204 protein-coding genes, 1 other RNA gene and 4 pseudogenes (2 of these 209 running past the window's edge) are annotated in these 229656 nt (G+C 63.6%); 87 read left to right on the forward strand and 122 right to left on the reverse strand.

Features of this window, described 5'->3' with window-relative positions:
- The 10 genes from hemE to pilM all read right to left on the reverse strand — a co-directional run.
- On the reverse strand, window positions 1-14 hold the beginning of the coding sequence (hemE, locus tag K4A76_RS22145; protein WP_009684960.1) for a uroporphyrinogen decarboxylase. It extends 1051 nt beyond the left edge of the window; the window shows 14 of its 1065 coding nt (coding positions 1-14); its start codon is at window positions 12-14; its stop codon lies off the left edge, out of view.
- Window positions 15-208: 194 nt separating this feature from the next.
- A complete protein-coding gene (locus K4A76_RS22150) occupies window positions 209-1627 on the reverse strand; it encodes an FAD-dependent oxidoreductase (RefSeq protein ID WP_009684959.1) in 1419 nt (472 codons plus the stop codon).
- Window positions 1628-1750: 123 nt separating this feature from the next.
- Entirely contained in the window at window positions 1751-6196 is a 4446-nt protein-coding gene (gltB, locus tag K4A76_RS22155; protein ID WP_029886145.1) for a glutamate synthase large subunit, read from the reverse strand.
- 373 nt (window positions 6197-6569) lie between these two features.
- Complete coding sequence (locus K4A76_RS22160; protein WP_054881140.1) at window positions 6570-8159, reverse strand: SPOR domain-containing protein; 1590 nt, start codon at window positions 8157-8159, stop codon at window positions 6570-6572.
- 15 nt (window positions 8160-8174) lie between these two features.
- A complete protein-coding gene (gene aroB / locus K4A76_RS22165) occupies window positions 8175-9272 on the reverse strand; it encodes a 3-dehydroquinate synthase (RefSeq protein ID WP_274411147.1) in 1098 nt (365 codons plus the stop codon).
- A gap of 97 nt (window positions 9273-9369) precedes the next feature.
- A complete protein-coding gene (aroK, locus tag K4A76_RS22170; protein WP_009684951.1) occupies window positions 9370-9888 on the reverse strand; it encodes a shikimate kinase AroK in 519 nt (172 codons plus the stop codon).
- A 4-nt stretch (window positions 9889-9892) separates the two neighbouring features.
- Window positions 9893-11161 carry a type IV pilus secretin PilQ gene (locus K4A76_RS22175; protein WP_274411148.1) on the reverse strand — a complete coding sequence of 423 codons (1269 nt, stop codon included), beginning with the start codon at window positions 11159-11161 and terminating at the stop codon, window positions 9893-9895.
- Window positions 11085-12083, reverse strand: a complete 999-nt coding sequence (locus tag K4A76_RS22180) for a pilus assembly protein PilP (RefSeq protein ID WP_274412319.1) — start codon at window positions 12081-12083, stop codon at window positions 11085-11087. The genes K4A76_RS22175 and K4A76_RS22180 overlap by 77 nt, the downstream gene beginning before the upstream one ends.
- Window positions 12084-12094: 11 nt before the next feature.
- Window positions 12095-12631 carry a PilN domain-containing protein gene (locus K4A76_RS22185; RefSeq protein ID WP_274411149.1) on the reverse strand — a complete coding sequence of 179 codons (537 nt, stop codon included), beginning with the start codon at window positions 12629-12631 and terminating at the stop codon, window positions 12095-12097.
- Window positions 12628-13509: a type IV pilus biogenesis protein PilM gene (pilM, locus tag K4A76_RS22190; RefSeq protein ID WP_274411150.1), complete on the reverse strand. Its 882-nt coding sequence runs from the start codon at window positions 13507-13509 to the stop codon at window positions 12628-12630. Before pilM ends, K4A76_RS22185 begins: the two co-directional genes overlap by 4 nt.
- A 178-nt stretch (window positions 13510-13687) precedes the next feature.
- On the opposite strand from pilM, the gene K4A76_RS22195 reads away from it, so the two are divergent.
- Window positions 13688-16141: a penicillin-binding protein 1A gene (locus K4A76_RS22195; RefSeq protein ID WP_182389444.1), complete on the forward strand. Its 2454-nt coding sequence runs from the start codon at window positions 13688-13690 to the stop codon at window positions 16139-16141.
- A gap of 164 nt (window positions 16142-16305) precedes the next feature.
- On the opposite strand, the gene K4A76_RS22200 is transcribed toward K4A76_RS22195, so the two are convergent.
- The 3 genes from K4A76_RS22200 to rpmE form a co-directional block, all read right to left on the reverse strand.
- Entirely contained in the window at window positions 16306-17574 is a 1269-nt protein-coding gene (locus tag K4A76_RS22200) for a malic enzyme-like NAD(P)-binding protein (protein WP_009684943.1), read from the reverse strand.
- A gap of 178 nt (window positions 17575-17752) precedes the next feature.
- Window positions 17753-18574, reverse strand: a complete 822-nt coding sequence (locus tag K4A76_RS22205; RefSeq protein ID WP_274411151.1) for a thermonuclease family protein — start codon at window positions 18572-18574, stop codon at window positions 17753-17755.
- 2 nt (window positions 18575-18576) lie between these two features.
- Window positions 18577-18792 (reverse strand): 50S ribosomal protein L31, encoded by a 216-nt coding sequence (gene rpmE / locus K4A76_RS22210; protein WP_009684941.1) that lies wholly within the window; start codon window positions 18790-18792, stop codon window positions 18577-18579.
- 167 nt (window positions 18793-18959) lie between these two features.
- On the opposite strand from rpmE, the gene K4A76_RS22215 reads away from it, so the two are divergent.
- The 3 genes from K4A76_RS22215 to K4A76_RS22225 all read left to right on the forward strand — a co-directional run bounded on the left by K4A76_RS22215 (window position 18960) and on the right by K4A76_RS22225 (window position 23890).
- Complete coding sequence (locus K4A76_RS22215; protein WP_009684940.1) at window positions 18960-21179, forward strand: primosomal protein N'; 2220 nt, start codon at window positions 18960-18962, stop codon at window positions 21177-21179.
- Between the two features lie 274 nt (window positions 21180-21453).
- A complete protein-coding gene (gene argS / locus K4A76_RS22220) occupies window positions 21454-23190 on the forward strand; it encodes an arginine--tRNA ligase (RefSeq protein WP_009684939.1) in 1737 nt (578 codons plus the stop codon).
- 1 nt (window position 23191) lies between these two features.
- Window positions 23192-23890 carry an SPOR domain-containing protein gene (locus tag K4A76_RS22225; RefSeq protein ID WP_047149606.1) on the forward strand — a complete coding sequence of 233 codons (699 nt, stop codon included), beginning with the start codon at window positions 23192-23194 and terminating at the stop codon, window positions 23888-23890.
- 96 nt (window positions 23891-23986) lie between these two features.
- Here the strand turns inward: K4A76_RS22225 and K4A76_RS22230 are convergent, their stop codons facing one another.
- A complete protein-coding gene (locus K4A76_RS22230; RefSeq protein WP_009684937.1) occupies window positions 23987-24406 on the reverse strand; it encodes an NINE protein in 420 nt (139 codons plus the stop codon).
- A 166-nt stretch (window positions 24407-24572) separates the two neighbouring features.
- Here K4A76_RS22230 and K4A76_RS22235 point away from each other — a divergent pair, with 166 nt between their 5' ends.
- Window positions 24573-25196, forward strand: coding sequence for a C40 family peptidase (locus K4A76_RS22235; RefSeq protein ID WP_274411152.1), 624 nt, complete (start codon window positions 24573-24575; stop codon window positions 25194-25196).
- 306 nt (window positions 25197-25502) lie between these two features.
- On the opposite strand, the gene K4A76_RS22240 is transcribed toward K4A76_RS22235, so the two are convergent.
- Complete coding sequence (locus K4A76_RS22240; RefSeq protein WP_274411153.1) at window positions 25503-26501, reverse strand: type IV pilus twitching motility protein PilT; 999 nt, start codon at window positions 26499-26501, stop codon at window positions 25503-25505.
- A 65-nt stretch (window positions 26502-26566) separates the two neighbouring features.
- On the opposite strand from K4A76_RS22240, the gene K4A76_RS22245 reads away from it, so the two are divergent.
- From K4A76_RS22245 to K4A76_RS22280, 9 genes and pseudogenes are all read left to right on the forward strand, one after another.
- A complete protein-coding gene (locus tag K4A76_RS22245; RefSeq protein ID WP_274411154.1) occupies window positions 26567-27262 on the forward strand; it encodes a YggS family pyridoxal phosphate-dependent enzyme in 696 nt (231 codons plus the stop codon).
- 38 nt (window positions 27263-27300) lie between these two features.
- The gene (gene proC / locus K4A76_RS22250) at window positions 27301-28119 is read left to right on the forward strand and encodes a pyrroline-5-carboxylate reductase (protein WP_274411155.1); all 819 of its coding nucleotides are present in this window, start codon (window positions 27301-27303) and stop codon (window positions 28117-28119) included.
- A gap of 10 nt (window positions 28120-28129) precedes the next feature.
- Window positions 28130-28720, forward strand: coding sequence for a YggT family protein (locus tag K4A76_RS22255; protein WP_173891423.1), 591 nt, complete (start codon window positions 28130-28132; stop codon window positions 28718-28720).
- 88 nt (window positions 28721-28808) lie between these two features.
- The gene (gene metX / locus K4A76_RS22260) at window positions 28809-29948 is read left to right on the forward strand and encodes a homoserine O-succinyltransferase MetX (protein ID WP_274411156.1); all 1140 of its coding nucleotides are present in this window, start codon (window positions 28809-28811) and stop codon (window positions 29946-29948) included.
- A gap of 7 nt (window positions 29949-29955) precedes the next feature.
- A complete protein-coding gene (metW, locus tag K4A76_RS22265) occupies window positions 29956-30576 on the forward strand; it encodes a methionine biosynthesis protein MetW (RefSeq protein WP_009684928.1) in 621 nt (206 codons plus the stop codon).
- 39 nt (window positions 30577-30615) lie between these two features.
- A pseudogene (locus K4A76_RS24005) lies at window positions 30616-30708 on the forward strand (DUF4426 domain-containing protein); the annotation flags it as partial.
- Complete coding sequence (rdgB, locus tag K4A76_RS22270) at window positions 30705-31301, forward strand: RdgB/HAM1 family non-canonical purine NTP pyrophosphatase (RefSeq protein WP_173891425.1); 597 nt, start codon at window positions 30705-30707, stop codon at window positions 31299-31301. The pseudogene K4A76_RS24005 and the gene rdgB, both read left to right, overlap by 4 nt.
- Entirely contained in the window at window positions 31298-32473 is a 1176-nt protein-coding gene (gene hemW, locus K4A76_RS22275) for a radical SAM family heme chaperone HemW (protein ID WP_274411157.1), read from the forward strand. The genes rdgB and hemW overlap by 4 nt, the downstream gene beginning before the upstream one ends.
- Before the next feature lie 9 nt (window positions 32474-32482).
- The gene (locus K4A76_RS22280; protein ID WP_054912642.1) at window positions 32483-32809 is read left to right on the forward strand and encodes a DUF3392 family protein; all 327 of its coding nucleotides are present in this window, start codon (window positions 32483-32485) and stop codon (window positions 32807-32809) included.
- 347 nt (window positions 32810-33156) lie between these two features.
- Here K4A76_RS22280 and trmB read toward each other — a convergent pair whose 3' ends face one another.
- The 4 genes from trmB to K4A76_RS22300 all read right to left on the reverse strand — a co-directional run bounded on the left by trmB (window position 33157) and on the right by K4A76_RS22300 (window position 35429).
- Complete coding sequence (gene trmB / locus K4A76_RS22285; RefSeq protein ID WP_009684922.1) at window positions 33157-33879, reverse strand: tRNA (guanosine(46)-N7)-methyltransferase TrmB; 723 nt, start codon at window positions 33877-33879, stop codon at window positions 33157-33159.
- Window positions 33880-33888: 9 nt separating this feature from the next.
- The gene (locus tag K4A76_RS22290; protein WP_173891428.1) at window positions 33889-34701 is read right to left on the reverse strand and encodes a thiazole synthase; all 813 of its coding nucleotides are present in this window, start codon (window positions 34699-34701) and stop codon (window positions 33889-33891) included.
- A 53-nt stretch (window positions 34702-34754) separates the two neighbouring features.
- Window positions 34755-34955: a sulfur carrier protein ThiS gene (thiS, locus tag K4A76_RS22295; RefSeq protein ID WP_009684920.1), complete on the reverse strand. Its 201-nt coding sequence runs from the start codon at window positions 34953-34955 to the stop codon at window positions 34755-34757.
- 102 nt (window positions 34956-35057) lie between these two features.
- Window positions 35058-35429, reverse strand: coding sequence for a DUF423 domain-containing protein (locus tag K4A76_RS22300; protein WP_274411159.1), 372 nt, complete (start codon window positions 35427-35429; stop codon window positions 35058-35060).
- A 64-nt stretch (window positions 35430-35493) separates the two neighbouring features.
- On the opposite strand from K4A76_RS22300, the gene mtgA reads away from it, so the two are divergent.
- Window positions 35494-36204, forward strand: a complete 711-nt coding sequence (gene mtgA, locus K4A76_RS22305; RefSeq protein ID WP_274411160.1) for a monofunctional biosynthetic peptidoglycan transglycosylase — start codon at window positions 35494-35496, stop codon at window positions 36202-36204.
- Between the two features lie 75 nt (window positions 36205-36279).
- Here mtgA and rpoH read toward each other — a convergent pair whose 3' ends face one another.
- The 4 genes from rpoH to ftsY form a co-directional block, all read right to left on the reverse strand.
- On the reverse strand, window positions 36280-37134 hold the full coding sequence (gene rpoH, locus K4A76_RS22310) for an RNA polymerase sigma factor RpoH (protein ID WP_009684917.1): 855 nt from the start codon (window positions 37132-37134) through the stop codon (window positions 36280-36282).
- A gap of 111 nt (window positions 37135-37245) precedes the next feature.
- Window positions 37246-38271, reverse strand: a complete 1026-nt coding sequence (ftsX, locus tag K4A76_RS22315) for a permease-like cell division protein FtsX (RefSeq protein ID WP_029886166.1) — start codon at window positions 38269-38271, stop codon at window positions 37246-37248.
- A complete protein-coding gene (gene ftsE, locus K4A76_RS22320; protein ID WP_009684915.1) occupies window positions 38268-38939 on the reverse strand; it encodes a cell division ATP-binding protein FtsE in 672 nt (223 codons plus the stop codon). Before ftsE ends, ftsX begins: the two co-directional genes overlap by 4 nt.
- A 2-nt stretch (window positions 38940-38941) precedes the next feature.
- Window positions 38942-40414, reverse strand: a complete 1473-nt coding sequence (gene ftsY / locus K4A76_RS22325) for a signal recognition particle-docking protein FtsY (RefSeq protein WP_274411161.1) — start codon at window positions 40412-40414, stop codon at window positions 38942-38944.
- Window positions 40415-40645: 231 nt separating this feature from the next.
- On the opposite strand from ftsY, the gene K4A76_RS22330 reads away from it, so the two are divergent.
- The 6 genes from K4A76_RS22330 to K4A76_RS22355 all read left to right on the forward strand — a co-directional run bounded on the left by K4A76_RS22330 (window position 40646) and on the right by K4A76_RS22355 (window position 47938).
- Window positions 40646-42001 (forward strand): M16 family metallopeptidase, encoded by a 1356-nt coding sequence (locus K4A76_RS22330; RefSeq protein ID WP_274411162.1) that lies wholly within the window; start codon window positions 40646-40648, stop codon window positions 41999-42001.
- The gene (locus K4A76_RS22335) at window positions 41994-43484 is read left to right on the forward strand and encodes a M16 family metallopeptidase (protein WP_274411163.1); all 1491 of its coding nucleotides are present in this window, start codon (window positions 41994-41996) and stop codon (window positions 43482-43484) included. The genes K4A76_RS22330 and K4A76_RS22335 overlap by 8 nt, the downstream gene beginning before the upstream one ends.
- Window positions 43484-44086 carry a 16S rRNA (guanine(966)-N(2))-methyltransferase RsmD gene (gene rsmD, locus K4A76_RS22340; protein ID WP_270148614.1) on the forward strand — a complete coding sequence of 201 codons (603 nt, stop codon included), beginning with the start codon at window positions 43484-43486 and terminating at the stop codon, window positions 44084-44086. The genes K4A76_RS22335 and rsmD overlap by 1 nt, the downstream gene beginning before the upstream one ends.
- 70 nt (window positions 44087-44156) lie before the next feature.
- Entirely contained in the window at window positions 44157-45491 is a 1335-nt protein-coding gene (locus K4A76_RS22345) for a M16 family metallopeptidase (protein WP_274411165.1), read from the forward strand.
- On the forward strand, window positions 45488-46885 hold the full coding sequence (locus tag K4A76_RS22350) for a M16 family metallopeptidase (protein WP_274411166.1): 1398 nt from the start codon (window positions 45488-45490) through the stop codon (window positions 46883-46885). The genes K4A76_RS22345 and K4A76_RS22350 overlap by 4 nt, the downstream gene beginning before the upstream one ends.
- Window positions 46886-46945: 60 nt before the next feature.
- Complete coding sequence (locus K4A76_RS22355) at window positions 46946-47938, forward strand: hydrolase (protein WP_009683352.1); 993 nt, start codon at window positions 46946-46948, stop codon at window positions 47936-47938.
- 22 nt (window positions 47939-47960) lie between these two features.
- On the opposite strand, the gene K4A76_RS22360 is transcribed toward K4A76_RS22355, so the two are convergent.
- Both K4A76_RS22360 and K4A76_RS22365 read right to left on the reverse strand, forming a co-directional pair.
- Complete coding sequence (locus K4A76_RS22360) at window positions 47961-48815, reverse strand: sulfurtransferase (protein ID WP_064314825.1); 855 nt, start codon at window positions 48813-48815, stop codon at window positions 47961-47963.
- A gap of 49 nt (window positions 48816-48864) precedes the next feature.
- A complete protein-coding gene (locus tag K4A76_RS22365; protein WP_029887460.1) occupies window positions 48865-49530 on the reverse strand; it encodes a TetR/AcrR family transcriptional regulator in 666 nt (221 codons plus the stop codon).
- A 151-nt stretch (window positions 49531-49681) separates the two neighbouring features.
- Here K4A76_RS22365 and K4A76_RS22370 point away from each other — a divergent pair, with 151 nt between their 5' ends.
- The 5 genes from K4A76_RS22370 (at window position 49682) to K4A76_RS22390 (ending at window position 54179) form a co-directional block, all read left to right on the forward strand.
- Entirely contained in the window at window positions 49682-51112 is a 1431-nt protein-coding gene (locus tag K4A76_RS22370) for a coniferyl aldehyde dehydrogenase (RefSeq protein WP_274411167.1), read from the forward strand.
- Between the two features lie 10 nt (window positions 51113-51122).
- Entirely contained in the window at window positions 51123-51608 is a 486-nt protein-coding gene (locus K4A76_RS22375) for a twin-arginine translocation pathway signal protein (RefSeq protein ID WP_274411168.1), read from the forward strand.
- Between the two features lie 20 nt (window positions 51609-51628).
- Entirely contained in the window at window positions 51629-53227 is a 1599-nt protein-coding gene (locus tag K4A76_RS22380; protein WP_274411169.1) for a GMC family oxidoreductase, read from the forward strand.
- A 112-nt stretch (window positions 53228-53339) separates the two neighbouring features.
- A complete protein-coding gene (gene coaD / locus K4A76_RS22385) occupies window positions 53340-53825 on the forward strand; it encodes a pantetheine-phosphate adenylyltransferase (RefSeq protein WP_009683358.1) in 486 nt (161 codons plus the stop codon).
- A gap of 102 nt (window positions 53826-53927) precedes the next feature.
- On the forward strand, window positions 53928-54179 hold the full coding sequence (locus K4A76_RS22390) for a YfhL family 4Fe-4S dicluster ferredoxin (RefSeq protein WP_009683359.1): 252 nt from the start codon (window positions 53928-53930) through the stop codon (window positions 54177-54179).
- Window positions 54180-54375: 196 nt separating this feature from the next.
- Here K4A76_RS22390 and mutM read toward each other — a convergent pair whose 3' ends face one another.
- A complete protein-coding gene (mutM, locus tag K4A76_RS22395; RefSeq protein WP_009683360.1) occupies window positions 54376-55188 on the reverse strand; it encodes a bifunctional DNA-formamidopyrimidine glycosylase/DNA-(apurinic or apyrimidinic site) lyase in 813 nt (270 codons plus the stop codon).
- Window positions 55189-55191: 3 nt separating this feature from the next.
- Entirely contained in the window at window positions 55192-56010 is an 819-nt protein-coding gene (locus K4A76_RS22400; protein ID WP_174824199.1) for an HDOD domain-containing protein, read from the reverse strand.
- 178 nt (window positions 56011-56188) lie between these two features.
- On the opposite strand from K4A76_RS22400, the gene K4A76_RS22405 reads away from it, so the two are divergent.
- Together K4A76_RS22405 and ilvD are read left to right on the forward strand one after the other, a co-directional pair.
- Window positions 56189-57385: a class I SAM-dependent rRNA methyltransferase gene (locus K4A76_RS22405; protein WP_274411170.1), complete on the forward strand. Its 1197-nt coding sequence runs from the start codon at window positions 56189-56191 to the stop codon at window positions 57383-57385.
- Between the two features lie 271 nt (window positions 57386-57656).
- Window positions 57657-59498: a dihydroxy-acid dehydratase gene (ilvD, locus tag K4A76_RS22410; protein ID WP_274411171.1), complete on the forward strand. Its 1842-nt coding sequence runs from the start codon at window positions 57657-57659 to the stop codon at window positions 59496-59498.
- A 174-nt stretch (window positions 59499-59672) separates the two neighbouring features.
- On the opposite strand, the gene K4A76_RS22415 is transcribed toward ilvD, so the two are convergent.
- Window positions 59673-60728, reverse strand: coding sequence for a phosphorylcholine phosphatase (locus tag K4A76_RS22415; RefSeq protein ID WP_054906222.1), 1056 nt, complete (start codon window positions 60726-60728; stop codon window positions 59673-59675).
- A 244-nt stretch (window positions 60729-60972) separates the two neighbouring features.
- Between K4A76_RS22415 and K4A76_RS22420 the strand changes: the two genes are divergently transcribed.
- A complete protein-coding gene (locus tag K4A76_RS22420) occupies window positions 60973-62364 on the forward strand; it encodes an L-cystine transporter (RefSeq protein ID WP_274411172.1) in 1392 nt (463 codons plus the stop codon).
- A 153-nt stretch (window positions 62365-62517) separates the two neighbouring features.
- On the opposite strand, the gene K4A76_RS22425 is transcribed toward K4A76_RS22420, so the two are convergent.
- Window positions 62518-63033 carry a dihydrofolate reductase gene (locus tag K4A76_RS22425; RefSeq protein ID WP_274411173.1) on the reverse strand — a complete coding sequence of 172 codons (516 nt, stop codon included), beginning with the start codon at window positions 63031-63033 and terminating at the stop codon, window positions 62518-62520.
- A 54-nt stretch (window positions 63034-63087) separates the two neighbouring features.
- On the opposite strand from K4A76_RS22425, the gene K4A76_RS22430 reads away from it, so the two are divergent.
- Both K4A76_RS22430 and K4A76_RS22435 read left to right on the forward strand, forming a co-directional pair.
- Window positions 63088-64479 (forward strand): DUF2868 domain-containing protein, encoded by a 1392-nt coding sequence (locus K4A76_RS22430; protein ID WP_029887256.1) that lies wholly within the window; start codon window positions 63088-63090, stop codon window positions 64477-64479.
- Window positions 64472-65836: a GTPase/DUF3482 domain-containing protein gene (locus K4A76_RS22435; protein ID WP_029887257.1), complete on the forward strand. Its 1365-nt coding sequence runs from the start codon at window positions 64472-64474 to the stop codon at window positions 65834-65836. Before K4A76_RS22430 ends, K4A76_RS22435 begins: the two co-directional genes overlap by 8 nt.
- A 44-nt stretch (window positions 65837-65880) precedes the next feature.
- Here the strand turns inward: K4A76_RS22435 and K4A76_RS22440 are convergent, their stop codons facing one another.
- Window positions 65881-68109 (reverse strand): heavy metal translocating P-type ATPase, encoded by a 2229-nt coding sequence (locus K4A76_RS22440; RefSeq protein WP_274411174.1) that lies wholly within the window; start codon window positions 68107-68109, stop codon window positions 65881-65883.
- 82 nt (window positions 68110-68191) lie between these two features.
- Here K4A76_RS22440 and cadR point away from each other — a divergent pair, with 82 nt between their 5' ends.
- Window positions 68192-68635 carry a cadmium resistance transcriptional regulator CadR gene (gene cadR, locus K4A76_RS22445; RefSeq protein WP_274411175.1) on the forward strand — a complete coding sequence of 148 codons (444 nt, stop codon included), beginning with the start codon at window positions 68192-68194 and terminating at the stop codon, window positions 68633-68635.
- Window positions 68636-68826: 191 nt separating this feature from the next.
- On the opposite strand, the gene K4A76_RS22450 is transcribed toward cadR, so the two are convergent.
- Genes K4A76_RS22450 through K4A76_RS22460 form a run of 3 tightly spaced genes read right to left on the reverse strand, consistent with a single transcriptional unit; the run spans window position 68827 to window position 71455 of the window.
- Window positions 68827-69798, reverse strand: a complete 972-nt coding sequence (locus tag K4A76_RS22450; protein WP_029887260.1) for a thymidylate synthase — start codon at window positions 69796-69798, stop codon at window positions 68827-68829.
- Window positions 69799-69849: 51 nt separating this feature from the next.
- Window positions 69850-70656 carry a prolipoprotein diacylglyceryl transferase gene (gene lgt, locus K4A76_RS22455; protein ID WP_009685084.1) on the reverse strand — a complete coding sequence of 269 codons (807 nt, stop codon included), beginning with the start codon at window positions 70654-70656 and terminating at the stop codon, window positions 69850-69852.
- A gap of 16 nt (window positions 70657-70672) precedes the next feature.
- Complete coding sequence (locus K4A76_RS22460; protein WP_274411176.1) at window positions 70673-71455, reverse strand: sulfite exporter TauE/SafE family protein; 783 nt, start codon at window positions 71453-71455, stop codon at window positions 70673-70675.
- Between the two features lie 129 nt (window positions 71456-71584).
- Here K4A76_RS22460 and K4A76_RS22465 point away from each other — a divergent pair, with 129 nt between their 5' ends.
- Complete coding sequence (locus K4A76_RS22465; RefSeq protein ID WP_236166617.1) at window positions 71585-72331, forward strand: NRDE family protein; 747 nt, start codon at window positions 71585-71587, stop codon at window positions 72329-72331.
- A 59-nt stretch (window positions 72332-72390) separates the two neighbouring features.
- Here K4A76_RS22465 and ptsP read toward each other — a convergent pair whose 3' ends face one another.
- The 4 genes from ptsP to ilvA form a co-directional block, all read right to left on the reverse strand.
- Window positions 72391-74670 carry a phosphoenolpyruvate--protein phosphotransferase gene (gene ptsP, locus K4A76_RS22470; RefSeq protein WP_009685081.1) on the reverse strand — a complete coding sequence of 760 codons (2280 nt, stop codon included), beginning with the start codon at window positions 74668-74670 and terminating at the stop codon, window positions 72391-72393.
- Window positions 74671-74692: 22 nt separating this feature from the next.
- Entirely contained in the window at window positions 74693-75172 is a 480-nt protein-coding gene (locus K4A76_RS22475) for an RNA pyrophosphohydrolase (RefSeq protein WP_003249017.1), read from the reverse strand.
- Window positions 75173-75320: 148 nt separating this feature from the next.
- Entirely contained in the window at window positions 75321-75746 is a 426-nt protein-coding gene (locus K4A76_RS22480) for a DUF2269 domain-containing protein (RefSeq protein WP_009685080.1), read from the reverse strand.
- A gap of 43 nt (window positions 75747-75789) precedes the next feature.
- Window positions 75790-77304: a threonine ammonia-lyase, biosynthetic gene (ilvA, locus tag K4A76_RS22485; RefSeq protein WP_009685079.1), complete on the reverse strand. Its 1515-nt coding sequence runs from the start codon at window positions 77302-77304 to the stop codon at window positions 75790-75792.
- A gap of 133 nt (window positions 77305-77437) precedes the next feature.
- Between ilvA and rpiA the strand changes: the two genes are divergently transcribed.
- Window positions 77438-78112 (forward strand): ribose-5-phosphate isomerase RpiA, encoded by a 675-nt coding sequence (gene rpiA / locus K4A76_RS22490; protein ID WP_173891478.1) that lies wholly within the window; start codon window positions 77438-77440, stop codon window positions 78110-78112.
- A gap of 104 nt (window positions 78113-78216) precedes the next feature.
- Here rpiA and K4A76_RS22495 read toward each other — a convergent pair whose 3' ends face one another.
- The 4 genes from K4A76_RS22495 to K4A76_RS22510 all read right to left on the reverse strand — a co-directional run bounded on the left by K4A76_RS22495 (window position 78217) and on the right by K4A76_RS22510 (window position 82429).
- Window positions 78217-79119, reverse strand: coding sequence for an SdiA-regulated domain-containing protein (locus K4A76_RS22495; protein ID WP_110679523.1), 903 nt, complete (start codon window positions 79117-79119; stop codon window positions 78217-78219).
- A gap of 90 nt (window positions 79120-79209) precedes the next feature.
- Window positions 79210-80130, reverse strand: a complete 921-nt coding sequence (locus tag K4A76_RS22500; protein ID WP_274411178.1) for an SdiA-regulated domain-containing protein — start codon at window positions 80128-80130, stop codon at window positions 79210-79212.
- Between the two features lie 210 nt (window positions 80131-80340).
- Window positions 80341-81006: a fumarylacetoacetate hydrolase family protein gene (locus K4A76_RS22505; protein WP_009683685.1), complete on the reverse strand. Its 666-nt coding sequence runs from the start codon at window positions 81004-81006 to the stop codon at window positions 80341-80343.
- Window positions 81007-81031: 25 nt separating this feature from the next.
- Window positions 81032-82429, reverse strand: a complete 1398-nt coding sequence (locus K4A76_RS22510) for an FAD-binding oxidoreductase (RefSeq protein ID WP_029887615.1) — start codon at window positions 82427-82429, stop codon at window positions 81032-81034.
- A 171-nt stretch (window positions 82430-82600) separates the two neighbouring features.
- Here K4A76_RS22510 and serA point away from each other — a divergent pair, with 171 nt between their 5' ends.
- Window positions 82601-83830 carry a phosphoglycerate dehydrogenase gene (serA, locus tag K4A76_RS22515; protein ID WP_009683687.1) on the forward strand — a complete coding sequence of 410 codons (1230 nt, stop codon included), beginning with the start codon at window positions 82601-82603 and terminating at the stop codon, window positions 83828-83830.
- 151 nt (window positions 83831-83981) lie between these two features.
- Here serA and K4A76_RS22520 read toward each other — a convergent pair whose 3' ends face one another.
- Entirely contained in the window at window positions 83982-84458 is a 477-nt protein-coding gene (locus K4A76_RS22520; RefSeq protein WP_054905149.1) for a DUF4399 domain-containing protein, read from the reverse strand.
- Between the two features lie 224 nt (window positions 84459-84682).
- On the opposite strand from K4A76_RS22520, the gene K4A76_RS22525 reads away from it, so the two are divergent.
- A complete protein-coding gene (locus K4A76_RS22525; protein ID WP_054913340.1) occupies window positions 84683-85171 on the forward strand; it encodes a transporter substrate-binding domain-containing protein in 489 nt (162 codons plus the stop codon).
- 72 nt (window positions 85172-85243) lie between these two features.
- Here K4A76_RS22525 and K4A76_RS22530 read toward each other — a convergent pair whose 3' ends face one another.
- Together K4A76_RS22530 and K4A76_RS22535 are read right to left on the reverse strand one after the other, a co-directional pair.
- Window positions 85244-85735, reverse strand: a complete 492-nt coding sequence (locus tag K4A76_RS22530; protein WP_009683690.1) for a DUF523 domain-containing protein — start codon at window positions 85733-85735, stop codon at window positions 85244-85246.
- Window positions 85722-86354 carry a 2OG-Fe(II) oxygenase gene (locus K4A76_RS22535; RefSeq protein ID WP_054913349.1) on the reverse strand — a complete coding sequence of 211 codons (633 nt, stop codon included), beginning with the start codon at window positions 86352-86354 and terminating at the stop codon, window positions 85722-85724. Before K4A76_RS22535 ends, K4A76_RS22530 begins: the two co-directional genes overlap by 14 nt.
- Before the next feature lie 113 nt (window positions 86355-86467).
- Here K4A76_RS22535 and K4A76_RS22540 point away from each other — a divergent pair, with 113 nt between their 5' ends.
- Window positions 86468-87220, forward strand: a complete 753-nt coding sequence (locus K4A76_RS22540) for a hypothetical protein (RefSeq protein WP_274411179.1) — start codon at window positions 86468-86470, stop codon at window positions 87218-87220.
- Here the strand turns inward: K4A76_RS22540 and K4A76_RS22545 are convergent, their stop codons facing one another.
- Window positions 87221-88147, reverse strand: a complete 927-nt coding sequence (locus K4A76_RS22545; protein WP_274411180.1) for an alpha/beta hydrolase — start codon at window positions 88145-88147, stop codon at window positions 87221-87223.
- A gap of 217 nt (window positions 88148-88364) precedes the next feature.
- On the opposite strand from K4A76_RS22545, the gene K4A76_RS22550 reads away from it, so the two are divergent.
- Window positions 88365-88934: a DUF6436 domain-containing protein gene (locus K4A76_RS22550; RefSeq protein WP_029887610.1), complete on the forward strand. Its 570-nt coding sequence runs from the start codon at window positions 88365-88367 to the stop codon at window positions 88932-88934.
- On the opposite strand, the gene K4A76_RS22555 is transcribed toward K4A76_RS22550, so the two are convergent.
- The gene (locus tag K4A76_RS22555; protein WP_274411181.1) at window positions 88913-89479 is read right to left on the reverse strand and encodes a sugar O-acetyltransferase; all 567 of its coding nucleotides are present in this window, start codon (window positions 89477-89479) and stop codon (window positions 88913-88915) included. The genes K4A76_RS22550 and K4A76_RS22555 overlap by 22 nt on opposite strands.
- Before the next feature lie 85 nt (window positions 89480-89564).
- Here K4A76_RS22555 and K4A76_RS22560 point away from each other — a divergent pair, with 85 nt between their 5' ends.
- Complete coding sequence (locus K4A76_RS22560) at window positions 89565-91928, forward strand: penicillin acylase family protein (RefSeq protein ID WP_274411182.1); 2364 nt, start codon at window positions 89565-89567, stop codon at window positions 91926-91928.
- A gap of 162 nt (window positions 91929-92090) precedes the next feature.
- Here K4A76_RS22560 and K4A76_RS22565 read toward each other — a convergent pair whose 3' ends face one another.
- The 11 genes from K4A76_RS22565 to K4A76_RS22615 form a co-directional block, all read right to left on the reverse strand.
- Window positions 92091-92876 carry a MetQ/NlpA family ABC transporter substrate-binding protein gene (locus tag K4A76_RS22565; protein ID WP_274411183.1) on the reverse strand — a complete coding sequence of 262 codons (786 nt, stop codon included), beginning with the start codon at window positions 92874-92876 and terminating at the stop codon, window positions 92091-92093.
- Between the two features lie 161 nt (window positions 92877-93037).
- Window positions 93038-93880 (reverse strand): sigma 54-interacting transcriptional regulator, encoded by an 843-nt coding sequence (locus K4A76_RS22570; protein WP_274411184.1) that lies wholly within the window; start codon window positions 93878-93880, stop codon window positions 93038-93040.
- A gap of 49 nt (window positions 93881-93929) precedes the next feature.
- On the reverse strand, window positions 93930-94511 hold the full coding sequence (locus tag K4A76_RS22575) for an alpha/beta hydrolase (RefSeq protein WP_274411185.1): 582 nt from the start codon (window positions 94509-94511) through the stop codon (window positions 93930-93932).
- Window positions 94512-94713: 202 nt separating this feature from the next.
- Complete coding sequence (locus K4A76_RS22580; protein WP_009683702.1) at window positions 94714-95703, reverse strand: sulfate/molybdate ABC transporter ATP-binding protein; 990 nt, start codon at window positions 95701-95703, stop codon at window positions 94714-94716.
- Between the two features lie 3 nt (window positions 95704-95706).
- A complete protein-coding gene (gene cysW, locus K4A76_RS22585) occupies window positions 95707-96579 on the reverse strand; it encodes a sulfate ABC transporter permease subunit CysW (protein WP_009683703.1) in 873 nt (290 codons plus the stop codon).
- Between the two features lie 11 nt (window positions 96580-96590).
- Window positions 96591-97409 (reverse strand): sulfate ABC transporter permease subunit CysT, encoded by an 819-nt coding sequence (gene cysT, locus K4A76_RS22590; RefSeq protein ID WP_274411186.1) that lies wholly within the window; start codon window positions 97407-97409, stop codon window positions 96591-96593.
- 242 nt (window positions 97410-97651) lie between these two features.
- Window positions 97652-98659 carry a sulfate ABC transporter substrate-binding protein gene (locus K4A76_RS22595; protein ID WP_274411187.1) on the reverse strand — a complete coding sequence of 336 codons (1008 nt, stop codon included), beginning with the start codon at window positions 98657-98659 and terminating at the stop codon, window positions 97652-97654.
- A 48-nt stretch (window positions 98660-98707) separates the two neighbouring features.
- On the reverse strand, window positions 98708-98890 hold the full coding sequence (oscA, locus tag K4A76_RS22600; RefSeq protein ID WP_110679511.1) for a sulfur starvation response protein OscA: 183 nt from the start codon (window positions 98888-98890) through the stop codon (window positions 98708-98710).
- A 243-nt stretch (window positions 98891-99133) separates the two neighbouring features.
- Window positions 99134-102187, reverse strand: coding sequence for an efflux RND transporter permease subunit (locus tag K4A76_RS22605; RefSeq protein WP_274411189.1), 3054 nt, complete (start codon window positions 102185-102187; stop codon window positions 99134-99136).
- Window positions 102184-103251 carry an efflux RND transporter periplasmic adaptor subunit gene (locus K4A76_RS22610; RefSeq protein WP_274411190.1) on the reverse strand — a complete coding sequence of 356 codons (1068 nt, stop codon included), beginning with the start codon at window positions 103249-103251 and terminating at the stop codon, window positions 102184-102186. Before K4A76_RS22610 ends, K4A76_RS22605 begins: the two co-directional genes overlap by 4 nt.
- Window positions 103248-104336: an efflux RND transporter periplasmic adaptor subunit gene (locus K4A76_RS22615; RefSeq protein WP_110679977.1), complete on the reverse strand. Its 1089-nt coding sequence runs from the start codon at window positions 104334-104336 to the stop codon at window positions 103248-103250. Before K4A76_RS22615 ends, K4A76_RS22610 begins: the two co-directional genes overlap by 4 nt.
- A 314-nt stretch (window positions 104337-104650) precedes the next feature.
- On the opposite strand from K4A76_RS22615, the gene K4A76_RS22620 reads away from it, so the two are divergent.
- Entirely contained in the window at window positions 104651-105106 is a 456-nt protein-coding gene (locus K4A76_RS22620) for an REP-associated tyrosine transposase (RefSeq protein ID WP_274411191.1), read from the forward strand.
- Window positions 105107-105217: 111 nt separating this feature from the next.
- Here K4A76_RS22620 and K4A76_RS22625 read toward each other — a convergent pair whose 3' ends face one another.
- Window positions 105218-105496 (reverse strand): DUF3077 domain-containing protein, encoded by a 279-nt coding sequence (locus tag K4A76_RS22625; RefSeq protein WP_225786196.1) that lies wholly within the window; start codon window positions 105494-105496, stop codon window positions 105218-105220.
- A gap of 596 nt (window positions 105497-106092) precedes the next feature.
- Between K4A76_RS22625 and K4A76_RS22630 the strand changes: the two genes are divergently transcribed.
- Window positions 106093-107040 carry an RHS repeat-associated core domain-containing protein gene (locus K4A76_RS22630; RefSeq protein WP_274411192.1) on the forward strand — a complete coding sequence of 316 codons (948 nt, stop codon included), beginning with the start codon at window positions 106093-106095 and terminating at the stop codon, window positions 107038-107040.
- Window positions 107041-107268: 228 nt separating this feature from the next.
- Here the strand turns inward: K4A76_RS22630 and K4A76_RS22635 are convergent, their stop codons facing one another.
- The 7 genes from K4A76_RS22635 to K4A76_RS22665 form a co-directional block, all read right to left on the reverse strand.
- Window positions 107269-108162 (reverse strand): ABC transporter permease subunit, encoded by an 894-nt coding sequence (locus tag K4A76_RS22635; protein ID WP_054905162.1) that lies wholly within the window; start codon window positions 108160-108162, stop codon window positions 107269-107271.
- Window positions 108159-109079, reverse strand: a complete 921-nt coding sequence (locus K4A76_RS22640; protein ID WP_110679973.1) for an ABC transporter permease subunit — start codon at window positions 109077-109079, stop codon at window positions 108159-108161. The genes K4A76_RS22635 and K4A76_RS22640 overlap by 4 nt, the downstream gene beginning before the upstream one ends.
- Window positions 109076-110218, reverse strand: coding sequence for a polyamine ABC transporter ATP-binding protein (gene potA, locus K4A76_RS22645; protein WP_009681715.1), 1143 nt, complete (start codon window positions 110216-110218; stop codon window positions 109076-109078). The genes K4A76_RS22640 and potA overlap by 4 nt, the downstream gene beginning before the upstream one ends.
- Before the next feature lie 71 nt (window positions 110219-110289).
- Window positions 110290-111384, reverse strand: a complete 1095-nt coding sequence (locus K4A76_RS22650; RefSeq protein ID WP_274411193.1) for a polyamine ABC transporter substrate-binding protein — start codon at window positions 111382-111384, stop codon at window positions 110290-110292.
- A 159-nt stretch (window positions 111385-111543) separates the two neighbouring features.
- A complete protein-coding gene (locus K4A76_RS22655) occupies window positions 111544-112641 on the reverse strand; it encodes a polyamine ABC transporter substrate-binding protein (RefSeq protein WP_009681717.1) in 1098 nt (365 codons plus the stop codon).
- 169 nt (window positions 112642-112810) lie between these two features.
- The gene (locus K4A76_RS22660; protein ID WP_212623859.1) at window positions 112811-114172 is read right to left on the reverse strand and encodes an aspartate aminotransferase family protein; all 1362 of its coding nucleotides are present in this window, start codon (window positions 114170-114172) and stop codon (window positions 112811-112813) included.
- 48 nt (window positions 114173-114220) lie between these two features.
- Window positions 114221-115579 (reverse strand): glutamine synthetase family protein, encoded by a 1359-nt coding sequence (locus K4A76_RS22665; protein WP_009681719.1) that lies wholly within the window; start codon window positions 115577-115579, stop codon window positions 114221-114223.
- 574 nt (window positions 115580-116153) lie between these two features.
- Here K4A76_RS22665 and K4A76_RS22670 point away from each other — a divergent pair.
- Window positions 116154-117530, forward strand: coding sequence for a glutamine synthetase family protein (locus K4A76_RS22670; RefSeq protein ID WP_009681720.1), 1377 nt, complete (start codon window positions 116154-116156; stop codon window positions 117528-117530).
- A gap of 161 nt (window positions 117531-117691) precedes the next feature.
- Here K4A76_RS22670 and argA read toward each other — a convergent pair whose 3' ends face one another.
- Both argA and argE read right to left on the reverse strand, forming a co-directional pair.
- On the reverse strand, window positions 117692-118990 hold the full coding sequence (gene argA / locus K4A76_RS22675) for an amino-acid N-acetyltransferase (RefSeq protein ID WP_029888017.1): 1299 nt from the start codon (window positions 118988-118990) through the stop codon (window positions 117692-117694).
- A 124-nt stretch (window positions 118991-119114) separates the two neighbouring features.
- Window positions 119115-120257 (reverse strand): acetylornithine deacetylase, encoded by a 1143-nt coding sequence (gene argE, locus K4A76_RS22680; RefSeq protein ID WP_182390513.1) that lies wholly within the window; start codon window positions 120255-120257, stop codon window positions 119115-119117.
- A 230-nt stretch (window positions 120258-120487) separates the two neighbouring features.
- Here argE and K4A76_RS22685 point away from each other — a divergent pair, with 230 nt between their 5' ends.
- Window positions 120488-121855, forward strand: coding sequence for a CYTH domain-containing protein (locus K4A76_RS22685; RefSeq protein WP_029888015.1), 1368 nt, complete (start codon window positions 120488-120490; stop codon window positions 121853-121855).
- Between the two features lie 134 nt (window positions 121856-121989).
- Here K4A76_RS22685 and K4A76_RS22690 read toward each other — a convergent pair whose 3' ends face one another.
- Window positions 121990-122463 carry an Lrp/AsnC family transcriptional regulator gene (locus tag K4A76_RS22690; protein ID WP_054911879.1) on the reverse strand — a complete coding sequence of 158 codons (474 nt, stop codon included), beginning with the start codon at window positions 122461-122463 and terminating at the stop codon, window positions 121990-121992.
- A 378-nt stretch (window positions 122464-122841) separates the two neighbouring features.
- Here K4A76_RS22690 and K4A76_RS22695 point away from each other — a divergent pair, with 378 nt between their 5' ends.
- Together K4A76_RS22695 and K4A76_RS22700 are read left to right on the forward strand one after the other, a co-directional pair.
- Window positions 122842-124515 carry a GspE/PulE family protein gene (locus tag K4A76_RS22695; protein ID WP_274411194.1) on the forward strand — a complete coding sequence of 558 codons (1674 nt, stop codon included), beginning with the start codon at window positions 122842-122844 and terminating at the stop codon, window positions 124513-124515.
- A gap of 86 nt (window positions 124516-124601) precedes the next feature.
- Window positions 124602-124916 (forward strand): DUF2388 domain-containing protein, encoded by a 315-nt coding sequence (locus K4A76_RS22700; RefSeq protein ID WP_009684128.1) that lies wholly within the window; start codon window positions 124602-124604, stop codon window positions 124914-124916.
- 45 nt (window positions 124917-124961) lie between these two features.
- Here the strand turns inward: K4A76_RS22700 and gcvP are convergent, their stop codons facing one another.
- From gcvP to K4A76_RS22750, 10 genes are all read right to left on the reverse strand, one after another.
- Window positions 124962-127835: an aminomethyl-transferring glycine dehydrogenase gene (gene gcvP / locus K4A76_RS22705; protein ID WP_274411195.1), complete on the reverse strand. Its 2874-nt coding sequence runs from the start codon at window positions 127833-127835 to the stop codon at window positions 124962-124964.
- A gap of 194 nt (window positions 127836-128029) precedes the next feature.
- Entirely contained in the window at window positions 128030-128413 is a 384-nt protein-coding gene (gene gcvH / locus K4A76_RS22710; protein ID WP_009684130.1) for a glycine cleavage system protein GcvH, read from the reverse strand.
- A 51-nt stretch (window positions 128414-128464) separates the two neighbouring features.
- Window positions 128465-129547: a glycine cleavage system aminomethyltransferase GcvT gene (gene gcvT / locus K4A76_RS22715; RefSeq protein WP_274411196.1), complete on the reverse strand. Its 1083-nt coding sequence runs from the start codon at window positions 129545-129547 to the stop codon at window positions 128465-128467.
- Between the two features lie 124 nt (window positions 129548-129671).
- Window positions 129672-131294, reverse strand: coding sequence for an ABC transporter permease (locus K4A76_RS22720; protein WP_274411197.1), 1623 nt, complete (start codon window positions 131292-131294; stop codon window positions 129672-129674).
- 156 nt (window positions 131295-131450) lie between these two features.
- Window positions 131451-132452, reverse strand: a complete 1002-nt coding sequence (locus K4A76_RS22725; protein ID WP_274411198.1) for an extracellular solute-binding protein — start codon at window positions 132450-132452, stop codon at window positions 131451-131453.
- Window positions 132453-132569: 117 nt separating this feature from the next.
- A complete protein-coding gene (locus K4A76_RS22730; RefSeq protein WP_166524963.1) occupies window positions 132570-133787 on the reverse strand; it encodes a 2-octaprenyl-3-methyl-6-methoxy-1,4-benzoquinol hydroxylase in 1218 nt (405 codons plus the stop codon).
- 8 nt (window positions 133788-133795) lie between these two features.
- Window positions 133796-134278, reverse strand: a complete 483-nt coding sequence (locus tag K4A76_RS22735) for a DUF4442 domain-containing protein (protein WP_009684137.1) — start codon at window positions 134276-134278, stop codon at window positions 133796-133798.
- The gene (gene ubiH, locus K4A76_RS22740) at window positions 134275-135474 is read right to left on the reverse strand and encodes a 2-octaprenyl-6-methoxyphenyl hydroxylase (protein WP_054905399.1); all 1200 of its coding nucleotides are present in this window, start codon (window positions 135472-135474) and stop codon (window positions 134275-134277) included. Before ubiH ends, K4A76_RS22735 begins: the two co-directional genes overlap by 4 nt.
- Window positions 135471-136805, reverse strand: a complete 1335-nt coding sequence (gene pepP / locus K4A76_RS22745) for a Xaa-Pro aminopeptidase (protein WP_054911886.1) — start codon at window positions 136803-136805, stop codon at window positions 135471-135473. Before pepP ends, ubiH begins: the two co-directional genes overlap by 4 nt.
- Before the next feature lie 21 nt (window positions 136806-136826).
- The gene (locus K4A76_RS22750; RefSeq protein WP_009684141.1) at window positions 136827-137381 is read right to left on the reverse strand and encodes a YecA/YgfB family protein; all 555 of its coding nucleotides are present in this window, start codon (window positions 137379-137381) and stop codon (window positions 136827-136829) included.
- A 181-nt stretch (window positions 137382-137562) separates the two neighbouring features.
- Here K4A76_RS22750 and K4A76_RS22755 point away from each other — a divergent pair, with 181 nt between their 5' ends.
- The 4 genes from K4A76_RS22755 (at window position 137563) to K4A76_RS22770 (ending at window position 138948) form a co-directional block, all read left to right on the forward strand.
- The gene (locus tag K4A76_RS22755; RefSeq protein WP_029886233.1) at window positions 137563-137745 is read left to right on the forward strand and encodes a TIGR02449 family protein; all 183 of its coding nucleotides are present in this window, start codon (window positions 137563-137565) and stop codon (window positions 137743-137745) included.
- Window positions 137742-138062, forward strand: coding sequence for a cell division protein ZapA (locus K4A76_RS22760; protein WP_161892972.1), 321 nt, complete (start codon window positions 137742-137744; stop codon window positions 138060-138062). Before K4A76_RS22755 ends, K4A76_RS22760 begins: the two co-directional genes overlap by 4 nt.
- A gap of 17 nt (window positions 138063-138079) precedes the next feature.
- A non-coding RNA gene (gene ssrS, locus K4A76_RS22765) (6S RNA) lies at window positions 138080-138259 on the forward strand.
- An 80-nt stretch (window positions 138260-138339) separates the two neighbouring features.
- Window positions 138340-138948 (forward strand): 5-formyltetrahydrofolate cyclo-ligase, encoded by a 609-nt coding sequence (locus K4A76_RS22770; protein ID WP_009684143.1) that lies wholly within the window; start codon window positions 138340-138342, stop codon window positions 138946-138948.
- Window positions 138949-138967: 19 nt separating this feature from the next.
- Here the strand turns inward: K4A76_RS22770 and K4A76_RS22775 are convergent, their stop codons facing one another.
- Window positions 138968-139120, reverse strand: a complete 153-nt coding sequence (locus tag K4A76_RS22775) for a hypothetical protein (protein WP_009684144.1) — start codon at window positions 139118-139120, stop codon at window positions 138968-138970.
- Window positions 139121-139299: 179 nt separating this feature from the next.
- On the opposite strand from K4A76_RS22775, the gene K4A76_RS22780 reads away from it, so the two are divergent.
- A complete protein-coding gene (locus K4A76_RS22780; protein ID WP_009684145.1) occupies window positions 139300-139749 on the forward strand; it encodes an EVE domain-containing protein in 450 nt (149 codons plus the stop codon).
- Between the two features lie 22 nt (window positions 139750-139771).
- Here K4A76_RS22780 and K4A76_RS22785 read toward each other — a convergent pair whose 3' ends face one another.
- Window positions 139772-140176, reverse strand: coding sequence for a flagellar basal body-associated protein FliL (locus K4A76_RS22785; protein WP_009684146.1), 405 nt, complete (start codon window positions 140174-140176; stop codon window positions 139772-139774).
- A 169-nt stretch (window positions 140177-140345) separates the two neighbouring features.
- On the opposite strand from K4A76_RS22785, the gene K4A76_RS22790 reads away from it, so the two are divergent.
- Window positions 140346-141323, forward strand: coding sequence for an NADPH:quinone oxidoreductase family protein (locus K4A76_RS22790; RefSeq protein WP_274411200.1), 978 nt, complete (start codon window positions 140346-140348; stop codon window positions 141321-141323).
- A 119-nt stretch (window positions 141324-141442) separates the two neighbouring features.
- On the opposite strand, the gene K4A76_RS22795 is transcribed toward K4A76_RS22790, so the two are convergent.
- The 5 genes from K4A76_RS22795 to trxA all read right to left on the reverse strand — a co-directional run bounded on the left by K4A76_RS22795 (window position 141443) and on the right by trxA (window position 146794).
- Window positions 141443-142093 carry a gamma-glutamylcyclotransferase gene (locus tag K4A76_RS22795; protein WP_212623319.1) on the reverse strand — a complete coding sequence of 217 codons (651 nt, stop codon included), beginning with the start codon at window positions 142091-142093 and terminating at the stop codon, window positions 141443-141445.
- A 245-nt stretch (window positions 142094-142338) separates the two neighbouring features.
- Window positions 142339-143307 (reverse strand): CDP-6-deoxy-delta-3,4-glucoseen reductase, encoded by a 969-nt coding sequence (locus K4A76_RS22800; RefSeq protein WP_274411202.1) that lies wholly within the window; start codon window positions 143305-143307, stop codon window positions 142339-142341.
- Window positions 143307-144773, reverse strand: coding sequence for a 4-hydroxy-3-polyprenylbenzoate decarboxylase (gene ubiD / locus K4A76_RS22805; protein ID WP_274411203.1), 1467 nt, complete (start codon window positions 144771-144773; stop codon window positions 143307-143309). Before ubiD ends, K4A76_RS22800 begins: the two co-directional genes overlap by 1 nt.
- A 205-nt stretch (window positions 144774-144978) precedes the next feature.
- The gene (gene rho / locus K4A76_RS22810) at window positions 144979-146238 is read right to left on the reverse strand and encodes a transcription termination factor Rho (RefSeq protein ID WP_029886229.1); all 1260 of its coding nucleotides are present in this window, start codon (window positions 146236-146238) and stop codon (window positions 144979-144981) included.
- A gap of 226 nt (window positions 146239-146464) precedes the next feature.
- Window positions 146465-146794, reverse strand: a complete 330-nt coding sequence (gene trxA, locus K4A76_RS22815; RefSeq protein ID WP_009684153.1) for a thioredoxin TrxA — start codon at window positions 146792-146794, stop codon at window positions 146465-146467.
- A gap of 242 nt (window positions 146795-147036) precedes the next feature.
- Between trxA and ppx the strand changes: the two genes are divergently transcribed.
- On the forward strand, window positions 147037-148539 hold the full coding sequence (gene ppx / locus K4A76_RS22820) for an exopolyphosphatase (RefSeq protein ID WP_274411204.1): 1503 nt from the start codon (window positions 147037-147039) through the stop codon (window positions 148537-148539).
- On the opposite strand, the gene ppk1 is transcribed toward ppx, so the two are convergent.
- Complete coding sequence (ppk1, locus tag K4A76_RS22825; RefSeq protein ID WP_029886227.1) at window positions 148526-150775, reverse strand: polyphosphate kinase 1; 2250 nt, start codon at window positions 150773-150775, stop codon at window positions 148526-148528. The genes ppx and ppk1 overlap by 14 nt on opposite strands.
- 211 nt (window positions 150776-150986) lie before the next feature.
- Between ppk1 and K4A76_RS22830 the strand changes: the two genes are divergently transcribed.
- Together K4A76_RS22830 and elbB are read left to right on the forward strand one after the other, a co-directional pair.
- Window positions 150987-151589, forward strand: coding sequence for a DedA family protein (locus K4A76_RS22830; RefSeq protein ID WP_009681657.1), 603 nt, complete (start codon window positions 150987-150989; stop codon window positions 151587-151589).
- 187 nt (window positions 151590-151776) lie between these two features.
- Window positions 151777-152436, forward strand: a complete 660-nt coding sequence (gene elbB / locus K4A76_RS22835) for an isoprenoid biosynthesis glyoxalase ElbB (RefSeq protein ID WP_274411205.1) — start codon at window positions 151777-151779, stop codon at window positions 152434-152436.
- Window positions 152437-152516: 80 nt separating this feature from the next.
- Here elbB and K4A76_RS22840 read toward each other — a convergent pair whose 3' ends face one another.
- Window positions 152517-152969: a YaiI/YqxD family protein gene (locus tag K4A76_RS22840; RefSeq protein ID WP_009681655.1), complete on the reverse strand. Its 453-nt coding sequence runs from the start codon at window positions 152967-152969 to the stop codon at window positions 152517-152519.
- A gap of 168 nt (window positions 152970-153137) precedes the next feature.
- Between K4A76_RS22840 and K4A76_RS22845 the strand changes: the two genes are divergently transcribed.
- A complete protein-coding gene (locus K4A76_RS22845) occupies window positions 153138-155987 on the forward strand; it encodes a class I adenylate cyclase (protein ID WP_274411208.1) in 2850 nt (949 codons plus the stop codon).
- A 39-nt stretch (window positions 155988-156026) separates the two neighbouring features.
- On the opposite strand, the gene rnk is transcribed toward K4A76_RS22845, so the two are convergent.
- The 3 genes from rnk to cyaY form a co-directional block, all read right to left on the reverse strand.
- Window positions 156027-156437: a nucleoside diphosphate kinase regulator gene (gene rnk, locus K4A76_RS22850; protein ID WP_274411210.1), complete on the reverse strand. Its 411-nt coding sequence runs from the start codon at window positions 156435-156437 to the stop codon at window positions 156027-156029.
- Window positions 156438-156583: 146 nt separating this feature from the next.
- Window positions 156584-156808 (reverse strand): DUF1289 domain-containing protein, encoded by a 225-nt coding sequence (locus K4A76_RS22855; protein ID WP_009681652.1) that lies wholly within the window; start codon window positions 156806-156808, stop codon window positions 156584-156586.
- A gap of 1 nt (window position 156809) precedes the next feature.
- On the reverse strand, window positions 156810-157142 hold the full coding sequence (gene cyaY, locus K4A76_RS22860; RefSeq protein ID WP_274411212.1) for an iron donor protein CyaY: 333 nt from the start codon (window positions 157140-157142) through the stop codon (window positions 156810-156812).
- Window positions 157143-157392: 250 nt separating this feature from the next.
- Between cyaY and lptM the strand changes: the two genes are divergently transcribed.
- From lptM to K4A76_RS22890, 6 genes are read left to right on the forward strand one after another with little or no spacing between them, the layout of a single operon-like run.
- Window positions 157393-157611 (forward strand): LPS translocon maturation chaperone LptM, encoded by a 219-nt coding sequence (gene lptM, locus K4A76_RS22865; RefSeq protein WP_212623321.1) that lies wholly within the window; start codon window positions 157393-157395, stop codon window positions 157609-157611.
- A 10-nt stretch (window positions 157612-157621) separates the two neighbouring features.
- Window positions 157622-158869: a diaminopimelate decarboxylase gene (lysA, locus tag K4A76_RS22870; protein WP_274411215.1), complete on the forward strand. Its 1248-nt coding sequence runs from the start codon at window positions 157622-157624 to the stop codon at window positions 158867-158869.
- Between the two features lie 4 nt (window positions 158870-158873).
- Window positions 158874-159704, forward strand: coding sequence for a diaminopimelate epimerase (gene dapF, locus K4A76_RS22875; RefSeq protein WP_009681648.1), 831 nt, complete (start codon window positions 158874-158876; stop codon window positions 159702-159704).
- Between the two features lie 13 nt (window positions 159705-159717).
- Window positions 159718-160428, forward strand: coding sequence for a DUF484 family protein (locus K4A76_RS22880; protein WP_009681647.1), 711 nt, complete (start codon window positions 159718-159720; stop codon window positions 160426-160428).
- Complete coding sequence (gene xerC, locus K4A76_RS22885; RefSeq protein WP_054905171.1) at window positions 160428-161327, forward strand: tyrosine recombinase XerC; 900 nt, start codon at window positions 160428-160430, stop codon at window positions 161325-161327. Before K4A76_RS22880 ends, xerC begins: the two co-directional genes overlap by 1 nt.
- On the forward strand, window positions 161324-162019 hold the full coding sequence (locus tag K4A76_RS22890; protein WP_054911898.1) for an HAD family hydrolase: 696 nt from the start codon (window positions 161324-161326) through the stop codon (window positions 162017-162019). The genes xerC and K4A76_RS22890 overlap by 4 nt, the downstream gene beginning before the upstream one ends.
- A gap of 163 nt (window positions 162020-162182) precedes the next feature.
- On the opposite strand, the gene sutA is transcribed toward K4A76_RS22890, so the two are convergent.
- The 3 genes from sutA to glnK all read right to left on the reverse strand — a co-directional run bounded on the left by sutA (window position 162183) and on the right by glnK (window position 164660).
- Window positions 162183-162512, reverse strand: coding sequence for a transcriptional regulator SutA (gene sutA / locus K4A76_RS22895; protein WP_009681644.1), 330 nt, complete (start codon window positions 162510-162512; stop codon window positions 162183-162185).
- 431 nt (window positions 162513-162943) lie between these two features.
- Window positions 162944-164275 (reverse strand): ammonium transporter, encoded by a 1332-nt coding sequence (locus K4A76_RS22900; protein ID WP_029887805.1) that lies wholly within the window; start codon window positions 164273-164275, stop codon window positions 162944-162946.
- Between the two features lie 46 nt (window positions 164276-164321).
- The gene (glnK, locus tag K4A76_RS22905) at window positions 164322-164660 is read right to left on the reverse strand and encodes a P-II family nitrogen regulator (protein WP_002555808.1); all 339 of its coding nucleotides are present in this window, start codon (window positions 164658-164660) and stop codon (window positions 164322-164324) included.
- Window positions 164661-165044: 384 nt separating this feature from the next.
- On the opposite strand from glnK, the gene K4A76_RS22910 reads away from it, so the two are divergent.
- Window positions 165045-165311: an accessory factor UbiK family protein gene (locus K4A76_RS22910; protein WP_009681642.1), complete on the forward strand. Its 267-nt coding sequence runs from the start codon at window positions 165045-165047 to the stop codon at window positions 165309-165311.
- 23 nt (window positions 165312-165334) lie between these two features.
- On the opposite strand, the gene K4A76_RS22915 is transcribed toward K4A76_RS22910, so the two are convergent.
- Window positions 165335-167347, reverse strand: a complete 2013-nt coding sequence (locus K4A76_RS22915; protein ID WP_274411218.1) for a DUF4034 domain-containing protein — start codon at window positions 167345-167347, stop codon at window positions 165335-165337.
- Window positions 167348-167604: 257 nt separating this feature from the next.
- Between K4A76_RS22915 and K4A76_RS22920 the strand changes: the two genes are divergently transcribed.
- Window positions 167605-169095 carry a YifB family Mg chelatase-like AAA ATPase gene (locus tag K4A76_RS22920; protein ID WP_274411219.1) on the forward strand — a complete coding sequence of 497 codons (1491 nt, stop codon included), beginning with the start codon at window positions 167605-167607 and terminating at the stop codon, window positions 169093-169095.
- A gap of 43 nt (window positions 169096-169138) precedes the next feature.
- Here K4A76_RS22920 and K4A76_RS22925 read toward each other — a convergent pair whose 3' ends face one another.
- A complete protein-coding gene (locus K4A76_RS22925; protein ID WP_274411220.1) occupies window positions 169139-169507 on the reverse strand; it encodes a response regulator transcription factor in 369 nt (122 codons plus the stop codon).
- Window positions 169504-170496 carry a response regulator gene (locus K4A76_RS22930; protein WP_274411221.1) on the reverse strand — a complete coding sequence of 331 codons (993 nt, stop codon included), beginning with the start codon at window positions 170494-170496 and terminating at the stop codon, window positions 169504-169506. The genes K4A76_RS22925 and K4A76_RS22930 overlap by 4 nt, the downstream gene beginning before the upstream one ends.
- Before the next feature lie 241 nt (window positions 170497-170737).
- Between K4A76_RS22930 and K4A76_RS22935 the strand changes: the two genes are divergently transcribed.
- Window positions 170738-175786 (forward strand): trifunctional serine/threonine-protein kinase/ATP-binding protein/sensor histidine kinase, encoded by a 5049-nt coding sequence (locus tag K4A76_RS22935; RefSeq protein ID WP_274411222.1) that lies wholly within the window; start codon window positions 170738-170740, stop codon window positions 175784-175786.
- A gap of 92 nt (window positions 175787-175878) precedes the next feature.
- Here the strand turns inward: K4A76_RS22935 and ycaC (K4A76_RS22940) are convergent, their stop codons facing one another.
- A complete protein-coding gene (gene ycaC, locus K4A76_RS22940) occupies window positions 175879-176505 on the reverse strand; it encodes an isochorismate family cysteine hydrolase YcaC (RefSeq protein WP_009681634.1) in 627 nt (208 codons plus the stop codon).
- Between the two features lie 72 nt (window positions 176506-176577).
- On the reverse strand, window positions 176578-176940 hold the full coding sequence (locus K4A76_RS22945; protein ID WP_029887800.1) for a helix-turn-helix domain-containing protein: 363 nt from the start codon (window positions 176938-176940) through the stop codon (window positions 176578-176580).
- A gap of 180 nt (window positions 176941-177120) precedes the next feature.
- Here K4A76_RS22945 and K4A76_RS22950 point away from each other — a divergent pair, with 180 nt between their 5' ends.
- From K4A76_RS22950 to K4A76_RS22960, 3 genes and pseudogenes are all read left to right on the forward strand, one after another.
- The gene (locus K4A76_RS22950; RefSeq protein ID WP_274411223.1) at window positions 177121-178095 is read left to right on the forward strand and encodes a GlxA family transcriptional regulator; all 975 of its coding nucleotides are present in this window, start codon (window positions 177121-177123) and stop codon (window positions 178093-178095) included.
- A 185-nt stretch (window positions 178096-178280) separates the two neighbouring features.
- The gene (locus K4A76_RS22955) at window positions 178281-180068 is read left to right on the forward strand and encodes a monovalent cation:proton antiporter-2 (CPA2) family protein (protein ID WP_029887799.1); all 1788 of its coding nucleotides are present in this window, start codon (window positions 178281-178283) and stop codon (window positions 180066-180068) included.
- 297 nt (window positions 180069-180365) lie between these two features.
- Window positions 180366-180581 (forward strand): annotated as a pseudogene (locus tag K4A76_RS22960) (hypothetical protein); the annotation flags it as partial.
- Window positions 180582-180974: 393 nt separating this feature from the next.
- On the opposite strand, the gene ycaC (K4A76_RS22965) reads toward K4A76_RS22960, so the two are convergent.
- Entirely contained in the window at window positions 180975-181604 is a 630-nt protein-coding gene (ycaC, locus tag K4A76_RS22965) for an isochorismate family cysteine hydrolase YcaC (RefSeq protein ID WP_274411224.1), read from the reverse strand.
- Between the two features lie 178 nt (window positions 181605-181782).
- On the opposite strand from ycaC (K4A76_RS22965), the gene K4A76_RS22970 reads away from it, so the two are divergent.
- Both K4A76_RS22970 and K4A76_RS22975 read left to right on the forward strand, forming a co-directional pair.
- Window positions 181783-182694, forward strand: coding sequence for a LysR substrate-binding domain-containing protein (locus K4A76_RS22970; protein WP_054881724.1), 912 nt, complete (start codon window positions 181783-181785; stop codon window positions 182692-182694).
- Window positions 182695-182878: 184 nt separating this feature from the next.
- Entirely contained in the window at window positions 182879-184141 is a 1263-nt protein-coding gene (locus K4A76_RS22975; protein WP_274411225.1) for an OprD family porin, read from the forward strand.
- Window positions 184142-184283: 142 nt separating this feature from the next.
- On the opposite strand, the gene K4A76_RS22980 is transcribed toward K4A76_RS22975, so the two are convergent.
- The 4 genes from K4A76_RS22980 to ycaC (K4A76_RS22995) form a co-directional block, all read right to left on the reverse strand.
- Window positions 184284-186125 (reverse strand): amidohydrolase, encoded by a 1842-nt coding sequence (locus tag K4A76_RS22980; protein ID WP_274412320.1) that lies wholly within the window; start codon window positions 186123-186125, stop codon window positions 184284-184286.
- A 386-nt stretch (window positions 186126-186511) separates the two neighbouring features.
- Window positions 186512-187330, reverse strand: a complete 819-nt coding sequence (locus K4A76_RS22985; protein WP_274411226.1) for an alpha/beta fold hydrolase — start codon at window positions 187328-187330, stop codon at window positions 186512-186514.
- Window positions 187331-187367: 37 nt separating this feature from the next.
- Entirely contained in the window at window positions 187368-187676 is a 309-nt protein-coding gene (locus K4A76_RS22990; protein ID WP_009681622.1) for a hypothetical protein, read from the reverse strand.
- A gap of 114 nt (window positions 187677-187790) precedes the next feature.
- Entirely contained in the window at window positions 187791-188420 is a 630-nt protein-coding gene (gene ycaC / locus K4A76_RS22995) for an isochorismate family cysteine hydrolase YcaC (RefSeq protein WP_009681621.1), read from the reverse strand.
- Window positions 188421-188729: 309 nt separating this feature from the next.
- Here ycaC (K4A76_RS22995) and K4A76_RS23000 point away from each other — a divergent pair, with 309 nt between their 5' ends.
- A complete protein-coding gene (locus tag K4A76_RS23000) occupies window positions 188730-190157 on the forward strand; it encodes a mechanosensitive ion channel family protein (RefSeq protein WP_274411227.1) in 1428 nt (475 codons plus the stop codon).
- Window positions 190158-190265: 108 nt separating this feature from the next.
- Here K4A76_RS23000 and amaA read toward each other — a convergent pair whose 3' ends face one another.
- Entirely contained in the window at window positions 190266-191552 is a 1287-nt protein-coding gene (gene amaA / locus K4A76_RS23005) for an L-pipecolate oxidase (protein ID WP_274411228.1), read from the reverse strand.
- A 166-nt stretch (window positions 191553-191718) separates the two neighbouring features.
- The gene (amaB, locus tag K4A76_RS23010; RefSeq protein ID WP_274411229.1) at window positions 191719-193209 is read right to left on the reverse strand and encodes an L-piperidine-6-carboxylate dehydrogenase; all 1491 of its coding nucleotides are present in this window, start codon (window positions 193207-193209) and stop codon (window positions 191719-191721) included.
- A 136-nt stretch (window positions 193210-193345) separates the two neighbouring features.
- On the opposite strand from amaB, the gene K4A76_RS23015 reads away from it, so the two are divergent.
- Window positions 193346-194236 carry a LysR family transcriptional regulator gene (locus K4A76_RS23015; RefSeq protein WP_009682137.1) on the forward strand — a complete coding sequence of 297 codons (891 nt, stop codon included), beginning with the start codon at window positions 193346-193348 and terminating at the stop codon, window positions 194234-194236.
- 179 nt (window positions 194237-194415) lie between these two features.
- Entirely contained in the window at window positions 194416-195810 is a 1395-nt protein-coding gene (gene hglS / locus K4A76_RS23020) for a 2-oxoadipate dioxygenase/decarboxylase HglS (protein ID WP_274411230.1), read from the forward strand.
- Window positions 195811-195940: 130 nt separating this feature from the next.
- On the opposite strand, the gene K4A76_RS24010 is transcribed toward hglS, so the two are convergent.
- The 3 genes and pseudogenes from K4A76_RS24010 to K4A76_RS23030 form a co-directional block, all read right to left on the reverse strand.
- Window positions 195941-196801, reverse strand: coding sequence for a methyl-accepting chemotaxis protein (locus K4A76_RS24010; protein WP_371105801.1), 861 nt, complete (start codon window positions 196799-196801; stop codon window positions 195941-195943).
- 42 nt (window positions 196802-196843) lie between these two features.
- Window positions 196844-197839, reverse strand: a pseudogene (locus K4A76_RS24015) (Cache 3/Cache 2 fusion domain-containing protein); the annotation flags it as partial.
- A gap of 174 nt (window positions 197840-198013) precedes the next feature.
- Window positions 198014-198940: a LysR substrate-binding domain-containing protein gene (locus tag K4A76_RS23030; protein WP_029887598.1), complete on the reverse strand. Its 927-nt coding sequence runs from the start codon at window positions 198938-198940 to the stop codon at window positions 198014-198016.
- A 153-nt stretch (window positions 198941-199093) separates the two neighbouring features.
- Here K4A76_RS23030 and K4A76_RS23035 point away from each other — a divergent pair, with 153 nt between their 5' ends.
- Window positions 199094-200482, forward strand: a complete 1389-nt coding sequence (locus tag K4A76_RS23035) for a NorM family multidrug efflux MATE transporter (RefSeq protein WP_029887599.1) — start codon at window positions 199094-199096, stop codon at window positions 200480-200482.
- An 83-nt stretch (window positions 200483-200565) separates the two neighbouring features.
- On the opposite strand, the gene K4A76_RS23040 is transcribed toward K4A76_RS23035, so the two are convergent.
- Window positions 200566-202233: a putative bifunctional diguanylate cyclase/phosphodiesterase gene (locus K4A76_RS23040; RefSeq protein ID WP_054912674.1), complete on the reverse strand. Its 1668-nt coding sequence runs from the start codon at window positions 202231-202233 to the stop codon at window positions 200566-200568.
- Between the two features lie 297 nt (window positions 202234-202530).
- On the opposite strand from K4A76_RS23040, the gene rep reads away from it, so the two are divergent.
- A complete protein-coding gene (gene rep / locus K4A76_RS23045; RefSeq protein WP_029887601.1) occupies window positions 202531-204540 on the forward strand; it encodes a DNA helicase Rep in 2010 nt (669 codons plus the stop codon).
- Window positions 204541-204604: 64 nt separating this feature from the next.
- The gene (locus K4A76_RS23050) at window positions 204605-205177 is read left to right on the forward strand and encodes a xanthine phosphoribosyltransferase (protein ID WP_009683322.1); all 573 of its coding nucleotides are present in this window, start codon (window positions 204605-204607) and stop codon (window positions 205175-205177) included.
- A gap of 112 nt (window positions 205178-205289) precedes the next feature.
- Here K4A76_RS23050 and K4A76_RS23055 read toward each other — a convergent pair whose 3' ends face one another.
- The 5 genes from K4A76_RS23055 to dadA form a co-directional block, all read right to left on the reverse strand.
- Entirely contained in the window at window positions 205290-207149 is a 1860-nt protein-coding gene (locus K4A76_RS23055; RefSeq protein WP_274411231.1) for an acetyl-CoA hydrolase/transferase C-terminal domain-containing protein, read from the reverse strand.
- 165 nt (window positions 207150-207314) lie between these two features.
- Entirely contained in the window at window positions 207315-207719 is a 405-nt protein-coding gene (locus K4A76_RS23060) for a c-type cytochrome (protein WP_033690433.1), read from the reverse strand.
- Between the two features lie 154 nt (window positions 207720-207873).
- A complete protein-coding gene (locus K4A76_RS23065) occupies window positions 207874-208422 on the reverse strand; it encodes a cupin domain-containing protein (protein ID WP_009682929.1) in 549 nt (182 codons plus the stop codon).
- Window positions 208423-208530: 108 nt separating this feature from the next.
- Complete coding sequence (alr, locus tag K4A76_RS23070; RefSeq protein WP_274411232.1) at window positions 208531-209604, reverse strand: alanine racemase; 1074 nt, start codon at window positions 209602-209604, stop codon at window positions 208531-208533.
- A 146-nt stretch (window positions 209605-209750) separates the two neighbouring features.
- The gene (dadA, locus tag K4A76_RS23075) at window positions 209751-211055 is read right to left on the reverse strand and encodes a D-amino acid dehydrogenase (RefSeq protein WP_274411233.1); all 1305 of its coding nucleotides are present in this window, start codon (window positions 211053-211055) and stop codon (window positions 209751-209753) included.
- A gap of 156 nt (window positions 211056-211211) precedes the next feature.
- On the opposite strand from dadA, the gene dadR reads away from it, so the two are divergent.
- Window positions 211212-211700, forward strand: coding sequence for a transcriptional regulator DadR (gene dadR, locus K4A76_RS23080; protein ID WP_003258963.1), 489 nt, complete (start codon window positions 211212-211214; stop codon window positions 211698-211700).
- A 2-nt stretch (window positions 211701-211702) separates the two neighbouring features.
- Here the strand turns inward: dadR and K4A76_RS23085 are convergent, their stop codons facing one another.
- Window positions 211703-212056 (reverse strand): YkgJ family cysteine cluster protein, encoded by a 354-nt coding sequence (locus K4A76_RS23085; RefSeq protein WP_009682925.1) that lies wholly within the window; start codon window positions 212054-212056, stop codon window positions 211703-211705.
- 129 nt (window positions 212057-212185) lie between these two features.
- On the opposite strand from K4A76_RS23085, the gene K4A76_RS23090 reads away from it, so the two are divergent.
- Both K4A76_RS23090 and K4A76_RS23095 read left to right on the forward strand, forming a co-directional pair.
- Window positions 212186-213166, forward strand: a complete 981-nt coding sequence (locus tag K4A76_RS23090; RefSeq protein ID WP_173891549.1) for an RHS repeat-associated core domain-containing protein — start codon at window positions 212186-212188, stop codon at window positions 213164-213166.
- 78 nt (window positions 213167-213244) lie between these two features.
- Window positions 213245-214537, forward strand: coding sequence for an NAD(P)/FAD-dependent oxidoreductase (locus K4A76_RS23095; RefSeq protein WP_274411234.1), 1293 nt, complete (start codon window positions 213245-213247; stop codon window positions 214535-214537).
- 246 nt (window positions 214538-214783) lie between these two features.
- Here the strand turns inward: K4A76_RS23095 and K4A76_RS23100 are convergent, their stop codons facing one another.
- Window positions 214784-215014 (reverse strand): DUF1127 domain-containing protein, encoded by a 231-nt coding sequence (locus K4A76_RS23100; protein WP_029885735.1) that lies wholly within the window; start codon window positions 215012-215014, stop codon window positions 214784-214786.
- A 179-nt stretch (window positions 215015-215193) separates the two neighbouring features.
- On the opposite strand from K4A76_RS23100, the gene K4A76_RS23105 reads away from it, so the two are divergent.
- Together K4A76_RS23105 and K4A76_RS23110 are read left to right on the forward strand one after the other, a co-directional pair.
- Window positions 215194-216624, forward strand: a complete 1431-nt coding sequence (locus K4A76_RS23105) for an aminotransferase-like domain-containing protein (RefSeq protein ID WP_173891551.1) — start codon at window positions 215194-215196, stop codon at window positions 216622-216624.
- A gap of 60 nt (window positions 216625-216684) precedes the next feature.
- Window positions 216685-218238: a phospholipase D family protein gene (locus K4A76_RS23110; RefSeq protein ID WP_029885733.1), complete on the forward strand. Its 1554-nt coding sequence runs from the start codon at window positions 216685-216687 to the stop codon at window positions 218236-218238.
- Window positions 218239-218356: 118 nt separating this feature from the next.
- Here the strand turns inward: K4A76_RS23110 and K4A76_RS23115 are convergent, their stop codons facing one another.
- Window positions 218357-219496 carry an MFS transporter gene (locus K4A76_RS23115; protein ID WP_009682919.1) on the reverse strand — a complete coding sequence of 380 codons (1140 nt, stop codon included), beginning with the start codon at window positions 219494-219496 and terminating at the stop codon, window positions 218357-218359.
- A gap of 144 nt (window positions 219497-219640) precedes the next feature.
- Window positions 219641-221134, reverse strand: a complete 1494-nt coding sequence (locus K4A76_RS23120) for an aldehyde dehydrogenase (RefSeq protein WP_029885732.1) — start codon at window positions 221132-221134, stop codon at window positions 219641-219643.
- A gap of 196 nt (window positions 221135-221330) precedes the next feature.
- On the opposite strand from K4A76_RS23120, the gene K4A76_RS23125 reads away from it, so the two are divergent.
- Together K4A76_RS23125 and K4A76_RS23130 are read left to right on the forward strand one after the other, a co-directional pair.
- Window positions 221331-221690 carry a cupin domain-containing protein gene (locus K4A76_RS23125; protein ID WP_009682916.1) on the forward strand — a complete coding sequence of 120 codons (360 nt, stop codon included), beginning with the start codon at window positions 221331-221333 and terminating at the stop codon, window positions 221688-221690.
- A gap of 83 nt (window positions 221691-221773) precedes the next feature.
- Complete coding sequence (locus K4A76_RS23130; protein ID WP_173891555.1) at window positions 221774-221977, forward strand: hypothetical protein; 204 nt, start codon at window positions 221774-221776, stop codon at window positions 221975-221977.
- 67 nt (window positions 221978-222044) lie between these two features.
- Here the strand turns inward: K4A76_RS23130 and rpmG are convergent, their stop codons facing one another.
- Both rpmG and rpmB read right to left on the reverse strand, forming a co-directional pair.
- Entirely contained in the window at window positions 222045-222200 is a 156-nt protein-coding gene (rpmG, locus tag K4A76_RS23135; protein WP_003253507.1) for a 50S ribosomal protein L33, read from the reverse strand.
- A gap of 11 nt (window positions 222201-222211) precedes the next feature.
- Entirely contained in the window at window positions 222212-222448 is a 237-nt protein-coding gene (gene rpmB / locus K4A76_RS23140) for a 50S ribosomal protein L28 (protein WP_003253504.1), read from the reverse strand.
- Window positions 222449-222809: 361 nt separating this feature from the next.
- Between rpmB and K4A76_RS23145 the strand changes: the two genes are divergently transcribed.
- On the forward strand, window positions 222810-224414 hold the full coding sequence (locus tag K4A76_RS23145) for an ABC transporter substrate-binding protein (protein ID WP_274411235.1): 1605 nt from the start codon (window positions 222810-222812) through the stop codon (window positions 224412-224414).
- Window positions 224415-224535: 121 nt separating this feature from the next.
- Here K4A76_RS23145 and radC read toward each other — a convergent pair whose 3' ends face one another.
- Window positions 224536-225216, reverse strand: coding sequence for a RadC family protein (gene radC / locus K4A76_RS23150; protein WP_029885730.1), 681 nt, complete (start codon window positions 225214-225216; stop codon window positions 224536-224538).
- Window positions 225217-225345: 129 nt separating this feature from the next.
- Between radC and coaBC the strand changes: the two genes are divergently transcribed.
- The 4 genes and pseudogenes from coaBC (at window position 225346) to argB (ending at window position 229466) form a co-directional block, all read left to right on the forward strand.
- Window positions 225346-226557 (forward strand): bifunctional phosphopantothenoylcysteine decarboxylase/phosphopantothenate--cysteine ligase CoaBC, encoded by a 1212-nt coding sequence (gene coaBC, locus K4A76_RS23155; RefSeq protein ID WP_274411236.1) that lies wholly within the window; start codon window positions 225346-225348, stop codon window positions 226555-226557.
- 5 nt (window positions 226558-226562) lie between these two features.
- Window positions 226563-227018 (forward strand): dUTP diphosphatase, encoded by a 456-nt coding sequence (gene dut / locus K4A76_RS23160; protein WP_029885729.1) that lies wholly within the window; start codon window positions 226563-226565, stop codon window positions 227016-227018.
- Window positions 227019-227156: 138 nt separating this feature from the next.
- A pseudogene (locus K4A76_RS23165) lies at window positions 227157-228530 on the forward strand (phosphomannomutase/phosphoglucomutase); the annotation flags it as partial.
- A 30-nt stretch (window positions 228531-228560) separates the two neighbouring features.
- Entirely contained in the window at window positions 228561-229466 is a 906-nt protein-coding gene (gene argB / locus K4A76_RS23170) for an acetylglutamate kinase (RefSeq protein ID WP_009681993.1), read from the forward strand.
- Between the two features lie 161 nt (window positions 229467-229627).
- On the opposite strand, the gene pyrE is transcribed toward argB, so the two are convergent.
- Window positions 229628-229656, reverse strand: partial view of an orotate phosphoribosyltransferase gene (gene pyrE / locus K4A76_RS23175; RefSeq protein WP_054905201.1) — the 3' end only. The gene runs 613 nt beyond the window's last position; 29 of the gene's 642 nt are visible here — the last part of the coding sequence; its start codon lies off the right edge, out of view — the gene reads right to left on this strand; its stop codon occupies window positions 229628-229630.

The raw sequence follows: 229656 nt of genomic DNA on the forward strand, positions 1-229656 counted from the left end.
TTCAGGGCAGTCATGTCGGCATCCGGAAAAATAGTGCGGGCATTTTCTCAGACGCCAGCGCAAAAGGCACGGCCATGGCCATGCGTTTTGTCTATTGGATGCCACAGATCAAGCGTTTTTGTATACAAAAGCTTCGCGGGCACGCCCGCTCCCACAGGTTCTGCGCCGAACCCCGTGGGAGCGGGCGTGCCCGCGAACAGGTCGAGAATCAGACTTCCAGGTAGTCCAGGATACCCTCAGCAGCAGTGCGCCCTTCGAAGATCGCCGTCACCACCAGGTCCGAACCGCGCACCATGTCGCCACCGGCAAACACTTTCGGGTTGCTGGTCTGGTGCTTGAACTTGCCCTTCTCCGGCGCCACCACACGGCCCTGGCTGTCCAGCTGGATGTCATGCTGCTCGAACCACGGCGCCGGGCTTGGGCGGAAGCCAAAGGCGATCACCACGGCATCGGCCGGCAGGATTTCCTCGGAACCCGGAATCGGCTCGGGGCTGCGACGGCCGCGGGCATCCGGCTCGCCCAGGCGGGTTTCGACCACCTTCACACCCTCGACCTTGTCCTCGCCGACAATGGCGATGGGTTGGCGGTTGTAGAGGAACTTCACGCCTTCTTCCTTGGCGTTCTTCACCTCTTTGCGCGAACCCGGCATGTTGGCTTCGTCACGGCGATAGGCGCAGGTCACTGCCTTGGCACCCTGGCGGATCGAGGTACGGTTGCAGTCCATGGCAGTGTCGCCACCGCCCAGCACCACAACCTTCTTGCCCTGCATGTCGATGAAGTCTTCAGGCGACTTCTCGAAGCCCAGGTTGCGGTTGACGTTGGCAATCAGGAAGTCCAGCGCGTCATGCACGCCCGGCAGGTCCTCACCCGGGAAGCCACCCTTCATGTAGGTGTAGGTACCCATGCCCATGAACACTGCGTCGTACTCGGCGAGCAGTTGTTCCATGGTCACGTCCTTGCCCACCTCGGTATTGAGGCGGAACTCGATACCCATGCCGGTGAACACTTCGCGGCGGTTGCTGAGCACGCTCTTTTCCAGCTTGAACTCGGGAATACCGAAGGTCAGCAGGCCACCGATTTCCGGGTTCTTGTCGAATACCACCGGGGTAACCCCGGCGCGCACCAGCACGTCGGCGCAGCCCAGGCCCGCTGGGCCGGCGCCAATGATGGCGACGCGCTTGCCGGTGGGCTTGACCTTGGACATGTCCGGGCGCCAGCCCATGGCAAAGGCGGTATCGGTGATGTACTTCTCCACCGAGCCGATGGTCACCGCGCCAAAGCCGTCGTTCAAGGTGCAGGCACCCTCGCACAGGCGGTCTTGCGGGCACACCCGGCCGCACACTTCGGGCAGGGTGTTGGTCTGGTGCGACAGCTCCGCCGCCGCCAGGATGTTGCCTTCGGAAACCAGCTTCAACCAGTTGGGGATGAAGTTGTGCACCGGGCACTTCCACTCGCAGTACGGGTTACCGCAGCCCAGGCAACGGTGCGCCTGCTCCACGGACTGCTGCGGCTTGAACGGCTCGTAGATTTCCACGAACTCTTTCTTGCGCTGGCGCAGCAGCTTTTTCTTCGGGTCCTTGCGGCCCACTTCGATGAACTGGAAGTCGTTGTTCAGACGTTCAGCCATTTTTCAAAACCTCTTTACAGCAGCTGCAAGCTACACGCTGCAAACTGCAAGACGATCACTTAAGCCGGGCAAACCTCGTGCTGCTTCTGCGTGCAGCTTGAGGCTTGCCACTTGCAGCTGTTGTTACTGCGGGTTGGCGCGAGTGCTGGACAGCAGTTGCTTCAGGTTGGCTGCCTTGGGCTTGACCAGCCAGAAGCGCCGCACGTAGTCGTCCAGGTTCTCCGAGAGCTCACGCCCCCACTCGCTGCCGGTCTCCTCCACATACTCGGCAAGGACCCGCGCCAGATGGCTGCGGTAAGCTTCCATGGCTTCCCCACTGATACGCTGGATTTCCACCAGCTCGTGGTTGAGCTTGTCGACGAAGCTGTTGTCCATGTCGAGCACGTAGGCGAAGCCGCCAGTCATGCCAGAACCGAAGTTGTAACCGGTGTTGCCCAGCACGCAGACAAAGCCGCCGGTCATGTATTCACAGCAGTGATCGCCGGTACCCTCGACAACAGCGTGGGCGCCGGAGTTACGGACAGCGAAGCGCTCGCCGGCAGTACCGGCGGCAAACAGTTTGCCGCCAGTGGCACCGTACAGGCAGGTGTTGCCGAGGATGGCGCTGTCCTGGGTGGCGAACGGGCTGCCAGCAGGCGGCACGATGGTGAGTTTGCCACCGGTCATGCCCTTGCCGACGTAGTCGTTGGCGTCGCCCTCCAGGTGCAGGTTCAGGCCACCGGCGTTCCACACACCGAAGCTCTGGCCCGCGGTCCCTTTGAAGCGGAACGTGATCGGCGCCGCGGCCATGCCCTGGTTGCCGTGCAGGCGGGCGATCTCGCCCGATACACGCGCGCCGATGGAACGGTCGCAGTTGCAGATGTCGAGGCTGAACTCGCCACCGGCCTGGTCACGAATGGCCGGCATGGCCATTTCCACCATCTTCTCGGCCAGGTGGCCTTCGTCGAACGGCGGGTTCCTGTCGACTTCGCAGAACTGTGGCTTGTCTGCCGGAATGTGCGAGCTGCCCAGCAGCGGCGACAGGTCCAGGTACCGCTGACGCTCGGTGTCGCCTGGCAGCACGTCGAGCAGGTCGGTACGGCCGATCAGTTCGCCGAGGCTGCGCACGCCCAGCTTGGCCAGCCACTCACGGGTTTCTTCGGCGACGAAGGTGAAGAAATTGATCACCATGTCGACGGTGCCGATGTAGTGGTCCTTGCGCAGCTTGTCATTCTGCGTGGCTACGCCGGTCGCGCAGTTGTTCAGGTGGCAGATGCGCAGGTACTTGCAGCCCAAGGCGATCATGGGCGCGGTGCCAAAGCCGAAGCTTTCGGCGCCGAGGATGGCAGCCTTGATCACGTCCAGGCCGGTTTTCAGGCCACCGTCGGTCTGTACCCGCACCTTGCCGCGCAGGTCGTTGCCGCGCAGGGTCTGGTGGGTTTCGGCCAGACCCAGTTCCCACGGGGCGCCGGCGTACTTGATCGAGGTCAGCGGCGACGCACCGGTACCACCGTCATAGCCGGAAATGGTGATCAGGTCGGCATAAGCCTTGGCCACACCGGCGGCAATGGTGCCCACGCCAGCCTCTGCCACCAGCTTGACCGACACCAGGGCCTGCGGGTTGACCTGCTTGAGGTCGTAGATCAGCTGGGCCAGGTCTTCGATCGAGTAAATGTCGTGGTGCGGTGGCGGCGAGATCAGGGTCACGCCCGGTACCGCATAGCGCAGCTTGGCGATCAGGCCATTGACCTTGCCACCTGGCAGCTGGCCGCCCTCGCCGGGCTTGGCGCCCTGGGCCACCTTGATCTGCAGCACTTCGGCGTTCACCAGGTATTCCGGGGTCACACCAAAGCGGCCGGTGGCCACCTGCTTGATCTTCGAGCTGCGGATGGTGCCGTAGCGCGACGGGTCTTCGCCACCCTCACCGGAGTTGGAGCGCGCGCCGAGGCGGTTCATCGCCTCGGCCAAGGCTTCGTGCGCTTCCGGCGACAGGGCGCCAAGGGAAATACCGGCGGAGTCGAAGCGCTTGAGGATGGCCTCCAGCGGCTCGACCTGTTCCAGCGCCAAAGGCTGGTCGGCCACCTTGACCTTCAGCAGGTCGCGGATCATCGACACCGGGCGCTGGTCGACCAGCGTGGTGTACTCCTTGAACTTGGCGTAGTCACCCTGCTGCACTGCAGCCTGCAGCGTGTTGACCACGTCCGGGTTGTAGGCGTGGTACTCGCCACCGTGCACGAACTTCAGCAGGCCGCCTTGCTGGATCGGCTTGCGCGCGCTCCAGGCTTCGGCTGCCAGCAGCTTCTGGTCGCTTTCCAGGTCTTCGAAGCGTGCACCCTTGATGCGGCTGGACACCCCCTTGAAGCTCAGGCCGACCACTTCTTCGGACAGGCCGATGGCTTCGAACAGCTGCGCACCCCGGTACGAGGCGATGGTGGAGATACCCATCTTCGACAGGATCTTCAGCAGGCCCTTGGAAATGCCTTTGCGGTAGTACTTGAACACCTCGTCCAGGTCGCCCAGCACTTCACCGGTACGAATCAGGTCGGCGAGCACTTCGTAGGACAGGTACGGGTAGACGGCCGAGGCGCCGAAGCCCAGCAGCACGGCGAAGTGATGCGGGTCGCGGGCTGTGGCGGTTTCCACCAGGATGTTGCTGTCGCAACGCAGGCCCTGCTCGGTCAGGCGGTGGTGTACGGCACCCACGGCCAGCGAAGCGTGCACAGGCAGCTTGCCTGGGGCAATGTAGCGGTCGCTCAGCACCAGCTGGGTCTTGCCCGCGCGCACGGCTTCTTCAGCCTGGTCGGCAATGTTGCGGATCGCCGCTTCCAGGCCGACGCTCTGCTCATAGTTGAGGTCGATCAGCTGACGCTCGAAGCCTTCACGCTCCAGGTTCATCAGCGAACGCCACTTGGCCGGCGAAATGACTGGCGAGCTGAGGATCACCCGCGAGGCGTGCTCCGGGGACTCCTGGAAGATGTTGCGCTCAGCGCCGAGGCAGATTTCCAGCGACATCACGATCGCTTCGCGCAGCGGGTCGATCGGTGGGTTGGTCACCTGGGCGAACTGTTGGCGGAAGAAGTCGTATGGCGAACGCACACGTTGCGACAGCACAGCCATCGGCGTGTCGTCACCCATCGAGCCAACGGCCTCCTGGCCCTGCTCACCCAACGGGCGCAGCACCTGGTCACGCTCTTCGAAGGTGACCTGGAACATTTTCATGTATTGCTTGAGCTGGTCAGCGTCGTAGCTGGCCACGCCCTGGTCGTCGGTCAGCGTCGCCTGGATACGCGTGGCGTGCTGACGCAGCCAACGCTTGTACGGGTGGCGCGACTTCAGGCGGTCGTCGATGGCATCGGTATCGAGGATCTGCCCGGTTTCGGTGTCCACGGCAAGGATCTGGCCCGGGCCCACGCGGCCCTTGGCCAATACTTCCTCAGGCTGGTAGCCCCACACGCCGATTTCAGAGGCGATGGTGATGTAGCCATTGGTGGTGGTCACCCAGCGCGCCGGGCGCAGGCCGTTACGGTCGAGCAGGCACACCGCGTGGCGGCCTTCGGTCATGACGATACCGGCCGGACCGTCCCACGGCTCCATGTGCATGGAGTTGTATTCGTAGAACGCGCGCAGGTCGGCGTCCATGGTCTCGACGTTCTGCCAGGCTGGTGGTACCAGCATGCGCACGCCGCGGAACAGGTCGATACCGCCGGTGACCATCAGCTCCAGCATGTTGTCCATGCTCGAAGAGTCCGAACCGACGCGGTTGACCAGCGGGCCAAGCTCTGCGAGGTCGGGGATCAGGTCGTTGGCGAACTTGGTGCGACGGGCCATGGCCCAGTTGCGGTTACCGGTAATGGTGTTGATCTCGCCGTTGTGGGCGAGGAAGCGGAACGGCTGCGCCAGCGGCCACTTCGGCAGGGTGTTGGTCGAGAAGCGCTGGTGGAACACGCAGATCGCCGTTTGCAGGCGCTCGTCACCCAGGTCCGGGTAAAACGCCGCGAGATCGCGCGGCATCATCAGGCCTTTGTAGATGATGGTCTTGTGCGAGAAGCTGCAGATGTAGTGGTCGGCGTCATCGGCGTTGGCAACCGACGAACGGCGCCGGGCGCTGAACAGCTTGATGGCGAATTCCTGGTCGCTCAGGCCCTCACCGCCGATGAACACCTGCTCGATCTGCGGCAGGCGCTCCATGGCCAGGCGGCCGAGAACGCTGGTGTCGATCGGCACCTTGCGCCAGCCAACCAGCTTCAGCCCGGCAGCGATGATCTCGCGATCCATGTTGGCACGTGCAGCTTCGGCTTTGACCGGGTCCTGGTTGAAGAACACCATGCCGACGGCGTACTGCTTGGGCAACTCGACGGCAAAATGCTCCTGGGCCATGGCGCGCAGGAACTGATCGGGCTTCTGTATCAGCAGACCGCAACCGTCACCGGTCTTGCCGTCGGCGTTGATGCCACCGCGGTGGGTCATGCAAGTCAGTGCCTGCATGGCGGTTTGCAGAAGGTGGTGGCTCGCCTCGCCCGTCATATGGGCGATCAGGCCAAAACCACAGTTGTCCTTGAATTCTTCGGGATGGTACAGACCTGTTTTCATAGACACATTCTCACCAGGTTCACCTCTCAACGGAGGCAAATCTCTTTTTTAACAACCACTTACCATCCACGCCGATCAAACGCCAGCTTTTTTGCGGTGGCCATGGAAAACCATTGTTGCACAGCGACAGCGATGCCCACAAATTTTCATGTCTCACCATTGAAAATTTATGTCGCCATTTTGAATGTTTTTGCGTCATGCACCGTGATAGGCGCTTGACTTGAGTCTGAAGCGTTTCAGCCATGACTGCAACTCGGGGCTTGTGGCCGGCAGTCTGGGACAGAAAAGCCTGCCGCGCTCGGGCGCAGCAGGCTAGTCGAAAGCTAGAATTCGCTTAGCAACAGGGCAGCGGGGTGGTGCCGCCCGGCAGGTATCAGCGGGCCGAGGCCAGCTCTTGTTGGACGCTGGCGACGGTACGTGGCCAAGGTTTACCAGCCTGGACCTTCGCTGGCAAGTTCTTGATTGCGGCAACCGCAGCATCGCGGCTGGCGAAACTGCCGTAAGTGACCACATACAGCGGCTTGCCTTGCAGGTCTTTCTTGAAGTAGCGATAGTCGCCACCCTGGGCTTTCACGTACGCCTGCGCCGAGGCCTCGGAGCTGGTGCCGAGGATCTGCACCACGTAATTGCCCGGTTTCTGCCCGGCGTACCAGCTGCTGTTGCCAGTGCCGCCAGCGGCTGGTTTTTCAGCAGGCTTGGCGGCCGGCTTGGCCACGGCGACCTGGGTCGGTGCCGGGGCCGGCTTGGCCGTCGCAACCGGCTTGGCAGGCTGGGTTGCGACCGGTTTTTGCGCAGGCGCAACCTGCTGCACGGGTTGCGCAGGCGTCGGCGCGGGGCCCGCCGCTACGCCTTGCGGCGGGGCGATGGTGGTCACGGTCGGCGGCGGGTTGCCAGGCTGCAGGGCGGTATCGCCAGCCGGGCTGCCTTCTTCCCCCTCACCCATGCCTGCGGCCTGGGCCAGCGGCTCGCGCATCACTGGCTGCGACTGGCCTCCCAGTGGCAGCGGCACCGGCTGGGACGAGCCAGAGAACTCGATGTTGGCGCCCTGCTTGCCGTCGCCAAGCGGTAACTGAGCCTGGGCAGCCGGTGCGTCGGCCGGCGCTTTCTCGCCTTTCTTGGGCATCAACACGGCAGCTGCAACGGCAACCACGACCACGGCAGACAACGCGAGCACATGTTTTTTTGGCATCTTGAACCCCATGGATGGTCGCTTGGCCGTCGTCCGGCTGGCGATCATGGCTTCGATCAAAGTGTCACGGGCGACCTGGTTGATGTTGCCAGGCCAGCCGTCGGAGTTTTCATGGATATCGACGATCTGTTCACGGCTGAACACCTCGATGCCCCGGCCTGCGCCTTCCAGGCGCTGCTCCAGGTATTCGCGGGTTTCCTCTTCACTGTAGGGGGCCAGCTCGATGATGTGGAAGCGTTCTTCCTCGACATTGAGCTCGTCCAGCCCTGCAATCAGCGAAGGCTCACCAAACAGGAACACGTGCGGGCGCCCTTCCGGCACCCCCGCCGCCAATTCCAGCAACGCTTGGAGTGCCGACTCGTCGAGTTGTTCCGCATCGTCCACCAGCAAGTACACTTCCTGCCCGGTGAGTGCCAGTTGCACCACCTTGGACAGGATCGCCTGCATCTCCGGCTGGGCCACGTCCAGGTTCTGCGCGACCTGGCCCAATACACTGGCAGCATCGCTGGCACCACGGGCGGACACCACAACGCTCTGCACCGCCTGCTTGTTGGTACTGGCCACCAGCGCCTGGCGCAGCAGGGTCTTGCCGCTACCCTGCGGGCCGGTGACGACCAGCATCAGTTGGCTGTAGCGAGCCAGGTGGTGCAGCTGGCCGAGCACAGGCTTGCGCTGGGCAGGGAAAAACTTGAAGCCGGGCACCCGCGGTGCGAACGGATCGTGGCTCAACTGGTAATGGTCGAGAAAGGCCTCATCGGCATGCAAACTGGTCATTGCGCTGTCACAACCTCAAAGCTGGGCCACGATCGCGCGGTAATCCGCCGACAGCGTGGCCTGTAGAATCTCTTTCGGATAGTCGTCGGTGACCACGGCCTCGCCCATCTGGCGCAGCAGCACCAGACGCAGACGCCCGTCGAGCACCTTCTTGTCGACCGCCATGTGCTCCATGAAATGCGCCGGGGTCATTTCCTGTGGTGGCACCACCGGCAAACCTGCGTCCTGCAACAGGCGGATTCCGCGATCGCGCTCGGCCTGGTCGAGCCAGCCAAGGCGCATGGACATTTCCAGGGCCATGACCGTGCCCGCCGCCACGGCTTCGCCGTGCAGCCACACGCCATAGCCCATGTGGGTTTCGATGGCATGCCCGAAGGTATGCCCCAGGTTCAGCGTGGCCCGCACGCCAGACTCGCGTTCGTCGGCGCCCACCACTGCGGCCTTGGCCGCACACGAGCGGCGAATGGCTTCGGTCAGGGCTGCCGAGTCGAGGGTACGCAGGGCCTGCATATTGTCTTCGAGCCAGGCGAGGAAGGGCTTGTCACAGATCAGCCCGTACTTGATCACTTCGGCCAGGCCTGCCGAAAGCTCGCGCGCCGGCAGGGTCTTAAGGCTGGTGGTATCGATCAGCACCGCGTTGGGCTGGTAGAAGGCGCCGACCATGTTCTTGCCCAGCGGGTGGTTGATGCCGGTCTTGCCGCCTACCGAGGAGTCGACCTGGGACAACAGGGTGGTCGGCACCTGGATGAAGTCCACGCCCCGCTGATAGCAGGCAGCGGCAAAGCCGGCCATGTCACCCACCACCCCGCCGCCCAGGGCGACCACGGTGGTACGGCGGTCATGCCGCGCCGTCAGCAGGCCATCGAAGATCAGTTGCAGGGTTTCCCAGTTCTTGTGAGCTTCGCCATCGGGCAGTACCACTGACAGCACCGAGTAGGCCCCCAGGGTCTTGGCCAGGCGGTCGAGATACAGCGGCGCGACGGTCTCGTTGGAGACGATGGCAACCTGCCGGCCGGCAATGTGCGGCGCCAGCAGCTCGGGCTGGTCCAACAGGCCTTCGCCAATGTAGATCGGGTAGCTACGCTCGCCCAGGTCGACCTTCAGTGTCTGCATGTATCCCCACAATGTTCTTGGGCGCGGTGCCGTTCTGGCGACCTGCGCGGTAACGTTGAACCTCGCCTCGGCGCTGGTGGCCGAGAATAGTCCCGGGTTAACGGGGCGGCAACTGCTGCAAGCGCTCGAGGATGTCGATCACCACCATGCGTGGTGGCCGCTCGTCGGTTTCTACGACCAGGTCGGCGATCTCGCGATAGAGCGGGTCGCGGGTTTCCAGCAGGTTCCGCAAGGTGGCCTCGGGGTTGGCGGTGCGCAGCAGCGGGCGATTGCGGTCGCGCGCCGTGCGGCCGACCTGCTGTTCGACCGAGGCGTGCAGGTAGATTACCCGGCCGCCCTGGTGCAGCGCCTGGCGGTTGGCTTCGCGCATGACGGCACCGCCACCGGTGGCCAGGACCACGCCGTCGAGGCCACACAGCTCGGCAATCATCGCTTGCTCGCGATCACGGAAACCCGGCTCGCCTTCCTTGTCGAAAATCCACGGGATGTTGGCGCCGCAACGCAGTTCGATTTCCTTGTCGGAATCCTTGAACAGCAGGCGCAGCTCTTTGGCCAATAGGCGACCGATGGTGCTTTTACCAGCACCCATGGGCCCCACAAGTATCAAATTTCGCACAGAATCAACGACTCACAGCAATCGCCTGGTCACTCATGATACGCGGAGTCAGGAAGACCAGCAGCTCGGATTTTTTCTCTTGTAATGCATCGCGTCGAAACAGCCGCCCAACATACGGCAGATCACCCAAAAATGGCACCTTGTCGACCACATTGTTTTGCGAGGTCGAGTACACGCCGCCAATCACGATCGTTTCGCCGTCGGCCACGCGAACCTTGGCATTCACCTCGTTCTTGCGGATCGGCGGTACGTTGTTCAAGGCATTGACGTAATCCGGTTCGTCCTTGGTCACCCTGACAGCCATGATTACCTTGTTGTCCGGGGTAATTTGCGGGGTCACCTCCAACGACAGCGAGGCCTCGCGGAACGACACCGAAGTAGCGCCGCTCTTGGTGGTTTCCTGGTAGGGCACCTCGGTGCCCTTGAGGATCCTGGCCGTTTCCTTGTCGGCCGTGACCACCTTGGGTTGCGAAATGATCTCGCCATTGCCGCTTTTTTCCATGGCGCTGAGCTCGAGGTCCAGCAGCACATCCCCGCGCAGCAGGCCAAGGCCGATGCTGCTGCCAGCCCGCTCGACACCCAGGTCGACGAACAGCGACTTGCCCGGCAGCGGGTTGTCGCCATACAAAGGGCTGCCCCAGCGCACCCCAAGGGCTTTCTCGTAATCGACGTTGGCCTCGACGATGCGCGCCTCGATCGCCACCTGACGCACCGGCACATCCAGCTGCGCCACCAGTTGCCGCAGTTCATCGAGGCGTTCGGCCGGCAGGTAGGCCACCAGGGTATTGGTGCGCTCATCGACACTCAGGCTGCCCCAACCGGCGAGCTGGCTTTCGTCGGCCAGGCTGGTCTTGAGCAGTTCCGCAAGTTCGGCAGCCTTGGCATGGTGAACAGGCAACAGCTCCCGGCGCATGGGCTGGAACTGCGCCTCCAGCACCTGCCCCGCACGCGCTTCGGCGGTTTGCGCAGCCAGCGTGGCCGCCGGCGCCACCAGCAGCACATTGCCCTCCTGGCGCCGGGCGAGGCTTTTGCTGCGCAAGACCAGGTCCAGCGCCTGATCCCACGGCACATCCTGCAAGCGCAGGGTGACATTGCCCTGCACGTCGTCGCTGGCGACCAGGTTGACGCCGGCATAGTCGGCGAGTACCTGCAAAACCGAGCGAATCTCGACATCCTGAAAGTGCAGCGACAGCGGCTCACCCTGGTAAGGCGTCGCGGTCGCCAGAGGCATGGGCAGCAGGGCCGCCAGCAGGTAGATCATCCTCGTTCTCATTCTGATCCGGGGCCTCCTTGCCCAGGCGTTTTGCGAGGGTGATGAACGCCGTGCGTTCATGCCACACCCCCGCCATGAACAACCGTTCGCGCACTTCGACCTGGCGCGGGCCGATGTGCATCACTATCCCTTGATCACGCCCTACCCGGTCCCCAAGGCGGACGCGGTAGAGCCTGCCGGCCGCCCGCAGCAGCGCTTGATGTTCCTGCCCACGCGTCAGGCTGCCGACCATTTCCAACTGGGCCAGGGGCGCGCGGGTCAAACCACCCGACAGGTGCGTTGCCAACGCGGCGAACGGATCCATGGCCGGTGCCCGCGTTGCCGGCCTGGCAGGCAGCCGCGCAAGCATGGCGACTGCCGCCCCGGAAACCGGCGCGTGATAGGCATCGACCCGCAGTTGCAAACGCAGCAGGCCTGGTTCGCCACCGCCGGCTGCCAGGCGCATGCTGCGACCGTGCATGACACGCGCCTGCCCCAACCACTCGTCCAGCCAGCCCCGCAAGGCTGGGTAGCTGCCCAGCACCTGCAACGCCAGCGGCACTACGCTGAAGCCCTGCCGCTGCTGCTGCTCGTACACATCGAGGCGCTCGACGAGCAGGCCGTGCTCGCGCCCCGAACCCGACAGGCGGTCTAGCAGGTCGCTCATGCTTTCGCCGGCAGCCAGCTGCCATTGTGCCTTTTGCAAGCGCTGCCCATCGCTGGCCAGCTGTGCCCGCACCCCCTGCAACTCGGCAATCTGCGCCTGCGTGGCAGCCTGCTGCCGGCTCAGCTCGGCGTGCTTGCCCTCTTCTTCACCCTCCTGCTGCAACATGCCCGGCAGGCGAATTGCGCAGCCCAGACCGAACAGCAGCACCGCCAGTGCCACAGGTGCCAGCCGCCGGAAGCGGCTAGAGCGCTCGGCTGCGCCAAGCCATGCGAGCAATTGCACCCTGGTCACGACCAGAACGCCGCCACGCGCGCAGCCAGCAAGAATTCATCGCCGCCTGGCTGGCTCTTGATATGTTTGAGCTCCAGGTCCAGCAGCACGCCGGAACGCTCGAGGTCGCGCATGAACTGGGCCAGTACGGCGCCGGAGGTGGCGAGCCCGCTCAACTCCAGGCGGCCGTTTTCCAGGCTGAGGCCCAGCAACTGCATGCCCAATGGCAGTGCCCTTTCGAGGTCGGCGAATACGCCAGGCAGAACCCCTCGCTGAGCCTGAAGGCCCTCCAGCACCGCCAGGCGGCCGAGCAGTGCGGCATGCTGGGCACGCACATCAGCCAGTGGCTGAGCCTCCAGGCCCAGGGTTTCCAGGGCTGCCTGGCGCTGGGCGTTGGCCAACGCTTGTTGCTGGCCGCGCTGGCGTGCCTGTTGGTCGACCAGCGTCACGGCGCACAATGCCAGCAAGGCGCCAGCCACCAGATGGCTGCGAAACCGGCGCATGGCAGCCTGGCGCTGGCGTTCGCGCCACGGCAGAAGGTTCAGCCGCATCATGGTCGCGCCCCTCCAAGCGCCAGGGCACTCGCCAGCAGCATCGGCCCATCGACCCGCGCAAGCCCGGCCAGCGCAGGCAGTTCTTGGCACGGCAGCGCCAGGCTTTGGCCCAGGGCCTGCAGCCAACCCGGCTGCAGCGGCGAGCAGTTGCTGACCCACAACCTGGCAGGCAAAAGCCCTTCGGCGAGCAGCGCAGGCAGCCGCTCGGGCAGTTGCGCGGCCATATCCCCGTCAGCTGCCCGCAACTCCCGGCGCTGCAGCGCCCCGCCAGGCGCCCAGGCATGAACAGTCGCCCGGTGGGGTTCGATACGCAGCAACGCCGCCCCAGCCTGCTCACCCGCAGGCAGCATGCGGCGCAGGGCAATGCTGTCGACCTCGACCGCCTCCAGTTGCAGCCCCGCCTGCTGCACCAGCGCTTCGAGGGGTGCCAGTGCACTCTGCCGACACGCTGCAACCAGCACCTCGCTACAGGCTGGCTGAACACCTGAAGCCCCCAGGACCTGGAAGTCCAGGGCCAGGTCCTCCAGCGGAAATGGAAACAACCGTTCGGCATCCGCCAGCAACTGCGCCTCCAGTTGCTCCTCACCGGGCCCCACTGGCAGGTGGCACAGCTTGCAGATGACCTGGCTGGCGGGCAGCGCCAGGGCTAGCCGGCGCTCGCCGAGGCCGCTGCGCCGATGGGCGCGCTGCAATGCCGCCGAGACCTGCTCGGGCGCTGCTGCCCAGTCATTGCCCGCCCCGAGCTGCAGCGGCTCATGGGCCCAACCCAGCACCCGCCAGCCGCGTTTGCGCTGTTGCAGTTGCACCAGATGAATGGCGTGAGCGGTAATTTCCACCCCTACCAGTGAACCGGCATCCTTGCCGAAGCGTCCAAGCATTGCGAATTCCTTGCTGTATGTCGCGCCCCCGCGGCAACACTGGGCCGGGGCCACCCGTCAGGGCGACGGGCTGCCTGGCCGGTGGCCCGGAAAGGCGAAAAAATGCGTATAATGCCCAGCGTTTTTTGGTCCGCCGGACCTGCGTGCAATCCACTTTCAACCTGGACACCGAAAAGCCTTGATACGTCTGCTGAAGTTCTTCTGGTGGTCTTCCGTCGCAGTCATTTGCGCGCTCGTACTCGGTGTGAGCGGTGCGTTTCTGTATCTTAGTCCCAACCTGCCCTCGGTCGATTCGCTCAGAAGCATCCAGTTGCAGATCCCCCTCAAGGTGTACAGCAGCGATGGCAAGCTGATTGCCGAATTTGGCGAAATGCGCCGTTCGCCGATCCGTTTCGCAGACATTCCCCCACAGTTCATTCAGGCATTGCTGTCAGCCGAGGACGACAATTTCCTCAACCACTACGGCGTGGACCCCAGCAGCCTGATGCGCGCGGCCACCCAGCTGGTGAAAACCGGGCACATTCAGACCGGCGGCAGCACCATCACCATGCAGGTGGCCAAGAACTTCTTCCTGACCAGCGAGCGCAGCTTCTCGCGCAAGACCAACGAAATTCTGTTGGCCCTGCAGATCGAGCGGGAGTTGACCAAGGACGAGATTCTTGAGCTGTACGTGAACAAGATCTACCTCGGCAACCGCGCCTACGGTATCGACGCCGCGGCCCAGGTCTACTACGGCAAGTCGATCCGTGACGTGAGCCTGGCACAGATGGCGATGATCGCCGGCCTGCCCAAGGCGCCCTCGCGCTTCAACCCCCTGGCCAACCCGGTGCGCGCCAAAGAGCGTCGCGACTGGATCCTGGGCCGCATGTACAAGCTGGGCAAGATTGACCAGGCCAGCTACCAGGCCGCCCTGGACGAGCCACTCAACGCCAGCTACCACGTGCCGACGCCCGAGGTGAATGCACCGTACGTCGCGGAAATGGCTCGCGCGGAAATGGTTGGCCGCTACGGCAGCGACGCTTACACCGAAGGCTTCCGCGTTACCACCACCGTGCCCAGCGACATGCAGGAAATGGCCAACAAGGCCATCCTCAATGGCCTGTCCGATTATGACGAGCGCCACGGCTACCGCGGCCCTGAAGCCCGCTTCCCAGGGCGCACCGAGGCCGCCTGGCGCCAGGAACTGGGCAAGCAACGCACCTTGGGCGGGCTGGAGCCCGGTATCGTCACCCGGGTCGAAAAAACCGGCCTTGCGGTGCTGACCCGTGACGGCCAGCAGGTGCATGTGGCCTGGGACACCATGAAATGGGCGCGCCCGTTCATCAACAGCAACGCCCAGGGCCGCACCCCGCAATCGCCCGCCGATGTCGCCCAGGTCGGTGACCTGGTGCGCCTGCAACGCCTGGACGATGGCACCTTCAAGTTCAGCCAGGTGCCGGGAGCACAGAGTGCACTGGTCACCCTCGACCCCAACAGCGGCGCCATCCGCGCCTTGGTCGGCGGTTTCTCGTTCGAGCAGAGCAACTACAACCGGGCGATGCAGGCCAAACGCCAACCGGGCTCAAGCTTCAAGCCGTTCATCTACAGCGCTGCACTGGACAGTGGCTATACCGCCGCCAGCCTGGTCAACGACGCGCCGATCGTATTCGTCGACGAATCGGTCGATAAGGTGTGGCGACCGAAGAACGATACCAACACGTTCCTCGGCCCGATCCGCATGCGCGAAGCGCTGTACAAGTCGCGCAACCTGGTTTCGATCCGCTTGCTGCAGGCCATGGGCGTGGACCGCACCATCGACTACATCGCCAAGTTCGGCTTCAACAAGCAGGACCTGCCGCGCAACCTGTCGCTGGCCCTGGGTACCGCCACCCTGACGCCGATGGAAATCGCTACAGGCTGGAGCACCTTTGCCAACGGTGGCTACAAGATTGCCCCCTACCTGATCGACCGTATCGAGAGCCGCAGTGGCGAAACGCTGTTCACCGCCAACCCGGCTCGCGTACCTCAAGGTACTGAAGACCAGGCCGGCCTGGCCGCCCCCGAGCAGCCGATCAGCACCGCCAGCATGCCCGGCGAGGCACCGGCGGCCCCCGGCCAAACCCCTGCGGCAGCGCAGCCACCAGCGGTTGCCGAGCGCATCATCGACGGGCGTACCACCTATATTCTCACCAGCATGCTGCAGGACGTGATCAAGCGCGGCACCGGCCGCCGGGCGCTGGCTTTGGGCCGCACTGACCTGGCAGGCAAGACCGGTACCACCAACGAGTCCAAGGACGCCTGGTTCTCTGGCTACAACGCCGATTACGTGACCACCGTGTGGGTTGGCTTCGACCAGCCGGAAACCCTGGGCCACCGGGAGTACGGCGGCACGGCGGCGCTGCCGATCTGGATGAGCTTCATGGGTGCGGCACTCAAGGACAAGCCTGCACATGCGCCGGCCGAGCCAGAAGGCATTCTCAGCCTGCGCGTAGACCCCGTCAGCGGCCGGGCCGCTTCGCCGGGCACACCCAATGCCTACTTCGAGCTGTTCAAGGCCGAGGATTCGCCGCCATCGGTGGACGAACTGGGCAATGGGGCCGTGCCGGGCAGCCCATTGCCAGCGGATGAAGCGACGCCGATGGACCTGTTCTGAAGCAGGGCGCCCGATCCGGGGCAGGTGCACGGCGGCGTTCGACCCTACGGGCGCCGACACTGTCGGCCCCTGCCCCTCACCTCCCGGCCCCGACGCATTCCCACCGCGCATAAAAAAGCCCCGGCTCGCAAGAGCCGGGGCTTTTTACTTCGCTACAACAGCAATCAGCCGTTGAACACGTCATCCACGCTCTTGAGCGGGTAGTGCTTTGGATACGGCAGGGTAGCAACGCCGGACTCGATGGCAGCCTTGGCCACGGCGTCGGAAACGACGGTGATCAGGCGGGCATCCAGGGGCTTCGGAATGATGTACTCACGGCCGAATTCCAGCGCTTGCACGCCGTAGGCATCGCACACTTCCTTGGGTACCGGCAGCTTGGCCAGGTCTTTCAGGGCGATGGCCGCAGCGATTTTCATTTCTTCGTTGATGCGCTTGGCGCGTACGTCCAGGGCACCCCGGAAGATGAACGGGAAGCCTAGTACGTTGTTGACCTGGTTCGGGTAGTCCGAACGGCCGGTGGCCATGATCACGTCGCTGCGGGTGGCGTGAGCCAGCGCTGGCGAAATTTCCGGATCAGGGTTGGAGCAGGCGAACACGATCGGGTTGGCCGCCATCGACTTCAGGCCTTCCGCGCTCAGCAGGTTCGGGCCGGACAGGCCAACGAATACGTCGGCGCCCTCCAGGGCGTCGGCCAGGGTGCGCTTGTCGGTCGCGTGGGCGAACTGGGCCTTGTACTGGTTCAGGTCGTCACGGCCAGCGTGGATTACGCCGCTGCGGTCGATCATGTAGATGTTCTCGACCTTGGCACCCATGCTCACCAGCAACTTCATGCAGGAGATGGCAGCTGCACCGGCACCCAGGCACACGATCTTGGCTTCTTCGAGCTTCTTGCCGGCGATTTCCAGGGCGTTGATCATGCCGGCCGCAGTAACGATGGCGGTACCGTGCTGGTCATCGTGGAACACCGGAATGTCGCACTGTTCGATCAACGTGCGTTCGATCTCGAAGCACTCTGGCGCCTTGATATCTTCGAGGTTGATGCCACCGAAGGTGATCGAGATGCGGCGAACGGTGTCGATGAATGCTTGCGGGCTTTCCGATTCGACTTCGATGTCGAATACGTCGATACCTGCGAAACGCTTGAACAGAACGCCCTTGCCTTCCATGACCGGCTTGGAAGCCAGTGGGCCGAGGTCACCCAGACCGAGGATGGCAGTGCCATCGGAAATCACCGCAACCAGGTTGCCTTTGCCGGTGTATTTGTATGCCAGCTCTGGATCCCGGCCAATTTCACGCACCGGCTCGGCAACACCTGGGCTGTAGGCCAGGGCGAGGTCACGGGCAGTGGCAGTCGGCTTGGAAAGTTCGACGCTCAGTTTCCCCGGGCGAGGTTGAGCGTGATATTCGAGAGCGGCAGTTTTCAGGTCTGACATGGTGGGCATTCCGCTATTTACTGTTCTGACGGACCGCCGAGGATACGCAAAGAGCCGGGTAGTCACAAGACTGGTCGGTCACTTGTGTCAAGGCCTTTAGCCTACGACTTTCCGCTAAAACCCACGGGGGCATACGGCTAACAGTGTGTACAATCCAATAGCTAACTGTCTACATCTTTTAGCCAGAAGTACGCGCCAGCATGCTCGGGTCGGTCAGAGGCAATACCCAGCGCCGCTGCCCTGGCTTGAGGCCGCCCTTGCGGGAACGATCCACCACCCAGCCACGCACCTCGACCTGGCGCCCTTTGAGGTTAGCGAAGAAACTGGCCGGGAAGTTGCGCTGCAGACGAGCGGAGACCTGCACCACCACGGCTCGGTCAAGGTTCAACCAGATACCACCACGGTTGCGTTCGATGCTCATGATTCGGCCACTGAGCACAGCAAAACCGGGCTGCCTGACGGCGTCTGCCGGCACCACGGGCGACTGCCGCCAAAGGCCGGCGCCGGCCTGGCGTGCCGCCTGCTCGGCGAGTTGCTGGCAGCCACTGAGGCGCACATTGGGGGCGACGGCCACCCGGTAGCCCAAGCCCTCACTGAGCAATTGTGCTTCGAGATTGTCGCCATTACGGCCATAAATGTGCGCCAGTGTGCGCCCATACTTGTCTTTGGCTTGCACACCGGGAACCAGCCCTACACGCCCGTCACTGGCCTTGACCAACGCCTGCAGGCGCCGCTTGGCAGCTTCGGCATAGGGCTCGCTGCTACGCCCCTTGCGACCGATCTCCGGGGTGTTGATGCCGATCAGCCGCACACTGCGGCCATCCACCAGACGCACGGTGTCGCCGTCGACCACCTGTCGCACCCGAACCTGCTCGGGTTTGCCCGGCAGCGGGCAGAAGGCGTGGGCGGGCAGATGCCAGATCGCACCCACAAAAAAGGCGCCCACGAGGGGCGCCTTTTTCAGCAACAATGCGAAGCCCGAAGGACTCGCCATGCGCATGATTACTTCTTGGTACCGAACATACCGAAGCGGTCGGCGAACTTCTGTACGCGGCCACCGGTGTCCAGGACTTTCTGCTTACCGGTGTAGAACGGGTGGCACAGGTTGCAAACGTCGATCGACAGGGTGCTGCCCAGGGTCGAACGGGTTTCGAACTTGTTACCGCAGCTGCAGGTGACTGCAACAGCTTCGTAGTTCGGGTGGATACCTTCTTTCATGGTCACTTCCTCGAGCTGCGTGCCGCCACCCAACACCAATTGTTGAATACCGCACGTAATTAGGCGGCGAATAATACCAGAGCACACCGTCAGTGCAAGATGTCGCTTGCACCGACCGTCGTCTGCTAGGCTCGCCAGTTCTTGTAATGCCCTCCGAGACTTTCTGCGTGTCCGACGTCATCCTGCGCCTTGCCCTGCCCTCGCCGTTGCGGCGCCTGTTCGACTACAAGGCGCCAGCGAGCATGGCGCGCCAGGCCCTGGCCCCTGGCATGCGCATTCGCGTGCCCTTTGGCCGCCGCGAAATGATCGGCGTACTGGTCGAAGTGTGCGCGCAGAGCGAGGTGCCCGCCGACAAGCTGAAGCCGGCCAGCGCCTTGCTCGACCCGGTCTCCCCGATTCCGCCTTCGCTGTTCAAGCTGTGCCTGTGGACCGCGCAGTACTACCAGCACAGCCTGGGTGACACCTTGAGCTGGGCCTTGCCCACGCTACTGCGCCAGGGCGAGCCCGCAGAAATGCGCCAGGAGCGCTTCTGGCACATTGCCCCCGACGCCCGCCTGGACGACCCGCGCATCGCCCGGGCACCGCGCCAGCGCGATGCCCTCAAGACCCTGGCGCAGCACCCGCACGGGGTGGCGCACAGCCTGCTGGCCAAGCTCAACCTGAACAAGGACAGCCTCGACCTGCTGCTGGCCAAGGAACTGGTGCAGATCGAGGTCCGCCGCCAAAAACCGGGTTTGCGCCACGAACACTGGCTGGCACAGCCGGAGCTGCCGCTCAATGACGAGCAACGCGATGCCTTCGAGGCGGTGTGCGAGGGCTTCGGCGGTTTTGCGGCCTTCCTGCTGGCCGGCGTGACCGGCAGCGGCAAGACCGAGGTCTACCTGCAGCTGATCCGCGAAACCCTCGAGGCCGGCAAGCAGGCGCTGGTACTGATCCCGGAGATCAACCTCGGCCCGCAAACCCTGGCGCGCTTCGAGCAACGCTTCAACGCCCGGATTGCCTTGCTGCATTCGGCGGTGAATGACCGCGACCGCCTGGACGCCTGGCTGGCGGCACGCGATGGCGAAGCCGACATTATCATCGGCACCCGTTCGGCCCTGTTCACGCCCATGAAAAACCCTGGCCTGATCATCATCGACGAAGAACACGACGGCTCTTATAAACAGCAGGAGGGCCTGCGCTACCATGCCCGCGACCTGGCGCTGGTGCGGGCGCACCAGGAGAACATTCCGATCCTGCTCGGCTCCGCCACGCCCTCGCTGGAAACCTTGCACAACGCCCTCACCGGCCGCTACCGCCTGTTGCGCATGAATCAGCGCGCGGGCGGCGCACGCCCACCGCGCATGCTGCGCCTGGATGTCAAAAGCCTGCCGCTGGACAGTGGCATCAGCGGCCCGCTGCAGCAGGCCATCCGCCTGACACTGGAAGCCGGCCAGCAAGTGCTGGTGTTCCTCAACCGCCGCGGCTTCGCCCCGACGCTGCTGTGCCACGATTGCGGCTGGCTGTCGGAGTGCCCGCGCTGCGACGCGCGCATGACCGTGCACCAGCGCTCCGGGGTGTTGCGCTGCCACCACTGCGGCTATGACGAACGCCTGCCACACCAGTGCCCGCAGTGCGACCACGTCGACCTGCGCCCGGTCGGTGCGGGCACCGAACGCGCCGAAGAACGCCTGAAAGTGCTGTTCCCGGACTACCCGATTCTGCGTGTGGACCGCGACAGCACGGCGCGCAAGGACGCCATGCACCAGCTGTTCAGTACCATCCAGAAAGGCCAGCCGAGCATTCTTGTCGGTACCCAGATGCTTGCCAAAGGGCACCATTTCCCGCGAGTAACCCTGGTGGCCATCCTCGATGCCGACGGGGGGCTTTTCTCGGGCGACTTCCGCGCCAGCGAGCGCATGGCGCAACTGATCGTGCAGGTCGCCGGGCGCGCCGGGCGTGCCGAGGAACCGGGCAAGGTCATCATCCAGACCCACCTGGCCGATCACCCGCTGCTGGTGCAACTGACCGAACAAGGCTACTTCGCCTTTGCCGAACAGGCCCTGGACGAACGCCGTGCCGCCGGGCTGCCGCCTTACTCGCACCTGGCCTTGCTGCGCGCAGAAGCGCACAAGCCGGGGCAGGCTGAAGGCTTCCTGGACGAGGCCTGCGCCGCCGCCGAGCGCCTGGTCGCCGAACAGCGGCTGCCAGGCATCGAGCTGCTGGGCCCGGTTCCGGCCCCCATGGAGCGCCGCGCCGGGCGTTTCCGCGCGCAGTTGTTGATACAGGCCAACACCCGGGCGCCTTTGCATCGACTGATCAGTGCCTGGTTGCTAGTGTTGGAGCAGATGCCGAGCGGGCGCCAGGTCCGCTGGTCGCTGGATGTCGACCCGGTCGACCTTTATTGAGCTGCAAGCTGCAAGCTGCAAGCTGCAAGCTGCAAGCTGCAAGCTGCAAGCTGCAAGCTGCAAGCTGCAAGCTGCAAGCTGCAAGCAAGAGCGGAACGGAGTCAGGCGGCGCCACCAAGCTTTTTCTTGCTACTTGCGACTTGCGACTCGCTACTCGCGACTTCCAACGTGAAGCCCAAAGGTTGGCAACCCGCTCCCAGGCACGGATAATGCCCAGTTTTTCCACCTGCGCATCCAAGCGCTGCACCGCGCTTGCGGTCGAAAAGAGACCCCCATGAAAGACACCATTCGCCAGCTGATCCAGCAAGCCCTCACCCAACTCGTCACCGACGGTGTGCTGCCTGAAGGGCTGTCGCCGGCGATCCAGGTGGAAAACGCCCGGGACAAAACCCACGGCGACTTCGCCAGCAATATCGCGATGATGCTGGCCAAGCCGGCCGGCATGAAGCCGCGCGACCTGGCGGAAAAACTGATCAACGCCCTGCCGGCCAGCGCCGATATCAGCAAGGTCGAGATCGCAGGCCCTGGCTTCCTCAATTTCTTCCAGAACACCGACGCCCTGGCCAACCGCCTGGACGCTGCCCTGGCCGACGCCCACCTGGGCGCGCGCAAGGCCGGCCCGGCGCAAAAAGTGGTGGTCGACCTGTCGGCCCCCAACCTGGCCAAAGAGATGCACGTCGGCCACCTGCGCTCGACCATCATCGGTGACAGCGTGGCGCGGGTGCTGGAGTTCCTGGGCGACACCGTCATTCGCCAGAACCACGTGGGCGACTGGGGCACCCAGTTCGGCATGTTGATGGCCTACCTGCAGGAAAACCCGATCACCAGCGATGAGCTGTCGGACCTGGAAAACTTCTACCGCGCGGCCAAGCAGCGTTTCGACGAGTCCGAGGCATTCGCCACCCGCGCCCGCGGCCTGGTGGTCAAGCTGCAGGCCGGTGACCCGGAATGCCTGGCCCTGTGGACACGCTTCAAGGACATTTCGCTGTCGCACTGCCAAAAGACGTATGAACTGCTCAACGTCAAGCTGACCATGGCGGACGTGATGGGTGAAAGCGCCTACAACGACGACCTGGCCAATGTCGTGGCCGACCTCAAGGCCAAGGGCCTGCTGGTCGAAGACCAGGGCGCCCAGTGCGTGTTCCTCGACGAGTTCAAGAACAGCGACGGCGACCCGCTGCCAGTGATCGTGCAGAAGGCCGACGGCGGTTACCTGTACGCCACCACCGACCTGGCCGCCGTGCGCTACCGCAGCAACGTGCTCAAGGCCGACCGTGCCCTGTACTTCGTCGACCAGCGCCAGGCCCTGCACTTCAACCAGGTGTTCGAAGTGGCCCGCCGCGCAGGCTTCGTCGGCCACCCGATGCAAATGGAGCACATGGGCTTCGGCACCATGAACGGCGCCGATGGCCGCCCGTTCAAAACCCGCGACGGCGGTACCGTGAAGCTGATCGACCTGCTGACCGAGGCCAAGGAAAGGGCCTACGCGCTGGTCAAGGAAAAGAACCCGAGCCTGGCCGACGACGAACTGCGCCGCATCGGCGAAGTGGTGGGTATTGGCGCGGTGAAATACGCCGACCTGTCCAAACACCGCACCAGCGACTACAGCTTCAACTTCGAGCTGATGCTCAACTTCGAAGGCAATACCGCGCCTTACCTGCTGTACGCCTATACCCGTGTAGCTGGCGTGTTCCGCAAGCTGGGCAAGCGCTTTGACCAAGCCGATGGCAAGATCGTGCTGCAGGCCGCCCACGAGCAGGACCTGGCCGCACGCCTGGCGCAGTTTGGCGAAACCCTGAACAGCGTTGCCGAGAAAGGCACACCGCACGTACTGTGCAGCTACCTGTACGACCTCGCCGGCCTGTTCTCCAGCTTCTACGAGAACTGCCCGATCCTCGCCGCTGAAACCCCCGAGCAGCAACAGAGCCGCCTGCGCCTGGCCGCCCTGACTGGCCGCACCCTCAAACAAGGTCTGGAACTGCTCGGCCTGGAAACCCTGGAGCGCATGTAAGTTGGCTGCCAAGAAAAAACCCGCACCCAAACGCGGCGCCAGCCGCCAGACAGCGCCAGCCAAACAGCCGATCCCCGGCTGGGTATGGCTGGCGGTCGGCCTGACCGTTGGCGCGTTCATCGTGTTCCTGATGAAGCTCGAACCCGGCGGCGATGACATCAAGCGGGCCAAACCCGAGCAGCAGAAGGCCGACAAAGTGGCCGAAGCCAGCAAGCCCGCCCAGGCCACACCGCAACAGCCGGTGAAACCGAAGTACGACTTCTACACCTTGCTGCCAGAGTCGGAAGTCATCGTGCCGCCAGAGGCCGTACCGGAGAAAACACCCCCGGTTCCGGCCCAGCCGGTCACACCGGTTACCCCCGCTGAAGCGGCGAAAATCGACACGGCGCGGGCCCAGGCAGCACTGCTTGGCCAAACCCCGCCTCCGGCCCCGCCAGTGATCAAGCCGGCAGCGACCACCCAGTACTTCCTGCAGGCGGGCTCGTTCCGCAAACAGGCCGACGCCGACAAGGTGCGGGCCCAGATCATTCTGCTGGGGCAGTCAGTGAAGGTGGAGTCGGGTACGGTCAAGGAAGAAACCTGGTACCGCGTGATGGTCGGCCCGTTCAGCAACCGCGAACAGCTGACCGGTGCGCAGAAACAGTTGGCCGGCGCTGGTTTTGCCAACCTATTGCTGCAACAGCGCCAGACCCGCCAGTAACCTTTGAACGGGGCGCTGTGCGCCCCCGTCAGACTTGAGCCGCCCCGGTGCAGCGGCCTTGCCTAGCGACAGGGCTGCAAAGCAGCCCTTGCCCTCTCAGCCCCGCCCCGCGTTGCGCTCGGACACCTGGCTATTGAGTGTCCAGAAGTCGTACAGCACCCCTACCAGGAACAGGCCACCGGTCAGGAAGTAGATGATCGCGGTCACCCACTTGCCCTGATAAAGCCGGTGCAGGCCGAACACGCCGAGGAACGTCAGCAGGACCCAGGCGATGTTGTAGTCGATGCGCCCAGACTGGAACCTCAAGTCCGCCTCGCGGTCCATGGCCGGGATCAGAAACAGGTCGATCAGCCAGCCGATACCCAGCAGACCAAAGGTGAAGAACCAGAGGGTGCCGGTTATCGGCTTGCCGTAGTAGAAACGATGCGACCCGGTGAAGCCGAAAATCCACAGCAGGTAGCCGATGGTCTTGCTGTGCGTGTCGTGGTAGGGCGTTCCCTGTTGATAACTGTTCATGCCTAGCCCTCGTGGGTTATGGAAAAATTTTCTAAGGAAAAATGTGACTTTTTTGTCACAGGCCGACGTATGGCACCCTGCCAATCGACCAACGGATCATAAATTGATCAAAAAGCTGTTATAAAGTTGCGCGCCCAACACATAACTATTCATAAGAGCTTCATCTATGCCGCCTTTACTCAAGACATGGCTGACCCTCTGCCTATTATTGCCCCTGGCCGCCCACGCCACCAATCGTGAGCAACGTCTTCCCAATGGTTTCACCGGCTACACCAGCAATGCCGCCGTGAGGCATGCAGCGGTCAAGCAGACTGCACCCCATGCTCGCACTGTCAGCGCCGCCAGCACGCGCGCTGGCAAGGTGGCCGCGATGTCGCCCAAGCAGAGCAGCGATGTGCTCAGCCGCGCGGTCAATGTACTCGGTACCCCCTACGTTTGGGGTGGCAGCAGCCCGAAAAAGGGCTTTGACTGCAGTGGCCTGGTCAAGTACGCCTTCAACGACGTGGCCAACGTAGACCTGCCACGCACCTCCAATGCCATGGCCCAGGGCCATGGGGTGAAAGTGGCCAAGGGCGAGTTGAAGCCAGGGGACCTGATCTTCTTCAACATCAAAAGCCGGCGGGTGAACCACGTGGCCATCTATCTGGGCAACGACCGTTTCATCCACGCGCCACGCCGCGGCAAGCGGGTAAGCATCGACAATCTGAGCAAGCCTTACTGGCAGAAGCATTACGTGGTCGCCAAACGGGTGCTTCCGAAAGAGCAGCAGCTGAGCCTGGCCAAGCGCTAAGCTTTTTCCACCTGTAATGGCGCGATCGCCGGCAAGCCAGCTCCCCCACAAATCTGTAGAACTGTGGTGAACCTGTGGGAGATCACACAGCCCTACGGGCTGCGCTGTCGCACAGAGAACTCGATTCGTAACCGCGACGCGGCCTGTGTGGGAGCGGGCGTGCCCGCGAAGCAGGCGACGCGGTGGCAGGCACCGGCTACGCCGGTGTTCGCGGGCACGCCCGCTCCCACAAAGACCCCGCTAAATCAATAAGTTATGTACTGTTCTATGAGAGCTGGCTTGCCGGCGATAAGGCCTGTAGAGGCACTATAAATCGTCAACCAGGCCCCTCTCTCGCAACCCACGCAATGCCCCTTCCATCGTCCGCATCCCTTGCGCACCACCCGCCTGCATCACCGAACACAACTGCGCCATCCGCCCCTCGCGCACCAGGTTGCGCACCGCCGGCGTCGCCACCAACACTTCCCGCGCTGCAACCCGCCCACCGCCCACGCGGCGTACCAGCACCTGCGCCACCACCATTTGCAACGACTCCGCCAGCATCGCCCGCACCAACGGCTTTTCATCGGCCGCAAATACCTCCACCAGCCGCTCGATGCTGCTGGCCGCCGAGCGCGCATGTACCGTCGCCAGCACCAGGTGCCCGGTCTCGGCCGCTTGCAAGGCCAGGCGAATGGTCTGCAGGTCGCGCAACTCGCCGATCATGATCACGTCCGGGTCCTGGCGCAGCGCGCTGCGTAGCCCCTGGGCAAAGCCGCTGCTGTGGCGGCCGACCTCGCGCTGGTTGACCAGGCTACGCTGGCTGCTGTGGATAACTTCAACAGGGTCTTCCAGGGTAATGATGTGCAGCGCCTTTTCGCGGTTCAGCTGGTCCAGCAACGTTGCCAGTGTGCTGGACTTGCCACTGCCGGTCGGCCCACCCACCAGCACCAGACCATCGCGGTACTGGACCACCGCCTGAAACACATCGGTCAGCGCTAGCTCATCCAGCGTGGCAATACGCCCTGGGATCAGGCGGAAGGTCGCCGCAGGCCCATTCAGCTGGCGAAACAGGTTCACGCGAAAGCGCCCTAGGGCAGGCAGCGCCAGCGCCAGGTCCAGTTCAGCCCCTTGTGCCCACTGCTCGCGCTGCGTGTCATCGAGCAGGGTTGCCATGCCCGCGACCAGGCCCCCCGCGGCGAGCGGCGGCATGGCCATGCGCTGCAGCTCGCCGTCCAGGCGCAGCATGGGTGTCTGGCCGGCCGCCAGGTGCAGGTCCGAAGCCCGCACCGCCACGGCCCGTGCCAACAGATCGGTCACATCCATGAGACTCCCCAAAGGCTTTCAAGTAGGTAGAATGCCGCAAACCCAACACTAGCCGGCCACCCTCCATGTCCACCCTAGCAGACAACCTTTCCGCGATTTCCGCCCGTATCGCCAGTGCTGCAGAGGCAGCCGGGCGTGAGCCGGCCAGCGTCCAACTGCTGGCCGTGAGCAAGACCAAGCCAGCCGCTGCGATCCGCGAGCTGTACGCCGCTGGCGTGTGCGATTTCGGGGAAAATTACCTACAGGAAGCCCTGACAAAGCAGCAGGCACTCGGCGACTTGCCCTTGATCTGGCACTTCATTGGCCCCATTCAATCGAACAAGACCAAAGCCATTGCCGAGCATTTCGACTGGGTGCATTCCGTGGACCGCCTGAAAATCGCCCAACGCCTTTCAGAACAGCGCCCTGCCGGGCTGGCACCGCTGAACATCTGCCTGCAGGTGAACGTCAGTGGCGAAGACAGCAAGTCCGGCTGCGCCGCCGCCGAACTGCCGGCCTTGGCCAAGGCCGTGGCGGCCCTGCCCAACCTGCGCCTACGCGGGCTGATGGCGATCCCCGAACCCACCGCCGACCGCGCCGCTCAGGAGGCCGCCTTCGCCAGCCTGCGTAACCTGCTGGAACAGCAGCACCTGGGGCTGGACACCTTGTCCATGGGCATGAGCCACGACCTGGAAGCGGCCATTGCACAAGGTGCGACCTGGGTACGCATCGGTACCGCCCTGTTCGGCGCCCGCGCCCCACTTAACCCCGGCCAGGGCTGATGGCATGCTTTACTCACTCTTTTCCACAAGGACCTGACATGAGCAAGACTCGTATTGCCTTTATCGGCGCCGGCAACATGGCCGCCAGCCTGATCGGAGGTCTGCGTGCCCAGGGCCTGGACGCCTCGCAGATTCGCGCCAGCGATCCGGGCGCCGAGACCCGCAGCCGCATCCAGGCCGAACACGGCATCGAAACCTTCGAGGACAATGCCCAGGCCATCGACGGCGCCGACGTGATCGTGCTGGCGGTCAAGCCGCAGGTCATGAAAGCGGTGTGCCAGGCCCTGCAAGCCAGCCTGCGCGATGGCCAACTCATCGTTTCCATCGCTGCCGGCATCACCTGCGCCAGCCTGCAAAGCTGGGTGGGCGCGCGCCCCGTGGTGCGCTGCATGCCCAACACCCCGGCGCTCCTGCGCCAGGGCGTGAGCGGCCTGTACGCCACCGCCGAGGTGTCGGCCGCACAGCGCCAGCAGGCCGAGCAACTGCTGTCGGCGGTAGGCACGGCCCTGTGGCTTGAGCAGGAACAGCAACTGGACGCCGTGACCGCGGTTTCCGGCAGTGGCCCGGCCTACTTCTTCCTGCTGATCGAGGCCATGACTGCCGCAGGCGAAAAGCTTGGGCTGCCGCGTGAAACCGCCTCGCAACTGACCCTGCACACGGCCTTGGGCGCTGCACGCATGGCGGTCGCCAGCGATGTGGACGCCGCCGAACTGCGCCGCCGTGTCACCTCGCCCGCCGGCACCACTGAAGCGGCGATCAAGTCGTTCCAGGCCAGCGGCTTCGAAGCGATCGTTGAGCAGGCCCTGCAGGCTGCCGCGACACGCTCCGCCGAACTGGCCGAACAACTGGGCAAATAAGGAGTTATCGATGAATGCACTCTCCGGCGCCGCGATCTTCGTGGTGCAAACCTTGGTCAGCCTATACCTGGTGATCGTGCTGCTGCGCTTCGTGCTGCAGCTGGTCAAGGCCAATTTCTACAACCCGCTGTGCCAGTTCGCGGTGCGCGCCACCCAGCCGCTGCTCAAGCCGATCCGCCGCATCATCCCTAGCGTGGGCGGCCTGGACACCTCGTCGCTGCTGCTGTCGGTGCTGATCCAGGCGCTGCTGATGGCCTTCGTGCTAATGGTCACCTATGGCACCTTCGGTGACGTCCTGCACCTGCTGATGTGGGCGATCATCGGTATTACCTCGCTGTTCCTGAAGATCTTCTGGGTGGCGATGATCGTCATGGTGATCGTTTCCTGGGTTGCGCCCAACAGCCACAACCCGGCCGCCGAACTGGCCTACCAGATCAGCGAACCGGTGCTGGCCCCCTTCCGCCGTATCGTGCCCAACCTGGGCGGCATGGACATTTCGCCGATCTTCGCCTTCCTGGCGATCCAGGTGATCCAGTCGTTCGTCATGCCGCCGCTGGCTGCCTATGCCGGCATGCCCCAGGAGCTGTGGCGCATGATCTGACCCCGCATGCACCCGGCGGCAAGCCTTTGCTTGCCGCTGGGGGTAGCGCTCTTTAGACTTACGCCTCCGTCAAGCGTGAGCAGGGTCGATGTCCACTGTCTTTCCCGAAGATTCCGTCGGTCTGGTAGTACCGCAAACCGCCCGGTTCGATGAACCGCTGGCGCTGGCCTGCGGCCGCTCCCTGACCAGTTACGAGCTGGTCTACGAGACCTACGGCACCCTCAATGCCAGCGCGAGCAATGCCGTGCTGATCTGCCATGCGCTGTCTGGCCACCACCATGCTGCCGGCTACCATGCTGCCACCGACCGTAAACCGGGTTGGTGGGACAGCTGCATCGGCCCTGGCAAGCCCATCGATACCAACCGTTTCTTCGTCGTCAGCCTGAACAACCTCGGCGGTTGCAACGGCAGCACCGGCCCCAGCAGCGTCAACCCGGCCACCGGCAAACCCTACGGCGCCGAGTTTCCGGTACTGACGGTGGAAGACTGGGTGCACAGCCAGGCTCGCCTGGCCGATCGCCTGGGCATCCAGCAGTGGGCAGCCATCGTTGGCGGCAGCCTGGGTGGCATGCAGGCGCTGCAGTGGACCATGACCTACCCGGAGCGCGTGCGCCACTGCGTCGACATCGCCTCGGCACCGAAACTGTCGGCGCAGAATATCGCCTTCAACGAAGTGGCACGCCAGGCCATCCTCACCGACCCCGAGTTCCACGGCGGTTCGTTCCAGGACCAGGGCGTGATCCCCAAGCGGGGCTTGATGCTGGCCCGCATGGTCGGCCACATCACTTATCTGTCCGACGACTCGATGGGTGAAAAATTCGGCCGCGAGCTCAAAAGCGACAAGCTCAACTATGACTTTCACAGCGTCGAGTTCCAGGTCGAGAGCTACCTGCGCTACCAGGGCGAGGAGTTTTCCGGGCGGTTCGATGCCAACACCTATCTGCTGATGACCAAGGCGCTGGACTACTTCGACCCGGCTGCCGCCCACGGCGGCGACCTGGCAGCCACCCTGGCCAACGTCAAGGCAGACTACTGCATCATGTCCTTCACCACCGACTGGCGCTTCTCCCCGGCCCGCTCGCGGGAGATCGTCGACGCACTGATGGCAGCGCGCAAGAACGTCTGCTATCTGGAGATCGACTCACCTTATGGGCACGATGCCTTCTTGATCCCCACACCTCGCTACATGCAGGGTTTCTCGAACTACATGAACCGCATTGCCATCTGAGGACAGCATGAGAGCCGATCTGGAAATCATCCACGACTGGATCCCCGCCGGCAGCCGGGTACTCGACCTGGGCTGCGGCAGCGGCGAACTGCTGGCCTCGCTGCGTGACCGCAAGCAGGTCACCGGCTATGGCCTGGAGATCGACCCCGACAATATCGCCGCCTGCGTGGCCAAGGGTGTGAACGTCATCGAGCAAGACTTGGACAAAGGCCTGGGCAACTTCGCCAGCAACAGTTTCGACGTGGTGATCATGACGCAGGCCCTGCAGGCCGTGGAGTACCCCGATCGCATCCTCGACGAGATGCTGCGCGTGGGCCGCCAGTGCATCATCACCTTCCCCAACTTCGGGCACTGGCGTTGCCGCTGGTACCTGGCGACCAAAGGCCGCATGCCGGTATCGGATTTCATGCCCTATACCTGGTACAACACACCGAACATTCACTTCTGCACGTTCGCCGACTTTGAAGAGCTGGTGCATGAGCGCCGGGCCAAGGTGCTCGACCGCCTGGCAGTCGACCACCTGCACCGCAATGGGTGGGGTGGCCGGCTTTGGCCTAATCTTCTGGGTGAGATCGGCATCTACCGCGTCAGCAGCCCGAGCTTGCAAGAGCACCAGCTCGCGGTCTGACACACACACCGGGAGGAAGCGCCCATGCGTCGCCCCGTGCGCAGCAGCCCGCTAGGGTTCAAGCAGATTATCGAAACCGGCGGCATCAGCAACTCCCTCAGTTTCAACCAGGAAGTGTTCCCAGGCGAATGATGAATTTCCAGCAACTCGTATTGGCCAGCCACAACGCCGGCAAACTCAAGGAACTCCAGGCCATGCTCGGCCAATCGGTGCAACTGCGCTCGATTGGCGAATTCAGCCAGGTAGAACCGGAAGAAACTGGCTTGTCGTTCGTCGAGAACGCCATCCTCAAGGCGCGCAACGCTGCACGTATTTCCGGCCTGCCGGCCTTGGCCGACGATTCCGGCCTGGCCGTGGACTTCCTCGGCGGTGCGCCGGGCATCTACTCGGCGCGCTATGCCGATGGCAAAGGTGACGCGGCAAACAATGCCAAGCTGCTCGACGCGCTGAAAGATGTGCCAGAAGCTGAGCGCGGTGCACAGTTCGTCTGTGTGCTGGCACTGGTACGCCACGCGGATGACCCGCTCCCGATCCTCTGCGAGGGCCTGTGGCAAGGGCGCATTCTGTTCCAAGCCAGCGGCGAGCATGGCTTTGGCTACGACCCGCTTTTCTGGGTACCCGAACGCAACTGCTCCAGCGCCGACCTGGCACCTGTGGACAAGAACCAGCTCAGCCACCGCGCCCGCGCCATGGCCCTGCTGCGCCAACGCCTGGGCCTGGCATGATCGCAACGCTGGCTACCCCTGGCGCGGCGGGCTTTATCAGCCTGCCGCCGCTGGCGCTGTACATCCACATTCCGTGGTGCGTGCGCAAATGCCCTTACTGCGACTTCAACTCCCACGCGGCCGGCCCTGAGCTGCCGGAAGACGCCTACGTCGCGGCGCTGTTGACCGACCTGGACCAGGAGCTGGCGGCGGTGCAAGGCAGGCCGATCAGCTCGATCTTCTTCGGTGGCGGTACGCCCAGCCTGTTCAGTGCAGGCGCCCTGGGCCGCCTGCTGCGCGGCGTGGAGCAGCGCATACCGTTCGCAGCGGACATCGAGATCACCTTGGAGGCCAATCCGGGTACCTTCGAGCAGGACAAGTTCAAGGCCTACCGGCAAACCGGCATCAATCGCCTGTCCATTGGCGTGCAGAGCTTTCAGCCGGCCAAGCTGCAGGCCCTTGGGCGCATCCACAATGGTGACGAAGCTGTCCGAGCCGCCGGCATGGCGCGCGCGGCCGGCTTCGATAACTTCAACATGGACCTCATGCACGGCCTGCCCGATCAGTCGCTGGAAGACGCCCTGGGCGACCTGCGCCAAGCCATGGACCTGGGGCCCACGCACCTGTCGTGGTACCAACTGACCGTCGAGCCCAACACGGTATTCTGGAACCAGCCGCCGGAGCTGCCCGAGGACGACATTCTCTGGGACATCCAGGAAGCCGGCCAGGCGCTGATGGCCGAGCATGGTTTTCGTCAGTACGAGGTCTCGGCCTATGCTCAGGCTGGCCGCGCTGCGCGGCATAACCTCAACTACTGGCGTTTTGGCGACTTCATCGGCATCGGCGCCGGCGCCCACGGCAAGCTGACTTTCGCTGACGGCCGCATCCTGCGCACCTGGAAAACTCGCTTGCCCAAGGACTACCTGAACCTGGCCAAACCGTACAAAGCCGGTGAGAAGCTGCTGCCAGTCGACGAGTTGCCGTTCGAGTTCCTGATGAACGCCCTGCGCCTGTCCGATGGCGTGGAAGCCCAGCTGTTCACCCAGCGCACCGGCTTGCCGCTGGAGCAGTTGCGCGAAGCCCGTCGGGCAGCCGAACAAAAGGGCCTTTTGCAGGTCGAACCGGATCGACTGGTGGCCACGCCAAGGGGCCAGCTATTCCTCAATGACCTGCTGCAGTATTTCTTGACCTAAGGATGACCCATGGATCTGGTACTTGATCTGCTCGCGACGGTTTCCCGCTGGAGCCGCGGCAACCTGTCAGAAATTTCGCTGGCCTTGGTAGGCTGCCTGCTGGTGCTGTTCGGCAGCGACGTCAAAAGCTGGGCCGAACAACGACTGGGCAGCCTGGGTGGCGCCCTACGCGTACCGTTCATGGCGGTGATGGTGATGGTCGGCAGCGGCGCGGCACTGATCTATGCCACACCCTGGGTGGTGAAGGGGCTGAGCCAGTTCAACAACTACGCGCTGGCGCCGGTGCTGCTGGTGGTCGTGGTGCTGATTGGCGTGGTGGCCGACCGGCGCGGCTGAGACACAGCCTGGGGCTGAACGCTTGTGGGACATTCTGTCTTGCCCAGTTTCTGGAAGCATGCGCGATCACTGTAGGAGCGGGTTTACCCGCGAAGAGGTCGGCACTGCCAGCAGAAGGCTTGAGATAGCCGGGGCTGCTTTGCAGCCCATCGCGACACAAGGCCGCTCCTACACCGATCGCGCTAGTTGATCAGCGCAGGAAACAGGCGGGGCGCAGATTCTAAAAGCTGCCCCGGCAAACCAGGGCAGCCCTACCACTTGACTAGCCTTCAACTGGCGTCATCGAAGTGGTCGCGCATGCCTGCATTTCTACAGGCCCCAGCGTACCGAAAGGCTGAGTCAGCCGATCAGTCCACCTTCTCGAACTTCAAATCCCACACCCCATGCCCCAGCCGCTCGCCGCGGCGTTCGAACTTGGTGATCGGGCGCTCTTCGGGGCGCGGTACGTAGGTACCGTCTGCTGCGCGGTTGCGGTAGCCCGGAGCAGCGCTCATCACTTCCAGCATGTACTCGGCATACGGCTCCCAGTCGGTGGCCATGTGGAACACGCCACCGGGCTTGAGCTTGCGCCGTACCAGCTCGGCGAACTCCAGCTGCACGATACGGCGCTTGTGGTGGCGCGCCTTGTGCCAAGGGTCGGGGAAGAACAGCATCAGGCGGTCGAGGCTGTTGTCGGCCACGCAGCGGTTCAACACTTCGATGGCATCGCAGTCATACACCCGCAGGTTCTTCAAACCCTGGGTCAGCACACCATTGAGCAGCGCACCCACACCGGGGCGGTGTACTTCTACACCAATGAAGTCCTGCTCCGGCGCGGCGGCGGCCATTTCCAGCAGGGAATGCCCCATACCGAAGCCGATCTCCAGGGTACGCGGCGCGCAACGGCCGAATACCTGGTCGTAGTCCACCGGGCTGTCGGCCAACGGCAGGATGTACAGCGGGCCGCCTTGGTCCAGGCCGCGTTGCTGGCCTTCGGTCATGCGCCCGGCACGCATCACGAAACTCTTGATGCGGCGGTGTGGGCGCTGGTCGCCGTCGGCGGCGATCGGCGTATCTTGCGAATCAGTCATCTGGGGCTCTTACTTGATCAGACCATCCAGCGGCGAAGAGGCGCTGGCATAGAGTTTTTTCGGCATGCGGCCGGCCAGGTAGGCCATGCGACCGGCGACGATGGCGTGCTTCATGGCTTCGGCCATCAACACCGGCTGCTGGGCGTGGGCAATGGCCGAGTTCATCAGCACCGCCTCGCAGCCCATTTCCATGGCGATGGTGGCGTCGGAAGCGGTGCCCACGCCGGCATCGACCAGCACCGGGACTTTCGATTCTTCCAGGATGATCTGCAGGTTGTACGGGTTGCAGATACCCAGGCCCGTGCCGATCAGGCCGGCCAACGGCATCACCGCGATGCAGCCCGCCTCAGCCAGCTGGCGGGCAATGATCGGGTCATCGCTGGTGTAGACCATCACGTCGAAACCATCCTTGACCAGCACTTCGGCGGCCTTGAGGGTTTCGATCACGTTGGGGAACAGTGTCTTCTGGTCCGCCAGCACTTCAAGCTTGACCAAGGTCCGCGACTCGTGGGACTTGTAGCCTTCCAGCAGCTCGCGGGCCAGGCGGCAGGTACGCACGGCCTCGGTGGCGTCGAAGCACCCTGCGGTATTGGGCAGGATGGTGTACTTGTCGGGCGACAACACGTCAAGCAGGTTCGGCTCACCCGCATTCTGGCCAAGGTTGGTCCGGCGCACGGCCACGGTGACGATCTCGGCACCCGAGGCCTCGGTGGCCAGGCGGGTCTCTTCCATGTCACGGTATTTGCCGGTGCCGACCAGCAGGCGCGACTGGAACGTGCGCCCGGCCAGAATGAAGGGCTTGTCGCTGCGAACGTTGCTCATCGTTGTTCCTCGGGAAAAGGTTGCAGGGCTTGCTTGTGAACCACAGGCTGCTGTCAGCCGCCACCGATCGCGTGGACCACTTCGACCTGGTCGCCGTCGTTCAGCAGGGTGCTCTCGTGCTGGCTACGCGGCACGATATCCAGGTTCAGTTCCACGGCAATGCGGCGCCCACTGAGCTCCAGGCGCGTCAGCAGGGCTGCAACGCTCTCGCCGGCAGGCAGTTCGTAAGGTTCACCGTTCAGTTGAATGCGCATGCGCACGGCCACCATTATTCTTTGGGGCCCGCATTCTAGCGCCGAACCGCCCCGCAACCCAAGGGCGGTGCGCGCCATTAGTCGCGATTGTGGACCAGCTGGTCAGCCCAGCCGCCAGGCCGCCAACCCCAGGCATAGCCAGCCGGCCAGGAAGCACAGGCCGCCGATCGGGGTGATGATGCCCAGCTTGGTCAGGCCGCTGAGGGCCAGCAGGTACAGGCTGCCGGAGAACAGCACGATACCCACCGCAAACAGCCCACCGGCCCAGCCCACCAGGCGCCCGGGCAGGTGCACCGAGAGCACGGCAACCGCAAGAATCGCCAGCGCATGCACCAGTTGGTAGGTCACGCCGGTGTGGAACACCGCCAGGTAGTCGGCCGTCAGCCGGTTTTTCAGGCCGTGGGCGGCGAAGGCACCCAGTGCGACTCCGGTAAAGCCGAAAAAGGCGGCAAGCATCAGGAAGCTGCGAAGCATGGGACGACTCCTTGGATCGGGTCTGTATAATGGCCCCTTCCACCCGTACGGCCAAGCCATCGTCATGCTGCCATCCCTTATTCGCCGCCTCTTCCGTGCCCTGCTCTGGTTCGCTGCCGGCAGCATCGTGCTGGTGCTGGTGTTCCGCTGGGTGCCCCCGCCCGGCACGGCGCTTATGGTCGAGCGCAAGGTGCAATCCTGGGTCAATGGCGAACCCATCGACCTGCAGCGCGACTGGGAGCCGTGGCAGAACATTTCCGATGAACTCAAGGTCGCGGTCATTGCCGGCGAGGACCAGAAATTTGCCAGCCACTGGGGCTTCGACATCCCGGCAATCCAGGCTGCGCTGGCCTACAACGAACGCGGTGGCAGCATCCGTGGCGCCAGCACCCTGACCCAGCAAGTGGCCAAGAACCTGTTCCTGTGGTCGGGGCGCAGCTGGTTCCGCAAAGGGCTGGAAGCCTGGTTCACGGCACTGATCGAACTGCTCTGGTCCAAGGAACGCATTCTCGAGGTTTACCTGAACAGCGCCGAGTGGGGCAAAGGCGTATTCGGCGCCCAGGCGGCGGCGCGCTATCACTTTGGTGTCGATGCCAGCCAGCTCACCCGCCAGCAGGCAGCGCAACTGGCCGCAGTATTGCCCAGCCCGATCAAGTGGAGTGCCAGCCGGCCGAGCGCCTACGTGGCAAGCCGTGCCGGGTGGATTCGCCGGCAAATGAGCCAGCTGGGTGGCCCCAGCTACCTGATGCAGCTCGACTCATCCAGAAAGCTTTGAATGCAGTGCCGGCACAAATGAAAAAGCCGCTCGCTCCGTCGGAGCCAGCGGCTTTTCTGTGCAACAAAGGCCCGATCAGGCTGCTATCAGTGCCTTGACCTTGTTCATCGCATTCTTCTCCAGCTGGCGAATCCGCTCAGCCGAAACGCTGTACTTGTCTGCCAGCTCATGCAGGGTGGCCTTCTCTTCAGCCAACCAGCGCTGGTAGAGAATGTCGCGGCTGCGCTCGTCCAGCCCTTGCAACGCTTCGTGCAGGTTACTGGTGGAGTTGTCGCTCCAGTCGGCATCTTCCAATTGCACCGCCGGGTCGTACCGGTGGTCTTCCAGGTAATGCGCAGGGGATTGGAACGCGCTGTCGTCGTCAGCTTCCGCTGCCGGGTCGAACGCCATGTCCTGCCCGCTGAGGCGGCTTTCCATCTCGCGCACTTCACGCGGCTCGACGCCAAGGCTCTCCGCCACGCGATGCACTTCGTCGTTGTTCAACCAGGCCAGGCGCTTCTTCTGGCTGCGCAGGTTGAAGAACAGCTTGCGCTGGGCCTTGGTGGTGGCCACCTTGACGATGCGCCAGTTGCGCAGGATGAACTCGTGGATCTCGGCCTTGATCCAGTGCACGGCGAACGACACCAGGCGCACGCCCATTTCAGGGTTGAAGCGTTTGACGGCCTTCATCAGGCCAACGTTGCCTTCCTGAATCAGGTCAGCCTGGGCCAGCCCATAGCCAGCATAGCTACGGGCGATATGTACGACGAAACGCAGGTGGGCCATCACCATTTGACGAGCGGCCTCGACATCCTGCTGATAATAGAGACGCTCGCCCAGATCACGCTCCTGCTCGACCGTCAGCAGCGGGATGCTGTTGACCGTGTGCACATAGGCTTCCAGGTTTGCACCGGGTACCAAGGCATAGGCAGGTTGCAACGATGTGGTCATTCAAGAACCTCCGACTTACTAGACTCGCGCTTTTTGGGCGCTGCCAACATTGACCTGGGACGACGGTACAAGTTCCATCGTGAACAAAATGTCAATGCTGGCCTGAAAAAACTATCGCGGTGCCAGCTCGTTCAAGTGGCGGGCGACTGCAATCCATGCACCGATATACCCCAACAACACCGCTCCGATCAAGAGCGACAGACCATCGGACCCCGGCACTCCGCCCAGGGCAAAGTCACTGCCGTATAGCCCGGAAAGCCCTACCACCGCCTCGTTCAGCCAGTTCAGGCCAAACGCCAGGATCCCCCACGCCAGCAGCCCTGCACCCAGGCCATACAATGCGCCCATGTACAGGAAAGGCCGGCGTACGTAGGCGTCGGTGCCGCCGACCAGCTTGATCACTTCGATCTCGATGCGGCGGTTTTCGATATGTAGACGAATTGTGTTACCGATTACTAACAGCAGTGCAGAAATAAGCATCACCGCCAGACCGAAGACGAACCGGTCACCCAGCTTGAGGATCGCCGCCAGCCGCTCGACCCAGACCAGGTCCAGTTGCGCCACATCCACCCGCGGCAGCTCCGCAAGGCGCTGACGCAAGGCTTCGAGGGCGGGCTTGTCGACCTCGGTCGGGGTGACTACCACCACACCTGGCAGCGGGTTCTCCGGCAGCTCGCGCAAGGCCTCGCCCAGACCGGACTGCTGCTGGAATTCCTCCAGCGCCTGCTCGCGGCTGACATACTGCGCGTCTGCCACGCCGGGCATGCCCTTGATCTCGTCACGCAGCGCCTCGCCATCACGGCTGCCGGCATCCAGCTTGAGGTACAGCGAAATCTGCGCCGCGCGCTGCCACGAACCGCCCAGTTGCTCGACGTTCTTCAACAACAACGACAGGCCCATCGGCATGCTCAGCGCGACGGCCATCACCAGGCAGGTGAAGAAGCTGCCGATCGGCTGCTTGCCCAGCCGGCGCAGGCTGTCAGCCAGGCTGGCACGGTGGCTTTCCAGCCAGGCGTGCAACAACGTGCGGAAATCCGGGCCGTCATCGTCTTCGCCGCGTTTTTTCTTCGCCGGCTGCGGGTCGGCTGGCTTCGGCGCAACGCGCTCGGAAACCTTTGGCGTACGTGTAGTGCTCATTGCCCGGCCTCCCCATCGCCGATCAAGCGGCCGCGCTGCAAGGTCAGCATGCGGTGACGCATGCGCGCAATCAGTGCCAGGTCGTGGCTGGCGATCAGAACCGTAGTACCCAGGCGGTTGATGTCCTCGAATACCCCCATGATTTCTGCGGCCAGCCGCGGGTCGAGGTTACCGGTGGGTTCATCGGCCAGCAGCAGAGCGGGCTGGTGGACGATTGCCCGGGCAATGCCGACCCGCTGCTGCTGCCCGGTGGACAGGTCAGCCGGGAACAGCTCGCCCTTGTCGGCCAGCGACACGCGCTCCAGGGCGGAATCGACGCGCTTGGCGATCTCGGCCTTGGACAAGCCCAGAATCTGCAGCGGCAGGGCAATGTTGTTGAACACCGTGCGGTCGAACAACAGTTGGTGGTTCTGGAACACCACGCCGATCTGCCGGCGCAGGAACGGGATCTGGGCGTTGCTGATCTGGCCCAGGTCCTGCCCGGCCAGCATCAGCTTGCCGCTGGTCGGGCGCTCCATGGCCAGCAGCAGGCGCAGCAAGGTGCTCTTGCCGGCGCCCGAGTGGCCGGTGACGAACAGGAACTCGCCCCGGCGCGCCCGGAAACTCAGCTCATGCAAACCGACATGACCATTGGGATAGCGCTTGGCAACCTGTTCGAATCGGATCATGGTCAGTCTCGCTCGGCGAACAGAGCCTTGACGAAAGGCTCCGCTTCGAAGGTGCGCAGGTCGTCGATGCCTTCGCCGACACCGATGAAGCGGATCGGCAACTTGAACTGCTTGGCCAGGGCGAAGATCACCCCGCCCTTGGCGGTGCCATCGAGCTTGGTGAGGGCCAAGCCGGTCAATTCGACACTCTGGTTAAAGTACTTGGCCTGGCTGATGGCGTTCTGCCCGGTACCGGCGTCGAGCACCAGCAGCACCTCGTGCGGCGCCTCGGCGTCGAGCTTGCCGATGACCCGGCGCACTTTCTTCAGCTCCTCCATCAGGTTGTCCTTGGTGTGCAGGCGGCCGGCGGTGTCGGCGATCAGCACGTCCACGCCGCGGGCCTTGGCGGCCTGCACGGCGTCGAAAATGACCGATGCGGAGTCGGCACCGGTGTGCTGGGCGATGACCGGAATCTGGTTACGCTCACCCCACACCTGCAACTGCTCGACGGCTGCGGCGCGGAAGGTATCGCCGGCGGCCAGCATCACCTTCTTGCCTTCCTGTTGCAGTTTTTTCGCCAGTTTGCCGATGGTGGTGGTCTTGCCGGCGCCGTTCACGCCTACCACCAGGATCACGTAGGGCTTGTTCTGCGCCTGCACTTTCAGTGGCTGCTCGACCGGACGCAGCAATGCCGCCAGCTCTTCCTGCAGCGACTTGTACAGGGCGTCGGCATCGGCCAGTTGCTTGCGGGCGACTTTCTGGGTCAGGTTCTGGACGATGGTCGACGTGGCCTCCACGCCCACGTCGGCGGTCAGCAGGCGCGTTTCGATCTCGTCGAGCAAGTCGTCGTCGATGACTTTCTTGCCCAGGAACAGGCTGGCCATCCCCTCGCCAATGGAGGCACTGGTCTTCGACAGGCCCTGCTTGAGGCGGGCAAAGAAGCCAGGCTTGGCCTGTTCGGCCGGCGCTGCCGCTGGCTCTGGCGCGACCTCCACGGCTGCGGCAGCCACGGCCGGCGGGGCAACCACCTCAGGTGCAGGGCGCTCGGGGATCGCCGGTGGCGCCTTGGGTTCCAGGTCCGGCACCAGCGCTACCGGCTCTTCGGCCACCGGCAGTACCAGGTTGCTGACCGGCGCAGGCTCGGTACGGGCGACGTCCACCACAGCCGCTGGCACCGGCGCAGGGGCAATGGGTTGCGGCGCGGGCGCTACCGGCGGCGGGGAAACCAGCGGCTCGGGTTCAGCGGCCGGCAACGGCTGCACAGCGACCGGCGCCGGCGCTTCGGCTGCCGGGGCAGGCGCGGGCGCCTCAGGCTGCGGCGCTTCAGCAGCGGGGGCCTCGACCGGAGCGGCTACAGGTTGCTCGACAGCGGGGGCTTCACTGGCGGGAACGCCAGCGTCCACAGGTTGTTGCGGCTTCTTGCGAAACCAGCTGAACAGGCCTTTCTTTTCACCAGCCTCGGCCGGCGCTTTCTTGTCGTCGTTGGAACCAAACATGGAAGACGGCTATCTCAGGGTAGCGATGCGCCAGCTACGGCGAATCGGGAATTCTCTCTACGCAGAACAGACTATCTTGAAGCCGGCTGGTTCATGCGCAATGTTTTGTCTTAGTGTCCTGTGGGCCAGAACGGCGACAGGCATGGTCGCCAGGCAACCGGATCAGTATCCTAGCACCTCCTGGCCCGTCGACGCTAAACCCAGCGGGCCGCCGAACAGGTTAAACACCGTATGAATGCTCTAGCCCGCCGCGCCGCTGGCCTGTTGCTCGGCACGCTCTGCCTGCCGCTCGCGGCCTTCGCCGCCGATGTGCAACCCACTCACGAATTCATCCTCGACAACGGCCTCAAGGTCGTGGTGCGCGAAGACCACCGCGCCCCGGTGGTGGTCTCGCAGATCTGGTACAAGGTCGGTTCCAGCTACGAAACCCCGGGCCAGACCGGCCTGTCGCACGCCCTGGAGCACATGATGTTCAAGGGGAGCGCCAAGCTCGGCCCCGGCGAAGCTTCACGCGTGCTGCGCGACCTGGGCGCCGAAGAGAACGCCTTCACCAGCGACGACTACACCGCCTACTACCAGGTGCTGGCGCGTGACCGCCTGCCCGTAGCCCTGGAACTGGAGGCCGACCGCCTGGCCAGCCTGCGCCTGCCAGCCGACGAATTCAGCAAGGAAATCGAGGTCATCAAGGAAGAGCGCCGCCTGCGTACCGACGATCAGCCCACTGCAAAGGCCTTCGAGCTGTTCCGCGCCATGGCCTACCCTGCCAGCGGCTACCATACCCCGACCATCGGCTGGATGGCCGACCTGGAGCGCATGAAGGTCGAGGAACTGCGCCACTGGTACGAGTCCTGGTATGCCCCCAACAATGCCACGCTGGTGGTGGTCGGCGATGTCAACCCCGACGAGGTCAAAGGCCTGGCGCAGAAGTACTTCGGCAGCATTCCGAAGCGCACCGTGCCACCGGCCAAGCTGCCACTGGAACTCGCAGAACCCGGCCAGCGCCAGCTGACCCTGCACGTGCGCACCCAACTGCCCAGCCTGATCTACGGTTTCAACGTGCCCGGCCTGGCCACGGCCAAGGACCCCCGCACCGTACACGCCCTGCGCCTGATCTCAGCGCTGCTCGACGGCGGCTACAGCGCCCGCATGCCGGCGCGCCTGGAGCGTGGCCAGGAGCTGGTGGCCGGTGCTTCATCCAGCTACAACGCCTTTACCCGTGGCGACAGCCTGTTCCTGATTTCGGCCACGCCGAACGTTCAGAAGCAGAAAACCCTGGCCGACGTCGAGAAGGGCGTGTGGCAACTGCTCGACGAACTGAAGACCACCCCACCCAGCGCCGAAGAACTGGAGCGCGTACGCGCCCAGGTTATCGCCGGCCTGGTCTATGACCGCGACTCCATCAGCAGCCAGGCCACCACCATCGGCCAACTGGAAACCGTCGGCCTGTCCTGGAAGCTGATCGACAGCGAACTGGACGAGCTCAAGCGCGTTACCCCGCAGGACATCCAGAACGCCGCGCGCACCTATTTCACCCGCGAACGCCTGAGCGTTGCCCATGTACTGCCCGAGGAGTCCGCTCATGAGTGATCGTCGCGCACCACGCCCAACCCTGTTGGCCACCGGTATCCGCGCCCTGGCGCTGGCAGTGGTGCTGGCTGCCCCGGCCCTGGCCGACAACGCCGCCAAGGCCGACAACACTGCGGCCCGGCCGGCCAACACCCTGCAGTCGCTGGCCGAGCTGGACGGGAAGGCGCCGAGCCGGCGCCAGCTGAACATCCAGCACTGGAACACCGCCGAAGGGGCACGGGTGCTGTTCGTCGAGGCGCGCGAGCTGCCGATGTTCGACCTGCGCGTAACCTTTGCCGCCGGCAGCAGCCAGGACGGCGGCACGCCAGGCCTGGCTGCCTTGACCAACGCCATGCTCAACGAAGGCGTGGCCGGCAAGGACGTGACCGCCATCGCCGAAGGCTTCGAGAGCCTGGGTGCAGACTTTGGCAACGGCTCCTACCGTGACATGGCCGTGGCCTCGCTGCGCAGCCTCAGCGCCAAGGACAAGCGCGAGCCGGCACTCAAGCTGTTCACCGAGGTCGCCGGCAAGCCGAGCTTCCCTGAAGACGCGCTCAAGCGCATCAAGAACCAGATGCTGGCCGGCTTCGAGTACGAGAAGCAGAACCCTGGCAAAATCGCTGGCAAAGCGCTGTTCACCAACCTCTATGGCGACCACCCCTACGCCCACCCCAGCGATGGCACTGCCGAAAGCATCAACGGCATCGGCCTGGCCCAACTGCGCGCCTTCCATGCCAAGGCCTACACCGGTGGCAACGCCGTGATCGCCCTGGTTGGCGACCTCAGCCGCGCCGAAGCCGAAGCCATCGCCGCCCAGGTGTCCGCCGGGCTACCCAAAGGCCCGGCGCTGCCCGCGCCAGCGCAGCCGGCCGAAGCCAAGCCCGGCCTGACCCACATCGATTTCCCGTCCAAGCAGACCCACCTGATGCTGGCCGAGCTTGGCATCGACCGCCAGGACCCGGACTGGCCTGCACTGTCGCTGGGTAACCAGATCCTCGGCGGCGGTGCCTTCGGTACCCGGCTGATGAGCGAAGTGCGGGAAAAACGCGGCCTGACGTACGGCGTTTACTCGGTATTCAGCCCGATGCAGGTGCGCGGCCCGTTCATGATCAACCTGCAAACCCGTGCCGAACTCAGCGAGGGCACGCTCAAGCTGGTGCAGGGCATTCTCGCCGATTACCTCAAGACCGGCCCCACCCAGCAGGAGCTGGACGACGCCAAGCGCGAACTGGCCGGCAGCTTCCCGTTGTCCAATGCCAGCAATGCAAGCATCGTCGGCCAGCTGGGCGCCATCGGCTTCTACAACTTGCCGCTGACCTGGCTGGAGGACTTCATGCAGCAGTCCCAGGCCCTCACTGTCGAGCAGGTCAAGGCCGCCATGAACAAACACCTGTCAGCCGATAAACTGGTGATCGTCACCGTTGGCCCGAAAGTGCCACAGAAACCGCTGCCAGCACCCACTGACAAGCCCTCCGAGCAGCCGCTCGGGGTACCGGAGCACTAATGCCAAGATCCACCCCTCCCGCCCGCCCACAAACCGGGCAAAGCAAGGGCCAGGGCCACCTGCGCATCATCGCCGGCGAGTGGCGCAGCCGTCGCCTGGCGGTGCCGGAAGGTGAAGGCCTGCGGCCAACGCCCGACCGTGTGCGCGAAACCGTCTTCAACTGGCTGGCGCCCTACATCGAGGGCGCTCGGGTACTGGACGCCTTCACCGGCAGTGGCGCCCTCGTGCTCGAAGCCCTGTCCCGCGGCGCCGAAGACGCCGTGGCACTGGACAGCAACCCGGCGGCCATCGCCAACCTGAAAAACAACCTGGAAATCCTCCGCTGCCCGCGCGGGCAAATCCTGCAAACCGATGCCCTGCGCTACTTGCAGCACCCGGCCAAGCAGCAGTTCGACGTGGTGTTCCTCGACCCGCCATTCCACCAGGACCTGCTTGCCAACGCCTGCAACCTGCTGGAGCAGCACCAGTGGCTCAGCGAGCAAGCCTGGGTCTACACCGAGAGCGAAGCAGCGCCATCGGCCCTGCAACTGCCCGGCAACTGGCGTTTGCATCGCGAGAAAAAAACCGGCCAGGTGTATTACGCGCTGTGGCAGCGGGGCTAACTATGTAGCGCTGCCTACGGTGCCATTTCGCTGAAGCTGTTGCGGTTCACACAACCGGAGCACTTCAGCGATGACTTCACCTGCGCCCGTCACCCTCGACCAGGTCTCGGCAGGACTGGCATCTGTGGCTTCAGCCGCCCCCTTGCCACTGCAGCACTTCACCCTGAGCAACGGTTTGTCCGTCTACCTGCGGCCAGACCACACCAACCAGCTGGCCGCCGCGCAACTTTGGTATCACGTGGGTACCAGCCATGAGCCCGCGGGCCACAGCAACCTGTCCCACCTCCTGGAACACCTGATTTTCGAAGGCAGCAGCAAACTTGCCGCCGGCCAATACTCGCGAGTGATCGCCCGCCTGGGCGGCAACGCCAATGCCAGCACCCATGAAGAGGCGACGGCGTATGAGATAACGCTGCCGGTCGCTCGTCTGCCAATCGCATTGGAGATCATGGCCGATGCCATGAACAGCGCGACCTTCGGCCAGGCAGAACTGGACCGGGAAAAGAAAGCCGTCGAGGACGAAAGGCGCCTCAAGTTGGACAACCACCCAGACCAACAGGCGTACGACCTTCACCTGGCGCTGGCCCATGGCGGCAATGCCTATGGGCTACCGAGCTTCGGTTCCCTGGCCGACCTTGCCGATATAGGACTGGAAACGCTGCGAACCTGGTATGCAACCTGGTACCGGCCCAACAACGCCACGCTGGTGGTGGTTGGCGGCATCGACCTGGCAACCCTGCGCACCCAGGTGGAGCAGCACTTCGCCGGCCTGCCGAGCGCGCCAGTGCCGAAGCGCCCCGCACCACGGCAAGCCCAGCCGTTGCAGGCGCGCACGCAAACCGTGAGCCTGCCCGGGTTACGCGAAGGGCTGTTCATGTCGTTCAACGTTCCGAGCAGGGCCACCGCAGCGGATGCAGCCACCGCCCCTGCCCTCGAGTTGATCCGCGAGTTGCTGGCCGAGGGGTTCAGCGCCAGGCTCTACAGTGACCTGGTGCGCGACAAACGCCTGCTCACCGGCATCAGCATCACCTATCAGCCCTGGTTGCAGGGTGACACGCTGCTGACCCTGTCAGCGTACGTGAACAGCATGAACAGCACGCCAGAACAGGCTGCACACGCTGTTTGCCAGCACCTCGAAGCACTGCGCAACACTGCGGTGCCCACTGCTGAGCTTGAACGCGCGAAATTGCGCATGCTTGCCCGCCGCCTGTTCACTGACAGCCAGGTGGCCCAAGCCGAGCGAATCGGCGAGGCCGCCGCTGCCGGCATCGCCGTCGCGGCCGTGGACCAAGACATCCAGATCATCCGCGACCTCGACAGCCAACAGGTGCAGCAAGTGGCACTTGCCTACCTGGGGCGCGAACGGTTGACCACCAGCTACCTTCAGCCAGGAGCAACAGCATGATCCAGGTACCCTCCCCGGCCCCCTTGCCGCTGACGTGCAACGGCCCGGCTGACGACACCGCCTTGGCGGCCATGGCCAACCTGCACTCGGCACAGGGTATCGACCTTGGCCACATTCCAGACCTGCAGGCCCACCCTGAGCACTGGCGAACGGCAGAAGGCACCCGCGTCAGCTTCCTCGCACGCCATGACCGGCCCATGTTCGACCTGGCATTACGCTTTCGCGCAGGCAGCGTACTCGACGGCGCCCACCCTGGGCTTGCGGCACTTGTGCTGTACAGCCTCGACCAAGGCACCGGGCAACTCGACGCCACGCGGTTCGCCGAGGATATGGCCGGTTTCGGCGCCATCCTGGGCAGGAGGATCAGCGACGACAGCGCCCTTGTCACCCTGCGCGCCCTGAGCCTGCCGGCACTGCGCGACAGCGCGATGCAACTGCTGACCGAGATGCTGGCCAGCCCGGCATTGCGCGCGGGCGATGTGGCCAAAATCGGCGAACGGCTCGTATTCAGCCAGGCCAGGTATGGCAACCATCCGCTGCTGCGGATTACCAAGGCGGCCACCGCGCATATCTTCAGCGGCCACCCCTACGCGGCCACCCTGACGGCGCAGACCATCGCCAGCATTGGCGATGACCAGATCCGGGCGTTCCACCAACAGGCGTATTCGGCCAACAACCTCGACATCGGCCTGGTGGGCAACCTGACCCGCGAGGAAGCACGGCAGCTTGTCGACGACCTGGTCCGGGCCCTGCCGCAAGGCTGGGCGGCGCAACGCACGCCATCGGTTCCCGACTACCAGGCATTGGACCTGAATCTCGCTGCGGCCAGCAGTACCACCCAGGCAACGCTCACTCTTGCAACGAACGTATCGGCCCAGGATCCGGTGTTCCCAGCCCTGTATCTGCTCAACGCAATCCTGGGCAGTAGCTACGAGTCGCGCCTTACCCAGGAATTGCGCACCCTGCGCAACCTCACCTACGCCATCTCCTGCGACTTGAGGCCGCTGGATGCCGCCAGCCAGTTGCAGATCCACTGGGATATCGCCCCCCATTACCGGGATGCCTCTGGCGCGCTGGTGTCGGCGATTCTGGCATGCCTGCGTGAACACGGCCCCAGCCAGGCCGAATGCGACATGGCGGTGAACCAGATCGCCGGTAAACTGCACGACAGCCTGGCAGACCGCGCGAGAATGGCCCAGGCCTTGGCCACCTACAGCCACCAAGGCTTGGCGCCAGACCACCTGGGCACCTTCCTCGGTAAACTGTCGGCGCTTACGCCTGCCAATCTGCGTGAAGCGGCGCAAGTCTGGTTGCAGGCCCCACAGGTATTCGTCACCAGCGGCCCGGTTACCGAGCAATTGCCATTACCCAAACCGACCGCGCTCGACCAATAGCGCAGGTACAAAGGCGCTGTTTCGTGGCACTCTAGGCCGGCACATCACGAGTCGCCCAGCATGCCTAGCTTCAGCGCCCCTTTCCGTCCGGCCATCGGCCTGTCCAACCCGCATCTGCAAACATTGTGGGGCCCCCTGTGGCGCAAGCTGCCAGCGCTTGCGCGCAACCGGGAGCGCCTGTGGCTGGCTGATGGCGACTTCATCGACCTGGACTGGCATGGCCCGCACCAGCCGCAGGCGCCGCTGGTACTGGTGTTGCACGGGCTGACCGGTTCCTCTGACTCACCCTATGTGAAGGGCTTGCAGCAAACCCTGCAAGCGCGGGGCTGGGCCAGCGTGGCGGTGAACTGGCGCGGCTGCTCGGGCGAACCCAACCTGTTGCCCCGAAGCTATCACTCCGGCGCCAGCGAAGACCTGGCGGAAATCATCGGCCACCTGCGCGCCCAGCGCCCACTGGCACCGCTGTATGCGGTGGGTTATTCGCTGGGCGGCAATGTGTTGTTGAAATACCTGGGTGAAAGCGGCGTCGCCAGCCAGCTGGAGGCTGCGGTAGCGGTCTCGGTACCGTTTCGTCTGGACCACTGCGCAGACCGCATCGGCCAGGGATTTTCCAAGGTGTACCAGGCGCACTTCATGCGCGAAATGCTGGCGTATGTACAACTCAAGCAGCGGCACTTCCATGCACAGGGCCAGCATGACCGGTTGGCCGAACTCGACCGCCTGGGCCAGCTGAGCAACCTGCGCACGTTCTGGGAGTTCGACGGCAAGGTCACGGCCCCCTTGAACGGTTTTCGCGATGTACACGACTACTATCGCCGCTCGTCGAGCCACTTCTTTCTTGGCCAGAACCGCACGCCAACGCTGATCATTCAGTCCAGTGACGACCCGTTCGTGTCCAGCCACAGCTTGCCGACCGCGCGGGAACTGGCCCCCCAGACCCGTTTCGAGCTGCACCGCCGCGGCGGCCATGTGGGCTTTGTCGATGGCAGCCTGCGCAGGCCCGGGTACTACCTGGAACGGCGGATTCCGCAGTGGCTGGTGGAGGGCCAGTAACGCCGCTCCATGCCAGACGTACCTATTCGCCAGTGGCCACCCCATGCTCCGGATCAGTGATCCACTCACTCCACGACCCGGCATACAGCTTGCCCAGCGGGTAACCTGCCAGCGCCAGCGCAAACAGGTTGTGACATGCCGTCACCCCCGAGCCGCAATAAGACACCACGTGCTCCGGTGCCCGCCCGGCCAGCTTTTCGGCAAAGCGCTGCCTGAGCTGATCGGCCGGCAAAAAGCGCCCGTCAGGCCCCAGGTTGTCAGTAAACGCCGCGCACTGCGCGCCGGGGATATGCCCTGCCACCGGGTCGATGGGCTCCACCTCGCCGCGAAAACGCGGCAATGCCCGCGCATCGATCAGGGTCAGGTCTGCATTGCCCAGGCGCTTGGCCAGGTGGTCGGCATCGATCAGCAGCGCGGGGTCTGGCTTGCCGCTGAACGTGCCTTGGCGCTTGGGTGCAGGGTCCAGGCTCAGGGGCAGGTGCGCTGCATGCCAGGCCTTCAGGCCACCGTCCAGGATCGCCACGCCACTGCGCTTGCCCAACCAGACCAGCAGCCACCAGGCACGGGCAGCAAAGGCGCCGGGGCCGTCGTCGTACAGCACCACTTCGCTATCGTTGTCCACACCCCACTCACGCAAGCGCTCGACCAGCCGCTGCGCATCGGGCAACGGGTGGCGCCCGGTACGCCCCTTGCTCACCGGCCCGCTGAGATCGCGGTCGAGGTCGGCAAAATGTGCACCGGCTATGTGCCCTTGCGCATAGCTGCGTTGGCCATAGTCGACATCTTCAAGGGCAAAGCGGCAGTCGAGGATCACCGATTTGGGCGAGCCCAGACGCTCGGCCAATTGTTGCGGGGTGATCAATTGCGCAAGGGGCATGACAATCTCCTGATCAATGGCACTAAAGCAATGACACTGGCGCCCCGGGCTACAGCTCCAGGGCCTGGTTGAACGGTACCTGAAATTCCTGGCACAGCGCGTCCACCGCGTGGCGGGCACTGTCGGTGACGAAACCCAGCTCCAGCACCAGTACCTGGTAGACGCCGCGCATGAAGGCTTCTTCACCCAGGTGCGCGGAGTGCTCGCGGGTGGTACTGAGAAAACGTACCCACGAGGTCAGCACGATCCAGGCGTTGATGGTCAGCGATTCGATCTGCGCCGGCGCCATGGCCAGGATGCCTGCCTCGACGAAGCCGCGATAGATCGCCTGGCCCTGGCGCAGGCAGCGCTCGGAGAAGCGCCGGTAGCGGGCGGCCAGTTCGGCATCGCTGTCCAGCAGATGCTCCAGGTCGCGGTGCAGGAAGCGGTAGTTCCACATCGCCGCCAATAGCGCCTTGAGGTAGAACCGCTTGTCTTCCACGGTCGCCGCACGCCCCTGCGGCGGGCGCAGGAAACTGTCCACCAGTTCTTCGTACTGGCTGAACAACACCGCGATGATCGCCTGCTTGTTAGGGAAGTGGTAATACAGGTTGCCGGGCGAAATTTCCATGTGTGCGGCAATGTGGTTGGTACTGACGCATCTCTCGCCCTGCTGGTTGAACAGCTCCAGGCTGTTCTGCACGATGCGCTCTCGGGTCTTCATGCGCGGGGCCATGCTCAAGCTCCCAGTCTGCAGGCGTTGATAAAGGTTCATCTTACGGCGATTCACCCGGCTGATACACCGGTCTCTGCAAGGGTAATACTCGCGCCAACGCAGAAATTAGAGTATAGACTCTAGAAACCTCAAGCTCAGCCAGGAGACCGCCGTGACCTCGCCCATCGCCTTGCCTGCCGTGCATGCCGACCACGCCCTGGAGGCGACATTCAGCGCCCAGCGCCAGGCGTTCGCCGGCAACCCTCTGCCGCCGGCAACACAACGGCGGCAGTGGCTGAAAAGCTTGCGCGAGGCCCTGCTGGCCAACCAGCAGCAGCTCATCGCAGCAATCGATGCCGACTTCAACGGGCGCAGCGCCGATGAAACGTTGCTGGCCGAGCTTCTGCCCTCGGTGCAGGGCATACGCCATGCCGAGCGCCACCTGCAACGCTGGATGCGCCCTTCCAGGCGGGCCGTGGGGCTGGCATTCCAGCCGGCCAGCGCGCGGGTGCTTTACCAGCCGCTAGGCGTTGTCGGCATCATCGTGCCGTGGAATTACCCGCTGTTTCTCGCCATCGGCCCGCTCACCTGTGCCCTGGCCGCTGGCAACCGGGTCATGCTCAAGCTCAGCGAGGCCACCCCGGCTACTGGCCAAGCCTTGCAGGCCCTGCTGCAACGGGTGTTTCCCGAGGACTTGGTCAGTGTGGTGCTTGGCGAGGTCGAGGTCGGCCAGGCGTTCGCCCGCCTGCCCTTCGATCACCTGCTGTTCACCGGGGCCACCAGCATTGGCCGCCAGGTCATGCTGGCGGCCGCGCAAAACCTGACGCCGGTGACCCTGGAGTTGGGCGGCAAATCCCCGGCCATCGTGTCGGCCAGCGTACCGCTGGAAACAGCCGCCGAGCGCATCGCCTTCGGCAAGACGCTCAACGCCGGCCAGACCTGCGTCGCCCCCGACTACGTGCTGGTGCCGCGCGAGCGCCTGAATGCTTTCGCCGATGCCTACGGCACCGCCGTGCGGCGCATGTACCCTCGCATTGCCGACAACCCTGACTACAGCGCCATCATCAACCCCCGGCAACTGGCACGCCTTGAGCACCTGCTGCAGGACGCGCGCGGCAAAGGTGCGCAGGTGAGCGACCTGTACGCCCACGAGACACGCCAAGGGCGGCGCCTGCCGCCACACGTGCTGACCAAAGTGAACGACACCATGCAGGTCATGCAGGACGAAATATTTGGCCCGCTGCTGCCGCTGGTGCCCTACGACACGCTCGATGACGCGCTGGCCTACATCAACCAGCGCCCGCGGCCTTTGGCGCTGTACTACTTCGGCTACGACCGCGGCGAACAGCAACAGGTGTTGCAGCACAGCCATTCCGGCGGGGTATGCCTGAACGACACCTTGCTGCATGTGGCTCAGGACGACCTGCCGTTCGGTGGCATAGGCCCCTCGGGCATGGGGCACTACCACGGCCACGAAGGCTTCCTGACATTCAGCAAGGCCAAGGCGGTACTGGCCAAGCAACGCTTCAACGCCGCACGGGTGATTTACCCGCCTTACGGCAAAGCCCTGCAGCGCCTGGTCTACAAGTTGTTCATCCGCTGAGGCCCGGGCCATGCATCGTCGTGACCTGCTGCGTTTCAGCGTTGCCGCGAGCACCTTCCTGGCCGGTGCCAGCCTGGTGGGCTGCAGCGCACAAACGGCCGCGCCGGGCTTTCAGGCGCTGCGCCACGATGACCTGCCACTGCTGCGCGCGCTGATACCGGTGGTGCTCAGCGGCACGCTGGCCACCGATACGCTGGTACTGCGCAGCCTCGATTACAAGCTGGCAGCGCTGTCGCCGGAGATGCTCAAACTTACCCGGCAATTGTTCGACGTGCTCAGCCTGCCGCTGACCCGCGGCCCACTGACCGGCATCTGGGGTGCCTGGGCCCAGGCCGCGCCCGCCCAGGTCGAGGCTTTCCTGCAGCGCTGGCAGGGCAGCTCGCTGAACCTGCTGCGCATGGGCCATGCCTCGCTGCTGCAACTGCTGCAAATGGCCTGGTACGAGCGCCCCGAGTCCTGGGTCGCCTGCGGCTACCCCGGCCCACCGAAAATCTGAACACGACAAGAGCATCGCCAATGCCTGTGCCTGACTCGTTTCGCCAAGGCCTCGACCGCGGCTGGATCACCCACGACGCCTCACGCCTGGAACACGACCTGCAACTGCACGCCGATATCGCCGTGATCGGCAGCGGTGCCGGCGGCGCCACCAGCGCACAGCGGCTCAGCGCCGCGGGCTTCAAGGTCTTGCTGATTGAAGAAGGCCCGTTGAAGACCAGCAGCGACTTCAAGCTGCTGGAGCACGAAGCCTATGCCAGCCTCTATCAGGAGGGCCTGGGGCGCATGAGCAAGGATGGCGCCATTACCATCCTGCAAGGCCGTGCCGTAGGCGGCACCACGCTGGTGAATTGGACGTCGAGTTTTCGCACCCCGCCGCAGACCCTGGCGCACTGGGCCTCGGCCCATGGCGTACAAGGGCTCGGCGAAGATAAGCTGCGCCCTTGGTTCGAGCGCATGGAACTGGAGCTGGGTATCACACCCTGGGCCATGCCACCGAATGCCAACAACGACGTGCTGCGCCGTGGCTGCGAACAACTGGGTTATCGCTGGGCAGTCATCCCGCGCAACGTGCGCGGCTGCTGGAACCTGGGTTACTGCGGCATGGGTTGCCCGGTGAATGCCAAACAATCGATGCTGGTGACGCGCATTCCCGCCACCCTCGAACAGGGCGGCGAGTTGCTTTACCTGGCCCGGGCCGAGCGCTTCAGCCACAACGGCGAGCGCATCCAACACCTGACCTGCCAGGCCCTGGATACGCAAGGCATCCACCCGACAGGTCGGCAAGTGACGGTACACGCGCGCCATTACATCCTGGCAGGCGGCGGCATCAACAGCCCGGCCCTGCTGCTGCGCTCCAATGCCCCCGACCCGCATGGCCGCCTGGGCAAACGCACCTTCCTGCACCTGGTCAACTTCAGCGCCGCACGCTTCAACGAACGCATCGACCCCTACTACGGCGCGCCGCAGTCGATCTACAGCGACCATTTCCAGTGGCAGCACGGCACGGAGGGGCCGGTGGGCTACAAGCTCGAAGTACCGCCGCTGCACCCGGCCCTGGCCAGCACCCTGCTGGGTGGCCATGGCCAGGACAATGCCCGGCGCATGGCCGAACTGCCCAACACCCATGTCATGCTGGCCTTGCTGCGCGACGGGTTTCACCCGCAAAGCCAGGGCGGCAGCGTTGAACTGCGCGGCGACGGCTCCCCCGTGCTCGATTACCCGGTCACCGACTACCTGCGTGACGGCTTGCGGCGCGCCTACCGCAGCATGGCGCAGGTCCAGTTCGCCGCCGGCGCGGTCGAGGTAACCCCGGTGCACAGCGATGCCAGCGGCGCTGCCAGCCTGGAACAGGCCTTGGCCATGATCGACCGCCTAGCTTTGGAGCCTTTCCGTACGCGCCTGGGCAGCGCCCATGTGATGGGTGGTTGCGCCATGGGCGAAGACCCGCGCCAGGCGGTGTGCGACAGCCTGGGCCGCCATCACCAGCTGGAAAACCTGTCGGTTCACGACGGCTCGCTGTTCCCCACCAGCATCGGCGCCAACCCGCAGCTGTCGGTGTATGCCATCAGCGCCAGGCTCAGCGAAGCGTTGGCTACCCGCCTGGCACACAACGCATGACAACGAATACACGCCCTGTCTATAGTGCCATCAGCCGGCCGCATGACTTGGCCGGGGCGCCGTCGCTGCGCTACCATCCGACTCCCCAACGCACTCCAGCCAGGATGACGCGATGAACCGAGTGTTGTACCCGGGTACTTTCGACCCCATTACCAAAGGCCACGGCGACCTGGTCGAGCGCGCTTCGCGCCTGTTCGACCACGTGATCATCGCAGTGGCGGCCAGCCCGAAGAAAAACCCGCTGTTCCCGCTGGAGCAACGTGTCGCGCTCGCCCGTGAGGTCACCAAGCACCTGCCCAATGTCGAAGTCATCGGCTTTTCTTCGCTGCTGGCGCATTTCGCCAAGGAACAGGGCGCCAATGTGTTGCTGCGCGGCCTGCGTGCGGTTTCCGACTTCGAATACGAGTTCCAGTTGGCGAACATGAACCGGCAACTGGCACCCGATGTCGAGAGCCTTTTCCTGACGCCGTCGGAGCGCTATTCGTTCATTTCCTCGACCCTGGTCCGGGAAATCGCCGCATTGGGCGGTGATATCAGCAAATTCGTCCACCCTGCGGTGGCCGAGGCGCTGACCGAGCGTTTCAAGAAGCAAGCCTGACCGCCTGATTGTCGCGCCCGCGTGCACTGCGGGCGCGAATGCGGCACAATTGTGCCCATTGCGTTGAACATGCCCGGGCGCTGAGCCCCGGCCGGAGTCCCCATGTCCCTGATCATTACCGACGATTGCATCAATTGCGACGTCTGCGAACCCGAGTGCCCGAACGAGGCCATCTCCCAAGGCGAAGAGATCTACGTGATCGACCCCAACCTGTGCACCCAGTGCGTGGGTCATTACGACGAGCCGCAGTGCCAGCAGGTCTGCCCGGTCGATTGCATCCCGCTGGATGAGGCGCACCCGGAAACCGAAGAGCAATTGATGGCCAAGTACCGGCGTATTACCGGCAAGGCCTGAACCCTCAGCCCTGCGCGGTTTCTGTAGGAGCGGCCTTGCGTCGCGATGGGCCGCACAGCGGCCCCGGCGGTTTCTGCGCAAAAGCCGAAGTTTCTGCGCAAATGCTGGTTTCTGCGCAAACGCTGAAATTTTGGGGGCGCTTCGCACCCCATCGCGACGCAAGGCCGCTCCTACAGGACGGCAATCACCTGTAGCCTCAGCGCTGGCAGCGTGGGCAGAACACGCTCGCCCGCTGCCCCAGTTTCACTTCGCGCAGCTCCGTACCGCATACCTTGCACGGCTGCCCAGCCCGCCCGTACACGAACAGGGTCTGCTGGAAGTACCCCGGCTGCCCGTCACCGCCGATGAAATCGCGCAAGGTGGTACCGCCCTGCTCGATCGCCGCCGCCAGTACCCGCTTGATCTCGATCGCCAGCTTCAGGTAACGCGCCCGGGAAATCCCCCCTGCCGCACGGCGTGGATCGATGCCGGCAGCGAATAGCGCCTCGCTAGCGTAGATGTTGCCCACCCCCACCACCACCGCGTTATCCATGATGAACGGCTTGACCGCCATCGAGCGCCCACGGGACAGCTGGAACAGCCGCTCGCCGTCGAACAGGTCGGTCAACGGCTCCGGCCCCAGGCGCAGCAGCAGCTCGTGGCGCAACGGGTCCTGGCTCCAGAGCATGGCACCAAAACGGCGAGGGTCGGTGTAGCGCAGCATCAGCCCCGACTCCAGCTCGATATCGACATGCTCATGCTTGGCCGCCGGCAAGCCCTGCTCGACCAGGCGCAAGTTGCCCGACATGCCCAGATGGCTGATCAGGGTGCCGACTTCGGCATTGATCAGCAGGTACTTGGCGCGCCGTTCGACAGTGACGATGCGCTGCCCCGACAGGCGCACATCGAGGTCTTCGGGAATGGGCCAGCGCAAGCGCCGGTCACGCACCACCACGCGGCTGACGCGCTGGCCTTCCAGGTGCGGCGCAATACCGCGCCGGGTGGTTTCTACTTCGGGTAGTTCCGGCATGTGTCAGTGCCCGCCCAACTCACGAATGTTCTGCTTGAGGTTTTCGAAATCGTAATCCGACAGGCCAATGTAATCGAGCACCAGCGGGCCGACCACACGCCATTCGTGGTCGACTGCCTGGTTGCCCAGCACCCGGTAGGAGGCACAGATATGCTCCGCCATCTTCAGCACCGCCAGCAGGTTTTTCAGCTGGCTCTGGGTGTTGCGCGCAGTGTCGTCGCGGAACACTGCCAGGGCATTGTGGTGGTTGGCGATGGCGGCAGTGAGGTGCTCCGGCAGGCGCCAGGACTTGGCGGTGAAGTAGCCGACCACCGAATGGTTGGTATTGAAGGCGCGGTTTTCGGTATCCACCACTCGCGTTTCGCCGCCGGCCTTGGCATAGGCTTCTTCCAGCACCTCCATGTAGTTGGGGAAGCGCTTGAGCATCAACGGCACGCCACAGTCGTGGAACAGGCCCAGGGTGTAGGCCTCGTCCGCGGGCTGGATACCGGTGCGCTTGGCCAGGGTCAGGCAGGTCATCGCCACGTCCTGGGCGGTATCCCAGAAGCGGTTGAGGGTAACGATGGTCTCGTCGCTCATCTCGCCTTTGATCGACTGGGCGTTGATCAGGTTGATGATCGAACGGCTGCCCAGCAGGTTCACTGCGCGCTGGATCGAACCGATCTTGTTGGACAGGCCAAAATGCGGCGAATTGACCAGCTTGAGCAAGGCGCCGGACAGGCCTGGGTCCTGGGAAATCAACTTGGCGATGGTTTCCAGGTCCGGGTCAGGCATGTACTGCTCGAACTGCAGGTCAACCATGATCTGCGGTTGCGGCGGGATGGTGATGCCTTGCAAGGCTTGCTGGATCTGTTCGGCGCTGAGTTCTTGGGACATACGTGCACACTCGTTTAGGACGGTGGATTCTAACCCAGTTGGCCGTGCCGGCGCTTTGTCGTACCTCGAACCGAAGTGCCGGCCAACAGGGTATAATCCCGCTCTTTTTTCCCGGAGCGACGTCATGTCCCTGCCCAGCCTTCGCCTCAAAGCCAATGCCGACCGCCGCCTGCGCGCCGGCCACCTGTGGGTCTACAGCAACGAAGTCGATGTCAGCGCGACCCCACTGCAAGGCTTCCAGGCCGGCCAGCAGGCCATTCTCGAGGCGGCCAACGGCAAACCGTTGGGCATCGTCGCACTCAGCCCGAACAACCTGATCTGCGCACGCCTGCTGTCGCGCGACATCAAGCTGCCGCTGGACAAGTCGCTGCTGGTGCACCGCCTCAATGTCGCCCTGTCGCTGCGCGAGCGCCTGTTCGACCAGCCGTGCTACCGCCTGGTCTATGGCGATTCCGACCTGCTGCCAGGGCTGGTGGTCGACCGCTTCTTCGACATCCTCGTGGTTCAGCTGGCCTCGGCCACCATGGAAGCGCACAAGGACGACGTGATCGCTGCCCTGGTGCAAGTGCTCAAACCAAGCGGCATCCTGTTCAAGAACGATTCCGCCGCCCGCGACGCCGAAGGCTTGCAGCGCTATGTGGAGACCGTCTACGGCCAGGTGCCGGACTGGGTGCCGCTGGAAGAGAACGGCGTCAAGTTCGAAGCCCCGGTGCGTGAAGGCCAGAAGACCGGCTGGTTCTACGACCACCGCATGAACCGTGCGCGCCTGGCGCCGTACGTCAAGGGCAAGCGTGTGCTCGACCTGTTCAGCTACATCGGTGGCTGGGGCGTACAGGCAGGTGCTTTCGGCGCCAGCGAAGTGTTCTGCGTCGATGCCTCGGGCTTTGCCCTGGATGGCGTGGAGCGTAACGCGGCGCTGAACGGCATCAGCGAAAAGCTGACCTGCATCGAAGGCGATGTCTTCGAAGCCCTGCGCGAACTGAAGGCTGCCGAAGAACGCTTCGACGTGATCATTGCCGACCCACCCGCGTTCATCAAGCGCAAGAAAGACCTGAAGAACGGCGAGGCGGCCTACCGCCGGCTGAACGAACAGGCCATGCGCATGCTGAGCAAGGACGGCATCCTGGTCAGCGCCTCGTGCTCCATGCACCTGCCCGAGGACGACCTGCACAACATTCTGCTGACCAGCGCCCGCCACCTGGACCGCAACCTGCAGCTGCTCGAGCGCGGCGGCCAGGGCCCCGACCACCCGGTGCACCCGGCCATTGCCGAAACCCGCTACATCAAGAGCATCACCTGCCGGTTGCTGCCAAACAGCTGATATCTGCCAAAATGGGCCGCCGCGCGGCCCTTTCCTGCTGCAATCTCCCCGCCAGCCATCCACATCTGCATTCCTTCGCCGCGCCAGGGGTGTAGAATCGGCCTATTCATCGCCAGTCATCCCCGGCGGGTTTATGAGCTCTGGTCAAGCCCGCGGCGATCCCGCGCAGTCTTCGGCCTCATCCGTGCCAGTGGCAACCGGCCTGCGGTACAAAGGACAAGAGAAGCTCACTCCCCTTTTTGTGACCTGATTAAGCCGCCAGGAGTGTTTCATGCCTGATTATCGTTCCAAGACTTCCACCCAGGGCCGCAACATGGCCGGCGCCCGTGCCCTGTGGCGCGCCACCGGCATGAAGGACGAAGACTTCAAGAAACCGATCATCGCCATCGCCAACTCGTTCACCCAGTTCGTCCCGGGCCACGTGCACCTGAAGGACCTGGGCCAGCTGGTCGCCCGCGAAATCGAACGCGCCGGTGGCGTGGCCAAGGAATTCAACACCATCGCGGTCGACGACGGCATCGCCATGGGCCACGACGGCATGCTGTACTCGCTGCCCAGCCGCGAGATCATTGCCGACGCCATGGAATACATGGTCAACGCCCACTGCGCCGATGCCATCGTGTGCATCTCCAACTGCGACAAGATCACCCCCGGCATGCTGATGGCCGCCCTGCGCCTGAACATCCCGGTGATCTTCGTCTCGGGCGGCCCGATGGAAGCCGGCAAGACCAAGCTGGCCAGCCACGGCCTGGACCTGGTCGACGCCATGGTCATCGCCGCCGACTCCAGCGCATCCGACGAGAAAGTCGCCGAGTACGAGCGCAGCGCCTGCCCGACCTGCGGTTCGTGCTCCGGCATGTTCACCGCCAACTCGATGAACTGCCTGACCGAAGCCCTGGGCCTGGCCCTGCCGGGCAACGGCTCGACCCTGGCCACCCACTCGGACCGCGAGCAGCTGTTCCTGACGGCCGGGCGCACCATCGTCGAACTGTGCAAACGCTACTACGGCGAGAACGACGAGTCGGTACTGCCACGCAGCATCGCCAACTTCAAGGCGTTCGAGAACGCCATGATGCTCGACATCGCCATGGGCGGCTCGACCAATACCATCCTGCACCTGCTGGCCGCGGCCCAGGAAGGCGAGGTGGCCTTCGACCTGCGCGACATCGACCGCCTGTCGCGCAAAGTGCCGCAGCTGTGCAAAGTGGCGCCGAACATTCAGAAGTACCACATGGAAGACGTGCACCGAGCTGGCGGTATCTTCAGCATCCTCGGCTCGCTGGCGCGTGGCGGCCTGCTGCACACCGACCTGCCGACCGTGCACAGCCGCAGCATGGAAGAAGCCATCGCCAAATGGGACATCACCCAGACTGACGACGAAGCCGTGCACACCTTCTTCAAGGCCGGCCCAGCCGGGATCCCGACCCAGACCGCGTTCAGCCAGTCGACCCGCTGGGAAACCCTGGACGACGACCGCGAGAACGGCTGCATCCGCAGCTTCGAGCACGCCTATTCGCAAGAAGGCGGCCTGGCCGTGCTGTACGGCAACATCGCGCTGGATGGTTGCGTGGTGAAGACCGCCGGTGTCGACGAGTCGATCCACGTGTTCGAGGGTACCGCGAAGATCTTCGAAAGCCAGGACAGTGCCGTGCGCGGCATCCTCGCCGACGAAGTGAAGGCCGGCGACATCGTGATCATCCGCTACGAAGGCCCGAAAGGCGGCCCGGGCATGCAGGAAATGCTCTACCCGACCTCGTACCTGAAGTCCAAAGGCCTGGGCAAGGCCTGCGCCCTGCTGACCGATGGCCGCTTCTCGGGTGGCACCTCGGGGCTTTCCATCGGCCACGCCTCGCCGGAGGCTGCTGCAGGCGGCGCCATCGGCCTGGTGCGCGACGGTGACAAGGTACTGATCGACATTCCCAACCGTTCGATCAACCTGCTGGTCAGTGATGAAGAGCTGGCTGCGCGCCGTGTAGAGCAGGACAAGAAAGGCTGGAAACCGGCTGAAGTCCGCCCGCGCAAGGTGACCACCGCACTGAAGGCTTATGCGTTGCTGGCGACCAGTGCCGACAAGGGTGCTGTGCGTAACAAAGCGATGCTCGAAGGGCTGTAAGGCTTCGAAAGCATGAAAGGAAAACCGGCGCACTGTGCGCCGGTTTTTTTATGCCTGCACCGGCCTCTTCGCGGGCTCGCCCGCTCCCACAGGGACCGCACAGCATCTGAAAGTCATGCAATGCAAGTGGGAGCGGGCGAGCCCGCGAAAAGGCCGGCCCACTCTACACAAGCCTTACTGGATCTGCTCCGGCGTCACGATCACCCAGTTCTTGTCCGCGGTCACCGGCAACCCTTCCTTGGCCTGCGCCGCCGCCTGCTTGGCAATCATGCCGTTCAACTGGTCCATGTACTTGGCCTTGCGGTTGATCCACAGGTGGATACCGCCCTTGCCGACGTCTACCCCATGAAACTGCATGTAGCCATCACTGGTTGGCGTGTCGCCGCCCACCAGCACCGGCTTCTTCCACTCATCGATGTAAGTCAGGATCGCCGCCTGCTTGCCCGCCATCCAGGTGGCCGGGGTCCACAGGTACGGGGTCAGTTCCAGCCCTTCGTTGGCTTTGGCGTCGTAGTGCCCGGCACTGATCTGCTTGCGCGCGGTGGTCAACTGGCCATTGGCGCGGTCCTTGAGCAGCAGGCTCACGCCAATCACATTCTGCGGCTTCACGTTGTAGCCGTATTTGGGGTCCGAAGCGACCATGCGCACCAACTCCTCAGAGGCGGCAGAAATCACATAGACCTCGATGCCGTTTTCCATCAGCTTGTTGTACAGCTCGGCCTGGCCCTTGAATACCTTGGGCGGCTGCACGTCGATCGCCTTCACCTGGTCGCCATCGTAATAGGTGCTGGGAATCGGCTGGGTCGAAGCCATCAGTTCGTCCACCTGCACCTTCAACTCCTTGAGGGTGAAGCCGGAAAACACCTGGGCGACCCACGGGTAGCACACCATGTCGTCGATTTCGCACAACCGGTAGTAGTAGCTGAACAGGCTTTCCTTGTGCTCGGCGGTGTCCTTGAACGGTATCAGCTTCAGCGACGGGTCAAGCTTGTCACGGCTCAGCAAGCCTTTGTTTTCCATGAACGGCAGCAAGGCTTCTTCCAGGTCATAGCGGTAACTGGTGTTGTCCATGTCGAACACCGCATAGTTACCTTTGTTGGCATTGGCAGCGATCATGCTGTCGAGCTGCCTGGCTGCATCGGCAGGCCAGTGCTTGAGCTCGGTGGCGAAGGTTTCGATACTGAACAGCAGGGACAAGCCGATAGCGGCAGCTTTCACGGCGACTTTCATGTACGAATCTCCTGAAATGATCTACCAACGCTAGTGCAACCCGACCGATGGGCGGCAGTCCACACCGACCTCCAGGCAGCAGTAAACGCCGTGTTCATTGCAATTTGCGACATGGCGTTATTCCATGAACGACTATGCACATTCCATTTGGGTATAAAGTCGTTTGTTTTCAGGCTGTTAGCATTTCAGTTCGCAATCGCTCACAGACGCGATGCCACCCTTTGCTTTCTCTGCTGGAGCTTCAATGAACCTGCCGCTGTCACTCAACCTGCTGGCATTCCTGGCCCTGTTGCTGGGCCTGGCACAAACCCGCCGCACCGACTGGAGCCTGGCCAAGAAGGTCTTGCTGGGCCTGGCGCTGGGGGTACTCTTCGGCCTGGCCCTGCACACCGTGTATGGCGCCGGTCACCCGGTGCTCAAGGCCACCATCGCCTGGCTTGACCTGGTCGGCAATGGCTATGTGGGCCTGTTACAGATGATCGTCATGCCGCTGATCTTCGCCTCGATCCTCAGTGCCGTCGCGCGCCTGCACAACGCATCGTCGCTGGGCCGTATCAGCGTGCTGAGCATCGGCACCTTGCTGCTGACCACGGCCATTGCCGCGTTGATCGGCATCGTGCTGACCAACCTGTTCGGCCTCAGCGCTGAGGGCCTGGTGGCCGGCGCCCAGGAAAGCGCCCGCATGCAGGTCATCCACAGCGACTATGCAGGCAAGGTCGCCGACCTCAATATCCCGCAGTTGCTGTTGTCGTTCATTCCCAGCAACCCGGTAGGCGACCTGGCGCGGGCCAAGCCGACGTCGATCATCAGCGTGGTGATTTTTGCCGTGTTCGTCGGCCTGGCTGCCCTGCAACTGATCAAGGACGACGCCGAGAAAGGCGCACGTGCGCTGTCGGCCATCGACACCCTGCAAGCCTGGGTCATGCGCCTGGTACGGGTGGTGATGAAACTGACCCCATATGGCGTGCTGGCCCTGATGACCAAGGTGGTAGCCAGTTCGAACATGGAAGACATCCTCAAGCTGGGCAGCTTCGTGGTGGTGTCCTACCTGGGCCTGGCGCTGATGTTCGTGGTTCACGGCATCATCCTCGCGGCTACGGGTGTCAGCCCGCTGCGTTTCTTCCGCAAGGTGTGGCCGGTGCTCACCTTCGCCTTCACCAGCCGCTCCAGCGCAGCCAGCATTCCGCTGAACATCGAAGCGCAAACCCGCCGTCTGGGCGTGCCGCAGTCGATTGCCAGCTTCAGCGCCTCGTTCGGCACCACCATCGGCCAGAACGGCTGTGCGGGGCTCTACCCCGCCATGCTGGCGGTCATGGTCGCGCCAGCGGTAGGCATCGATACCTTCGACCCGCTGTGGATCGCCACCCTGGTGGCCATCGTCACGCTGAGTTCGGCAGGGGTTGCCGGCGTGGGCGGCGGCGCCACCTTCGCCGCGCTGATCGTGTTGCCGGCCATGGGCTTGCCGGTGGAACTGGTGGCGTTGCTGATTTCGGTCGAGCCGCTGATCGACATGGGCCGTACAGCGTTGAACGTGAATGGCTCGATGACCGCGGGCGTGGTCACCAGCCAGTTGCTGAAAGAGACCGACAAGGACGTGCTGGCCGGCGATGAACATGCCGAGCTGAGCCATACCTGACAAATCGTCATGCCCTGTGGGAGGGGCTTCTGCCGCGAACACCGGCGTAGCCGGTGCCAGCCACCGCGCTGGATTCTTCGCGGGCACGCCCGCTCCCACATGGGCCGCGTCGCGCTTACGAAGTGAGTTCTCTGCGCGACAGCCCAGGCACTCTCAAACCTTGTTCCAGACCTCGAAGTGGTAAGCCGGCTTACCCTCTTCCTTCTGCGCCTCGCTCGACGCCAGCCTCCATTGCCCCTCATCAAACGCCGGGAACCAGGCATCCCCCTCCGGCGCCAATTCCACCCGCGTCAGGTACATCCGGCTGACCAGCCCCTTCTCCAGCGCCTGCCCATAGAGCTGCGCCCCGCCAATCAGCATCAGCTCATCGACGCCTTTTTCGCGCGCCCACTGTTCGGCCCGCACCAGCGCCTGCTCCAGCGAGCCGAAGACTTCGGCGCCCTGCAGCTGCAGCCCAGGCTGCCGGCTGACCACGATATTCAACCGCCCGGGCAGCGGCCGGCCCAGTGAGTCCCAGGTCTTGCGCCCCATGATGATCGGCTTGCCCAGGGTGGTGGCCTTGAAGTACTTGAAGTCCCCCGGCAGATGCCAGGGCATGGAGTTGTCGATGCCGATCACACGGTTCTCGGCGTGAGCCGCGATCAGGCTAAGGGGAAGTGATGTATTCATGCCAGCGAGGATAGCACCGGGCGTGTGGGTTATGCTTCTGCCCTGACCTGTGCAATGGAAGACCTTGTGACCGCACCGACTCCACTGGACAAACGCTGGCTGACCGAAGCGGTCCGCCTGCGCGAAGAACACGCCGGCCTGCTGGAAGACCAGGCCGCCAACCGTCATGCGCGCCAGCGCGGCGGCGACTTGGCGGCGCGCATCGAAAGCCGGGCGCTGTTCCTGGCCGAACGCGACGGCATGGCCACGGCCCTGCGCCACTGGAAGCAGGGCGCACGCCTGGCGGTGCTGGCCCTGCTGCTGCTAGCCGTGCTCAGCGGCGCCGGCCTGGCCCTGGCGGCGCTTGGCGACGGCCAGCGCCCGGTCAACGTCTTCTGGGCGTTGGGCAGCCTGCTGGGGCTGAACCTGCTGACACTGCTGGGCTGGGCCATTGGTTTTGCCCTCAGCGGCGAACACGGTGCGGGGTTGGGCCGTTTGTGGCTATGGCTGAGTGAGCGCTTCGCCCGCGATGCCAAGGCCGCGCACCTGGGCCCGGCACTGCTGGTACTGCTGCAGCGCCAGCGCCTCAACCGCTGGCTGCTAGGCCTGCTGGTACACAGCCTGTGGCTGCTGGCGATGCTCTGCGCGCTGGGCATGCTGCTGGCTCTACTGGCCACCCGTCGCTATGGCTTCGTGTGGGAAACCACCCTGCTCGCCGCCGACCCGTTCATCCAACTCACCCAGGCGCTGGGCGCGCTGCCTTCGCTGCTGGGCTTTGCCGTGCCCGACGAGGCCATGATCCGCGCCAGTGGCGACAGCCAGCCGGCCCTCGACGTGGCGCGCCAGGCCTGGGCCAGCTGGCTGCTCGGCGTGGTGCTGGTATATGGCCTGTTGCCCCGCGTGCTGCTGGCCGGGTTGTGCCTGTGGCGCTGGCGCCAGGGCCGCCAGCGCCTGACCCTGGACCTGAGCCTGCCGGGTTACGCCCAACTGCGCGAAGCGCTGATGCCGCGCAGCGAGCGCATCGGCGTGCAGGACGCGGCCCCCGAGGCGTTGCCAGGGTTCGCCGCCGAGCAGTTGCAAAGCGCCAGCAGCGGCGCCCTGCTGGTGGGCCTGGAACTGGACGACCAGCGGCCCTGGCCACCCCGCCTGCCCCCAAGCGTGACCGATGCCGGTGTGCTCGACAGCCGCGAGTCGCGCAACCGCCTGCTCGAGCAACTCAGCCGCTTTCCGCCGGCACGCCTGGCCATCGCCTGTGACCCGCGCCGCTCGCCCGACCGCGGCAGCCTGGCGCTGCTCGCCGACCTGGCACGCAATGCTGGGGCCACGAGGGTCTGGCTGCTGCAGGCAGCACCCGGCCAGGCGCTGGACGCTCGGCGCCTGGGCGACTGGCATGAAGCCCTTGAGCGGCTGGGCCTGCCCTATGCCGACACCTCACCGCTGACCTGGCTGGAGCATGGCCATGACTGAGCCGCTGAAATTGGCCGTGGTCGGCCACACCAACGTTGGCAAGACCTCGCTGCTGCGCACCCTGACCCGCGACGTGGGCTTCGGCGAGGTGTCCCACCGCCCCAGCACCACTCGCCATGTCGAAGGCGCGCGGCTGTCGGTGGACGGCGAACCGTTACTGGAGCTTTACGACACGCCAGGGTTGGAGGACGCCATCGCCTTGCTCGACTACCTGGAGCGGCTGGAGCGCCCGGGCGAGCGCCTGGACGGCCCTGCCCGCCTCGAGCGGTTCCTGCAAGGCAGCGAAGCGCGCCAGCGTTTCGAGCAGGAAGCCAAGGTGCTGCGCCAGTTGCTGGCCAGCGACGCCGGCTTGTATGTGATCGATGCCCGCGAGCCAGTGCTGGCCAAGTACCGCGACGAACTGGAGGTGCTGGCCAGTTGCGGCAAGCCACTGTTGCCGGTGCTCAACTTTGTCGCCAGCCACCAGCACCGCGAGGCGCAATGGCGCGAAGCCCTTGCCCGGCTTGGCCTTCACGCGTTGGTACGGTTCGACAGCGTAGCCCCACCCGAGGACGGCGAACGCCGCCTGTACGAAAGCCTGGCCCTGCTGCTGGAAAGCGCCCGCCCGGCTTTGCAACGGCTGATCGACGACCAGCAGGCCCAACGCCTGGCCCGCCAGCACAGCGGCAAGCGCCTGATTGCCGAACTGCTGCTGGACTGCGCTGCCTGCCGGCGCAGCGTCGATGCCGAACCGGCGGCCGAAGCCCGGGCCATCGAAGCGCTGCGCCAGGATATTCGTCAGCGTGAGCAACGGTGTGTCGAAGCCCTGCTCAAGCTGTATGCCTTCCGCCGCGACGATGCCCACGCCAGCGACCTGCCGCTGCTGGATGGGCGCTGGGGCGATGACCTGTTCAACCCCGAAACCTTGAAGCTGCTGGGCGTACGCCTGGGCAGCGGCGTAGCCGCCGGCGCAGCGGCAGGTGCCGGGGTCGACTTGCTGGTTGGCGGGCTTACCCTGGGGGCAGCGGCACTGGCCGGGGCGCTGGCCGGCGGTGCGTTGCAGACGGCGCGCAACTATGGCGCGCGCTTGCTGGGCAAACTCAAGGGCAAGCGCGAGTTGACCGTGGACGATACGGTGTTGCGCTTGCTGGCCTTGCGTCAGCAGCAGTTGATGGTGGCCCTGGACAGCCGCGGGCATGCAGCGCAGGACAGCATCAGGCTGGGTGAGCTGGATGAAAAGGCCTGGCGTGAGGGCAAGCTGCCAGAGGCACTGGTCAGGGCGCGGGCGCATCCACAGTGGTCCACCCTGAACCCGGGGGCGAAGCTGAACCAGGCCGAGCGCCAGGAACAGCTGGAGGCGCTGGTGTCTCAGTTTTGAACGGGCGGCGAGCCTGAGCCGCCCCATACGCACCAGGCAGGCCTTTATTTGCGCAGCAGGCGCAAACCGTTGAACACCACCAGAAGGCTCACGCCCATGTCGGCAAATACCGCCATCCACAGGGTGGCCATGCCGGCAAAGGTGATCGCCAGGAATATGGCCTTGATGCCCAGCGCCAGAACGATGTTCTGCAGCAGGATCGCCCCGCTTTGCCGCGACAACCGAACGAAGGCCGGGATTTTCCGCAAGTCATCGTCCATCAGCGCCACATCGGCGGTTTCGATGGCGGTATCGGTGCCGGCCGCGGCCATGGCGAAACCGATCTCGGCACGGGCCAGTGCCGGCGCATCGTTGATGCCGTCACCGACCATACCCACCCGGTGGCCCTGAGCATACAAGGCTTCAATGCTTTGCAGTTTGTCGGCCGGCAGCAGGTTGCCCTCGGCGCGGTCGATGCCTACCACGGCGGCAATGGCCTGGGCGGTGTGCGGGTTGTCACCGGTCAGCATCACCGTCTTGATGCCCAGCTCATGCAGTTCGGCAATCGCCTGACGGCTGCTTTCCTTGACCGTGTCGGCCACTGCAAACAGCGCCAGCGGGCCGCTGGGGTCGAGTAGCAGGACCACGGTCTTGCCCTGGCGCTCCAGCCCATCCAGGCGGGCCTCCAACTCGGGCGAACACAGCCCCAGTTCCTCGACCAGGCGGTGATTGCCCAAGTGGTAGACCTGGCCGTCGATGGTGCCACGCACGCCCCGCCCGGCCAGGGCGGCAAAGTCGTCGACCTCGCTCAAGGCCAGACCTTGCTGCCTGCCGAACTGGGCAATGGCTCGCGACACCGGGTGGTCCGAACGCTCGCCCAGGCTGGCGGCCAAGGCCTGGGCGCGGCCTTCGAACAGCGGCGCCAGCACCTCGGCGTCGGTCTGGGCAGGTTTGCCATGGGTGATGGTGCCGGTCTTGTCCAGGGCCAGGAAGTCCAGGTGGCGGCCGCCTTCCAGGTAAATGCCCCCCTTGACCAGAATACCCTTGCGCGCAGCGGCGGCCAGGCCGCTGACGATGGTCACCGGGGTGGAGATCACAAGGGCGCACGGGCACGCCACCACCAGCAGCACCAAGGCGCGGTACACCCAGTCGAACCAGGCACTGGCCATGAACAGCGGCGGCACCACCGCCACGGCCAAGGCGATGGCGAACACCACCGGCGTGTAGATGCGCGAGAAGCGGTCGACGAAGCGCTGGGTCGGCGCCCGTGCCCCTTGCGCCTGCTCCACAGCCTTGATGATCCGGGCCAGGGTCGACTGCCCGGCAGCAGCGGTCACGCGAAACTCCAGCGCCCCTGCCTGGTTGATGGTGCCGGCAAACAACTTGTCGCCGACCGCCTTCTCCACGGGCAGGCTTTCGCCGGTGATCGGCGCCTGATCGACGCTGGATTGCCCACTGGTCACTTCACCGTCCAGGCTAATGCGCTCGCCAGGGCGCACCCGCACCTGTGCACCGATGGCTACCTCACGCACTGGCAGCTCACGCCACTGGCCATCGGCTTGCTGCACCGTCGCCATGTCCGGCGTCAGTTGCATCAGGCCGCTGATGGCATTGCGCGCACGGTCCAGCGAGCGGGCCTCGATCAGCTCGGCGATGGTGAAGAGCACCATCACCATGGCTGCCTCCGGCCACTGCCCGATCAGCACCGCACCCGTGACGGCGATGCTCATCAGGGCGTTGATGTTGAGGTTGCGGTTTTTCAGGGCGATCCAGCCCTTTTTGTAGGTGCCCAGACCGCAGCCGAGTATGGCTGCGAGTGCCAGCGCGGCCACCACCCACTCCGGCGCAAGCGCAAAAAAGTGCACGATTTCCGCGGCGATTGCCGCAGTACCCGCCAACGCCAGCGGCCACCAACGGGTTTTCGCCGGTGCCGATGCGCTGGCGCTGCCGTCGTCTTCGGCGCCCAGCGGCTCGGCTTTCATGCCCAAGCTGTCGATAGCCCGCTCGATTTCGGCGGTACCACCCAAGGTGTGGCGCACGCCAAGCACGCGGTTGATCAGGTTGAATTCCAATTGCTCGACGCCAGCCAGCTTGCCGAGCTTGTCCTGGATCAAGGTCTGCTCGGTGGGGCAGTCCATGGCATCGATGCGGAAGCGGCTGAGGTGCGCGTGGCCACTGGCCTGCTCGCTCAACTGCACCAGCGCCGGCGCAGCTTCGGCACTGCAGCAGCTGTGCCCATGGGCATGATCGTGGTGGTGACCGTGCTTGTGTTCGTGGCTGACAGGCTGGTTCATGGGGGGTCCTTAAAGTGAGCCTGTTGCCAAGTGAACACCCTGTAGCCACTATAGGGTCAAGCCATTAGCGGGGAATTTGGTAATGAAGATCGGTGAACTGGCCAAAGCCACTGACTGCGCGGTGGAAACCATCCGCTACTACGAGCGGGAAAACCTGCTGCCCGCACCTGCGCGCAGCGACGGCAACTACCGCCTCTACACCCAGGCGCATGTCGAGCGGCTGACGTTCATCCGCAATTGCCGCACGCTGGACATGACCCTCGATGAAATCCGCAGCCTGCTAAGCCTGCGCGACAGCCCGGCTAACGCGTGCGGCAGCGTCAACGCGCTGATCGACGAGCATATCGAGCATGTGCAGGCGCGTATCGACGGGCTGGTAGCGTTGCAGGCGCAGTTGGTGGAATTGCGCCGGCGCTGCAGCGCACAGGGGGCAGAATGCGCGATCTTGCAGCAACTGGAGACGAATGGTGCGGTAACGGTGCCGGAAACCGAGCATTCGCACGTGGGCCGCAGCCACGGGCATTGAGGAACACGATCTCCCGTAGGAGCGGCTTCAGCCGCGAACACCGGCAAAGCCGGTGCCAGCCACCACGTCGCCTGCTTCGCGGGCGCGCCCGCTCCCACAGGTTAGGGTGCTGGCTTCAAGCTCACGCTGCAGATGTAGGAGCGGCCTTGTGTCGCGAAAGGGGCGCAAAGCGCCCCCGGCCATCCCAGGACCTACACTGCCATCGGCGCTGTCATCGGCGCATGATGCTCATAGCCTTCCAGCCAGAAATCACTCGGCTCGATCTTCTCCAGCCACTCGGGCTCGTACTTGCCCGTTTCGGCAAACGCCGGCACCCGGTCACTGATCACCAGCTTCGGCGCTTCCAGCGGCTCGCGCTTGAGCTGCTCGTTGAGCATGTCCAGGTGGTTTTCATACACGTGGGCATCGCCGATAAAGTAGGTGAACCAGCGCGGGGTGTACCCGGTCAGGCGGCCGAACAGGGCCAGCAGCGCCGCACCTTCGGTAAGGTTGAACGGTGTCCCCAGGCCCAGGTCGTTGGAACGGATGTAAAGCGTCAGGGAAATTTCCCTGGTCTCGACATTCGGATGGAACTGGTACAGCAGGTGGCACGGCGGCAGCGCCATCTCGTCGAGCTGCGCGCAGTTCCAGCCGTGGAACAGGATGCGCCGGCTGCCCGGGTCGTTGGCGATGGTGTCCAGGCACTGGCGCACCTGATCGATAGCCTTGTACAGGATGACGAAGGCGACACCGTCTTCCTCGTCCTGGGCGATGCGGCGGAAGCCCGCCTGCTCGGCCATGGCGATAGCGGCGGGGTTGCCCAGCGGGATGCGCTTGTAGCCAGGCCACTGGCGCCATTGCACGCCATAGATTTCACCCAAGTCATCATGGCCCTGGCGGAACGGGTTGGCCAACCACTGGGCGTTTTCGTTGGCATTCTGGTCCCACACCTTGCAGCCCAGCTCGCGGAACTCACCGGCGTTCTTCACGCCGCGCAGGAAGCCGACCATCTCGCCGATCGCCGACTTGAACGCCAGCTTGCGCGTGGTAATGGCCGGGAAGCCCTTCTGCAGGTCGAAACGCAGCATCGCACCCGGCAGGCTGATGGTGCGGATGCCGGTGCGGTTGCCCTGCAGCGTGCCGTTTTCGATAACGTCGCGGACCAGGTCCAGATACTGTTTCATGGCTTACCTGTAGCAGATACGGCAGGGGGATCGCCCCTGCCGTGGGATTAATCAGGCGGGATTCGCCGTGGGCTTGCGATTATAAGCCCACCAGATCAGGCCGAGGCCAGCGAGGATCATCGGCACGCAGAGAATCTGACCCATGGTCAGCCAGCCCCACGCCAGATAGCCCAGCTGGGCGTCCGGTACGCGAACGAACTCGACGATGAAACGGAAAATGCCGTAGAACAGTGCGAACATGCCGGACACGGCCATGGTCGGCCGCGGCTTGCGCGAGAACAGCCAGAGGATCACGAACAGAGCCACGCCTTCCAGCGCAAATTGATAGAGCTGCGACGGGTGGCGCGGCAGTTGCGCGGGGTCGCTGAAGGGCGGGAAGATCATCGCCCACGGCACGTCGGTCGGCTTGCCCCACAATTCGGCGTTGATGAAGTTGCCGATACGCCCGGCGCCCAGGCCGATCGGCACCAGCGGCGCGACGAAGTCCATCAGCTCGAAGAACGACTTGTTGTTGCGCTTGCCGAACCACAGGGCTGCCAGCATCACCCCAATGAAGCCGCCGTGGAACGACATGCCACCCTTCCACACCTCGAAGATCAAGGTCGGGTTGGCCAGGTAGGCGTGCAGGTCGTAGAACAGCACGTAGCCCAGGCGGCCACCGACGATTACCCCCATCGACAGCCAGAACACCAGGTCGGAGAGCTTTTCACGGGTCCAGGTCGGGTCGAAACGGTTCAGCCTACGCGAGGCCAGCAACCAGGCGCCACCGATGCCGATCAGGTACATCAGGCCGTACCAGTGAATTTTCAGCGGGCCAATGGCCACGGCCACGGGGTCTATCTGCGGGTAAGGCAGCATGGAACTTCCTCTCGATTCAAATCAAAAAGCTGAGGCCAACACAGAACAGCAGGGCTGCGAACAGGCGTTTCAACAGGCGCGGCGACAGCTTGTGCGCCAGGCGCGCGCCAAAGCGGGCGAAAAACATGCTGGTCACGGCAATGCCGACCAGCGCCGGCAGGTACACGTAACCCATGCTGTGGGGCGGCAAGTGCTGCTCATGCCAACCTAGCAGCATGAAGCTCAAGGCACTGGCCATGGCGATCGGCAGGCCGCAGGCAGAAGATGTGGCCACTGCCTGTTGCATGGGCAGGCTGCGCGAGGTCAGGAAAGGCACGGTCAGCGAGCCACCCCCAATGCCGAAAATGGCCGAGGCCCAACCGATCACCCCACCCGCGCCGACCAGCACAGGCTTGCCAGGCACACCATGGCTGGCCTTGGGCTTGAGGTCCAGGGCCATTTGCGCGGCGATGACCAGGGCGAAGACACCAATGATCTTTTGCAGGAGCGGGCCCTGGATCAGCGAGGCGGTCTTGGCGCCGACACCGGCCCCCAGGAGGATGCCCAGGGTCATCCAGGCGAATATCGGCCATTGCACCGCGCCCTTGCGGTGGTGTTCGAGCACGGCGTTGATCGAGGTGAACACGATGGTCGCCAACGACGTACCCACCGCCAGGTGGGTCAGTACCGAGGCGTCGAAACCCTGCAGGGTGAAGCTGAACACCAGCACCGGCACGATGATGATGCCGCCGCCCACGCCGAACAGCCCCGCCAGCACGCCGGCACAGGCGCCCAACAGCAGATAGAGCACGAATTCCATTCGGCATCCCCGAGAAATCAATCCGGCATGGTAACGGAAGCCGGGTTCGAGGCTCTAGTGAAGTCTGTGTCAGGATGGATCCTGCCCGCAGCTGTGGGTACAGTGGCAGAAAACACAGAGGCCTGACCGATGTGCCTGATCGTATTCGCCTGGCGGCCGGGGCACGCCCTACCGCTGATCGTCGCGGCCAACCGCGACGAATTCTACGCCCGCCCTGCCCAGGCCCTGGCGGCCTGGGAGGATGCGCCCGGGGTGCATGCCGGGCGGGACCTGGAGGCCGGTGGCACCTGGCTGGGCGTGGGTCCACGGGGGCGCTTTGCGGCGCTGACCAATATCCGTGACCCGCGGCAGGCGCAGGGGCCCCGCTCGCGCGGCGAGCTGGTGGCGGGGTATCTACGGGGTGAGCTGGGGGTTGAGGCTTACCTGGACGAGGTGGCCAGCCGTAGCGGGCAGTATTCGGGGTTCAACCTGCTGGTGGGTGATGGGCGCCAGCTGGGTTACCTGCATGGCCCAGACGTGGCGCCGCGCCTGCTGGAAGCCGGGGTGTACGGGCTGTCCAATGCCGGGCTGGATACCCCATGGCCGAAACTGGTGAAGGCCCGAAGCGGGCTGCAGAGGTTACTGGAAAGGCCGGAGCCGCCACAGTTGCTGGCGCTGCTGGCCGATGGCGAGCCTGCAACTGACGGTGAGCTACCGGACACAGGCGTGGGCATGGCGACCGAGAAGCTGCTGTCGAGTGTCTTTATTGCCAGCCAGAGTTATGGGACACGCGCGAGTACTGTGCTGATTGTGGATGATCAGGGCAGAAGGCGCCTGATCGAGCGCAGTTTCGGGCCGTTTGGTGGGCACCTGGGGGAAGTTGAGCTGTCGATCTGAACAGCGCCTTCGTGGGAGCGGGCGTGCCCGCGAAGAGGCCCGAACAGGCAACACCCCCCTTACAGGGTTTTATTGGCCCCAGGCCCGATCATCCGCGCCAGCCCCAGGTTTTTCAGCGCCAGCTGCAACGAGCTGTGGATAACCTGCGGGTTGTCGTGGCTCAAGGCTTCGACCAGCAGCTCCTTGGCCTTGCCCATGTTCACCTGGCGTAGCATCCACTTCACCTTGGGCAGGTTGGTGGCGTTCATCGACAGGCTGTCGAAGCCCATCGCCATCAACAGGATCGCTGCCGCGGGGTCACCCGCCATCTCGCCGCAGATGCTGACCGGTTTGCCCTCGCCATGGGCATCACGCACCACGGTGTTCAGCGCCTGCAGCACCGCCGGGTGCAAGTAGTCGTACAGGTCGGCGACCCGTGGGTTGTTGCGGTCCACGGCCAGCAGGTACTGGGTGAGGTCGTTGGAACCGACCGACAGGAAATCTACCTGCCGCGCCAGCTCCTTGGTCTGGTACACCGCCGCAGGGATCTCCACCATGACGCCAACCGGCGGCATCGGCACGTCGGTGCCTTCGTCGCGCACCTCGCCCCAGGCCCGGTGAATCAGGTGCAGCGCCTCTTCCAGCTCGTGAATACCGGAAATCATCGGCAACAGGATGCGCAGGTTGTTCAGGCCTTCGCTGGCTTTGAGCATGGCGCGGGTCTGCACCAGGAAGATTTCCGGGTGGTCGAGGGTCACCCGAATGCCGCGCCAGCCAAGGAACGGGTTGTCTTCCTTGATCGGGAAATACGACAGCGCCTTGTCACCACCAATATCGAGGGTGCGCATGGTCACCGGCAGCGGGTGGAAGGCCGCCAACTGCTCACGGTAGATGGCCAGCTGCTCTTTTTCGCTGGGGAAGCGCTGGTTGATCATGAACGGCACTTCGGTGCGGTACAGGCCCACCCCTTCGGCACCGCGTTGCTGGGCCCGGGCCACATCGGCCAGCAAGCCGGTATTGACCCACAACGGCATGCGGTGGCCGTCGGGGGTGATGCAGGGCAGCTCGCGCAGGGCATCCAGGCCCTGGGCCAACTGGCGCTCTTCCTCGACCACGTCGCTGTACTGCTTGCGCAGCACTTCGCTCGGGTTGGTGAACACCTCGCCCTTGTAACCGTCGACGATCAGCTCGATGCCGTCGACCTTGGAGTACGGCAGGTCGACCAGGCCCATCACCGTGGGGATACCCATGGCACGGGCCAAGATGGCAACGTGGGAGTTGCCCGACCCCAGTACCGACACCAGGCCGACCAGCTTGCCTTCCGGCACTTCGCCGAGCATTGCCGGGGTCAGCTCCTCACTGACCAGGATAGTGTTGTCGGCGTAGACCAGCGACTGCGAGCGGGCCTCTTGCAGGTAGGCCAGCAAACGCCGGCCCAGGTCCTTCACGTCGGAGGCACGCTCGCGCAGGTAGTCGTCGTCCATCAGCTCGAAGCGGTTGACGTGCTCGCCGACCACCTGGCGCAGGGCGCCCTGGGCCCATTGGCCGGTCTTGATGACCGCGGTCACCTCGCCGCCCAGCGCTGCGTCTTCGAGCATCATCAGGTACACATCGAATAGGGCGCGCTCTTCCGGGCGCAGCTGCGTCGCCAGTTTGGCCGACAGCTTGCGCATGTCTTCGCGCACGCCTTCAAGGGCGTTTTCGAACAGCTTGAGCTCGGCGTCGATGTCATCGACGGCCTTGTCGGGCACCACTTCGAGGTCGGCAGGCGGCAACATGACCACGGCACGCCCTACGGCAGCGCCTGGCGAGCCAGGCACGCCGACGAAACGTGCTTCCTGAATGCCCTTGCCCTGCCGGCCCAGGCCACGGATCGAGCCGGTGGCCTCGGCGTGGGCGATAACCCCGGCAAGCTGGGCGCTCATGGTGACCAGGAACGCTTCTTCGCCCTCGTCGAACTGGCGGCGCTCCTTCTGCTGAATCACCAGTACCCCGACCACGCGGCGGTGGTGAATGATCGGTGCACCCAGGAACGAGGCGAATCGCTCTTCGCCAGTTTCGGCAAAGTAGCGGTAACGCGGGTGGTCGGCGGCGTTTTCCAGGTTCAGCGGCTCTTCGCGGGTACCGACCAGGCCGACCAGGCCTTCGTTGGGCGCCATGCTGACCTTGCCGATGGAGCGTTTGTTCAGGCCTTCGGTGGCCATCAGCACGAAGCGATTGGTTTCCGGGTCAAGCAGGTACACCGAGCAGACCTGGCTGCCCATGGCCTCCTTGACGCGCAAGACAATGATCCCCAACGCCGACTTGAGATCTTTGGCGGAGTTTACTTCCTGGACGATCTTGCGCAGCGTATTGAGCATGGCTCGGGGTCGAACTCCGTCGTCAGTCGCGCGTCAGAAGACGCGGTGCTAGCTCTTTCAGGGCGCGCCGGTATACCTCGCGCTTGAATGTCACAACCTGGCCCAGCGGGTACCAATAGCTCACCCAACGCCAGCCGTCGAACTCCGGCTTGCCGGTGAGGTCCATTCTTACCCGTTGTTCGTTGCTGACCAGGCGCAGCAGGAACCACTTCTGCTTCTGGCCGATGCACAGCGGCTGGCTGTGGGTCCGCACCAGGCGCTGCGGTAAACGATAACGCAACCAGCCACGGGTGCAGGCAAGAATTTCCACATCATCGCGTTCAAGGCCAACTTCTTCGTTCAGCTCGCGGTACAGGGCATCTTCCGGCGTTTCGTCAGGGTTGATACCACCCTGGGGAAATTGCCAGGCATCCTGGTTGATCCGTCGAGCCCATAGCACCTGCCCGGCATCATTCGTGAGAATGATCCCGACATTGGGGCGAAAACCATCCGGGTCGATCACGGCAGCAACCTCGCAAACGCATGTCACCGCATTGTTCCACAAAGCTTGCGAGCGCAGCAACGCGCCCGCCACGCTTATGTGCCGCGGCGTGAAAACTCCTTGTTCGGTGAAGGCAAGGTGATGCAGGCAAGCGTTGGCCGCTGCTTAGTCAGACTGGCTTGGCGCCCATCAGCCCGGCAATGGACAGCAGGCAGACGCCACTGAACACCGCCAGCGCCAAGGTGAAGCGCAACCCTACCGGCTCGGCCTTGCGCAGCCGGTTCAGCCGCACCAGCAGCCACCACACGGCAAACGCACCAAGCGTATAGATGACGCTGGACGCCAGCACCCAGGTCTGCCCCAGCGGCCAACCGACCAGGTGCACCAGCCACCAGCCGGTGAACGGCATGCTTACCAGGCACAGCACCATTACCAGCCACACGAACACCAGCGGCCGGCGCAGCAGCTTGGCATAGGCCTGCGCATCGCCCTGGCGGCGGGCGCGCACGGTCCACACCGCCAGGCCCAGGGCACCCAGCAGCAGGAGTGCGGTGGCGATGATGTGCAGCGTTTTCAGGGTGGTCAGATGTTCCATGTGTGCGTTGTCCTTGAGCAGGCCTTCAGCCCAGCTTAGCCGCTCAGCCGAGGAACAGCTTGTAAGCCGGGTTCTCGGTTTCGTCCCAGTAGGGGTAACCAATCTTGGCCAGTGCCGCTGGCACCAGGTGACGCTCGTCTTCCGGCACCTGCAGGCCCGCCACCACACGCCCGTCTGCCGCGCCGTGGTTACGGTAGTGGAACATCGAGATATTCCAGCGCCCACCCAGCTTGTCGAGGAAATTGAACAGCGCCCCCGGCCGTTCCGGGAACTCGAAGCGCAGCACCATTTCATCGCTGGCGCCAGCCGAGTGGCCGCCGACCATATGACGAATGTGCAACTTGGCCAGCTCGTTGTCGGTCAGGTCCGTTACCGGGAAGCCCTGCTCGCTCAAGTGCTGCACCAAGGCTGCGCGCGGGTCGTTTTCCGGGTGGGTCTGCACGCCCACGAAGATATGCGCCTCGTCCGAGGTGTGCTTGCGGTAGTTGAACTCGGTGATCTGGCGTTTGCCAATCGCCTGGCAGAACGCCTTGAAGCTGCCCGGGCGTTCAGGAATGGTAACGGCGATGATCGCCTCGCGCTTTTCACCCAGTTCGGCACGCTCGGCCACATGGCGCAAGCGGTCGAAATTGACATTGGCGCCGGAGTCGATTGCCACCAGGGTCTGGCCGGTCACGCCGTACAGTTCGACATAACGCTTGATGCCCGCCACACCCAACGCGCCGGCCGGTTCGGTGATCGAGCGGGTATCGTCGTAGATATCCTTGATTGCGGCGCAGATTTCATCGGTGCTGACCGTGACCACTTCATCCACATGGTGGCGGCAGATATCGAAGGTGTGCTGGCCGATCTGCGCCACCGCCACGCCGTCGGCGAACAGCCCGACCTGCGGCAGCACCACGCGCTCACCCGCGGCCATGGCCGCCTGCAGGCAGTTGGAGTCATCCGGTTCTACACCAATGACCTTGATTTCCGGACGCAGGTACTTCACGTAGGCGGCAATACCGGCGATCAGGCCACCGCCGCCCACCGGCACGAAGATCGCGTCCAGCTGGCCAGGGTGCTGGCGCAGGATTTCCATGGCCACGGTGCCCTGCCCGGCGATGGTGTGCGGGTCATCGTAAGGGTGGACATAGACCAGGCCCTTTTCATCGACCAGCTTCAGCGAATAGGCCAGCGCCTCGGGGAACGAGTCGCCATGCAGCACCACCTTGCCGCCACGCGAGCGCACGCCTTCGACCTTGATCTCCGGGGTGGTCTTGGGCATCACGATGGTGGCCTTGATGCCCATTTCGCGCGCGGCCAGGGCCAGGCCCTGGGCGTGGTTGCCGGCCGAGGCAGTGACCACGCCGCGCGCCAGTTCTTCCGGGGTCAGCTGGGCCAGCTTGTTGTACGCCCCGCGGATCTTGAACGAGAACACCGGCTGCAGGTCTTCGCGCTTGAGCAGAATCTGGTTGCCCAGGCGCTTGCTCAGTTGCCCGGCGCTCTGCAACGGGGTTTCGACGGCAACGTCATAGACGCGCGAGGTGAGGATCTTCTTGACGTACTGTTCGAGCATCGGGAAAGCATCACTGGGCCGCGGGACAAGGGCTGGAAGTCTACCCCAGCGCTACGTCGGGCGACCACAGCAAAGCCGTGCGAGCCGTTATACTAGGCAACTTTGAAACCGCCCTGCCCCTTCCGGAGCCCGCATGACCCAGGACCAACTCAAACAGGCCGTCGCCCAGGCCGCTGTCGACTTCATTCTGCCGAAGCTGGATGAAAAGAGCGTCGTCGGCGTCGGTACCGGTTCGACCGCCAACTTCTTCATCGATGCCCTGGCTCAGCACAAGACCGCCTTCGACGGTGCCGTCGCCAGCTCCGAGGCCACGGCCCAGCGCCTGAAGGGGCATGGTATTGCGGTGTACGAACTGAACAGCGTCAGCGAGCTGGAGTTCTACGTGGACGGCGCCGATGAAAGCGACGCGCACCTGAACCTGATCAAGGGCGGCGGCGCAGCCCTGACCCGCGAGAAGATCGTTGCAGCAGTGGCCAAGACCTTCATCTGCATCGCCGATGCCAGCAAGCTGGTGCCGGTGCTGGGCGCCTTCCCACTGCCGGTCGAGGTGATCCCGATGGCCCGCAGCCACGTGGCCCGCCAACTGGTCAAGCTGGGCGGCGACCCGGTGTACCGCGAGGGTGTGGTGACCGACAACGGCAATGTGATCCTCGATGTGTACAACCTGCAGATCACCAACCCGGTGGAGCTGGAAGCACAGATCAACGCCATTGTTGGCGTGGTGACCAACGGCCTGTTCGCGGCGCGGCCGGCGGACCTGCTGTTGCTGGGTACTGCTGAAGGTGTGAAGAGCCTGACGGCCAATTAAACCGCTTCGCGGGTAAACCCGCTCCTGCAGCGATCGCCACTGGCCTGGAGCCTGGCGAGCTATCTGTGGGAGCGGGTTTACCCGCGAAGGGCCCTGACAGACGATCAGTCAGCCGGCTGCTTGAACACATAGAACAGGTTCGGCTCACTGACCAGATAAAGGGTTCCCGCCTCGTCCATCGCAATCCCCTCCGCCTGCGGTACGGTCGCCTGCAAGCCCTGGTAGCCCTTGCGCAGCGACAGGGTACTCAGCGGCCTGCCCTCGATATCCAGCTCCAGCAACAGCCGCGACTCGTCGGACAATGCCAGCAGGTGCCCACTGCGCTCATCGAACTGCAAGCTCGACAAGTCCCGCACGAACAACCGTGAATCGCGCTTGCGGTCCTGTACTACATGCACGGCATAGGGCTTTTCCGGGTTGTCGTGCGGGAAGCCATGGACCTCGTAGATCAGCATCGGGTCGCGTTCCTTGGCCACGAACAGGCGCTTGCCCGCTGAGTCGTAGGCCAGGCCTTCGAAGCCTTTGTTGCCGTTCAGGCCAATGCCCAGGCTGAGCTGCTCGGCATCGCCGGCATCGAGGAACAACGTGTCGTCGTCCAGGCGCACCCGGATCAGCCGTTGCTGACGCTCGTCGGAAATCACATAGCTGTTTGGCCCGACATACTCCACGGCCTCCGGGTCGCCGAAGCCCGTCAGCGGCACGCGGCGCAGGATGCGCCCGTCCAGCGACAGCTCGATCAACTCCGAACGGGCGTTGGTGACGGTAAACAGGGTCTTGCGGTCAGGGTCGTAGGTCAGCGCCGATATATCGTCGTTCAACCCTTCGATAGGCTGCGCTTCCAGCACCACCCGGTAGCGCTCCAGCCCCATGCTCTGCTCGGCGGGCTGCCACCAGGTCTTGAGGTTGAACCAGGCGCGCTCGTAAAGGCGGAACTCATGCCCGGCCCAGCCGAGCAGGCACAGGCAGACAACGGCTATTACCAGGGACAGACGAACAAAACCACGCATACAGGCAGACTCGGCACAAGGATGGCGAATCTAACCATGAATGACTGAAATAAAGCTTAATGCCAGCATCCGAAAAAGCGGATTGTTGGCTCAGGGTTTTCTAAAGCGATAGAACAATGCCGGCTCACTGACCATGTACAGGTTGCCCTGGTCGTCCATCGCCACACCCTCGGCCCGCGGGATGGTGCCCTGCAGGCCGTTGAACCCGCCGAGCAAAGTCATGAAGCTGACCTGCTGCCCCTGCTGGTCCAGCTCCAGCAGCATGTTGGAGTCGGCCGACAATACCAACAGGTGGCCTGTACGCGGGTCGACACCCAGCGCCGAGAGGTTGCGCAAGTCGAGCTGATCGCTTGGCAGCGGCTGCTTGTCGCCCTTGAGCTGGCTGCGGCCATCGGTGTTCCAGGTGTACAGCTTGGGCGGGCGCTCCTCGCCGATGACCAGGCGCTGGTGCAGCGGGTCCCAGGCGACGGCCTCGAAGCCTTTGTTGCTTTTCACCGACTGCCCCAGGTCATAGCTTTTGAAGTCGGCGTGGTTGAGCACCGCCGTGTGCCCGTCCACCTTGACCAGGGTCAGGTCATGCAGGCGCTCGTCGGTGATGGCCAGGTAACCGTCTTCCAGCACGGCAACGCCTTCCGGGTTGTTCCAGCCGTTGAGCGGGATCTTGCGCAGCACATCGCCGTCCAGGCTCAGTTCGACCAGGAACGGGTTCTTGCCCATGACCGCGAACAGCGTCCGGGTCTGCGGGTTGAACGCCACATCCGACGCTTCGTCATCGTCCATGCCCGGCAGCGGCTTGGCATCGATGTCTACCTGGTAATCCGGCAGCCATACGCTTTCGCTGCGCTCGGCGCGGCTTTCAAAGCCTTCCTTCAACCATAGCGCACCACGGTCATCCCAGTGCATCGCCATGGCCACGCCGTAGCCAATCACCGCCGCCACCGCCAGGCCAAAGGGCCAGCGCAGGTAGAAACGACGCTTGGGGGTTGCCGGGGCGTTGGTGGGTGATGGCATGCAGGGGTCCTGAAGCAGTGGGCGTAGATGCGCGCATTATCCGCATTGGGTGTGAAAAAAACGCCAAATCCTGCCTGGACACGCATTCTTTGTGGGAGCGGCCTTGTGTCGCGAAAGGGGTGCGAAGCGCCCCCGGGATTCATGCGTCAAGCACCTATTGCCGGGGCCGCTCTGCGGCCCTTTCGCGACGCAAGGCCGCTCCCACAGGGCTCAGAGCACCCGGCTTTCGAAGCGGCTGACACCCGGCAGCTCCAGCACGAGCTCGTCACCGACATTGAACGGCCCCACGCCCGCCGGGGTGCCGGTGAGGATCACATCCCCCGCCAGCAGCGAAAAATGCGCGGCCATGTGCTGAATCATCGGCACGATCGGGTTGAGCATCATTGCGCTGTTGCCGTCCTGGCGTACTTCGCCGTTCACCGTCAGCCGTACCGGGATGTCGGTCACGTCCGGGAAGCTGGCAGCCGAGACGAACGGCGGCAGTACGCAGGCACCGTCGAAGCTCTTGGCCAGCTCCCATGGCAGGCCTTTTTCCTTCAGTTTGGCCTGCACGTCGCGCAGGGTCAGGTCCAGGGCCGGGGCGTAGCCGGATATGGCGTCCAGCACCTCTTCCTCGCTGGGGTGCGTGGACAGTGACTTGCCCAGCAACACGGCGATTTCTGCCTCGTAATGCACCGATCCGCGCTCGGTCGGGATCTTGAAGCCGCCTTGCGCGGCGACCACGCAACTGCCGGGCTTGATGAACAGCAGCGGTTCGCTGGGGATCGGGTTGTCCAGTTCCTTGGCGTGTTCGGCATAGTTACGGCCAATGCATACCACCTTGCCCAACGGGAAGTGGATGCGCGTGCCGTCTACGTACTGGTGCTGGTAACTCATGGCCGACTCCTTTGCATGCTGCTTTTTATTCAGGAGCGAAGATCTTACCCGGATTCATGATGCCGTTAGGGTCGAACACGGCCTTTATCGCCTTCATGCAGGCAATTTCTTCGGCCGAACGGCTGTAGCCCAGGTAGTCGCGCTTGGTCATGCCTACGCCGTGCTCGGCAGAGATCGAGCCGTTGTAGCGTTCGACGATCTCGAACACCCACTTGTTGACCTTGGCGCACGAGGCAAAGAACGCGTCTTTGTCCATGTGCTCGGGCTTGAGGATGTTCAGGTGCAGGTTGCCATCGCCGATATGGCCGTACCACACCACTTCGTAATCCGGGTAATGCTCGGCCACGATGGCATCGATATCGCGCAGAAACGCCGGCACTTTCGAGACCGTGACTGAAATATCGTTCTTGTACGGGGTCCAGTGCGAGATGGTTTCCGACAGGTACTCACGCAGCTTCCACAGGTTTTTCAGCTGGGTTTCGCTCTGGCTCATCACCCCGTCCAGTACCCAGCCCTGCTCGACGCAATGCTCGAAGGTGGCCAGTGCCTGGTTGGCGACTGCCTCGGTGCTGGCCTCGAACTCCAGCAGCGCATAAAAGGGGCAGTCGGTGGCGAATGGCGCCGGCACATCACCACGCGCAAGGATCCTGGCCAGGCCCTTGTCCGAGAAAAATTCGAAGGCCGTGAGGTCGAGCCCGCCCTGGAAGGCGTGCAGCACCGGCATGATCGAGTCGAAGTCCGGCGTGCCCAGCACCATGGCGGTGAGGTTGCGCGGGGCGCGGTCCAGGCGCATGGTGGCTTCCACCACGAAACCCAGCGTGCCTTCGGCGCCAATGAACAGCTGGCGCAGGTCATAGCCGGTGGCGTTCTTGATCAGGTCCTTGTTCAGCTGCAGCAACTCGCCCTTGCCCGTCACCACCTTCAGCCCGGCCACCCAATTGCGGGTCATGCCGTAGCGGATCACCTTGATGCCGCCGGCATTGGTGCCGATGTTGCCGCCTATCTGGCTGGAACCGCTGGAAGCGAAGTCTACCGGGTAATACAGGCCCTGCGCTTCGGCGTAGCTTTGCAACTGGCGGGTGACCACCCCGGGCTGGCAAACCACCGTGCGGTCGAAGGCATTGAAGTCGAGAATCCGGTTCATGTTGTCGAAGGCCACCACGACTTCGCCATTGGCCGCAACGGCCCCCGCGGAGAGCCCGGTGCGCCCACCCGACGGCACCAGCGCCACCCTGTGCGCATTGGCCCAGCGGACAATGGCCTGCACCTGCTCGATGGTCTTGGGCAGCACGATGGCGCTGGGCGCCGGTGCATAGTGCTTGGTCCAGTCCTTGCCATAGGCGTCGAGGGATGCCGGGTCGGTCAGGACCTTGCCAGGGTCGACAAGGGTCATCAGTTCTTCAATTGCAGCGGGGTGGGTCATCGCTGGAACTCTCGACTTATTCATAGTCACCCTGAGCACTCTTCACCTGTCGGGATAAGCTCAGATTGTGTCGCGTATGCTAGCATAGCGCTCCCGCTGTTCATGCTAAGGCCGCCCTCGCGCCTGGCATCACCCCTCGCCATTTTTTCTCCGGGATACAGGTTTACGCAGATGAGCAAGACTTCTCTCGACAAGAGCAAGATCCGGTTCCTTCTTCTTGAAGGTGTGCACCAGAACGCGGTCGATACCCTCAAGGCCGCCGGCTACACCAACATCGAATACCTCACTGGTTCGTTGCCGGAAGCCGAGCTGAAGGAAAAGATCGCCGATGCCCACTTTATTGGCATCCGTTCGCGCACCCAGCTCACCGAAGAGATCTTCGACTGCGCCAAGAAACTGGTCGCCGTTGGCTGCTTTTGCATCGGCACCAACCAGGTGGACCTGGAAGCTGCCCGCGAGCGCGGTATCGCCGTGTTCAACGCGCCCTACTCCAACACCCGCTCGGTCGCCGAGCTGGTACTGGCCGAAGCGATCCTGCTGCTGCGTGGTATCCCAGAGAAAAACGCCTCCTGCCACCGTGGCGGCTGGATCAAGAGCGCAGCCAACTCGTTCGAGATTCGCGGCAAGAAACTCGGCATCGTCGGCTACGGCTCGATCGGTACCCAGCTGTCGGTCCTGGCCGAAAACCTGGGCATGCAGGTCTACTTCTACGACCCGCTGACCAAGCTGCCACTGGGCAACGCCGTACAGGTCACCAGCCTGCACGAACTGCTGGGCCTGGCCGACATCGTCTCGCTGCACGTGCCTGAGCTGCCCTCCACCCAGTGGATGATCGGCGAGAAGGAAATCCGCTCGATGAAGAAGGGCGCGATCCTGATCAACGCCGCCCGTGGCACCGTGGTCGAGCTGGACCACCTGGCCGCCGCCATCAAGGACAAGCACCTGATCGGCGCTGCCATCGACGTGTTCCCGGTCGAGCCACGCTCCAACGACGAAGAATTCGAGAGCCCGCTGCGCGGCCTGGACAACGTGATCCTCACCCCGCACATCGGTGGTTCCACTGCCGAAGCCCAGGCCAACATCGGCCTGGAAGTGGCCGAGAAGCTGGTCAAGTACAGCGATAACGGTACTTCGGTGTCTTCGGTCAACTTCCCTGAGGTGGCACTGCCAGCGCACCCAGGCAAGCACCGCCTGCTGCACATTCACGAAAACATCCCGGGCGTACTCAGCGAGATCAACAAGGTATTCGCCGAGAACGGTATCAACATCTCCGGTCAGTTCCTGCAGACCAACGAGAAAGTCGGTTACGTGGTAATCGACGTAGACGCCGAGTACTCCGACCTGGCGCAAGAAAAACTTCAACAGGTCAAAGGCACCATCCGTTCCCGCGTACTGTTCTGAGTTTGCGTGCAGCATGAAAAAGGGAGGCCCTGGTGGCCTCCCTTTTTTTTTGCCGGTGGAAGCGGCGTCGCCCGCTCTCACAGGATCACCGCAAACCCGAAGCTTGCGGCCCCCCCTGTGGGAGCGGGCGAGCCCGCGAAAAGCCCAACACCTATTTCACGTCGACAGTAATCTTCTGCGACTCGACGCTCGGCTTGAACGGCACGTGATACTGGTCACCCAGCACCAGTTGCAGGGTGTGCTTGCCCGGGGTCAGGGTAATGCTGGTTTCGGTCTGTGCCTTGCCAAAATGCAGCACCTGCGGCCCGGCTGGCAGTGCGGTGCCGGCCTCTGGCATCAGGCTGGTCGGCAGCGGCATGTCGGCGACGGGCTCTTTGTCCACATCCACCAGCAAGTGGTGGTGGCCGGTGTGTGGGGTCTGGTCGCCGGCAGGCTTCAGGCCCATGCCTTCAATGCCGAACTTGACGGTAAAGGTCTTGTCGACGGTGGCACCATCGGCGGGGGAAACGATGAAGACCTTGGCATCCTTGGGCGGCTCCTGGCTCTTCAGGGCGTCTGCGGCACTGGCCAACACCGACGCTCCCATCAGTAAACCGGCAACGGCAGCACGCGAAAATAGGCTGTTCATTCACTTCTCCTGTGATTCACTCATTGACCGCAGCTTGTCATCCAACAGCGGCGGTAGTTCACCTTAGTTGAAATATGCGCCAAGGTGTTCACGTTGCCTGACAGAAAAATTTAAGTCAGGGTTAAACAATGCCGAGGCGCCAAGGTCTTAGGCTGCGTTCGATCATGGCGAGGAATAAAGCCGTGACGAAAGTTATTCACCTGTAAAAGAAAAAGGGGCCTTCAATGCGTTCAACCATAGGGGTACTGCTGGCAGTACTGATCAGTCCATTGGCCCAGGCGGAGCTGATCGACGAAATCGCCGACCGGGGCGAACTGCGCATTGCCGTACAAGCCGACAACCCGCCTTATGCGTTCAAGCAAGACGAGCGGCTGAGCGGTTTCGATGTGGAATTTGGCCAGGACCTGGCCCGCGAACTCGACCTGCGTGCCGAATTTGTCGAGGCCCCTGCGGACGAGGTACTGCCGGGTGTGGAAAGCGGCAAGTATGATGTCGCGCTGACCCCAGCGAGCGAAGCACTCAAGAGTGACGGGCCGCTTGACGCGAGCCTGCCGTTTGGCGAGAAGAAACTGGTGATCCCGTTCCAGAAGGACAACCCGGCGTTTGAAAGTGCTTTGAACAATGCGCTGCAGCGGTTGAAGGACAGTGGCCGCACGGCCGAGCTGGAACAGAAGTGGTTCAAGGGTGTGCAGGAGACTGCGGCCGGGCAATGAGGTTTGTGCGGTCTGTGCCGCCCTCATCGCCGGCAAGCCGGCTCCCACACTCACTCCACAGCCGGCGCAGGGCTACCCCAAGGCCCGCTGCGCCTGGTCCAGCTCCAGCTCACTGAACACCTGCACCCCCGCCCGCCGCAGCAGCGCCGCTGTGACCCCTTCCCCGGCCACCTTCACGCCACTGAACGTGCCGTCATAGGTCAAGCGGTTGCCACATGAAGGGCTGCCCGACTTCAATACCGCCACACCAATGCCATGCCGCCGCACCAGTACGAGCGCCAACTGCGCGCCGGCCAGGAACTGCGCACTGACATCTTCGCCCATGACAGTGATCACCTGTGTGCTGCCGTCGAGCACCTGCCCACCTTGCCCGCCTGGTATCTCCGCGGGTGGCCGAGGGGTCGGCAACCCGCCGGCGACTTCCGGGCACAACGGCACCACGCGGCCTTCGGCCTGCCACTGCTGCAACAAGTGCGGGTGGCCGCTGGTGCGACCGTCATAGCGCACCGGTTGCCCCAGCAGGCAAGCGCTGACCAGCACCCTGGGCAAATCAGAACGGGTCATTGCCACGCCGCCGGAACCAGCCCGTCAACGACAAGCGCTCACGCCCGGCGGGCAGCACTTCGTGAGGCACCTCACCCGACAGGAACACCACCAGGCAACCTGCCAGCGGCTCGACCAGGGGCTCGGCACCGTCGGCCAGGAACATGCGCAGCTGCCCACCATCCTGCGGCTGCCAGTCTTCGTTCAGGTAAAACACCGCCGAGACCATGCGCCGATCGTCGTCACGAAAGCGGTCCAGATGCCGGCGATAAAATGCCCCGGGTGGGTACAGGGCAAAATGGCACTCGAAATCCTGCAGGCCGAGAAACAGGCCCTGGTTGATGGCCAACCGTAACTGGTCCATGGCCGCCAGGTACTGGTCACAAGCCTCGGCCTGGCCAGGGTCGATCCACTGGATCTGGTCGCCGCGAATGGTTTCGCGTACTTCCTGGGCATCACCGCGCCCCACCCCGGCCGGGTTGAGTTCGCCTTCGGCATAACGGCGCCGGCACTCGACCGCCAACGCGCGCGCAAGGTCGACAGGCAGAAACAGCGCCTGTTGGGACCAGCCATGGGTGGCCAGATCGTCAACGACGGCCGCGAGCATCGGGTTTTCGGGGGAAGTATGCATGGCGCGCATCATATCCATTCGCCCTGGCGGCGCACAGCGCCACTTGGCCGAGAAACACGCACATATCTCGACAAACCGGCGCCTGGCCAAGGACAATGGTCGCCTGCCGACAGGAGTCCTGAATGCGCCGTCTGTTTTCCCTGATTCTGCTGATGATCTGCACCGCGCCTGTCTGGGCAGATAACCTGGATCAACTGTACAAGGCTGCCGGCTGGCCCGACCAGCGCGCCCACTTCAACGATGCCCTCACCGCCGCTCAGGCGCGCTACCGCAACAGTTTACCGCCCGCCGTGTACCAGGCGCTGGTCGACAACAGCAACCAGCGCTTCCAGGCCCAGGCGGTAGACCGTCGTGCCCAGGCAAAGCTGCGCGCCAGCCTGGCCAACCCGGCACCGGCCCTGGCGTTCTTCCAGTCGCCGCTGGGGCGCAAGGTGGTAGCCGCCGAGCTCAAGGCCACGCGCAAGGATGAACTGGCCAGAAACGCCAAGGGCTTGCCGAAAATGCAGGCCAGCGATGACCGCCTGCTGATCATTGGCCACCTGGCTCAGGCCTTGCCAGCACGCGAAGCTGGCGCCGAAGTCAGCCTGGCCATCGCCGGCGTGGCGGCCGACAGCCTCAGCTCGATGATCCCCGGCCTGTTCGGCGGCGGCCAGGCGCAAGGCCTGCTCGACGGTCAGCGCCAGCGGCTCATGGGGCAAATTGGCGAAGACCTCAACAATACGTTGCTGTACGTCTACCGCGACCTGTCCGACGCCGAGCTGGAAGAGTTCGCCACCTTTGCCGAGTCGCCCGACGGCAAGGCCTACTACCAGGCGGCACTGGCCGCGGTGCGTGCCGGCCTGGCGGTTGGCCAGAGCAGCAACGAGCTGAGGTGATCAGCCCAGGCGCTGGTCGATGAAGTCGAAGTAGCGCTGGCGAATGCCTGGCAGCTCGTTGGCCAGGTGGTGACGCGCGTCGGGCAGCATCAGGATCTGCGGCTCAGCGAACTTGGTCTTCAGCACCTCCAGGTTGTATGGCCAATCCACCGTGCCGTCGGCCTCTCCCTGTACGATCAATGGCCGCCGCGTACTTTTGGGCGCAGCCTCGATGCGTTTGACCCAGGCGATCAGGGCCCCCACCCAGGCGGTGGGCAGCCGGCGCGGTTGCAGGGGGTCGGCCTGGAGAAACGGCAGGAAGGCAGGGTCGTTGGTGTTCTCACTGAAGCGCCGCTCGATACCATTGACGAAATGGCGCAGCACCCGATAGCTGAACTTGGACCACCGCCAGGCACATGGCCGCACCAGCGGCGCCAGCAGAATGACCTGGCCATCCACAGGGCTATGGGCACCTTGGTGCAGCAAATGGTCCACCGCGATCGCCCCACCCGTGCTCTGCCCGCACAAATGCCATGGCCGCGGCAGCTGCAACGCACGCGCCTGTTCGAACAGCGCCTGCAGCACCTGCTGGTACACCGCGAAGTCGCTGATGCTCGCCCGCTCGCCGCTGGACAGCCCATGGCCGGGCAGGTCGCAGCTGATGACCGCGAAACCTTGCCCGAGCGCCCACTCGATCACATGCCGATAGAGGCCCATGTGGTCGTAATAGCCATGCAGCAGGAACAGCGTCGCGCTTGGCTGCTCGGGTAGCCAAGCCTGCCCGACCAACTCGAACCCCGCGGCCTGGAAACCGCCCAGCCAGCTGTGGGCCGACAGGTTCAGGCCATAGAAACGCTGGTAATCCTGCGCTCGCATCGACAGCGGATGGCGCGCGGTGAACGGCGCCAGGCTGGCACGCAGGCGGTCGGGCTGAAAGTCAGGGGGCATCGGGTACATCCACAGTGAAGCAAGTATTGATCTGGGATATTCAGCTCTGGCCGGCATCGTGGCAAGCTTCGGCCATGCATTACCTGTACTGGCCCTATCGCCGGCAAGCCAGCTCCCACAGGGATATCACCAGGCCTCAGGCCGTTGACAACCTGTGGGGGCTGCCTTGCGGGCGACAGGGCGAGTGAACCCACCACAAAAATACCAGCAGATATCCATGCAAACCCGCCTCGCCAAACCTGCCCTGATGAGCCTCGCCCTGCTGCTCTGCGCCGCCACCCTTTGGCAGGTCTACACCACCTTCCAGGCGCGCTACCTGCGCCCGTTCGACAACCAGGCCACGCTGTTCGACGGCAGCCAGTTGCAGCTCCCCGCCGAGCTGGCCGGCCCGGGCCCAATCCGCGTGGTGCACTTCTGGGACCCGGCCTGCCCGTGCAACGTCGGCAACCAGCAACACCTAGGCGACCTGGTCAGCCAGTTCGCCGAACAGGGCGTGGCCTTCCACGTGCTGCAAAAGCCCGGCAGCCATGGCCAATTGCCGGCCAACCTTGCCGGGCTGCTACCGCTGGGCAGCCTGCCCGGTAGCGAACACCTGCCCGCCACGCCGGCCGTGGCCATCTGGGATCGGCGAGGTCGCCTGGCCTATTTCGGCCCCTACAGCGAAGGCGCTGTCTGCAATGCCAGCAACAGCTTCATCGAACCTATTCTCAAGGCACTGCTCGACGGCCGCCAGGTCAGTGCCTCCAATACCCTGGCGGTTGGCTGCTATTGCCCTTGGGCAGGCTGACGCACCCGTGCAGGGTTACCCACCACCGTGGCACCGGCCGGCACATCCCGGGTCACCACGCTACCGGCACCGACCACCGCGTTATCGCCAACGGTCACACCCGGCAGAATGATCGCCGCACCGCCGATCCACACATTGTTGCCAATGGTCACGGGGCGCCCGCTTTCCAGCCCGCTGCGCCGCACGTCGGGGTCCAGCGGGTGGTCGGCGGCGTAGATCTGCACATTGGGGCCGATCTGGCAGTCATCGCCGATAGACACCGGCACCACGTCGAGCATCACGCAGTTGAAATTGATGAAGGTGTTGCGGCCGACGCGGATGTTGTAGCCATAGTCGCAGTAGAAGGGTGGGCGGATCACGGTGCCCTCGCCCACGTGGCCAAAATGTTCGCGCAGCAAGCCATGACGGGCGTCGTTAAGCAGTTCCACGCTGTTATTGTAGCGGTGCATCCAGTGCTTGCTGGCGATCTGCTCGGCCTGCAATTCAGGGCAGCCAGCGTGATAGAGCTGGCCGGTAAGCATCTTCTGTTTTTCGCTGAGTGCCATGGAAACTCCTTCCTGGGGCTATGCTCGTTCGCGCATCCACCCAAGGTCGGACCCTTTTTTTTCGTAGATAGCTCAAGGAGTCTGCATGAAGCGCAGCCTGACCCTATTGGCCGTGGTTGTTGCCGCCGCCGCTGGCGCTGGTTACTGGTATGCACAGGGCAAGCTGCCACAGCGTGAAGGCGAAGTGGCGATGGCCGGCCTGCAGGCACCGGTCAGCGTGCGCTACGACAGCCGCGGCGTGCCGCACCTGCAAGCGCAGAACGAGGCGGACCTGTACCGTGCGCTGGGCTATGTGCATGCCCAGGACCGGCTGTTTCAAATGGAGATCATGCGCCGCCTGGCACGTGGCGAACTGGCCGAGGTGCTGGGCGACAAGCTGCTGCCCACCGACACGCTGTTCCGCAGCCTGCGCATACGCGAGCAAGCCGCCCTGATGGCCAGGCGCCAGGACCCGCAATCGCCGGCCGCCCTGGCTTTGCAAGCCTACCTCGACGGGGTCAACCGCTGGCAGGCCAGCCACCCCAAGCCGGTGGAGTTCGACCTGCTCGGTATCACCCCACGCCCGTTCACCGCCGAAGACACCCTGAGTATCGCCGGCTACCTGGCGTACAGTTTTGCCGCAGCGTTTCGCACCGAACCGGCGCTGACCTACATCCGCGACCAGTTGGGCCCTGACTACCTGAACATTTTCGATCTGGGCTGGCAGCCCGAGGGGGCCCTGGGCAAACCGCTGGCGGCGGCCGACTGGCGCAGCCTCGAAGGCCTGGCCCGGCTCAGCCACGAAGCACTGGGCGATGCCGGCATTCCGCAGTTCGAGGGCAGCAATGCCTGGGCCGTCGCCGGTAGCCGCACACGCAGTGGCAGGCCGTTGCTGGCAGGCGACCCGCACATCAGTTTTGCAGTACCGGCGGTGTGGTACGAGGCCGAACTGTCGGCACCCGGCTTCAACCTGTACGGCTACTTCCAGGCGCTCAACCCGTTCGCCCTGCTCGGCCACAACCGCGACTTCGGCTGGAGCCTGACCATGTTCCAGAACGATGATGTCGACCTGATCGCCGAACGCACCAACCCGGCCGACAGCAACCAGGTAATGGTCGATGGCCGGTGGCACACACTGGAAACCACCCAGCAGCAGATTGCGGTAAAGGGTGAAGCGCCAGTCACCCTCAACCTGCGTCGCTCGCCCCATGGCCCCATCGTCAACGATGTACTGGGCAATATCGCCGGCACCACGCCAGTAGCCCTGTGGTGGGCGTTTCTCGAAACCGAAAACCCGATCCTCGAAGGTTTCTACCAGCTCAACCGCGCCGACTCCCTGGGCAAGATGCGCGAAGCCACAGCCAAGGTCCATGCGCCGGGGCTGAACTTTGTCTGGGCCAACGCCCGCGGTGATATCGGCTGGTGGGCGGCCGCGAAGTTGCCGATACGCCCAGCCGGCGTCGACCCGGCGTTCATCCTCGACGGCGCCAGCAGCCAGGCCGACAAGCTCGGTTTCTACCCCTTCAGCGCCAACCCGCAGCAGGAGAACCCGGCCCGCGGCTATATCGTCTCGGCCAATTACCAGCCACCGGCGGCGGTGCCGATACCGGGGTACTACAACCTGCCCGATCGTGGCCGCCAGCTCGATCGCCAGCTGGCCAACCCTGAGCTGAAGTGGGACACCCAGAACAGCCAGGCGCTACAGCTGGACACCACCAGCGACTATGGCCCGCGCACGCTGGCCCCGCTGCTGGCGACACTGCGCGCCATAGCCGAAGGTGATGAAGAAAAGGAACTGGTGGAACAACTGGCCGCCTGGGCGGGCGATTACCCACTGGACTCGACCAGCGCCACCCTGTTCAACCAGTTCCTTTACGAGCTGGCCTACTCGGCCCTGCATGATGAACTGGGCGATACCTGGTTCCCGGTACTGATCAGTACCCGCGCCATCGACGCCGCCTTGCCACGGCTGGCGGCGGATGCCGATTCGCCCTGGTGGAATACCCGGGGTGGCGACCAGCGCACCGACCGGACCCAAGTGGTGCGTACGGCATGGCACAACAGCCTGAAGCACCTGCGCGACACCCTGGGCGACGACCCGGCGCGCTGGCAGTGGGGCAAGGCCCATACCTTGACCCACAACCACCCCCTGGGGGTGAAAAAGCCGCTGAACCTGCTGTTCAACGTTGGGCCATTCGCCGCCCCCGGTACACATGAGGTACCGAACAACCTGTCGGCGAAAATCGGCCCGGCGCCATGGCCGGTCACCTACGGGCCCTCGACGCGGCGGCTGATCGACTTTGCCGATGCCGGGCAGGCGCTGACCAGCAACCCGGTCGGGCAGAGTGGCGTGCCCTTCGACCGGCATTACGCAGACCAGGCCGAAGGGTATGTGCAAGGGCGGTATCAGAAGGCGCAGATGGGGGTGATTCCGGCGCAGAGCACGCTCAGGCTGGTGCCGGCGCAGTGATTGCTCTGGTTGCTATGTCGCTTTGAGATTGCCGGGGCTGCTTTGCAGCCCATCGCGACACAAGGCCGCTCCTACAAGATGGCGCTTTGGTAGGGGCGCTGCGGCCGGAAGCAAAAACGCCGACACATGGGCGTCGGCGTTTTTTCGATGACTGCTGGCGGATCAGAACGCCGGTAGTACGGCGCCCTGGTACTTCTTGGCGATGAACGCCTTCACTTGCGGGCTGGTCAGGGCCTTGGCCAGTTTCTGCATCGCATCACTGTCCTTGTTGTCCGGGCGCGCGACCAGGAAGTTCACGTACGGCGAGTCGGCACCTTCGATCACCAGCGCATCCTTGGCCGGGTTCAAGCCGGCTTCGAGGGCGTAGTTGGTGTTGATCATGTCCAGGTCCACCTGGTCCAGCACGCGTGGCAGCATGGCCGACTCAAGCTCGCGGAACTTCAGGTTCTTCGGGTTCTCGGCGATGTCCTTGGGGGTAGCCAGGGCGTTCTTCGGGTCCTTCAGGGTAATCAGGCCGGCCTTCTGCAGCAGGATCAGTGCACGCCCGCTGTTGCTCCCTTCATTCGGAATGGCAACGGTGGCGCCCTCTTTCAGCTCGCTCAGGCTCTTGACCTTCTTCGAATAGCCACCGAACGGCTCGACGTGCACGCCAACCACGGTTACCAGGTGGGTGCCCTTGCCTTCGTTGAAGCTCTTCAGGTAAGGCAGCGTCTGGAAGTAGTTGGCGTCCAGGCGCTTCTGGTCCACCTGCACGTTCGGCTGCACGTAGTCGGTGAAGACCTTGATCTGCAGGTCCACCCCTTCTTTGGCCAGGGTAGGCTTGATCAGCTCGAGGATTTCGGCGTGCGGTACCGGGGTAGCGGCAACCACCAGTTTCTCGGCGGCGGCGGCCAGGCCGGAAAACGTCAGGGCGGCGGCCAGGGCGGTGGTCAGCAGGGTCTTCTTCATGGTGGTCCTTATTCTGAATCTGGGCCATCGGCGATGGCGAATCGGCTGCCCAACCGCTTCACCAGTGGGCGTGAGGCGGACAATACCTAGAATTTTTATTCCGTAACAATATCTTTTATTTCGCTGCTTATTCCAAAAAATACAGTCACTACGGGTTTTGCTTATGAGCCATGGCTAGCCAGCGGTCTTGGCAGGTCGAGGTCATGGGGCAACAGCTCGTCGCTATCATTTACCAGCAAGGCAAAGTGAATGACATTCTCCAGCTCGCGGGTATTGCCCGGCCACGGGTGGGCTTCCAGCACCTGCTGCGCGGCCTCGCTCACCAGGGGCACCGGGCGCTGCAGCCGGGCACTGTAGATACCCACGAAATACTCGGCCAACGGCAGGATATCGCCTGGCCGCTCGCGCAATGGCGGCAGCTCCAGCGCGCCTTCATGCAGGTAGTGGTAGAGCCGCTCGTGGAAGCGACCGGCACGCACCACCCGAGCCAGGTCGATACTGCTGGCGGCTACCAGCCGTACATCCACCGGCTGTGGCTGTTGCGCCCCAACACGCATCACCTCACGGTTCTCCAGCGCTGCCAGCAGCTTGCCCTGGATGGCCAGCGGCAAGTCGGCGATTTCGTCCAGGTAAAGCGTGCCGCCGTTGGCCGAGCCAAACCAGCCGGCGCGGCTGCTGGCCGTACCGCCATGGCTGCCAGCGCTATAGCCGAACAACTCGGCGTCGGCATAGGTCGAGCTGATGGCCGCGCAGTTGACCGACACGAACAGCCCGCTACGGTCGCTGGTACGGTGGATTTGCCGCGCCAGCAGCTCCTTGCCGGTACCGGTCTCGCCACGAATCAGCACCGGCAAGGGTTGCGGCGCCAGGAGCTCAAGCTCATCGCGCAGCCGCTGCGAGCGTGGGTCGATGAACACCAATGCCTTGGCACGGATGCTCAAGGGGCTTTTGTCCAGTTCAGGAAAGGTCAGCAGCGGCTGGCCAAACGGGTTTCGAAAAGTCATGAAAAAACTCCCGCCCCAGGCCTGCGGTGGCCGGGCGTACAGGGGCCAATCAGGCGCGGCGCAGTGCGCGCTGCTCGACCCGGCTTTGCAAGCGATACAAGTAGGCGAAGCCTTGTTCCCAGCGCTCATGCCCGGACTTGACGTTGATGTGCCCGGCGTTGCTCAGCAACCCCGCTTCGGCACCCCAGGCCTGGGCCAGGTATAACGCCCGCGGCACGCTCACGGCAGGGTCGTTGTCCGAGCTGACAACCTGGCTGGGAAATGGCAACACCCCGAGCGGAATCGGCGCAAAGTTGCGCAGCGCCGGCGCACAGGCGGGCCGCTCGACGTCCGCAGGCGCCACCAGCAACGCCCCCCTCACCCGCCGCAGCAACGCCGGGCTGGCCTGCGCGGCCCAATGGGCGACGGTGATGCAGCCTAGGCTATGGGCGATCAGGATGACTGGCGAGGGCTCGGCGGCAATCGCCTGTTCCAGCGCCTGCACCCAGTCCTGGCGTTGCGGGGTCAACCAGTCATGCTGCTCGACCCGCGCGCTGTTGGGCAGGGTGCGCTGCCAGTGGCTTTGCCAGTGGTTGCCTGGCGATCCATGCCAGCCCGGCACAATCAGGTATCGAATCGACTCATTGCGCATGGGGACGCCTCCAGGAAGTTTGCGTGCTTGGAGGCCAGTATAAGGACAGGGTTATATTCGTAAAGGAATAAGAAGCTATTTATTAATAACCAAAATTCCATGCACGGCTTTGCGCCGCGACGGGCTGCAAAGCAGCCCCGGCAATCTCACAGGCACAAAAAAGCCCGGGACCAACCCCGGGCTTTGCATCAGCCACCGCGACTCAGATATCCGCCACCTTCTGCCAAACCTTCGGCCGGAAGAACAGCGTCTCCCCACGCGCCAGACCGGTCAGGCTATCGTGGTCCTTGACCACTTCGGCTTCGATCAACTCGCTCTGCCCTTCCACCTTCAGGGTCACCCGGGTGGTCGCGCCCAACGGCCGAATGTCGCGCACTTCGGCCGCATGGTGGCCTTCGGTTTCATGGCGCGACAAAGACACCTCATGCGGCCGGAACAGCACATGGTGCCCTTCGCTCAATGCCAGGCGGTTGGAGTCACCGAGGAAGTGGTACACGAAATCGTTGGCCGGTTGCTCATACACCTCGCCCGGCGAACCGATCTGCTCGATCACGCCTTTGTTCATCACCACGATGCGGTCTGCCACCTCCATGGCTTCTTCCTGGTCGTGGGTGACGAATACCGAGGTCAGGTTGATGTCCTCGTGCAGCCGCGCCAGCCAGCGGCGCAGCTCTTTGCGCACCTTCGCATCCAGCGCACCGAACGGCTCATCCAGCAGCAGCACCTTGGGCTCCACCGCCAGTGCCCGGGCCAGGGCGATGCGCTGGCGCTGGCCACCCGACAACTGCTCAGGGTAGCGGTCGGACAACCAGTCCAGTTGCACCATGTTCAGCAGCTCATGCACTTTCTCGGCGATCCTGCTTTCGCTGGGGCGCTCGCCCTTGGGCTTCATGCGCAGGCCGAACGCCACGTTGTCGAACACGCTCATGTGGCGGAACAGTGCGTAGTGCTGGAACACGAACCCCACGTTGCGGTCGCGCACGTCGCGGCCCGACACGTCCTCGCCATGGAACACGATGTTGCCCTGGTCCGGGGTTTCCAGGCCGGCGATGATGCGCAGCAAGGTGGTCTTGCCGCAGCCGGAAGGGCCGAGCAAGGCCACCAGCTCGCCGCTGTTGATGTCCAGGGTGATGTTGTCCAGGGCCTGGAAGCTGTTGAAGCGCTTGCTGACGTTACGAACTTCGATCGACATGAGTCATTCCTCCGCGGCGCCGTGGCGCAGGCGGTTAATACGGTTCTCGCTCCACTGCTTGAGCAGCAGGATGAAGAGCGCCAGGATCAGCAACAGGCTGGCCACGCTGAAGGCTGCGACGTGGTTGTACTCGTTGTAGAGAATTTCCACGTGCAGCGGCAGGGTGTTGGTCACGCCACGAATGTGGCCGGACACCACCGACACCGCGCCAAACTCGCCCATGGCCCGCGCAGTACACAGCACCACGCCGTAGATCAGCCCCCATTTGATGTTCGGCAGGGTCACGTGCCAGAACATCTGCCAGCCGTTGGCGCCGAGCAGCCGCGCGGCCTCCTCCTCTTGCGTGCCCTGCTCCTGCATCAGCGGGATCAGCTCACGGGCCACGAACGGCACGGTGACGAAAATGGTCGCCAAAACGATGCCCGGCAGGGCGAAGACTATTTGAATATCGTGGTCTTGCAGCCACGGCCCGAACAGGCCCTGCGCGCCGAACATCAGCACGTAGACCAGGCCGGCGATCACCGGCGACACCGAGAACGGCAGGTCGATCAGGGTGACCAGGATGCTCTTGCCGCGGAAGGTGTACTTGCTCACGCACCAAGCGGCGCTTACCCCGAACACCAGGTTCAACGGCACCGAGATGGCCACGGCGAGCAGGGTCAGTTTCAGCGCCGACAAGGCGTCGGGTTCGAGGATCGCCTCGAAGAAGGTGCCAAAACCGTTCTTCAGCGCCTGCGATACCACAATGACCAGTGGCAACAGCAAAAACAGCACGAACACCAGCCAACCAAGGCCGATCAGGATACGCCGCGAAGTGGCGCTGCCACGGCGGGCGGCGTTGGCGGCCGCGCTTGCACTCAGGGATGAACTGGACATGCCGGCCTCCTTCAAGGGGTTTCGATACGGCGCTGCAGCAGGTTGATCAGCAGCAGCAGGATGAAGGAAACCACCAGCATCAGCACGCCAATGGCGGTGGCCCCGGTGTAGTCGTACTGGTCGAGCTTGACCATGATCAGCAGCGGCAGGATCTCGGTCTTCATTGGCATGTTGCCAGCAATGAAAATCACCGAACCGTACTCGCCCACGCCACGGGCGAAAGCCAGGGCAAAGCCGGTCAGCCAGGCGGGCAGCAGGGCCGGCGCCAGGATGTGGCGGAACACCTGCAGCGGCTTGGCACCCAGGCAGGCCGCAGCCTCTTCCACTTCACGCGGAATGTCGGCCAGAACCGGCTGCACGGTGCGCACCACGAACGGCAGGGTGACGAACGTCAGCGCCAGGGTGATGCCCAGTGGGCTGTAGGCGATCTTGAAGCCCAGGTCGGTGGCGAACTGACCGACCCAGCCCTGGGGGGCGTAGAGCGCGGTCAGGGCAATACCGGCAACGGCCGTGGGCAGCGCGAACGGCAGGTCGATCATCGCATCGATGACCTTGCGCCCCGGGAAGGTGTAGCGCACCAGCACCCAGGCCAGCAGGGTGCCGATCACACCATTGATGATGGCCGCGAACAGGGCAGTGCCGAAACTCAGTTTGAGCGCGGCGATTACCCGCGGCGCACTGATGATGTTCCAGAACTGCTCGAAGGTCAGCTGCGAGGCATGGATGAACATGGCCGCCAGCGGTATCAGCACGATCAGGCTGAGGTACACCAAGGTGTAGCCCAGCGTCAGCCCGAAGCCGGGTATGACGGGGGAAATGCGACGTGACATAAATATCCCTGGTTGAATGCACTCGGCCCAGTATCGATCCGGGGTCGGTACAGGCTTTTGAATCCTGGGCTGCGTTGCAGCCCATCGCCGGCAAACCAGCTCCCACAGAACAATACATAACTCATTGATTTAGCGAGGTCCTTGTGGGAGCGGGCATGCCCGCGAACACCGGCGTAGCCGGTGCCAGCCACCGCGTTGGATTCTTCGCGGGCACGCCCGCTCCCACAGAGACCGCGTCACCGTTACTGTGCCTGATAGATCTGGTCGAACACACCGCCATCATTGAAGAATTTCGGTTGTGCAGTCTTCCAGCCACCAAAGTCCTTGTCGATGGTCACCAGGTCCAGTTTCGGGAACTGCTTGCCAAACTCGGCAGCGACCTTTTCATCACGCGGGCGGTAGAAGTTCTCGGCGGCAATTTTCTGCCCGGCCGGGCTGTACAGGTGCTTGAGGTATTCGGTGGCAATCGCGGTATTGCCTTTCTTCTCGGCGTTCTTATCCACCACCGCCACCGGCGGCTCGGCAAGAATCGACAGCGACGGCACGACGATCTCGAACTTGTCGGCACCGCCGTCTTCCTTCAGTGCCAGGAACGCTTCGTTTTCCCAGGCCAACAACACGTCACCCTGGCCATTGTTGACGAAGGTGATGGTAGAACCGCGCGCGCCGGTATCCAGCACCGGCACGTGCTTGAACAGTTCCTGCACGTAGGCCTTGGCCTTGTCTTCACTGCCGCCGGTTTTCAGGCCGTAAGCCCAGGCGGCAAGGAAGTTCCAGCGTGCGCCGCCAGATGTTTTCGGGTTGGGGGTAATCACCGACACGTCGTTCTTGATCAGGTCGCCCCAGTCCTTGATGCCTTTCGGGTTGCCCTTGCGCACCAGGAACACGATGGTCGAGGTATAGGGGGTGCTGGCGTCCGGCAGGCGGGTTTGCCAGTTATCCGGCAAGCTCTTGCCCAGCTTGGCGATTTCGTCGATATCACCGGCCAGCGCCAGGGTCACCACGTCAGCGCGCAGACCGTCGATCACCGCCCGGCCCTGCTTGCCCGAGCCACCGTGGGATTGCTGGATCTTCACCGTGTCGCCCGGGTGCGCCTGCTGCCAATGCTGGATGAACTCGGCGTTGTATTGCTGGTACAGCTCACGGGTGGGGTCGTATGACACGTTCAGCAGTTCGTAATCCTTGGCGATGGCGGAACCGGCAAAAACGGCACTGGCCAGGGCGGCGAGCGCATAACGGCGGATGGACATGGTGAAGCTCCCGATGGCATTTGTTCTAGTTTTGAAAGGGGGGTGGGCTCAGCCGGCCTTGTTGCCCGGCTGTTGCAGGCGGAACTTCTCCTTGCGCTCGATCTGCACGACCTGAGCGTTATGCACCGTGATCTCCACCGCGCCGAAGCGCAGGTCGCGCAGGGCGTTCTGGATCTCCCGCAAAAGGCTGGCTTCGTCCTGACCATCAATATTACGCAGCGATGCACTCATGCTCGTTCTCCTTGGCGTGAGATGCCGGGCGGGGATTTGAAGGGGTATTGCCTGGCTTGAGGGCAATAATAGAGAGGCTGTTTTATTCTTAAAAATACTATTTAAGAATTTTTATATAACCATTTTCTTTGCTGGTACGAAGGCCCTATCGCCGGCCAGCCGGCTCCCACAGGCGTGTCACTGCCTCTCAGTTTTGTGAGGCACCTGTGGAAGTTGGCTTGCCGGCGATAGGGCCTTGAGCCTTCAGCTTTGCTTCTGTGGCTCGCGGATTTTGTACCAGGCCACGTACAAGGCCGGCAGGAACAGCAGCGTCAGCAGCGTTGCACTGATGATGCCGCCAATCATGGCGTAGGCCATCGGCCCCCAGAACACTTCACGTGCAATCGGGATCATGCCCAGGCTCGCTGCGGCTGCCGTCAGCAGGATCGGCCGGCGACGGTGGTTGGTGGCCTCCACCACCGCGTCCCAAGGGGCATAGCCCTGCGCCTCGAACTCATCGATCTGGGTAACCAGAATCACCGAGTTGCGGATGATGATACCGGCCAGCGCCAGGATGCCGAGAATGGCCACAAAGCCCATCGGCGTGCCCGTGGGCACCAGTGCCAGCACCACGCCGATCAGCCCCAGTGGCGCCACGCTGATCACTAGGAACAGCTTCTGCACGCTGTGCAGCTGGATCATCAGGAACGTGGCCATGAGGAACAGCATCAGCGGGATGACCTTGGCGATCGGCCCTTGGGCCTTGCCGCTCTCCTCCACGGTACCGCCCGTGGCCACTTCGTAGCCTAGCGGCAGTTTGCTGGCGAACTCGTCGATTTTCGGCTTCAGTTGCGCCACCAGGTCGGTGGGTTGAATGTCGCCGTTGACCGAGGCCTTGATGGTGATGGTTGGCTTGCGGTCACGCCGCCATACCAGCGGCTGCTCCAGCTCGTAGCGCACGGTGGCGAACGACAGCAGCGGAATCGAGGTGCCGTTGGAGGTCAGGATCTGCAGGTTCTGCAGGGTATCGGGCGAACCACGCTCGCTGTCCTCGGCACGCGCGACCACGTCGATCAGGTAGATGCTGTCGTTGACCTGGGTGATCTGCACACCGCTGACGATGCTGTTCATCACGTTGGCCACATCTTCCGACGACAGCCCCAGCTGGCGCGCCTTGTCCTGGGCAATGTCCACGCGCAGTACTTTGCCCGGCTCGTTCCAGTCGTAGATCATCTCGCCTATGTTGCGGTTCTGGTTGAGCAAGGTCGCCAGGTCGATGGCGTGCTTGCGCACCTCGTCGATACTGGTGCCGCTGACGCGGTACTGGATCGGCCGCCCCACGGGTGGGCCCATTTCCAGCGATTGCACGTTGGTGCCGATGCCGACGAACTCTTCATGCAGGATTTTCTGCAAACGCTCGATCATGCCCTGGCGCTCTTCCAGGCCCTTGCTGACAATCACCAGCTGGGCGTAATACGGGTTTTGCAACTGCTGGTCGAGCGGCAGATAGAACCGCACGGCACCCTGGCCGATGTAGGTGCTCCAGTGCACCAGGTCCGGGTCGTCCTTGAGGCGCGCTTCGAAGCGGTCGACCACCTTGCGCGTCTCCTCGATTGAAGCGTTCTGCGGCAGGTTCAGGTCGACCAGGATCTCCGGGCGGTCCGACGCGGGGAAGAACTGGTTCTGCACGAAGCGCATGCTGAACAGCGCCAGGGCAAACAGCAGGATGGTACCGATGATGGTCAGCCAGCGATGGCGCATGCACCACAGCAGCCCACCCTCGAACGCCCTGGCCACGCGCCCAGGCTTGGCTTCGTGAGCCTTGACCTTGCTGCTGCTCAGAATGTGCACCCCCAGCACCGGGGCGAAGAACACCGCCACCACCCAGGACACCAGCAAGGCCACGGCGATTACCGCGAACAAGGTGAAGGTGTACTCGCCTGCGGAACTGGCGTTAAGGCCGATCGGCACGAAGCCGGCCACCGTGACCAGGGTACCGGTAAGCATCGGGAAGGCCGTGGAGGTGTAGGCGAACGTGGCCGCCTGCTCCTTGCTGTCGCCCATTTCCAGCCGGGTGACCATGACCTCCACGGTGATCATCGCATCGTCCACCAGCAAGCCCAGGGCAATGATCAGCGCGCCCAGCGAAATCCGCTGCATGGTGATACCGCTGTATTCCATGAACACGAACACCATCGCCAGCACCAAGGGTATCGAGCAGGCCACCACCAGCCCCGCGCGCATGCCAAGGCTGACAAAGCTTACCGCCAGCACGATCACCACCGCTTCGAACAGCGCGCTGGTGAAGCCGCCAACCGCCTTCTTGACGACTACGGCCTGGTCCGACACGGTATGCACGCCAACGCCTATCGGCAGGTCCTGGATCACCTGGTCCATGCGGTTTTTCAGTGCGGCGCCGAACGCCTGCACGTTGCCGCCGGCCTTCATGCCAATGGCCAGACCAATGGCGGTCTGGCCGTTGTAGCGGAACATCGGTGAAGGCGGGTCGACATAACCGCGCTCGATAGCGGCAATATCGGCCAAGCGGAAGAAGCGGTCATTGATCTTCAGGTTGACGGTTTGCAGGTCCTTTTCGGAGGCGAACTGCCCGGAGGTTCGTACCGAGATGCGCTCTGGCCCGGCCTCTATCACCCCCGCCGGCGTGACCGCGTTCTGCGCTTGCAGGGCCTGCATCACCTGGCGCTGGTCAATGCCCAGGGCGGCCAGCTTGCGGGTGGAGAAGTTCAGGTACAGCACTTCATCCTGGGTGCCGATGAACTCGATCTTGCCGATATTGGGTACATCACGCACTTCTGCCCGGGCCTGCTCCACATAGTCACGCAGCTGGCGCAGGGTAAGGCCGTCGGCGGTGAAGGCATAGATCGAACCGAACACATCGCCGAACTCGTCGTTGAACCCAGGCCCCTGGATGCCAGCAGGGAACTGGCCACGGATGTCCTGGATCTTCTTGCGCACCTGGTACCAGATTTGCGGGATATCCTCGGCCTTGGTGGTATCACGCAGGTACACGTAGACCGTGGATTCGCCCGGCCGGGTGTAGCTCTTGGTGTAGTCGAGCGAGTCGAGTTCTTCGAGCTTCTTCTCGATACGGTCGGTGACCTGGTACAGGGTCTCGTCTTGGGTCGCACCGGGCCAGCGGGTCTGGATGACCATGGTCTTGATGGTGAACGACGGGTCTTCTTCACGGCCCAGGTTGAAGTAGGAAAAAATCCCCATCAACAGGGCGACGAACATCAGGTACCAGACGAACGATTGATGCTTGAGTGCCCAGTCGGACAGGTTGAAGCTTCCTTTCATTGCGCATCCTCGTCGAAAGCGACCTTCTGGCCAGGCTTGAGGCTGTTCACGCCCGCAGTCACCACACGTTCACCAGGCTGCACGCCAGAGGCCACGACGATGCTGTCGGAAGTACGGTCGATCAGGGTCACGTCACGGGTGCCGACTGTTTTCTGCCGGGTGTCGATGACCCACACCTGGGTCTTGCCATCGCGTTCGAGCAAGGCACTCAAGGGCAGCTCGCTGCGCGGCGACACGTGCGAGGTCAGGGTCACACTGACCGCAGTGCCCAGGTGGAAGGCTGCCGGGGTGTTTGCCAAGGTCAGGCGCGCACGGCGGGTACGGGTCGTGGGGTCGGCCTGCGGCTCCAGCTCGCGCAGGGTAGCGGTGGTATTGATGGTCGGGTCGAGTTGCGAGGCGACGGTGAAGGTCAGCCCTTTGTTCAGTTGCTCTGCCAGGCTGATCGGCAAGTCGATCACCGCCTCCTTCACATCAGGCCGGGCCAGGGTCACCACGGCCTGCCCTGCGGTGACCGTCTGCCCGGCCTCGGCCTGCCAGGCCGTGATGACCGCTGCATGGTCGCTACGCAGGGTGCTGTAGCCGAGCTGGTCACGGGCCTGGCTGACAGAGGCGCGCGCCTGCTCCAGCGTCGCGCTGGTGGTTTTCAGGTTGGTCTGGGCGACATCCAGCTGCGCCTGGGCCCCCACCCCACGGTCGTACAGCTGTTGCTGGCGACGGGCATCGGCCTGGGCGTTGATCCATTGCGCCTGCACCCTGGCCAGGTCGCCTTCGGCGGCACGCAGTTGGTTCTGCTGGTCGGTGGGGTCGAGGGTGGCCAAGGTATCGCCCGGTTTGACCTGGGCTCCCACGTCCAGCCAACGCCGGGCAATGCGCCCGGCAACGCGGAAGCCCAAGGTGCTCTCGAAGCGTGCCTCGATATTGCCAGCGAAGCGGCCCAGTTGCGTCTGCACCTGCGGCTCGACCTTCACCGACAGCACCGGCCGGATCGGCTCTGGGGCTTGCTCGTCACCCTCGCAGGCAGCCAGCAGCATGCCGGCTGACAGTATCAGCAGCAGCCGTGTCATAGCTCACCCCCTGGGCGTTTGGCATCCACCTTCTCCACCTGCATGCCGGGGTGCAACAGCTGGCTGCCGTTGACCACCACGGTTTCGCCCGCCTGCAAGCCGCTGGCGATGACCACCTTGCCAGTCAGGTAGCGGCCGACTTCGACCTTGCGCAGTTCGACCTTGTCACCCTCACCCACTACCCACACGGCAGGTGCATGCAGGGCCTTGGTCAAGGCCGACCACGGCAGCTCGATGCTCGGCCGCCCCACGGTAGTGGTGCTGGCCGTCACCGGCGCGCCCAGCTGCATTTCGGCGGGTACATCCTTCAGGGCCACCTTGACCTGTACCGTGCCGCTTTGCGCCGACACGGTGGGCGTGATTTCGCGGATCACGCCGCGCGCCTGGACCTTGGGGTCGTCCAGCAGGCGGACGAGTATTTCGGCGTTGCCGGGCGGTGCCACCAGCAAGGATTCGTACACATTGAACACGGCATCGCGGTCGCCATCGACGGCCAGGCTGAAGATCGGCATGGTCGCCTGCACCACCTGGCCTACTTCGGCCTGCCGCGCGGTGATCACCCCGGCGGCCTCGGAGACCAGCGCGGTGTAGCCGAGTTGTTCATTGGCACTGGCCAGTTGCGCCTGGGCCGCCTTGAGCGCGCTCTGGTTGCTGCGCAGCGCCGCTTCGGCGGCATCGTATTCGCTTTTGCTGGTGTAGCCCTTGGGCAGCAGTTTTTGCTGGCGCACGAAGGCCGCACGGGTCTGGGTGACCCGCGCCTGCGCGGCAAACACCTCGGCCTTGGCCGAATTCACGTTGTTCTGCAGGTCTTTCGGGTCCAGGCGTGCGAGCACCTGGTTGGCCTTGACGTGGTCACCCACATCGACGCTGCGCGAAATGATCTTGCCCCCCACACGGAACGACAGGTCCGTCTGCACCCGCGCCTGTACATCGCCGGTCAGGGTGACCCTGGCGGCGAAATCGGTGGGTTGAACCTGCTGCACGCCCACCCGCGGCAATGTTTCAGGCACCTCTTCCTTGCTACACCCGGCGAGCATGCACAGCAGCCCCAGGCAAACGACCGACAGCGGACGTATCAACGTCATGCAGGCTCCTTGCTTGCGCACAAATGGTTTGTGGGATGCGACTGTCAGCGTAGTTCAGGGTTCGATAAACATCACTGACGGGGGTCAGTTCGGCAGTTTCGGCGCTTGCGCCGGCCTCTTCGCGGGCACGCCCGCTCCCACAGGAAAAGCGCAGCCCCTGAGACTTGCGCTGTACCTGTAGGCGCGGGCGTGCCCGCGAAAGGGCCGGTACAGCCAAGCACATGCTTCAGTTATATCCGGAAACCACCAACCACCCGGCCACCCCGCTTCAGCCACTGCTTTCAAAGGGAGGTTCAACTTCAAGGAAGATCACAATGCCGTTAGCCGAATCCCATCTGCTGCGCCGTGGGCGCTTTTCCGAGCCAGGCAGGCTCTACATGCTGACCACCATCACGCAACAGCGAAAGCCACTTTTCCTCGACTTTCACCATGCCCGACTGGTGGTCAAACATCTGCGGATCTCAAATGATATTCAGGACTGCCGTTCATTGGCCTGGGTAATGATGCCGGACCATCTGCATTGGTTGATCGAACTGAAGGAAGTGGCATTGGCGACACTGATGCGCAAATTCAAATCACGCACAGCCATTGCCTTGCGCAAGGCAGGTGTCAGGCACAAGCCGATATGGCAACCGGGGTATCACGACCATGCACTGCGGCGGGAAGAGAATGTGGTGCATGTGGCCCGGTACATCGTTGCCAATCCCTTGAGGGCAGGCTTGGTCCGGAGTGTCAGGGATTATCCACACTGGGATGCGGTATGGCTTTGAATCGGTGCTGGGGCCTTCGCGGGCTTGCCCGCTCCCACAGGTACAGCGCAGGGCTTGAAACTTGCGCTGTACCTGTAGGAGCGGGCGTGCCCGCGAAAGGGCCGGTACAGGTCAGACCTGAACTGAGGCCTTATTGAGGCCAAGCTCAATGTCATCAATGAGGGCTTTGGCAAAGCCACTGAGAATTCTTGCTGCACTACCCGCCAGCCGATCATTTTCCATCTCGGCTTCGGTTGTCAGGTGATTGATACAGCCGAGCATGACGGAGAGTTCGGAGAAAGCATGATTGAAGGGGATGTTGGCCTGTACGCGGAAAAGCTCCATGCAGGTTTCTTTACCGACAGTGCTGCTGTAGCTCGGATGGGCAGAATCAAGGTCGTGCTTGGTCATGGTTGGAATCCAATGTCGTTAATTGGACCACCAACTCGTCTTTCTCACGGACGGGGGTGGCAGCCGTACGCGGGGTGAGAAACCGAGGACACTGAACCCGGCCAGGCCGAAGCCTGCCCACGTAGGCTGCCATGACTGGAAGCCCGTTCAACATCGTTCGGGTTCTCACACCCGATCACCATGAATGGCGACCCTACGACGTTAGCCCTGGGGCATTTGCCCTACAACAGAGCAGCTTCCACGCGGCTCGTAGGATAATTCCCAAGCAGCGCCGATTGAAGCTTTGGGCTCAGGTTGATGAAAAGTCGTACGCCATCAGGGCCTCTTCGCGGGCTTGCCCGCTCCCACAGGTACAGCGCAGCCCCTGAGACTTGCGCTGTACCTGTGGGAGCGGGCAGGCCCGCGAAAGGGCCGGATCAGGCCGAATCGCTGCTGCACCCTCTTTGATCGCCTGCTGAATCGCCGGCGAGTGCCTGTCATTTCTGTCAGTAGCCAGCTCTGCCCAACCTTTCCACTATAGATTCAACTCAATCGTTCCGACACCAGCCGCGTTGCCTTGGCCTGTTCGGATTAACCTTGAAGCTGAAGGCCCCCCTATGCCTGCCCCGATAAAAACACTTCAGTTCTACCAGAACGGCCGTGTTACCACCGAACTGCGCGGCACGGTTGCGCGCTCTATTTTCCAGCATAAGGGCTGTCTTCTGGCGCAACGTACCTCAGGCACCGAGCTATCGAGCTCGATCATGGCAGTGAGCGATACCAACTCCGTGATGACTGAGTTGGAGCATACCGGTGTGAAGCACCACCCGTATTCCCCTTATGGTCAACGCCCGACCCACAACGAACTGAATAATCCCATGGCGTTCAACGGCCAGAAACTGGACCTGGCAACAGGCGGCTACTTACTAGGCAACGGATATCGCCTGTTCAGCCCCGCACTCAACAGGTTCTGCGGTCCGGATAATCTGAGCCCGTTCGAAAGAGGTGGCCTGAATACCTATGCGTATTGTGCAGGAGATCCAGTTAACAGGACTGACCCCACGGGGCACGCCTATGGTCCAGGATCTACCCTGGTGTCGGTTATAGGAGCAACCTCCGTGATTGTAGGGAGTGTGATACTGGCGGCAGAGAACGGAAAAAATAGCACTTCAATGAAAATACTGGGAGGCATTTTAATTGCTGGCGGTGGGTTTATCCTATCCATGCAAGCAATAGACCTGTTGTCAACAAGAAATGCCCAACGAGCGGCGGCAACGTTATTTAATCAACCTTTACACGGAATACCTCCTAACCGTTCCCCAGAGAGTGATCCCACAGCTCTCAACCTTCCCTCAGAGGATGGTCCCCCGCCAGCATACGATGAACTCTTCGAAGACGGTCACAACTTCGCAGAGCCTCCCCCCACATACGCTTCTTTAGTGGCCAGAAGTCAACTTAACTACAACCCGCAGCCGACTAGGCACCAGGCCCCCCAGGGCCTGGATAATCAGGCAGAACATATAACGGCAATTCGCACAGGCGAACCGCCTGGACGACGACATTGAGATGTCAGATGAAGACCCGCCTAGCGCGATTGGCGCGCATGCAGAACCCTCCTGCACCCAGTAAGTGAGTTGCGTAGCATTGCTGGCAGTGCTCGACGGTGAAGGTCGTGCGCCACGTGTGTGGCGCTCGTACCTGCCCGCCCCAACAGTTCCTGCGCGGTTCTCAATACCGCACACTACCCTGAGTGAGCGGGCTTATAGGGCCCCGACCGCCACGACAACCCCCTGTCAGGCCGACGCAGCCACTTGCGTCGGGCGCTTGACCTGCGGCTGTGAAGCGTTCGCTGCTGCACCCTCTTCGATCGCCTGCTGAATCGCCCGGCGGCGGTTTTCTTCGGCACGGCGGCTGAAGAACCAGACAAAGAAGGTCACCAGCGACACCGACAGCAGAATCAGGCTGGCCACGGCGTTGATCTCGGGCTTCACACCCAGGCGCACCGCCGAGAACACTTCCATCGGCAAGGTGGTCGAGCCAGGCCCGGAAACGAAGCTGGCCAATACCAGGTCGTCCAGCGACAGCGCGAACGACATCATGCCCCCCGCCGCCAGCGATGGCGCGATCATCGGGATGGTGATCAGGAAGAACACCTTCCAAGGCTTGGCACCCAGGTCCATCGCCGCTTCCTCGATCGACAAGTCCAGCTCACGCAGGCGCGCCGACACCACCACCGCCACATACGCGGCGCAGAACGTGGTATGGGCGATCCAGATGGTGACGATGCCACGCTCCTGCGGCCAGCCGATCATTTGCGCCATGGCTACGAACAGCAGCAACAGCGACAGGCCGGTGATCACCTCGGGCATTACCAACGGTGCGGTGACCAGGCCGCCGAACAGCGTGCGGCCCTTGAAGCGGGTGACGCGGGTCAGCACGAACGCGGCCAAGGTACCCAGCGCCACCGCTGCCACCGCCGTGTAGCAGGCAATTTCCAGCGAGCGCATCACCGAACCCATCAGTTGGGTGTTGTCGAGCAGGCCGACATACCACTTCACCGACCAGCCGCCCCACACCGTCACCAGCTTGGAGGCGTTGAACGAGTAGATCACCAGGATCAGCATCGGCAGGTAGATGAACAGCAAGCCCAGCACCAGCATCAGCTTGGAGAAACTGAAGCGTTTCATGCGCGGCCCTCCATCTCTTTGGCCTGGCTACGGTTGAACAGCAGGATGGGCACGATCAGGATCGCCAGCATCACTACCGCCAGGGCAGAAGCCACCGGCCAGTCACGGTTGTTGAAGAACTCTTGCCACAGCACCTTGCCGATCATCAGGGTTTCCGGGCCGCCGAGCAGCTCAGGGATGACGAACTCGCCCACCACCGGGATGAACACCAGCATGCAGCCGGCGATGATGCCGTTCTTCGACAGCGGCACAGTGATCTTCCAGAAGCTGTTGAAGGTACTCGAACCCAGGTCCGAAGCGGCCTCCAGCAGCGACGGGTCGTGCTTCACCAGGTTGGCGAACAGCGGCAGGATCATGAACGGCAGGTACGAATAGACCACGCCGATGTACACCGCCAGGTTGGTGTTGAGGATCTGCAACGGCTGGTCGATCAGCCCCGTCCACATCAGGAAGCCATTGAGCAGCCCGTTGTTGCTGAGAATGCCCATCCAGGCGTAGACGCGGATCAGGATCGCCGTCCAGGTCGGCATCATGATCAGCAACAGCAGGACCGTCTGCGTTTCCTTCTTGGCGTTGGCAATGGCGTAGGCCATCGGGTAGCCGATCAGCAGGCACAGCAGGGTGCTGAAGAACGCCATTTTCAGCGAACCCAGGTAAGCGGAAATATACAGCTCATCCTCGGTCAGCAAGCCGTAGTTGGCCAGGTTCAGGACCAGCTGGATCTTGTCTTCGACGTAGGTGTAGATCTCGGTGTAGGGCGGGATCGCCACGTCGGCTTCGGCGAAGCTGATCTTCAGCACGATGAAGAACGGCAGCATGAAGAACAGGAACAGCCAGATGAACGGCACGCCGATTACCAGGTGCCGCCCCTGCGGGGTTATGCGCTGGAAGGCTCGCTTGAGCTTGCGCAGTTTCATGACCGCAGTACCACGCCGCTGTCGTCTTCCCACCACACATACACTTCATCGCCCCAGGTCGGCCGCGCGCCTTGGCGCTCGGCGTTGGCGACGAACGACTGGACCACCTTGCCACTGGGCAGCTCGACGTAGAACACCGAATGGCCACCCAGGTAGGCGATATCGTGCACCTTGCCACGCGACCAGTTGTGCTCGAACTCCGGCTGCTTGGTGGTCACCAGCAGTTTCTCCGGACGCAGGGCATAGGTGATGTGCTTGTCTTCCACCGAGGTGGTGATGCCGTGGCCAACGTAGATCTTGCGCTCCAATTCCGGGCTGGCAATGATCGCGTAGCCCTCGGCGTCGTCGACCACATCGCCTTCGAACAGGTTGACGTTGCCGATGAACTCACACACCAGGCGGCTGGTAGGCGTTTCGTAGATATCAACCGGCGAGCCGATCTGGGCAATCCAGCCCAGGTGCATGATGGCGATGCGCTGGGCCATGGTCATGGCCTCTTCCTGGTCGTGGGTCACCATCACGCAGGTCACCCCCACGCGCTCGATGATCTCGACCAGTTCCAGCTGCATCTGCGAGCGCAGTTTCTTGTCCAGCGCACCCATTGGCTCGTCAAGCAGCAGCAGCTTCGGGCGCTTGGCCAGCGAGCGGGCCAGGGCCACGCGCTGGCGCTGGCCGCCAGACAGCTGGTGCGGCTTGCGCTTGGCGTACTGGGTCATGTGCACCAGCTTGAGCATCTCGGCCACGCGGGCGTCGATCTCGGCCTTGGGCATTTTGTCCTGCTGCAGGCCGAAGGCGATGTTCTGCGCCACGCTCATGTGCGGGAACAAGGCGTACGACTGGAACATCATGTTGATCGGCCGCTCGTACGGCGGCATGTCGGTGATGTCGACGCCATCGAGGTAGATCCGCCCTTCGGTCGGGCGTTCGAAGCCTGCCAGCATGCGCAGCAAGGTGGACTTGCCGGAACCGGAGCCACCGAGCAGGGCGAAGATCTCGCCCTTGCGGATTTCCAGGGACACATCGTCCACGGCTACGGTTTCGTCGAATTTTTTCGTGACCCGGTCGATCTTGACCAGCACCTGCTTGGGTTGCTGGCCACCCTCGAGGGCTTTTTTATAGGCACCGGAGGCAACTGCCATGAGTGAAACTCCCAACAAGATTTTTGTGCCCGCGCGGCCTGCCTGGCAGGCGCCGGCGCGGGTCTGGATTGTTACTTGCCCGACTTGACCTTGGTCCAGCTGCGGGTCATCAGCCGTTGCACCTTGGGTGGCAACTCTGAATTGACGAACATCTTGTCCAGCACTTCCTGCGGTGGGTAAACCGCGGCGTCAGTCCTCACGGCCTGGTCCATCAGGTCGCCAGCCTTGGGGTTCGGGTTGGCGTAACCGACGTAATCACTGACCTGGGCGATAACCTCAGGTTTCAGCAAATAGTTGATGAAGGCATGCGCCTCTTTGACGTTCTTGGCGTCCTTGGGAATCGCCAGTACATCGAACCAGAGGTTGCCGCCTTCCTTGGGAATGGCGTAAGCCAGGTTCACGCCCTTCTTCGCTTCTTCAGCGCGGGCCTTGGCCTGGAACACATCACCCGAGAAGCCCGCCGCGACGCAGATGTCGCCATTGGCCAGGTCGGTGATGTACTTGGACGAATGGAAGTAGGTCACGTAAGGGCGCACGGCCAGCAGCTTCTGCTCGGCCTTGGCGTAATCCTTGGGGTTGGTACTGTTGGGGTTCAGGCCCATGTAGTTGAGCACCGCCGGGAGCATTTCGTCCGCCGAGTCGAGGAAGGCTACCCCGCACTTGGACAGCTTCTTCATGTTCTCGGGCTCGAACAGCACGGCCCACGAGTCGATGGTGTCCACGCCTAGCGCGGCTTTCACCTTGTCGACGTTGTAGCCGATGCCGTTGGTGCCCCACAGGTAGGGCACCGCGTACTGGTTGCCCGAGTCGTTCTTTTCCAGGCGCTTCATCAGCGCCGGGTCGAGGTTCGAATAGTTGGGCAGCAGGCTCTTGTCGAGCTTCTGAAACGCGCCCGCCTTGATCTGCTTGCCGAGGAAATGGTTGGACGGCACGACCACGTCGTAGCCGGTATTACCGGCCAGCAGCTTGCCTTCCAGGGTTTCGTTGGAGTCGAACACATCCTGCACGGGCTTGATGCCCGTGGCTTTCTCGAAGTCCGCGAGTGTGGTCGGGCCGATGTAGTCGGACCAGTTATAGAAGTGCACCGTTGGCGCCGCTTGGACGCTGCATGCCAGCGTCAGGCCCGCGCCGGCCAGCAAGGCCTTGCGGAATACAGAAATAGACAAGTGGGTGGTCCTCACAATCAGTGCCTGGGTAGCGACAATGCTGCCGCACACGCAAAACCGGCGCGCAACTTACCTTCGCAGCTTCGATGCCGCAATGAACAATTGCCTTTCAAAGCCTCTGGGCCGGCATTTACCGGCCCGGAGGTACTGCCACCGGGCTTATTTGCCCGATTTGATCTTGGTCCAGCTGCGGGTGATCACACGCTGTACCGAAGCATCAGGCGCGGCGATCGCGTACAGCTTTTTCTTCACGTCGGCAGGCGGGTAGATGCTCGGGTCGCTGGTGATGTCTTTGTCGACCAACGGGGTCGCGGCCTGGTTACCGTTCGGGAAGCGCACGGCGTTGGTGATTTCAGCCATGATTTCCGGCTGCATCAGGAAGTTCATGAACTGGTAGGCAGCGTCTTTATGCTCGGCATCCTTGGGGATGGCGACCATGTCGTAGAAAGTACCGGCGCCTTCTTTCGGAATCACGTAGTCCACTTTGACCTTGTCGCCGGCTTCATGGGCACGGGCCTTGGACTGCTCCAGGTCACCCGAGTAGCCAACGGCCACGCAGATGTTGCCGTTGGCCATGTCGCCAATGTACTTGGACGAGTGGAAGTAGGTGATCGAAGGGCGGATCTTGAGGAACAGGTCCTCGGCAGCCTTCAGGTCATCCTTCTTGGTGCTATCGGTCGGCAGGCCCAGGTAGTGCAGCGCGGCCGGCAGCATTTCGGTCGGCGCGTCGAGGAAGCTCACGCCGCAGCTTTTGAGCTTGGCGATGTTCTCTGGCTTGAACACCACGTCCCACGAGTCGATCTTGTCCACACCCAGCGCGGCCTTGACCTTCTCCGGGTTGTAGCCGATGCCGATCGAGCCCCACATGTACGGGAAGGCGTGCTTGTTGCCCTTGTCACTGGCATCGCCCACGGCCTTGAGCAGGTCGGGGTCGAGGTTTTTCCAGTTCGGCAGCTTGGAGCGGTCCAGCTCTTCGTACACACCAGCCTTGATCTGCTTGGCCAGGAAGTTGTTGGACGGCACCACGATGTCGTAGCCCGACTTGCCAGCCAGCAGCTTGGCCTCGAGGGTTTCGTTGCTGTCGAAGACGTCGTACTTGACCTTGATGCCTGTCTGTTTCTCGAACTTGGCGATGGTGTCCGGAGCGATGTAGTCCGACCAGTTGTAGACGTTCAACACCTTGTCTTCAGCCTGAACAGCGGAGGCCATGGCGCCCATCAGGGCGGCGGCCAGCAACGTCTTGCCCATTTTCTTCATGCGTAATGCTCCAGAATTTTTGTTTAGCCTTCCGTTCAGCTGCCAGAACCCACGGTGCAGAGCGTGCGGCGACTGAAACAGTCGCTAGTCTGGCAAGTTACCGGGCCCTGTATCAAGGAAAGCAGGGCCTGGTAACGACTTAATGTCACTTCGCTAGCCTAGCAAACGCTCACCGAATCGCTTCGAGTGTCAGGTCCAGGCATTTGCGCGCCTTTTCTACCAGCTCATCAATCTCTGCATGGCTGATCACCAGCGGCGGCGCGATGATCATGGTGTCACCCACAGCGCGCATGATCAGGCCGTTTTCGAAACAGAAGTTGCGGCAGATCATGCCCACACCCTTGCCTTCGTAACGGCTGCGGGTGGCCTTGTCCTTGACCAGTTCGATCGCGCCGAGCAGGCCCAGGCCGCGTACCTCACCCACCAGCGGGTGGTCCTGCAGCTCACGCAAACGCTTTTGCAAATACGGTGCCGCTTCCGTGCGCGCCTTCTCGACGATGTGCTCGTCGCGCAGTATGCGCAGGTTTTCCAGGCCTACGGCGGCGGCCACCGGGTGGCCCGAATAGGTGAAACCGTGGTTGAACTCACCCCCTTCGCTGATGACCTTGGCGACGCTGTCCCGCACGATCACCCCGCCCATGGGGATGTACCCGGAGGTCAGGCCCTTGGCGATGGTCATCAGGTCGGGCTGCAGCCCGTAGTAGTCGGAACCGAACCACTCGCCGGTCCGGCCGAAACCGCAGATCACTTCGTCGGCGACGAACAGAATGTCGTAACGGGCCAGAATCTCCTTCACCTTCGGCCAGTAGGTCTCAGGTGGGATGATCACGCCGCCGGCCCCCTGGATGGGCTCGGCGATGAACGCGGCAACGTTGTCCTCGCCGACCTCCAGAATTTTCTGCTCCAGCTGTTCGGCAGCCCACACCCCGAATTCGTCCGCCGTCATGTCGCCGCCTTCGCCGAACCAGTACGGCTGCGGGATGTGCACGATGCCCGGAATCGGCAGGCCACCCTGCTCGTGCATGCCGCTCATGCCACCCAGGCTCGCGCCGGCGACGGTCGAACCGTGGTAACCGTTGATGCGGCTGATGATGGTCTGCTTCTGCGGCTTGCCCTGCAGCGCCCAGTAATGGCGGACCATACGCAGCACCGTGTCGTTGCCTTCGGAGCCGGAGCCGGTGAAGAACACATGGGTCATGCCTTGTGGCGCCACCTCGGTGATCGCCTTGGCCAGCTCCAGCGCCGGAGGGTGGGCGGTCTGGAAGAACAGGTTGTAGTACGGCAGTTCACGCATCTGCTTCTCTGCCGCCTGCACCAGCTCTTCGCGGCCATAGCCAACGGCCACGCACCACAGGCCGGCCATGCCATCGAGAATCTTGTGCCCCTCGCTGTCCCACAAATGCACACCCAGGGCCTTGGTGATGATGCGTGGCCCCTTCTCTTTCAGCTGCTTGTAGTCACTGAAAGGTGCCAGGTGATGCTCCCCGCTCAGGGCTTGCCATTCACGGGTTTGCGGGTTGTTGACGCTCATGGGCTTCTCCGTAGTTCGGCCGCCGCGCACCTGCGGCGCCAGGGTTGATCAGACAGCAAACAGCAGGAACTCACGCTCCCAGGAGCTGATTACACGTTTGAAGTTCTCGTGCTCGGCGCGCTTGGTGGCGACATAGCCGGTAATGAATTTCTTGCCCAGGTACTGCACCAGCGCACGGCTGTTCTCCATGCGCTCCAGGGCATCTTCGATGGTCAGCGGCAGGCGCAGGTTGCGCCGTTCGTAACCGCGGCCCTGCACCGGCGCACTGGCTTCGATACCTTCGACCATGCCGATGTAGCCACACAGCAGGCTGGCGGCGATGGCCAGGTAGGGGTTGGCGTCAGCGCCCGGCAGGCGGTTCTCGACCCGGCGGCTCTGCGGGCCGGCATCCGGTACACGCAAACCGACGGTGCGGTTTTCTTCGCCCCACTCCACGTTGACCGGCGCCGATGTGTCGGGCAGGAAGCGGCGGAAGGAATTGACGTTGGGGGCGAACAGCGGCAGCGCCTCGGGGATGAACTTCTGCAAGCCGCCAATGTGGTGCAGGAACAGTTCGCTCATGCTGCCGTCTGCATTGCTGAAGATGTTCTTGCCCGTGGCCACGTCGACCACGCTCTGGTGCAGGTGCATGGCACTGCCCGGCTCGCCGGTCATCGGCTTGGCCATGAAGGTGGCCGCCACGTTGTGCTTGAGCGCTGCTTCGCGCATGGTGCGCTTGAACACCAGGATCTGGTCGGCCAGGTGCAGGGCGTCGCCATGACGGAAGTTGATTTCCATCTGCGCCGTGCCGTCTTCGTGGATCAGCGTGTCGAGGTCCAGTTGCTGCAGCTCGCACCAGTCGTACACGTCTTCGAACAACGGGTCGAATTCGTTCGCCGCTTCGATCGAGAACGACTGTCGGCCGGTTTCCGGGCGACCGGAACGGCCTACCGGCGGCTGCAGCGGGAAGTCCGGGTCTTCACTGCGCTTGGTGAGGTAAAACTCCATTTCCGGCGCGACGATCGGCTGCCAGCCTTTGTCGGCGTAGAGCTTGAGCACTTTTTTCAGCACGTTGCGCGGCGACAGTTCGACCGGGTTGCCCTTCTTGTCGTAGGTGTCGTGGATCACCTGCGCGGTGGGCTCGATGGCCCACGGCACGAGGAACACGGCGTTTTCGTCAGGGCGGCAGATCATGTCGATGTCGGCCGGGTCGAGCAATTCGTAATAGATGTCGTCGTCGACGTAGTCGCCGGTCACGGTCTGCAGCAGCACGCTCTCGGGCAGGCGCATGCCCTTTTCGGCAATGAATTTGTTGGTAGGCGAAATCTTGCCGCGCGTGATGCCGGTCAGGTCACTGATCATGCATTCGACTTCGGTGATCTTGTGCTCTTTCAACCAATCGGTGAGCTGGTCGAGGTTGTTACTCATAAATACCTCAGGAGGTAAGGTGGTCCGCGACTTGATTCTGGATGGAGAAGATTGCTAAAGCAAAAATCCCCGCGCAGAGCCACAGTGGATACACTGAAATCAGCTGTATCCGAAATGAGTTCAAAAGGCAGGAAGATGAAACGAAGGGCGGCAAGCCGCTGCGAGGGCAGGTCCGGGAACGCCAAACGTCAATTATTGCGGCCAGGGCGGCAGCAACAGCGACGCAGCTTGCATGAACGGCGGAGATACCCGATGGCACTGCGCACGCAGTGTTTTCAGGTCGCGGCAAGCGGACCATGTGACCCTCGTATTATTGTGTTCTGGGTTGAGACCGAGCTTAGCCTTGTTCATTTTTTTACACAACACCCGCGTAAAAAATAAAACACGGCACGCTTGAGATAGCTCTTTACCGGGGAAATAGCGGATAATGCCATGCCCCGATTTGCAGCAAATCTGCCGTAGATGGGCCATTTCAGGGCATCATGGGGTTGGCTTGACATCAGTATGGCTTTTCGGTTGACTGGTCTTGCAAGCCCCCCTTGATTGATATTTTTAACAACAAAGGTGTTGCATCATGTCGGTACCCCCGCGTGCCGTTCAGCTTAACGAAGCGAACGCGTTCCTTAAGGAACATCCTGAGGTTCTCTACGTTGACCTTCTGATTGCAGATATGAATGGTGTGGTGCGCGGCAAGCGCATAGAGCGCACCAGCCTCCACAAGGTTTACGAGAAAGGCATCAACTTGCCGGCCTCCCTCTTCGCCCTCGACATCAACGGTTCCACCGTCGAAAGCACTGGCCTGGGCCTGGATATCGGCGATGCCGACCGTATCTGCTATCCGATTCCAGACACACTCTGTAACGAACCGTGGCAAAAGCGCCCCACTGCCCAGCTGCTGATGACCATGCACGAGCTGGAAGGCGAGCCGTTCTTCGCCGACCCGCGCGAAGTGCTGCGCCAGGTGGTGAGCAAGTTCACCGACATGGGCCTGACCATCTGCGCCGCGTTCGAGCTGGAGTTCTACCTGATCGACCAGGAGAACGTGAACGGCCGCCCACAGCCACCGCGCTCGCCAATCTCGGGCAAACGCCCGCAGTCGACCCAGGTGTACCTGATCGACGACCTCGACGAATATGCCGACTGCCTGCAGGACATCCTCGAAGGCGCAAAGGAACAAGGCATCCCGGCCGACGCCATCGTCAAGGAAAGCGCCCCGGCGCAGTTCGAAGTCAACCTGCACCACGTGCCAGACCCGCTCAAGGCCTGCGACTACGCGGTACTGCTCAAGCGCTTGATCAAGAACATTGCGTACGACCATGAAATGGACACCACCTTCATGGCCAAGCCCTACCCGGGCCAGGCAGGCAACGGCCTGCATGTACACATTTCCGTGCTGGACAAAGATGGCAACAACATCTTCACCAGCGAGGATCCCGAGCAGAACGCCGCGCTACGTCACGCTGTCGGCGGTGTGCTCGAGACCCTGCCAGCGTCCATGGCGTTCCTCTGCCCGAACGTCAACTCCTACCGCCGCTTCGGTGCGCAGTTCTACGTACCGAACGCGCCAAGCTGGGGCCTGGACAACCGTACCGTGGCGTTGCGCGTACCGACCGGCTCGGCCGATGCCGTGCGCATCGAGCACCGCGTAGCCGGTGCCGACGCCAACCCGTACCTGATGATGGCTGCCGTGCTGGCGGGCGTGCACCATGGCCTGACCAACCAGATCGAGCCAGGTGCGCCGATCGAAGGCAACTCGTACGAGCAACTTGAGCAGAGCTTGCCGAACAACCTGCGCGATGCCCTGCGTGAGCTGGACGACAGCGAGATTCTGAACAAGTACATCGATCCGAAGTACATCGACATCTTCGTCGCGTGCAAGGAGAGCGAGCTGGAGGAGTTCGAACACTCGATCTCCGACCTCGAGTACAACTGGTATCTGCATACCGTGTAAACAAAACGCCGCCCCCAAGATGTTCTGTAACACGCTGAGATTGCCGGGGCCGCTTTGCGGCCCTATCGCCGGCAAGCCAGCTCCCACAGGGATAGCGCCAGCCCTAAAGCTTGTGCAGTACCTGTAGGAGCGGGCAAGCCCGCGAAGAGGCCGGTACAGGCTTACAGCGACTTCTCGAAAATCTTCGAATTGCGCTGATAGTTGTACAGCGAAGCCCGCGCTGCCGGCAGGCGCTCCACGCCACTCGGCGCAAAGCCACGTTCGCGGAACCAGTGCGCCGTGCGCGTGGTAAGCACGAACAGGGTACTCAAGCCCATTTGCCGCGCACGGCTCTCGATGCGCTCCAGCAATTCGTCGCCCCGCCCACCATGGCGGTACTCCGGGTTGACCGCCAGGCACGCCAGCTCGCCGGCCTCGGAATCGGCAATCGGGTACAGCGCCGCACAGGCGATGATCATGCCTTCGCGCTCGACCACACTGAATTGCTCGATCTCACGCTCCAGCACCTCGCGCGAGCGACGCACCAGGATGCCCTGCTCTTCCAGCGGGCTGATCAGGTCGAGCAAGCCACCGACGTCTTCGATGGTCGCCTCGCGCACCACCTCGAACTGCTCCTGCGATACCAGCGTGCCGCCCCCGCCGCGGGTGAACAGCTCGGTCAGCAGGGCGCCGTCTTCGGCATAACTGACGATGTGGCTACGCGCGACGCCGCCCTTGCAGGCTTCAGCCGCAGCATCCAGCAACTCGCCCTGGTAATCGCTGCCCAGGCGCTGCAGGTGCGGGGCCACCTGTTGTGGGCGCAGCTCGCGTATCAGCTTGCCGTCTGCGTCCAGCAAACCTGGCTCGGCGCCGAACAGCAGCAGCTTGTCGGCACCCAGGTCGATGGCCGCGCGGGTAGCGACGTCCTCGCAGGCCAGGTTGAAGATCTCCCCGGTGGGTGAGTAACCCAAAGGCGACAACAGCACGATGGAGCGCTCGTCGAGCAGGCGGCTGATGCCCTTGCGGTCGACCCGGCGCACTTCGCCGGTGTGGTGGTAGTCCACCCCTTCGAGCACACCGATCGGCCGTGCGGTGACCAGGTTGCCGGACGCCACGCGCAGGCGCGAGCCCTGCATCGGCGAGGCCGCGATGTCCATCGACAGGCGCGCCTCGATGGCCAGGCGCAGGGCGCCGACAGCGTCGATCACGCAATCCAGGGTGGCGGCATCGGTGATGCGCAGGCCGCGGTGGTAATGCGGCGTCAGGCCGCGCTCAGCCAGACGGCTTTCGATCTGCGGGCGCGAGCCGTGCACCAGTACCAGGCGCACGCCAAGGCTGTGCAGCAGCACCAAGTCGTGGACGATATTGCCGAAGTTGGGGTGCTCTACCCCATCGCCAGGCAGCATGACCACGAAGGTGCAGTCGCGATGGGCATTGATGTACGGGGAGGCATGACGCAGCCAGTTGACGTAATCGGGCATGACAGGGCCTGTGAATAAGTGGACGGAGAACGGCGATACACGGGGCGTTCAGGATCATCGTCGGAACAGGCTTGCGGTCACGCGCGGTCTCCTCTAGGCAGGAACGAATCAGTACGATTGACGTTTAGTGCAGGCAATAGTGCCGGATCAGGTCACGCAATAGACGCACGGTAGGCTCGATTCGTGACATTTCAAGGTATTCGCCAGGCTGGTGGGCGCAGGCGATGTCGCCGGGGCCCAACACGATAGTCTGGCAACCCAGCTGCTGAAGATAAGGTGCTTCGGTGCCGAACGCCACCGCTTCGGCGCGATGGCCGGTCAGGCGTTCGGCTACCTGCACCAGCTCGGCGTCGGCCGCCTGCTCGAACGGCGGCACCTCCGGGAACAGCGGTGCGTAGTCGATACGGACCTCGTGGCGCTCGGCCAGCGGCTGCAGTTTCTCGCGGATGGCCGCCCGCAACTGCTCGGCATCCATGCCCGGCAAAGGCCTAAGGTCGAACTCCAGTGCGCACTGGCCGCAGATACGGTTTGGGTTGTCGCCGCCGTGGATGCAGCCAAAGTTCATGGTCGGGGTGGGCACGCTGAACTGTGGGTTGCGGTAGGTTTGCTGCCATTGCTGGCGCAGGCCCATCAGCTCGCCCATGACCGCGTGCATGGCCTCCATGGCGCTGTGGCCCAGGCTTGGGTCCGAGGAATGGCCGCTGCGCCCCAGGATGTCGATGCGCTCCATGAGGATGCCCTTGTGCATGCGGATCGGCCGCAGCCCGGTCGGTTCGCCGATCACCGCCGCTCGCCCCAACGGCTGGCCAGCCTCGGCCAGGGCGCGGGCACCAGACATGGAGCTTTCTTCGTCACAGGTGGCCAGGATCAGCAGGGGCTGCTTGAAATCGTGCTCCAGCAGCGGAATGACGGCTTCGATGACCAGGGCGAAGAACCCTTTCATGTCGCAGCTACCCAGGCCAACCCAGCGCCCGTCGGTTTCTGTCAGCTTCAGCGGGTCACTGCGCCACAGTTGTTCGTCGTAGGGCACGGTGTCGCTGTGCCCCGCCAGCACCAGGCCGCCCGGGCCGGTGCCGCGGCTGGCCAGCAGGTTGAACTTGCCGGGGGTAACCTGCTGAATGTCACACTGGAACCCCAGGTCGCCCAGCCAACCGGCCAGCAGCTCGATGACCTGGCGGTTGGACTGGTCCAGCGCTGGCTGGGTGCAACTGACCGAAGGCGCGGCGATCAAGGCGGCAAACTGGTCTTTCAGCGTCGGCAACGGCATGCGCGTACTCCTGGGAAGCGTTGCCCATCATAACAATGCCTATCGTTCCCAGGGCAAGCGTGTGGGCTTCTTCGCGGGCTTGCCCGCTCCCACAGGGATTTCAATGCCCTCAAGGGCTGCGCTTTGCCTGTGGGCGCGGGCGAGCCCGCGAAGAAACCACCGCGACCCGACAGAGCGCGGCCGACTGCTGTAAACTCCTTGCCAACCACGCCCCCTCCTTCGAGTCTGTGATGCACAAAGAAACCGAACTCAAGCTACGCGCCAGCCGCGAGACCCTTGCCGCCCTGCGCGAGCACCCTCTGCTGAAAAAGCGCAACAAGTCCGGCTGGCAGACCCGCGAACTGACCAACCAGTACTTCGACACTGCCGAGCGTGAGCTGTCTGCTGCCCGCGTGGCCCTGCGCCTGCGTCGCGATGGCGATGTGGTCATCCAGACCCTCAAGTGCCGCGGCCAGAGCGTAGCGGGCCTGTCGGAGCGCAATGAGTACGAGTGGAACCTGGACAAGCCCAAGCTGGACCTGAAAAAGCTCGATGCCACCTGCTGGCCCGAACAGCTGGCCGGCCTGGACAAAAAGACCATCAAGCCACTGTTCACCACGGACTTTACCCGCGAGTTCGCCGAAATCGCCTGGGGCCGTGGCAAAAGCAAGGTGGTGATCGAGGCCGCGCTGGACCAAGGCTTCGTGGTCGCCGGCAAGCGCAAGGAAGCCATCTGCGAGCTGGAACTGGAGCTGCGCGAAGGTGAGCCGCAGGCACTGCTGGAACTGGCCGCCGAGCTGGCCGCCAGCCTGCCGTTGATGCCGTGCGACATCAGCAAGGCCGAGCGCGGCTATCGCCTGCTGGAGCCAGACAGCTATGAGCTGGGCCTGCCGGGTGCCGAGCTGGACGCGGAAATGGCAGTGGACGACGCCTACGCCGCCCTGGCCTGGCAACTGCTGGGCAGCAGCCAGCGCCTGGCCGAGCAGTACCGCCACAATGGCCACTGGCGCCTGTTGCAGGACTGGGTCGAGTGCCTGAGCGAACTGCGTGCCTTGACCGCCAGCCTGGGCCAGGCCGCACCGCGTGCCGCTACCCGTGAACTGCGCAGCAGCCTCGACGCCCTGCTGGAAGACTGGCGCCCGCTGGTGCAGGCCGGTAACGACGACGAAGACATCCGCCGCGCCGCGCCCGAGCAGTTTGCCGAAGAGCTGGAAGACGTGCGCTGGGGCCAGTTCTCGCTGGAAACCTCACGCTGGCTGCTGGCCCGCACCTGGACAGTGGAACGCAAGGGCCGTGGCGAACGCCAGGGCAAGGCGCAGCTGGCCAGCTGGATGGGCCATTTGTTGGGTGAAGAAGGCCGTGCACTGAAGCTGCCGCTGTACACCCAGCGCCCCGAAGACCTGGCTGAGCAACTGCCGCGGATTGAACAACTGCTGGCCTGGCTGCACCACGCCCGCCAAGTGCTGGAAGCACCGCAGATGGACCGCCTGTATGGCGACCTGAAGAAGCTGCATGAGCTGGCCGAACTGCCGATCAGCGATGAAGTGCTGGAAGCACGCATCGACCAGGCTCGGGCAGTCGACCAGAGCCGTGGCTGGAAGCACCTGCTCAAGGCCTGATGCGGCCCTGTAGGAGCGGCCCTGCGTCGCGAAAGGGGTGCGAAGCGCCCCCGGGATCTGCGCTTCAAGCAGATACTGCCGGGGCCGCTTTGCGGCCCTTTCGCGACGCAAGGCCGCTCCTACACGAAACCACGTCAGCGGGTCTTGAGCGGCAGGCTGGTCGTGGACTTGATCTCTGAAAGTGCCACAATCGAGTTCACTTCCTGAATCCCCGGCACGTTCGACAGCTTTTCGAAGAAGAACCGCTCGTAGGCCTCGATATCCGAGGTAACGATGCGCAGCAAAAAATCCACCGCGCCCATCAGCACATAGCATTCCAGCACCTCCGGGAAGCCGCGAATGGCCTCGGTGAATTCGGTGAAGTTGGAGCGCCCGTGGGCATTGAGCTTCACCTCGGCGAATATCTGGGTGTTCAGGCCGATCTTCTTGCGGTCGAGCAAGGTCACCTGCCCACGAATCACCCCCTCCTCCTTCAAACGCTGGATACGCCGCCAGCACGGTGACTGTGACAGCCCCACACGCTCGGCAATCTGCGCGCTGGAAAGCGAAGCGTCCTCTTGCAGCAGTTCAAGAATGCGCCGATCGTAGGCGTCCAGCTCGCTATGCATTGCTGTTTCTCCATAGTGGGTGCTGACGAATTGCTCAATTCGACAGCCAAGCAAAATGGTCAAATCATAGCGAATAAAGGCTGCCTAATGCCTGTCAGTTAAGCGTTACTGGGGCTGCTTTGCAGCCCTTCGCGGGCACGCCCGCTCCCACAGGTTTGGCGCTGAACTCAAGAAATGCGCGATCCCCTGTGGGAGCGGGCGTGCCCGCGAAGGGTCGCAAAGCGGCCCCAAATTACTTAACTGACTGGCATTGGCCTGTAGCCTCGCGGAATGCCTCTACACCGTACGTGTAAAACCCCGAAACCCTTCCCCCGTGATGCCCGCGCCCCGCCCGGCTAGCCTGACCGGCACATTCCCGATCAGGCACGGACGCCCAGCATGCATAGCCCGCACACAATGACTCTCGACCTTGAACACGTGCTCGCCGCCCTGGTCGCCGACCAGCACCTGCACGCCAACGACACCCAGCACGTGCGCGATCACGCCGCCGCCCACCCCGCTTGCCATCCGCTCGAACAGATCGCCGCCTGCAGCCTGGAACACCGCCAACAGCCTGGCCAGCAGCTGGACCTTGAGCACCTTTGCCAATGGCTGGCCCGCAAGGTCGGCCAGCCTTACCTGCGCATCGACCCCATGCAGCTCGACCTGCCCCAAGTCAGCGGCCTGATCGCGCCGGCCTTCGCCCAGCGCCACGGCATCCTCATCGTCGCAGCCGACGCCCTCGGCGTTACCGTCGCCAGTGCCGAGCCCTACCAGAACGACTGGCAGGCCGACCTGGCCCGCAGCCTGGGCCGGCCGATTCGTCGGGTGCTGGCCAGCCCGTTGCAGATCCGCCAGGCAGGGCAGTCATTCCAGCACCTCGCCCAGTCGGTAAAAGGCGCGCAATACCAGCAGGCCGCCGGCCTGGGCGAACTCGAGCAACTGCTGGAACTGGGCAAGCGCCAGGCCGAAGCCAGCGCCGACGACGCGCACATCGTGCACATCGTCGACTGGTTGCTGCAGTACGCTATCGAACAACGTGCCAGCGACATTCACCTGGAACCCCGCCGCGATCAGGGCCAGTTGCGCTACCGCATCGACGGCCTGCTGCATAACGTGTACGCCTTTCCTGCCGGCGTGACCTTGGCACTGGTCAGCCGCCTCAAGCACCTGGGGCGCATGGATGTGGCGCAAAAGCGCCGGCCGCAGGACGGCCGCCTGCACAGCCGCCTGCCCGGCGGCGGTGAGGTCGAGCTACGGCTGTCGACCCTGCCAACCGCCTACGGCGAAAAGCTGGTGCTGCGCCTGTTCGACCCGCAGCAACTGCACGAGGGCTTCGACCGCCTCGGCCTGCAAGGCCAGCAACTGGCCCAGTGGCAGCGCCTGTTGGCCAAGCGCCAGGGCATCATCCTGGTGACCGGCCCCACCGGCTCCGGCAAGACCAGCACGCTGTATACCAGCCTCAAGCTATTGGCCACGCCACAGGTCAACCTGTGCACCATCGAAGACCCCATCGAGCGCCTGGAGCCGGCGTTCAACCAGTTGCAGGTGCAGCCCGCCCTGGACCTTGGTTTTGCCGCCGGGGTACGCGCCCTGCTGCGTCAGGACCCGGACATCATCATGATCGGCGAAATTCGCGACCGCGAAACGGCCCTAGTGGCGGTACAGGCCGCCCTGACCGGGCATTTGGTGCTGTCTACCCTGCACACCAACGATGCCTGCGCGGCCATCACCCGCCTGCAGGAACTGGGCGTGGCCGACTACCTGATCAAGGCGACGCTGGTCGGCGTCATGGCCCAGCGCCTGGTACGCACCCTGTGCCCGGACTGCCAAGCGAATACCTGCGCCCACTGCCGTACCTGCCGAGGCACCGGCTTTCATGGCCGCACCGGTTTATTTGAACTGCTCGAGCCCAGCGACCAGCTGCGCGCGCTGATCGGCCGGGATGCCGACCTGACCATTCTGCGGCAACAGGCCCGGGCCGATGGCCTGGTGGATCTTCGCCGTTGTGGCGAGGCCAAGGTGACCACTGGGCAGACCTGCATGCATGAGGTATTGCGCGTGTGCGGCTGACGAAAAGCCCCGGCATTCAGGAACTTGCCCCATTGGAAAAGATCCAACGGCGCATCTTCAACCCCCACCCTTCGAGGTGTTTCAACATGCGTCTCAAAACTGCCGTTGCCGCCGCTGCCCTGCTCTCGCTGCCTATGGGCTCGGCCATGGCTGATACCTTTTGGCGTAACGTGATTTCTTCCGGGGCAACGACTGGTTCGACCTACCTGACGTCGCGGGACCACAAGCTTGTCCTCGCCGCGCAGGACGACGCCAGCAGCTTCGTTGCCAGCGAAGGTGCGATTCGTGGGCCGTTCCTGGAAGCCGCCATGCACCAGGCACGGGCCGAGAACCCGGGGCTGCAGGCCTCGGACATGGAGCTGGCCAATGCCATCCTGGCCAAGAATGCGGTAGCCGAGTAAAACCCCGGGGCGCGCGCTGCGCGCCCAATCGGTCACCCTGCGCTTTCAGCGATAAGCCTCCACCGGCACACAGGCACAGAACAGGTTGCGGTCCCCATACACGTTGTCGACCCGGTTAACCGCCGGCCAGTATTTGTGTTGGCGCATATGCGCAGCCGGTGCCACCGCCTGCTCCAGGCTGTAGGGCCTGTCCCATATGCCCAAGACATCGGCCAAGGTATGCGGCGCATGCCTGAGCGGGCTGTTCTCTGCCGGCCACTTGCCATCCTGAACGTCCGCTATCTCCGCGCGAATTGCCAGCATCGCTTCGATAAAACGGTCCAGCTCGGCCTTGGACTCACTTTCGGTCGGTTCCACCATCAGCGTACCCGGCACCGGGAACGACATGGTCGGTGCATGGAAGCCGTAGTCCATCAGGCGCTTCGCCACGTCCTCCTCGCTGATGCCCGTCAGCGCCTTCAACGGCCGCAGGTCGAGTATGCACTCATGCGCCACGCGCTGGTTACGCCCGCGGTAGAGCACCGGGAAGGCCCCAGCCAGCTGGCTCGCCAGGTAGTTGGCAGAGAGGATCGCCACCTCGCTGGCGTCAGCCAGTTGCGGGCCCATCATGGCAATGTACATCCAGCTGATCGGCAGAATGCTGGCGCTGCCCCAGGGCGCAGCGCTGACCGCACTGTTGTTCGGATCCAGGCCGGGGACCGGTACCACCGGGTGGCTGGCGACGAAGGGTTGCAGATGAGCGCGAACACCGATCGGCCCCATGCCCGGACCACCACCGCCGTGGGGGATGCAGAAGGTCTTGTGCAGGTTCATGTGCGACACATCGGCACCGATGTCGGCAGGGCGCGCCAACCCCACCTGGGCATTGAGGTTGGCGCCGTCCATGTACACCTGGCCGCCGTGCTGGTGCACCACGTCACAGATTTCGCGAATGCCCTCTTCGTACACGCCGTGGGTTGAGGGGTAGGTGATCATCAGGCACGACAGGCGCTCACCGGCTGCACCGGCCTTGGCCTTGAGGTCTGCCAGGTCAACGTTGCCGCCCTGATCGCAATCGACTATCACCACCTCCATGCCGGCCATCTGTGCCGACGCCGGGTTGGTGCCGTGTGCCGACGACGGGATCAGGCACAAGGTACGCTGCGGTTGCTGGCGGCTGCGGTGGTAGCGGGTAATCGCCATCAGGCCAGCGTACTCACCCTGGGCCCCGGAGTTGGGCTGCATGCAGATGGCATCGAAGCCGGTAATGGTGCACAGCCAGCTTTCCAGCTCGTCGATCATCGCCTTGTACCCGACGGCCTGCCCCACCGGGGCGAACGGGTGCAGCTGAGCGAAAGCAGGCCAGGTGATCGGGATCATCTCGCTGGTAGCATTGAGCTTCATGGTGCAGGAGCCCAGCGGAATCATCGACTGGTTCAGCGCCAGGTCCTTGTTCTCCAACTGCTTGAGGTAGCGCAGCATCTCGGTTTCGCTGTGGTGCAGGTTGAACACCGGGTGGGCAAGGAACGGGGAATGCCGCACCAGGCTGGGCGGAATGCCTTCGGCCAGGGCCGACTGGTCAAGCGCGGCGATGTCCAGCCCGTGGTCAACGCCTAAGAAAATGTCCAACAGGCGCAGCACTGTCTGCTCGTTGCAGGTTTCATCCAGGCTCACGCCCAGGTGGCCGCGGCCCAGTATGCGCAGGTTGACCTGTGCGGCTTCAGCGCTCTCGATGATGGCTGCCTGTGCGCCACCCACGTCGAGGGTAAGGGTGTCGAAGAAGTGCTGGTTGAGGCGCTTGATGCCTTTGGCCGCAAGGCCGGCCGCCAGAATGACCGTCAGCCGGTGCACGCGCTGGGCAATGCGCTTAAGGCCTTGCGGGCCGTGGTAGACCGCGTAGAAGCCGGCGATGTTGGCCAGCAGCACCTGCGCCGTGCAGATGTTGGAGTTGGCTTTTTCACGGCGAATATGCTGTTCGCGGGTTTGCAGGGCCATGCGCAGCGCGGTGTTGCCACGGGCATCACGCGACACGCCGATGATGCGCCCGGGCATGGCCCGCTTGTAATCGTCGCGGCAGGCGAAATACGCCGCATGTGGCCCGCCGTAACCCATCGGTACACCAAAGCGCTGGCTGGAACCTAACACCACATCGGCACCCAGCTCGCCGGGCGGCGTGAGCAGTACCAGGCTGAGCAGGTCGGCAGCCACGCAGGCCAGGGCGTGCTGGCCATGCAAGTGCTCGATCAGAGGGCGCAGGTCGCGCACCTCGCCGTGGGTATCGGGGTACTGCAGCAAGGCGCCGAATACCGCATGCGTGTTCAGGTTATCCACAGAGTCGATGATCAGTTCGAAGCCGAAGCCTTCGGCGCGGGTCTTGAGCACTGACAGGGTTTGCGGGTGGCAGTGCTCATCGGCGAAGAATGCGTTGCTCTTGCTGCGCGCCACGCGCTTGGCCAGGGCCATGGCCTCGGCGGCGGCAGTCGCCTCGTCCAGCAGCGAGGCGTTGGCCAGGGCCAGCCCGGTCAGGTCGATGACCATCTGCTGGTAGTTCAGCAGCGCCTCCAGCCGGCCCTGGGCTATTTCAGGCTGGTAAGGCGTGTAGGCGGTGTACCAGCCGGGGTTTTCCAGCACGTTGCGCAGGATGACCGTGGGGGTGATGGTGCCGTGGTAGCCCATGCCGATCAGGCTGGTCCATACCTGGTTTTGCGCGGCGTAACCCGCGAGTTTGGCCAAGGCCGCCTGCTCATCGAGGGCCGGTGGCAGGTCGAGGGGGCGCTTGAGGCGGATGCCTGGCGGAACGGTTTGCTCGATCAGCTCGGCGCGGCTCGCCACGCCCAGTGCGTTGAGCATGGCCTGCTGCTCGGCGGCATCCGGGCCCAGGTGGCGACGCAGGAACGGGTTGAGCTCTTGCAGTTGATGCAGGGACGGCGACTGGGACATGACCACGCTCTCTTCCTGGAACAGCTCTCATGGAGACTACAAGTCTAGGAAGGGATTGCCGGTTGTGCGGGGAAACTTGTTTGCATGCCCGGCCTCTTCGCGGCTAAAGCCGCTCCTACAAGGGGTTGCGCAAGACGCAAGGGCCATGCAGTACCTGTAGGAGCGGCTTTAGCCGCGAAGCAGGCGACGCGGTCTTACTCGCCGATCGCAGCCTTGTAACCAGCAGCATCCAGCAGCTTGTCCAGCTCGGCCTTGTCGCTTGGCTTGAGCTTGAAGATCCACGCCCCGTAAGGCTCTTCGTTGAGCTGCTCCGGGCTGTCAGCCAGCTCTTCGTTCACCGCGATCACTTCGCCACCCACTGGGGCATAGATGTCCGAAGCGGCCTTGACCGACTCGACCACGCCGGCAGCGTCACCCGCGGCGAATACCTTGCCGACTTCGGCAAGTTCGACGAACACTACGTCACCCAAGGCCTCCTGGGCGTGGTCGCTGATGCCCACGGTGACGCTGCCGTCAGCTTCCAGGCGGGCCCACTCGTGGCTTTCGGCGAAACGCAGTTCGGCGGGGATATTGCTCATGTCTTGAATTCCTCGATTGGCTCAGCGGTACGCCCGCCGGTAAATAATGGTTCAGATCAGGATCTTGCCGTGGCGCACGAAGGTCGGTTTGACCACCCGCACCGGGTACCACTTGCCGCGAATTTCCACCTCGGCCCGGTCACCAGTGGCCATGGGCACGCGCGCCAAGGCAATGGACTTGCTCAGCGTAGGCGAGAAACTACCACTGGTGATCTCCCCTTCGCCAATACCGGCGACACGCACGACCTGATGGGCGCGCAGCACGCCGCGCTCTTCCAGTACCAGGCCGACCAGTTTTTCCTGCACACCGCGCTCGATTTCCGCCAACAGGGCAGCGCGGCCAATGAAGTCACGCCCGGCAGGCTCCCAGGCAATGCTCCAGCCCAGGTTGGAGGTAAGCGGAGTGTGCTGCTCGTCAATGTCCTGGCCGTACAAGTTCATGCCGGCTTCCAGGCGCAGGGTATCGCGCGCGCCAAGGCCGCTGGGGGCGATTCCGGCACCCACCAGTTCGTTGAAGAAGCCCACGGCCTGGTCGCCAGGGAAGATGATCTCGAGGCCGTCTTCACCGGTATAACCGGTGCGGGCAATGAACCAGTCGCCTTCGGCAAAGCCTTCGAATGGGCGTAGTTCGCGGATTAGCGCGGCACGCGCGGCGCTAAGCAGGGGCGCAACCTTTTCTCGGGCACGCGGGCCCTGGATGGCAAGGATGGCCAGGTCGGGGCGGACCTTGAAGTCCACGGCAAAACCGTCACGCTGCTGCTGCAGCCAGCCGAGCACCTTGGCGCGGGTAGCGGCGTTGGTGACCAGGCGATAGCCATGTTCCGTGCGGTATACGATCAGGTCGTCGATCACTCCGCCCTGCGCCTGCAGCAGCGGGCTGTATAGCGCTTTGCCGGTGTCGTCGAGGCGGGCCACATCGTTGGCCAGCAGACGCTGCAACCAGGCGGTGGCATCGCGACCATCGACATCGATCACGGTCATGTGGGAAACATCGAACACCCCGCAATCGCTGCGCACCTGATGGTGCTCCTCGACCTGCGAGCCATAGTGCAGGGGCATGTCCCAGCCACCGAAATCGACCGTCTTGGCGCCTAGCGCCAGGTGCAGATCGTACAAAAGCGTGCGCTGTCCCATGGGTTTCTCCTTCCGGGCGTGGCGAAGCGGCGGCGGTCGATGACGTTGCGCGTCAGCTCTTGTTGTTTGACACCCGCCGCGCGAATGCCGCGCATTGTAGCCGCAAGCCCGCGCGCTGGCACCCTCAGTGACCGTGGCCGGGTCGACGGGCCGAACGGCGGATCAGGCCGATGACCGGCAACAGGCCCACCAGCACCAGCGTCAGGGCGGGCAACGACGCTCGCGCCCATTCGCCTTCACTGGTCATCTCGAAAACCCGCACCGCAAGCGTGTCCCAGCCGAACGGCCGCATCAGCAAGGTGGCCGGCATTTCCTTGAGTACGTCGACAAACACCAACAAGGCGGCGCTGAGGGCGCCAGGCAGCAACAGCGGCAGGTAGACCTTGAGGAACAACCTGGCACCGCCGACACCCAGGCTGCGTGAAGCCTCGGGCAAAGAAGGCCGAATGCGCTCCAGGCTGCTTTCCAGTGGCCCGTAAGCCACGGCGATAAAGCGCACCAGGTAAGCCAGCAGCAAGGCCGACAGGCTGCCCAGCAGCAACGGTTTGCCGGCCCCGCCCAACCAGCCGGACAACGGGATGACCAGCTGGTTGTCCAGGTAACTGAAGGCCAGCATGATCGACACCGCCAACACCGAACCGGGCAAGGCATAGCCCAGGTTGGCCAGGCCGACCCCGGCGCGTATGCCGGCGCTCGGCGCCTGGCGCCGGGCGAAGGCCAGCAGCAATGCTGCGCTCACGGTGAGCAGCGCGGCCATGGCGCCCAGGTACAAGGTGTGCGACACCAGGCCGACATAGCGCTCGTCCAGGTCATGCCGCCCGCGCTGCCAGAACCACGCCAGCAGTTGCAGCAGGGGGATGACGAAGGCGCAGGCGAACACCAGCAGGCACCAGCCGCTGGCCAGCAACGCCTTCAGCCCGCGCAAGCGGTACAGCGCCTGCCCGCGTGGCCGCTCGTTGCCGCTGCGGCTGGCGCCGCGGGCGCGGCGCTCGCCGTACAGCACCAGCATCACCGCCAGCAGCAACAGGCTGGCCAGCTGGGCTGCGCTGGACAGGCTGAAAAACCCGTACCAGGTCTTGTAGATGGCCGTGGTGAAGGTGTCGAAATTGAACACCGCCACCGCACCGAAATCGGCCAGGGTTTCCATCAGCGCCAGGGCGACACCGGCGCCGATCGCCGGCCGCGCCATCGGCAACGCCACCCGCCAGAAGGCCTGCAAGGGTGATAACCCAAGCACCCGCGCGGCCTCCATCAAGCCTTTGCCCTGTGCCAGGAACGCCGTGCGCGCCAGCAGGTAGACATAGGGGTAGAACACCAGCACCAGCACGATGATGACCCCGCCGGTAGAGCGCACCCGGGGCAGGCGCATGGGGCCGAATACCTCGCGCAGTGCGGTCTGCACCGGGCCCGCGAAGTCCAGCAGGCCGACGAACACGAAAGCCAGCACATAGGCGGGTATGGCGAACGGCAACATCAGCGCCCAGTCCAGCCAGCGCCGGCCGGGGAACTCACAGAGGCTGGTGAGCCAGGCCAGGCTGACGCCCACCACGGTGACGCCGATGCCCACCCCCAGAACCAGCGTCAGGGTGTTACCCAGCAGGCGGCTCATCTGGGTGTCGAGCAGGTGCGACCAGATCTGCACGTCTATGGATTGCCACGACAACAGCAGCACGCTGAGGGGCAGGAGCACCAGGGCAGCGATCAGCGATACCGGCAAGTACCAGCGGCGTTGGGGGGTGTGGGACAAGTTGAATGTCTCTATGGCTGGTTTGCGACCGCTTTGCGGTCGTTCGCGGGCTCGCCCGCTCCCACAGGGACTGCCCAAATCTCAATGCAGATCCTGTGGGAGCGGGCGAGCCCGCGAAGAGGCCCTTTCAGGCCCCGAGAGGATAAAGCCCGGCGCTTAATTCCAGCCAGCCCGATCCATCAGACGGATGGCTTCAGCCTGGCGTTTGCCGGCAATTTCCACCGGAATGCTGTCGGCCTTGAAGCTGCCCCACGCTGCCACTTCTTCCGATGGCCTGACCTTCGGGTTGGCCGGGAATTCCTGGTTGATGTCGGCGAACAGTTTCTGCGCTTCTTCACCCGTCATCCATTCCACCAGCTTGGTCGCCGCCTCGGGGTGCGGTGCATGTTTGGTCAGGCCAATGCCCGACAGGTTCACGTGCACGCCACGGTCGCCCTGGTTGGGCCAGAAGAGCTTCACCGGCAACTGCGGGTTCTGCTTGTGCAGGCGGCCGTAGTAGTAGGTGTTGACGATGCCCACGTCGCACTGGCCGGCCTCGATGGCCTGAATCACCGCGTTGTCGTCGGAGAACACATCGGTGGACAGGTTGTTGACCCAGCCTTTGACGATTTGCTCGGTCTTCGCCTCGCCATGGGTTTCGATCAGGGTGGCGGTCAGCGACTGGTTGTAGACCTTTTTCGCCGTGCGCAGACACAGGCGGCCTTCCCATTGCTTGTCGGCCAGGGCCTCGTAGGTGCTCAACTCTGCCGGTTTGACCCGCTCGCTGGAGTAGACGATGGTGCGCGCGCGCAAGCTGAGGCCGGTCCAGTCATGGGACGAGGCGCGGTACTGCGGCGGAATGTTCTGGTCGATGGTGGCGGACTTGATTGGCTGCAGGATGCCCATTTGCTCGGCCTGCCACAGGTTGCCGGCATCGACGGTCAACAGCAGGTCGGCCACGCCATTGTCGCCCTCGGCCTTGATGCGCTGCATCAGCGGCGCTTCCTTGTCGGTGATGAACTTGATCTTGACGCCGGTTTTGGCGGTATAGGCATCGAACACCGGCTTGATCAGCTCATCGATGCGCGAGGAGTACACCACCACTTCTTCCGCTGCCTGGGCGGCGCCGCCGAACAAAGTCAGGGCCAGGGCGGCCAGTAGGGGCTTGCGTGGCAACATGGAAAGCGCTCCTCGGAAGGTATGAGAGGCGCAAATGGTAGTGAATCCCATTTTCTTGCTCATCCTTTGAGCCGTTACCGGATGTTGCAGAGGGGGCGCAAAGCGGCCCCGGCCATCTCAAGCCCTGGCCAATTCCGGCAAATCCCCGGACAGCCCCAACGCCTGGCGCACGAACATCGCCTTGGCTTCGGGCATCTGCTGCACCAGCTTCAGCCCACTGTTGCGCAACCAGCGCAACGGCAGCGGGTTGGCCTGGAACAACCGCTCGAACCCTTCCATCGCCGCCATCAGCGCCAGGTTATGCGGCATGCGCCGGCGCTCGTAACGGCTCAGTACCTTCACATCCGCGAGCCGTTCGCCACGCTCGCAGGCCTTGCCCAGTACGTCGGCCAGCACCGCCGCATCCAGAAACCCCAGGTTGACGCCCTGCCCGGCCAAGGGGTGGATGGTGTGGGCCGCATCACCCACCAACGCCAGGCCGTGCTCCACGTAGCGCTTGGCGTGGCGCTGACGCAGCGGTACACACACCCGTGGGTCGGCCTGCAACACGCTCCCCAGGCGCCCCTCGAAGGCCCGCTCCAGGGCCTGCACGAAGGCAGCGTCATCCAGCGCCATCAACCGCTCGGCCTGCTCCGGCGTGGTCGACCAGACGATCGAGCACCAGTCTTGCTGGCCATCCCGGGTCAACGGCAGGAAGGCCAGCGGCCCCTCATCGGTGAAGCGCTGCCAGGCTGTGGCCTGGTGCCCGGCGCTGCAACGCACGCTGGTCACGATAGCGTGGTGCAGGTAATCCCATTCGCGGGTGTCGCAACCGGCCAGCCGCCGCACGGCCGAATGGGCGCCATCGGCCGCGACCACCAGCGGCGCGCGCAGGCGCCGGCCATCGGCCAGGGTCAGCAGCCAGTCATCGCCAGAGCGGCGCAGTTGTTCCAGCCGCGCGTTGGCCAGCAGGCCGACATCGCTGTCGTGCAGGCGCTCCAGCAGGCTGTCCTGCACCACGCGGTTTTCGACGATATGGCCGAGCACCTGGGCGTGCACGCTGGCGGCCGAAAAGTGGATCTGCCCGGTGCCGCTGCCGTCCCACACATGCATGTCGGAGTACGGCGTGGCACGCCGCTGGGCAATGCCCTCCCAAGCACCGAGGCGTTCGAGAATGCGCTGGCTGGCGGCCGACAATGCGCTGACACGCGGTTCGAACGGAGCCTGGGCATCGAACGGCTTGACCGTCAGCGGGCCGCCGTCGAGCAAGAGGATTTGCAAGCCACTGTGGCGTAACGCCAGGGCCAGGGCGCTGCCGACCATACCGGCACCGACAATCAACAGATCTGCGCGCATTTCCATGCCTACGCCAGCCTCGCTTGCGGCTTGAGCCGCACATATAGGGTTTTATCGACCCGCGCCACCAGTTCGCCGGCGCCATCGCGGATATCGACCTGCACACGCGGCAGGCACTTCTTGCCGGTAGCGGTCTGCTGGCGAATGTCGTCCAGCAGCGCGTCATCGACGTGGAATTCGGCAAACACCGGGCCTTTGCCCGGCGCGATGAAATCGATGCTGGCGGCCTTGTCCCAGACAATGTAGTCGCGCCCCAGCTGCTCGATCAGCAACAGCATGTAGAACGGGTCGACCATGGCATACAGGCTGCCGCCAAACTGGGTACCGACGTAATTGCGGTTCCAGCGCGTCAGCTTCATCGCCACCTTCACGCTGCGCAGGTCCGGGCTGATGTGCTGCACGCGGATACCTGCACCCAGGTAAGGCGGGTAAAGGTTCAACAGCCAGCGCAGCATGCGCGCCCGGCGCGCGCGTTTACGTGGGTTGCTCATGCCTGGCCCTGCCGGTCGGGGCGGGTGCCCAGGCCCATGGCCTGGCGAGCGAACCAGCTTTTGGCCGGTGGCAGCAGGTCGAGCCCGAGCAGGCCCAGGTTGCGCCCGGCGGCCAGCAACGGCTGCTGGCTGCCGAACAGGCGGGTGACCTGGTCGGAGAAGCCGATGGTCATGGCCTGGTCCAGGCGCTGGCGCTGGTGGTAGGCCTGCAGCGTGGCCAGGTCGCCCGGGCGCTGCGGGCCGGCAAGCAGCGCCTCGGCCAACGCCTGCACGTCACGCAACGACAAGTTGAACCCCTGCCCGGCAATCGGGTGCAAGCTGTGCGCAGCGTTGCCCAGCACCACCAACTGGGGCCGCACCTGCTCCTGGGCTTCGATCAACGACAGCGGGTACAGATGCCGCGCACCCACCTGGCGCAGCGCGCCCAGCCGGTAGCCGAACACCCCCTGCAACTCGCGCAGGAAACTGCGCTCGTCGATGGCGGCCAGGCGTTTTGCGTCCATGCCCTGGCGGGTCCATACCAGCGCGCAGCGGTTATCCGGCAATGGCAGCAGGGCCATGGGGCCGTCTTCGGTAAAGCGCTCGAAGGCCTGGCCGCCATGGGCCTCGCCTGGGCTGATGTTGGCGATCAGGGCGCTTTGCTGGTAGGGCGTATGGCGCACCTGGATGCCCAGTTGCTCGCGCAAACCAGAACGGCCGCCATCGGCCAGCACTGCCAGGTCGCATTGCAGCTGGGTGTCGTCGTTCAAGCGCAGCTGGTAGCCACCGTCGACCGCCTGCAGCGCGGTCACTTCTGCCGGGCAGCGCCAGCTGACCACCTCGCGGTCCAGGCCTTGCCACAGGCACTGGCCCAGCCAGGCGTTCTCCACCACGTAACCCAGCGCCGGCACGCCTTCTTCCTGGGCGTCCAGGCGGGTGGCGCCAAAGCGGCCACGGTCGGAGACGTGAATCTGCCGGATCGGCTCGGCGCGCTGGCCAATGGCCTGCCATAGGCCCAGTTGCTGGTAGATCTGCTGGGTGCCGAAGGACAAGGCCGAAGAGCGGGCATCGTAGCTGGGCTGGTAACTGTCGCCAGGGGCGAACGGCTCGATCAGCAGGATCTTCCAGCCTCTGGCCTTGGCCCCGGCCTGCAAGGCCAACGCCAGGCTTGCACCCACCAGGCCGCCACCAATGATTGCCAGGTTTACCCGGTTCATGCGGCGTCCTTGCGTGCAGCCTGCATCAGCGCCTCGATCTCGGCGACCGTGCGTGGCACGCCTGAAGTGAGGATTTCACAACCTTGCCTGGTCACCACCACGTCGTCCTCGATCCTTACGCCAATGCCGCGCCACTTCTTGGCCACGGCCTGATTGTCGGCACCAATGTAGATACCCGGTTCGACGGTCAGCGCCATACCCGGTTCCAGCACCCGCCATTCACCCCCCACCTTGTACTCGCCCACATCGTGCACATCCATGCCCAGCCAGTGGCCGGCGCGGTGCATGTAGAAGGCGCGGTAGGCTTCGCTGTCGATCAGCGCCTGCACATCGCCTTCCAGCAGGCCCAGTTCCACCAGCCCGGTGGTGATGACCCGCACGGTCGCCTCATGGGCATGGTTCCAGTGCTTGCCGGGGGCGATTTCGGCGAACGCTGCCGCCTGCGCCTTGAGCACCAGCTCGTAGATAGCCTTCTGCTCGGGTGAAAAGCGCCCGCTGACCGGGAAGGTGCGGGTGATGTCACTGGCGTAGCAGTCGATTTCGCAGCCGGCGTCGATCAGCACCAGGTCGCCCTCCCTGAGCGGTGCGTCATTCTGCTGGTAGTGCAGGATGCAGCCATTGCGCCCAGCGGCAACGATGGAGCCGTAGGCCGGCATCTTCGCCCCGCCCTTGCGAAACTCGTAGTCCAGTTCGGCTTCCAGGCTGTATTCGTACAACCCGGCCCGGCAGGCCTGCATGGCCCGCACGTGGGCACGCGCAGAAATGTCTGCAGCCGCGCGCATGACCTTCACTTCCGCTGCCGATTTATACAGGCGCATGTCATGCAGCAGATGATCCAGCGCAACGAACTCGTTCGGTGGCTGGGCGCCCAGCCGGGCCTTGGAGCGGATCACGTTGATCCAGTCCATCAACCGGCGGTCGAATTCAGGGTTGCTGCCCATGGCGCTGTACACCCGCTCGCGGCCTTCGATCAGGCCAGGCAGGATTTCGTCGATGTCAGCGATGGGGAATGCATCGTCGGCGCCAAAATCACTCACCGCGCCTTCCTGGCCGGCGCGCAAGCCATCCCACAGCTCCCGCTCGGGGTTGCGCTCACGGCAGAACAACACGTACTCACCGTGCTCACGCCCGGGGATCAGGGCAATGACCGCCTCTGGCTCGGGGAAGCCGCTGAGGTACTGGAAGTCGCTGTCCTGGCGGTACACGTGCTCGACGTCGCGGTTGCGGATGGCAACCGCGGCGGCGGGCAGGATGGCGATGCTGTTGGGGACCATCTGCGCCATCAGCGCCTTGCGCCGCCGGGCATACTCGGCCTTGGGAATGTGGCTCATGGGCAGACTACCCCTGGTTGATCAGTGCAGCGATGGCTTGGGCGCGGGTGCGGAAGGCTTGGCCAGCTCGGAGAACAGCAGCAGCGGCGCAACGCGCAGGTACTCCATGACTTCCATGTAGTCGCTCTCGCCGTCCTCGGATTCTTCGAGGGCTTCCTGCACCTGGGAAATGGCCACCAGGTCCTGCAGCACTTCCTTGGCCTCGTCGGACAAGTCCTTGCCGCCGGCGTTCAGGCCAAAGCCGGTGATGAAGCCCTGGCACCACTGCCCCAGCGCGGTGGCGCGGTCGGTCAGCGCGGCATCGTCGGAAGGCAGCAGCAGAACGATGGCCATGTCGTCGCTGGTGAGCTCGCCCTTGACCATTTCCTGCAGGCCAACCAGGGCGTTACGCACGGTGTCACCGGGCTCGGTTTCCAGCAGTTGGGCCGCGTCGGCCAGCCAGCCGTCGGCATCGAAGCCGGCACCGGCGCAGCTGCGGCCAATCAGCAGGCCGTGCAGTTCGGCCGGGGTGACAGGGTGGCCATTGCTGGACAGCAGCATGGCGAAAGCGATGTAGGGCGATTGGGTATTGGGCATGGGCAGCTAGGCGCCAGACGGCGCAAATGACTAGAATGAGGCCTTGTATCCTAGCACCGGCAGGCGCGCCAAGACCATCGGCACTGGCCGTCGCCACCCAGGGAGAGGCATCATCGCCAGGTGACCGAACGACGGAGCGAATCGAGTGCAACCCACGCAAGAGAACGACCTGCAGGCACTGATGAGCCGTTTCGAGCTGCTGATCGAACGTGTCGAGCAACTAAAACGGCAAAATGCACTCCTAGTAGCTCAGGAAAAGTCCTGGCGCGAAGAGCGCGCCCACCTCATCGAAAAAAACGAGATAGCCAAGCGCAAGGTCGAGTCGATGATTTTACGCCTCAAGGCTCTGGAGCAAGACTCATGAGTTCAAGCAATAGCGTCACCGTGCAGATCCTCGACAAGGACTACTCGATCATCTGCCCGCCGGAAGAGCGCAACAACCTGGTCAGCGCAGCCCGCTACCTGGACAGCAAGATGCGCGAGATCCGCAGCAGCGGCAAGGTGATCGGCGCCGACCGCATTGCCGTCATGGCCGCGTTGAACATCACCCACGAGATGCTGCACCGCCAGGACGACCGCAGCGCGGCGCCCGTCAGCGGCACCAACCGCGAACAGGTGCGCGACCTGCTGGATCGGGTAGACAAGGCTTTGTCCGACGACACGGATACCAAAATCGGCTGAGATTGGTATACTGGCGCCACTCCCTGGGGGATGCGCCAGTCGGTTATGTCCCTGAGCCGATACGCACAACCACGGGGGTTGCACGCTGGGGCCGGTGTGCATGTCCGCCCGACGGAAAGCCTTAACGCCCCCTGCAATCTCCACCTTGAACTTTCGGGTTCAAGGGCTACACCGATAGCGGTCTTATCGGGGAGCCTGAATTCCTTGCCCGCCCCCTGTGGCGGGCAATTCGTTTGTGCCGCGTCTGGCGGCCAGCACCCCTGGGATCGCCTGTGCCATGACCGACACCGCGCCGCTTACCCGCCCTCAGCTTCGCCGTTTGCTGCGCAATGCCCGTCGCGCCCTCACCCCCGCCCAGCAACGCCAGGCGGCCCGTGGGCTGTATCGGCAATTGGCCCAACACCCCCTGTTCCGCCGCGCCAGGCACATTGCCCTGTACCTGCCCAACGACGGCGAAATAGACCCGCGCCTGTTATTGCGTGAAGCCCAGCGCCGCGGCAAGCGCACCTACCTGCCGGTACTGCATGCCTGGCCGCGCACGCGCATGGTGTTCCAGCGTTTCGAGCCAGGGGAAAAACTGCGACCCAACCGTTTCCGTATCCCCGAACCGGTTATCGAGCGCAAACGCCAGCGGCCCATCTGGGCACTGGACCTGATTCTGTTACCGCTGGTGGGCTTTGATGAGGTGGGCGGCCGCCTGGGCATGGGTGGCGGCTTCTATGACCGCAGCCTGGCCTACCAGGGGCGCCGGCAAAGCTGGAAAAAACCGTTGCTGCTGGGCTTGGCGCATGAGTGCCAGAAGGTCGAGCGGCTGGCGCAGGCCAGTTGGGACGTACCGTTGCAGGGCACGGTCTCGGACCGTGGCTGGTACCTGGCGCCGCGGTAATCGGCGCCAGCAGGGGGCATCAACGTTGTGGCTGGCTGGCGTCTGCCGACGTTTGGTAGGCGTTGTCCAGCTTGCGCTCCCATAGCCCTTGCGCATAACCGGTAGTGACCACACCCAGGCCAAAAATAAACACCAGGACCCACAGCAGATCCGGTTTTTTACGTTGATACATGGAAGATTGCCCCCCAAGGCAAACTGTTCAGGCTCGGCGGCTTTCTGAGTGCCGCCGGAGCATCGCGCATTAAACGGGGCGCATTTTCCGACAACCTGCGTCTGCAAGCAAACCTTGACGCCAACCGGCTGTCGGTTTCGTGCAACAGGTTATTACAAACCTTTTCAGGAGCGACACGCATGGCCTACTGGCTGATGAAATCCGAGCCCGACGAACTCTCCATCGAAGCACTGGGGCGCCTGGGCGAAGCGCGCTGGGACGGCGTGCGCAATTACCAGGCGCGTAATTTCCTGCGGGCCATGAGCGAGGGTGACAGGTTCTTTTTCTACCATTCCAGCTGCCCGCAGCCTGGCATCGCCGGTATTGGCGAAATCATTCGTGCGGCTTACCCCGACCCGACTGCCCTGGACCCGCAAAGCCCTTACCATGATGCCAAGGCCACAGCCGAGAAGAACCCATGGAGCGCAGTGGATGTGGCGCATGTGCAAACCCTGCCACGGGTACTGGAGCTGGGCCAGCTGAAGCAGCAGGCCGGCCTGGCCGAACTGCCGCTGGTGCAGAAGGGCAGCCGCCTGTCGGTCATGCCGGTAACCGCCGAGCAATGGGCGGTGATTGTCGCGTTGCGCTGAAACCGCGCGCCAGCGGCGCCGTTTACTGCACGATCAGGTTGTTGAACAGCAGGTCCTCAACGATCGGCTTGCCCTCTTCGGCTTCCATCACCTGCTGCACCTGTTTCAGTGCCTCCTGGCGCAGGTGCTCCTTGGCCTCGACATTGCTCATGCTGTCGACAGTCTGTTGGGTGAACAGCGCCACCAGCTGGTTACGGATCAGCGGTTCGTGGTGCTGAACGGCCTTGGCGGCTTCATCACCGGTCACACGCAGGGCCACATCGGCCTTGTACACCCGCAGGCGGGGGCCGCCATCCAGGGCATAGTTGCCGACAAAGGGCGGGCTCAGGGTGATGTAGGCAACCTTGGGGGCACCCTCCTTGGCTTCTTCGGCCATGGCCGCAGTTGGCAGCAAGAGCGCCAGTACCATCAAGATCCACGCTTTCACGAATTCGCTCCTCATTCCAATTGGCGCCAGCTTACCCAGCACTGCGCGCAAACCCAAGCCCAGGCTCACGCCGCCGCTTATGCCTGCCCATCAGGGCGGGCCATGCTCGTTGACCCGGTACACCGCCCTCCTACACTTATCGGCCACGACCCGCAAAGGAATAGCCCCAATGAAAGCTGTGTTGTGCAAAACCCTTGGCCCGGCGGGCAACCTGGTGCTGGAAGAAGTCGCCAGCCCACTGCCGAAGAACAACGAAATCCTGCTGGACGTGCAGGCTGCCGGGGTCAACTTTCCTGACACGCTGATCATCGAAGGCAAGTACCAGTTTCAGCCACCGCTGCCGTTCTCCCCCGGTGGTGAGGCGGCCGGTGTGGTAGCCGCGGTCGGGGAAAAGGCCGGCGCCTTCAAGGTCGGTGACCGGGTCATGGCGCTGACCGGCTGGGGGGCGTTTGCCGAGCAGGTGGCAGTGCCGTTCTACAACGTGCTGCCGATCCCGGCGAGCATGGACTTCACCACGGCAGCGGCGTTTGGCATGACCTATGGCACCTCGATGCATGCCCTGCGCCAGCGTGGCCAATTGCAAGCGGGTGAGACCTTGTTGGTGCTGGGCGCGTCCGGTGGCGTCGGCCTGGCAGCGGTGGAGATCGGCAAGGCCATAGGCGCACGGGTAATCGCGGCCGCCAGCAGTGCCGGCAAACTGGCGGTGGCCAAGGCAGCCGGGGCAGATGAACTGATCGACTACAGCCAGGCCAGCCTGCGCGAGGAAATCAAGCGCCTGACCAACGGCCAGGGGGTGGACGTGATCTACGACCCGGTCGGTGGCGAGCTGTTCGAGCAGGCGGTACGCGGGCTGGCCTGGAATGGCCGGTTGCTGGTGGTGGGGTTCGCCAGTGGCACCATTCCACAGCTGGCAGCCAACCTGGTGCTGCTCAAAGGCGCGGCGGTGCTTGGGGTGTTCTGGGGTGCGTTTGCCCAGCGCCAGCCGCAGGACAATGCGGCCAACTTCCAGCAGCTGTTTGCCTGGCATGCCCAAGGCAAGTTGAGGCCGCTGGTGTCGCAGACTTATCCACTGGCCAAGGCCGGGGCTGCCATTGAGAAACTGGGGCAGCGGCAGGCTGTGGGTAAGTTGGTGGTGCTGGCCAGGTAAGGCTTTAGATCTTCATCTGCCGTTCCGGCCTCTTCGCGGGCGCGCCCGCTCCCACAGATCCAAAAAGCATGGATTCCTGTGGGAGCGGGCGTGCCCGCGAAAAAGCCGGCACAGCCTGATCAAACCTCTCGCAGGTTATGGCAACGGCGGAACCGCGCCTCCAGGTTGCGATCAGGCATCTGGTGGCTGCGCAGGGCCTGCAAGGTCTGTTCGACATAGTCGCGGGTGGTGCCGTAGCGCCCTTTGGCGCTGGCCAGGATATGGCTGAGCAAGGTATCCGGCAGATCACCGGCATAGCAGGGTAAATGCCGCTCCAGCACAAAGCCCAGCGCCTGCACCTTGGTGCCATCGCCCAGCCGGCAGTTGAGCCAATGCGGCCGATAGGCCGGGTAAGGCATCTCACGTTGCCACAGGGCCATGAGCGAGTCGTCCAGGTTGCTTTCATCCAGCCGGTAGGCAAAGCCACTGCAGGACCCGCCACGGTCCAGGCCGAATACCAGCCCGGGGGTTTCCGGGGTGCCGCGATGCTCATGCGACCACAAGTAGAGCCCCCGGTGATAACCATGTACGCGTGCGCGCTGGCGCTCCACCGAATTGCACTCGGGGCGCCAGATCAACGAGCCATAGGCAAACAGCCACACCGGCCCACCCGGGTGCCGAGACATGGTGGTCTTCATGGAGTTGAACAACTGTTCGTGCGTATGTTGCTGACCAAAGTCGAGTGTCGGTGGATATGAAACTTTCCACGACATGCTTTCAAGTGCCGACATAAGCTGCCGCCAGGATTCCTGTGAACTACGGATGTAGCGAAATTCTATGAGGTTAAGCGCCAAGGCCTCTATACCAAGGCGCTTGCACTAACCATAGGTCAGAACCGCAGGAATACTCAAGCCCTCGTAGCCAGGTTTCATGCGCGCAGCCGACGACTGGAAATGATTGTTTCAACAACAGGGAAAGTTATTAATCAAGGCGGTAACAATTACCGCCTTATAACCTGACTTGCCAACTTGGGTTATTAGCCACGTGGGGCATAGGCAAATACATCGGCACGCATACGGTGCGCATCCATACCGGCTTCGACCAAGGCGTCGAGTGTGGCGTAGATCATGTTTGGCGAGCCACTGGCATACACATGCACAGTATTGAGGTCGGCGATGTCCTCGCAAACGGCTTCATGCAACATACCGCACCGCCCTTCCCAGCCGCACAGATCGCTGACCACCTGGTGCAGGTACAGGTTGGGCAGGCGCTGCCATTCGTCCCAGTGCTCGATCTGGTAAAAATCTTCAGGCCGACGCACCCCCCAGTACAGGTGCACCGGGTACTGGAAACCCTTGGCGCGGCAATGCTCGACCAGGCTGTGCATCTGGCCCATGCCGGTGCCGGCGGCAATCAATACCAACGGGCCCTCGGGCAACTCGGCCAGGTGGGTGTCGCCAAACGGCATTTCGATACGCGCCAGGCCGTTGCGCTTGAGCTGCTCTATCAGTTGCTGGGCACTGGGCTCGCGCGCCAGTACGTGCAGCTCCAGTTCACGCCCGCCGTGCGGCGCAGACGCCAGCGAGAAGGCCGCCTGCTTGCCGCCCTCACGCTCGATCATCAGGTACTGCCCGGCGTGGTAACGCGGGGGTTTTCCCGCCGGTGCACGCAAGCGCACCCGCCACACGTCGCCACCGACGTCAACGCATTCACTCACGCTGCACGCCAGCTTGCGCACAGGCAACTCGCCCAGGGCGAGCACACCGTCCCAGAGCAACACGCAGTCCTCCAGCGGTTCGGCAATGCAGGTGAACAACTCGCCATGGTCGCGGATTTCGCCGTCCTGACGGACCCGGCCCTCGACCAACAACGCGGCGCAGACATGGCAATTGCCATTGCGGCAGCTGTTCGGGCAGTCATAGCCCAGCCGCCGCGCTCCATCCAGGATCCGTTCCCCGGGTTCGAGCGCCAGCACCGCCCCGGACGGCTGCAACGTTACCTGCATCAATCTATTCCCAACTGATCCCACAGCTCATCGATACGCCGGGTGACGGCTTCGTCCTTGACGATGACCCGCCCCCATTCGCGTGTAGTCTCGCCTGGCCACTTGTGCGTGGCATCCAGGCCCATCTTCGACCCCAACCCCGAAACCGGCGACGCGAAGTCGAGGTAGTCGATCGGGGTGTTGTCGATCATCACCGTATCACGCTTGGGGTCCATGCGTGTGGTGATCGCCCAGATCACATCGTTCCAGTCCCGGGCGTTGATATCGTCATCGGTGACAATAACGAACTTGGTGTACATGAACTGTCGCAGGAACGACCATACACCCAACATCACGCGCTTCGCATGGCCGGGGTACTGCTTCTTCATGGTCACCACCGCCATGCGGTACGAGCATCCTTCCGGCGGCAGGTAGAAGTCGGTGATCTCCGGGAACTGCTTTTGCAGGATCGGCACGAACACTTCATTCAGCGCGACACCGAGAATGGCCGGCTCATCAGGCGGGCGACCGGTGTAGGTGCTGTGGTAGATCGGCTTGAGCCGGTGGGTGATGCGCTCGACGGTGAACACCGGGAAGCTGTCCACTTCGTTGTAGTAGCCGGTATGGTCACCATACGGGCCCTCGGGGGCCATTTCGCCAGGGTGAATCACGCCTTCCAGGATGATTTCGGCGGTGGCCGGCACCTGCAGGTTACTGCCACGGCACTTCACCAGTTCGGTGCGGTTGCCGCGCAGCAGGCCGGCGAAGGCATATTCGGAGAGTGTGTCCGGTACCGGCGTCACGGCGCCCAGAATGGTTGCCGGGTCTGCGCCCAGGGCGACCGCAACCGGGAACGGCTGGCCCGGGTTCTTCTCGCACCATTCGCGGTAGTCGAGCGCACCGCCCCGGTGGCTGAGCCAACGCATGATGACCTTGTTGCGGCCGATCACCTGCTGCCGGTAGATACCCAGGTTCTGGCGATCCTTGTTCGGCCCGCGGGTCACGGTAAGGCCCCAGGTGATCAGCGGCGCCACGTCGCCAGGCCAGCAGTGCTGGATAGGCAGCGCGCCAAGGTCGACGTCGTCACCCTCGATCAGCACTTCCTGGCAGACCGCGTCCTTGACCACTTTCGGCGCCATCGACACGACTTTCTTGAAGATCGGCAGCTTCGACCAGGCGTCCTTCAGGCCCTTCGGCGGCTCGGGCTCCTTGAGAAACGCCAGCAATTTGCCGATTTCTCGCAGTTCATCGACCGACTCGGCGCCCATGCCCATGGCCACGCGCTCTGGGGTGCCAAACAGGTTGCCGAGCACCGGGATGTCGAAGCCTGTGGGGTTTTCGAACAATAACGCCGGGCCTTTGGCACGCAGGGTGCGGTCGCAGACCTCGGTCATTTCCAGGACGGGGGAGATCGGAACCTGGATGCGCTTGAGCTCGCCGCGCTGTTCCAGGCCACGGATGAAGTCGCGCAAGTCGCGATACTGCATGCGGGAGCCTCGTATTGGCCGTATCGGTCGGGGGTGCAGAGTGTAGCGCCGTTCGGGATTTGTTTGGGGGCAAAAATGCAGTGGGGCCGCTTCGCGCCCCTTCGCCGGCACGCCCGCTGCCACAGGCTCAGTGTGATCCTTGTGGGAGCGGGCGTGCCCGCGAAGGGGCGCGAAGCGGCCCCATTCAGTTCCGGTCTGGAAACGCTTACTTGCGCTTCATCGACAGGAAGAACTCGTCGTTGGTCTTGGTCTGCTTGAGCTTGTCGACCAGGAATTCGATGGCGGCGATTTCATCCATCGGGTGCAGCAGCTTGCGCAGGATCCACATGCGCTGCAATTCGTCGTCGGCGGTCAGCAACTCTTCGCGGCGGGTACCGGAGCGGTTGATGTTGATGGCCGGGAACACGCGCTTCTCGGCGATGCGGCGGTCCAGCGGCAGCTCCATGTTGCCGGTGCCCTTGAACTCTTCGTAGATCACTTCGTCCATCTTCGAGCCGGTTTCGACCAGCGCGGTGGCGATGATGGTCAGCGAACCGCCTTCCTCGATGTTACGAGCCGCACCGAAGAAGCGCTTCGGCTTTTCCAGGGCGTGGGCGTCGACACCACCGGTCAGTACCTTGCCAGAGCTCGGGATCACGGTGTTGTAGGCACGCGCCAGGCGGGTGATGGAGTCCAGCAGGATCACCACATCTTTCTTGTGCTCGACCAGGCGCTTGGCCTTCTCGATCACCATTTCGGCAACCTGCACGTGGCGCGCTGGCGGCTCGTCGAAGGTAGAGGCAACCACTTCGCCGCGCACGGTACGCTGCATTTCGGTCACTTCTTCCGGGCGCTCGTCGATCAGCAGAACGATCAGGTGGCACTCGGGGTTGTTACGGGTGATGTTCGCCGCGATGTTCTGCAGCATGATCGTCTTGCCCGCTTTCGGCGGAGCAACGATCAGGCCACGCTGGCCCTTGCCGATCGGGGCGCACAGGTCGATGACGCGGCCGGTCAAGTCCTCGGTGGAACCGTTGCCGGCTTCCATCTTCAGGCGCTTGTTCGGGAACAGCGGCGTCAGGTTTTCGAACAGGATCTTGTTCTTGGCGTTTTCCGGGCGGTCGAAGTTGATGGTGTCGACCTTCAGCAGCGCGAAGTAACGCTCCCCTTCTTTCGGTGGGCGGATCTTGCCGACGATGGTGTCGCCGGTGCGCAGGTTGAAACGGCGGATCTGGCTGGGCGAGACGTAGATATCGTCAGGGCCGGCCAGGTAGGACGCATCAGCCGAACGCAGAAAACCGAAACCATCCTGGAGAATCTCCAGCACGCCATCACCGGAGATCTCTTCGCCGCTTTTCGCGTGCTTTTTCAGCAGGGCGAAAATCACGTCCTGTTTGCGCGAACGGGCCATGTTTTCGATGCCCATCTGTTCGGCCATTTCCAAAAGATCGGTAATCGGCTTTTGCTTGAGTTCAGTCAGGTTCATAAGGGGAATGACGTAATCATGTAAGAAGGGAGAATTAAGCTTTGGCTTAATGAAGCCGCGCCGCTAGATGGCGACAGGATCGCGTACTGATTCGAATTGGGGATGCTTCGGCGACGGCATGTAGAGGGCACTGGAGAAGCAGTGCGAGGCCGAATGTAACACTTGCTTTTTTCTGCGTCTAGTGCTCTGAAAAAGAAAAGCCCCGCATTCGCGGGGCCTTTTCACATCACAGGTGGGCGTCGAGGAACGCGGCCAGCTGGGATTTGGACAGCGCGCCCACCTTGGTGGCTTCGACGTTGCCGTTCTTGAACAGCATCAGCGTCGGGATGCCACGCACGCCATGCTTGGCCGGGGTTTCCTGGTTATCGTCGATGTTCAGCTTGGCGACGGTCAGCTTGCCCTCGTAGGTGGAGGCGATGTCGTCCAGTACCGGCGCGATCATCTTGCACGGGCCGCACCATTCAGCCCAGTAGTCGACCAGCACCGGGCCTTGAGCCTGCAGGACTTCGGCTTCGAAGGTGGCATCGGTGACATGTTTGATCAGATCGCTGCTCATGGATATCTCCAGGGTCGTAAGCAAAAAAACGTGGCCCATGATAGCCGCACCCACGCTCGACAGGAAGCTGCGGTCGATTGAGTGTAACTATAGTTGGGCAAGACGCCACGAATCGAAACTGTCATCTGCGTGTCATAGCATCGAATGGCACATTGCCTTGCATCAAGGCCTGGCATGTCACGCGTTGGCGACAGCCTGCTATCGTGGCACGATTGCCAGGTTAACGACCGAGAACACACAGCATGCCGCACAACATCGCGAAGAACCTGTCTCTGATCGCCGCCATCGACCTTGGCTCCAACAGCTTTCACATGGTCGTGGCCAAGGCCCACCATACCGAAATCCGCATCCTCGAGCGGCTCGGCGAGAAGGTTCAGCTTGCCGCCGGCATCGACGAAGAGCGCAAGCTCAGTGAAGAGGCGATGGAGCGGGGCCTGGACTGCCTCAAGCGCTTTTCCCAACTGATCCACGGCATGCCGGCTGGCTCGGTACGCATCGTCGGTACCAATGCCCTGCGCGAAGCGCGCAACCGCAACGAATTCATCCAGCGTGCCGAAGCCATCCTCGGGCACCCGGTCGAGGTCATCTCCGGCCGCGAAGAGGCGCGCCTGATCTACCTGGGTGTGTCCCACACCTTGGCTGACACCCCCGGCAAACGCCTGGTCGCCGACATCGGCGGCGGCAGCACCGAGTTCATCATTGGCCAGCGCTTCGAGCCGCTGCTGCGCGAAAGCCTGCAAATGGGGTGCGTCAGCTTCACCCAGCGCTACTTCCGCGACGGCAAGATCACCCCGGCCCGCTACGCCCAGGCCTACACCGCCGCACGCCTGGAGCTGATGAGCATCGAAAACGCCCTACACCGCCTGACCTGGGACGAGGCCATCGGCTCGTCCGGAACCATCCGTGCCATCGCTGCCGCCATCAAGGACGGCGGCCAGGGCAACGGCGAGGTCAACGCCGAGGGCCTGGCCTGGGTCAAGCGCAAGCTGTTCAAGCTGGGCGACGTCGACAAGATCGACTTCGAAGGCATCAAGCCGGACCGGCGCACCATCTTCCCCGCCGGCCTGGCGATTCTGGAGGCGATCTTCGATGCCCTGGAACTGCAGCGCATGGACCATTGCGACGGCGCGCTGCGCGAAGGCGTGCTGTTCGACCTGCTGGGCCGCCACCACCATGAAGATGTGCGCGAACGCACCCTGAACTCACTGATGGAGCGTTACCACGTCGACCAGGGCCAGGCAGCGCGCGTCGAGCGCAAGGCTTTGCACGCCTTCGACCAGGTCGCGGACGCCTGGGGGTTGAAGGATGGAAATTGGCGCGATCTGCTCGGCTGGGCAGCCAAAGTGCATGAAATCGGCCTGGATATCGCCCACTACCACTATCACAAGCATGGGGCCTACCTGATCGAACACTCCGACCTGGCGGGCTTCTCGCGCGAAGACCAGCAGATGATGGCCTTGCTGGTACGGGGCCACCGCCGCAACATTCCCAAGGACAAGTTTGCCGAACTGGGCGAGGAAGGCGTGAAACTGCTGCGCCTATGCGTGCTGCTGCGCTTCGCCATCCTGTTCCACCACATCCGTGGCAACCAGCAGATGCCGAAGGTCCAGCTCAAGGCTGCCGGGGAAAGCCTCGACATCGCCTTCCCTGAAGGCTGGCTGGAACAGAACCAGCTGACCCAGGCCGACTTCGCCAACGAGGCGGAGTGGCTGACCCGGGTCGGCTTCGTCCTCAGCGTACGTTGAGGACCGGGTTGCTCAGGCGCTCCAGCAGGGTCGCCTGAACGCTGCGCGGGTTCTGGTTGCCGGTTGGGGTGCTACGCACGTAGCGCCCGTCGGGCTGCAAGGTCCAGGCATGGGTGTTGTCGGTCAGGTAGCCTTCCAGCTCTTTCTTCACCCGCAGCAACAGCTTCTTGCCTTCGACCGGGAAGCAGGTCTCGACCCGCTTGTCGAGGTTGCGCTCCATCCAGTCGGCGCTGGACAGGTAGATCTGCTCTTCGCCGCCATTGAGGAAGTAGAACACCCGCGTGTGCTCCAGGAAGCGACCGATGATCGAGCGAACCTGGATATTGTGCGAAACCCCCGGAATGCCTGGGCGCAGGCAGCACATGCCACGCACCACCAGGTCGATCTTCACGCCAGACTGGCTGGCCTTGTACAGCGCCTTGATCACCTTGGCGTCGGTCAGCGAGTTGAACTTGGCGATGATGTGCGCCGGCTTGCCGTCGAGGGCGAACTGGGTTTCCCGCGCGATCATGTCGAGCATGCCCTTCTTCAGGGTAAACGGCGCGTGCAGCAGCTTTTTCATGCGCAGGGTCTTGCCCATGCCGATCAGCTGGCTGAATAGCTTGCCAACGTCCTCGGTGAGGGCGTCGTCTGAGGTCAGCAGGCTGTAGTCGGTGTACAGGCGAGCGTTACCGGCGTGGTAGTTGCCGGTACCCAGGTGGGCGTAGCGCACGATCTCGCCGTGCTCGCGGCGCAGGATCAGCATCATCTTGGCGTGGGTCTTGAAACCGACCACGCCGTAGATCACCACCGCACCCGCCGCTTGCAGGCGGCTGGCCATCTGCAGGTTGGACTCTTCATCGAAACGCGCACGCAGTTCGATCACCGCGGTGACCTCCTTGCCGTTTCGCGCTGCATCCACCAGGGCATCGACGATTTCCGAGTTGGCCCCGGAGCGGTAAAGGGTCTGGCGCACGGCGAGCACGTGCGGGTCCTTGGCGGCCTGGCGCAGCAGGTCGATCACCGGGGTGAAGGACTCGAATGGGTGCATCAGCAGGATGTCCTGCTTGCCGATCACGCTGAAGATGTTGTCGGCGTTCTGCAGCAGCTTGGGGATCGCCGGCGTGAACGGCGTGTATTGCAGCTCCGGGTGGCTGTCCAGGCCGGTGATGCTGAACAGGCGCGTTAGGTTGACCGGGCCATTGACCTGGTACAGCTCGCTTTCGCTGAGGCTGAACTGCTTGAGCAGGTAGTCCGACAGGTGTTTCGGGCACGTGTCGGCGACCTCCAGGCGCACGGCATCGCCGTAGCGGCGCGAGAACAGCTCGCCGCGCAAGGCGCGGGCCAGGTCGTCAACCTCTTCGGAGTCCAGTGCCAGGTCGGCGTTACGGGTCAGGCGGAACTGGTAGCAACCCTTGACCTTCATGCCCTGGAACAGGTCGTCGGCATGCGCGTGGATCATCGACGACAGGAATACGTAGTTGGCACCCGGGCCACCGACTTCCTCCGGCACGCGAATCACCCGCGGCAGCAGGCGTGGGGCAGGGATGATCGCCAGGCCCGAATCACGGCCGAACGCGTCCACCCCTTCCAGCTCGACGATGAAGTTCAGGCTCTTGTTCACCAGCAGCGGGAACGGGTGGGTCGGGTCGAGGCCGATGGGGGTGATGATCGGGGCGATTTCGTCGCGGAAGTAGCGGCGTACCCAGGTCTTGAGCTTGGGTGTCCAGTAACGGCGGCGAATGAAGCGGATCTGGTGTTTTTCCAGCTCCGGCAGCAGCACGTCGTTGAGAATGGCGTATTGCCGGTCGACTTCCAGGTGCACCAGCTCGCTGATGCGCGCCAGCGCCTGGTGCGGCTGCAGACCGTCGGCGCCGGCCAGTTCGCGGGCAAAATTGATCTGCTTCTTGAGGCCGGCCACCCGGATTTCAAAGAACTCGTCAAGGTTGCTGGAGAAGATCAGCAGGAACTTGAGCCGCTCCAGCAGTGGGTAGCTCTCGTCCAGCGCCTGCTCCAGCACACGAATATTGAACTGCAACTGCGAGAGTTCGCGATGAATGTACAGGCTGCTGTCGTCCAGGCCAGGCACCACGATTGCCGGGGCCGGCGGCGGCGCAGGCACCGGGGCGGCAGGCTCGGCCGCCTGCCCGGCTTCCGGCGCGGTGGCCGGCGGCAGGTCTGGCGGGGTCTGCAGCATCTCTTCGGGGAGCTCCTGGGCATCCTTGATCGCGACAGGGCTAAGCACTTCATTATTCATCTGACGTTCCTGAGGACGTTAACGCCCTATCATCAATTGAGCGGCAAGATAAGCGCCCATTATGACGCCTGTGTGACATGGCAGGGCAAGCCATGACGCGTGGCTATGGCAATGTGGTGTAGGAATTGTTCATGTGGAGACACATTTGGACACTTTCCCGAATGCCCGCGAAGGGGTAGGCTGCGCGTTCATTTCGCCAGCACCTCAGAAAATGCTTCAACAATTCCTGCAGGATTTCGGCTACTTTGCCCTTTTTCTAGGCACCTTCTTCGAAGGCGAGACCATCCTGGTGCTTGCAGGATTCCTTGCATTCCGCGGTTACATGGACATCAACCTGGTGTGCCTGGTGGCGTTCTTCGGCAGCTATGCCGGCGACCAGTTGTGGTATTTCATGGGCCGGCGCCACGGCCGCAAGATTCTGGCCCGCAAGCCGCGCTGGCAGGCGATGGGCGACCGGGCGCTGGCCCACATTCGCCGCCACCCCGACATCTGGGTACTGAGTTTCCGCTTCGTCTACGGCCTGCGCACGGTCATGCCCGTGGCCATTGGCCTGTCGGGCTATCCGCCACGCCGCTACCTGCTGCTGAACGGCATTGGCGCAGCGATCTGGGCCATTGCCCTGGGTGCGGCGGCCTATCACTTCGGCGCCATCCTCGAAGGCCTGCTGGGCAACGTCAAGCGGTACGAACTATGGGTGTTGGCCGCCCTGCTGGGGCTGGGCGTGCTGTTGTGGCTGCGCCGTCGCTTCCGTGCCCTGCGCGCAGAGCGCAAGGCCGCCGCCCAGGCGGCGGGCGAACAGCGCGACCAGCAATGACCCCGAGGCGCCAGTGCGGCGCATCGGGTTGCACACAGCGTGTCGGGTTGCCGGACGAACAAGGCAGCCGCGCGCCTGTCACAAGCATGACTGGCCCTGAAAACCAACCCGGCGAGCGCCCGCTCGCAATGCGCCGCGCAGGCAGCGCTCGATCTCCCAGGCGCGACACAACACTGGAGCTTCAAACATGACTAAGAAAGTAGCGGTGGTTCTTTCCGGCTGTGGCGTGTACGACGGCGCCGAAATTCACGAAAGCGTGATCACCCTGCTGCGCCTGGACCAGCGCGGCGCGCAAGTGCAGTGCTTCGCGCCGAACATTGCGCAGATGCATGTGATCAACCACCTCACCGGCGAGGAGATGCCCGAGTCGCGCAACGTGCTGGTGGAATCGGCGCGCATTGCCCGGGGCGAGGTCAAGGACATCCGCGAGGCCAAGGCCCAAGACTTCGATGCGCTGATCGTGCCGGGTGGCTTCGGGGCGGCGAAGAACCTGTCCAACTTCGCCGTGGAAGGCGCCAACTGCAGCGTCAACCCAGACGTGCTGGCCCTGGCCGAAGCCTTTGCCGCTGCCTGCAAGCCGGTTGGCCTGATCTGCATTTCGCCGGCACTGGCGGCGAAGATCTACGGGCCGGGGGTGGTCTGCACCATTGGCAGCGACGCGGATACTGCGGCGGCAGTGGTGAAGATGGGCGGCACCCATGAAGAATGCGACGTGCACGACATTGTCGAAGATACCCAACGCAAGCTGGTGACGACCCCGGCTTACATGGAGGCCAAGTCGATCAGCGAGGCGGCTGGTGGCATCAACAAGCTGGTGGACCGGGTGCTGGAGCTGACCCACGAGTAAGGCCCGCCCACGCGAAGCCCAGAATCCCGCGCGGCCCTTTGTAGGAGCGGCCTTGTGTCGCGAAAGGGCCGCGTTACACTTCAGGCCCTCGATAGTCGCGAAATGATCCGGTCCAGCGCATTGGCGAACGCCTGCTTGTCGCGCTCCCCATAAGCCGCCTGCCCTCCCCCGACCTGGCCCTGCTCGCGCAAATCGGTGAACAGGTTGCGCGCGGCCAGCCGATCACCCATGTTGCGCTCGTCGAACTCGCGCCCGCGTGGGTCCAGCACTGCCACGCCCTTCTTGACCAGGCGGTCGGCCAACGGCACGTCACTACAGATCACCAGCTCGCCCGGCACGGCATGCTCGACCAGATAATCGTCGGCCGCATCCATGCCACTGGGCACCACGATCAACCGCACGATCGCAAACGCAGGCCTGGCCACTGCCTGGCCCGCCACCATCACCACCTCGAACTTGCGTTTGAGGGCGAACTTGACGATCAGATCCTTGGCTGCCTTGGGGCAGGCATCGGCATCGATCCATACACGCATCGGATAATCTCTTCATCAGCTCAATGTGCTCATGATGCCTCATGCACGGCAAAAGCCGGAACCGGCCGGCGCGTTGGGAAAATGGCGCCAATATTCCAATTAGCGCTTATCCGCCCCTGTTACTCAGGCTAAACTCGCCACAGCTTCACTGGCCTGCCCGAGCGCGCAATGAACCACCCCCACGAAATCCGCCCCGACCTGGACCAAGGCATCGACCGCAAAGTCCTGGCGACACTGCGCGCGCGTTTCCTGCACCTGAACCAGGCTCGGCTGCAGCGGGCAATGGAGGGCCTGTCGACACGTCAGCAACAAGTGCTGCTGCTGTTGCCCTTGCTGTTTCACGTGAACCACCCGCTATTGCCGGGTTACGTCTCGGGCAGCACCCCCGCAGGCGTCTCGGGCTACGAGCCCGGTAGCGAACTGGTCGCAGAAGCCCAGCGCCTGGCCCGCTCATTCACCTACAAGGCCCAGCACGGCAACCCGCCACGGCCGATTCACGGCCTGTTCCTGATGGGCAGCCTGGGCTCGCTGGCGCAGGCCGAGCACAGCGACATGGACGTATGGGTATGCCACGCCCCCGGCTTGCCCGAGCCGTTGCTCGAAGAGCTGCGCCGCAAGTGCCAACTGCTGGAAACCTGGGCGGCCAGCCTGGGCGCAGAGGCACACTTTTTCCTGATCGACACCCAAGGGTTTGCCCAGGGCCAGCGTGATGGTCAGCTTGGCTCAGACAATTGCGGGACTACCCAGCATTACCTGCTGCTGGACGAGTTCTACCGCACAACCGTGTGGCTGGCCGGGCGTACGCCGCTGTGGTGGCTGGTGCCGGTCTACGAAGAAGGCAATTACCAGGCCTATACCCAGACCCTGCTGGCCAAGCGTTTTATCCGCAGCCAGGATGTGCTCGACCTGGGCAACCTGGCGCACATTCCACCCGGCGAGTTCATTGGTGCCGGCCTGTGGCAACTGTTCAAAGGCATCGACTCACCCTACAAGTCGCTGCTCAAACTGCTGCTGACCGAGGCCTACGCCAGTGAATACCCTGGCGTGCGCTGCCTGAGCCTGGACTACAAGCAGGCAGTGTTCGCCAACCAGCTGGACCTGGACGAGCTGGACCCGTATGTCATGGTCTACCGGCGCATCGAACGCTACCTGCTGCAAAAGGGCGAGCCTGTGCGCCTGGAACGGGTACGGCGCAGCCTGTACCTGAAGGTGAACAAGAAGCTCAGCGACCAGAACCGTAGCAATGGCTGGCAGCGCCGTTTGCTTCAGCGCCTGGCTGACCAGTGGGGGTGGGATGAGCGGCAGCTGGCGATACTGGACAGCCGCAGCCAATGGAAAGTCCAGCAGGTTGCCGTGGAGCGCCGCGAACTGGTAGCCGAGCTGAACCACAGCTATCGCTTCCTTGGCCAGTTCGCACGCACGCGAAACGCCAGCAGCCGCGCCGACCAACGCGACCTCAACGTGCTGGGCAGGCGCCTGTATGCAGCCTTCGAGCGCCGTGCCGGCAAGGTCGAGGTGATCAACCCGGGTATCGCCCCGGACCTCGCCGAAGACACCCTCACCCTGGCTCAGTTACCTAACCGCAAGGAACCGGGGAGCTACCACTGGGAACTGTACAGCGGCAACCTGAGCCCGCACGACATCGAGTACTTCAACCCGATAAAACGCTGCCGCGAGCTGCTGGAGCTGCTGGCCTGGGCCCATCGCAACGGGGTCATCGACAGCGGCACGCGCTTGGCGCTGCACCCGGGTGTCAGTGACCTGAGCGAGTTCGAGCTGGTCAACCTGCTCGGTTGCCTGCAGCAATGCATCCCCCTGCCCTTGCCGACCGTGAGTGAGGTGCGCCTGCTGCAACCCAGCGTTGCCGATGAAGTGCTGCTACTGGTCAACGTGGCCATCGACCCACTGCGCCACCACCGCGACCTGAACATCCTGATGACCACCGAGCGCACCGACTCACTGAGCTATGCCGGGGTGCGGGAGAACCTGGTGCTGACCTTGGACCAGGTCACCCTGAACAGCTGGAACGAAGTGCTGGTTCAGCGCTTTGACGGCGAACACGCGCTGGTGCGCTGCCTGCGTGACTTTCTCAACAGCCCGGTGGCGCATGGCCACCGGCCGCGGGTACGGGTGCATTGCTTCTGCCCGAGCCGCGCACAGGCCATCAGCCAACGGGTGGAAGAGATCTTCGACACCGTGCAGCTGTTGCAAGCCCAGGGCCTGCATCACCGCTACCTGCTACAGGTCGCCCAACACACCCATGTGCTGGAGCTGCAACCGGGGCATGTCAGCCTGAGCACCCTGGCCGACCACGATGCCCTGCTGGCCTACCTGGGCGAAGAGCGCAGCGTCTACAGCCCGTTGTACCTGGACGCCAATGCCCTGCAGGACTACGACCTGCGCCTGGTCCTGGAACAGGGTCGACCGGCGTGCATCCAAGTGTTCTACCGCCTGCAGGACGAATGGGCCGAGCTGTATGTGCTGGATGAATGCAACGCGTTATGGCAACAACGCCTGCCGCTGCATGACGAGGCTCACCTGCTGTTGCCGCTGCAGCGCTTTTTGCGCTCGGTGGTGATGCGCCGCGAGGCCCGCCTGCCGCTGGATGACCTTGGGCAGGCGGCTCTGGAGATCCAGTACGCGCAGCTACTGCCTGGCGGCCCGGGCAAGGCCCGCAGCGTCGAACCGCGGCTGCCGCCGCTGGAGGGCAGTGACCAGCCTTACTATGAAGTGCAGGCCATCATCCAGGCCGGTGTAGGGGGGGCTGCGCATGTGACGCTGTACTGCGACCAGCAGGAGTTTTCCGAGCTGGAGCATGGGCCGCAGCTGTATGCGGTAGTGGCGCGGCAGATCATCGGCCAGCGGCGCGGGGCCGGGAAGTACCGGTGCTATATCACCGACCTGGATTTGTCCGAGCTGCTGGATGACCGGCTGGGGGCAACGCAGGTTTACCTGAGCTACAAGCGGGTGCTGGAGCAGGCATTGAACGAGGGGTTGGAGCAGGTGCTGTGCCAATGACCGGGCTGCTCCAACATGGGCCGCATGGCGGCCCAGGCCTCAGAGGTCGAAATCACCCGCCGCTTCAGGCTGGTACTCGACTTCCAGCAGTTTCAGCTTGAGGGTCTTGCCCCCCGGCGCCGGCCAGTCGATCTGTTCACCCACCGACAACCCCAGCAAAGCGCAGCCAATTGGCGCCAGCACCGAAACCTTGCCTTCCCCCCCGGCATCCTTCGGGTACACCAGGGTCAGGTGGTAGTCCTTGCCGCTGGCTTCCTCACGGCAGTGCACGCGCGAGTTCATGGTCACCACGCCTGCGGGTACTTCCTCATGACCGACGACCTGTGCGGCACGGTCCAGCTCCTCCTGCAGGGCGAACACACCCGGCGTACTCTCGTCGAGGCTCTCGATCAGACGCTCCAGACGCTGTACGTCCAATCGGGTGAGGATAAGGGAAGGCTTGGTGCTCATGATCCAGTCAGACTCCTTTGAACAGGCAATTTTCAATGCACAGATAAAGCAAAACCCCGCCCAAGGGCGGGGTTTGAAAAGGCTTTGGCGTCACCGACGCAGAACCCGACACTACCACAGCCGGGCAAATACTCAAGCCCCTGCGGTCAGTGTGCCTTTGCCTGCGCACGCAGGACCTGTGCCTCGCGGCAGATCTGCCGGCGCCGCTCGTCATCGGCCGAGCGCCACTCGCGAATATGCTCGACATGCCGGTGGCAACCGGTGCAGACACGCTGCTCGTCGAGCCGGCAGACGCTGATGCAGGGTGATGGCACCGCGGGGCTGACGTTGCTGTACAACGGCTTGGGTGGCCGTGGCTGGGCGCTGCTCATGTCAGATCTCGTCGAAGTCCAGCTTCTCGCCAGCCCGCTCCCAGACGATGCGCTCGAGCATTTCGCCCAGCAGCTCTTCGCTCTTTTCGCAGACCCACTTTTTAGTCTCTTCGTCATAGTCGAAGTGGAAACCACCGGAACGGTCAGCCAGCCACAGTTGGCGCAGCGGCTCCTGACGGCTGAAGATCAGCTGGGTGCCGCCTTCGAACTTGACGGTGAGCACGCCAGCGGAATTCTCCATGTCCAGGTCCAGGCCACTCTCGTCGAACAGGTCTTCCAGGGCCTGTTGGGTCGCGTCGACCAGATCGTGGAAACGCGCTTCACTCAAACTCATTGCAGGAACCTCGAAATTGGCGGCATTACAGGCAAGCCGGGGAAGATACGGGCGCAACGCGCCAGCCGCAAGCTGCTAGCTACAAGCCGCAAGAAAAAGCCCAGCCTACACCCGATCGCTTTTTCTTGCCGCTTGAAGCTTGAAGCTTGCCGCGTCTGCTGCCCGCCCGGCGGACCGGCCCTTGCATAGGCAAGCCGCCGGTCGCTCGGTATACTCGGGCGCAATACTGCATTTTCTAAGGATTTCACCCATGAAGCGCCTGATTTCCTCCTTCGCGGCGCTGGTCGCTGTTGCCTGCCTCGTTTCGGCCTGCGGCCAGAAAGGCCCGCTGTATCTGCCGGACGACGGCGATAACGCTAAAGCGCACAAGTCGCACCAGCACTCGTCGAAAGCCAAGCCGACCGCGGTCCAGGAGCAGCCGCCAGCGCCCGAGTCCGAGCCCGAGCCCGAGCAGTCGCCTGCGCAGTAAAGGAAACCAGATGAACGCTTTCAACTACCGCGACGGCGAGCTGTTCGCGGAGGGTGTAGCCCTGTCGGCCATCGCCGAACGCCATGGCACGCCTACCTACGTGTACTCGCGCGCTCACATCGAGGCCCAGTACCGCAGCTACACCGACGCCCTGCAAGGCGCCGAGCACCTGGTGTGCTTTGCGGTCAAGGCCAACTCCAACCTCGGCGTGCTGAACGTGCTGGCACGCCTGGGTGCAGGTTTCGACATTGTCTCCGGCGGCGAGCTGGAGCGTGTGCTGGCGGCCGGTGGCCGCGCCGACCGCGTGGTGTTCTCCGGCGTGGGGAAAACCCGCGAAGACATGCGCCGCGCCCTGGAAGTGGGTGTGCACTGCTTCAACGTGGAGTCCACTGACGAGCTGGAGCGCCTGCAGGTGGTGGCCGCCGAAATGGGCAAGGTTGCCCCGGTATCGCTGCGGGTCAACCCGGACGTGGACGCCGGTACCCACCCTTACATCTCCACTGGCCTTAAAGAAAACAAGTTCGGCATCGCCATTGCCGACGCCGAAGCCATCTACGTGCGTGCGGCGCAGTTGCCGAACCTTGAAGTGGTCGGTGTCGACTGCCACATCGGCTCCCAGCTGACCACCATCGACCCGTTCCTCGACGCGCTCGACCGCCTGCTGGTGCTGGTCGACCGCCTGGCCGAGTGCGGCATTCACCTGCGCCACCTGGACCTGGGCGGCGGGGTCGGGGTGCGCTACCGTGACGAACAGCCGCCGTTGGTGGCCGACTACATCAAGGCCATCCGCGAGCGCGTTGGCGACCGCGACCTGGCCCTGGTGTTCGAGCCTGGCCGCTATATCGTGGCCAATGCCGGCGTGTTGCTGACCCGCGTGGAATACCTCAAGCACACCGAGCACAAGGACTTCGCCATCATCGATGCGGCGATGAACGACCTGATCCGCCCGGCCTTGTACCAGGCCTGGATGGGCGTCAGTGCGGTCAAGCCGCGTGGCGGTGAAGGCCGTGCCTATGACCTGGTCGGGCCGATCTGCGAGACCGGCGACTTCCTCGGCAAGGACCGCGCCCTCGACCTGGCCGAAGGTGATTTGCTGGCTGTGGAGTCGGCGGGCGCCTATGGTTTTGTCATGAGCTCCAACTACAACACCCGTGGTAGATGCGCCGAAATCCTGGTTGACGGTGACCAGGCGTTCGAAGTACGCCGCCGCGAGACCATCGCCGAACTGTACGCTGGCGAAAGCCTGCTGCCGGAGTAAGCCCATGCTACTGCGTTTTACCAAGATGCATGGGCTGGGCAACGACTTCATGGTCCTGGACCTGGTCAGCCAGCACGCCCACATCCAGCCCAAGCACGCCAAGCAATGGGGTGACCGCCACACCGGCATCGGCTTCGACCAGTTGCTGATCGTCGAGGCGCCGAACAACCCGGAAGTGGACTTCCGCTACCGTATCTTCAATGCCGACGGCTCTGAAGTGGAGCAGTGCGGCAACGGTGCGCGCTGCTTCGCCCGTTTCGTGCTGGACAAGCGCCTGACCGCGAAAAAACGCATCCGCGTGGAAACCAAGAGCGGCATCATCGTGCTGGACGTGCAAAACGACGGCCAGGTGAGTGTCGACATGGGCCCGCCGCGCTTCACCCCTGCCGAAATACCCTTCGTCGCCGACGCGCAGGCGCTGAACTACCCACTGGAAGTCGACGGGCAATTGCATTCGATTGCCGCCGTGTCCATGGGTAACCCGCATGCCGTGCTGCGTGTCGACGACGTGCGTACTGCCCCCGTGCATGAACTGGGCCCGAAGATCGAAAACCACCCACGCTTCCCGCAGCGGGTGAATGCCGGCTTCCTCCAGGTCATCGACCGCCACCGGGCCAACCTGCGCGTGTGGGAACGCGGCGCGGGCGAAACCCAGGCCTGCGGCACCGGCGCCTGCGCCGCCGCCGTGGCGGCGATCAGCCAGGGCTGGATGGACTCCCCGGTATCCCTCGACCTGCCAGGTGGCCGCCTGCACATCGAATGGGCCGGCCCCGGCAAGCCCGTGGTGATGACCGGCCCGGCCGTACGCGTCTACGAAGGACAGGTTCGTCTCTAAGCGAGTAACCGCCATGACCGATCAGCCCAAGGTTGTACCCCAGCAGTCCGCCGAGCTCGATGCCGAGGCGGTGGTCGCCTACCTGCGCGCCCACCCTACCTTCTTCAGCGAGCACGACGAGTTGCTGATCGAGCAGCGTATTCCGCACCAGCGCGGCGACAGCGTGTCGCTGGTCGAGCGCCAGCTCAAGCTGCTGCGCGACCGCAACATCGAGATGCGCCACCGCCTGTCACAACTGATGGACGTGGCCCGTGACAACGACCGGCTGTTCGACAAGACGCGCCGGCTGATCCTCGACCTGCTTGATGCCGGTAGCCTGGAAGAAGTGGTCATGGCCGTCGAAGACAGCCTGCGCCAGGAGTTTCAGGTGCCCTTTGTCAGCCTGATCCTGTTCGGTGACAACGTTGCCCCCGTGGGGCGCTGGGTCAGCAATGCCGAGGCCCAACAGGCCATCGGTGCCCTGTTGGGCGGTGGCAAGACGGTCAGCGGCAACCTGCGCGAACATGAACTGGCCTTCCTGTTCGGCGAGGAACAGCGCCGCGAGGTCGGCTCCAGCGCCGTGGCCGCGCTGGAGTACCAGGGGTTGCATGGGGTGCTGGCAATCGGTAGCCGAGACCCGCAACACTACAAGAGCAGCGTCGGCACGCTGTTCCTCGGCTACATCGCCGAAGTGCTCGGCCGTGTCGTGCCACGGGTGACCCAGACCCTGCGTTCGGTACGCTGATGGAACGCCAGCTGGAGGCTTATTGCGCACACCTGCGCAGTGAGCGCCAGGTGTCGGAGCACACCTTGCTGGGCTACCGTCGCGACCTGGACAAGGTCATTGCCTATTGCAAGGAGCACGGTATTGCCGACTGGCAAGCGCTGCAGATTCAGCAGTTGCGTCAGCTGGTCGCCCGCCTGCATCACCATGGTCAGGCCTCGCGCAGCCTGGCGCGGCTGCTGTCCGCTGTACGCGGCCTGTACCGTTACCTGAACCGCGAAGGCCTGTGCCAGCACGACCCTGCCGCCGGCTTGAGCGCCCCCAAGGGCGAGCGCAAGCTACCCAAGGTGCTGGACACCGACCGTGCGCTGCAGCTACTCGATGGCGGCGTGGACGACGACTTCATTGCCCGCCGTGACCAGGCCATGCTGGAGCTGTTCTATTCCTCGGGCCTGCGCCTGTCTGAGCTGACCAACCTCGACCTGGATCACCTGGACCTTGCCGCCGGCCTGGTGCAGGTACTGGGCAAAGGTGGCAAGGCGCGGGTGCTACCGGTCGGCCGCAAGGCCCGCGAAGCGCTGAAGGAATGGTACCGCCTGCGCGGCATCGGCAACCCGCGCGACCGCGCCGTGTTCATCACCCGCCAGGGCAACCGCATCAGCCCCCGTACCGTACAGCAGCGGGTCAAGGCCGTGGGTGAACGTGAACTGGGCCAACACCTGCACCCGCACATGCTCCGCCATTCCTTCGCCAGCCATGTGCTGGAATCGTCCCAGGACCTGCGCGCAGTGCAAGAGATGCTCGGCCATGCCGACATCAGCACCACGCAAATCTATACCCATCTGGACTTCCAGCACCTGGCGGCGGTGTACGACAGCGCCCACCCCCGGGCCAAACGCAGCAAAGGCACAGACTCATGAGCATCAAGCTGATCACCTTCGACCTCGACGACACCCTGTGGGACACCGCGCCAGTGATTGCCAGTGCGGAAGTCGTGCTGCGCGACTGGCTCGAAGCCAACGCCCCCCTCCTGGGCGGGGTGCCGGTGGAACACCTGTTCGCCATCCGCGAACGCCTGGTGCAGGCCGAGCCCGGCCTGAAACACCGCATCAGTGCCCTGCGCCGGCGGGTACTGTTCCATGCCCTGGAAGAAGTCGGCTACAGCGAGAAACACGCACAGGACCTGGCCAATGAAGGCTTCGAGGTGTTCCTGCATGCTCGCCACCAGGTGCAGATCTTCCCCGAGGTGCAGCCAGTGCTGGAGATCCTGCGGCATCAGTACACCCTGGGCGTTGTCACCAATGGCAATGCCGACGTCAGCCGGCTGGGGCTGGCGGATTACTTCCGCTTTGCCCTGTGTGCCGAGGACCTGGGCATTGGCAAGCCGGACCCGGCGCCGTTTTTGGAGGCCTTGCGGCGTGGTGAGGTGGACGCCGGTGCGGCGGTGCACATTGGTGATCACCCGGCGGATGACATTGCCGGTGCCCAGCGCGCCGGGCTGCGCGCGGTGTGGTTCAACCCGCAGGGCAAGGCCTGGGCGGGTGAGCAGGCCCCGGATGCCGAGATTCAGCGCCTGTCGCAGCTGCCCGACGTGCTTGCGCGCTGGCGCTGACAGGGGCCGCTTTGCGGCCCATTCGCGGGCACGCCCGCTCCCACAGGGACCGTGCAGGTCCCAAGACCTGTGGTGAACCTGTGGGCGCGGGCGTGCCCGCGAAGAGGCCGGCACAGGCACAAAAAAGCCCGCAGCGACGGCGGGCTTCTTGACGATCAGCCACTCAGATAGGGCGGCTGCCGTACTTGTTGTCCGGCTTCTTGGGCGGGTCGGCGACCACGTTGGCCTCGACTTCCTGCACCTTGCCACCGCGCGACAGAAATTCTTCCATCGCCTTGGCCAGTGCATCACGCTCTTTCTGCTTGGCTTCCATGCTCGGCATCTCGTCTACCGAGACTGCCGCCTTGGATTTGCCCTTGGCAGCGGGTGCCGGGCTGCTGTCGTCATCGCCAGCGTCTTCGACGCCGTCATCAGCCGCCGCTTCGAGGCCTTCATCGCCCTCGTCTTCGTCACCTACTTCGAGGTCATCATTTTCCAGATCGTCGTCGCTCATGTTCTACCTCATGACTTGCGAAAAGCAGGTTAGTTATAGACCAGTGCAGCCGTAGACCGGCAGCTACCGGTGAAAATTCAACTGGCCGTGGGTTAGGCCACTGCCCTTGGGGCCGGCGCTCCTGATGGGAGGCGGTACCCAGCAGGCCCTGCTCCTGGCAGAACCTGACAAATCCATTAGCCCCTGCTGGCCACTCGCTATTGGCAAGCCTAGCAAAGGCTGATTGAAGTGCGCGGACTGCTTGCCAAACACCCTTCGGCGCGCATTCTAGCGCGCCGGTAGAAAAAGCAAAGCACCATAAATGCCCTACGACTTGTAAGTTTTTTGCCTACGTCGCGAACGTGCCGGATAAACCGTTTGCCGAGCGGGAAATGTTAAAAATCTGGCAAAAAAATGCCCGGCAAGCCGGGCAAGTTTTTACCGCGTCGCAGTTACAGGTTGTAGCCGCGCTCGTTGTGCTGAGCCAGGTCGAGACCGACCGACTCTTCTTCTTCGTTGACCCGCAGGCCCATCACCAGGTCCAGCACCTTGAGAATCACGTAGGTGACGATGGCGGTGTAGACCACGGTGAAGATCACGCCTTTGGCCTGTACCCAGACCTGCATGCCGATGTCGGTGACAGTACCGAAGCCGCCCAGTGCCGGGGCTGCGAACACGCCGGTGAGGATGGCGCCGATGATGCCGCCCACACCGTGAACACCGAAGGCGTCCAGCGAGTCGTCATAGCCCAGCTTGCGCTTGAGGGTGGTGGCGCAGAAGTAGCAGATCACACCCGAAGCCAGGCCGATTACCAGGGCACCCATGGGGCCCACGGTACCCGCGGCCGGGGTGATGGCGACCAGGCCGGCAACCACACCCGAAGCGATGCCCAGGGCGCTCGGCTTGCCGTGGCCGATCCACTCGGCGAACATCCAGCCCAGTGCCGCAGCGGCGGTGGCGATCTGGGTCACCAGCATGGCCATGCCGGCGGTGCCGTTGGCCGCTGCAGCAGAACCCGCGTTGAAGCCGAACCAGCCGATCCACAGCATGGCCGCGCCCATCAGGGTGTAGCCCAGATTGTGGGGCGCCATCGGGGTGGTCGGGTAGCCTTTGCGCTTGCCCAGTACCAGGCAGCAGACCAGGCCGGCGATACCTGCGTTGATGTGCACCACGGTGCCGCCAGCGAAGTCCAGTACGCCCCAGTCCCACATCAGTGCACCGTCACCGCTCCACACCATGTGCGCGATTGGCGCGTATACCAGGGTGAACCAGATACCCATGAACACCAGCATCGCGGAGAACTTCATGCGCTCGGCGAAGGCACCGACGATCAGCGCCGGGGTGATGATGGCGAAGGTCATCTGGAAGGTGATGAACACCGCTTCAGGGAACAGCGCAGTGGCCGAAGTCAGGCTCTCAGGCGTGACACCGCTGAGGAAGGCCTTGGAGAAGCCGCCAACGAACGAATTGAAATTGAGTACGCCTTTTTCCATACCGGCGGTATCGAAGGCCATGCTATAGCCGTAGACGACCCAGAGAATGCTCATAAGGCCGGTGATTGCAAAGCACTGCATCATCACCGACAGCACGTTCTTGGAACGCACCATGCCGCCATAGAACAGGGCCAGGCCCGGAATGGTCATGAACAGCACCAGCGCCGTCGCGGTCAGCATCCAGGCGGTGTCGCCGGAGTTCAGCGCTGGGGCAGCTTCCTCTGCCAGGGCGAGCCCGGGGGTTACGAGGGACAATAGGGCTCCTAGCCCTGCGATCTTACGCAGAGTCATGTTGTTTTCTCCTGGGGCTTTGGGTTTGGTGAGGCTTTGTTGTTGCTTAGATCGCGTCGGTATCGGTTTCGCCGGTACGGATACGGATCGCCTGCTCCAGATTCACCACGAAAATCTTGCCGTCACCGATCTTGCCGGTGTTGGCTGCCTTGGTGATGGCTTCGATTACCCGATCAAGGTCCTTGTCATCGATGGCGACATCGATCTTCACCTTGGGCAGGAAATCGACCACATACTCAGCACCGCGGTACAGCTCGGTGTGGCCCTTCTGGCGACCGAAACCTTTGACTTCGGTGACGGTGATACCCTGCACGCCGATTTCCGACAGTGACTCGCGCACGTCGTCCAGCTTGAACGGCTTGATGATGGCTGTGACTAGCTTCATGAAACTCTCTCCCGATTTGGTGGACTTGCCCCAGGAAAACAAACCCGTCTCAAGTCTAAGCGCAGCGGTTGGCTTTGTAACGCGTCGTCGGCATCCGGCTCCGCGTGCGCACTGCCTGGTCACAAGGAACTGCATCAGTGCATGGCTCGAACTGGTCTTTGCAGAAACCTTGCCAGTTCCGCCAAAGCCACGAAAAACAGCGAGTTATGTGATTTAGTCAGGATTGGCCAGTCGCCAGCATGCAGATCATGCACAGTTTCGGTGCGCTAGGGCGGGGGCTGCTGCTCGAAAAACGTGCAGTACCGCGCGAGCGTCTGTGAAAGAAAGGCCCATGTGCGTGCGTGCTACACTGCTGGCCATTTCTCAGTTTCAATGGAAAGCCCCATGCTCGCGCCCAAAGCCCTTCTCGATGCCCTGAGCGACCAGGCCTCGCGCCTGTTCAGCAGCGATACCGCACAGCCTCGCGCCGAACTGGAAAGCCAGTTCAAAGTGCTGATGCAAGGGGCGTTCAGCAAACTGGACCTGGTCAGCCGTGACGAATTCGACAGCCAGATGGTCGTGCTGGCGCGCACCCGTGCACGCCTTGAGGCCCTGGAGCAACAGGTAGCAGAGCTGGAAGCGCGGCTGGCCCCTACTGCCCAGCAGGACTGAACCAGCCCTGCTGCTGCCACACGTCAGGCGGAAACCCGCAGGGCGTTCAGCTCAGGCGGCCTGGGCGGTAGCTCACTGGCATGCAGGGTGCCGCGCAACAGCGCTGCGCCACATTGGGTGAACACTGTTTTCAGCCGGTTGTGCGAGTTGAGTATCTGGGCCTGGATACGCGCGATGGTGGCGTCTGCCGGCTGCAAGCTGGCCGCACGGTTGGCCCATTCGATGGCGGCAAAGCGGCTTTGCTTGCGGGTGCCCCGCCCCTGCATCCAGGCCAGTCCCAGCTCGGCACTGGCGCGTGCGGCAATTCCCAGGTCAGGGTGCTCGACCAGGCTCAACAGGTACGCCACAGCCTCGGCCCGCTCCCGAGAGTTGCCGAACTGGCGCAACAGGATGCCCAGATGCAAACGCGCGCGGGCATTGGTTTGGGCATCGCCCAGCGCGTCGACCAGCAGGTGCCTGACGGCCAGCATGGCGCTGCGCTCGCTGAGGTCCTCGCCACCCTTCATGCGCAGGCACGCCAGCTTGTATTTGGCCCGGCGGCTGCCGGCTGCCACTGCGCGCCGTAGCCAATGTTCAGCGGCCTGGCGATCAATGTACTCCTGCGGGGTATTCGCCTGGCCACCACAGTACAAGTCATACAAGCCAAGGGCTGCCCCCGGCAGGTTCAGTTCGGCACAACGCTCATACAGGTAGACGGCCACTTCATGGCGGTTGGCAGCCAACAGCAGGCGCGCCGCCGCAAGCACTGTGAACCCCGGCGCATGGCCTGCCAGCTGGCGTTTCACCGCCCGCTGCGACCATGCCCGGGCCTGCTCGGCCGAGCGTGGCAGCCCCCACAGACCAAAGCAGTGCCCTGCGGCGCGCAAGGCACATGCGCCCGCATGGCAGCGCCCGTCGCACAGGCGCTCGAGGGCGCGGCGCAGCAACTGCTGCTGATCCGCCAGGCCGTCGCGCAGTATCAGCTCGGCCAGGCAACGGAACGGCTCGCCCATGGCCCCGATGGCTCCATGATCGGCATTGCATGCCAGGCTCGCGGCAAAGTCGCCAATCGCGCCGGCCTGATCGTGCAATGCAGTACAGCGCAACGCCCCCCGCCAGGCCAGCAGTACTGCGCGCTCCCTTGGCCTCAGCGGGCGCTGTGCCCAGGCGTCGAACAACTGCTGCCAGGTGGCCACGGCCTGCAACTGGTCGGCAGCCGGCAACAGTAGCTGTTCTTCGACGGCCATCCAGCGCAAGGCGTTACGCAGGCGCTCGTCCCAACTGGCGCACAACGGGCCGCTGGCCAACAGTTCAAGCGCATCGGCACCGGCGCCCGACCGCGGCAACAGGTAGATAGCCAGGGCCTGGATGGCTTCGAAGCAACCGGGGCGCAGGTCCAGGGCGTGGCGGAGCCAGTAGTAACGCGGGTCCTGGGTGTCCTGGTAGGTCCGCTTGGCCAGGCACGCGGGCAAGCTGCTTGGCAGTTCCGCCAGCGGTTGCACCCCATGCCTGACCAACAGCGGCGCGGCGGCTTCCTGCACCTCCACGTCGGCATGGGCACTGGGCCGATAGCGCGCAGGCCGCCCGTTGAACAACTCGGCCAACCAGCCAGGCTCGCGCAACTGCGCACTGACGCGCAGCATGCCGATGGCCGCTGCCAGCGGTTGCGCCGAACGCTCCAGGGCCTGCAGCAGGTGCGCAGTCGCGGTTTCGCATATCTGCCCTACGGCCAGCATACGCGCAGCGTTGGGTTGGCCATCAGCCTGTACCCGGCAAGCGCGGTGGAAGCAGTGCATGCCCATTACCACGTGCGGGTGGTAAGCCTTGGGGCAGGCATCGACCCAGGCTTTGAGCACCTGGCTCGGGGCTTTGTCGCCCTGGTTGTCGAGGTCGGCGAACATGTGGCCTTCCAGGGCCGCCAAGTAGGCCGGAAACTCGCCGGGCGGCGCCTGATACCACTGCGCCTCGAGGCGGTCGAAAAAACGGGTGAGTTCAACGAATGCGCGGGCCTGCACCAGTTCGCGGATTACCTGGTGAGTGTGGGTGAGCGTTTGCACGGAGCAATTCCTCAAGTCCATTTGGAAGAAGGGACAGTGCCATTCCATGGCAACTGCAGTTGCCCAACTACACTAAGCCATACCCGGCCACTGCGCAAAGAATATTGGATCCATCTTTTGCTCAGAGGTGTAAAAATCCGCGATAAATCCCTGCCCGGAAAAACCACGACGCACACTTCTTGCGCCGGCAGTAGGAGCGCTGGCTATCCTGTGCGCTACCGCAGGAAGCGGCCTTCACCCGCGACAACGGAGCGTCCATGTCCCTAGCCCTCGTCCATAGCCGCGCCCAGGTGGGCGTACAGGCACCGGCGGTCAGCGTCGAAACGCACCTGACCAATGGCTTGCCGCACCTCACCCTGGTCGGTCTACCGGAAACCACCGTCAAGGAAAGCAAAGACCGGGTACGCAGCGCCATCGTCAATTCCGGGTTGAACTACCCACAACGGCGCATCACCCAGAACCTGGCCCCCGCCGACCTGCCCAAGGATGGCGGGCGCTACGACCTGGCCATTGCCTTGGGCATCCTCGCCGCCGACGGTCAACTACCAACCGCGGCCCTTGCCGAGCTTGAATGCCTGGGCGAACTGGCACTGTCTGGCACGTTGCGCCCGGTGCAGGGGGTATTGCCGGCGGCACTGGCGGCCCGCGAAGCAGGCCGGGCGCTGGTGGTGCCACGGGAAAACGCCGAGGAGGCCAGCCTGGCCAGCGGCCTGGCGGTGTATGCCGTGGGGCACTTGCTGGAGCTGGTTGCCCACCTCAACGGCCAGGTGCCCCTGGCGCCCTATGCGGCCAACGGTTTGATCCTGCAGCAACGGCCTTACCCGGACCTGAGCGAGGTGCAAGGGCAACTGGCAGCCAAGCGCGCCTTGCTGCTGGCAGCCGCCGGGGCGCACAACCTGTTGTTCACCGGCCCGCCCGGCACCGGCAAGACCTTGCTCGCCAGCCGGCTGCCCGGGCTGCTGCCGCCGCTGGACGAGCACGAGGCGCTGGAAGTGGCGGCGATCCAGTCGGTCAGCGGCCATGCACCGCTGAGCAGCTGGCCGCAGCGCCCCTTTCGCCACCCGCACCACTCCGCCTCTGGCCCGGCACTGGTGGGGGGCAGCAGCCGGCCGCAACCTGGCGAAATCACCCTCGCCCACCACGGTGTGCTGTTCCTTGACGAGCTGCCGGAATTCGAGCGCCGCGTGCTGGAGGTGTTACGCGAGCCGTTGGAGTCCGGTGAAATCGTGATTGCCCGGGCCCGCGACAAGGTACGCTTTCCCGCGCGCTTTCAGTTGGTGGCGGCCATGAACCCCTGCCCTTGCGGCTACCTCGGCGACCCGACCGGCCGTTGCCGCTGCAGCACCGAGCAGATCGCCCGCTACCGCAACAAACTGTCCGGGCCACTGCTAGACCGCATCGACCTGCACCTGACCGTGGCCCGCGAAAGCACCACGCTGAACAACCAGCCTAGCGGTGAAACCAGTGCCGCTGTGGCTGTGAAGGTGGCACAGGCCCGAGCGCTGCAACACGGGCGTCAGGCCTGCGCGAATGCTTTCCTCGATCTCGAAGGTTTACGCCGGCATTGTGCCTTGAAAGCCGCCGACCAGGTCTGGCTTGAAAATGCCTGCGAGCGGCTGACGCTGTCGCTGCGCGCGGCACACCGGTTGTTGAAGGTGGCGCGAACGCTGGCCGATCTGGAGGGGTGCGAGGCCATTGGCCGGGCGCATCTGGCCGAGGCCCTGCAGTATCGGCCGGGGAGCAGTTAGGTTGCGAGTGGCCGTGCAGGCAAGGGCCAGCACCACCACTGATTTACTGGCGGCCAGCCAACGCCTGTTCAACCACCGCCAGCAATACCTCTTCAGAAAACGGCTTGCCCAGGCACTCCAGCGCCCCCAGCCGCCTCGCCGCCTGCATAGCGGCATCATCCCAATGCGCCGACATGCAGATCACCACTACCGGCCATTGCCGCAGCGCCAGCTCACGCTGCACTTGCAGCCCGCTCATGCCGGGCATCTTCAGATCGAGCAGCACGCAACCGGCCTGCCCTGCCCGTTCAGACGCCAGGAACGGGGCACCGCCGGCGAAGGTCAGGGTCTCGAACCCGGCTGAACGCAGCAGGTTGGCCAGGCTCTTGCGCACCGAAGCATCGTCATCGACGATGCATACCCATCTGCTCATGCGCCGCCCATGCCCTCCTGCTGTGTGCCGAGCACGTTGTGCATGGCCACCAACTCCACCAATGAGCGCGACTGCATCTTGTTCATGATGCTCTTCTTGTGCACCTTGGTGGTCACCTCACTGGTGCCGATCTGCCTGGCGATCTGCTTGTGCGACAGGCCGTCGACCACCAGCGAGAACACCTGGCGCTCACGCGGGGTCAGGCGCTGGTACTTTTCCGCCACGAGCCGGGCATGGCGCCACTTGCGCCCTTCGGCCACGGCACGCACCCGCAGCGTACCCAGCAGGGCCAGCAACTGCTCCTCGTCAAAAGGCTTGGTGAGGAACTCCACGGCACCTGCGCGCATCGCCTGCACGGTCATCGCAATGGTGCCAAAGCCGGTCATGAACACGATCGGCCAGGGCAGCGCCAGCTGGCGCAGCGTTTCCTGCACTTGCAAGCCGGTGATATCGGGCAGGTGCATGTCGAGCAACAGGCAGGCGTAAGGGGTTTCCAGCCGGGCTTCGAACAGCGCCTCGGCACTGGCGAACAGATGATGGGGTATGCCCTGCGAGCGCAGCAGCCGGCCGAGCGCCTTGCGTACCGATGGGTCGTCATCAACCACCAGCACTGGCACATCCGCACTTTCGCCGGATGGCTCCAGGGTGTCGGCGCCTGCGCACAACGGCAAAGCCCCCAATGCCCGGTCTGGGGCCGCAAAGCTGATCTCGGCCGCCAACCGGTAGCCACGCCGAGGTACGGTCTGAATCAGCCCACGGTCGCCAAATGCCTTGCGCAGCAACGACACCTGGACCTGCAGGTTGTTGTCCTCGACCACGATGCCGGCCCACACCTGGCTGAACAATTCTTCCTTGTCGACCACCCGGCCCTTGGCCCTGATCAGTGTGGCCAGCACCTCGAACGCGCGCCCGCCCAGCAGCATGGGCTTACCGTCGCGCAACACTTCGCGGCGCTCCAGGGACACCAGGGCATTGCCTATTCGGATCATGGCTTCCTCGCACGGGCACGGGCATTCGCGCAGCCACGAACAGCCTAGGCCAGCGGATGCGGTGGAACAATTATCCCGAGGGATAGGGTGTTCAAGGCACTATACAAGCGCCCGGAAAAGGCCAGGGGACGATAACGGACAACAGCGTGCCCGTTCCTGCCAAGCGGGCTGCAACCCGCATTCCCCTTGGGCTGGCTGCGTATACTCACGTCTCGGGATGTCGCCAGCAGGGGGGTGTTTCATGCGCGATGAACGCCTTGCTCACAGGCCCATCGATTACGACCAGACAGTCGACGAAAGCTGGCTCAACAACTGCGACATCACAGCGTTGGGCCAGGATGGCGAGCTCAGTTGCTTCCGCCTGTGCGACCCCACCAGCGGGCAAGCCTGGCTCGCCATGCGCGCACCGCTCGAAGCGCCCGCCGCCTGTCAGCGCCTGGAGCGCGACTACCGGCTGAAACTGGACCCACAGTGGGCAGTGGTGCCGTGCGCGTTCGTGCGTTCCCCCGAAGGCCCACTGCTGGTGTACCCGGCCGGTCACTCCATCGCCGACCTGCTCAGCGAAGGCCGGCTGGCGCTGGAGCCGTTCCTGGAGATTGCGCTGAACGCCGCCACTGCCTTGGCCCAGGCCCACCAAAGCAATGTACTGCACGGCGCCCTGCAGCCAGCCCATGTGCATGTGCAGCACAACTTGCAGGTGCGGCTGGGCGGGTTCCGTGCAACACCTGCGCATCCGCTCGGCGAGCAAGGCATGCCGCTCGGCAACTGGACCTACCTGGCGCCCGAGCAAGTCTGCCCGCACGGCAGCAACAACGACCTGCGCAGTGACATCTATGCCCTGGGGGCGATCCTGTACCAGCTACTGCTCGGTGAATTGCCACTGACCGGGCGCGATACCCAGCACTGGCGTCAGCTGCATGCGGGGGTACAACCCAAGACCGCCTGCGAAGTCGACAACCGCGTGCCGCAGCCGCTGAGCAGCGTGCTGGCCAAGGCCCTGGCCAAGGAACCGGACGCACGCTACCAGAGCGCACACGCCCTGGCCGTGGACCTGGGCTACTGCCAGCGGCAATGGGCTGCCAGCAAACACATGGCGGCCTTTGAACCAGGTTGCGCCGACCCGGTCGCCGCCCATGGCAGCCGCCTGTATGGCCGCGATGCCGAACAGCAGGCCATTGCGCTGCTGCTCAAGGGGTTGCGCCGCGACAGCACGCCGCAAGTGCTGCATATTCAAGGCGCCGCAGGCATGGGCAAGTCGAGCCTGGTGGCCACTGCACTCAAGGCCAATGCTCAAGGGTACTGGGCGGTCGGCAAGTGCAACAGCGTGTCGCAGGCTGCGCCCTACGCGCCCTGGGTGGAAATCCTCGGCGCCCTGACCACCCAGTTGCTGGCCAAGGACAGCCACGAACTCGACGCCCTGCGCCACGACATTCTGCGCCGCATCCAAGGCCACGGCCGGCTGCTGGGCAAGCTGGCGCCAGACCTGCAGCTAGTGCTCGGCGCGTTGCCGCCACTGCCAGGCAAACTTACCCCCATGGCGCTGCAGAAGGAGCTGCGGGCCGTGGTCGAATTCCTTGCAGTATTCAGCCGCCCCGGCCTGCCACTGGTGCTGTTCATCGACGACATCCAGTGGGTCGATGAGGCCTCGCGCCAGCTCCTGGCGCAACTGCTGGCAAACGCGCCCGGCAACCTGCTGCTGATCTTTGCCCAACGCAGCGACACCGGCACTAACCAAGGCCCGGTCAGTGTCCCCCACTCACTGCGCAGTACCACCCTGAACCTGCGACCGCTGGCCGTTGGCGCGGTGGCAGAGTTGATCGCCGAGCGCTACCACGTGGATGCCGAAGCCGCCTTGGCACTGGCTGCACAGGTACATGAGAAGACCGCAGGCAACCCGTTCTTCATCCACCAGATCCTGCGCGCCATGGTCGAAGACCAGTTGTTCTTCTTCGATACCCAGGCCATGCGTTGGTCGTGGTGCCCACAGGCCGTGGCCCGGCACCGTTACGCCGACAATGTCGCCGAGCTGATGATCCACCGCCTGGCGCGCCTGCCCGCGCCACAGCGCGACGTACTGCGCATCGCCAGCGCCGCAGGCAGCCGCTGCGACAATGGCGTATTGCAGCGGGTGCTGGGGCGGGCGCCAGGCACTGCGGTGCAGGCCCTGATTGCCGCGGGCTTCCTGCTGTCGAGCCAGAGCGGCCTGGGCTTCGTGCATGACCGCGTGCAGGAAGCGGCGTATCAACTCACGCCAGGGCACGAGCGCGAAGCGCTGCATGCGCGCATTGCCGTGGCCATGCTCGGGGCTTGGCCAGACCGCTTGCAGGCGCTGCTGTTCGAGATTGCCCATCAGCTGCAACGCGCCAGCCCGTGCGGGTTTGCCGCAAATGACTGCGCAACCTTCCTGCAGCTTACGTACGAGGCGGCACAGCGAGCGCGTGACAGCCGCGCCTATGAGCAGGCCGCTGGCTACCTGCACACGGCACAACAGCTGCTCGAAGCCTGCAGTACGCTGGAAAGCCGCGCCACGCTTGGCTTTGCCATTGCCAGCATGGCAACGGAGTGCGACTTGCAACTGTCGCGCACGGTCGCCGCCCAGGCCCGCTTGGCTGAATGCCGCCAGCGTGCCGGCTCGACGCTGGAGCGGTCCAGGGTGTGCCAGTTGCAGGCACGCCTGGAGACCTTGCAGGGTAACTGCCAGGCTGCCATCGCCAGCGCGCTTGGCGGCCTGCGGATGCTGGGTATCGAACTCGCGCCAGGCCTTGACCCACACCAGGTGCAAGCCAGCCATGCCCGTGTGCAAAGCCTGATCGAGCAGAAAGGCCTTCACTGCCTGGAGTCGCTGCCACGCACCGACTCGCAAGAGGTCGCACTGGCAGTGGGTTTGCTGGCGACCCTGTCGTCATCGTTCCTGGTGCCGGACGACCTGTGTTTCCTGCACCTGGCCAAGCTCACGGAGCTGGCGTTGCTGCATGGCGTGGCGCCAGGGAGCACCTACGGCCTGGCCTGGTACGGGGTGATGTGCGCCGAGCGTTTTGGTGCCTATCACGATGGCCATAGCTGCTGCCTGGCAGCGCTCAAGCTGATCGAGCGCCACGGCCTGGAGGCCGACCTGAGCAGCGCGCTGCTCGCTCTGGACCAGCTCAGTGCCTGGACGTCGCCCATGGAGCTGGCCCGCCGCACCGCCGTGGAGGCCGTCGATTCGGCGCACCTGAGCGGCGACCTGGCCATGAGCTGCCATGCCTGCAACCACTTGGTTTCCGACTCGCTGATCATGGGCCGCTACCTGCCGGAAGTGGCCGAGGAAGTCGTCCAGGGCCTGGCCACTGCGCGCCGGCATGGCTACCTGGAGGTGGCGCAGACCCTGCTGGCCCAGCAAGCGTTCGTCGCCGCCCTCAGCGGCACCCCCGGCACGACCGCAACCGCCCCCTCGAACTCGCCCATTACACGGTTCTTCGAGTACCTGTTCGCCGGCATGAGCGCCTTCTACCTGGGCAACCATACGCAGGCCATGGCCAACCTGGCGCGGGCCGGCGACTACGCCTGGGCCGCGCCGGCCCACATCAACCTGGCCGACTATCACCTGTTCCGTGGCTTGCTCCTGGGCAGCCCGGAGGCCCCAGGCAGCCTTGCCGACAAGCTGCATGCACTACAGGCATTGCGTGAGCGCTTCGCTCACTGGGCAGGCTTCAACCCGGCCACGTTCCGCAACAAATTGCTGCTGATCGAAGGGGTGATCGCCAAGCTGGAGGGCGACGGGCTGGCCGCCATTCGTTGCTTCGACCAGGCCCAGATCGCCGCCACCGCTGCCGGCTTCATCCACGAACAGGCGCTGGCCCATGAGCAACTGGCGGAAGTGTGCATCCCCAGCGGCCTGATTTCCGGTGCCAACCTGCACCTGCGCGTCGCTCGCGATTGTTTCCATATCTGGGGCGCAACCGGCAAGGTGCAGCAACTCGAGACCCTGCATCCGTTCCTGCGCACCCAGCCGATCCAGGAAACCCAGCGTGCCACGCAGCAGGCCAGGCTGGACCTCGAGGCCGGTATCGAAGCGGCGCGAGCGCTGTCCGAGGAGGTGCTGCTGGAAGGCCTGATCGAAACCCTGATGGGCCACCTGACCGAGCACTCCGGCGCCGACCACGGTGCGCTGCTGATCGTCAGCGGTGCCGAATTCCAGATGGCCGCCCTCGCCTACATCGACGATGCCGGGCTGCACGTGAACATGGACAATTGCCAGAAATTCATGACCCAGGCGCCGTTGTCGGTCATCAACACCACCATGCGTACGCGCAAGCCGCTGGTGCTGAGTGATGCGCAAAGCGATTGCCCCGAAGCCTTTCGCCAGGACCTGCAGGCACGTGGCGCCCGCTCGGTACTGTGCCTGCCCCTGGTGATCCAGGGGGTGCTGATCGGTCTGGTGTACCTGGAAAACCGCCTGGTACCCGGCTTGTTCGGCAGCCAGCGCCTGGCCATGCTGGAGATCCTGGCGGCGCAGGCCGCGGTGTCACTGCAAACGGCCAAGTTCTACACACGCCTGGCCGAAGACAACCAGAGCCGGGCGCAGATAGAGGCGGAACGGCGTCATTCTCGCGCAGAGCTTGCGCGCACTGCCCACCTGCAAGTCATGAACGAACTGTCGGCCTCGATTGCCCACGAAATAAGCCAGCCGTTGCTGGGTATCGCTGCCAATGCCGCCGCCAGCCTGCGCTGGCTGAAGCGTGCGAAGCCCGACCTGGAAGAAGCGATGGCCGGGCTGGAGGACATCCGCAACGACAGCGAGCGTGCTGCCAACATCCTGCGGGCGTTGCGCTCGCTGGCCAAGCAGGCACCGCTGCAGCGCCAGGCGGTGAAGCTGGACGCGGTGATCCGCGAGGTGGTGCGCCTGACCTCGACCGATGCCGCCAAGGGCGCAGTGCAGGTGCAAACGCACTTGCACGCGGGGGTCAGCGTGGTGGCCGACCCGGTGCAGTTGCAACAGCTGATGTTCAACCTGATCACCAATGGCCTGGAGGCGCTGGCGGGGTACCGTGCCGATGGCGTGCTGCGCATTGCCTCGGCGGTAGTTGCGGGGCAGGTAGAGATCTGTGTGGACGACAACGGGCCGGGCATTGCGGTTGAAGAACGCGAGCGCGTGTTCGATGCGTTCTACACCACCAAGGGCAGCGGCATGGGCATGGGGCTGGCGATCTGCAATTCGGTGGTACAGGCCCACGGCGGCCAGTTGCAGGCGCTGGTGTCGGAGCTGGGCGGCTGCCGGATTCGCTTCACCCTGCCGGTCAGTGACCGCTAGCCTGTGCCGGCCTGTTCACGGTGCACCCCGCACCTGCGCATACCACGCTGCAGAAACGGGTGTACCCGCTGCAAGGCCGGTTCAGGGCTGAATCAGCGCGACGTCAGCGCCGCATAGCTGTTCATCAGGTTGCGATAGTTGGGTATGCGCTGCGACAGCAGGTTGCCCAGCCCTTCGATGTCGTTGCGCCAGTCGCGGTGCAGCTCACAGGCCACCGAGAACCAGTTCATCATCTGCGCGCCCGCCTGGGTCATGCGCACCCACGCTGCCTGCTGCACGGTTGGGTTGAAGGTGCCCGAGGCATCGGTGACCACGAACACCTCGAAACCTTCCGCCAGCGCCGACAGAGTCGGGAAGGCCACGCACACGTCGGTGACCACGCCGGCAATGATCAGTTGCTTGCGCCCGGTCGCCTTGATCGCCTTGACGAAATCCTCGTTGTCCCAGGCATTGATCTGGCCTGGGCGGGCAATGTAGGGCGCGTCCGGAAACATGGCCTTGAGCTCCGGCACCAGCGGGCCGTTCGGGCCTTGCTCGAAACTGGTGGTGAGGATGGTCGGCAGGCCGAAGAACTTGGCCAGGTCACCCAGGGCCAGCACGTTGTTCTTGAACTCGTTGGGGGCGAAGTCCTGCACCAGCGAGATCAGGCCGGTCTGGTGGTCCACCAGCAGTACCACGGCGTCGTCTTTGTTCAGGCGCTTGTAATCGGGTTGGCTCATGGGGGTGACTCCTCGGTTGGAAAAGCGGCGCGGTACTACCCGCAGGGGGCTATACCAGTGAATAGCTCCGGCTTAAGAATAGGCCTGGGCCTGGCGCCACGCATTCGGCGGCTGGCCGACCAGGCGGCTGAAGGCACGGGTGAAGTGGGCTTGGTCACAGAACCCGCATTCCAGGCTCACGTGGGTAATGGGCGCCTCGGTGGCAAGCAGGCGCTTGGCCTTTTCCATGCGTGCCAGCAGGCGCCAGGCCTGGGGCGAAAGCCCGGTATTGACCTTGAAAGCTCGGGAGAAATGGCTGCGTGTGAGGTTGCACAGGCCGGCGATCTCGATGATCGACAGCGAGCTGCGCAGCATCAGTTCCTTGGCCAGGCGCAACCGCGCAGGCGTCAGGGCCCCAGGGGGTTGCAGCGGCATTTGAGGCGTCCCGTCGTGCATGGCGACTCTCCTGTTCAGTAGGGAAAGTCTCACCCCCGGCACATGACAAAGTCCTGAGCCAAAGCTGAATTGTTCTTAATTGTGCGGTGCTGGCCCTGGCGGGTTTGCCGCTACCATAAGATGCGTTTCATATTCAGTTACAGGCCGTCAGCCGCACCCAGGATTCAAGGTAGAAAAGCAATGCAGGAAAAAACCGCCCACCGCACCGTAGCCATGGTGCTGTTCAACGATGTGCTGTTGCTGGACGTGACGGGGCCTATGGATGCATTCGCCATCGCCAACCGTTTCCTGCCGGCCGAGCGGCGCTACCGGTTGCTCACCCTGGCCGAGGGGCAGGCGGCGGTGCGTGGCTCGTGCGGGCTGAAGGTGGTGGCCGACCTACGCCTGGAAGACCTGCCTGCCGCCGTGGATCTGCTGCTGGTGCCCGGTGGCCCTGGCGCCTACAACATCGCGCTGCCAGTGCTCGAGCGCTGGCTACTCCAGGCCGTGCGCAGTGCCAAGCGGTTCGGGGCGATTTGTACCGGGGTATTTTTGCTGGGCCGGGCCGGGCTGCTGGACGGCTACCGTTGCACCACCCACTGGAACTACGTGGAGCGCCTGGCGCAGGCGTTTCCCGCGGCCAAGGTGGAAACCGAGCAGATCTATGTCATCGATCGCTGCCTGATCACGTCTGGCGGCATCACGGCGGGCATTGACCTGGCACTGGCAGTTATCGCCGAAGACCACGGCAAGGCACTGGCCCTGGAAGTGGCCAAGGTGCTGCTGGTGGCGCGCCACCGGCAAGGAGGGCAAACGCCGTATGGGCCGCTGCTGGCGGCAGTGCCACGCGACGACTCGCCAGTGGCGAGGGTGCAGGCATACATCGTCGATCATATCGAGCAGGCCTTCACCGTGCAGAAAATGGCCGACCTGGTGGCCATGAGCGGGCGCAACTTTGCCCGCACGTTTCAGCGCGAGGTGGGGATTACGCCACTGCAATACCTGCAGAATGCGCGCATCGACCGCGCCCGCCAGTTGCTCGAATGCGGCGACCTGCCATTGAAGGTGGTGGCGGCGCAGTGCGGGTTTGGCAGTGACCGGCACATGCGCAAGGTGTTCTGCGAACGGATTGGCATGACGCCGGCGCAGTATCGGGCACAGTTTGGTGGGGCCTGAGTCAGTGTGTTTCCTGTGCGGGCCGCTTCGCAGGGAAACCCGCGCCCACAGGGGCTGCACCGGTTGTCTCATTTTTCAGGACAATCTTTCTCCCCGATGGCAGATTGTCTAACGCCACCCCGGCCCTCAGAATTGTCCGCCAACCTGTTCGAACGCTGCCCCGGCAGCTCATGGAGTACGAGCCCATGCCACATGAAGGCAGCCTTCTACAAACCGCGGTGATCTTTCTGCTCGCTGCCGTCCTTGCCGTGCCCTTGGCCAAGCGCCTGCAACTGGGTGCCGTGCTTGGCTACCTGCTGGCCGGTGTGGTCATTGGCCCGCAGGCATTGGGTTTGATCCGCGATACCGAAAGCGTGGCGCACATTTCCGAGCTGGGCGTGGTGCTGCTGTTGTTCATCATCGGCCTGGAATTGTCCCCCAAACGCCTGTGGCTGATGCGCAAGGCAGTGTTCGGCGTCGGTACCGCCCAAGTGGTGCTGACCGGCGTGCTGATCGGCGCCATTGCCCTGTTCGGTTTCGGTCAGGCTCTACCTGCTGCCATCGTGCTCGGCCTTGGCCTGGCGCTGTCATCCACCGCCCTCGGCCTGCAAAGCCTGGCCGAAAGCAAGCAACTCAATGCCCCGCACGGCCGCTTGGCCTTCGCCATCCTGCTGTTCCAGGACATCGCCGCCATACCGCTGATCGCCCTGGTGCCGCTGCTGGCCGCCAGCGGGCCGGACACCAGCCACGGCGACAGCCTGCAACACGGCTTGCAGATCTTCGCCAGCATCGCCGTGGTGATCGTCGGCGGCCGCTACCTGCTGCGCCCGGTGTTCCGCACGGTGGCCCGCACCGGCCTGCCAGAGGTGTCTACCGCCACTGCGCTGCTGGTGGTGATCGGTACCGCCTGGTTGATGGAGGAAGCCGGCATTTCCATGGCGCTGGGTGCCTTCCTCGCCGGCTTGCTGCTGGCGGACTCGGAGTACCGCCACGAGCTGGAATCTCAGATCGAGCCTTTCAAGGGCCTGCTGCTGGGTTTGTTCTTCATCAGTGTCGGCATGGGTGCCAACCTGCGTCTGCTGCTGGAAATGCCGCTGGTGGTGCTGGGCCTGACCCTGCTGCTGGTGGCAGTTAAGCTGGTGCTGCTGGTTGGCGTTGGCCGCCTGGCCGGTGGCCTGAGCGGCGCCAGCGCGCTACGCCTGGGCATGGTGCTGGCGGCCGGCGGCGAGTTCGCTTTCGTGGTGTTCAAGCTGGGCAAGGACCAGGGCCTGTTCGACACCCAGACCTACGACCTGCTGCTGATGACCATCACCCTGTCGATGGCCATTACCCCGCTGCTGATGATTGCCTGCGCCCGCGCCCTCAAGCGGCCGCAACCTGCGCGTGAAGTGCCTGAGCAATACAAGCAGATACAGGCGGATACGCCTCGGGCGGTAATCGTCGGCATGGGGCGTATGGGGCAGATCGTTGCACGCATCCTGCGCGCGCAGAAGATCCCGTTCATTGCCCTGGAAACCTCGGTCGATGCCATCGAGATGACCCGTATGTTCGAGCAGGTGCCGGTGTTCTACGGCGACCCGCTGCGCCCGGAAGTGCTGCATGCCGCCAAGGTGGGTGAAGCGGAGTACTTCATCATCACCATTGATGACCCTGAAGCTGCCATTCACACAGCTGAGCGGGTGAAGCGCCTGTACCCGCACCTGAAAGTGCTGGCCCGTGCGCGCAACCGCCAGCATGTGCACAAGTTGGCGGATGTCGGTGCCGAGCCAATCCGCGAGACGTTCTATTCCAGCCTGGAAATGACCCGCCGCGCGCTGGTGGGGCTGGGTTTGAGCGATGAGCAGGCGGCGGACCGGATTGCACGGTTCACCCAGCATGACGAAGAAGTGCTAGTGGCCCAGGGGCAGGTCCGCGATGACCGGGCCAAGGTGATGCAAACGGCCAAGGAGGCGCGGGTTGAGTTGGAGCGGTTGTTTGATTCGGATGCGGACTGACGGCCTTTGAGCGCATGGCTTGAGGGGATTGAGTCACAGCCCGTGAATTGATATTGCCTGTGCCGGCTTCTTCGAGGGCTCGCCCGCTCCCACAGGCCCTGCAGTAGGTTTGAAGCTTGCGCGATCCCTGTGGGAGCGGGCGAGCCCGCGAAAGGGCCGATACAGTAAACAAAAAAACCGGCCCCTTATGGCAGGAGCCGGCCTGTATGCCTACTGCTAGTGATCATTCGGCCGGCCGGCTGCCTTCTCACCGTGTTCCCATCCCGCGTACAACTGCCGCCTTCAGCGTGGAAACGGGTGGTTGCAGTTCAGCCCGATACAGCCCAACGCGCCTTCAGCCGCTGCGACGCCGGCCACCCACACCTGTTCACCGTAACCCCGGGTATCAGCGCCCATGACGCCCTGGTCCATGTCGCCCAGTACCTGCGGGGCGCTTACGACTGTGGCTACAAAGCCCTGGAACACCTGGGCGAAACCGGCAAGAGCCTGTTCTGGGGCAACCTGGATGCAGTCCGTGAATTGATATTGCCGGTGCCGGCCTCTTCGCGGGCATGCCCGCACAGGTTCTGCACTGGGTTTGAAGCTTGCGCGACACCTGTGGGAGCGGGCATGCCCGCGAAAGGGCCGGTACCTGCGGGCGCTCACGGCTGTGGCTACAAAGCCCTGGAACACCTGGGCGAAACCGGCAAGAGCCTGTTCTGGGGCAACCTGGATGCAGTCCGTGAATTGATATCGCCGGTGCCGGCCTCTTCGCGGGCATGCCCGCTCCCACAGGTTCTGCAGTGGGTTTGAAGCTTGCGCGACACCTGTGGGAGCGGGCGAGCCCGCGAAAGGGCCGGTACAGTAAACAAAAAAAGCCGGCCCCTTATGCAGGAGCCGGCTTGTATGCGTACTGCTAGTGATCGGTTACTTACCCGCAGTCAACGCGTTATAGCTGGTCATCAGATTCCGATAATCCGGAATGTGGTTGGAGCACAGCGCCGCCAGCCCTTCCACATCATTGCGCCAGTCACGGTGCAACTCACAGGCCACGCCAAACCAGGTCATCATCTGCGCACCGGCCTGGCTCATGCGGTCATGCGCCGCATCGCGGGTCATTTCGTTGAAGGTGCCGGAAGCATCAGTCACCACAAACACTTCAAACGCCTCTTCCAGCGCCGACAGCGCCGGGAACGCCACGCACACCTCAGTCACAACACCCGCAATGATCAGCTGCTTCTTGCCAGTCGCCTTCACCGCATTGACGAAGTCTTCGTTGTCCCAGGCGTTGATCTGGCCGGGGCGAGCGATGTACGGCGCGTCCGGGAACAGTTCCTTCAGCTCCGGTACCAGCGGGCCGTTGGGGCCTTGCTCGAAGCTGGTGGTGAGGATGGTAGGCAGGTTGAAGAACTTCGCCAGGTCGGCCAGCGCCAGCACGTTGTTCTTGAACTTGTCCGGTTCGATGTCACGCACCAGCGACAGCAGGCCAGCCTGGTGGTCTACCAGCAGTACAGCGGCGTCGTCTTTGTTCAGGCGGTTGTAGGTGAATTTGCTCATGGTCGGTGCTCCAAAGGTTTATGAATTTTTCAGCTGTTCGGGGTGTTTCGAGTTGATGGGCACAGATTAAAATCATCACCTTTGTGGCGGTAGTCAGCAGAATCTGGCTTTAGCGTTCCGTTTCGTGAACGATGGCTGTGTAGGGGCTGCCTGCAAGCCAAAACCCGGAGACCGATCATTGGAAGACCTCAACTCCCTCTACTACTTCACCCAAGTAGTCGAGCACGGTGGTTTCGCCCCGGCAGGCCGGGCGCTGGACATGCCCAAGTCGAAGCTCAGCCGGCGCATCGCCGACCTGGAGGAGCGCCTGGGCGTGCGCCTGCTGCACCGCACCAGCCGCCATTGCTCGCTCACCGAGATCGGCCAGGCCTACTACAACCGCTGCCTGGCCATGCGCGTGGAGGCCGAGGGTGCGGCGGAGATCATCGAGCGCAACCGCAGCGAACCGCGCGGGCTGGTGCGCATCAGTTGCCCGACCACCCTGCTCAATTCCTGGGTCGGGCCGATGCTGACCCGCTACATGCTCAAGTACCCGCAGGTGGAGCTGTTCATCGAAAGTACCAACCGCCGCGTCGACCTGCTGCACGAGGGCTTCGACATCGCTTTGCGGGTGCGTTTTCCACCGTTGGAAAACACCGACATGGTGATGAAGGTGCTGAGCAACAGCACCCAGTGCCTGGTCGGCCAGCCTCAATACCTGGAGCAGTTGCCCAAAGGTTTCGACCCGCAGTTGCTCAGCACGCTGCCCAGCCTGCACTGGGGCAGCGCCCAGCGCGAGTACCAGTGGGAGCTGTTTCGGGGTGAAGACAGCAGCCGCAGCATCGTCATACCGCACAAACCACGCATGGTGACCGACGACCTGTTTGCCTTGCGCCATTTCGTGGTGGCCGGGGTCGGCATTGCGCACTTGCCAAGGGTGGCGGTGCGCGAGGACCTGGCGGCGGGGCGGCTGGTGGAGCTGATCCCGGACTGGCACCCGCGCTGTGGCATCGTGCATGCAATCTTCCCATCGCGGCGCGGGTTACTGCCTTCAGTGCGGGCGTTGATCGATCATCTGGCTGAGGAGTTTGCGATCAGCGACATGGCTTGAGTCCTGAGCTGGCTTCTTCGCGGGCATGCCCGCTCCTACAGGTACCGCACAGGGCTCAGACCCTGTGGGAGCGGGCGCGCCCGCGAAGAGGCCGGTACAGGCAAACCAAATCCCCCAGCACACCCTTACAAGACCCCTGGCCTATCCTTCACCCACACTCCCGGATCATCCGCCGGAGCCCCCCATGATCCGCGCCACCCACGGACCAGGCCGCGCCCTGCTCGCCACCCTCGCCCTGTGCCCGGCACTCAGCCAGGCCGCTGAACCCGGCTGGGCGCTGCTCAGCCGCAATTACTTCCTGCACAGCGACTTTCGCTCACCTTCCGGCAGTGGCCAGAACTACCGCCAGGAATGGGCCCAGGGCTTCATTGGCGAGGTCCGCTCGGGCTTCACCGAAGGCACGCTTGGCGTCGGTATCGACGCCCATGGCTTTCTCGGATTCAAGCTCGACGGCGGTCGCGGCCACGCCGGCACCGGCCTACTGCCACGCGACAGCGATGGCCGCGCCGAATCCGACTACTCCAGCGCCGGGGCCGCGCTCAAGCTGCGCCTGGGCAACACCCAGCTGCGCTACGGGGAAATGATGGTTGAAACCCCGGTGTTCGACACCGGCGACAAACGCCTGCACCCCGAATACGCCACCGGCTGGTTGGTCGAGAACAATGACCTGCCCGACTGGCGCCTGCAGGCCGGGCGCTTCACCGCCTTCAACAACCAGGACAACAGTTCGACCCACGACGATTTCAGCGGCTACGGCGCCACCACCCACAACCGCGCCATCAGCCTGGCAGGCGCCAGCTTCGCGCCCTCTGGCCCGTTCGGCGGCGCGTTATATGCCGGGCAGTTGCAAGACACCTGGCGCCAGGCCTACCTCGACCTGAACCTGACCGAAGGCAACTGGCGCCTGGACGGCAACCTTTACCACACCCGTGACACCGGTAGCGCCAGCGCCGGTGCGATCGACACGCTCGCCTACAGCCTGCTGACCAAGTACCGTTTCGGTGCCCAGGCGCTGAGCCTGGCCTATCAGAAGGTCGAGGGCGACACTCCGTTCGACTTCGTCGGTGGCGACTCCATCTACCTGGCCAATTCGATCAAGTACGCCGACTTCAACGGCCCTGGCGAGCGCTCGTGGCAACTGCGCTACGACCTCGACTTCGCCACCCTGGGCGTGCCCGGCCTGAGCCTGATGGGCCGTTACGTCAGTGGCCGCGACATCGATGGCAGCCATACCCCGGCAAATGGGGCTTATGTGAACCAGTACGGCAACGGCGGCAAGCACTGGGAGCGCGACATAGACCTGAAATACGTGGTGCAGTCCGGTGCCGCCAAGGACCTGAGCCTGTCGTTCTCCCACGTCAGCCACCGTGCCAACCAGGCACAGGGGGGCGATGACATCGACCGCCTCTACCTGATCATCGAATACCCACTCAAAGGCAGTTTCTAAAGTCGGGCTTTCAGCGCGACCCTTCGCGGGCACGCCCGCTCCCACAGGGGATCGCGCATTTCTTGAGTTCAGCGCCAAACGTGTGGGAGCGGGCGTGCCCGCGAAGGGCTGCAAAGCAGCCCCTTCTTTTCGACACATCAGCTTAGAAAGCAAAGCACGAACAGCCCAGCGCCCCCCAGAACCCCTGGAAGTCATTGACCGGCACACTCGATTTGCGCGCCTTGTCATGGCTGTGCGCATGCACCCCGCACGGCCCCGAACACTGGTGCACGGCTGCCGCCAGCGACGGCGTACCCACGCGCCAGTGCCCCGGCACCTTGGCTACTGGAGACCACTCCGGCAGCACCGGCACCTGCGGTGGGCCGAGGCGGTCGAATTCGCCGGCACCGTACACGACCTTGCCATCGACAATGGTCAGCACCGACTCGATGCCCTTGATCGCCTCTTCCTCGACGCTGAAGAAGTCCAGCGACAAGGCCGCCAGGTCGGCCAGCTGGCCTACCTTGATCTGGCCCTTCTTGCCCTGCTCGCTGGAGAACCAGGCACTGCCCTGGGTGAACAGCTGCAGCGCGGTCTCGCGGTCCAGGCCTTCCTTGTACAGCTCCATGCCGCCAACGGTCTTGCCGCTGACCAGCCAGTACAGCGAGGTCCAGGGGTTGTAGCTGGACACGCGGGTAGCGTCGGTGCCCGCGCCGACCGGCACGCCCATCTCGAGCATGCGTTTGATCGGCGGGGTCTGCTCGGCAGCCTTGGCGCCATAGCGGTCGACGAAGTACTCACCCTGGAAGGCCATGCGGTCCTGGATGGCGATGCCGCCGCCCAACGCACGCACGCGCTCGATGTTCTGCGGGGTGATGGTTTCGGCGTGGTCGAAGAACCACGGCAGGCCATTGAACGGGATATCGCGGTTGACCTTCTCGAACACGTCAAGCATGCGCGTGATCGATTCGTTGTAGGTGGCATGCAGGCGGAACGGCCAGCGCTGTTCGACCAGATGGCGCACCACCGGCTCCAGCTCTTCTTCCATGGTCTGCGGCAGGTCCGGGCGCGGCTCGAGGAAGTCCTCGAAGTCGGCGGCGGAGAACACCAGCATTTCGCCAGCGCCGTTGTGGCGCAGGAAGTCGGTACCGCTGTGCAGCTTGACGCTGGATGTCCACTTCTTGAAGTCGTCCAGTTCTTCCTTGGGCTTCTGGGTGAACAGGTTGTAGGCAATGCGCACTGTCAGCTGGTTGTTGTCGGCCAGCTCCTGGATCACCGAGTAGTCGTCGGGGAAGTTCTGGTAGCCGCCGCCAGCGTCGATGGCACTGGTCAGGCCCAGGCGGTTCAGCTCACGCATGAACTGGCGGGTCGAGTTGACCTGATACTCCAGCGGCAGCTTCGGCCCTTTGGCCAGGGTGGCGTAGAGGATCATCGCGTTCGGGCGGGCAATCAGCATGCCCGTCGGGTTGCCGAACTTGTCACGCTGGATTTCGCCACCCGGCGGGTTCGGGGTGCTCTTGTCGTAGCCGACAGCCTTGAGTGCGGCACGGTTGAGCAAGGCGCGGTCGTAGAGGTGCAACAGGAACACCGGCGTATCGGGTGCAGCCTGGTTGATTTCTTCCAGGGTCGGCATGCGTTTTTCAGCGAACTGGAACTCGTTCCAGCCACCCACCACACGCACCCACTGCGGGGTAGGCGTGCGCGCAGCCTGGTCCTTGAGCATGCGCAGGGCATCGGCCACCGACGGCACGCCTTCCCAGCGCAGCTCCAGGTTGTAGTTCAGGCCGCCGCGGATCAGGTGCAGGTGCGAGTCGTTCAGGCCGGGGATGACCGTACGCTGCTTGAGGTCGACGATTTGCGTGCTGGCGCCCTTGTGGGCCATGGCCTCGGCGTCGTTGCCCACGGCGATGAAACGGCCGTCCTTGATGGCGACGGCGGTGGCAGTGGGCTTTTCGCGGTCAACGGTGTGCAGCTTGCCGTTGAACAGAATCAGGTCGGCGGTCATGGAACCTCCTTGGGTGGATGCGTGAGCGGAACCGGCGGCGCCGGTGAAGGGCAATGCAGACCAGAGCGCGCCGGCAGCACCCAGTACGGTGCTGCTGGCGAGGAACTGGCGACGAGTCTTGTCGTGGCGGTCCTGGGGCATGGTGTTCTCCGTCTCTGGGCGCGGCGGCGGCAGGCGCGACTGCAGAGCATGCCGCCTGGTACAGGGGCAAGGCTTGGATGGATGTGCGGTGGCGCTGTAGAAGGTTAGCCCTGATCAAGTTTGGTGTTGCCAGGGCTGGCCCCATCGCCGGCAAGCCAGCGCCCACAAGGGCTTCACAGCTTCTGAGCCCTGTGCAGCCCCTGTGGGCTTGCCGGCGATGGGGCCGCAAAGCGGCCCCGGCTTGTTCAGCGACTCAAGAACGCCAGCAGGTCCTCATTCAGCTGCTGCGCATGAGTCACGGCAAACCCATGCGGCGCGCCGGCGTAAACCTTCAGCTCAGCCCCACTAATCTGCGCCGCCGCCTGCTTGCCGGTAGTCTCGAACGGCACGATCTGGTCGTCATCGCCATGAATCACCAACGTCGGTACATCGACCTTGGCCATGTCCGACCGGAAGTCGGTTTCGGAGAACGCCGTCACACAATCCAGGGTGGCCTTGAGCGACGCCATCAGCGCTATGTTCAAGGTCTGCGTCTGCACGCCTTGGGATACCTGCTGCCCATGGTTGATGCCATAGAACGGTGCGGCGAAGTCGGCGATGAACTGCGCCCGGTCGGCACGCAGGCCAGCCACGATACCTTCGAACACCGACAGGTCGACACCCTCGGGGTTGTCGTCACGTTTGCCGAACACCGGCGTAACGGAGCCCAGCAGCACCAGCCCGGCGACCCGCTCGGTGCCGTAGCGACCGATGTAGCGGCTTACGTCACCGCCGCCCATGGAGAAGCCCACCAGGGTCACCTCACGCAGGTCGAGGTGTTCGATCAGCTGGGCGATGTCATCAGCGAAGGTGTCGTAGTCGTAGCCGTTCCATGGCTGGCTCGAGCGCCCGAAACCGCGGCGGTCGAAGGCAATGGCGCGGTAACCGCGGCTGGCCAGGAACTCCATCTGCGTGTCCCACATGTCGGCATTCAGCGGCCAGCCGTGGCTGAACAGCACGGGCTTGCCGGTGCCCCAGTCCTTGAAGTAGATCGAAGTACCATCGCGGGTAACGAACGTGCTCATAGCGGTATCTCCTGGATTATCGAGGTCAGGGGCTGGCTCAGCCGCGCAGCCAGTTGGCGCAGCGACGGGTCACCCAAGGCATGATGTAGAACACCACGGGCAGAATGACGAACAGGTTGACGATCAGGTTGCCGGTGATCGCGCCCCCCAGTTGCGGGAAGCGGGCAAACAGCGGCGCCAGCAGTTGCGGCACGACCATGGTCATCGGGCAGATCACCAGGTAGGTTAGCAGCGCCTGCTTCCAGCGCGGCGGTTGCGCGGCCGAGGTACCCGGCGTGCTATCGAGCACCTGGTGCTGCAGGCATACGGTCACCACTTCGCGGTTGTCTTGGAGTGCGGTGTTCATCGGCGTTCCTTGGGTGAGCTTGCCCACAGCCACTGTGCAACGGCCAACGGGCGCTGGATTGGATAAGTGTGCTGCCCTGCGCGGGCACCGGCTGAGGGTGCCCGCGGCTGCGGCTTACTTGTTGGCGTTGAAGGCGTTGTAGCTGGTCATGAGGTTGCGGTAGTCCGGGATGTGGTTGGAGCACAGCGCGGCCAGGCCTTCAATGTCGTTGCGCCAGTCGCGGTGCAGCTCGCAGGCAACCCCGAACCAGGTCATCAACTGGGCGCCAGCGCGGCTCATGCGGTCATGGGCGGCGTCGCGGGTCATGGCGTTGAAGGTGCCGGACGCATCGGTAACCACGAACACGTCGAACTCTTCTTCCAGGGCGGCCAGCGCCGGGAAGGCTACGCACACTTCGGTGACCACGCCGGCGATGATCAGCTGCTTCTTGCCGGTGGCCTTCACGGCCTTCACGAAGTCTTCGTTATCCCAGGCGTTGATCTGGCCTGGGCGGGCGATGTACGGCGCGTCCGGGAACAGGGCTTTCAGTTCCGGGACCAGCGGGCCGTTGGGGCCTTGTTCGAAGCTGGTGGTGAGGATGGTCGGCAGGTTGAAGAACTTGGCCAGGTCCGCCAGGGCCAGTACGTTGTTCTTGAAGGCATCCGGCTCGATGTCGCGCACCAGCGACAGCAGGCCAGCCTGGTGGTCGACCAGCAGTACGGCGGCATCGTCTTTGTTCAGGCGGTTGTATTTGAAGTTGGTCATGGTCGTTGCTCCATAGGGTTTGAAGTTCAGCAAGTTGGGTGTTTCGCGTTGATGGGAGAAGATTAAAACCGTCACCTTTGGAGCGGTAGATAGCGGTTTTTGGCTTTAGCGTTCTGTTTCGGGAACGATAGATTGGCGCTGGATTTGCTGGCCTCTTCGCGGGCTTGCCCGCTCCCACAGCGACCGCATCTCGCTCAGGTTACGCACGATGCCTGTGGGGCGGGTTTACCCGCACGCAGGCGCCCATTGCCTGCCCGGCCAACCTGCTCTATTACTACCCACAGCCCTCCCCTCACTCCCGAGACCACCATGCTGGCGTTCATCCAGTCGTCCCCGTTGCTGCTCGGTACTGCCCTGATCCTGCTCGACCTCGTAATCTGGCAGTTGATCCCCCTCCAGCACCGGGCCTGGCGCATCGGTATGCGGCTGGTGCTTTTCCTGTTGTTCAGCGCGGTGCTGGTGGCCGCCGGCATGAGCCCGCTGCAGCCACCGCCCTGGCCGGACGATGTGCCGCGCAACCTGATGGCCACGGTATTGGCCATCGGCTGGTGGCTGTTTGGCGCGCGCACGGTCACCGTGGTGTTCGGCCTGTTGCTGGTAGCGCGGGGTAGCCACGGCGGGCGCTTGCTGCAGGACGTGCTGGGGGCGCTGATCTTCCTTGCCGCGGTAGTCGCGGCCGCAGGCTATGTGCTGCAGCTGCCAGTCAAGGGCCTGCTGGCCACCTCGGGCGTGATGGCCATCGTCATAGGCCTGGCGTTGCAGAGCACGCTGGCTGACGTGTTCAGCGGCATCGTGCTGAACACCACGCGGCCCTACCAGATTGGCGATTCGATCGCGATCGACGGCACCGAAGGCAAGGTGCTGGATATCGACTGGCGGGCCACGCGCCTGCTCACGGGCACAGGTAGCCTGGCGGTGATCCCCAATTCGGTGGCGGCCAAGGCGCGCCTGCTCAACCACAGCAGGCCGGCGGATGTGCATGGGGTGTCGATCAACGTGGTAGTGCCGGCCAAAGTGCGGCCCAGGCGGGTGTTCGACGCACTGGAAAAAGCCCTGCAGGGCACCAGCGCGATCCTCGCTTCACCTGCGCCCAAGGTGTCGGTCAAGGCCTCGACACTGGAGTCGGTGGAGTACGAGGCCAGCGGGTTCATTGCCGACATGGGCGGCAAGACCACTGCGCGCAACCAGTTGTTCGACCTGGCGCACCGCCACCTGGAGGCGAGCGGGGTAATGTGGAACGTCGACCTGGCCATGCCGCCACGCAGCCGCCAGCGCGAAGTGCTGGACGAGGTGCGGGTGTTCCGTTCGCTAAGCGCTGAAGAGCGTGACGCACTGAGCCAGCGCATGACGGCGGTGGAGTACCTGGCGGATCAGGTGATCCTGGAGGTAGGCGCGCATTCCGAGCATTTGCTGGTGATTGGCAGCGGCGTGGTGTCGGCCTCTGTGCGCGATGGCGACAAGCTGCTGGAGGCCGGGCGCATGGGGCCGGGCGAGGTGCTGGGGGTCGAGGGGATCATCGACGAAGACGAGTCACTGGCCGAGTTCCGTACACTGACCAGCTGCGTGCTGTACCGCATCGACAAAGAGCAGGTGAAAAGTTGCCTGGCGCAACGTGGCGATGTGCAGACGGCGCTGAGCAAGTTGCAGCGGTTCCGGCGCCAGAGCCGGGAGTCGTTGTTGCTGCAGAAGCCGGCCCTGATCAAGAAGGGCGGCTTCCTTAGCTGGTTGCACAAGTAAGCCTGTACTGGCCTCTTCGCGGGTAAACCCGCTCCTACAGGTACAACACAATATTCGAGCCTTGTGTTGTACCTGTAGGAGCGGGTTTACCCGCGAAGAGGCCGGTACTTACAACACAACCCGCAGGCATTGCCCCGCGTGGTACAGCGAGAACCCGGACTCATAGAACGCGGTGCGCAGCGATGGCGCGCTCACGCCACTCATTGGCGAGAACGGAATCGGCAGGCTGCCCGCCTCACCCTTGAGCAGGAACTCGGCAAACGCCCGGCCAATCACGGTGCCGGTGGTATTGCCCCGCCCGTTATAGCCGGTTACCGCCACCAGCCCCGGCGCAGGCTCGAACAGGCGCATCAGGTGGTCGGGGGTAAAGTCGATGCAACCGGTCCAGTGCATTTCCCACTCGACCTTGCCCAGGCCCGGGTAGTAATGGCTTTGAATGCGGTCGGCCCAGCTGCGCACGAACCACGCGGGCTTGTTGTCGACCCGGCCCAGGCTGCCGAGCAACAGGCGGCCCTGGTCGTCACGGCGGATACTGCTGAGCACGGTGCGGGTGTCCCACGAGCCCTGGCCGTGCGGCAGTACCTTGTCGGCCTCAGCGCCTTGCAGTGGCTTGGAGGCGACCTGGTAGTAATAACCGCGGAAGAACTGCTTCTGCAGGTTGCTCCAGTCGCCTTCGGTGTAGGCGCCGGTGGAAATCACCACCTTGTCGGCCCGTACCGAGCCACGGGCCGTCTTGACCCGCCAGGCGCCGCCCTCGCGCGCCAGACCTTCGACAGCCGACTGCTGGAACAGCTGGCCACCCAGGCGCACCACGGCCGCAGCCAGGCCCTGGGTGTAGCCCATGGGGTTGATGGTGCCGGCGCGGCGGTCGAGCAACGCGGCGGAAATCTTGTCGGTGCCACAGTATTCCTGGCACTGCGCGCCGGTCAGCAGCTCCACGTCGGCACCGCGACGGCGCCACTGCCCGTGGCGGGCTTCGAGGTCGGCAATGCCGGTGGCGTTGTGCGCCATGTGCAGCGTGCCTTTGTGCTGGGCCTGGCAGACGATGCCCAGGCGCTCGATCATTGCGAACACTTCAGCCGGGGCTTCACCCAGCACCTGGTTCAGGCGGCTGCCCTGCTTCTGGCCAAGGGTCGCCTCGACGTCGTCGGGGCGGATCCAGGTACCGGCATTGACCAACCCGACGTTGCGCCCGGAGCCCCCGTGGCCGACCTTCCAGGCCTCCAGCAGGATCACCGACTTGCCCTGCTCGAGCAGGTGAATGGCCGCCGACAGGCCGGTAATGCCGCCACCGATCACGCACACATCGGCCTTGTGCTCACCAGCCAGGGCCTGGGCGGCCACGCTCGGTGTGCTGACGAATTCCCACAAGCATTGTTGACGCAGTTCGGACATGGCCCGGCTCCAGCAATTTGTTCTTGTTGGGGCTGCCTTGCAGCCCATTCGCGGGTAAACCCGCTCCTACAGGGGCTGCACAGGTTCGAAAAGCAGTGCAGTGCCCATAGGAGCGGGTTCACCCGCGAACCGGGGGCAAAGCCCCCGGCCATGCAGCATCAACCGATCAGTCGAACACGATACCCTGTGCCAGCGGCAGCTCGCGCGAGTAGTTCACCGTGTTGGTCTGGCGGCGCATGTAGCCCTTCCAGGCATCCGAACCGGATTCCCGGCCACCACCGGTCTCTTTCTCGCCACCGAACGCACCGCCGATCTCGGCACCGCTGGTGCCGATGTTGACGTTGGCAATGCCGCAATCACTACCCGCAGCACTCTGGAAACGTTCGGCCTCACGCAGGTCGGTGGTGAAGATGCACGACGACAGGCCTTGTGGCACTTCGTTGTTCAGGCGCAGGGCCTCTTCAAAGTCGTCGTAGGCCAGTACGTAGAGGATCGGGGCGAAGGTTTCGTGGCGGACCACGTCGCTTTGCGCCGGCATTTCAGCGATGGCTGGCGACACGTAGTAGGCATTCGGGTACTGCTCGGCCAGCTGACGCTCACCACCGAATACCTGGCCGCCTTCGTCGCGGGCCTTGGCCAGGGCGCCCTGCATGGCGTCGAACGACAGCTTGTCGATCAACGGGCCAACCAGGTTGTCCTTGCGCGGGTCGCCAATGCGGACTTTGCCGTAGGCGGCTTTGACCCGGGCAACCACTTCGTCCTTGATCGAGCGGTGCACGATCAGGCGGCGCAGGGTGGTGCAGCGCTGGCCGGCGGTACCGACCGCCGAGAACAGGATGCCGCGCACGGCCAGGTCGAGGTCGGCGCTGGGGGCCAGGATCATGGCGTTGTTGCCACCCAGTTCAAGAATGCTGCGGCCGAAGCGCGCGGCCACACGTGGGCCGACTTCGCGCCCCATGCGGGTGCTACCGGTGGCGCTGACCAGCGGCACACGCGGGTCGTCGACCAAGGCTTCACCGGCTTCACGGCCACCGATGACCAGCTGCGCCAGGCCCGCCGGGGCGTCACCAAAGGCTTTCAGGGCTTTCTCGAACAGCGCCTGGCACGCCAGGGCGGTCAGCGGGGTTTTCTCGGACGGCTTCCATACCACCGAGTTACCAGCCACCAGAGCCAGTGCAGTGTTCCAGGCCCACACTGCGACCGGGAAGTTGAAGGCGCTGATCACGCCGACCACCCCCAGCGGGTGCCAGGTTTCACGCATGTGGTGCCCTGGGCGCTCGGAAGCGATGGTCAGGCCGTACAGCTGGCGCGACAGCCCAACGGCGAAGTCGCAGATGTCGATCATTTCCTGAACTTCACCCAGGCCTTCCTGGGTGATCTTGCCGGCTTCGATCGAGACCAGCGCGCCGAGGTCCGCCTTGTGCGCACGCAGCACTTCGCCAAACAGACGCACCAGCTCGCCGCGGCGTGGTGCCGGTACGCTGCGCCAGGCTTCGAAGGCGCTCTGGGCCCGGTCGATGCAGGCGGTGGTCTCGGCCTTGCCGAGCAGTTTCACCGAGGCGATCTGGCTGCCGTCGATCGGCGTGTGAACAGGGTAATCGCCCTGGGTGTAAGCCTCGGCGGCAACGCCAAGGCGCTCGAGCAATCCAGCAACCATTTGTGCTTCTCCTACATCGGGTGATGGGGTGGAAAAATGATGTGGATCAGTATTAATCCGATCACATAGGTACAACAAACGACCTTTATTCCGCATATCATTCCACCAGGTAATGATCCGTATCGTAGAGACCGCTATGTCCAAACGCCTGGTGCCCTCCATGACCGCCCTGCAGTGCTTTGAAGCTGCAGCCCGCCATTTGAGTTTTACCCGTGCCGCTGAAGAGCTGCACCTGACCCAGAGCGCGGTCAGCAAGCAGGTGGCGCAGCTGGAGGACATGCTGCGCCATCACCTGTTCCTGCGCATTCGCCGGCGCCTGCAACTGACCCCGGCCGGCAGCCTGTACCTGGCCGAGGTCAACAAGATCCTTACCCAGGTGGATATGTCCAGCCGCTACGTGCTCACCTATGGCGAGCAGACCGAGATATTGAAGGTCGCCACTCAACCGAGTTTTGGCGTGCGCTGGCTGATCCCGCACCTCAAGGGCTTTGGCAAACGGCACAGCAATATCCACCTGGATATCCGCAACGAGATGGAGCCGTTCGCCCTGCTGCAAGGTTCGGCGGATGTGGTGTTTTTCTATGGTCAGGGCACCTGGCCGGGTGCCACCTGCGTGGCGCTGTTCGGCGAAGAAGTGGTGCCGGTGTGTGCGCCGGAGCTGCTGGCCGGGCGTGAGTTGGCGGGCGCCGAACAGCTGGCCGAGTTGGTACTGTTGCAGAGTACCTCGCGCCCCGAGGCCTGGCACGAGTGGTTCCTGGAGCAGGACCTGCAAAGCGTCAACGCCTACCACGGGCCGCGCTTCGATACCTTCTATATGGCATTGAGCGCCGCGCAGACAGGCTGCGGGGTAGCACTGGTGCCACGCTACCTGGCAGCCAAGGAGCTGGCCGACGGCAGCCTGGTGGTGCCATGGGATCACGCCATGCGCAGTGCCGGGGCGCATTACCTGGCGTATGCCGAGCATGCGGCGGAGGTGCCCAAGGTACGGGCGTTGGTGGAGTGGATCGGCGAGCAGTTGCAGGTTTGAGGTTGCCGGGCCTACCTCGACCTGTAGGAGCGGCCTTGTGTCGCGATGGGCTGCAAAGCAGCCCCAATGGCCCTTGAGGTCGATCAAAAAAGGAATGACACACTCACTTTTTTTCGCTTGTGAGCAAGGTGCATTCCCAGCTTTCATGTAAGCGTCCGAACCTAACCAGGAAGCTAGCGATGCCCGCCCACGATTTCGTCAGCCCCGACAGCATTCGCGCGCAGTTTTCTGCCGCCATGTCGCTCATGTACAAACAGGAAGTGCCGCTGTACGGCACGCTGCTGGAGCTGGTGAGCGAAGTCAACCAGCAGGTCATGGCCCAGCAGCCCGACGTTGCCGAGGCCCTGCGCTGGACCGGCGAAATCGAGCGCCTGGACCACGAACGGCATGGCGCCATCCGGGTTGGCACCGCCGCAGAACTGGCCACCATCGCCCGCCTGTTCGCGGTGATGGGCATGCAGCCGGTTGGGTACTACGACCTTAGCTCTGCCGGTGTGCCGGTGCACTCCACCGCTTTCCGCGCGGTGCACGAGCAGTCCCTGCACATCAGCCCGTTCCGGGTGTTCACCTCGCTGCTGCGCTTGGAACTGATCGACAACCCGCAACTGCGCGAACTGGCCAAGAGCATCCTGGCCAAGCGCCAGATCTTCACCCCCCGCGCCCTCGAACTGATCGCCCAGTGCGAGCGCGACGGCGGCTTGAATGCCACCGATGCCGCCGCATTCGTGCAGGAGGCCCTGCACACCTTCCGCTGGCACCAGGACGCCACCGTCACCGCCGCGCAGTATCAGCAGTTGCACGATCAGCACCGCCTGATTGCCGACGTGGTGGCCTTCAAGGGCCCGCACATCAACCACCTGACCCCGCGTACGCTGGACATCGATGCCATTCAGGTCGGCATGCCGGCCAAGGGCATTCCACCCAAGGCCGTGGTGGAAGGCCCGCCCACACGCCGCCACCCGATCCTGCTGCGCCAGACCAGCTTCAAGGCCCTGCAGGAAAAGGTCGCCTTCAGCGACCAGCAGGGCAGCGAAGGCAGCCACACCGCGCGCTTTGGCGAGATTGAACAGCGGGGTGCGGCGCTGACGCCTAAAGGCCGCCAGCTGTACGACAAACTGCTCGATGCCACCCGTGCTGCCTTGGGCGGTGCGCCTGCCGAGGCCAACGCCGAACGTTACATGACACTGCTGAAGGACAGCTTTGCCGAATTCCCGGACGACCTCGCGCAGATGCGTGAGCAGGGCCTGGCGTATTTCCGTTACTTCGCTACCGAGAAAGGCCTGGCTGCGCGGGATCAGGACGGTCGCCCGACTACCCTGGAGGGCTTGATCGAGGCCGGCCATGTGCACTTCGAAGCGCTGGTCTACGAGGACTTTCTGCCGGTGAGCGCGGCGGGCATCTTCCAATCCAACCTGGGTGACGATGCGCAGGCCGAGTACGGCAGCAATGCCAACCGCGATGCCTTTGAAGCGGCATTGGGGCTGCAGGTGCAGGATGAGCTGGCGCTGTATGCGCAAAGCGAGCGGCGGTCGCTGCAGGCTTGTGCGCAGGCGTTGAACCTAGGTTCGATGTAAGCCGGTAGATCGCCGGGGGCGCTTGGCGCCCCATTCGCGGGCACGCCCGCTCCCACAGGCCCAAGGCTTGCGCTGTACCTGTGGGAGCGGGCGTGCCCGCGAATGGGCCGCAAAGCGGCCCCCTGCGATATCAGCGAAAACGATCAACTTCCTGCCGCAGCTGCGCCGCCAGCCCTTCCAGCTCCCGCGCGGTAAAGGCCAGCTCATTGGCCACCTCGCGCTGCTCGCCGTTGGCCTGGGCAATGCTCTGCAAATTGCGGCTGAGCACCGTCGCCGTGCTGCTCTGCTCCTGAGTCGCCGTACTGATCACCGTGAACTGCTCACCCGCCGCACGGCTCTGCTCGTCGATACGCGCCAGCGCTTGCGCCACCTTGTCATTGCGCTGCAGACCTTCCTGCATCAGCTGGTTACCCTGCTCCAGCGTCGTGATGGCGTGCCCGGTCTGCTGCTGGATGCTGGTGATCATCCCGGATATTTCATCCGTGGCCTGGCGGGTTCGTGCGGCCAGGCTGCGCACTTCGTCTGCCACCACCGCAAAGCCGCGGCCCTGCTCACCGGCGCGGGCAGCCTCGATGGCCGCATTCAACGCCAGCAGGTTGGTCTGTTCGGCGATGGCAGTGATCACGCTGATGATGCCGCCGATTTCCTGCGAGCGCGCCCCCAGGCTGTCCATCACCGTAGCCGTACCGCCGAGGGCATCGGCAATCTGCTTCAGCGAACGCGACGCTTCATCCATGGCGCTGCGGCCGATGCGGGTCTGCTGGGCATTGTCACGCGCCATGCGCTCGGTGCCCGCCATGTTGTCGGCGATGTTCATCGAGGTGGCGCTGAACTCCTCTACCGCACCGGCCATGCTGGTGATTTCACCGGACTGCTGCTCCATGCCCTCGCAGGCCCCGGCCGACAGGCCAGACAACGATTTGGCGCGCGAGCTGACTTGCTCGGACGCACTGCGAATGTGCTCGACCATGCCTGACAAGGCCTCGCCCATCTTGTTGAAGCTGCTGGCCAGTTGGCCGATTTCGTCGTGGCTGGTCACGCTCAGCCGCGCGCTCAGGTCACCTGCGCCCAGCGCTTCGGCCTGGCGCACCAGCGCGTCCAGCGGCCGCAGCTTGCGCCGCAACAGCCACAGGGTAGCCGCCACCGCCAGGACCATGGCCAGCAGGCTGCCGATGGCCAGGCGCAGGCCTACGCTCCAGGTCACCTCACGGATTTCCGCCATCGGCATGCTCGCCACCACCGTCCACGGGCCTTCGGCAAATGCGGCCGTTGCGCTGTACAGCGGTTGCTCGGCATTGGCTGGTGGCACCAGCCACTGGCCGTTCTCGTCCTGCAGGGCCAGCGAACCGGTCTGGCCAATGCGGAAACGCTTGAGGTTGGCAAACTGGGTGTTCTGCGCATCGGTGTAGTCGAAGCCAACGAACAATACGGCGATTACCCGGCCGTTGCCGTCACTCACCGGCACATAGCGGGTCATGTAGTTGCGCTCGAACAACACGGCGCGGCCAACGTACATTTGCCCGGCCAGCAACTTGCGGTAGGCCGGGTGCTGACGGTCGAGCTGAGTGCCGATGGCGCGGCTGCCGTCCTGCTTCTTCAGGTTGGTGCTGATGCGCACGAAGTCTTCGCCACTGCGCACGAACAGCGTGGCGATGCCAGCGGTCATCTGCTGGAATTCGTCAACCTGCTGAAAATCGTTGTTCAGCAAATGATCACCCAGGTACAGCGCCGGTGTTGCCTGCCCGGCGACCTGCACCGTTTCACCGGCATGCAGCGACAGGCCCGAGGCGAAGCGGCGCTCGAACAACCCGCTGAGGCGCTGGGTATTGTCCTTGAGCGAACTGTGGAAGGTTTCGAGCTGGTCGGCCAGCAGGCGCGCTTCACTGCCCAGGTGCGCCTGGCGTGTGGCGAGGTTGGCATCGTCCAGCGAACGCAGGGCAAACAGGGTACTGCCGGAAATCACCAGCGCCAGCACGATGGCGAGGGCGACACCGAGCTGCGAGGCTATGCGGGCACGGGGTTGAGACATGTGAAGCTCCTGGCAAGAGGCCGGGATCGTCCTGATCACGCTGACCGCCCGCTTTCTATCGACGGGAAGTGCGCCCTCTTCCGGGACGCTGTGCCAGTGAATCGGCGTCGCGGGCGAATACTTGAGTGTCGGGCCGGGATATTCGCAAACGTTTTCTGTCGCCTGCACGGGCCATCAAAGGGGCGGGAGAATTTCCACATCCGGGAGATCCATGGCCGCCACCTCCTGTTCCAGAAATGCACTCAACCGGCGCAACCGCTCGCCCCCGCGCCGGGTACGCGGCCACACCAGGTAGTAATCCATGCCACTGGGCACCGCCGTTGGCCAGGGCAGGCTCAGGCGCTTCTGCGCCACGTCCTCGGCCACCATCAGCAAGTCGCCGATGGAGATGCCGTAGCCACGCGCTGCGGCAATCATGCTCAGCTCCAGCGTGTCGAAAACCTGCCCACCCTTGAGCGATACCTTGCCAGCGAGGCCCATGCGCTGCAGCCAGTCACGCCAGTCGCGCTTGTCCACCGTGGGGTGCAGCAGCTCGATACCGGCCAGCCGGGACACGCCCCAGGGCTTTTCGCCAAGCAGGTCCGGTGCGCCGACCGGAATCAACAACTCCGGGAACAGCTTGCGCACCTCCCAGTCTGCCGGGAACACCCCATCGCTGAGCAACACCGCACAATCGAACGGTTCCTGGTTGAAGTCCACATGGTCTACATCCATCCAGGCGCTGGTCAGCTGTACCTCGTTACCGGGTTGCAGGTGGCGAAACCGGCTCAGGCAGGCCAGCAACCACCGCATGGTCAGGGTCGAAGGTGCTTTCATGCGCAGGATGTCATCTTCACCACACAGGGTTTCACAGGCACGGGCGAACGCGGCAAAGCCTTCGCGCACCCCCGGCAGCAATACCCGCCCTGCTTCGGTCAGTTGCAGGTTGCGGCCACTGCGCACGAACAGGCGGCAGGCGAAATGCTCTTCCAGGGTACGGATATGCCGGCTGATGGCACTTTGCGTGATCGACAGCTCTTCGCCCGCGCGGGTGAACGAACTGAGCCGCGCGGCGGCCTCGAATGCGCGCAAAGCATACAGCGGAGGTAGCTGGCGCGACATGAGGCACCTGCAATCTAGGGACAGAGGCGAATTATCCGAAACTTGCAGGCATGAGTTCAACTCATGCCAACCATCGCTTTTATCCTTTTGTGCAAAGTTGACCAAAGCCTCAGAATCGCGCTTCGTTGATCACCTCAGGAACAAGGACAGCCCATGCACGTCGCGCCCACTACAGAACTCAAGGCTTTACTGCGCCTGGCCGGGCCGCTGATCGCCTCGCAGCTGGCGCACATGCTGATGGTGCTGACCGACACCCTGATGATGGCCCGCATCAGCCCGCAGGCCTTGGCCGGCGGTGGCTTGGGTGCCGCCAGCTATTCCTTCGTGTCGATTTTCTGCCTGGGGGTGATCGCCGCAGTGGGTACCCTGGTGGCGATTCGCAAGGGCGCCAACGACATCGAAGGGGCCACCCGCCTGGCTCAGAACGGCCTGTGGCTGGCCTGGGGCCTGGCGCTGTTCGCCGCGCTGGTGCTGTGGAACCTTGAGCCGGTACTGCTGCTGTTCGGGCAACAGCCCGAGAACGTGGCCTCGGCTGCCCAGTTTCTGACCCTGCTGCCGCTGGCGTTGCCCGGTTACCTGACCTTCATGGCCTTGCGCGGGTTCACCAGTGCCCTTGGCCGTTCGACCCCGGTGATGGTCATCAGCCTGGTCGGCACGGTGCTGAACTACCTGCTCAACGTGGCGCTGATCGAGGGCATGTTCGGCCTGCCCAGGCTCGGGCTGATGGGTATCGGCCTGGTCACTGCGGTGGTGTCGATGGGCATGGCCATTGCCCTGTCGTTGTACATCCGCTGGCACCCGGCCTATGCCGCCTACCCGCTGCGCAAGGGCCTGTCGCGCCCATCGCTGCACGCCCTGCGTGAGCTGTGGCGGCTGGGCCTGCCGATTGGCGGCACCTACATGGTGGAAGTGGGCCTGTTCGCCTTTGCCGCGTTGTGCATGGGGGTGCTGGGCAGCACCGAACTGGCGGCCCACCAGATCGCCCTACAGATCGTGTCCACGGCATTCATGGTGCCGACAGGGCTCTCCTATGCGGTAACCATGCGCGTGGGCTTGTACTACGGCGCCGGCAACCTGCTGGCGGCGCGCAGCGCGGGGCGCGTGGGCATCGGCTTCGGGGCAACCGTGATGTTTGCCTTTGCGGCGCTGTTTTTGCTGTTGCCCGAGGCGCTGGTGAGCCTGTTCATAGACCGTAATGACCCGGGCTTTGCCGCCATCTACCAACTGGCGGTGCACTTGTTGATGGTGGCCGCCTGGTTCGAGTTGTTCGATGGCATGCAGACCATCGCCATGGGCTCCATACGCGGCCTGAAAGATGCCAAGACCACCTTCCTGATCGGGCTGTGCTGCTATTGGCTGGTAGGCGCGCCGAGCGCCTGGCTGTTCGCGTTCAACCTGGGCGGCGGGGCGGTCGGGATCTGGTGGGGGTTGGCGCTGGGGCTGGCGTGCGCGGCGGTGGCGCTGACCTTTGGTTTTGAGTGGCGGATGAAGCGGTTGTTGCGGAAAGCTGGGATTGGTGGAGAGGCTACCGCCTCGGCCTGACTTCAGGGCCTATTCGCGGGCACGCCCGCTCCCACAGGTACAGTGCGCGGCCCTGAGGGAGCGGGCATGCCCGCGAAAGGGCCCTAAAGGACAACCCCCAACTGACGGTCAGGCGCCTGCAGTAAAAACTCCATCAACTCCCCCACCGGCAGTGGCTTGCTGACCAGAAAACCTTGCACCTGGTCACAACCAAACCCGCGCAGCAGCTCCAGTTGCTCCTCACTCTCCACCCCTTCAGCCACCACCTCAAGGTTAAGGTTGTGCGCCAGGTTGATCATGGCGTGCACCAGTTTGCGGTTTTCCTCGCGCATTTCCATCTCGGCCACGAAACTGCGGTCCACCTTGAGCAAGGTGATCGGCAGGCTGTTCAGGTGTACGAACGACGAAAAACCGGTGCCAAAGTCATCCAGCGAGAAGCGCACGCCCAGCCGGCCCAGCGCATCCATGGTCTGGCGTACCAGCTCGTTGCGGCGCATGACCGCCGTTTCGGTCAGTTCGAATTCCAGCCAGCGAGCATCCACCCCGTGCTCGAGGATCAGCCGGCTCAAGGTGGCCAGCAGCTGGCTATCCTGGAACTGGCGGAAGCTCAGGTTGACCGCCATGTGCAGCGGCTCCAGGCCGCGTTCGCACAACGCCTGCATGTCGCGCAGCGCACGGGAAATCACCCAGTAGCCCAATGGCACGATCAGACCGCTTTGCTCCGCCAGCGGCACGAACTCGCAGGGCGGTAGCAGCCCCCGGTCCGAGTGCCGCCAGCGCACCAGCGCCTCGAGCCCCACTATGCGCCCATCGGCCAGGTTCAGCCGGGGTTGATAGTGCAGTTCCAGTTCATCCCGGCGCAGGGCGCGGCGCAGTTCGCTTTCCAGGTCGGCCAGGCTGCGGGCATTACGGTTGATGCGCTCGTTGAACACATGGAAGGTGCAGCCCTGGCTACCCTTGGCCTGGCGCATGGCGATGTGCGCGTGCCACATCAGCGGGTCGGCGCCGCCCTGGGCACGGGCATGCGCCAGGCCCAGGCTGCAGCCCAACAGCAAGCTTTCGCCATCGATCCAATAGGGCTCGGCCAAGGCCTCGACGATGCGTTCGGCAATCCATTCGGCGCGGTTCGGGTCGCGGCGCGTGTCGATCAGCAGCGCGAATTCGTCGCTGCCCAGGCGCGCCAATTGGTCCCCCGCTTCCAGTTGGTGTTTCAACCGGGCCACAACCTGCAGGATCAGGCGGTCACCGCTCTGGTGGCCAAGGGCGTCGTTGACGTGGCGGAAGTTGTCCAGGTCGAGGTGGCCGAGGGCAACGCCCCGGCCTTCGTTTTCAGCCAGCCGTGCCGTGAGCAAGGCCTGGAAGCCCTGGCGGTTGGCGATACCGGTCAGTGGGTCTTGCTCGGCAAGGCGCTGCAAGGTGGCCACCAGCACACCGCGTTCGCGCACATGCCGCAGCGAGCGGCGCAGGCTATCGGTGCTGAGCTGTTGGCGCACCAGCCAGTCGCTGACGCCGCTGGGGGCCACCGCGGGCTCGTCGTCCAGCAGCAGGATGGTCGGCAGCTCACAGCGCCCCGGCGCTGGTTGCAGTGCCGCAGTCGCCAGGACCACGGCTTGCCGGTCATGGCTGAAAAGGCTGTCGACGGCCTCCCAGTCAGGCGCCGTCAACAGCACTGCAGTGCCGCCCAACCCCTGCACGCACTCGCGCAGCAGCACGGCCCATTCCGGCTCATCAGCCAACAGCAGCAAACGCAGAGGTTCGACAGGCGTGGACAAGCGGGCTCCTTAGGGCTTCACGGCACAACGAGAGAAGATGAATATGCTACTGCATTGATGAAAATGATTTTCAATTTTATACATACACCGGACTCTGCGGCGACCCGACGTATTTTGTCGTGCATCCTGCGCGAAATCAGGCCCGTTCGGCAAATACGATTTTTCCAGTGCCTGGCATTAGCCTGACTAATACAGAGCGCCAATAAAAGTCTGACTCAGACGTCAGACGGTCGCGCCACAACAGCCCCATGCCTGTTAGAATGCGCGGCTATTTTCTGGCGACCCCCGGTTTCTAGCATGTCCCGACTCAATCCCCGGCAGCAGGAAGCCCGTGACTATGTCGGCGGCCCTCTTTTGGTGCTCGCCGGTGCAGGCTCGGGCAAGACCAGCGTGATCACGCGCAAGATTGCCCACCTGATCCAGAACTGCGGCATTCGTGCCCAGTACATCGTGGCGATGACCTTTACCAACAAGGCCGCGCGCGAGATGAAGGAGCGGGTTGGCACCTTGCTGCGCCCGGGGGAAGGTCGCGGCCTGACGGTGTGTACCTTTCACAACCTGGGCCTGAACATCATCCGCAAGGAACACGAGCGGCTGGGCTACAAGCCGGGCTTCTCGATCTTCGACGAGTCCGACATCAAGGCGTTGCTGTCGGACATCATGCAGAAGGAATACTCAGGCGACGACGGCATCGACGAGATCAAGAACATGATCGGTGCCTGGAAAAACGACCTGATCCTGCCGCCAGAAGCCCTGGAAAAGGCGCGCAACCCGCGCGAGCAGACCGCTGCCATCGTCTACACCCACTACCAACGCACGCTCAAGGCGTTCAACGCAGTGGACTTCGACGACCTGATCCTGCAGCCGGTGAAGCTGTTCCAGGAACACCCCGAAGTGCTGGAGCGCTGGCAGAACCGCGTGCGCTACCTGCTGGTGGACGAGTACCAGGACACCAACGCCAGCCAGTACCTGCTGGTGAAGATGCTGATCGGCATGCGCAACCAGTTCACCGTAGTGGGCGACGACGACCAGTCCATCTATGCCTGGCGCGGTGCCCGCCCCGAGAACCTGATGCTGCTCAAGGAGGACTACCCCTCCCTGAAGATCGTCATGCTCGAACAGAACTACCGCTCCACCAGCCGGATCCTGCGCTGTGCCAACGTGCTGATCGCCAACAACCCGCACGCGTTCGAAAAACAGCTGTGGAGCGAGATGGGTGTAGGCGACGAGATCCGCGTGATCCGCTGCAAGAACGAGGAAGCCGAGGCCGAACGGGTGGCCATGGAGATCCTCACCTTGCACCTGCGCACCAACCGCCCGTACAGCGACTTTGCCATCCTCTACCGCGGCAACTACCAGGCCAAGCTGATCGAGCTGAAACTGCAGCACCACCAGGTGCCGTATCGCCTGTCGGGCGGCAACAGCTTCTTCGGCCGCCAGGAGGTCAAGGACCTGATGGCCTACCTGCGCCTGCTGGTGAACCCGGACGACGACAACGCCTACCTGCGGGTGATCAACGTGCCGCGCCGCGAGATCGGCTCCACCACCCTGGAAAAGCTCGGCAACTATTCCACCGAGCGCGGCATTTCCATGTACGCCGCCAGCGACGAGCTGGGCCTGGGTGAACACCTGGACGCCCGCTATACCGAGCGTTTGCAGCGCTTCAAGCACTGGCTGGACGGGGTACGCCAGAAGGTCGCCCTGGAAGACCCGATTGCCGCGCTGCACGAGATGATCCGCGACATCGACTACGAAAACTGGATCCGCCAGCAGACCGCCAGCGACAAGGCCGCCGATTTCCGCATCAGCAACGTCTGGTTCCTGGTGGACGCACTGAAAAACACCCTCGAAAAGGATGAAGAGGGTGACATGACCATCGAGGACGCCATCGGCAAGCTGGTGCTGCGCGACATGCTCGAGCGCCAGCAGGAAGAAGAAGAGAACGCCGAAGGGGTGCAGATGATGACCCTGCATGCCTCCAAAGGCCTGGAGTTCCCCTACGTGTTCATCATGGGCATGGAAGAGGAAATCCTCCCGCACCGCTCCAGCATCGAGGCTGACACCATCGAAGAAGAGCGCCGCCTGGCCTATGTGGGCATCACCCGCGCCCGCCAGACCTTGGCCTTTACCTTCGCCGCCAAGCGCAAACAGTACGGTGAAATCATCGACTGTACGCCCAGCCGGTTCCTCGACGAATTGCCACCCGACGACCTGGCCTGGGAAGGCCTGGACGACGCCCCGGTCGAGGTGAAGGCGGCACGCGGCAACAACGCCCTGGCCGACATCCGGGCAATGCTCAAACGCTGATCAACCATTACTCTTTAATATTGCCGCCTCCAGCGGCCACCTTTGTTACATCGAGGAAATCACAGTGGAAGCACTGCATCAGAAGATTCGCGAAGAAGGCATCGTGCTTTCCGATCAGGTCCTCAAAGTGGACGCGTTTCTCAACCACCAGATCGACCCGGCGCTGATGCAGCTGATCGGTGACGAGTTCGCCCGCCTGTTCGCCGATGCTGGCGTGACCAAGATCGTCACCATCGAAGCCTCGGGCATTGCCCCGGCAGTGATGACCGGCCTGAAGCTGGGCGTACCGGTGATCTTCGCCCGCAAGCACCAGTCGCTGACCCTGACCGAAAACCTGCTGACCGCCTCGGTGTATTCCTTCACCAAGCAGACCGAGAACACCGTGGCCATCTCGCCGCGCCACCTCAACAGCAGCGACCGCGTGCTGGTGATCGACGACTTCCTGGCCAACGGCAAGGCGTCGCAGGCACTGATCTCGATCATCAAGCAGGCCGGCGCCACCGTGGCCGGCCTGGGTATCGTCATCGAGAAGTCGTTCCAGGGCGGCCGCGCCGAACTGGACAGCCAGGGCTACCGCGTTGAATCGTTGGCCCGGGTGAAGTCGCTGGAAGGTGGTGTGGTCACTTTCATCGAGTGATGCCGCGCCGCGGTCCCTTGTAGGAGCGGGTTCACCCGCGAATGCGATAGTGAATGTCCCACCGCATTCGCGGGTAAACCCGCTCCTACATCGGGCCAATACGCCTTGGGGTTTATTGGGTCGCCGCCAACCCCGCCAGCAGCAACCTCTGGTAAAGCTCCTCCTTCAGCCCCTGCGGCTGGCCCAGTTGCATCCGCTCCAGATGCTGCTCATACCCCTCCGGCCCCGGCGCATCCAGCGCGGCCTTGCCCAGCTCCAGCACCTCGCTCAACTTGAACTTGCTCTTCAACCAGTTCAGCGCCCGCAACAGGTCCTGCTCTTCGGCAGTGAAGTCCGTACCCAGCGGATACTCGGGGAACAACCGTGCATGCTGCGCCCTGACCGCCTCAAGGCGTTGCGGGGTGTTGTCGGCAAAGCGCGCGTCCAGTTCAAAGCACTTGTGCAGCTTGCCGGCACTCTTGGCCTGCTCGATCAGCCCCTGCTGGAACCGTGAATCGCTTACCGCCAGCAACCGTGCAATCACTTCGCTGTCGGTCTGCCCACGCAGGTCGGCGATGCCGTATTCGGTCACCACGATATCGCGCAGGTGTCGGGGGATGGTGCAGTGGCCGTACGCCCAGAAAATGTTCGACGTCACCTCACCGCCCGCCTCACGCCAACTGCGCAACAGCAGGATCGAGCGCCCACCCTCCAGCGCGTGGCCTTGGGCAACGAAGTTGTATTGCCCGCCCACGCCACTGAGCACTCGGCCATCTTCCAGCTGGTCGGCCACCCCGGCACCCAGCAGGGTCATGCCAAACGCCGTGTTGATGAAGCGCGCATCGCGGCGCTGGCGGCGCTTGAGTTCCTCTTGCCCGTAGAGTTCGTTGATGAAGCTGATACGGGTCATGACGAACTGTGCACGCTGCTCCAGGGGCATCTCGCGCAAGCGCTGATAGAACGCCTGCGGGCCAAGGAAGAAGCCACCGTGCAACAACGCGCCCTGCTCATCCGCCGGGCGTCGCAACAAGCCTGCCTCGGCCAGCACCAGCAGGCCGTTGACGAACATCTCGCTGCAGCCGTAGAGGCCTTGAGCGAAGGTATCCAGCCCCCCTTCCCGTTCGATCAGCGCCTGCCAGGGGCCGACATCGAGTGCATCGAGCACCGCGCGGTAGCCAGCGTTGTCGCCCTGGCGCGCCAGCAATGCCGCGGCGACCGCATCGCCCATGGCACCAATACCGATCTGCAGCGTGCCGCCGTCGCGCACCAGGCTACTGGCATGCAGGCCAATGCAGTGGTCCTGAATGCCGACCGGCATGTTCGGTGTGGAAAACAGCCGGCGTTGTTCGGCCTCGTCGAGCAACAGGTCGAACGCGTCGATCGGCAGCTCGGCATCGCCAGGCATGTAAGGCAGCTCGGCGTGCACCTGCCCCAGCATGAGGATGGTTTCACCGGCAGCGCGGCGTTTGGCGACCATGGGCAGCAGGTCGAGGGTGATGTCGGGGTTGCAGGCCAGGCTCAGGTGCACGGGCTTTTCGGGCGTGGCAGCCACCAGTTGGGCGATCAGGTTCAGGCCCTTGGCGTTGATATCCCGCGCGGCGTGGCTGTAATTGCTGCTGACGTAGTCCTGCTGCGCCGATTCACTGTGCAGCAAGCTGCCCGGCTGCATGAAGAACTGCTCGACGCGGATGTTGGCGGGCAATGTGTCGTTGCGCAGGTCGCTGAGGTAGGTGAGCTCTTCATAGTCGGCGAACACGCGCTCGACGAAAGGCTCCAGAAAGCGCCGCTGTAACCCGTCGCCCAGTGCCGGCCGGCCCAGGGACAGGGCGGTGTAGATGGTCAGCCGCCGTTCGGGCAGTTCGCGCACGCGGGCGTAAAGGGCGTTGACGAAGGCGTTGGGCTTGCCCAGGCCCAGGGGCAGGCCCATGTGGATATGGGCTGGCAGGCGTGCCAGGACCTGCTCGACAGCCTGGTCGATGGAGCAGAGGTGCATGGGGCCTCCTGAGACATCCGTGGGTTCAGGGGTTGGACATGAGCTCAAGCGAGTTGGTTGCCGGTGCGGGCCCTTTCGCGGCCAAAGCCGCAAAGAGGCCGGCACAGCCGCCACAAAAAACAAAGCCCGCCATCCATGGCGGGCCTGGTGAAATTCAGCTGCAGCTCACAGCCCAGACATCTTCTTGATCGCCCCTTTCAGGTCGTCGTCCGAGCAGTCCGCGCAGGTACCTTTCGGTGGCATGGCGTTGATGCCGGTAATGGCCTTGGCCAGGATGCCATCCAGGCCGCCCTGGTGGTCGGCTCGCTCCTTCCAGGCCGCGGTATCACCCACCTTGGGCGCGCCGAGCAGGCCGCTGCCATGGCAGGCATTGCAGTGCTTAGCAATGATCTCGTCCGGGGTCTTGGCACCACCGCCACCCGCGGTTGCCGCCACTTCCATGCCTTTGCACTCCTGGCCCTGCACACAGACCTGGCCAACGGGTTCCAGGCGCTTGGCAATGTCGTCATTGGTCGCAGCGGTTGCGCTCATTGCCCAGAGGGCGAATACGGCTGCTGGTACGGCCAGCATCTTCTTGATTTGGTTCACGCGAACACCCTCATGGTGGCTAATCACGCCCGCGGCCACGAAACAGCGAGCGCTGAAAAGTATAGCGGCAACCTGAAGGCGGTGAAACGACCCTACACGGGAAAGGGGTATTGCCGAATCAATGCACTGCGCTGGATCAAAAGTTTGAGGGCGTAGCGGCACTGATCAGCCGTGCAGGCTGGTCGAACGGGTTGCGAAAGCGGTGCGGGCGGGTGCTTTCGAAGTAGTAGCTGTCGCCTTCCTCAAGGATGAAGATCTCGTTGCCAACCACCAGCTCAAGGCGGCCTTCGAGCAGAATGCCGGTTTCCTCACCGTCATGGGTCAGCATTTCGGCACCGGTGTCGGCGCCCGGCGGGTAGACCTCGGTCAGGAAGGCAATGGCGCGGTTGGGGTGCGACTTGCCGACCAGCTTCATGGTTACCGCACCGTCCGAGATATCGATCAGCTCGTGGGCTTTGTAGACGATTTGCGCAGGGCTCTGCGCCTCCAGTTCGACCGAAAAGAATTCGACCATGGACATGGGAATGCCACTGAGCACCTTGCGCAACGAGCTGATGGAGGGGCTTACGCTGTTCTTCTCGATCATCGAGATGGTGCTGTTGGTCACCCCGGCGCGCTTGGCGAGTTCGCGCTGGGACAGGCCCTTGAGCTTGCGGATGGCTTGCAGTCGTTCGCCGACGTCCAAAGCTGGAGCCTCCTGAAACGGTAGAAAGGGGGGTGGATGTGAACGATATCATGGCAATGCCGTTCAGTATTTACAACACACCGCCCTCAACCTGTCCGCATCAGCGTGTCATTCGCCGACGTAGTCCAGGGTGACCCGTTTCAGGTTGCAGAAGATCTGGTAAGGAATGGTGCCAGCCTGTGCCGCCACTTCACTGGCCAGTACCTGCTTGCCCCACAGTTCGACGGGGCTACCCACCGTGGCGTCGGGCACATCGGTGAGGTCGATGCTGAGCATGTCCATCGACACCCGGCCGATCAACGGGGCGCGCTTGCCAGCAACCAGCACCGGCGTGCCATTGGGCGCCTGGCGCGGGTAGCCATCGGCGTACCCCATGGCCACCACGCCAACACGGGTCGGCCGCGGGCTGACGAACTTGGCACCGTAGCCCACCGGTTGGCCGGCGGGCAGCTCACGCACGCTGATCACCCGCGATTGCAGGGTCATCACCGGCTGCAGGCGCGCGGCTTCGACCTGCGCCACCTCGAAGGGCGTGGCGCCATACAGCATGAGGCCTGGGCGCACCCAGTCGCTGGGCGCTTGCGGCCAGCCCAGCACGCCGGGGGAGTTGCGCAGGCTGCACTCGGCGGCAAGGCCCTGGCGTGCGGCTTCGAACACGGCGATCTGCTGCGCGGTGGCGTCAGCATCCAGTTCGTCGGCACGGGCGAAGTGGGTCATCAGTACAATCCGCGCGACCTTGCCGCTGGCCAGCAGGCGCTGGTAGGCCTCGTGGTAATCCTTGGGGTGCAAGCCCACCCGGTGCATGCCGCTGTCCAGCTTCAGCCAGACACTTAGCGGCTTGCGCAGTTGCGTCTTCTCGATCGCCTCCAGCTGCCACAGCGAGTGCACCACGCACCACAGATCGTGCTCGGCGATCAGTGCCAGCTCGCTGGCTTCGAAAAAACCTTCCAGCAGCAGCACCGGGGCCTTGATACCGGCACCGCGCAGTTCCAGCGCCTCTTCGATACAGGCCACGGCAAAGCCATCGGCTTCGGCCTCCAGGGCCAGGGCACAGCGCACGGCACCATGGCCGTAGGCATCGGCCTTGATCACGGCGAGGGCTTTGGCACCGGTCAGTTCACGGGCCAGACGGTAGTTGTGGCGCAGGGCCTGGAGGTCGATCAGGGCGCGGGCGGGACGCATGGCGGGTGCCTTATGGTGGTTCGGGTTGAAATCGGTGTTGGATTCATCGCCGGCAAGCCAGCTCCCACAGGACTCTCACAGGGCCTGAGAACTGCGGAGATCCTGTGGGAGCTGGCTTGCCGGCGATGAGGCCGGTACAGGCGACCTTACTGCTGGTGAGCCGGCGCAGCATGCCCGTGCTTGGCCACTTCCCGGCTGTTGCCATACCGCGAAATGTCCAGGCCCTCGGCGCTGATCTGCGGCTTCTTGCGCGCGATCAGGTCTGCCAGCAGGCGCCCGGAGCCGCACGCCATGGTCCAGCCTAGGGTGCCGTGACCGGTATTGAGGAACAGGTTGCGGAACGCCGTGGCACCGACAATCGGTGTACCGTCCGGGGTGGCCGGACGCAGACCGGTCCAGAAGCTGGCCTGGCTCAGATCACCGCCGCGAGGATAAAGGTCGTTGACGATCATCTCCAGTGTTTCACGCCGACGCGGGTTGAGCGACAGGTCAAAACCGGCGATCTCAGCCATGCCGCCAACGCGGATACGGTTGTCGAAACGGGTGATCGCAACCTTGTAGGTCTCGTCGAGAATGGTCGAGGTCGGCGCCATGTCGCCATTGGTGATCGGCACGGTCAGCGAGTAACCCTTCAGCGGATAGACCGGGGCTTTGATGCCCAGCGGCTTGAGCATGTGTGGCGAATAGCTGCCCAGCGCCAGCACATAGCGGTCGGCGGTTTCCAGCTTGCCGTCGATCCACACGCCATTGATGCGGTCGCCGGCGTAGTCCAGGCGCTGGATGTCCTGGCCGAAGCGGAACTCCACGCCCAGCTTCAGCGCCATGTCGGCCAGCTTGGTGGTGAACAGCTGGCAGTCGCCGGTCTGGTCGTTGGGCAGGCGCAGGGCGCCAGCGAGAATGTCTTTCACCCCGGCCAGGGCCGGCTCGACGCGGGCAATGCCATCGCGGTCCAGCAATTCGTACGGTACGCCAGACTGCTCGAGCACGGCGATATCCTTGGCCGCAGCATCGACCTGGGCCTGGGTACGGAACAGCTGGGTGGTGCCCAGGCTGCGGTTTTCGTAATTGATGCCGGTTTCGGCGCGCAGCTCGTCGAGGCAGTCACGGCTGTACTCGGACAGGCGCACCATGCGCTCCTTGTTCACCGCATAACGGCTGGCGGTGCAGTTGCGCAGCATCTGGGCCATCCACAGGTACTGGTCAACGTCACCAGTGAGCTTGATTGCCAAGGGTGCATGGCGCTCCATTAGCCATTTGATGGCCTTCAGGGGCACACCCGGGGCGGCCCAGGGCGAGGCATAGCCGGGCGAGATCTGGCCGGCGTTGGCGAAGCTGGTTTCCATGGCCACCGCCGGCTGGCGGTCGACCACCGTCACTTCGAAACCTTGCCGGGCCAGGTAGTAGGCACTGGCGGTTCCAATCACACCGCTACCAAGTACCAGAACTCGCATCGTTGTATCCCTCACACGCGGCACGCCGCAGACTTTTATGGAAATGGCATGGATGGGCGCAGTATAGAAATTCGAGGGCAGTGCAATTCACTATATAAAAGCCTATTATTGGCGAGAATTCTCGGCATAATCGCCTTTCACGGAGGGGCATCCCCTATGAGAACCCAGCACCAGAGCAAGCGTGAACTGGACAAGATCGACCGCAACATTCTGCGTATCCTGCAGAATGACGGGCGTATTTCCTTCACCGAACTGGGCGAGAAAGTCGGGCTGTCCACCACCCCTTGCACCGAGCGGGTTCGCCGCCTTGAGCGCGAGGGCATCATCATGGGCTACAACGCCCGCCTGAACCCGCAGCACCTCAAGGGTAGCCTGCTGGTGTTCGTGGAAATCAGCCTGGACTACAAGTCGGGTGACACCTTCGAAGAGTTCCGCCGCGCGGTGCTGAAGCTGCCGCACGTGCTGGAGTGCCACCTGGTTTCCGGTGACTTCGACTACCTGGTGAAAGCGCGCATTTCCGAGATGGCCTCGTACCGCAAGCTGCTCGGCGACATCCTGCTGAAGCTGCCGCACGTGCGCGAGTCGAAGAGCTACATCGTGATGGAAGAGGTGAAGGAGAGCCTCTGCCTGCCGATTCCGGACTGACGCTAGACCAACACCTGGCGGGTGCTGGCGATGAACTGGTGAACGAGCTGCTCGGCGCCAGGGTCGATCATCGGCTCAGGGCCCCGGCCACGTGGGCAGGCCATGCGCGGGGTGGTGCCGAACAAGCGGCAGATCATCGGCCGTTCTTCATACACCGTGCAGCCGTTGGGGCCCAGGTGCACACAGTCCAGGCGCGCCAGGGCGGCATCCTGCTCGGCCTGGGACTTGCGCGGCAGGCGGGCCATTTCTTCGGCCGAAGTGGTGACCGGGCCGCAGCAGTCGTGGCAGCCGGGTTCGCACTCGAAGGCAGGGATGAGTTCGCGCAGGAAGTGGATCTTGTGGCGGTTGCAGGACATGGCTGAATATTTGCGTAACGCTTGTGCTGGATGGAAGCAGTGGACCTGCTAATTTTGGCAGTTGTGGGTAAGCCTAATCATTCTACAAACTGACGAGACATCCCCCTTCAACTAAGCGAGCCGCATCTGATGAAGAACCACATTCTGTTCTTTTACAGCGGACTCAAGCTTACCGTGCTTAAAAGCTCTCGGGAAACACAACGCATCTTCCGGGCATCAGATTTCTCCCTCGCCGAAATTAAGCCCACAGTCACCAATCTGCAAGCTGTTGATCATCGGAAAACACCTTTGATGGGAAACTCGGATGGTGTGGGTCGACCATTCAGCTTTACTCCTTTTGGCCATATCTTCGCTAACTGCTCAACAAACATTGGCTTCACCGGGGAACGTTTGGATCTTGCCAGTGGATGCTATCCGCTCGGCGCCGGTCGCCGCAGCTATAGCCCTGTGTTGATGCGCTTCCTTAGCGGTGACTCACAGAGCCCGTTCTTCAAAGGTGGGACCAATGCTTATGCCTATTGTTTGAACGACCCCATCAACTACACCGACCCGTCGGGGTGCACTGGAGAGTTCATGAACCGGATCAGGTCAAAAGTCCTGCGCCGCCGCCATCACCGGACACCGGCTACTCCGCCTCCCTACTCACCAACCCCTCCCGGCGTGCCAGCTCAACCGCTTGGGGCCGCAAACAGTGAACAAGCTCCTCCTTCCTACTTTGGCTGGGGGGAAGCTCCCCCCCTGTACGATCAAAATGCGCCGCCCATCAACAGCAACAATCGATCACGGCCATACAGCAGTACACCGCAGCCAAGGGAGTCGGTTCTGGAACTGCGTGAAGGCAAACTGATAATGGTCAACTCACTCGCCGAGATTACTCAGGCAAAGTCGCTAGCCAATGACCCAGCGCTTTCAGCGACTATCCGCCTCAATGCGTCAAACACGCTGATACGCATGAGTCTTAACAATCTGCCCACACAAACCGACAGCGGAATACTTTCCGCAATCCGCACCGCTCATCAGCTATACGACATTCGTGGTGCCGGCACTATGGATGCGCCTGAGCCAACGCAGGCCTTTGCCTTGCCGGTTGAGAGAACCAGACGCCCCTGAATGGGCCGTTTGGTTGCCCCCTTCTTGATCCCGAGCTTATCCTCCATTTTTGGCCGATAACAACTCAGGACCTACCCAATGATCCACAGCGCGCAGCACGCAGCCTCCTATTACGCCGCCAGCAGCGCGCCACACCCCGATCACGCCTACCTGCAAGGCGAACACAACGCTGACGTGTGCATCATCGGCGGCGGCTACTCGGGCCTGAACACCGCCATCGAGCTGGCCGAGCGTGGTTTCTCGGTCATCCTGCTGGAAGCGCGCAAGCTCGGCTGGGGCGCCAGTGGGCGCAACGGCGGCCAGCTGATTCGCGGGGTCGGCCATGGTCTGGAGCAGTTTCTGCCGGTGATTGGCGAGGACGGCGTGCGCAGCATGAAGCTGATGGGCCTGGAGGCCGTGCAGATCGTGCGCGAGCGGGTCGAGCGGCATGCCATTGCCTGCGACCTGACCTGGGGCTACTGCGACCTGGCCAACAAACCCGCCGAGCTGCTGGGCTTTGCCGAAGACGCCGAAGAGCTGCGTAGCCTCGGCTACCCACACGAGCTGCGCCTGGTCGGCAAGGACGATATCCACAGCGTGGTCGGCGCCGACTGCTATGTGGGTGGGCTGATCGACATGGGCTCCGGGCACCTGCACCCGCTCAACCTGGCCCTGGGCGAAGCGGCCGTGGCCGCGCGCCTGGGGGTAAAACTGTTCGAGCAGTCCGAAGTTACCCGCATCGACTACGGCACATCAGTGCAAGTGCATACCGCCCAAGGCCGGGTGCGCGCCAAGACCTTGGTGCTGTGCTGCAACGCCTACCACAACAACCTCAACCGCGAACTGGGCGGCAAGGTGCTGCCAGCGGGCAGCTACATCATCGCCACCGAGCCGCTGGGCGAGGAACGCGCCCGCAGGCTGCTGCCGCAGAACATGGCAGTGTGCGACCAACGGGTAGCCCTGGATTACTATCGCCTCTCAGCCGACAACCGGCTGTTGTTCGGCGGTGCCTGCCACTACTCGGGCCGAGACCCGAAGGACATCGCCGCCTACATGCGGCCGAAGATGCTCAAGGTGTTCCCCGAGTTGGCCAACGTACGCATCGATTACCAGTGGGGTGGCATGATCGGCATCGGCGCCAACCGCCTGCCGCAGGTCGGCCGGCTGGGCAGCCAGCCGAACGTGTATTACGCCCAGGCCTACTCGGGCCATGGGCTCAACGCCACCCACCTGGCCGCGCGCCTGCTGGGCGAAGCCATCAGCGGCCAGGAAAGCGGGCGCTTCGACCTATTCGCCAAGGTGCCACATATCACCTTCTCTGGCGGCCAGCACCTGCGCTCGCCGCTATTGGCGCTGGGGATGCTGTGGCATCGCCTCAAAGAGCTGGCCTGAAAGTCCCCATCCTTGGGGCAGCAACTGTCTTGCTTAAAATCTAAAGCTGACTAGCCCCCTGTGGGAGCGGGCGTGCCCGCGAAGCCAACCCCGTGGTGGATGGCACGGGCTTCGCCCGTGTTCGCGGGCAAGCCCACTCCCACAGGGATCGCGCCAGCTTTTTGAAATTGAGCAAGACCGTTGCTCCCACAGGTTCGGTGCAAGTTTCAAGTCTGGGGCACAACAGGCCCTCCAGCGACCATCGTGTCAGTCCTTCCAGAAGGGTTTGCGGCCTTCGAGCCGCGCCTGCTCCCAGCTCAGCCCAACATCGCGCAGCTCGGCATCGGTCAATTGCAACAGCGCCCTGCGGGTACGCCAGCGGTGCAGCATCAGGCCCCAGCGCCCCAACCCCTGCGGCGCGTTGAACACCTTGGCCTGCTGCTCGGTTTCCAGTTCCTTGGCCAACAGCTGCAAGCGCACATCGCTCATGCCCCCCATCACCGCACCCTCCCCGTTCAGTCGATACCGTAGGGAAAGCATGCGCGAGGGCGATACCGGCAATACAGATCCAAAACAGCCTTATTATTCCCATACAGCATTGGCTGGCGGCCGACTGAATGCTGTATTTTCCAGGCAACTGTACCGGTCGCTGCCTGCAGGTAGCCCAGGAGTATGCCTTGACCCTTTACCTCAACCTCGCCGAACTGCTCGGGGCCCGCATCGAGCAGGGCCTGTATCGCCCAGGCCAGCGCCTGCCGTCGGTACGCGCCCTGAGCGTGGAGCACGGGGTCAGCCTGAGCACCGTGCAGCAGGCCTACCGCATGCTCGAAGACAGCGGCATGGTCTCGCCCAGGCCCAAGTCCGGCTATTTCGTCAGCGACCACCGCCAGCTGCCAGCGCTGCCTGCAGTCAGCCGCCCGGCCCAGCGCCCTGTGGACATCTCGCAATGGGAACAGGTACTCGAGCTGGTGCGCAGCACTCCGCACAAGGACGTGGTGCAACTCGGCCGCGGCATGCCCGATATCGACAGCCCCACCCTCAAGCCTTTGCTGCGCAGCCTCGCCCAGTTGAGCCGGCGCCAGGACATGCCGGGGCTGTATTACGACAATATCCATGGCAACCTGGCGCTGCGCGAGCAGGTGGCGCGGCTGATGCTCGATTCCGGCTGCCGCCTGGGCCCGGCCGACCTGGTAATCACCACCGGCTGCCATGAAGCGCTGTCATGCAGCATTCGCGCGGTTTGCGAGCCAGGCGACATCGTTGCGGTCGACTCGCCCAGCTTCCACGGCGCCATGCAAACCCTCAAGGGCCTGGGCATGAAAGCGCTGGAGATCCCCACCGACCCGGTCACCGGCATCAGCCTGGAAGCGCTGGAGCTGGCCCTGGAGCAGTGGCCGATCAAGCTCATTCAGATCACCCCCAGCTGTAACAACCCACTCGGCTACATCATGCCCGAGGCGCGCAAGAAGGCCTTGCTCAGCCTGGCCCAGCGCTATGACGTGGCGATCCTGGAAGACGATGTGTACGGCGACCTGGCCTACACCTACCCGCGCCCGCGCACCCTCAAGTCATTCGACGACGATGGCCGCGTGTTGCTCTGCAGTTCGTTCTCCAAAACCCTGGCCCCCGGCCTGCGGGTGGGCTGGGTGGCACCTGGGCGCTATCTGGAACGGGTGCTGCACATGAAATACATCAGTACCGGCAGCAGCGCCAGCCAGCCGCAACTGGCAATTGCCGACTTCATCGCCGGCGGGCACTACCAGCCCCACATGCGGCGCATGCGCAGCCAGTACCAGCGTGGCCGTGACCTGATGAGCGATTGGGTAACGCGCTACTTCCCGGCGGGTACCCGGGTCAGCCGGCCGCAGGGCGGCTTCATGCTGTGGGTGGAATTCCCCGAACATTTCGACACGCTGCGGCTGAACCGCGCTTTACTGGAGCAAGGTGTTCAGGTGGCGGTGGGCAGTATCTTCTCGGCCTCGGGCAAGTTCCGCCACTGCCTGCGCATGAATTTCGCTGCGCGGCCAACGCCACAGATCGAGGCTGCCGTGCGCAAGGTAGGTGAAACCGCCCTTCGTCTACTGGATGAAGAACGCGCCGACGCGTAACTTTGCGCCGCCCGCCACTGTCCAACCTCCACAGCCCTTGCCGCACAGGACGATCCACCTTTGAGACCCCAGCGCGCCTTGTCTTTGCTGCTGATGCTGTTGCTCGGCCTTGCCGGCTGTGCCAGCGTCAGTACCCCACGCGAAACCAGCCAGGCCCTGCCCGCCAGCGAATCGGCCTTCGGCCGCTCGGTGCTGCGCCAGGCGGCACCGTATGGCGGGCAGTCCGGCTTTCGCCTGCTGCCCAACAGCAACGAAGCATTTCGCGCCCGCGCCGAATTGATCCGCAACGCCCAGGCCAGCATCGACCTGCAGTACTACATCGTGCACGACGGCCTCAGCACCCGCGCCCTGGTGCACGAACTGCTGCGCGCCGCCGACCGCGGCGTGCGCGTACGCATTCTGCTCGACGACACCACCAGCGACGGCCTGGACACCATCATGGGCACCCTCGCTGCCCACCCGAATATCCAGATCCGCGTGTTCAACCCACTGCACCTGGGCCGCAGCACCGGGGTGACGCGCGCCTTCGGCCGGCTGTTCAACCTGTCGCGCCAGCACCGCCGCATGCACAACAAGCTGTTCCTGGTGGACAACAGCATGGCTATCGTCGGCGGCCGTAACCTCGGCGACGAGTATTTCGATGCAGAGCCCAACCTCAACTTCACCGACATCGACCTGCTGAGCGTCGGCCCTATCGCCGAGCAACTGGGGCACAGTTTCGACCAGTACTGGAACAGCGCCCTCAGCCGACCTATCAGCGATTTTCTGTGGCATGCGCCGGATGCCGACGACCTGCGTGCGAGTCGTCATCGCCTGGAAGTCTCGCTGGCTGAAGCCAGGACCCAGCGCAAGGCCTTGTACGATCGGTTGATGGCCTACCAGTCGCAGCCGCGCCTGGATGTGTGGCGCAACGAGCTGATCTGGGCCCATGCCCAGGCGCTGTGGGATGCCCCAAGCAAGGTACTGGCCGATGACGAGCCGGACCCGCAGTTGCTGCTGAGCCACCAGCTGGCGCCTGACCTGGCCAACGTGCACAGCGAACTGATGCTGACATCGGCTTATTTCGTGCCGGGCGAGCCAGGGCTGCTGTACCTGACCGGCCGCGCCGACGCAGGTGTCTCGGTAAAGCTGCTGACCAACTCATTGGAAGCCACCGATGTGCCGGCCGTGCACGGTGGCTACGCCCCCTATCGCCGAGCCTTGCTCGAACATGGGGTACAGCTTTATGAGCTGCGCCGCCAGCCGGGCGACCCCAGCGCAGGGCGCTTGAGTTTCCGCGGAAGCTCGGACTCCAGCCTGCACACCAAGGCGATCGTGTTCGACCGGCGCAAGACCTTCATCGGTTCATTCAACTTCGACCCGCGTTCGGTCCTGTGGAATACCGAAGTGGGGGTGCTGGTGGACAGCCCGGAACTGGCCGAATACACCCGTGAGCTGAGCCAGCAGGGTATGGCGCCGGCGCTGAGCTATCAGGTGAAACTGCAGGGGGGCAAACTGGTGTGGGCGACTGAGGACAATGGACAGCAGCATGTGCTGACCTCCGAGCCGGGCGGGATGTGGCGCAGGTTCAATGCCTGGGTCAGCAAGGCGGTTGGCCTGGAGAAAATGTTGTAGCGGCGATTTTGGGGCTGCTTTGCAGCCCATCGCGACGCAAGGCCGCTCCTACAGGGGTACGCGGTTCTTGAGGTAAGGCCTTGTGTCGCGATGGGCCGCAAAGCGGCCCCGAAAACGCTCAGGCAGACACAGCCTCAAACGCCCCGCGCCTCTGGGTCAACACCACCAGCCCCGCAGCCCCTGCAGCCATCAGCAACAGCAACGCATGCCCGCTGACCCACTGGCTGCCTGCCCCGGCCAACAATGGCCCCAACAGGCAGCCAATGCCCCACAACTGCGCCACGTGAGCATTGGCCCGCACCAGTTCATCGTCGCGGTAGCGCTCACCGATCAGCACCAGCGACAAGGTGAAAAGGCCGCCGGCACTGGCCCCGAACAGTACCCACAGCGGCCATATCACCGGCGTGTGCAGCAACAGCGGGATCGCCAGGCTGGAGACCAGCAGCGTTACCGCACAGCCGGTGAACAACGCACGCCGCGACATATGATCGGCCAGCGCGCCGATGGGCAACTGCAGCACAGCATCGCCGACCACCACGGTACTGACCATGAACAAGGCGATTTCAGTGGTGAAACCTTGCTGCAGGCAGTACACCGGCAGCAACGTCAGGATCATTGCCTCGAACGAGGCAAACAGGGCGATGGCCCAGGCAATCACGGGCAAGCGACGGCAGAACCTGAACAAGTCGCCGAAGCCGACACTGCAGGCTTCGGTGCTCGGTGCACCGCCGCGCCCCAACAGCACCAGCGGCGCGAGCAGCAGCAGGCCGGTGGCGGCCCAGAAACCAAAATCGTCAGCCGAACCGAGTACGCCCAGCACCAGCGGCCCGGCCAGCTGGCTCAAGGCGTAGCTGCTACCGTACAGCGCCACCAGGCGGCCGCGCCATTGCTCGACCACCAGCTGGTTGATCCAGCTCTCACCCAGGATGAACACCACGGTCAAGGACATGCCGATCATCAGCCGCAACAGCAACCACAGCGGGTAGCTGGGCAATAGCGCGACCAGGCCGATGGACAACGCACCACCCCACAGGCAGATGCGCATGGCCGCAGGTAAGCCGACCCAGCCGGCCAGGCGGCTGGCCAGGCTGGCACCCGCCAGTACCCCCAGCGCAGGCATCGCGGCCATCACGCCGATGGCGAAACTGCCATAGCCCCAGGCTTCCAGACGCAGAGATACCAGGGGCATGCTCACGCCCAGCGCCAGGCCGACACTGAGCACTGATGCCAGTACGGCGAAGTAGGTCCCCCAACGCATTGCTGCCTCCCGGGCCAAGAATTTTCCATGGCCCATTCGCGGGTAAACCCGCTCCCACAGGTACACCACCACCCTTGAAAGCGGTGCAGTACCTGTAGGAGCGGGTTTACCCGCGAATGGGCCGCAAAGCGGCCCCTCCTGGAATTACAGCTTGATCCAGGTCGCCTTCAGCTCGGTGTATTTCTCCAGCGCATGCAGCGACTTGTCACGGCCGTTGCCCGATTGCTTGAAGCCACCGAACGGTGCGGTCATGTCGCCGCCGTCGTACTGGTTGACCCACACGCTGCCGGCGCGCACGGCCCGCGCAGTCTTGTGCGCCTTGGAAATGTCCGCCGTCCAGATACCGGCCGCCAGGCCGTACGGGGTGTCGTTGGCGATGGCGATGGCTTCTTCGGCGGTGTCGAAGGCAATCACCGACAGCACCGGCCCGAAGATTTCTTCCTGGGCGATGCGCATGGCATTGGTCACGCCATCGAAGATGGTCGGCTCCACATAGGTGCCACCGGTTTCCTCCAGGGTGCGCTTGCCGCCGGTCAGCAGCTTGGCGCCATCCTTGTGGCCGGCCTCGATGTACGACAGCACGGTATTCATTTGCTGGGTATCGACCAACGCACCCACGGTGGTCTCTGGATCCAGCGGGTTACCGGGCTTCCAGCCTTTCAGGGCCTCGACCACCATGGGCAGGAACTTGTCCTTGATCGAGCGCTCGACCAGCAGGCGCGAACCGGCAGTGCACACTTCGCCCTGGTTGAAGGCGATGGCACTGGCGGCAGCCGCAGCGGCCGCTTGCAGGTCCGGTGCATCGGCGAAGACGATATTCGGGCTTTTGCCGCCAGCCTCCAGCCAGATTCGTTTCATGTTCGATTCGCCCGCATAGACCATCAGTTGCTTGGCGATCTTGGTCGAGCCGGTGAACACCAGCGTGTCGACATCCATGTGCAGGGCCAACGCCTTGCCCACGGTGTGGCCGTAGCCTGGCAGCACGTTCAGTACACCCGCCGGGATGCCGGCCTCGATCGCCAGTTGCGCGATGCGAATGGCGGTCAGCGGCGATTTTTCCGAAGGCTTGAGCACCACCGAGTTACCGGTGGCCAGTGCCGGGCCGAGTTTCCAGCAGGCCATCAGCAGCGGGAAGTTCCACGGTACGATGGCACCGACCACGCCGACTGGCTCACGGGTAACCAGGCCAAGCTGGTCGTGTGGGGTGGGCGCGACCTCGTCGTAAACCTTGTCGATGGCTTCGGCGGTCCAGTGAATGGCCTGGGCTGCACCGGGGATGTCGATGCTGGAGGAGTCACCGATCGGCTTGCCCATGTCCAGGGTTTCCAGGAGCGCCAGCTCTTCGACGTTCTGGCGCAGCAGGTCGGCGAAACGGATCAGCGTGGCTTTGCGCTTGGCCGGGGCCAACTGCGACCAGACGCCAGCGTTGAAGGTGGCACGCGCGTTTTCCACGGCACGGTTGGCATCGGCCAGGTCGCAGCTGGCAACCTTGGCCAGGAAGCGTCCGTCGACCGGGCTCAGGCAATCGAAGGTTTCACCGGATACGGCATCGGTGTATTCGCCGTTGATGAAGGCACGGCCTTCGATCTTCAGTTGCTGGGCGCGTTGTTCCCAGTCCGCACGGGTCAGGGTGGTCATACGAAACTCCTCCTCTTGTTTAGGTGCAACGCCGCACTGAGGACTCACAGGCGTTGTCAGAATTCTGGCCGGGCGACGAGCGCACACTGGCAAGCGATACCCTAAACCAGCCACTGCAAACTATCAATATATTTGACACGGAAGGCCCAAAAGCCTACTGATGTTAATTTTATTTAACAAGAACAGGAGCCGCACCATGAATATCGCCAGCATCATCGACTTCGCCCAAGTGCTCACTGAAGCCGAACGGTACCGCCCTGCGGCTGAAAAAATCCTCAAGGGTGAGCCAGACCAGGCGGTCTACAACCATTACTCCAGCCCATGCGGGCAGTTTGCCGCAGGCGTTTGGGAGGGTGAGGTCGGCCAGTGGAAAGTGAACTACACCGAGCATGAATACTGCGAGATCGTTCAGGGCGTTTCGGTACTGCGCGACGACAACGGCGGTGCCAAGACCCTGCGCGCCGGCGACCGGTTCGTAATCCCGGCCGGGTTCACAGGCACCTGGGAAGTGCTTGAGCCGTGCCGCAAGATCTACGTCATGTTCGAGCAGAAGTAATTATGTAGCGCAGCTGGCCAGGCGGCATGCGTGAGGATGGCCCTGCCCATAACGGGCCATTCACCTTCGACAGGAAAATCACCATGACCAACGACGACGTCAAACAAGCCCTTGCCCACCTGGTCGGCGCCACATACGTGCCAGAGCTCAAAGATACCATCTGCGCCATTACCGGTCGCTCCCGCGTGGTCGGCCCCACCGACATGTGCACCCGCGAGTTCGACCCTACCCGCATCCAGATCAGGACCGACGCCAACCAGGTGATTCAGGGCTTCGAATTCAACTGACCTTGCAGCAGGCATAAAAAAACCCGCGTCCTTACGGATGCGGGTTTTTTTTCAGGTCGCCGATCAATTACTTGATCTTGGCTTCCTTGTACACCACGTGCTTGCGAACAACCGGATCATATTTCTTGATCTCGATTTTGTCCGGGGTGGTGCGCTTGTTCTTGTCGGTGGTGTAGAAGTGGCCGGTACCGGCACTCGAAACCAGACGGATCAATTCACGCATGATGCTCTCCCTTAAACCTTGGCGCCAGCTTTACGGATGTCAACCAGAACGGCGTCGATGCCGCGCTTGTCGATGATACGCATGCCTTTGGCGGAAACGCGCAGACGCACGAAGCGCTTCTCGGATTCAACCCAGAAACGGTGGTGCTGCAGGTTCGGCAGGAAACGACGACGGGTTTTGTTGTTTGCGTGGGAAATGTTGTTCCCGGTTACTGGACCCTTACCAGTAACTTGACAGACTCTCGACATGACTCAGCCCTCTAAAACCACATGCCCAACCCGGCATGGGTTGGCCGCTTAATCTCTCAGTCTTTGGCGCCTGGGCGCCGTGATTCTGGAGGCCTTATCGACCGGATCCGCTTATGCGACAGGCCGAGCCCCTAGAAAAGAGCGCTGCTTTATACCAGAAAGACCTGGCTGCAACAATAGTTGATGCACATTGGCGCAAACCCGATTCAGCCGGGGCAGCATACCTTCAGGCCCCGCCAGCCGTCGACCGCTCGTCGCCACATTTGTAAAAAAGGATGTGGTCATTTCCCGACAGGCACACTAGGGTAGGCTTTTTCCAGACTGCACTGGCAGATGGGCCACTGACAGCCAAGGAGCCACCATGCGTGCCGCCGCCCTTTCCTTATTGTTCAACTCCCTGTTCACCGCCACCCTGTTCGCGGGTGGCATCGCCCAGGCCGCGCCCCTGAGCGTTTGCAGCGAGGCCAGCCCCGAAGGCTTCGACGTGGTGCAGTACAACTCGCTGACCACCACCAATGCCACCGCCGACGTGCTGATGAACCGCCTGGTGGAGTTCGATGCAGCACAGGGCAAAGTGGTGCCGAGCCTGGCGGCCAGCTGGACGGTCTCGGCCGACGGGCTGGTGTACGACTTCACCCTGCGCGACGGTGTGAAGTTCCATACCACCCCGTACTTCAAGCCCACCCGCGAATTGAATGCCGATGACGTGCTGTTCAGCTTTCAGCGCATGCTCTACCCGGCCCATGCCTGGCACAAGACTGCACCCGGCGGCTACCCCCACGCCCAGTCGCTGCAACTGGGTAGCCTGATCAAGGCGATCGACGCCCCGGCCCCGAACACCGTGCGCTTCACCCTCAGCCACCCAGACGCCACGTTCCTGGCCACCCTGAGCATGGGCTTCGCGTCCATCTACTCTGCCGAATATGCCGACAAGCTGCTCAAGGCCGGCACGCCAGAGAAGCTCAACAGCCAGCCGATCGGCACCGGGCCGTTCACCTTCCAGCGCTTCCAGAAGGACGCTGTGGTGCGCTACCGCGCCAACCCGGACTACTTCGGCGGCAAGCCGGCAGTCGACCCGTTGATCTTCGCCATCACCACCGATGCCAACGTGCGCCTGCAGAAGCTCAAGCGCGGCGAGTGCCAGGTCGCCTTGTCGCCCAAACCGCTGGATATTGCCGAAGCGGCCAAGGAAGACAAGCTCAAGGTGGCCAGTACGCCCGCGTTCATGACCGCCTTTGTCGCCATCAACAGCCAGCACCCGCCACTGGACAAGCCGGAAGTCCGCCAGGCGATCAACCTGGCCTTCGACAAGCAGGCTTACCTCAAGGCGGTGTTCGAAGACTCTGCGGTGGCGGCCAACGGCCCCTACCCGCCCAATACCTGGAGCTACGCCAAGGACCTGCCCGGCTACCCTCTGGACTTGAAAAAGGCCAAGGCCCTGCTGGCCAAGGCCGGCCTGGCGAAGGGCTTCAGCACCACTATCTGGACGCGGCCATCGGGCAGCCTGCTCAACCCCAACCCAAGCCTTGGCGCGCAAATGCTGCAAGCCGACCTGGCCAAGATCGGCATCAAGGCCGAGATCCGCGTGATCGAATGGGGTGAGCTGATCCGCCGCGCCAAGGCCGGCGAGCATGACCTGCTGTTCATGGGCTGGGCCGGTGACAACGGCGACCCGGATAACTTCCTCAGCCCGCAGTTCTCCTGTGCGGCAGTGGAGTCGGGCACCAACTTCGCGCGGTTCTGCGACAGCCGCCTGGACCAGCTGATCAGTGCCGGGCGCACCACCAACGACCAGAGCGTGCGCAGCCGGCTGTACCAGCAGGCGCAAACCCTGATTCAGCAGCAGGCACTGTGGGTGCCGTTGGCGCACCCGACGGCGGCAACCTTGCTGCGCCGGGAAGTCGAGGGGTACCAGGTCAGCCCGTTCGGGCGGCTGGATTTCAGCAAGGTGTCGGTAGCGAGGTGAACCTGCACCGGGCTCTTCGCGGGCACGCCCGCTCCCACAGGGACATCACCGCCTTCAAGGCCGGCGAATATCCTGTGGGAGCGGGCTTGCCCGCGAAGAGGCCAGCACACAACTAAACGACCTAAGCCACGATCCACCCCTGCTCAACCATCGACAACGGCTCCCCGTCGCCAATGATGATGTGATCCAGCACCCGCACGTCGATCAATGCCAGCCCGCGTTTGAGCGACAAGGTCAGGTGCACATCGTCCTGGCTAGGCTCACTGTTGCCTGAAGGGTGGTTATGGCACAGGATCAACGCGGCCGCGTTGTGCAGCAATGCCCGCCGCACCACCTCCCGCGGGTAGACGCTGGCCCGGTCGATGGTGCCCCTGAACAGAATCTCGAACGCCAGCGGCCTGTGCTTGGTGTCCAGAAACAGGCAACCGAACACCTCGCTGGGCTCATGGCGCAGCATGGCCTTCAGGTAACGCCGCACCGCCTCGGGCCCCTCCAGCACCGCTGCGCGCGCGATGTGCTCATCCAGGTAACGCCGGCCGATTTCCAGCAGCGCTTGCAACTGTGCGTATTTCACAGCGCCTATGCCCGGCTCGCGCAGCACCGCCGCGCGTTCGGCCTCAAGAAACTGCCGCAGCCCACCAAAACGCACCAGCAGCCCGCGTGCAAGGTCCAGTACATTGCGCCCAGCCACGCCCGAACCGAGCAACACGGCCAGCAACTCGGCGTCCGACAGCACCGCCGCACCCCGTTGCAACAATTTCTCCCTTGGCCGATCTTCAGCCGGCCACTCCCTGATATTCATCCCTGCCCCTCTGCCCTTGCTGCGGCTCATTTCGGCCCTGTGTTAATCTATTTCGCCTCGTACATGCGACGTTCTGCCGCAGGCATTTGCAAACGTCGCCGCCCGCTCTCTCTGGAAAAAGGCAAGCCTATGCAGCGGCTGTATCGCAAGCGCATCGTTCTCGGCGTGGGTGGCGGCATTGCCGCCTACAAAAGCGCCGAGCTGATTCGCCGTCTCCTGGAGCACGGCGCGCAGGTGCGCGTCGTCATGACCCGTGGGGGTGCCGAATTCATCACCCCGCTGACCCTGCAGGCGCTGTCGGGCCACCCGGTGCACATGGACCTGCTGGACCCGGCTGCCGAAGCGGCCATGGGCCACATCGAACTGGCCAAGTGGGCCGACCTCGTCTTGATCGCCCCCGCCACCGCCGACCTGATGGCGCGCATGGCCCAGGGCATGGCCGATGACCTGCTGACCACCCTGGTACTGGCCACCGACGCCACCGTGGCGGTGGCCCCGGCGATGAACCAGGCCATGTGGCGCAACCCGGCGACCCAGGCCAACCTCGACCTGCTCAAAAACCGTGGCATCCAGGTATTCGGCCCGGCCTCCGGCAGCCAGGCCTGTGGTGACGTGGGCCTGGGGCGCATGCTCGAAGCCACCGAGCTGGCCTGGTGCGCGGCAGAAAGCTTCAAGCGCCAGGCCCTGACCGGCAGGCATGTGCTGATCACCGCCGGGCCGACCCAGGAAAACATCGACCCGGTGCGCTACATCACCAATCATAGCTCCGGCAAGATGGGTTTCGCCCTCGCCGAGGCAGCAGCTGAAGCGGGCGCTCGGGTGACCCTCGTGACCGGCCCGGTGCACCTGCCAACCCCGGACCGGGTCAGCCGTATAGACGTGGTCAGCGCGCGGGACATGCTCGCGGCCTGCGAGGCAGCCATGCCGTGCGACCTGTTCATTGCCTCGGCAGCCGTTGCGGACTACCGCCCGGAAGTCGTTGCCACACAAAAACTGAAGAAAGATCCTACGACCGGCGACGGCATGCTGCTGCAGATGGTGCGCAATCCCGATATCCTTGCCACCATCGCCGGCCGCGCCGACCGCCCGTTCAGCGTCGGCTTTGCCGCCGAGACCGAACACCTGCTCGATTACGCCACGCGCAAGCTCAAGGACAAGAACCTCGACCTGATCGTCGCCAACGATGTGGCCAACCCCAGCATTGGCTTCAACAGCGAAGAAAATGCCTTGACCGTGATCGACCGCCAACAGCACCAAACCCTCTTCGCGCAGACCAGCAAGGGCAAGATCGCCCGGCAACTGGTCGCCTTCATCGCCGAACGGCTCAACCAGGTTCAATAAGTTACATGCACGCTCTTCAAGCCAAGATCCTCGACCCACGCCTGGGCAGCGAATTTCCGCTGCCGACCTACGCCACCCCCGGCTCCGCTGGCCTCGACCTGCGCGCCCTGCTCCAGCAAGACACCGTCCTCGAACCAGGCCAGACCCTGCTGATTCCTACCGGCTTGTCGATCTACATCGGCGACCCGGGCCTGGCCGCCGTCATCCTGCCGCGCTCGGGCCTGGGCCATAAGCACGGTATCGTGCTGGGCAACCTGGTCGGGCTGATCGATTCGGACTACCAGGGCGAGCTGATGGTGTCGTGCTGGAACCGCGGCACCACCCCTTTCACCATCGCCGTGGGCGAGCGTATCGCCCAGCTGGTGCTGGTGCCGGTCGTGCAGGCGCATTTCGATATCGTCGAGGCCTTCGATGAAAGCCAGCGCGGCGCTGGCGGCTTCGGTCACTCCGGCAGCCACTGAGCCGAAACACGACCGTTCAGGCCAAGGATGGCGAACTCTCTGGTGAAACCACCGTCCAAGCGTTCAATTTGCGCCTGCCCAGAAAGCCTTTGACTAATGGAGCTTCCAGAGATGAACGACATGGCCCACCTGGTCCCTGCCACATTGCCAGACAGCATTTTCCGCGCGTATGACATTCGCGGCGTGGTCGGCAAGACCTTGCACGCCGAAACCGCCTACTGGATTGGCCGCGCCATCGGTGCGCAAAGCCTGGCCCAGGGCGAACCGCAAGTCTCGGTAGGCCGCGATGGCCGCCTGTCCGGGCCGATGCTGGTGGAGCAACTGATCAAGGGCCTGGTCGATGCCGGTTGCCAGGTCAGCGACGTCGGCCTGGTGCCGACCCCGGCCCTGTACTACGCGGCCAACGTATTGGCCGGCAAGTCGGGCGTGATGCTGACCGGTAGCCACAACCCGTCCGACTACAACGGCTTCAAGATCGTCATCGCCGGCGACACCCTGGCCAATGAACAGATCCAGGCCTTGCTGACCCGCCTGAGAACCAACGACCTTACCCTGGCTGCAGGGCATGTGGAAAAAGTCGAGATCCTCGACCGCTACTTCCAGCAGATCGTCGGCGACGTGAAGCTGGCCAGGAAGCTCAAGGTCGTGGTGGACTGCGGCAATGGCGCCGCCGGTGTGATTGCCCCCCAGTTGATCGAAGCCCTGGGCTGTGAGGTGATCCCGCTGTTCTGCGAGGTGGACGGCAACTTCCCTAACCACCACCCGGACCCAGGCAAGCCGGAAAACCTCGAAGACCTGATCGCCAAGGTCAAGCAGACCGGCGCCGACATCGGCCTGGCCTTCGATGGTGACGGCGACCGCGTCGGCGTCGTGACCAACACCGGCAGCATCGTCTACCCCGACCGCCTGTTGATGCTGTTCGCCCAGGACGTACTGGCACGCAACCCGGGCGCCGAGATCATCTTCGACGTCAAGTGCACCCGGCGCCTGACCCCGCTGATCGAACAACACGGTGGCCGGGCGCTGATGTGGAAAACCGGCCATTCGTTGATCAAGAAGAAGATGAAACAGACCGGTTCGCTGCTGGCGGGCGAGATGAGTGGTCACATCTTCATCAAGGAACGCTGGTACGGTTTCGACGACGGTATCTACAGTGCCGCGCGCCTGCTGGAGATCCTCAGCAAGGCCGAACAGAGCGCCGAAAACCTGTTTGCCGCCTTCCCGAACGATATTTCCACGCCGGAAATCAATATTGATGTGACCGACGAGGGTAAATTCAGCATCATTGATGCACTGCAACGCGACGCCGACTGGGGCGAAGCCAACCTGACCACCATCGACGGTGTGCGGGTCGACTATGCCCATGGCTGGGGCCTGGTTCGCGCCTCCAACACCACGCCGGTGCTGGTACTGCGCTTCGAGGCCGACAGTGACGCCGAATTGCAACGTATCAAGGATGTTTTCCGTACCCAGTTGCTGCGGGTTGATCCTGAGCTGCAACTGCCGTTCTGACCGATTATCTGTTCCTCACAGGAGCCCTGCATGACCCTCGATCGCGATGCCGCTTCCCATGTAGCCGAGGTTTTGTCCGAAGCGCTGCCCTACATCCGCCGCTTTGTCGGCAAGACCCTGGTGATCAAGTACGGCGGCAACGCGATGGAGAGCGAGGAGCTCAAGACCGGCTTCGCCCGTGACATCGTGCTGATGAAAGCGGTCGGTATCAACCCGGTGGTCGTGCACGGGGGTGGCCCGCAAATCGGCGACCTGCTCAAGCGCCTGTCGATCGAAAGCCACTTCATCGACGGCATGCGTGTGACCGATTCGGCGACCATGGACGTGGTGGAAATGGTGCTGGGCGGCCAGGTCAACAAGGACATCGTCAACCTGATCAACCGCCATGGCGGCAGCGCCATCGGCCTGACCGGCAAGGACGCGGAGCTGATCCGCGCGCGCAAGCTGACCGTCAGCCGCCAGACCCCCGAGATGACCACCCCGGAAATCATCGACATCGGTCACGTGGGCGAAGTGGTTAGTGTGAACACCGACCTGTTGAACATGCTGGTCAAGGGCGACTTCATCCCGGTCATCGCGCCAATCGGCGTGGGTGTCAACGGTGAGTCCTACAACATCAACGCCGACCTCGTGGCCGGCAAGGTAGCCGAAGCACTGAAGGCCGAGAAGCTGATGCTGCTGACCAACATTGCGGGCCTGATGGACAAACAGGGCCAGGTCCTGACCGGCCTGACCACGGAGCAAGTCAACGAGCTGATCGCCGATGGCACCATCTACGGCGGCATGCTGCCGAAGATCAAGTGTGCGCTGGATGCAGTGCAGGGCGGCGTTAACAGCTCGCACATCATCGACGGCCGCGTGCCGAATGCGGTGCTGCTGGAGATCTTCACCGACAGCGGCGTGGGCACCCTGATCACCAACCGCAAGCCGCGCTGAGTGATCGGTTAGCCTGTACCGGCCCCTTCGCGGGCACGCCCGCTCCCACAGGGATAGCGCCACCTTGTGCGAGCGGGCGTGCCCGCGAATAGGCCGAAACAGGCGGCACAAAAAAAGGCGACCTTCACAAGAAGGTCGCCTTTTTCATTTCCGGGCCAGGATCAGATCCCGTACTGCGCCCGGTAAGCTT

The sequence above is a fragment of the Pseudomonas sp. NEEL19 genome (assembly GCF_028751975.1).
GTDB lineage: Bacteria > Pseudomonadota > Gammaproteobacteria > Pseudomonadales > Pseudomonadaceae > Aquipseudomonas > Aquipseudomonas juntendi.

Coding starts and splice junctions, on each gene's coding strand:
- K4A76_RS22150 (WP_009684959.1), bottom strand. CDS start 1,627: ATGGCTGAACGTCTGAACAACGACTTCCAGTTCATCGAAGTGGGCCGC.
- gltB (WP_029886145.1), bottom strand. CDS start 6,196: ATGAAAACAGGTCTGTACCATCCCGAAGAATTCAAGGACAACTGTGGT.
- K4A76_RS22160 (WP_054881140.1), bottom strand. CDS start 8,159: ATGACCAGTTTGCATGCCGATGAGGCCTTTCTCGACCATTACCAGTTG.
- aroB (WP_274411147.1), bottom strand. CDS start 9,272: ATGCAGACACTGAAGGTCGACCTGGGCGAGCGTAGCTACCCGATCTAC.
- K4A76_RS22175 (WP_274411148.1), bottom strand. CDS start 11,161: ATGAGAACGAGGATGATCTACCTGCTGGCGGCCCTGCTGCCCATGCCT.
- K4A76_RS22185 (WP_274411149.1), bottom strand. CDS start 12,631: ATGATGCGGCTGAACCTTCTGCCGTGGCGCGAACGCCAGCGCCAGGCT.
- pilM (WP_274411150.1), bottom strand. CDS start 13,509: ATGCTTGGACGCTTCGGCAAGGATGCCGGTTCACTGGTAGGGGTGGAA.
- K4A76_RS22200 (WP_009684943.1), bottom strand. CDS start 17,574: ATGTCAGACCTGAAAACTGCCGCTCTCGAATATCACGCTCAACCTCGC.
- K4A76_RS22205 (WP_274411151.1), bottom strand. CDS start 18,574: ATGCGCATGGCGAGTCCTTCGGGCTTCGCATTGTTGCTGAAAAAGGCG.
- rpmE (WP_009684941.1), bottom strand. CDS start 18,792: ATGAAAGAAGGTATCCACCCGAACTACGAAGCTGTTGCAGTCACCTGC.
- argS (WP_009684939.1), top strand. CDS start 21,454: ATGAAAGACACCATTCGCCAGCTGATCCAGCAAGCCCTCACCCAACTC.
- K4A76_RS22230 (WP_009684937.1), bottom strand. CDS start 24,406: ATGAACAGTTATCAACAGGGAACGCCCTACCACGACACGCACAGCAAG.
- K4A76_RS22235 (WP_274411152.1), top strand. CDS start 24,573: ATGCCGCCTTTACTCAAGACATGGCTGACCCTCTGCCTATTATTGCCC.
- K4A76_RS22240 (WP_274411153.1), bottom strand. CDS start 26,501: ATGGATGTGACCGATCTGTTGGCACGGGCCGTGGCGGTGCGGGCTTCG.
- K4A76_RS22245 (WP_274411154.1), top strand. CDS start 26,567: ATGTCCACCCTAGCAGACAACCTTTCCGCGATTTCCGCCCGTATCGCC.
- proC (WP_274411155.1), top strand. CDS start 27,301: ATGAGCAAGACTCGTATTGCCTTTATCGGCGCCGGCAACATGGCCGCC.
- K4A76_RS22255 (WP_173891423.1), top strand. CDS start 28,130: ATGAATGCACTCTCCGGCGCCGCGATCTTCGTGGTGCAAACCTTGGTC.
- metX (WP_274411156.1), top strand. CDS start 28,809: ATGTCCACTGTCTTTCCCGAAGATTCCGTCGGTCTGGTAGTACCGCAA.
- metW (WP_009684928.1), top strand. CDS start 29,956: ATGAGAGCCGATCTGGAAATCATCCACGACTGGATCCCCGCCGGCAGC.
- rdgB (WP_173891425.1), top strand. CDS start 30,705: ATGATGAATTTCCAGCAACTCGTATTGGCCAGCCACAACGCCGGCAAA.
- hemW (WP_274411157.1), top strand. CDS start 31,298: ATGATCGCAACGCTGGCTACCCCTGGCGCGGCGGGCTTTATCAGCCTG.
- K4A76_RS22280 (WP_054912642.1), top strand. CDS start 32,483: ATGGATCTGGTACTTGATCTGCTCGCGACGGTTTCCCGCTGGAGCCGC.
- trmB (WP_009684922.1), bottom strand. CDS start 33,879: ATGACTGATTCGCAAGATACGCCGATCGCCGCCGACGGCGACCAGCGC.
- K4A76_RS22290 (WP_173891428.1), bottom strand. CDS start 34,701: ATGAGCAACGTTCGCAGCGACAAGCCCTTCATTCTGGCCGGGCGCACG.
- thiS (WP_009684920.1), bottom strand. CDS start 34,955: ATGCGCATTCAACTGAACGGTGAACCTTACGAACTGCCTGCCGGCGAG.
- K4A76_RS22300 (WP_274411159.1), bottom strand. CDS start 35,429: ATGCTTCGCAGCTTCCTGATGCTTGCCGCCTTTTTCGGCTTTACCGGA.
- mtgA (WP_274411160.1), top strand. CDS start 35,494: ATGCTGCCATCCCTTATTCGCCGCCTCTTCCGTGCCCTGCTCTGGTTC.
- rpoH (WP_009684917.1), bottom strand. CDS start 37,134: ATGACCACATCGTTGCAACCTGCCTATGCCTTGGTACCCGGTGCAAAC.
- ftsX (WP_029886166.1), bottom strand. CDS start 38,271: ATGAGCACTACACGTACGCCAAAGGTTTCCGAGCGCGTTGCGCCGAAG.
- ftsE (WP_009684915.1), bottom strand. CDS start 38,939: ATGATCCGATTCGAACAGGTTGCCAAGCGCTATCCCAATGGTCATGTC.
- ftsY (WP_274411161.1), bottom strand. CDS start 40,414: ATGTTTGGTTCCAACGACGACAAGAAAGCGCCGGCCGAGGCTGGTGAA.
- K4A76_RS22330 (WP_274411162.1), top strand. CDS start 40,646: ATGAATGCTCTAGCCCGCCGCGCCGCTGGCCTGTTGCTCGGCACGCTC.
- K4A76_RS22335 (WP_274411163.1), top strand. CDS start 41,994: ATGAGTGATCGTCGCGCACCACGCCCAACCCTGTTGGCCACCGGTATC.
- rsmD (WP_270148614.1), top strand. CDS start 43,484: ATGCCAAGATCCACCCCTCCCGCCCGCCCACAAACCGGGCAAAGCAAG.
- K4A76_RS22345 (WP_274411165.1), top strand. CDS start 44,157: ATGACTTCACCTGCGCCCGTCACCCTCGACCAGGTCTCGGCAGGACTG.
- K4A76_RS22350 (WP_274411166.1), top strand. CDS start 45,488: ATGATCCAGGTACCCTCCCCGGCCCCCTTGCCGCTGACGTGCAACGGC.
- K4A76_RS22355 (WP_009683352.1), top strand. CDS start 46,946: ATGCCTAGCTTCAGCGCCCCTTTCCGTCCGGCCATCGGCCTGTCCAAC.
- K4A76_RS22360 (WP_064314825.1), bottom strand. CDS start 48,815: ATGCCCCTTGCGCAATTGATCACCCCGCAACAATTGGCCGAGCGTCTG.
- K4A76_RS22365 (WP_029887460.1), bottom strand. CDS start 49,530: ATGGCCCCGCGCATGAAGACCCGAGAGCGCATCGTGCAGAACAGCCTG.
- K4A76_RS22375 (WP_274411168.1), top strand. CDS start 51,123: ATGCATCGTCGTGACCTGCTGCGTTTCAGCGTTGCCGCGAGCACCTTC.
- K4A76_RS22380 (WP_274411169.1), top strand. CDS start 51,629: ATGCCTGTGCCTGACTCGTTTCGCCAAGGCCTCGACCGCGGCTGGATC.
- coaD (WP_009683358.1), top strand. CDS start 53,340: ATGAACCGAGTGTTGTACCCGGGTACTTTCGACCCCATTACCAAAGGC.
- K4A76_RS22390 (WP_009683359.1), top strand. CDS start 53,928: ATGTCCCTGATCATTACCGACGATTGCATCAATTGCGACGTCTGCGAA.
- mutM (WP_009683360.1), bottom strand. CDS start 55,188: ATGCCGGAACTACCCGAAGTAGAAACCACCCGGCGCGGTATTGCGCCG.
- K4A76_RS22405 (WP_274411170.1), top strand. CDS start 56,189: ATGTCCCTGCCCAGCCTTCGCCTCAAAGCCAATGCCGACCGCCGCCTG.
- ilvD (WP_274411171.1), top strand. CDS start 57,657: ATGCCTGATTATCGTTCCAAGACTTCCACCCAGGGCCGCAACATGGCC.
- K4A76_RS22415 (WP_054906222.1), bottom strand. CDS start 60,728: ATGAAAGTCGCCGTGAAAGCTGCCGCTATCGGCTTGTCCCTGCTGTTC.
- K4A76_RS22420 (WP_274411172.1), top strand. CDS start 60,973: ATGAACCTGCCGCTGTCACTCAACCTGCTGGCATTCCTGGCCCTGTTG.
- K4A76_RS22425 (WP_274411173.1), bottom strand. CDS start 63,033: ATGAATACATCACTTCCCCTTAGCCTGATCGCGGCTCACGCCGAGAAC.
- K4A76_RS22430 (WP_029887256.1), top strand. CDS start 63,088: ATGGAAGACCTTGTGACCGCACCGACTCCACTGGACAAACGCTGGCTG.
- K4A76_RS22435 (WP_029887257.1), top strand. CDS start 64,472: ATGACTGAGCCGCTGAAATTGGCCGTGGTCGGCCACACCAACGTTGGC.
- K4A76_RS22440 (WP_274411174.1), bottom strand. CDS start 68,109: ATGAACCAGCCTGTCAGCCACGAACACAAGCACGGTCACCACCACGAT.
- cadR (WP_274411175.1), top strand. CDS start 68,192: ATGAAGATCGGTGAACTGGCCAAAGCCACTGACTGCGCGGTGGAAACC.
- K4A76_RS22450 (WP_029887260.1), bottom strand. CDS start 69,798: ATGAAACAGTATCTGGACCTGGTCCGCGACGTTATCGAAAACGGCACG.
- lgt (WP_009685084.1), bottom strand. CDS start 70,656: ATGCTGCCTTACCCGCAGATAGACCCCGTGGCCGTGGCCATTGGCCCG.
- K4A76_RS22460 (WP_274411176.1), bottom strand. CDS start 71,455: ATGGAATTCGTGCTCTATCTGCTGTTGGGCGCCTGTGCCGGCGTGCTG.
- K4A76_RS22465 (WP_236166617.1), top strand. CDS start 71,585: ATGTGCCTGATCGTATTCGCCTGGCGGCCGGGGCACGCCCTACCGCTG.
- ptsP (WP_009685081.1), bottom strand. CDS start 74,670: ATGCTCAATACGCTGCGCAAGATCGTCCAGGAAGTAAACTCCGCCAAA.
- K4A76_RS22480 (WP_009685080.1), bottom strand. CDS start 75,746: ATGGAACATCTGACCACCCTGAAAACGCTGCACATCATCGCCACCGCA.
- ilvA (WP_009685079.1), bottom strand. CDS start 77,304: ATGCTCGAACAGTACGTCAAGAAGATCCTCACCTCGCGCGTCTATGAC.
- rpiA (WP_173891478.1), top strand. CDS start 77,438: ATGACCCAGGACCAACTCAAACAGGCCGTCGCCCAGGCCGCTGTCGAC.
- K4A76_RS22495 (WP_110679523.1), bottom strand. CDS start 79,119: ATGCGTGGTTTTGTTCGTCTGTCCCTGGTAATAGCCGTTGTCTGCCTG.
- K4A76_RS22500 (WP_274411178.1), bottom strand. CDS start 80,130: ATGCCATCACCCACCAACGCCCCGGCAACCCCCAAGCGTCGTTTCTAC.
- K4A76_RS22505 (WP_009683685.1), bottom strand. CDS start 81,006: ATGAGTTACCAGCACCAGTACGTAGACGGCACGCGCATCCACTTCCCG.
- K4A76_RS22510 (WP_029887615.1), bottom strand. CDS start 82,429: ATGACCCACCCCGCTGCAATTGAAGAACTGATGACCCTTGTCGACCCT.
- serA (WP_009683687.1), top strand. CDS start 82,601: ATGAGCAAGACTTCTCTCGACAAGAGCAAGATCCGGTTCCTTCTTCTT.
- K4A76_RS22520 (WP_054905149.1), bottom strand. CDS start 84,458: ATGAACAGCCTATTTTCGCGTGCTGCCGTTGCCGGTTTACTGATGGGA.
- K4A76_RS22525 (WP_054913340.1), top strand. CDS start 84,683: ATGCGTTCAACCATAGGGGTACTGCTGGCAGTACTGATCAGTCCATTG.
- K4A76_RS22530 (WP_009683690.1), bottom strand. CDS start 85,735: ATGACCCGTTCTGATTTGCCCAGGGTGCTGGTCAGCGCTTGCCTGCTG.
- K4A76_RS22535 (WP_054913349.1), bottom strand. CDS start 86,354: ATGCGCGCCATGCATACTTCCCCCGAAAACCCGATGCTCGCGGCCGTC.
- K4A76_RS22540 (WP_274411179.1), top strand. CDS start 86,468: ATGCGCCGTCTGTTTTCCCTGATTCTGCTGATGATCTGCACCGCGCCT.
- K4A76_RS22545 (WP_274411180.1), bottom strand. CDS start 88,147: ATGCCCCCTGACTTTCAGCCCGACCGCCTGCGTGCCAGCCTGGCGCCG.
- K4A76_RS22550 (WP_029887610.1), top strand. CDS start 88,365: ATGCAAACCCGCCTCGCCAAACCTGCCCTGATGAGCCTCGCCCTGCTG.
- K4A76_RS22555 (WP_274411181.1), bottom strand. CDS start 89,479: ATGGCACTCAGCGAAAAACAGAAGATGCTTACCGGCCAGCTCTATCAC.
- K4A76_RS22560 (WP_274411182.1), top strand. CDS start 89,565: ATGAAGCGCAGCCTGACCCTATTGGCCGTGGTTGTTGCCGCCGCCGCT.
- K4A76_RS22565 (WP_274411183.1), bottom strand. CDS start 92,876: ATGAAGAAGACCCTGCTGACCACCGCCCTGGCCGCCGCCCTGACGTTT.
- K4A76_RS22570 (WP_274411184.1), bottom strand. CDS start 93,880: ATGACTTTTCGAAACCCGTTTGGCCAGCCGCTGCTGACCTTTCCTGAA.
- K4A76_RS22575 (WP_274411185.1), bottom strand. CDS start 94,511: ATGCGCAATGAGTCGATTCGATACCTGATTGTGCCGGGCTGGCATGGA.
- K4A76_RS22580 (WP_009683702.1), bottom strand. CDS start 95,703: ATGTCGATCGAAGTTCGTAACGTCAGCAAGCGCTTCAACAGCTTCCAG.
- cysW (WP_009683703.1), bottom strand. CDS start 96,579: ATGTCCAGTTCATCCCTGAGTGCAAGCGCGGCCGCCAACGCCGCCCGC.
- cysT (WP_274411186.1), bottom strand. CDS start 97,409: ATGTCACGTCGCATTTCCCCCGTCATACCCGGCTTCGGGCTGACGCTG.
- K4A76_RS22595 (WP_274411187.1), bottom strand. CDS start 98,659: ATGTCCATCCGCCGTTATGCGCTCGCCGCCCTGGCCAGTGCCGTTTTT.
- oscA (WP_110679511.1), bottom strand. CDS start 98,890: ATGAGTGCATCGCTGCGTAATATTGATGGTCAGGACGAAGCCAGCCTT.
- K4A76_RS22605 (WP_274411189.1), bottom strand. CDS start 102,187: ATGAAAGGAAGCTTCAACCTGTCCGACTGGGCACTCAAGCATCAATCG.
- K4A76_RS22610 (WP_274411190.1), bottom strand. CDS start 103,251: ATGACACGGCTGCTGCTGATACTGTCAGCCGGCATGCTGCTGGCTGCC.
- K4A76_RS22615 (WP_110679977.1), bottom strand. CDS start 104,336: ATGACGTTGATACGTCCGCTGTCGGTCGTTTGCCTGGGGCTGCTGTGC.
- K4A76_RS22620 (WP_274411191.1), top strand. CDS start 104,651: ATGCCGTTAGCCGAATCCCATCTGCTGCGCCGTGGGCGCTTTTCCGAG.
- K4A76_RS22625 (WP_225786196.1), bottom strand. CDS start 105,496: ATGACCAAGCACGACCTTGATTCTGCCCATCCGAGCTACAGCAGCACT.
- K4A76_RS22630 (WP_274411192.1), top strand. CDS start 106,093: ATGCCTGCCCCGATAAAAACACTTCAGTTCTACCAGAACGGCCGTGTT.
- K4A76_RS22635 (WP_054905162.1), bottom strand. CDS start 108,162: ATGAAACGCTTCAGTTTCTCCAAGCTGATGCTGGTGCTGGGCTTGCTG.
- K4A76_RS22640 (WP_110679973.1), bottom strand. CDS start 109,079: ATGAAACTGCGCAAGCTCAAGCGAGCCTTCCAGCGCATAACCCCGCAG.
- potA (WP_009681715.1), bottom strand. CDS start 110,218: ATGGCAGTTGCCTCCGGTGCCTATAAAAAAGCCCTCGAGGGTGGCCAG.
- K4A76_RS22655 (WP_009681717.1), bottom strand. CDS start 112,641: ATGAAGAAAATGGGCAAGACGTTGCTGGCCGCCGCCCTGATGGGCGCC.
- K4A76_RS22660 (WP_212623859.1), bottom strand. CDS start 114,172: ATGAGCGTCAACAACCCGCAAACCCGTGAATGGCAAGCCCTGAGCGGG.
- K4A76_RS22665 (WP_009681719.1), bottom strand. CDS start 115,579: ATGAGTAACAACCTCGACCAGCTCACCGATTGGTTGAAAGAGCACAAG.
- K4A76_RS22670 (WP_009681720.1), top strand. CDS start 116,154: ATGTCGGTACCCCCGCGTGCCGTTCAGCTTAACGAAGCGAACGCGTTC.
- argA (WP_029888017.1), bottom strand. CDS start 118,990: ATGCCCGATTACGTCAACTGGCTGCGTCATGCCTCCCCGTACATCAAT.
- argE (WP_182390513.1), bottom strand. CDS start 120,257: ATGCCGTTGCCGACGCTGAAAGACCAGTTTGCCGCCTTGATCGCCGCG.
- K4A76_RS22685 (WP_029888015.1), top strand. CDS start 120,488: ATGCACAAAGAAACCGAACTCAAGCTACGCGCCAGCCGCGAGACCCTT.
- K4A76_RS22690 (WP_054911879.1), bottom strand. CDS start 122,463: ATGCATAGCGAGCTGGACGCCTACGATCGGCGCATTCTTGAACTGCTG.
- K4A76_RS22695 (WP_274411194.1), top strand. CDS start 122,842: ATGCATAGCCCGCACACAATGACTCTCGACCTTGAACACGTGCTCGCC.
- K4A76_RS22700 (WP_009684128.1), top strand. CDS start 124,602: ATGCGTCTCAAAACTGCCGTTGCCGCCGCTGCCCTGCTCTCGCTGCCT.
- gcvP (WP_274411195.1), bottom strand. CDS start 127,835: ATGTCCCAGTCGCCGTCCCTGCATCAACTGCAAGAGCTCAACCCGTTC.
- gcvH (WP_009684130.1), bottom strand. CDS start 128,413: ATGAGCAATATCCCCGCCGAACTGCGTTTCGCCGAAAGCCACGAGTGG.
- gcvT (WP_274411196.1), bottom strand. CDS start 129,547: ATGGGACAGCGCACGCTTTTGTACGATCTGCACCTGGCGCTAGGCGCC.
- K4A76_RS22725 (WP_274411198.1), bottom strand. CDS start 132,452: ATGTTGCCACGCAAGCCCCTACTGGCCGCCCTGGCCCTGACTTTGTTC.
- K4A76_RS22730 (WP_166524963.1), bottom strand. CDS start 133,787: ATGCGCGCAGATCTGTTGATTGTCGGTGCCGGTATGGTCGGCAGCGCC.
- K4A76_RS22735 (WP_009684137.1), bottom strand. CDS start 134,278: ATGAGCAACCCACGTAAACGCGCGCGCCGGGCGCGCATGCTGCGCTGG.
- ubiH (WP_054905399.1), bottom strand. CDS start 135,474: ATGAACCGGGTAAACCTGGCAATCATTGGTGGCGGCCTGGTGGGTGCA.
- pepP (WP_054911886.1), bottom strand. CDS start 136,805: ATGAGCCACATTCCCAAGGCCGAGTATGCCCGGCGGCGCAAGGCGCTG.
- K4A76_RS22750 (WP_009684141.1), bottom strand. CDS start 137,381: ATGCCCAATACCCAATCGCCCTACATCGCTTTCGCCATGCTGCTGTCC.
- K4A76_RS22755 (WP_029886233.1), top strand. CDS start 137,563: ATGAGCCGTTTCGAGCTGCTGATCGAACGTGTCGAGCAACTAAAACGG.
- K4A76_RS22760 (WP_161892972.1), top strand. CDS start 137,742: ATGAGTTCAAGCAATAGCGTCACCGTGCAGATCCTCGACAAGGACTAC.
- K4A76_RS22770 (WP_009684143.1), top strand. CDS start 138,340: ATGACCGACACCGCGCCGCTTACCCGCCCTCAGCTTCGCCGTTTGCTG.
- K4A76_RS22775 (WP_009684144.1), bottom strand. CDS start 139,120: ATGTATCAACGTAAAAAACCGGATCTGCTGTGGGTCCTGGTGTTTATT.
- K4A76_RS22780 (WP_009684145.1), top strand. CDS start 139,300: ATGGCCTACTGGCTGATGAAATCCGAGCCCGACGAACTCTCCATCGAA.
- K4A76_RS22790 (WP_274411200.1), top strand. CDS start 140,346: ATGAAAGCTGTGTTGTGCAAAACCCTTGGCCCGGCGGGCAACCTGGTG.
- K4A76_RS22795 (WP_212623319.1), bottom strand. CDS start 142,093: ATGTCGGCACTTGAAAGCATGTCGTGGAAAGTTTCATATCCACCGACA.
- K4A76_RS22800 (WP_274411202.1), bottom strand. CDS start 143,307: ATGCAGGTAACGTTGCAGCCGTCCGGGGCGGTGCTGGCGCTCGAACCC.
- ubiD (WP_274411203.1), bottom strand. CDS start 144,773: ATGCAGTATCGCGACTTGCGCGACTTCATCCGTGGCCTGGAACAGCGC.
- rho (WP_029886229.1), bottom strand. CDS start 146,238: ATGAACCTGACTGAACTCAAGCAAAAGCCGATTACCGATCTTTTGGAA.
- trxA (WP_009684153.1), bottom strand. CDS start 146,794: ATGAGCAGCGATCTGATCAAACATGTCACCGATGCCACCTTCGAAGCC.
- ppx (WP_274411204.1), top strand. CDS start 147,037: ATGCCGCACAACATCGCGAAGAACCTGTCTCTGATCGCCGCCATCGAC.
- ppk1 (WP_029886227.1), bottom strand. CDS start 150,775: ATGAATAATGAAGTGCTTAGCCCTGTCGCGATCAAGGATGCCCAGGAG.
- K4A76_RS22830 (WP_009681657.1), top strand. CDS start 150,987: ATGCTTCAACAATTCCTGCAGGATTTCGGCTACTTTGCCCTTTTTCTA.
- elbB (WP_274411205.1), top strand. CDS start 151,777: ATGACTAAGAAAGTAGCGGTGGTTCTTTCCGGCTGTGGCGTGTACGAC.
- K4A76_RS22840 (WP_009681655.1), bottom strand. CDS start 152,969: ATGCGTGTATGGATCGATGCCGATGCCTGCCCCAAGGCAGCCAAGGAT.
- K4A76_RS22845 (WP_274411208.1), top strand. CDS start 153,138: ATGAACCACCCCCACGAAATCCGCCCCGACCTGGACCAAGGCATCGAC.
- rnk (WP_274411210.1), bottom strand. CDS start 156,437: ATGAGCACCAAGCCTTCCCTTATCCTCACCCGATTGGACGTACAGCGT.
- K4A76_RS22855 (WP_009681652.1), bottom strand. CDS start 156,808: ATGAGCAGCGCCCAGCCACGGCCACCCAAGCCGTTGTACAGCAACGTC.
- cyaY (WP_274411212.1), bottom strand. CDS start 157,142: ATGAGTTTGAGTGAAGCGCGTTTCCACGATCTGGTCGACGCGACCCAA.
- lptM (WP_212623321.1), top strand. CDS start 157,393: ATGAAGCGCCTGATTTCCTCCTTCGCGGCGCTGGTCGCTGTTGCCTGC.
- lysA (WP_274411215.1), top strand. CDS start 157,622: ATGAACGCTTTCAACTACCGCGACGGCGAGCTGTTCGCGGAGGGTGTA.
- dapF (WP_009681648.1), top strand. CDS start 158,874: ATGCTACTGCGTTTTACCAAGATGCATGGGCTGGGCAACGACTTCATG.
- K4A76_RS22880 (WP_009681647.1), top strand. CDS start 159,718: ATGACCGATCAGCCCAAGGTTGTACCCCAGCAGTCCGCCGAGCTCGAT.
- xerC (WP_054905171.1), top strand. CDS start 160,428: ATGGAACGCCAGCTGGAGGCTTATTGCGCACACCTGCGCAGTGAGCGC.
- K4A76_RS22890 (WP_054911898.1), top strand. CDS start 161,324: ATGAGCATCAAGCTGATCACCTTCGACCTCGACGACACCCTGTGGGAC.
- sutA (WP_009681644.1), bottom strand. CDS start 162,512: ATGAGCGACGACGATCTGGAAAATGATGACCTCGAAGTAGGTGACGAA.
- K4A76_RS22900 (WP_029887805.1), bottom strand. CDS start 164,275: ATGACTCTGCGTAAGATCGCAGGGCTAGGAGCCCTATTGTCCCTCGTA.
- glnK (WP_002555808.1), bottom strand. CDS start 164,660: ATGAAGCTAGTCACAGCCATCATCAAGCCGTTCAAGCTGGACGACGTG.
- K4A76_RS22910 (WP_009681642.1), top strand. CDS start 165,045: ATGCTCGCGCCCAAAGCCCTTCTCGATGCCCTGAGCGACCAGGCCTCG.
- K4A76_RS22920 (WP_274411219.1), top strand. CDS start 167,605: ATGTCCCTAGCCCTCGTCCATAGCCGCGCCCAGGTGGGCGTACAGGCA.
- K4A76_RS22925 (WP_274411220.1), bottom strand. CDS start 169,507: ATGAGCAGATGGGTATGCATCGTCGATGACGATGCTTCGGTGCGCAAG.
- K4A76_RS22930 (WP_274411221.1), bottom strand. CDS start 170,496: ATGATCCGAATAGGCAATGCCCTGGTGTCCCTGGAGCGCCGCGAAGTG.
- K4A76_RS22935 (WP_274411222.1), top strand. CDS start 170,738: ATGCGCGATGAACGCCTTGCTCACAGGCCCATCGATTACGACCAGACA.
- ycaC (WP_009681634.1), bottom strand. CDS start 176,505: ATGAGCCAACCCGATTACAAGCGCCTGAACAAAGACGACGCCGTGGTA.
- K4A76_RS22945 (WP_029887800.1), bottom strand. CDS start 176,940: ATGCACGACGGGACGCCTCAAATGCCGCTGCAACCCCCTGGGGCCCTG.
- K4A76_RS22950 (WP_274411223.1), top strand. CDS start 177,121: ATGCAGGAAAAAACCGCCCACCGCACCGTAGCCATGGTGCTGTTCAAC.
- K4A76_RS22955 (WP_029887799.1), top strand. CDS start 178,281: ATGCCACATGAAGGCAGCCTTCTACAAACCGCGGTGATCTTTCTGCTC.
- ycaC (WP_274411224.1), bottom strand. CDS start 181,604: ATGAGCAAATTCACCTACAACCGCCTGAACAAAGACGACGCCGCTGTA.
- K4A76_RS22975 (WP_274411225.1), top strand. CDS start 182,879: ATGATCCGCGCCACCCACGGACCAGGCCGCGCCCTGCTCGCCACCCTC.
- K4A76_RS22980 (WP_274412320.1), bottom strand. CDS start 186,125: ATGACCGCCGACCTGATTCTGTTCAACGGCAAGCTGCACACCGTTGAC.
- K4A76_RS22985 (WP_274411226.1), bottom strand. CDS start 187,330: ATGAGCACGTTCGTTACCCGCGATGGTACTTCGATCTACTTCAAGGAC.
- K4A76_RS22990 (WP_009681622.1), bottom strand. CDS start 187,676: ATGAACACCGCACTCCAAGACAACCGCGAAGTGGTGACCGTATGCCTG.
- ycaC (WP_009681621.1), bottom strand. CDS start 188,420: ATGACCAACTTCAAATACAACCGCCTGAACAAAGACGATGCCGCCGTA.
- K4A76_RS23000 (WP_274411227.1), top strand. CDS start 188,730: ATGCTGGCGTTCATCCAGTCGTCCCCGTTGCTGCTCGGTACTGCCCTG.
- amaA (WP_274411228.1), bottom strand. CDS start 191,552: ATGTCCGAACTGCGTCAACAATGCTTGTGGGAATTCGTCAGCACACCG.
- amaB (WP_274411229.1), bottom strand. CDS start 193,209: ATGGTTGCTGGATTGCTCGAGCGCCTTGGCGTTGCCGCCGAGGCTTAC.
- K4A76_RS23015 (WP_009682137.1), top strand. CDS start 193,346: ATGTCCAAACGCCTGGTGCCCTCCATGACCGCCCTGCAGTGCTTTGAA.
- hglS (WP_274411230.1), top strand. CDS start 194,416: ATGCCCGCCCACGATTTCGTCAGCCCCGACAGCATTCGCGCGCAGTTT.
- K4A76_RS24010 (WP_371105801.1), bottom strand. CDS start 196,801: ATGGGCGAGGCCTTGTCAGGCATGGTCGAGCACATTCGCAGTGCGTCC.
- K4A76_RS23030 (WP_029887598.1), bottom strand. CDS start 198,940: ATGTCGCGCCAGCTACCTCCGCTGTATGCTTTGCGCGCATTCGAGGCC.
- K4A76_RS23035 (WP_029887599.1), top strand. CDS start 199,094: ATGCACGTCGCGCCCACTACAGAACTCAAGGCTTTACTGCGCCTGGCC.
- rep (WP_029887601.1), top strand. CDS start 202,531: ATGTCCCGACTCAATCCCCGGCAGCAGGAAGCCCGTGACTATGTCGGC.
- K4A76_RS23055 (WP_274411231.1), bottom strand. CDS start 207,149: ATGCACCTCTGCTCCATCGACCAGGCTGTCGAGCAGGTCCTGGCACGC.
- K4A76_RS23060 (WP_033690433.1), bottom strand. CDS start 207,719: ATGCTGGCCGTACCAGCAGCCGTATTCGCCCTCTGGGCAATGAGCGCA.
- alr (WP_274411232.1), bottom strand. CDS start 209,604: ATGCGTCCCGCCCGCGCCCTGATCGACCTCCAGGCCCTGCGCCACAAC.
- dadA (WP_274411233.1), bottom strand. CDS start 211,055: ATGCGAGTTCTGGTACTTGGTAGCGGTGTGATTGGAACCGCCAGTGCC.
- dadR (WP_003258963.1), top strand. CDS start 211,212: ATGAGAACCCAGCACCAGAGCAAGCGTGAACTGGACAAGATCGACCGC.
- K4A76_RS23085 (WP_009682925.1), bottom strand. CDS start 212,056: ATGTCCTGCAACCGCCACAAGATCCACTTCCTGCGCGAACTCATCCCT.
- K4A76_RS23090 (WP_173891549.1), top strand. CDS start 212,186: ATGAAGAACCACATTCTGTTCTTTTACAGCGGACTCAAGCTTACCGTG.
- K4A76_RS23095 (WP_274411234.1), top strand. CDS start 213,245: ATGATCCACAGCGCGCAGCACGCAGCCTCCTATTACGCCGCCAGCAGC.
- K4A76_RS23100 (WP_029885735.1), bottom strand. CDS start 215,014: ATGGGGGGCATGAGCGATGTGCGCTTGCAGCTGTTGGCCAAGGAACTG.
- K4A76_RS23115 (WP_009682919.1), bottom strand. CDS start 219,496: ATGCGTTGGGGGACCTACTTCGCCGTACTGGCATCAGTGCTCAGTGTC.
- K4A76_RS23120 (WP_029885732.1), bottom strand. CDS start 221,134: ATGACCACCCTGACCCGTGCGGACTGGGAACAACGCGCCCAGCAACTG.
- K4A76_RS23125 (WP_009682916.1), top strand. CDS start 221,331: ATGAATATCGCCAGCATCATCGACTTCGCCCAAGTGCTCACTGAAGCC.
- K4A76_RS23130 (WP_173891555.1), top strand. CDS start 221,774: ATGACCAACGACGACGTCAAACAAGCCCTTGCCCACCTGGTCGGCGCC.
- rpmG (WP_003253507.1), bottom strand. CDS start 222,200: ATGCGTGAATTGATCCGTCTGGTTTCGAGTGCCGGTACCGGCCACTTC.
- rpmB (WP_003253504.1), bottom strand. CDS start 222,448: ATGTCGAGAGTCTGTCAAGTTACTGGTAAGGGTCCAGTAACCGGGAAC.
- K4A76_RS23145 (WP_274411235.1), top strand. CDS start 222,810: ATGCGTGCCGCCGCCCTTTCCTTATTGTTCAACTCCCTGTTCACCGCC.
- radC (WP_029885730.1), bottom strand. CDS start 225,216: ATGAATATCAGGGAGTGGCCGGCTGAAGATCGGCCAAGGGAGAAATTG.
- coaBC (WP_274411236.1), top strand. CDS start 225,346: ATGCAGCGGCTGTATCGCAAGCGCATCGTTCTCGGCGTGGGTGGCGGC.
- dut (WP_029885729.1), top strand. CDS start 226,563: ATGCACGCTCTTCAAGCCAAGATCCTCGACCCACGCCTGGGCAGCGAA.
- argB (WP_009681993.1), top strand. CDS start 228,561: ATGACCCTCGATCGCGATGCCGCTTCCCATGTAGCCGAGGTTTTGTCC.